General features: G+C 69.5%; 195 protein-coding genes and 11 pseudogenes (1 of these 206 only partly in view). 120 read left to right on the top strand and 86 right to left on the bottom strand.

Annotation, left to right across the window (positions count from 1 at the left end):
• Window positions 1–379, bottom strand: partial view of a diacylglycerol/lipid kinase family protein gene (locus tag ACZ5CR_RS01030; protein WP_468852294.1) — the start only. Its footprint begins 926 nt before the window's first position; only the first 379 of its 1,305 coding nucleotides appear in the window; its start codon is at window positions 377–379; its stop codon lies off the left edge, out of view.
• Between the two features lie 124 nt (window positions 380–503).
• On the opposite strand from ACZ5CR_RS01030, the gene ACZ5CR_RS01025 reads away from it, so the two are divergent.
• Complete coding sequence (locus tag ACZ5CR_RS01025; protein WP_468852292.1) at window positions 504–1,919, top strand: DUF2252 domain-containing protein; 1,416 nt, start codon at window positions 504–506, stop codon at window positions 1,917–1,919.
• Window positions 1,920–1,972: 53 nt separating this feature from the next.
• On the opposite strand, the pseudogene ACZ5CR_RS01020 reads toward ACZ5CR_RS01025, so the two are convergent.
• A pseudogene (locus ACZ5CR_RS01020) lies at window positions 1,973–2,641 on the bottom strand (YhjD/YihY/BrkB family envelope integrity protein); the annotation flags it as partial.
• Between the two features lie 191 nt (window positions 2,642–2,832).
• Window positions 2,833–3,351 carry a hypothetical protein gene (locus ACZ5CR_RS01015; protein ID WP_468852291.1) on the bottom strand — a complete coding sequence of 173 codons (519 nt, stop codon included), beginning with the start codon at window positions 3,349–3,351 and terminating at the stop codon, window positions 2,833–2,835.
• A 433-nt stretch (window positions 3,352–3,784) separates the two neighbouring features.
• Here ACZ5CR_RS01015 and ACZ5CR_RS01010 point away from each other — a divergent pair, with 433 nt between their 5' ends.
• Window positions 3,785–4,162 carry an STAS domain-containing protein gene (locus ACZ5CR_RS01010; protein WP_468852290.1) on the top strand — a complete coding sequence of 126 codons (378 nt, stop codon included), beginning with the start codon at window positions 3,785–3,787 and terminating at the stop codon, window positions 4,160–4,162.
• Between the two features lie 111 nt (window positions 4,163–4,273).
• Window positions 4,274–4,696 (top strand): glutaredoxin domain-containing protein, encoded by a 423-nt coding sequence (locus ACZ5CR_RS01005; protein ID WP_468852288.1) that lies wholly within the window; start codon window positions 4,274–4,276, stop codon window positions 4,694–4,696.
• Window positions 4,697–4,708: 12 nt separating this feature from the next.
• Here the strand turns inward: ACZ5CR_RS01005 and ACZ5CR_RS01000 are convergent, their stop codons facing one another.
• Window positions 4,709–5,617 carry a LysR family transcriptional regulator gene (locus ACZ5CR_RS01000; RefSeq protein WP_468852286.1) on the bottom strand — a complete coding sequence of 303 codons (909 nt, stop codon included), beginning with the start codon at window positions 5,615–5,617 and terminating at the stop codon, window positions 4,709–4,711.
• Window positions 5,618–6,047: 430 nt separating this feature from the next.
• Here ACZ5CR_RS01000 and ssuE point away from each other — a divergent pair, with 430 nt between their 5' ends.
• From ssuE to ACZ5CR_RS00980, 4 genes are all read left to right on the top strand, one after another.
• Window positions 6,048–6,602 (top strand): NADPH-dependent FMN reductase, encoded by a 555-nt coding sequence (ssuE, locus tag ACZ5CR_RS00995; protein WP_468852284.1) that lies wholly within the window; start codon window positions 6,048–6,050, stop codon window positions 6,600–6,602.
• A 102-nt stretch (window positions 6,603–6,704) separates the two neighbouring features.
• Window positions 6,705–7,886, top strand: a complete 1,182-nt coding sequence (locus tag ACZ5CR_RS00990; protein ID WP_468852283.1) for an SfnB family sulfur acquisition oxidoreductase — start codon at window positions 6,705–6,707, stop codon at window positions 7,884–7,886.
• A 47-nt stretch (window positions 7,887–7,933) separates the two neighbouring features.
• Window positions 7,934–9,079 (top strand): LLM class flavin-dependent oxidoreductase, encoded by a 1,146-nt coding sequence (locus ACZ5CR_RS00985; protein ID WP_468852281.1) that lies wholly within the window; start codon window positions 7,934–7,936, stop codon window positions 9,077–9,079.
• A 148-nt stretch (window positions 9,080–9,227) separates the two neighbouring features.
• Window positions 9,228–10,838 carry a protein kinase domain-containing protein gene (locus ACZ5CR_RS00980; protein WP_468852280.1) on the top strand — a complete coding sequence of 537 codons (1,611 nt, stop codon included), beginning with the start codon at window positions 9,228–9,230 and terminating at the stop codon, window positions 10,836–10,838.
• 23 nt (window positions 10,839–10,861) lie between these two features.
• Here the strand turns inward: ACZ5CR_RS00980 and ACZ5CR_RS00975 are convergent, their stop codons facing one another.
• From ACZ5CR_RS00975 to ACZ5CR_RS00965, 3 genes are all read right to left on the bottom strand, one after another.
• The gene (locus ACZ5CR_RS00975; RefSeq protein WP_468852278.1) at window positions 10,862–14,170 is read right to left on the bottom strand and encodes a CHAT domain-containing protein; all 3,309 of its coding nucleotides are present in this window, start codon (window positions 14,168–14,170) and stop codon (window positions 10,862–10,864) included.
• A 28-nt stretch (window positions 14,171–14,198) separates the two neighbouring features.
• Window positions 14,199–14,687: a hypothetical protein gene (locus tag ACZ5CR_RS00970; protein ID WP_468852277.1), complete on the bottom strand. Its 489-nt coding sequence runs from the start codon at window positions 14,685–14,687 to the stop codon at window positions 14,199–14,201.
• 255 nt (window positions 14,688–14,942) lie between these two features.
• Window positions 14,943–15,608, bottom strand: a complete 666-nt coding sequence (locus ACZ5CR_RS00965) for a M15 family metallopeptidase (protein ID WP_468852276.1) — start codon at window positions 15,606–15,608, stop codon at window positions 14,943–14,945.
• Between the two features lie 470 nt (window positions 15,609–16,078).
• Here ACZ5CR_RS00965 and ACZ5CR_RS00960 point away from each other — a divergent pair, with 470 nt between their 5' ends.
• From ACZ5CR_RS00960 to ACZ5CR_RS00950, 3 genes are all read left to right on the top strand, one after another.
• Window positions 16,079–16,627, top strand: coding sequence for an EF-hand domain-containing protein (locus tag ACZ5CR_RS00960; protein ID WP_468852274.1), 549 nt, complete (start codon window positions 16,079–16,081; stop codon window positions 16,625–16,627).
• Window positions 16,628–16,747: 120 nt separating this feature from the next.
• Complete coding sequence (locus tag ACZ5CR_RS00955; RefSeq protein ID WP_468852273.1) at window positions 16,748–22,999, top strand: type I polyketide synthase; 6,252 nt, start codon at window positions 16,748–16,750, stop codon at window positions 22,997–22,999.
• Complete coding sequence (locus ACZ5CR_RS00950; RefSeq protein ID WP_468852271.1) at window positions 22,996–23,781, top strand: thioesterase II family protein; 786 nt, start codon at window positions 22,996–22,998, stop codon at window positions 23,779–23,781. The genes ACZ5CR_RS00955 and ACZ5CR_RS00950 overlap by 4 nt, the downstream gene beginning before the upstream one ends.
• Window positions 23,782–23,822: 41 nt before the next feature.
• Here the strand turns inward: ACZ5CR_RS00950 and ACZ5CR_RS00945 are convergent, their stop codons facing one another.
• The gene (locus ACZ5CR_RS00945; protein ID WP_468852270.1) at window positions 23,823–26,885 is read right to left on the bottom strand and encodes an AfsR/SARP family transcriptional regulator; all 3,063 of its coding nucleotides are present in this window, start codon (window positions 26,883–26,885) and stop codon (window positions 23,823–23,825) included.
• A gap of 266 nt (window positions 26,886–27,151) precedes the next feature.
• Here ACZ5CR_RS00945 and ACZ5CR_RS00940 point away from each other — a divergent pair, with 266 nt between their 5' ends.
• Window positions 27,152–27,364 carry a DUF4287 domain-containing protein gene (locus ACZ5CR_RS00940; protein ID WP_468852269.1) on the top strand — a complete coding sequence of 71 codons (213 nt, stop codon included), beginning with the start codon at window positions 27,152–27,154 and terminating at the stop codon, window positions 27,362–27,364.
• A 7-nt stretch (window positions 27,365–27,371) separates the two neighbouring features.
• Here the strand turns inward: ACZ5CR_RS00940 and ACZ5CR_RS00935 are convergent, their stop codons facing one another.
• Entirely contained in the window at window positions 27,372–28,916 is a 1,545-nt protein-coding gene (locus ACZ5CR_RS00935; protein ID WP_468852267.1) for an FAD-dependent oxidoreductase, read from the bottom strand.
• A 33-nt stretch (window positions 28,917–28,949) separates the two neighbouring features.
• Window positions 28,950–29,876: an AurF N-oxygenase family protein gene (locus ACZ5CR_RS00930; protein WP_468852265.1), complete on the bottom strand. Its 927-nt coding sequence runs from the start codon at window positions 29,874–29,876 to the stop codon at window positions 28,950–28,952.
• 331 nt (window positions 29,877–30,207) lie between these two features.
• Here ACZ5CR_RS00930 and ACZ5CR_RS00925 point away from each other — a divergent pair, with 331 nt between their 5' ends.
• Entirely contained in the window at window positions 30,208–31,587 is a 1,380-nt protein-coding gene (locus ACZ5CR_RS00925) for an alpha-amylase (protein WP_468852263.1), read from the top strand.
• 91 nt (window positions 31,588–31,678) lie between these two features.
• On the opposite strand, the gene ACZ5CR_RS00920 is transcribed toward ACZ5CR_RS00925, so the two are convergent.
• Window positions 31,679–32,245: a TetR/AcrR family transcriptional regulator gene (locus ACZ5CR_RS00920; RefSeq protein WP_468852261.1), complete on the bottom strand. Its 567-nt coding sequence runs from the start codon at window positions 32,243–32,245 to the stop codon at window positions 31,679–31,681.
• A 165-nt stretch (window positions 32,246–32,410) separates the two neighbouring features.
• Between ACZ5CR_RS00920 and ACZ5CR_RS00915 the strand changes: the two genes are divergently transcribed.
• On the top strand, window positions 32,411–32,878 hold the full coding sequence (locus tag ACZ5CR_RS00915) for a nuclear transport factor 2 family protein (RefSeq protein ID WP_468852259.1): 468 nt from the start codon (window positions 32,411–32,413) through the stop codon (window positions 32,876–32,878).
• A gap of 81 nt (window positions 32,879–32,959) precedes the next feature.
• Here ACZ5CR_RS00915 and ACZ5CR_RS00910 read toward each other — a convergent pair whose 3' ends face one another.
• Entirely contained in the window at window positions 32,960–34,324 is a 1,365-nt protein-coding gene (locus tag ACZ5CR_RS00910) for an FAD-dependent oxidoreductase (protein WP_468852256.1), read from the bottom strand.
• A gap of 333 nt (window positions 34,325–34,657) precedes the next feature.
• Here ACZ5CR_RS00910 and ACZ5CR_RS00905 point away from each other — a divergent pair, with 333 nt between their 5' ends.
• Window positions 34,658–35,626, top strand: coding sequence for an SMP-30/gluconolactonase/LRE family protein (locus ACZ5CR_RS00905; protein ID WP_468852254.1), 969 nt, complete (start codon window positions 34,658–34,660; stop codon window positions 35,624–35,626).
• A gap of 93 nt (window positions 35,627–35,719) precedes the next feature.
• On the top strand, window positions 35,720–37,165 hold the full coding sequence (locus tag ACZ5CR_RS00900) for a glyceraldehyde-3-phosphate dehydrogenase (protein WP_389905962.1): 1,446 nt from the start codon (window positions 35,720–35,722) through the stop codon (window positions 37,163–37,165).
• A 119-nt stretch (window positions 37,166–37,284) separates the two neighbouring features.
• Here the strand turns inward: ACZ5CR_RS00900 and ACZ5CR_RS00895 are convergent, their stop codons facing one another.
• From ACZ5CR_RS00895 to ACZ5CR_RS00880, 4 genes are all read right to left on the bottom strand, one after another.
• Window positions 37,285–38,553: a PucR family transcriptional regulator gene (locus tag ACZ5CR_RS00895; RefSeq protein WP_468852251.1), complete on the bottom strand. Its 1,269-nt coding sequence runs from the start codon at window positions 38,551–38,553 to the stop codon at window positions 37,285–37,287.
• A 75-nt stretch (window positions 38,554–38,628) separates the two neighbouring features.
• Window positions 38,629–41,235, bottom strand: a complete 2,607-nt coding sequence (locus tag ACZ5CR_RS00890; RefSeq protein WP_468852249.1) for a helix-turn-helix transcriptional regulator — start codon at window positions 41,233–41,235, stop codon at window positions 38,629–38,631.
• Between the two features lie 182 nt (window positions 41,236–41,417).
• Window positions 41,418–42,314 (bottom strand): bis(hydroxyethyl) terephthalate hydrolase, encoded by an 897-nt coding sequence (bdeA, locus tag ACZ5CR_RS00885; RefSeq protein ID WP_468852248.1) that lies wholly within the window; start codon window positions 42,312–42,314, stop codon window positions 41,418–41,420.
• Between the two features lie 180 nt (window positions 42,315–42,494).
• On the bottom strand, window positions 42,495–44,852 hold the full coding sequence (locus ACZ5CR_RS00880) for a collagenase (protein ID WP_468852246.1): 2,358 nt from the start codon (window positions 44,850–44,852) through the stop codon (window positions 42,495–42,497).
• 334 nt (window positions 44,853–45,186) lie between these two features.
• On the opposite strand from ACZ5CR_RS00880, the gene ACZ5CR_RS00875 reads away from it, so the two are divergent.
• The 3 genes from ACZ5CR_RS00875 to ACZ5CR_RS00865 all read left to right on the top strand — a co-directional run bounded on the left by ACZ5CR_RS00875 (window position 45,187) and on the right by ACZ5CR_RS00865 (window position 49,615).
• Window positions 45,187–45,882, top strand: a complete 696-nt coding sequence (locus ACZ5CR_RS00875; RefSeq protein ID WP_468852244.1) for a GntR family transcriptional regulator — start codon at window positions 45,187–45,189, stop codon at window positions 45,880–45,882.
• Window positions 45,883–46,025: 143 nt separating this feature from the next.
• Window positions 46,026–48,758 carry a discoidin domain-containing protein gene (locus tag ACZ5CR_RS00870; protein WP_468852242.1) on the top strand — a complete coding sequence of 911 codons (2,733 nt, stop codon included), beginning with the start codon at window positions 46,026–46,028 and terminating at the stop codon, window positions 48,756–48,758.
• 74 nt (window positions 48,759–48,832) lie between these two features.
• Entirely contained in the window at window positions 48,833–49,615 is a 783-nt protein-coding gene (locus ACZ5CR_RS00865) for a class I SAM-dependent methyltransferase (protein WP_468852241.1), read from the top strand.
• Here the strand turns inward: ACZ5CR_RS00865 and ACZ5CR_RS00860 are convergent.
• Genes ACZ5CR_RS00860 through ACZ5CR_RS00825 form a run of 8 tightly spaced genes read right to left on the bottom strand, consistent with a single transcriptional unit; the run spans window position 49,572 to window position 57,944 of the window.
• Window positions 49,572–51,395: a hypothetical protein gene (locus ACZ5CR_RS00860; RefSeq protein ID WP_468852239.1), complete on the bottom strand. Its 1,824-nt coding sequence runs from the start codon at window positions 51,393–51,395 to the stop codon at window positions 49,572–49,574. The genes ACZ5CR_RS00865 and ACZ5CR_RS00860 overlap by 44 nt on opposite strands.
• Complete coding sequence (locus tag ACZ5CR_RS00855) at window positions 51,392–51,997, bottom strand: hypothetical protein (protein WP_468852238.1); 606 nt, start codon at window positions 51,995–51,997, stop codon at window positions 51,392–51,394. Before ACZ5CR_RS00855 ends, ACZ5CR_RS00860 begins: the two co-directional genes overlap by 4 nt.
• Entirely contained in the window at window positions 51,994–52,869 is an 876-nt protein-coding gene (locus ACZ5CR_RS00850; RefSeq protein ID WP_468852236.1) for a carbohydrate ABC transporter permease, read from the bottom strand. Before ACZ5CR_RS00850 ends, ACZ5CR_RS00855 begins: the two co-directional genes overlap by 4 nt.
• A complete protein-coding gene (locus tag ACZ5CR_RS00845) occupies window positions 52,866–53,825 on the bottom strand; it encodes a carbohydrate ABC transporter permease (protein ID WP_468852235.1) in 960 nt (319 codons plus the stop codon). The genes ACZ5CR_RS00850 and ACZ5CR_RS00845 overlap by 4 nt, the downstream gene beginning before the upstream one ends.
• Window positions 53,822–55,105, bottom strand: coding sequence for an ABC transporter substrate-binding protein (locus ACZ5CR_RS00840; RefSeq protein WP_468852234.1), 1,284 nt, complete (start codon window positions 55,103–55,105; stop codon window positions 53,822–53,824). The genes ACZ5CR_RS00845 and ACZ5CR_RS00840 overlap by 4 nt, the downstream gene beginning before the upstream one ends.
• 60 nt (window positions 55,106–55,165) lie before the next feature.
• Window positions 55,166–55,912 carry a cupin domain-containing protein gene (locus ACZ5CR_RS00835; protein ID WP_468852232.1) on the bottom strand — a complete coding sequence of 249 codons (747 nt, stop codon included), beginning with the start codon at window positions 55,910–55,912 and terminating at the stop codon, window positions 55,166–55,168.
• On the bottom strand, window positions 55,906–56,829 hold the full coding sequence (locus tag ACZ5CR_RS00830) for a DUF6807 domain-containing protein (RefSeq protein ID WP_468852230.1): 924 nt from the start codon (window positions 56,827–56,829) through the stop codon (window positions 55,906–55,908). The genes ACZ5CR_RS00835 and ACZ5CR_RS00830 overlap by 7 nt, the downstream gene beginning before the upstream one ends.
• Entirely contained in the window at window positions 56,826–57,944 is a 1,119-nt protein-coding gene (locus ACZ5CR_RS00825; RefSeq protein ID WP_468852228.1) for a Gfo/Idh/MocA family protein, read from the bottom strand. Before ACZ5CR_RS00825 ends, ACZ5CR_RS00830 begins: the two co-directional genes overlap by 4 nt.
• Before the next feature lie 339 nt (window positions 57,945–58,283).
• On the opposite strand from ACZ5CR_RS00825, the gene ACZ5CR_RS00820 reads away from it, so the two are divergent.
• Complete coding sequence (locus ACZ5CR_RS00820; protein WP_468852227.1) at window positions 58,284–59,627, top strand: Gfo/Idh/MocA family protein; 1,344 nt, start codon at window positions 58,284–58,286, stop codon at window positions 59,625–59,627.
• A 60-nt stretch (window positions 59,628–59,687) separates the two neighbouring features.
• Here ACZ5CR_RS00820 and katG read toward each other — a convergent pair whose 3' ends face one another.
• Entirely contained in the window at window positions 59,688–61,901 is a 2,214-nt protein-coding gene (gene katG, locus ACZ5CR_RS00815; RefSeq protein ID WP_468852224.1) for a catalase/peroxidase HPI, read from the bottom strand.
• 347 nt (window positions 61,902–62,248) lie between these two features.
• Between katG and ACZ5CR_RS00810 the strand changes: the two genes are divergently transcribed.
• On the top strand, window positions 62,249–62,665 hold the full coding sequence (locus ACZ5CR_RS00810; protein WP_468852221.1) for a Fur family transcriptional regulator: 417 nt from the start codon (window positions 62,249–62,251) through the stop codon (window positions 62,663–62,665).
• Window positions 62,666–62,684: 19 nt separating this feature from the next.
• Window positions 62,685–62,982 (top strand): annotated as a pseudogene (locus tag ACZ5CR_RS00805) (MmyB family transcriptional regulator); the annotation flags it as partial.
• Window positions 62,983–62,999: 17 nt separating this feature from the next.
• Here ACZ5CR_RS00805 and ACZ5CR_RS00800 read toward each other — a convergent pair.
• Window positions 63,000–64,718 carry an acyl-CoA dehydrogenase family protein gene (locus ACZ5CR_RS00800; protein ID WP_468852220.1) on the bottom strand — a complete coding sequence of 573 codons (1,719 nt, stop codon included), beginning with the start codon at window positions 64,716–64,718 and terminating at the stop codon, window positions 63,000–63,002.
• Window positions 64,719–64,798: 80 nt separating this feature from the next.
• Complete coding sequence (locus tag ACZ5CR_RS00795) at window positions 64,799–65,362, bottom strand: PadR family transcriptional regulator (protein WP_468852218.1); 564 nt, start codon at window positions 65,360–65,362, stop codon at window positions 64,799–64,801.
• Between the two features lie 146 nt (window positions 65,363–65,508).
• Here ACZ5CR_RS00795 and ACZ5CR_RS00790 point away from each other — a divergent pair, with 146 nt between their 5' ends.
• The 5 genes from ACZ5CR_RS00790 to ACZ5CR_RS00770 all read left to right on the top strand — a co-directional run bounded on the left by ACZ5CR_RS00790 (window position 65,509) and on the right by ACZ5CR_RS00770 (window position 69,817).
• Window positions 65,509–65,886, top strand: a complete 378-nt coding sequence (locus tag ACZ5CR_RS00790) for an Lrp/AsnC family transcriptional regulator (protein WP_468852216.1) — start codon at window positions 65,509–65,511, stop codon at window positions 65,884–65,886.
• Between the two features lie 206 nt (window positions 65,887–66,092).
• Window positions 66,093–67,718: a PP2C family protein-serine/threonine phosphatase gene (locus ACZ5CR_RS00785; protein WP_468852213.1), complete on the top strand. Its 1,626-nt coding sequence runs from the start codon at window positions 66,093–66,095 to the stop codon at window positions 67,716–67,718.
• Window positions 67,715–68,809 (top strand): cobalamin B12-binding domain-containing protein, encoded by a 1,095-nt coding sequence (locus ACZ5CR_RS00780; RefSeq protein ID WP_468852211.1) that lies wholly within the window; start codon window positions 67,715–67,717, stop codon window positions 68,807–68,809. Before ACZ5CR_RS00785 ends, ACZ5CR_RS00780 begins: the two co-directional genes overlap by 4 nt.
• Complete coding sequence (locus ACZ5CR_RS00775; protein ID WP_468852210.1) at window positions 68,806–69,192, top strand: STAS domain-containing protein; 387 nt, start codon at window positions 68,806–68,808, stop codon at window positions 69,190–69,192. Before ACZ5CR_RS00780 ends, ACZ5CR_RS00775 begins: the two co-directional genes overlap by 4 nt.
• 109 nt (window positions 69,193–69,301) lie before the next feature.
• On the top strand, window positions 69,302–69,817 hold the full coding sequence (locus tag ACZ5CR_RS00770) for a MarR family winged helix-turn-helix transcriptional regulator (RefSeq protein ID WP_468852209.1): 516 nt from the start codon (window positions 69,302–69,304) through the stop codon (window positions 69,815–69,817).
• A gap of 98 nt (window positions 69,818–69,915) precedes the next feature.
• Here ACZ5CR_RS00770 and ACZ5CR_RS00765 read toward each other — a convergent pair whose 3' ends face one another.
• Window positions 69,916–70,866, bottom strand: coding sequence for an SDR family NAD(P)-dependent oxidoreductase (locus ACZ5CR_RS00765; RefSeq protein ID WP_468852207.1), 951 nt, complete (start codon window positions 70,864–70,866; stop codon window positions 69,916–69,918).
• 351 nt (window positions 70,867–71,217) lie between these two features.
• Here ACZ5CR_RS00765 and ACZ5CR_RS00760 point away from each other — a divergent pair, with 351 nt between their 5' ends.
• Complete coding sequence (locus tag ACZ5CR_RS00760; protein ID WP_468852205.1) at window positions 71,218–72,438, top strand: metallophosphoesterase; 1,221 nt, start codon at window positions 71,218–71,220, stop codon at window positions 72,436–72,438.
• A 531-nt stretch (window positions 72,439–72,969) separates the two neighbouring features.
• Window positions 72,970–73,635: a DUF4232 domain-containing protein gene (locus ACZ5CR_RS00755; protein WP_468852203.1), complete on the top strand. Its 666-nt coding sequence runs from the start codon at window positions 72,970–72,972 to the stop codon at window positions 73,633–73,635.
• Between the two features lie 115 nt (window positions 73,636–73,750).
• Here the strand turns inward: ACZ5CR_RS00755 and ACZ5CR_RS00750 are convergent, their stop codons facing one another.
• Window positions 73,751–75,967, bottom strand: coding sequence for an MMPL family transporter (locus ACZ5CR_RS00750; protein ID WP_468852201.1), 2,217 nt, complete (start codon window positions 75,965–75,967; stop codon window positions 73,751–73,753).
• A 332-nt stretch (window positions 75,968–76,299) separates the two neighbouring features.
• On the opposite strand from ACZ5CR_RS00750, the gene ACZ5CR_RS00745 reads away from it, so the two are divergent.
• A complete protein-coding gene (locus tag ACZ5CR_RS00745; RefSeq protein ID WP_468852199.1) occupies window positions 76,300–77,502 on the top strand; it encodes a sensor histidine kinase in 1,203 nt (400 codons plus the stop codon).
• Here ACZ5CR_RS00745 and ACZ5CR_RS00740 read toward each other — a convergent pair.
• Window positions 77,477–78,157 (bottom strand): response regulator, encoded by a 681-nt coding sequence (locus ACZ5CR_RS00740; protein WP_468852197.1) that lies wholly within the window; start codon window positions 78,155–78,157, stop codon window positions 77,477–77,479. The two genes, ACZ5CR_RS00745 and ACZ5CR_RS00740, sit on opposite strands and share 26 nt — an antisense overlap.
• 179 nt (window positions 78,158–78,336) lie before the next feature.
• A complete protein-coding gene (locus ACZ5CR_RS00735; protein WP_389910736.1) occupies window positions 78,337–78,759 on the bottom strand; it encodes a secondary thiamine-phosphate synthase enzyme YjbQ in 423 nt (140 codons plus the stop codon).
• A gap of 101 nt (window positions 78,760–78,860) precedes the next feature.
• Between ACZ5CR_RS00735 and ACZ5CR_RS00730 the strand changes: the two genes are divergently transcribed.
• From ACZ5CR_RS00730 to ACZ5CR_RS00705, 6 genes are all read left to right on the top strand, one after another.
• A complete protein-coding gene (locus ACZ5CR_RS00730; protein ID WP_349817350.1) occupies window positions 78,861–78,944 on the top strand; it encodes a putative leader peptide in 84 nt (27 codons plus the stop codon).
• A gap of 126 nt (window positions 78,945–79,070) precedes the next feature.
• Window positions 79,071–80,003 carry an ABC transporter permease gene (locus ACZ5CR_RS00725; RefSeq protein ID WP_468852196.1) on the top strand — a complete coding sequence of 311 codons (933 nt, stop codon included), beginning with the start codon at window positions 79,071–79,073 and terminating at the stop codon, window positions 80,001–80,003.
• Window positions 79,976–80,773, top strand: coding sequence for an ABC transporter ATP-binding protein (locus tag ACZ5CR_RS00720; RefSeq protein WP_468852195.1), 798 nt, complete (start codon window positions 79,976–79,978; stop codon window positions 80,771–80,773). Before ACZ5CR_RS00725 ends, ACZ5CR_RS00720 begins: the two co-directional genes overlap by 28 nt.
• A 58-nt stretch (window positions 80,774–80,831) precedes the next feature.
• A complete protein-coding gene (locus ACZ5CR_RS00715) occupies window positions 80,832–81,875 on the top strand; it encodes an ABC transporter substrate-binding protein (RefSeq protein ID WP_468852193.1) in 1,044 nt (347 codons plus the stop codon).
• A gap of 2 nt (window positions 81,876–81,877) precedes the next feature.
• The gene (locus tag ACZ5CR_RS00710) at window positions 81,878–83,086 is read left to right on the top strand and encodes an LLM class flavin-dependent oxidoreductase (RefSeq protein WP_468852191.1); all 1,209 of its coding nucleotides are present in this window, start codon (window positions 81,878–81,880) and stop codon (window positions 83,084–83,086) included.
• Between the two features lie 60 nt (window positions 83,087–83,146).
• Window positions 83,147–84,271: an NAD(P)-binding domain-containing protein gene (locus ACZ5CR_RS00705; RefSeq protein ID WP_468852963.1), complete on the top strand. Its 1,125-nt coding sequence runs from the start codon at window positions 83,147–83,149 to the stop codon at window positions 84,269–84,271.
• A gap of 27 nt (window positions 84,272–84,298) precedes the next feature.
• On the opposite strand, the gene ACZ5CR_RS00700 is transcribed toward ACZ5CR_RS00705, so the two are convergent.
• The 3 genes from ACZ5CR_RS00700 to ACZ5CR_RS00690 form a co-directional block, all read right to left on the bottom strand.
• Window positions 84,299–84,997 carry an antibiotic biosynthesis monooxygenase gene (locus tag ACZ5CR_RS00700; protein WP_468852189.1) on the bottom strand — a complete coding sequence of 233 codons (699 nt, stop codon included), beginning with the start codon at window positions 84,995–84,997 and terminating at the stop codon, window positions 84,299–84,301.
• 88 nt (window positions 84,998–85,085) lie between these two features.
• Entirely contained in the window at window positions 85,086–85,931 is an 846-nt protein-coding gene (gene mltG / locus ACZ5CR_RS00695; RefSeq protein WP_468852961.1) for an endolytic transglycosylase MltG, read from the bottom strand.
• A gap of 46 nt (window positions 85,932–85,977) precedes the next feature.
• Window positions 85,978–87,795, bottom strand: a complete 1,818-nt coding sequence (locus tag ACZ5CR_RS00690; RefSeq protein ID WP_468852187.1) for an ABC transporter ATP-binding protein — start codon at window positions 87,793–87,795, stop codon at window positions 85,978–85,980.
• Window positions 87,796–87,985: 190 nt separating this feature from the next.
• On the opposite strand from ACZ5CR_RS00690, the gene ACZ5CR_RS00685 reads away from it, so the two are divergent.
• The 3 genes from ACZ5CR_RS00685 (at window position 87,986) to ACZ5CR_RS00675 (ending at window position 92,989) form a co-directional block, all read left to right on the top strand.
• A complete protein-coding gene (locus ACZ5CR_RS00685) occupies window positions 87,986–88,429 on the top strand; it encodes a MarR family winged helix-turn-helix transcriptional regulator (RefSeq protein WP_468852185.1) in 444 nt (147 codons plus the stop codon).
• 9 nt (window positions 88,430–88,438) lie between these two features.
• The gene (locus ACZ5CR_RS00680; RefSeq protein ID WP_468852183.1) at window positions 88,439–91,357 is read left to right on the top strand and encodes an FAD-binding and (Fe-S)-binding domain-containing protein; all 2,919 of its coding nucleotides are present in this window, start codon (window positions 88,439–88,441) and stop codon (window positions 91,355–91,357) included.
• 144 nt (window positions 91,358–91,501) lie between these two features.
• Entirely contained in the window at window positions 91,502–92,989 is a 1,488-nt protein-coding gene (locus tag ACZ5CR_RS00675) for a Gfo/Idh/MocA family protein (RefSeq protein ID WP_468852181.1), read from the top strand.
• Here ACZ5CR_RS00675 and ACZ5CR_RS00670 read toward each other — a convergent pair.
• The 3 genes from ACZ5CR_RS00670 to ACZ5CR_RS00660 all read right to left on the bottom strand — a co-directional run bounded on the left by ACZ5CR_RS00670 (window position 92,928) and on the right by ACZ5CR_RS00660 (window position 97,239).
• Complete coding sequence (locus ACZ5CR_RS00670; protein ID WP_468852180.1) at window positions 92,928–94,385, bottom strand: cation:dicarboxylate symporter family transporter; 1,458 nt, start codon at window positions 94,383–94,385, stop codon at window positions 92,928–92,930. The two genes, ACZ5CR_RS00675 and ACZ5CR_RS00670, sit on opposite strands and share 62 nt — an antisense overlap.
• A gap of 280 nt (window positions 94,386–94,665) precedes the next feature.
• Window positions 94,666–96,270, bottom strand: coding sequence for a peptide-N4-asparagine amidase (locus tag ACZ5CR_RS00665; RefSeq protein WP_468852177.1), 1,605 nt, complete (start codon window positions 96,268–96,270; stop codon window positions 94,666–94,668).
• Window positions 96,271–96,510: 240 nt separating this feature from the next.
• Window positions 96,511–97,239 (bottom strand): L,D-transpeptidase family protein, encoded by a 729-nt coding sequence (locus tag ACZ5CR_RS00660; RefSeq protein ID WP_468852176.1) that lies wholly within the window; start codon window positions 97,237–97,239, stop codon window positions 96,511–96,513.
• A 364-nt stretch (window positions 97,240–97,603) separates the two neighbouring features.
• On the opposite strand from ACZ5CR_RS00660, the gene ACZ5CR_RS00655 reads away from it, so the two are divergent.
• The 3 genes and pseudogenes from ACZ5CR_RS00655 to ACZ5CR_RS00645 all read left to right on the top strand — a co-directional run.
• On the top strand, window positions 97,604–99,493 hold the full coding sequence (locus ACZ5CR_RS00655) for an ABC transporter transmembrane domain-containing protein (protein ID WP_468852174.1): 1,890 nt from the start codon (window positions 97,604–97,606) through the stop codon (window positions 99,491–99,493).
• On the top strand, window positions 99,490–101,271 hold the full coding sequence (locus tag ACZ5CR_RS00650) for an ABC transporter ATP-binding protein (RefSeq protein ID WP_468852173.1): 1,782 nt from the start codon (window positions 99,490–99,492) through the stop codon (window positions 101,269–101,271). Before ACZ5CR_RS00655 ends, ACZ5CR_RS00650 begins: the two co-directional genes overlap by 4 nt.
• Window positions 101,272–101,493: 222 nt before the next feature.
• Window positions 101,494–101,621, top strand: a pseudogene (locus ACZ5CR_RS00645) (viomycin phosphotransferase); the annotation flags it as partial.
• Window positions 101,622–101,641: 20 nt separating this feature from the next.
• Here the strand turns inward: ACZ5CR_RS00645 and ACZ5CR_RS00640 are convergent.
• The gene (locus ACZ5CR_RS00640) at window positions 101,642–102,436 is read right to left on the bottom strand and encodes a metal-dependent hydrolase (RefSeq protein WP_468852172.1); all 795 of its coding nucleotides are present in this window, start codon (window positions 102,434–102,436) and stop codon (window positions 101,642–101,644) included.
• 31 nt (window positions 102,437–102,467) lie between these two features.
• On the opposite strand from ACZ5CR_RS00640, the gene ACZ5CR_RS00635 reads away from it, so the two are divergent.
• The 4 genes from ACZ5CR_RS00635 (at window position 102,468) to ACZ5CR_RS00620 (ending at window position 107,054) form a co-directional block, all read left to right on the top strand.
• A complete protein-coding gene (locus tag ACZ5CR_RS00635) occupies window positions 102,468–105,071 on the top strand; it encodes a DEAD/DEAH box helicase (RefSeq protein ID WP_468852169.1) in 2,604 nt (867 codons plus the stop codon).
• 41 nt (window positions 105,072–105,112) lie between these two features.
• Window positions 105,113–106,015 (top strand): acyl-CoA thioesterase, encoded by a 903-nt coding sequence (locus ACZ5CR_RS00630; protein WP_468852167.1) that lies wholly within the window; start codon window positions 105,113–105,115, stop codon window positions 106,013–106,015.
• 85 nt (window positions 106,016–106,100) lie between these two features.
• Window positions 106,101–106,337 (top strand): hypothetical protein, encoded by a 237-nt coding sequence (locus tag ACZ5CR_RS00625; RefSeq protein WP_468852165.1) that lies wholly within the window; start codon window positions 106,101–106,103, stop codon window positions 106,335–106,337.
• A gap of 201 nt (window positions 106,338–106,538) precedes the next feature.
• A complete protein-coding gene (locus tag ACZ5CR_RS00620) occupies window positions 106,539–107,054 on the top strand; it encodes a tetratricopeptide repeat protein (RefSeq protein WP_468852163.1) in 516 nt (171 codons plus the stop codon).
• Window positions 107,055–107,115: 61 nt separating this feature from the next.
• Here the strand turns inward: ACZ5CR_RS00620 and ACZ5CR_RS00615 are convergent, their stop codons facing one another.
• A complete protein-coding gene (locus ACZ5CR_RS00615) occupies window positions 107,116–108,138 on the bottom strand; it encodes a DUF6397 family protein (RefSeq protein ID WP_468852160.1) in 1,023 nt (340 codons plus the stop codon).
• A 109-nt stretch (window positions 108,139–108,247) separates the two neighbouring features.
• Window positions 108,248–108,661, bottom strand: coding sequence for a roadblock/LC7 domain-containing protein (locus ACZ5CR_RS00610; protein ID WP_468852158.1), 414 nt, complete (start codon window positions 108,659–108,661; stop codon window positions 108,248–108,250).
• A 94-nt stretch (window positions 108,662–108,755) separates the two neighbouring features.
• On the opposite strand from ACZ5CR_RS00610, the gene ACZ5CR_RS00605 reads away from it, so the two are divergent.
• Window positions 108,756–109,184 carry a PPOX class F420-dependent oxidoreductase gene (locus ACZ5CR_RS00605; RefSeq protein ID WP_468852156.1) on the top strand — a complete coding sequence of 143 codons (429 nt, stop codon included), beginning with the start codon at window positions 108,756–108,758 and terminating at the stop codon, window positions 109,182–109,184.
• 24 nt (window positions 109,185–109,208) lie between these two features.
• Here the strand turns inward: ACZ5CR_RS00605 and ACZ5CR_RS00600 are convergent, their stop codons facing one another.
• The 5 genes from ACZ5CR_RS00600 to ACZ5CR_RS00580 form a co-directional block, all read right to left on the bottom strand.
• Entirely contained in the window at window positions 109,209–109,814 is a 606-nt protein-coding gene (locus ACZ5CR_RS00600) for a GTP-binding protein (RefSeq protein ID WP_468852153.1), read from the bottom strand.
• A complete protein-coding gene (locus ACZ5CR_RS00595) occupies window positions 109,795–110,208 on the bottom strand; it encodes a DUF742 domain-containing protein (protein WP_453524609.1) in 414 nt (137 codons plus the stop codon). Before ACZ5CR_RS00595 ends, ACZ5CR_RS00600 begins: the two co-directional genes overlap by 20 nt.
• 19 nt (window positions 110,209–110,227) lie before the next feature.
• Window positions 110,228–110,662, bottom strand: coding sequence for a roadblock/LC7 domain-containing protein (locus tag ACZ5CR_RS00590; protein WP_468852151.1), 435 nt, complete (start codon window positions 110,660–110,662; stop codon window positions 110,228–110,230).
• Window positions 110,659–113,208 (bottom strand): sensor histidine kinase, encoded by a 2,550-nt coding sequence (locus ACZ5CR_RS00585; protein WP_468852149.1) that lies wholly within the window; start codon window positions 113,206–113,208, stop codon window positions 110,659–110,661. The genes ACZ5CR_RS00590 and ACZ5CR_RS00585 overlap by 4 nt, the downstream gene beginning before the upstream one ends.
• Window positions 113,209–113,272: 64 nt before the next feature.
• The gene (locus tag ACZ5CR_RS00580) at window positions 113,273–114,046 is read right to left on the bottom strand and encodes an MHYT domain-containing protein (RefSeq protein ID WP_468852148.1); all 774 of its coding nucleotides are present in this window, start codon (window positions 114,044–114,046) and stop codon (window positions 113,273–113,275) included.
• Window positions 114,047–114,198: 152 nt separating this feature from the next.
• Between ACZ5CR_RS00580 and ACZ5CR_RS00575 the strand changes: the two genes are divergently transcribed.
• The gene (locus ACZ5CR_RS00575; RefSeq protein WP_468852146.1) at window positions 114,199–114,798 is read left to right on the top strand and encodes a class I SAM-dependent methyltransferase; all 600 of its coding nucleotides are present in this window, start codon (window positions 114,199–114,201) and stop codon (window positions 114,796–114,798) included.
• Between the two features lie 54 nt (window positions 114,799–114,852).
• Window positions 114,853–115,053, top strand: a pseudogene (locus ACZ5CR_RS00570) (PadR family transcriptional regulator); the annotation flags it as partial.
• 9 nt (window positions 115,054–115,062) lie between these two features.
• Here the strand turns inward: ACZ5CR_RS00570 and ACZ5CR_RS00565 are convergent.
• Complete coding sequence (locus ACZ5CR_RS00565) at window positions 115,063–115,947, bottom strand: oxygenase MpaB family protein (protein ID WP_468852959.1); 885 nt, start codon at window positions 115,945–115,947, stop codon at window positions 115,063–115,065.
• 100 nt (window positions 115,948–116,047) lie between these two features.
• Between ACZ5CR_RS00565 and ACZ5CR_RS00560 the strand changes: the two genes are divergently transcribed.
• Together ACZ5CR_RS00560 and ACZ5CR_RS00555 are read left to right on the top strand one after the other, a co-directional pair.
• Entirely contained in the window at window positions 116,048–116,326 is a 279-nt protein-coding gene (locus ACZ5CR_RS00560; RefSeq protein ID WP_468852144.1) for a hypothetical protein, read from the top strand.
• Between the two features lie 116 nt (window positions 116,327–116,442).
• On the top strand, window positions 116,443–117,321 hold the full coding sequence (locus ACZ5CR_RS00555; RefSeq protein ID WP_468852143.1) for a hypothetical protein: 879 nt from the start codon (window positions 116,443–116,445) through the stop codon (window positions 117,319–117,321).
• 22 nt (window positions 117,322–117,343) lie between these two features.
• Here ACZ5CR_RS00555 and ACZ5CR_RS00550 read toward each other — a convergent pair whose 3' ends face one another.
• The 3 genes from ACZ5CR_RS00550 to ACZ5CR_RS00540 form a co-directional block, all read right to left on the bottom strand.
• A complete protein-coding gene (locus tag ACZ5CR_RS00550; protein ID WP_468852141.1) occupies window positions 117,344–120,778 on the bottom strand; it encodes a hypothetical protein in 3,435 nt (1,144 codons plus the stop codon).
• Window positions 120,779–120,970: 192 nt separating this feature from the next.
• Window positions 120,971–121,153, bottom strand: a complete 183-nt coding sequence (locus tag ACZ5CR_RS00545) for a hypothetical protein (RefSeq protein WP_468852140.1) — start codon at window positions 121,151–121,153, stop codon at window positions 120,971–120,973.
• Between the two features lie 142 nt (window positions 121,154–121,295).
• Complete coding sequence (locus tag ACZ5CR_RS00540; protein ID WP_468852138.1) at window positions 121,296–122,351, bottom strand: fatty acid desaturase family protein; 1,056 nt, start codon at window positions 122,349–122,351, stop codon at window positions 121,296–121,298.
• A 248-nt stretch (window positions 122,352–122,599) separates the two neighbouring features.
• Between ACZ5CR_RS00540 and ACZ5CR_RS00535 the strand changes: the two genes are divergently transcribed.
• The 3 genes from ACZ5CR_RS00535 to ACZ5CR_RS00525 all read left to right on the top strand — a co-directional run bounded on the left by ACZ5CR_RS00535 (window position 122,600) and on the right by ACZ5CR_RS00525 (window position 128,653).
• Window positions 122,600–125,467, top strand: a complete 2,868-nt coding sequence (locus ACZ5CR_RS00535) for a DEAD/DEAH box helicase (protein ID WP_468852137.1) — start codon at window positions 122,600–122,602, stop codon at window positions 125,465–125,467.
• Window positions 125,464–126,786: an SWIM zinc finger family protein gene (locus ACZ5CR_RS00530; protein ID WP_468852135.1), complete on the top strand. Its 1,323-nt coding sequence runs from the start codon at window positions 125,464–125,466 to the stop codon at window positions 126,784–126,786. Before ACZ5CR_RS00535 ends, ACZ5CR_RS00530 begins: the two co-directional genes overlap by 4 nt.
• Before the next feature lie 514 nt (window positions 126,787–127,300).
• Window positions 127,301–128,653, top strand: a complete 1,353-nt coding sequence (locus ACZ5CR_RS00525; RefSeq protein WP_468852133.1) for an esterase-like activity of phytase family protein — start codon at window positions 127,301–127,303, stop codon at window positions 128,651–128,653.
• 69 nt (window positions 128,654–128,722) lie between these two features.
• On the opposite strand, the gene ACZ5CR_RS00520 is transcribed toward ACZ5CR_RS00525, so the two are convergent.
• Entirely contained in the window at window positions 128,723–128,968 is a 246-nt protein-coding gene (locus ACZ5CR_RS00520) for a hypothetical protein (RefSeq protein ID WP_468852132.1), read from the bottom strand.
• Between the two features lie 333 nt (window positions 128,969–129,301).
• Complete coding sequence (gene xylA / locus ACZ5CR_RS00515; RefSeq protein WP_468852131.1) at window positions 129,302–130,468, bottom strand: xylose isomerase; 1,167 nt, start codon at window positions 130,466–130,468, stop codon at window positions 129,302–129,304.
• A 193-nt stretch (window positions 130,469–130,661) separates the two neighbouring features.
• On the opposite strand from xylA, the gene xylB reads away from it, so the two are divergent.
• Complete coding sequence (gene xylB, locus ACZ5CR_RS00510; protein ID WP_468852130.1) at window positions 130,662–132,125, top strand: xylulokinase; 1,464 nt, start codon at window positions 130,662–130,664, stop codon at window positions 132,123–132,125.
• A gap of 28 nt (window positions 132,126–132,153) precedes the next feature.
• Window positions 132,154–133,356 (top strand): ROK family protein, encoded by a 1,203-nt coding sequence (locus ACZ5CR_RS00505; protein ID WP_468852129.1) that lies wholly within the window; start codon window positions 132,154–132,156, stop codon window positions 133,354–133,356.
• A gap of 198 nt (window positions 133,357–133,554) precedes the next feature.
• Here ACZ5CR_RS00505 and ACZ5CR_RS00500 read toward each other — a convergent pair whose 3' ends face one another.
• Complete coding sequence (locus tag ACZ5CR_RS00500) at window positions 133,555–133,956, bottom strand: cupin domain-containing protein (protein ID WP_468852128.1); 402 nt, start codon at window positions 133,954–133,956, stop codon at window positions 133,555–133,557.
• A 208-nt stretch (window positions 133,957–134,164) separates the two neighbouring features.
• Between ACZ5CR_RS00500 and ACZ5CR_RS00495 the strand changes: the two genes are divergently transcribed.
• The 7 genes from ACZ5CR_RS00495 to exaC all read left to right on the top strand — a co-directional run bounded on the left by ACZ5CR_RS00495 (window position 134,165) and on the right by exaC (window position 142,907).
• Window positions 134,165–135,103, top strand: a complete 939-nt coding sequence (locus tag ACZ5CR_RS00495) for a MerR family transcriptional regulator (RefSeq protein WP_468852127.1) — start codon at window positions 134,165–134,167, stop codon at window positions 135,101–135,103.
• Window positions 135,103–136,335, top strand: coding sequence for an MFS transporter (locus ACZ5CR_RS00490; RefSeq protein ID WP_468852126.1), 1,233 nt, complete (start codon window positions 135,103–135,105; stop codon window positions 136,333–136,335). The genes ACZ5CR_RS00495 and ACZ5CR_RS00490 overlap by 1 nt, the downstream gene beginning before the upstream one ends.
• Before the next feature lie 131 nt (window positions 136,336–136,466).
• The gene (locus tag ACZ5CR_RS00485) at window positions 136,467–137,882 is read left to right on the top strand and encodes a tetratricopeptide repeat protein (protein ID WP_468852125.1); all 1,416 of its coding nucleotides are present in this window, start codon (window positions 136,467–136,469) and stop codon (window positions 137,880–137,882) included.
• Window positions 137,883–138,261: 379 nt separating this feature from the next.
• Window positions 138,262–139,275 carry an acetamidase/formamidase family protein gene (locus ACZ5CR_RS00480; RefSeq protein ID WP_468852123.1) on the top strand — a complete coding sequence of 338 codons (1,014 nt, stop codon included), beginning with the start codon at window positions 138,262–138,264 and terminating at the stop codon, window positions 139,273–139,275.
• 40 nt (window positions 139,276–139,315) lie between these two features.
• A complete protein-coding gene (locus ACZ5CR_RS00475) occupies window positions 139,316–139,915 on the top strand; it encodes an N-acetylmuramoyl-L-alanine amidase (protein WP_468852121.1) in 600 nt (199 codons plus the stop codon).
• A 100-nt stretch (window positions 139,916–140,015) separates the two neighbouring features.
• Window positions 140,016–141,281 carry a GAF domain-containing protein gene (locus tag ACZ5CR_RS00470; protein WP_468852119.1) on the top strand — a complete coding sequence of 422 codons (1,266 nt, stop codon included), beginning with the start codon at window positions 140,016–140,018 and terminating at the stop codon, window positions 141,279–141,281.
• Between the two features lie 102 nt (window positions 141,282–141,383).
• A complete protein-coding gene (gene exaC, locus ACZ5CR_RS00465; RefSeq protein ID WP_468852116.1) occupies window positions 141,384–142,907 on the top strand; it encodes an acetaldehyde dehydrogenase ExaC in 1,524 nt (507 codons plus the stop codon).
• 160 nt (window positions 142,908–143,067) lie between these two features.
• On the opposite strand, the gene ACZ5CR_RS00460 is transcribed toward exaC, so the two are convergent.
• Both ACZ5CR_RS00460 and ACZ5CR_RS00455 read right to left on the bottom strand, forming a co-directional pair.
• Window positions 143,068–144,459, bottom strand: coding sequence for a tyrosine-type recombinase/integrase (locus ACZ5CR_RS00460; RefSeq protein WP_468852114.1), 1,392 nt, complete (start codon window positions 144,457–144,459; stop codon window positions 143,068–143,070).
• Entirely contained in the window at window positions 144,450–144,647 is a 198-nt protein-coding gene (locus tag ACZ5CR_RS00455; protein WP_468852112.1) for a helix-turn-helix transcriptional regulator, read from the bottom strand. Before ACZ5CR_RS00455 ends, ACZ5CR_RS00460 begins: the two co-directional genes overlap by 10 nt.
• Window positions 144,648–145,631: 984 nt before the next feature.
• Between ACZ5CR_RS00455 and cutA the strand changes: the two genes are divergently transcribed.
• A complete protein-coding gene (cutA, locus tag ACZ5CR_RS00450; protein WP_468852110.1) occupies window positions 145,632–145,958 on the top strand; it encodes a divalent-cation tolerance protein CutA in 327 nt (108 codons plus the stop codon).
• 336 nt (window positions 145,959–146,294) lie between these two features.
• Here the strand turns inward: cutA and ACZ5CR_RS00445 are convergent, their stop codons facing one another.
• The 4 genes and pseudogenes from ACZ5CR_RS00445 to ACZ5CR_RS00430 all read right to left on the bottom strand — a co-directional run.
• Window positions 146,295–146,957: an HAD-IA family hydrolase gene (locus tag ACZ5CR_RS00445; RefSeq protein ID WP_468852108.1), complete on the bottom strand. Its 663-nt coding sequence runs from the start codon at window positions 146,955–146,957 to the stop codon at window positions 146,295–146,297.
• Window positions 146,958–146,995: 38 nt separating this feature from the next.
• Window positions 146,996–147,877: an aminoglycoside phosphotransferase family protein gene (locus ACZ5CR_RS00440; protein WP_468852107.1), complete on the bottom strand. Its 882-nt coding sequence runs from the start codon at window positions 147,875–147,877 to the stop codon at window positions 146,996–146,998.
• Complete coding sequence (locus ACZ5CR_RS00435) at window positions 147,874–148,893, bottom strand: hypothetical protein (protein WP_468852956.1); 1,020 nt, start codon at window positions 148,891–148,893, stop codon at window positions 147,874–147,876. Before ACZ5CR_RS00435 ends, ACZ5CR_RS00440 begins: the two co-directional genes overlap by 4 nt.
• 159 nt (window positions 148,894–149,052) lie before the next feature.
• Window positions 149,053–149,277: pseudogene (locus ACZ5CR_RS00430) on the bottom strand (helix-turn-helix domain-containing protein); the annotation flags it as partial.
• Window positions 149,278–149,435: 158 nt separating this feature from the next.
• Here ACZ5CR_RS00430 and ACZ5CR_RS00425 point away from each other — a divergent pair.
• Both ACZ5CR_RS00425 and ACZ5CR_RS00420 read left to right on the top strand, forming a co-directional pair.
• On the top strand, window positions 149,436–149,897 hold the full coding sequence (locus ACZ5CR_RS00425; RefSeq protein ID WP_468852105.1) for an ATP-binding protein: 462 nt from the start codon (window positions 149,436–149,438) through the stop codon (window positions 149,895–149,897).
• A gap of 42 nt (window positions 149,898–149,939) precedes the next feature.
• Window positions 149,940–150,137 (top strand): DUF5999 family protein, encoded by a 198-nt coding sequence (locus ACZ5CR_RS00420; RefSeq protein WP_468852103.1) that lies wholly within the window; start codon window positions 149,940–149,942, stop codon window positions 150,135–150,137.
• Window positions 150,138–150,262: 125 nt separating this feature from the next.
• On the opposite strand, the pseudogene ACZ5CR_RS00415 reads toward ACZ5CR_RS00420, so the two are convergent.
• A pseudogene (locus tag ACZ5CR_RS00415) lies at window positions 150,263–150,607 on the bottom strand (TrmO family methyltransferase domain-containing protein); the annotation flags it as partial.
• 65 nt (window positions 150,608–150,672) lie between these two features.
• Between ACZ5CR_RS00415 and ACZ5CR_RS00410 the strand changes: the two are divergent.
• The 16 genes from ACZ5CR_RS00410 to ACZ5CR_RS00335 all read left to right on the top strand — a co-directional run bounded on the left by ACZ5CR_RS00410 (window position 150,673) and on the right by ACZ5CR_RS00335 (window position 165,819).
• Window positions 150,673–152,205 (top strand): sensor histidine kinase, encoded by a 1,533-nt coding sequence (locus ACZ5CR_RS00410; protein ID WP_468852102.1) that lies wholly within the window; start codon window positions 150,673–150,675, stop codon window positions 152,203–152,205.
• A 75-nt stretch (window positions 152,206–152,280) separates the two neighbouring features.
• The gene (locus tag ACZ5CR_RS00405) at window positions 152,281–152,799 is read left to right on the top strand and encodes a roadblock/LC7 domain-containing protein (protein WP_468852100.1); all 519 of its coding nucleotides are present in this window, start codon (window positions 152,281–152,283) and stop codon (window positions 152,797–152,799) included.
• Entirely contained in the window at window positions 152,796–153,209 is a 414-nt protein-coding gene (locus tag ACZ5CR_RS00400; RefSeq protein WP_468852099.1) for a DUF742 domain-containing protein, read from the top strand. The genes ACZ5CR_RS00405 and ACZ5CR_RS00400 overlap by 4 nt, the downstream gene beginning before the upstream one ends.
• A 52-nt stretch (window positions 153,210–153,261) precedes the next feature.
• Window positions 153,262–153,891 (top strand): GTP-binding protein, encoded by a 630-nt coding sequence (locus ACZ5CR_RS00395; protein ID WP_468852097.1) that lies wholly within the window; start codon window positions 153,262–153,264, stop codon window positions 153,889–153,891.
• Window positions 153,891–154,532, top strand: coding sequence for a GAF domain-containing protein (locus ACZ5CR_RS00390; RefSeq protein WP_468852096.1), 642 nt, complete (start codon window positions 153,891–153,893; stop codon window positions 154,530–154,532). The genes ACZ5CR_RS00395 and ACZ5CR_RS00390 overlap by 1 nt, the downstream gene beginning before the upstream one ends.
• A gap of 77 nt (window positions 154,533–154,609) precedes the next feature.
• On the top strand, window positions 154,610–155,854 hold the full coding sequence (locus ACZ5CR_RS00385; protein WP_468852094.1) for an acyl-CoA dehydrogenase family protein: 1,245 nt from the start codon (window positions 154,610–154,612) through the stop codon (window positions 155,852–155,854).
• A gap of 114 nt (window positions 155,855–155,968) precedes the next feature.
• A complete protein-coding gene (locus tag ACZ5CR_RS00380) occupies window positions 155,969–156,460 on the top strand; it encodes a helix-turn-helix transcriptional regulator (protein ID WP_468852092.1) in 492 nt (163 codons plus the stop codon).
• Window positions 156,461–156,528: 68 nt separating this feature from the next.
• Complete coding sequence (locus ACZ5CR_RS00375) at window positions 156,529–157,101, top strand: hypothetical protein (RefSeq protein WP_468852954.1); 573 nt, start codon at window positions 156,529–156,531, stop codon at window positions 157,099–157,101.
• Window positions 157,098–157,289 carry a hypothetical protein gene (locus ACZ5CR_RS00370; protein ID WP_468852090.1) on the top strand — a complete coding sequence of 64 codons (192 nt, stop codon included), beginning with the start codon at window positions 157,098–157,100 and terminating at the stop codon, window positions 157,287–157,289. The genes ACZ5CR_RS00375 and ACZ5CR_RS00370 overlap by 4 nt, the downstream gene beginning before the upstream one ends.
• A gap of 209 nt (window positions 157,290–157,498) precedes the next feature.
• Window positions 157,499–157,678: an FxLD family lanthipeptide gene (gene fxlA / locus ACZ5CR_RS00365; protein ID WP_468852089.1), complete on the top strand. Its 180-nt coding sequence runs from the start codon at window positions 157,499–157,501 to the stop codon at window positions 157,676–157,678.
• Between the two features lie 106 nt (window positions 157,679–157,784).
• Window positions 157,785–157,916 (top strand): FxLD family lanthipeptide, encoded by a 132-nt coding sequence (locus ACZ5CR_RS00360; RefSeq protein WP_468852088.1) that lies wholly within the window; start codon window positions 157,785–157,787, stop codon window positions 157,914–157,916.
• A gap of 36 nt (window positions 157,917–157,952) precedes the next feature.
• Window positions 157,953–158,132 carry an FxLD family lanthipeptide gene (locus ACZ5CR_RS00355; RefSeq protein WP_468852087.1) on the top strand — a complete coding sequence of 60 codons (180 nt, stop codon included), beginning with the start codon at window positions 157,953–157,955 and terminating at the stop codon, window positions 158,130–158,132.
• 83 nt (window positions 158,133–158,215) lie between these two features.
• Window positions 158,216–161,317: a lantibiotic dehydratase gene (locus ACZ5CR_RS00350; protein ID WP_468852085.1), complete on the top strand. Its 3,102-nt coding sequence runs from the start codon at window positions 158,216–158,218 to the stop codon at window positions 161,315–161,317.
• Window positions 161,304–162,563 carry a lanthionine synthetase C family protein gene (locus ACZ5CR_RS00345; RefSeq protein ID WP_468852082.1) on the top strand — a complete coding sequence of 420 codons (1,260 nt, stop codon included), beginning with the start codon at window positions 161,304–161,306 and terminating at the stop codon, window positions 162,561–162,563. Before ACZ5CR_RS00350 ends, ACZ5CR_RS00345 begins: the two co-directional genes overlap by 14 nt.
• A gap of 18 nt (window positions 162,564–162,581) precedes the next feature.
• Window positions 162,582–164,672 carry a methyltransferase, FxLD system gene (gene fxlM, locus ACZ5CR_RS00340; RefSeq protein WP_468852081.1) on the top strand — a complete coding sequence of 697 codons (2,091 nt, stop codon included), beginning with the start codon at window positions 162,582–162,584 and terminating at the stop codon, window positions 164,670–164,672.
• 1 nt (window position 164,673) lies between these two features.
• A complete protein-coding gene (locus ACZ5CR_RS00335) occupies window positions 164,674–165,819 on the top strand; it encodes a hypothetical protein (RefSeq protein WP_468852080.1) in 1,146 nt (381 codons plus the stop codon).
• Between the two features lie 520 nt (window positions 165,820–166,339).
• Here ACZ5CR_RS00335 and ACZ5CR_RS00330 read toward each other — a convergent pair.
• Window positions 166,340–166,744: an acyl-CoA thioesterase gene (locus ACZ5CR_RS00330; RefSeq protein ID WP_468852079.1), complete on the bottom strand. Its 405-nt coding sequence runs from the start codon at window positions 166,742–166,744 to the stop codon at window positions 166,340–166,342.
• Window positions 166,745–166,862: 118 nt separating this feature from the next.
• A complete protein-coding gene (locus ACZ5CR_RS00325; RefSeq protein ID WP_468852078.1) occupies window positions 166,863–168,230 on the bottom strand; it encodes a helix-turn-helix transcriptional regulator in 1,368 nt (455 codons plus the stop codon).
• 806 nt (window positions 168,231–169,036) lie between these two features.
• Here ACZ5CR_RS00325 and ACZ5CR_RS00320 point away from each other — a divergent pair.
• From ACZ5CR_RS00320 to ACZ5CR_RS00310, 3 genes are read left to right on the top strand one after another with little or no spacing between them, the layout of a single operon-like run.
• Window positions 169,037–169,642: a hypothetical protein gene (locus tag ACZ5CR_RS00320; RefSeq protein WP_468852076.1), complete on the top strand. Its 606-nt coding sequence runs from the start codon at window positions 169,037–169,039 to the stop codon at window positions 169,640–169,642.
• Window positions 169,642–170,823: an MAB_1171c family putative transporter gene (locus ACZ5CR_RS00315; RefSeq protein ID WP_468852073.1), complete on the top strand. Its 1,182-nt coding sequence runs from the start codon at window positions 169,642–169,644 to the stop codon at window positions 170,821–170,823. The genes ACZ5CR_RS00320 and ACZ5CR_RS00315 overlap by 1 nt, the downstream gene beginning before the upstream one ends.
• Window positions 170,824–170,840: 17 nt before the next feature.
• Window positions 170,841–172,031 (top strand): amidohydrolase family protein, encoded by a 1,191-nt coding sequence (locus tag ACZ5CR_RS00310; RefSeq protein ID WP_468852072.1) that lies wholly within the window; start codon window positions 170,841–170,843, stop codon window positions 172,029–172,031.
• Window positions 172,032–172,066: 35 nt separating this feature from the next.
• On the opposite strand, the gene ACZ5CR_RS00305 is transcribed toward ACZ5CR_RS00310, so the two are convergent.
• Window positions 172,067–172,930, bottom strand: coding sequence for a helix-turn-helix transcriptional regulator (locus tag ACZ5CR_RS00305; RefSeq protein ID WP_468852071.1), 864 nt, complete (start codon window positions 172,928–172,930; stop codon window positions 172,067–172,069).
• Between the two features lie 696 nt (window positions 172,931–173,626).
• Between ACZ5CR_RS00305 and ACZ5CR_RS00300 the strand changes: the two genes are divergently transcribed.
• From ACZ5CR_RS00300 to ACZ5CR_RS00280, 5 genes are all read left to right on the top strand, one after another.
• Window positions 173,627–174,523 carry a helix-turn-helix domain-containing protein gene (locus ACZ5CR_RS00300; protein WP_468852070.1) on the top strand — a complete coding sequence of 299 codons (897 nt, stop codon included), beginning with the start codon at window positions 173,627–173,629 and terminating at the stop codon, window positions 174,521–174,523.
• A gap of 2 nt (window positions 174,524–174,525) precedes the next feature.
• Entirely contained in the window at window positions 174,526–175,233 is a 708-nt protein-coding gene (locus tag ACZ5CR_RS00295) for a zinc finger domain-containing protein (RefSeq protein ID WP_468852069.1), read from the top strand.
• Between the two features lie 164 nt (window positions 175,234–175,397).
• The gene (locus ACZ5CR_RS00290) at window positions 175,398–176,039 is read left to right on the top strand and encodes a WhiB family transcriptional regulator (protein WP_468852068.1); all 642 of its coding nucleotides are present in this window, start codon (window positions 175,398–175,400) and stop codon (window positions 176,037–176,039) included.
• Entirely contained in the window at window positions 176,036–177,610 is a 1,575-nt protein-coding gene (locus ACZ5CR_RS00285) for a hypothetical protein (protein WP_468852066.1), read from the top strand. The genes ACZ5CR_RS00290 and ACZ5CR_RS00285 overlap by 4 nt, the downstream gene beginning before the upstream one ends.
• A complete protein-coding gene (locus ACZ5CR_RS00280) occupies window positions 177,607–177,798 on the top strand; it encodes a hypothetical protein (RefSeq protein WP_468852065.1) in 192 nt (63 codons plus the stop codon). Before ACZ5CR_RS00285 ends, ACZ5CR_RS00280 begins: the two co-directional genes overlap by 4 nt.
• 109 nt (window positions 177,799–177,907) lie before the next feature.
• Here the strand turns inward: ACZ5CR_RS00280 and ACZ5CR_RS00275 are convergent, their stop codons facing one another.
• On the bottom strand, window positions 177,908–178,090 hold the full coding sequence (locus ACZ5CR_RS00275; RefSeq protein ID WP_468852063.1) for a hypothetical protein: 183 nt from the start codon (window positions 178,088–178,090) through the stop codon (window positions 177,908–177,910).
• A gap of 278 nt (window positions 178,091–178,368) precedes the next feature.
• On the opposite strand from ACZ5CR_RS00275, the gene ACZ5CR_RS00270 reads away from it, so the two are divergent.
• A complete protein-coding gene (locus ACZ5CR_RS00270; protein WP_468852061.1) occupies window positions 178,369–178,782 on the top strand; it encodes a plasmid mobilization protein in 414 nt (137 codons plus the stop codon).
• Window positions 178,779–180,521: a relaxase/mobilization nuclease domain-containing protein gene (locus ACZ5CR_RS00265; protein ID WP_468852059.1), complete on the top strand. Its 1,743-nt coding sequence runs from the start codon at window positions 178,779–178,781 to the stop codon at window positions 180,519–180,521. The genes ACZ5CR_RS00270 and ACZ5CR_RS00265 overlap by 4 nt, the downstream gene beginning before the upstream one ends.
• A gap of 33 nt (window positions 180,522–180,554) precedes the next feature.
• Here the strand turns inward: ACZ5CR_RS00265 and ACZ5CR_RS00260 are convergent, their stop codons facing one another.
• Window positions 180,555–181,370, bottom strand: coding sequence for an SDR family oxidoreductase (locus ACZ5CR_RS00260; protein WP_468852058.1), 816 nt, complete (start codon window positions 181,368–181,370; stop codon window positions 180,555–180,557).
• A gap of 185 nt (window positions 181,371–181,555) precedes the next feature.
• On the opposite strand from ACZ5CR_RS00260, the gene ACZ5CR_RS00255 reads away from it, so the two are divergent.
• Complete coding sequence (locus tag ACZ5CR_RS00255) at window positions 181,556–181,999, top strand: hypothetical protein (RefSeq protein ID WP_468852057.1); 444 nt, start codon at window positions 181,556–181,558, stop codon at window positions 181,997–181,999.
• A 78-nt stretch (window positions 182,000–182,077) separates the two neighbouring features.
• Entirely contained in the window at window positions 182,078–182,773 is a 696-nt protein-coding gene (locus ACZ5CR_RS00250) for a hypothetical protein (RefSeq protein ID WP_468852056.1), read from the top strand.
• 181 nt (window positions 182,774–182,954) lie between these two features.
• Here the strand turns inward: ACZ5CR_RS00250 and ACZ5CR_RS00245 are convergent, their stop codons facing one another.
• The 3 genes from ACZ5CR_RS00245 to ACZ5CR_RS00235 all read right to left on the bottom strand — a co-directional run bounded on the left by ACZ5CR_RS00245 (window position 182,955) and on the right by ACZ5CR_RS00235 (window position 184,537).
• Window positions 182,955–183,776 carry an SPDY domain-containing protein gene (locus tag ACZ5CR_RS00245; protein WP_468852053.1) on the bottom strand — a complete coding sequence of 274 codons (822 nt, stop codon included), beginning with the start codon at window positions 183,774–183,776 and terminating at the stop codon, window positions 182,955–182,957.
• 14 nt (window positions 183,777–183,790) lie between these two features.
• The gene (locus ACZ5CR_RS00240; RefSeq protein WP_468852051.1) at window positions 183,791–184,081 is read right to left on the bottom strand and encodes a hypothetical protein; all 291 of its coding nucleotides are present in this window, start codon (window positions 184,079–184,081) and stop codon (window positions 183,791–183,793) included.
• Between the two features lie 102 nt (window positions 184,082–184,183).
• Complete coding sequence (locus ACZ5CR_RS00235) at window positions 184,184–184,537, bottom strand: SPDY domain-containing protein (RefSeq protein ID WP_468852050.1); 354 nt, start codon at window positions 184,535–184,537, stop codon at window positions 184,184–184,186.
• A gap of 351 nt (window positions 184,538–184,888) precedes the next feature.
• Here ACZ5CR_RS00235 and ACZ5CR_RS00230 point away from each other — a divergent pair.
• The 6 genes and pseudogenes from ACZ5CR_RS00230 to ACZ5CR_RS00205 form a co-directional block, all read left to right on the top strand.
• Window positions 184,889–185,138 (top strand): annotated as a pseudogene (locus ACZ5CR_RS00230) (XdhC family protein); the annotation flags it as partial.
• A 153-nt stretch (window positions 185,139–185,291) separates the two neighbouring features.
• Window positions 185,292–186,215: a serine/threonine protein kinase gene (locus ACZ5CR_RS00225; protein WP_468852048.1), complete on the top strand. Its 924-nt coding sequence runs from the start codon at window positions 185,292–185,294 to the stop codon at window positions 186,213–186,215.
• Between the two features lie 47 nt (window positions 186,216–186,262).
• Window positions 186,263–186,838, top strand: a complete 576-nt coding sequence (locus tag ACZ5CR_RS00220; protein WP_468852047.1) for an ABC-three component system middle component 2 — start codon at window positions 186,263–186,265, stop codon at window positions 186,836–186,838.
• Between the two features lie 5 nt (window positions 186,839–186,843).
• On the top strand, window positions 186,844–188,859 hold the full coding sequence (locus ACZ5CR_RS00215) for a DNA recombination protein RecN (RefSeq protein WP_468852045.1): 2,016 nt from the start codon (window positions 186,844–186,846) through the stop codon (window positions 188,857–188,859).
• A 486-nt stretch (window positions 188,860–189,345) separates the two neighbouring features.
• Window positions 189,346–190,659 (top strand): hypothetical protein, encoded by a 1,314-nt coding sequence (locus ACZ5CR_RS00210; RefSeq protein ID WP_468852043.1) that lies wholly within the window; start codon window positions 189,346–189,348, stop codon window positions 190,657–190,659.
• A gap of 179 nt (window positions 190,660–190,838) precedes the next feature.
• Window positions 190,839–192,362, top strand: coding sequence for a gamma-glutamyltransferase (locus tag ACZ5CR_RS00205; RefSeq protein WP_468852042.1), 1,524 nt, complete (start codon window positions 190,839–190,841; stop codon window positions 192,360–192,362).
• 167 nt (window positions 192,363–192,529) lie between these two features.
• On the opposite strand, the gene ACZ5CR_RS00200 is transcribed toward ACZ5CR_RS00205, so the two are convergent.
• From ACZ5CR_RS00200 to ACZ5CR_RS00110, 19 genes and pseudogenes are all read right to left on the bottom strand, one after another.
• Window positions 192,530–192,760 carry a hypothetical protein gene (locus ACZ5CR_RS00200; RefSeq protein WP_468852041.1) on the bottom strand — a complete coding sequence of 77 codons (231 nt, stop codon included), beginning with the start codon at window positions 192,758–192,760 and terminating at the stop codon, window positions 192,530–192,532.
• 518 nt (window positions 192,761–193,278) lie between these two features.
• Window positions 193,279–194,031, bottom strand: coding sequence for a hypothetical protein (locus ACZ5CR_RS00195; protein ID WP_468852039.1), 753 nt, complete (start codon window positions 194,029–194,031; stop codon window positions 193,279–193,281).
• A 334-nt stretch (window positions 194,032–194,365) separates the two neighbouring features.
• On the bottom strand, window positions 194,366–195,382 hold the full coding sequence (locus ACZ5CR_RS00190) for an MSCRAMM family protein (RefSeq protein ID WP_468852037.1): 1,017 nt from the start codon (window positions 195,380–195,382) through the stop codon (window positions 194,366–194,368).
• Window positions 195,383–195,524: 142 nt separating this feature from the next.
• On the bottom strand, window positions 195,525–196,013 hold the full coding sequence (locus tag ACZ5CR_RS00185; protein ID WP_468852034.1) for a hypothetical protein: 489 nt from the start codon (window positions 196,011–196,013) through the stop codon (window positions 195,525–195,527).
• A 35-nt stretch (window positions 196,014–196,048) separates the two neighbouring features.
• Window positions 196,049–196,922 (bottom strand): annotated as a pseudogene (locus ACZ5CR_RS00180) (SPDY domain-containing protein).
• Window positions 196,919–198,148 (bottom strand): ATP-grasp domain-containing protein, encoded by a 1,230-nt coding sequence (locus ACZ5CR_RS00175; RefSeq protein WP_468852032.1) that lies wholly within the window; start codon window positions 198,146–198,148, stop codon window positions 196,919–196,921. Before ACZ5CR_RS00175 ends, ACZ5CR_RS00180 begins: the two are co-directional and overlap by 4 nt.
• Before the next feature lie 53 nt (window positions 198,149–198,201).
• A pseudogene (locus tag ACZ5CR_RS00170) lies at window positions 198,202–198,500 on the bottom strand (hypothetical protein); the annotation flags it as partial.
• 32 nt (window positions 198,501–198,532) lie between these two features.
• Complete coding sequence (locus tag ACZ5CR_RS00165; RefSeq protein WP_468852030.1) at window positions 198,533–199,768, bottom strand: MFS transporter; 1,236 nt, start codon at window positions 199,766–199,768, stop codon at window positions 198,533–198,535.
• Entirely contained in the window at window positions 199,765–200,283 is a 519-nt protein-coding gene (locus tag ACZ5CR_RS00160) for a regulator (RefSeq protein ID WP_468852029.1), read from the bottom strand. Before ACZ5CR_RS00160 ends, ACZ5CR_RS00165 begins: the two co-directional genes overlap by 4 nt.
• Window positions 200,280–201,110: a winged helix-turn-helix transcriptional regulator gene (locus ACZ5CR_RS00155; protein WP_468852027.1), complete on the bottom strand. Its 831-nt coding sequence runs from the start codon at window positions 201,108–201,110 to the stop codon at window positions 200,280–200,282. The genes ACZ5CR_RS00160 and ACZ5CR_RS00155 overlap by 4 nt, the downstream gene beginning before the upstream one ends.
• 40 nt (window positions 201,111–201,150) lie before the next feature.
• On the bottom strand, window positions 201,151–201,564 hold the full coding sequence (locus tag ACZ5CR_RS00150) for a hypothetical protein (RefSeq protein WP_468852026.1): 414 nt from the start codon (window positions 201,562–201,564) through the stop codon (window positions 201,151–201,153).
• 16 nt (window positions 201,565–201,580) lie between these two features.
• Window positions 201,581–202,019 (bottom strand): annotated as a pseudogene (locus ACZ5CR_RS00145) (hypothetical protein).
• A complete protein-coding gene (locus ACZ5CR_RS00140; protein WP_468852024.1) occupies window positions 202,016–202,498 on the bottom strand; it encodes a hypothetical protein in 483 nt (160 codons plus the stop codon). The pseudogene ACZ5CR_RS00145 and the gene ACZ5CR_RS00140 overlap by 4 nt, the downstream one beginning before the upstream one ends.
• An 83-nt stretch (window positions 202,499–202,581) precedes the next feature.
• On the bottom strand, window positions 202,582–202,896 hold the full coding sequence (locus tag ACZ5CR_RS00135) for an SH3 domain-containing protein (protein ID WP_468852952.1): 315 nt from the start codon (window positions 202,894–202,896) through the stop codon (window positions 202,582–202,584).
• 180 nt (window positions 202,897–203,076) lie between these two features.
• Window positions 203,077–203,820 (bottom strand): hypothetical protein, encoded by a 744-nt coding sequence (locus ACZ5CR_RS00130; protein WP_468852022.1) that lies wholly within the window; start codon window positions 203,818–203,820, stop codon window positions 203,077–203,079.
• A gap of 16 nt (window positions 203,821–203,836) precedes the next feature.
• Window positions 203,837–204,535, bottom strand: a complete 699-nt coding sequence (locus tag ACZ5CR_RS00125; protein ID WP_468852021.1) for a hypothetical protein — start codon at window positions 204,533–204,535, stop codon at window positions 203,837–203,839.
• 18 nt (window positions 204,536–204,553) lie between these two features.
• A complete protein-coding gene (locus tag ACZ5CR_RS00120; protein ID WP_468852019.1) occupies window positions 204,554–205,039 on the bottom strand; it encodes a hypothetical protein in 486 nt (161 codons plus the stop codon).
• A complete protein-coding gene (locus tag ACZ5CR_RS00115; protein WP_468852950.1) occupies window positions 205,036–205,578 on the bottom strand; it encodes a DUF4913 domain-containing protein in 543 nt (180 codons plus the stop codon). Before ACZ5CR_RS00115 ends, ACZ5CR_RS00120 begins: the two co-directional genes overlap by 4 nt.
• Before the next feature lie 241 nt (window positions 205,579–205,819).
• Window positions 205,820–206,575: a DNA-methyltransferase gene (locus ACZ5CR_RS00110; RefSeq protein ID WP_468852017.1), complete on the bottom strand. Its 756-nt coding sequence runs from the start codon at window positions 206,573–206,575 to the stop codon at window positions 205,820–205,822.
• Window positions 206,576–207,087: 512 nt separating this feature from the next.
• On the opposite strand from ACZ5CR_RS00110, the pseudogene ACZ5CR_RS00105 reads away from it, so the two are divergent.
• From ACZ5CR_RS00105 to ACZ5CR_RS00005, 21 genes and pseudogenes are all read left to right on the top strand, one after another.
• Window positions 207,088–208,214: pseudogene (locus tag ACZ5CR_RS00105) on the top strand (C40 family peptidase).
• A 121-nt stretch (window positions 208,215–208,335) separates the two neighbouring features.
• On the top strand, window positions 208,336–208,701 hold the full coding sequence (locus ACZ5CR_RS00100; protein WP_468852015.1) for a hypothetical protein: 366 nt from the start codon (window positions 208,336–208,338) through the stop codon (window positions 208,699–208,701).
• A 213-nt stretch (window positions 208,702–208,914) separates the two neighbouring features.
• Window positions 208,915–209,229 (top strand): DUF6112 family protein, encoded by a 315-nt coding sequence (locus ACZ5CR_RS00095; RefSeq protein ID WP_468852014.1) that lies wholly within the window; start codon window positions 208,915–208,917, stop codon window positions 209,227–209,229.
• Window positions 209,229–209,921 carry a hypothetical protein gene (locus ACZ5CR_RS00090; protein WP_468852013.1) on the top strand — a complete coding sequence of 231 codons (693 nt, stop codon included), beginning with the start codon at window positions 209,229–209,231 and terminating at the stop codon, window positions 209,919–209,921. The genes ACZ5CR_RS00095 and ACZ5CR_RS00090 overlap by 1 nt, the downstream gene beginning before the upstream one ends.
• 33 nt (window positions 209,922–209,954) lie before the next feature.
• On the top strand, window positions 209,955–211,334 hold the full coding sequence (locus ACZ5CR_RS00085) for an SCO6881 family protein (protein ID WP_468852011.1): 1,380 nt from the start codon (window positions 209,955–209,957) through the stop codon (window positions 211,332–211,334).
• 81 nt (window positions 211,335–211,415) lie between these two features.
• Window positions 211,416–212,888 (top strand): SCO6880 family protein, encoded by a 1,473-nt coding sequence (locus ACZ5CR_RS00080; protein ID WP_468852010.1) that lies wholly within the window; start codon window positions 211,416–211,418, stop codon window positions 212,886–212,888.
• 106 nt (window positions 212,889–212,994) lie between these two features.
• On the top strand, window positions 212,995–213,456 hold the full coding sequence (locus ACZ5CR_RS00075; RefSeq protein WP_468852008.1) for a DUF6238 family protein: 462 nt from the start codon (window positions 212,995–212,997) through the stop codon (window positions 213,454–213,456).
• 28 nt (window positions 213,457–213,484) lie between these two features.
• Window positions 213,485–214,999 carry a VirB4 family type IV secretion system protein gene (locus tag ACZ5CR_RS00070; protein WP_468852007.1) on the top strand — a complete coding sequence of 505 codons (1,515 nt, stop codon included), beginning with the start codon at window positions 213,485–213,487 and terminating at the stop codon, window positions 214,997–214,999.
• A 14-nt stretch (window positions 215,000–215,013) separates the two neighbouring features.
• Window positions 215,014–215,583: a hypothetical protein gene (locus tag ACZ5CR_RS00065; RefSeq protein WP_468852005.1), complete on the top strand. Its 570-nt coding sequence runs from the start codon at window positions 215,014–215,016 to the stop codon at window positions 215,581–215,583.
• Window positions 215,584–215,852: 269 nt separating this feature from the next.
• A complete protein-coding gene (locus ACZ5CR_RS00060) occupies window positions 215,853–216,728 on the top strand; it encodes a hypothetical protein (protein ID WP_468852002.1) in 876 nt (291 codons plus the stop codon).
• 248 nt (window positions 216,729–216,976) lie between these two features.
• Window positions 216,977–217,531: a hypothetical protein gene (locus ACZ5CR_RS00055; protein ID WP_468852000.1), complete on the top strand. Its 555-nt coding sequence runs from the start codon at window positions 216,977–216,979 to the stop codon at window positions 217,529–217,531.
• Between the two features lie 15 nt (window positions 217,532–217,546).
• The gene (locus ACZ5CR_RS00050) at window positions 217,547–218,620 is read left to right on the top strand and encodes a DUF8094 domain-containing protein (protein ID WP_468851999.1); all 1,074 of its coding nucleotides are present in this window, start codon (window positions 217,547–217,549) and stop codon (window positions 218,618–218,620) included.
• 144 nt (window positions 218,621–218,764) lie between these two features.
• Window positions 218,765–219,277, top strand: a complete 513-nt coding sequence (locus ACZ5CR_RS00045) for a hypothetical protein (protein ID WP_468851998.1) — start codon at window positions 218,765–218,767, stop codon at window positions 219,275–219,277.
• Window positions 219,278–220,252: 975 nt separating this feature from the next.
• Window positions 220,253–223,024, top strand: a complete 2,772-nt coding sequence (locus ACZ5CR_RS00040; RefSeq protein ID WP_468851996.1) for a hypothetical protein — start codon at window positions 220,253–220,255, stop codon at window positions 223,022–223,024.
• A 219-nt stretch (window positions 223,025–223,243) separates the two neighbouring features.
• Window positions 223,244–223,897 (top strand): transposase family protein, encoded by a 654-nt coding sequence (locus ACZ5CR_RS00035; protein ID WP_468851994.1) that lies wholly within the window; start codon window positions 223,244–223,246, stop codon window positions 223,895–223,897.
• A gap of 342 nt (window positions 223,898–224,239) precedes the next feature.
• Window positions 224,240–224,737: a hypothetical protein gene (locus tag ACZ5CR_RS00030; protein WP_468851992.1), complete on the top strand. Its 498-nt coding sequence runs from the start codon at window positions 224,240–224,242 to the stop codon at window positions 224,735–224,737.
• Between the two features lie 99 nt (window positions 224,738–224,836).
• The gene (locus ACZ5CR_RS00025; protein WP_468851990.1) at window positions 224,837–225,262 is read left to right on the top strand and encodes a hypothetical protein; all 426 of its coding nucleotides are present in this window, start codon (window positions 224,837–224,839) and stop codon (window positions 225,260–225,262) included.
• A complete protein-coding gene (locus ACZ5CR_RS00020; protein ID WP_468851989.1) occupies window positions 225,259–226,104 on the top strand; it encodes a relaxase/mobilization nuclease in 846 nt (281 codons plus the stop codon). The genes ACZ5CR_RS00025 and ACZ5CR_RS00020 overlap by 4 nt, the downstream gene beginning before the upstream one ends.
• A gap of 13 nt (window positions 226,105–226,117) precedes the next feature.
• Entirely contained in the window at window positions 226,118–226,813 is a 696-nt protein-coding gene (locus tag ACZ5CR_RS00015) for a hypothetical protein (RefSeq protein ID WP_468851987.1), read from the top strand.
• Between the two features lie 21 nt (window positions 226,814–226,834).
• Window positions 226,835–227,593, top strand: coding sequence for a hypothetical protein (locus tag ACZ5CR_RS00010; RefSeq protein WP_468851985.1), 759 nt, complete (start codon window positions 226,835–226,837; stop codon window positions 227,591–227,593).
• Window positions 227,594–227,677: 84 nt separating this feature from the next.
• Window positions 227,678–228,097 carry a hypothetical protein gene (locus ACZ5CR_RS00005; RefSeq protein WP_468851983.1) on the top strand — a complete coding sequence of 140 codons (420 nt, stop codon included), beginning with the start codon at window positions 227,678–227,680 and terminating at the stop codon, window positions 228,095–228,097.
• The last annotated feature ends 125 nt before the right edge of the window (window positions 228,098–228,222 follow it).

Below are 228,222 nucleotides of genomic sequence, written 5' to 3'. Positions count from 1 at the left end.
GGCGGAAGGTCGCCGCCGGCCTCTCCGGCATCGGGTCCGAGGCCGCGTGCCGGGCGAGGGCCGCTCGGCCCGTGGCCGCCGCGAGGAGCCACAGCGCTCCGGACGCCACGACCACCCAGGTGAGCCGGGCCCGGGTGAACTCCACAAGCACCCAGATCGGAGCGGTGAGCGCGAGCAGCACCGCCAGGATCCTCAGCAGGCCCCGCCTGCTGAGGATCCACCAGACCGCGGCGGCCGTGATCGCCAGGCCCCCGAGCCCCACACCGAGCAGCGCGAAGGTTTTGAACCCCGCGAACACTCCGAGCACGAGCACCGCCGCGGCGGCGGATGCCAGGGACGCACGGGCCAGCCATCGCTGTCCTCGCATCGTCGGTTCCATGTCTCTCAGTCTCCGGCCCCGGAGCGGGCCGGGCCTCACCCCTGAGAGGCGACCTCACACCGACGGGGTGACGCCGGGCGGCCCGTTCGCGCCCAGAGTCCTAGGCGCCTGGAGGGAGCACACCATGACCAAGACCACGCACCGTCACCTCGCCCCGCAGGAGCGGGCGGACCTGGGAAGGGCCGGCCGGACCCGTGCCCGGCGGTCCGACCATGCCGAGTTCACGCCCGTACCGGACCGGCCCGACCCGATCGACGTGATCGAGCGGCAGTCGTCGAACAGGATCCCGGAGCTGGTGCCGATCCGCTACGGCCGCATGCTCGAGTCGCCGTTCCGGTTCTTCCGCGGAGCGGCGGCCATCATGGCCACCGACCTGGCCGCCACCCCGGCCAGCGGCCTGCGGGCCCAACTCTGCGGAGACGCGCACATGTTGAACTTCCGGCTGCTCGCCTCGCCTGAGCGGCACCTGATGTTCGACGTCAACGACTTCGACGAGACGCTGCCCGGCCCCTGGGAGTGGGACGTCAAACGCCTCGTGGTCAGCCTCGTCATCGCCGGGCGCGACAACGGCTTCAGCGCGGCGGAACGGGCCCGTGTGGTGCGTACGACAGTGCGTTCGTACCGGGAGTCGATGGGTGAGTTCGCCCGGATGCGGACGATCGACGTGTGGTACTCACGGATCGACGCGGAGGATCTGTACGCCGCGATGTCCGCCAAGCTGGACACGCGAGCGCGGCGGAGGGTGTCCCGCACACTCAGCAAGGCCCGCACCCGTGACCACCTTCAGGCGCTGGAGAAACTGGCCGGGGTGGTCGACGGCCAGCTGCGGATCACGTCCGACCCACCCCTGATCACGCCCCTCGACGACCTCATGCCCGGAGTCGAGCGCAAGCAGCTGGAACAGCAACTGCGGGAACTGGTCGACCGTTACGCGCTGACGCTTCCCGCCGACCGCCAGGCGCTGCTTGCCCAGTACCGAGTGGTCGACATGGCCCGCAAGGTGGTCGGGGTGGGCAGCGTGGGGACCCGCTGCTGGATCATCCTGCTGCTCGGCCGCGACGACAGCGATCCGCTCCTGCTGCAGGCGAAGGAGGCGCCGGCCTCGGTGCTCGCGGAGTTCGCCGGCGCGAGCAGCCACGTCAACCAGGGGGAACGGGTCGTGGCAGGCCAGCGTCTGATGCAGGCGACCAGCGACATGTTCCTGGGCTGGGAGCGGATCGAAGAGGGACTCGACGGCCGTCAACGCGACTTCTACATACGGCAGTTGCGGGACTGGAAAGCCATCCCCCAGGCCGAGTTGATGACCCCGGACGTCATGCGCCTTTTCGGCCGGATGTGCGGAGCGACCCTCGCCCGCGCGCACGCGCGCTCCGGCGACCGGATCGCCATCGCCGCCTATCTGGGCGGCTCCGATTCCTTCGACCGGGCCTTGGCGCGATTCGCGGAGTCGTACGCCGACCAGAACGAGCGCGACCACCGGGCGTTGGCCGACGCGGTGCGGGACGGCCGGGTGACCGCCGTGTCGGAGGAATCGGCTTGAGCGGCTGTCGGCCCGCCGAGCCAGTGGCGCAGGAACTCCTCCTGGGCCAGTATCCGGCCGACGGCGATGCCGAACACGATGGTGGTGAAGTAGAGGATCAGCCAGGACAGCACGGTGAACACCGAACCGAGTGCCGCGTAGCGCTGCTCGCTCATCCGTAGCGCGCGCGGCAGCCACAGCCCCGAGGCAGCGCTGAAAGCGGCCCCTCCTGTGCCCGCGAGGAGGGCCCCCGGCAGCAGGGGCAGCCAGGGCACCCGGCCCGCGAGCAGCAGGTACTGGGTCCACCACCACATCAGGACCCCGGCCAGCGACTGCAGGAGGACGCCCAGGACGGGTCCCGCGCCGAACGCCCGGTGCAGTGCGCCCTGCACGATGAGCATCGTGATCCACACGAGAAGCCACACGGCCCAGCGCCAGGCCACGAGCCGCACAGCGGAACGGGGCAGGTCCCAGGAGCGTTCGCACATCCGCTGCAGGGCGCGGGTGAAGGCCGTCGCGGACAGCAGCGCGACCAGCACGCTCATCGTTCCCCAGTTGTGCAAAGCGGTGTCCCCGCCCGTGGACACCACTTCGGCCCGTGCCACCACGGGCCCGCCCGAACCGAGCATGGTGCGCAGCGAGCGCAGCATTTCCTGCCTGACGGCGTGTGGGCTGAACGAGGCCACTGCGATGAGCATCGGCAGCGCCGCAAGAAACGCCTGCGCCGCGAGACGAGTCGACATGTCGAGAATGGTGACGCGCACAAGCTGCTGCACGACGCGCCCCGCCAGCGGCAGGGCCGCGAGGATCGGCATGACGGTGTCCTCTCATAGCGGGAGCCCGCTCCTGTCGGACACCCTCGGGGCCGCCGCCGCGCGGCACGTCGCCCGCTCCGGGTGACGTACGCCGGTGACCGCGTGAGGCCCTCCCACGATCACGGGGGTGCGGGAACCGCCTGCCAGGTCGAACAGATGGCCAGGCGCATATGCCCGTCCGGGGTGCGGTGCAGTTGCAGGCCGTCCGCGTTCGAGGTGGTCAGCGAGGGGTCGATGCCGGGGCGCGGTTCCGCGAGTTCGAGGGTGTCGTGGCGTGACACCGGCAGCCAGGCCGGTGGTCCTGGACTCTTCCCGTCATAGTCGGTCACCGCCAGCGTGATCCGGTCCTCGTGCAGGCTGATCAGCAGACGGATGCGCGCCGCCCTGCTGTGACCGATCACGTGGTGCGCCGCGACGCGTGCCGCGTCACTCATCCGGTGGGCCAGTGGCCTCGATGCCCCGGATGCCGTGAGCACCGTAGCGACCACTTCGGCCAGCACGTCCACGGAGTCCCCCACACGCGCGACTTCCAGCGCCAGGGCCGTCATGTGCCCGCTTCTCTGCGCGGGGCCGCCTGCCGCGTCCGAGGCCTGTGTGGCGATGCGGGGCAGCCTCGTCATACGTACGGTCCGTCCCATCGACGCCTCCCCACGCCGTGGAAACAGAGGGAACAACATGCGTACCGCACAGGGCGGTTCACACCCGGTGCGGGTGCGCGTACACCATGGGCGCCGAGGTCCGGGGCGCGGCTTCGACGCTACGGCGCCTCAACCGCACGGTCCAGGCCGCTTAGCGCCAATGCCCACGTTTCGCCAATCCCACGGCAATAAAACCGAGATGCCCCGGACAAGTGCCAACACGGCCCGATGGGTCCATTATGGAACCCCCTCGCTTCCCTGCCCCACCAGGGCGGATGCGGGGTGCACGGACCGCTGACGCAGGCCAGGCACGCAAGTGTGCCGCGGCCTGACCTCCGGTTCGTCGCGCACGATCACCCTGGACCCCGGTGAGTGAGCCCGATCCTTCTCCTCTCAGCACACGTCAGGCCTCGTCCACACCGGGGATGCCATCATGATCGACGGCGCCTTGCCCGCCACCGGGCATCTGCACACCTACAGCACTCAGGGCTATCTGGTCCTGGAGTTTCACGGCGAGATCGATATCAGCGCCGCCCTCGACATGGCTCCGGCGCTGGACGCCCACACGGCGCAGCCCGCCCTCGCGGTGATCATCGACCTCAGCCATGTCGAGTTCCTCGACTGTTCGGGCCTACGCCTCATGTGCCGGGCCCGACGACGCGTCCTGGAACACAGCGGAGAGCTGCAACTGGTCTGTGACCACCCGCTGATCCTGCGCATCCTGCGGGTGAGCGGCCTGTTTCCGGCCTTCGCCCCCGTGCCGAGCCTCAAGGAAGCGCTGAGCAGACCCGACATCGAAGAGGCCGGTTGACCACTCCGGTCGGAGCCGCCGTCCACGATCGGCCGGCTCCTGGCCTCGTACCGCACCTTCTGCCGGGCCTGACACGGCGGGCGTGGCCCTCGATCGATAGCCTGCGTCCTCATGACGCGCGCTTGGATTCTGCCGATACTGCTGCTGCTCTGCGGCTCGGTCGTTGCCGCTGGGCCGATCTCCAAGGGCAACCTCGGCGCGGCCGCAGCGCTGCTGCTGGTGTTCGTCCTGCTCGCAGGCGTGAACTCGCCTCTGATCTACCCGCGTTCGATCAGCGCCCTGGAGGCGCAGCGCCGCAGCGCGGTCGACGGAAGGCCGGTCGTCTTCTGGCGGCCGGGCTGCACGTACTGTCTGCGGCTGCGCGTCCGGCTGGGCCGCAGCGCCCGCCGTGTGCACTGGGTGAACATCTGGCGTGACCCGGCAGGCGCGGCGGCGGTCAGGGCGGCCAACGACGGCAACGAGACGGTTCCGACTGTCGTCGTGGCGGGCCGACCGCACGTGAACCCCGATCCTGGATGGGTACGGGAGCAGTAGGGGCATCTCGGCTCACGGACGTTCTCTGAGTCCCGCCGCCCTGGCCACGAAAGCCGCGTGCAGCTCCCGTACGGCCCTCGGGAAGGACTCGCTGCGGCGACGCTGGAGGACCACCAGAACGCGGGTGGTCTCGTCGGTGAGCGGTCGGTGCGTGATCATTCCGGCCCGCTCCAGAGGGTCACCCGCGACGCTGAAGTCGGGCAGGAGCGCGGCTCCGAGGCCTTCGGCCACCATGAACTTGCCCAGTTCCGCGCCGTCCGTCGAGTACGCGAAGGACGGCGGGGAGCCGCCGAGGAGGCGATGGGCGTAGCGGTGCATCACATAGCCGGCACGCATCGCGATGAACGGCTCCGTCTCCAGGTCGGCGGGTGAGACGACGTCCAGCCGGGCCAACGGGCTGTCCGGGTGCAGGCAGACGACGGGCCTGCCGCGCAGCAGCTCGGTGGTGTCGAAGTCGGGCGGGGTGTCGTCGCCGTCCAGGTAGTTGACCAGGCCCAGGTCGAAGCGGCCCTCGCGCAGTCCCCGGTGGATGTCGTCCTGCTGCGAGCCGACCATCTCCACCTGCGTCGCCGGGTGGGTCTCCCGGAAGGCGCGCACGGCGGGGACCAGGAGCGGGGCCGTGGCCGCGTTCACCGTGCCGACACGAACGACGCGGCTGGACTGGTGCTGGTCGTGCGCGGCCCTGCGCAGCCGGTCCACCGACTCCAGTACGCCGATGATGTGCGGCAGGAGCTCACGGCCCTCGTCGCTGACCTTCGCTCCGGAGCGGTGGCGGTCCAGGAGCGAGACGCCGAGCTCCCGCTCCAGGTTCCGCACGGTCTCGCTCAACGCGGGCTGAGAGAGGTGGAGTTCGCCCGCGGCCCGGCGCAGAGAGCCGAGCCGGGTGACAGCCTCGATGTACTCCAGCTGTTCTGTCCGCATCCCGCGCACCCCTCACCGAACACCTACCGTGGGAGGGAAACCCTATCAGGGCTTAGTGATTACCGACTCGACGCCTGCGGGGGCAGCTGCTTGAATCGAGGACATGAATGCAGTGCGACCCCACCTGACGCGGCGACGGTACGTCGACCTCGCGCTGGTGTGCAGCGCCTGCTGTCGCCACGGCCGCTGAGCATCCGCCGGGCACTGAACCCCATCTCGTGCGCGTGAACCCGCGAACTCTCCGTACCGCCGGGCCCTTTGACGGCCCACGCGATGCGCTGACGGGCCATACCGCACATATCGAGCCACGCCGCGCCCTTCGCGATCGTGCGCATCCACAGGCCCCGCGGACAGCCCCTCCCCGTCCCCGCGCCTCTCCCTCGCCTCTCTCCACCGGCCCCCGTGGCCGCGTACCCGAAGGACTTCCGCCATGGCCACCGTTCTCCTGCTCACCGGCAGCGCCTCCGCCCCCGGCTCATCCCGCACCGCCCGTCTCGTCCAGCACCTGGGCCGCGACCTTGCCGCACAAGGCCACCGGGTGCAGACGCTGGACGTCCGCACGCTGCCCGCCGACGCGCTCCTGTCCGCCGACACCTCGCATCCCGCCGTCGCCGACGCCGTCGCCCTCGTCGAGAGCGCCGACGCGCTCGTGGTCGGCACCCCCGTCTACAAGGCGGCGTACTCGGGCGTCCTCAAGACCTTCCTCGACCTGCTCCCGCAGTACGCGCTGCGCGGCAAGCCCGTCCTGCCGCTGGCCACCGGCGGCTCCCCCGCCCATGTCCTCGCCGTCGACTACGCGCTGCGGCCCGTCCTCACCTCGCTCGGTGCCGAGGTCGCCCAGGGCTGGTTCGTCCTCGACCGCCACATCACGGCCGCCGACGACGGGACGGTCAGCCTCACGCCCGACGCGAATGCCGGGCTCACCCCCGTCGTCGAGCGCTTCCACGAGGTGCTCGCGGAGCCGACGCGGCTCGCGGCGGCGTGAAGGGGTAATCGGCTTTCCCTTCCGCACCGAGCCGACCCACGGGCCCTCCCTCGCACCCGCTGTCACCCGCTCGCACCCGACCTCACCCGAAAGGCCCGCCCCATGCCCCGCATCCCCGCCTCCGACAAGGAGGCGATCGCGATCGCCCGCCGGGTGGCCGAGCGCCTGGCCGCCGACGACGCACGCCGCGACGCCGAGCGCGATCTGCCGTACGAGGAGGTGCGCGAACTCACCGAAGCCGGTCTCTTCACGCTCTCGATCCCCCGCTCGCACGGCGGGCCCGAGCTCGGTGCCCGCAGTCTCGGCGAGGTGTTCACCGAGCTGACGGCCGGGGACGCGAGCATCGGCCAGATCCCGCAGAACCACTACTTCTTCGTCAATGTGCTGGCCCACGCGGGCACCGAGGAGCAGCGCGCCTTCTTCTACCGCGAGGTGCTCGCGGGGCGGCACTTCGGCAACGCGCTCTCCGAACGGGGCACCCGCACGGCCCGTGAGTTCGCCATCGGCTTCGAGCCGCACCCGGACGGCGGCCGGGTGCTGAACGGCACCAAGTTCTACGCGACCGGTTCGCTGTTCGCGCACTGGATCCCGGTGTACGCCAACGACGAGGAGGGCCGTACGCACGCGGCCTGGGTCCCCGCCGACCACCCCGGCGTACAGGTCGAGGACGACTGGAACGGCATGGGCCAGCGCACCACAGGGAGCGGCACCGTCCGCTTCGACCAGGTGCGGGTGCCCGCCGAGCACATCGTGCCCGTGTACACGATCTTCGAGAAGGACGAGGTGTTCGGCGCCTTCGGCCAGTATCTGCACGCGGCTCTCGACACCGGCATCGCCGTGGGCGCCCTGCGCGAGGGCAAGCGGCTCATCCACACGCTGGCCCGCCCCCGCCTGGAGGCGGGCGTGGAGCGTGCCGCCGACGAGGGTGCCGTCATCGACGGCTTCGGCGAGCTCGCCTTGAAGGTGCGCTCCGCGCGCGCTCTGCTGCGCGATGCCGGTGACGCCCTGGACGCCGCCCGCGCCGACCTGACCGAGCAGAGAGCCGCCGAGGCGTCGGCCGCGGTGGCCGCCGCCCGCGCGCAGTCCGACGCGGTGGCCCTGGCCGTGTCCAGCGGCATCTTCGAACTCATCGGCACCCGCGCCGCCGACCGCGACCTCAATCTGCACCGGCACTGGCGCAACGCCCGCACCCACACCCTCCACGACCCACGCCGTCTCAAGCTCCGCTACCTGGGCGGCTGGGAACTCAACGACACCCCGCCGCCCCGCAACGGCCTGGTCTGAGACCGGTACCGCGTCCGCGTTCACCACCGCAGAGGACACCTCCACCCATGACCCTGACCTTCCACTGGTTTCTGCCCACCAACGGCGACAGTCGCCACATCGTCGGTGGCGGCCATGGCGTACCCACCGGCGCCGCCGGGGGCGACCGCCCCGCCACGCTCGCCTACCTCACTCAAGTGGCGCGCACAGCAGAGCAGTTGGGCTTCGAGGGAGCACTCACCCCCACCGGCGCCTGGTGCGAGGACGCCTGGCTGACCACCGCGATGCTGGTCGAGTCGACCGAGCGTCTGAAGTTCCTGGTGGCCTTCCGCCCCGGCCTCGTCACTCCGACCCTCGCCGCGCAGATGGCGGCGACCTACCAGCGGCACTCGGCCGGGCGCCTGCTCCTCAACATCGTCACGGGCGGCGAGGACCACGAGCAGCGCGCCTACGGAGACTTCCTCGGCAAGGACGACCGCTACGCACGCTGCGACGAGTTCCTGCACATCATCCGCTCCCTGTGGCGCGGCGAGACCGTCGACTTCCACGGAGCACACGAACGCGTCGAACAAGCCCGCCTCGCCCGCCTGCCCGACCCGGTGCCGCCCGTCTACTTCGGCGGCTCCTCGAAGGCGGCGGGCCCGGTGGCTGCCCGGCACAGCGACGTCTACCTCACCTGGGGCGAACCGCCCGCCCAGGTCGCCGAGAAGATCGGCTGGATCCGCGCACTGGCGAAGGCCGAAGGCCGCGAGGTCCGCTTCGGCATCCGGCTGCACGTCATCGCCCGCGACACCGCCGACGAGGCCTGGGCGCAGGCGAACCGACTGCTTTCCGGCACCGACCCGGCCGTGATCAGCGAGGTACAGCAGGGCCTGGCCCGCTCGGGCTCCGAGGGCCAGAAGCGCATGCTGGCCCTGCACGGCGGCTCCACCGAGCGCCTGGAGATCTACCCGAACCTCTGGGCCGGCATCGGCCTGCTGCGCGGCGGCGCGGGCACGGCTCTGGTCGGCTCGCACACCGAGATAGCCGACCGCATCGCGGAGTACCACGCCCTGGGCATCGACGAGTTCGTGCTCTCGGGATACCCGCACGTGGAGGAGGCGTACTGGTTCGGCGAGGGCGTCCTTCCGCAGCTCGCCGCGCGGGGTCTGTGGCGCCACCCTGCCGCCGCGTCACTCGACGCGACACCGGCGGCGGTGCCGTTCGCCTCATAGCCACGTGGCGTGTCCGAGACCGAACGCTTCCGGAGCCTTCAACCAGGCGACGTCTTGTCCAAGGTTCCCAAGACACTCAAACTCTGTTGTTGATGGTTCGTCGAGTTCATTGAGTGGCTTGTCTGATTCGGGGGACACAGTGGAACGGTTGACGGCTGCTGATCCAGAAGAAGTCGGGCGATACCGGACGATCGCCGAGCTCGGCCGGGGCGGGATGGGCCGGGTTCTCCTGAGCAGCGCCCCGGACGGACGGCTCGTCGCCCTGAAGCAGGTGCGGACGCAGTTCGTCGAGGACGACGGTTTCCGGGCCCGGTTCCGCCGCGAGGTCGAAGCCTCCCGCAAGGTGTCCGGTGCCTACACCTCAGCAGTGGTCGACGCCGATGCGGACGCGCCCGAACCATGGCTGACGTCGGAGTTCGTACCAGGCCCTTCGCTGCAGGAGGCGGTGGAAACCATCGGCGCGCTGCCGGAGGAAGCGGTACTGCGCATGGCCACTGGGCTGGCCTCTGCCTTGATCGACATCCACCGGGCCGGACTGGTGCACAGAGACCTGAAACCCTCCAATGTGCTGCTCGCCGACAACGGACCCATAGTCATCGACTTCGGCATCGCCCGGGCGACCGACACAGGAGGCGGCACCGAGCTGACCCACTCGGGCTGGCTGGTCGGCTCTCCCGGCTTCATGTCCCCCGAGCAGGCCGAGGGGCGGCCGTTGGGCCCCGCCAGCGATGTGTTCTCCCTGGGCACCGTACTGGTGATGGCATGCACGGGCAGGTGTCCGTTCGTCGGGCCCTCCATGCCACAGACCTTGTACAACATCGTGCACACCGACCCCGACCTCAGCATGATCCCGGCGAAGATACGCCCCATCGTCGCCCGGTGCCTGGCCAAGGACCCGAGCGAGCGACCGAGCCCCGGCCAACTCCTTCAAGACATCGGCCGCCTCACACCGTCGGTACGGCCCTGGCCGACCGAGGTGCACGAGTTGATCGCGGAGCAACAGGCCGAAATCGCCCGACTGCGCGAGGAGTTGGAGAGGCGCACGAACGCCCCGGAGGCCGAGCCGTCGATCGCCATCGACGTCCCGCCCGATCCCGTTCACCCCGTCGGCCGGGCGTCTCCACCCGCCCCGGTCCGGCGCCGGTTCGCCCTCGCTGCGGGTGCGGTCATCGCGGCCGGTCTGGGCGTCGCCACGGCTGTCGTCCTCCTGGATCCCGGGCGCGAGGGCGACGATCCTGGCACTGCCGCACCCCCGCGGGCCCCCAGGACGATAGAAAAGACGGTCACGGAGCCGAATACGGAACCAGACACCGAGGCCGAGGCGGAGAGGCAGCCGACCAAAGAGCCGACCACGCCTGCCGCCAAGCCCTCAGTCGCCACCGAGCCCTCCCGGCAGGCTCCGACGACGGCCGATACCCGGCCGAGCACGCGGCCTGCGGCGATTGCCGACTGCGGAGGTCAGCCGCTGAACAGACCGGCCGAAATGCTGCTCGCCTGTGGCGACGGAAAAGTCGGGCTCAAGGGTCTGGTGTGGTCGGACTGGGGCACGCCCGCTGCCCGTGCCACCGGGCAAGGGTGGGAGGTGGTCTGCGAACCCAGCTGCGCGAACGGCAGGGAAGTCCAGTACCCGGCGACAGTGACCGTTTCCGGCCTGGCAGCGGGGCGTTACACGATCATGCAGCTCAGATCCCCGAAAGCACCCGGTGACTCCATCGTGAACTACTCGCTCGACTCGTACGGGCCGACGCGGAGAAACTGACGGTTCCCCTCCTCGACGGGTGCTCATACCCCCCACGCCGTGAACGCCCCCCAGTAGACGGGAGAGGCGAAGGGGCGCTCCTTCACGGACCTCGCATGAGCAGCGTACTGGCGGCTCAGGGCTGACAGATGGCGATGCGAGTCCGAGTACTGCGCGAACTCGTCCCATGTGAGACTGCGCATCCACCTGCGTGAGCGGCGCAGCGCCGGTACCGGATCGTGGGTGAGGGAGAGGATCTCGTAGAAGCGTGTCATCAGGAAGGCGGTCGCCATGTCGTCCACCTGCCACAGACTGGTGACCGCGCAGGCCGCCCCCGCCTGGAGGAAAGCCGCCGGGAGCCCGAGGAACTCGTCGGGGGCCTCGATGATCGCGTAGTGCCCCGACTGGCAGGCGCTGGCCACCGCCATTCTGCAGACGGGGAGTTGCTGCCGCACGAGGGAGTCCATGTCCAGGCGGCCGTCGGCGAGAGCCAGTGAACCTCCCTGACTGTCGAATCCGGCGTTGCCGTGGCAGCCCAGGTGCAGATACGACGCCTCGGCGAGATGATCGAGCACCCAGCCAACGGTGGCCTCGGCCCCGACCGCATGGCCCACCTCGCTCGCCGGCTCGAACAGAGCGCGGATTTCCGCGAGTTCACCGCGCGTACCGGGCAGCGAGCCGTCGGGGTCGGCGACGGCCACCAGCCGCGGTGCCGCTTCCCGCGGCCGTGCGGCGCGGACGCGGCACGCCGCGTAGACCGCCGCAGACGGGGAGACGATCAAGTTGCCGACGTCGTCCAGCACGTCCTCGGTCCCTCGTCCCAGGGGCACGGCGTGCAGGGGAACGAGACCCAGGAGGCCAGTCGGCACGACGATCGCCTCGTGCCGCGCATCGTCCGCGAGCAGCTCGGCGATCGGGCGCATCAGTGGTTCGAGGGCCTTGAGGCGGTCCAGAGCCACCGGGAGCTCGCGCCGCAGCGTCAGCCTTGAGGCCTGCTGCACGAGCCACAGCCCCGTGGTGCCGTTGTCCGGATCCATGACCAGGAGATGCAGGAGGCTGATGCTGCTCACCTCAGGGACAAGAACGGCCCGCACGGTGGACTGCGCGTCCGGGATCGCGAGGACGTAGCTGCCCCACGGCGCGTTCACCAGGTAGGCGAGCGGCAGCCCGTCGGCGGCCCGGACGATGTCCCGCAGTTCGGTGGTACGCAGGAAGTCCTCGAAGCCCGGGATCGCCTGGATGTCTTCGACCACTGCGCGCAGAGCGCGTTCGGCCTCGGCCTGCTCGCGCGCCGCGGTGAACCCGCCGGACACCGTCTCGGACGGTTCCGCCAGCGCGGATCGGTACCGGGCCTGCGTCTTTCGGTAGCGGTCGGCCATGACGGGGTCGACGCGTTCGAGTTCCGCAAGTTCTGCCGCTCCCCGACCGGTCACCACCGAGAGCTCACAGGCAAGGCCCCGTTCGACCGCTTCCACCGCTCGCTCCGGACGCCCCGCCCGCGCCAACAGGAAGGAGGTCCAGCGTGCGAGCCGGTCCACCTGTACGAGCACGCCCCGGCGGCTGGCGACAGTGACTTGGGCGTCATAGAGCGCCGTCACGGCGGTGAGCATGTCCGATGCGACGTCGGCCGCCTCGGTCCAGCGTTCCTCCGAGGCGTAGGCGTTCACCAGCTCCCGGGCGATGTTGAGGTGCAGGGAAGGCTGGATCGCGGGCGGCGCGGCAGCCAGGGCCTCGCGGCGCAGCCGGATGCTCTCGGCGCTGTCCGGCCCTTCCAGGTGGTCACTGGCCTGGGCAAGGAGCCACGTGATGCGGCCGATGTTGAGGAGGCCGGGGATCTCGGCGGCCATATCGAGCGCCGCGCTCGCCGCGACCTTGGCGCCAGGGGCGTCCGCGGGGTCGTGGGTCAGCAGCAGGTGGGCGAGATTGCACTGCGCCTGCGACCACAGTGGAGGGTCGTCACCCGCACTCAGGCGGTGCAGAACGTCCCGGTAGCACTGCTCTGCCTCTCGCAGGTCCCCGGGCTCGGCACGGCGGTACAGCAGCAGACCGAGGTTGACCATGGAGTAGGCCCAATTGACCGCGGAACGCTCCGGAGACCTCTCTTCGAGGCCCGCCCTGACCCGGTCGATGCCAAGGCTGAGATCCGCGGGTCCGCCTCCCGGCCGCTCCCCGAGCAGCAGCCCGTAGTTGGTCTGGATGCGTGCCCAGAACTCGGGGTGCTCGCGGCGGTCAAGGGCGCTCGCGCGCGCCAGCAGATCGCGGGCGGTCTCCCAGACCTCAAGGCGGTCGCCGTCATCCCGCGCATAGTGTGCGGTGGCGAGGTTGTTCGCCACCTGCACCCACTCCAGACTGCCCTCGGGCAGTCGGCTCAGCGCGAGTTCGAGAAGCCGGTACGCCTCGGACAGGTCGGCGCCGAGCCCGGCATGGGCGACGCGCACCAGGCGTTCGCCGAGCACCGCGGCGAGCTCGGTCTCCAGCTCCTCCTCCCCGATGTCGGCGGCGAGCACCATCGCCTCTCGGGCCAGCGAAAGCCCCTCGGGGCCTTCGGTTTCGCAGGCCCTCACATACATCTCATGCAGCCGTGCGCGCAGATCGCCGCCGAACCGGCTGTGGACCTCGTAGTAGCGGCGCACCGCCACGTCCTGAGGTGTGCGGCTGTCGCACAGGTCTTCCAGCAGCCGTTGACGACCCTGCAACACCGCTTCGAGCGGAGTGCCGACGGCCGCGCGCAGCTCCTCACGACCGGCGTCGCGCACCCTCGTTCCGCCGGACAGCTCCGGGTGCGCGCGGAGGAGCTCGGCGAGTTCGTCCGGCCGACTTGTCAGCACGGCGTACAGCAGCTCGTTCACCCGGGCCTCGTCACGCTCCTGCGCGAGGTACCCGAGGAAGAACCTGTAGTTGTCGACCGTCGGCGGCCCTTCCGGCTCCAGCTCTCGGCATGCCGTCTCGGGGTCCGCCAGGTCTCGGTCGAGGTCGCGGGTCAGGACAACCGGAAGCAGCCTGCGCGGCAAGGGGATCCCCTGCCCGAAAGAGGCGTCACCGCTGAATGCGCCGGCCCGCTCGGCATCCTCCAGAAGGGAAACCACGGTCTGCGACGGATCCCCCCGAAGCTCGGCGAGGGAGAGCCCGATCAACAGCGGCGCCCCTGTTCCGGGACGAAGGACCAGCAACGGCGCATCGACATACGCCTTCGCTCCGCATCCAGTGCAGTTCATCCACGACACGCCGGGGCCGGGGACCTCCAGGACGTCGGCGCGCTCACGGGCGTCGACGATGCGCCACACCGGAGCCCCGCACTCCCGGTCGCATTCCTCACAGCGCCACGTGTAGGGCACCCTCGCCGAGATCGCCATTCCGCCCCGCCCCGTCCTCGCCCGCCTGCTACTTGCCGCTGGTGATCCGCGAGAGCAGGGCCGTGAAGACCCGGCCTAGGGCGGCGTCCCGCATGGCCCGCTTATGGATGGTCAGGCTCCATCTGCCGCGCGTGTCGCGCTTCACGACGACCTCGGTCTGCAGGAGCACCACCACGAGCACGGTGACCGAGAGGGAGACGGGGTCAAGGCGTTGCATCGGAGCCCGCACGTACTCGACGGCCTCGGCGACCGTCTGCGCCAAGTCGTCGCTCAGGGCCGCCGCGTACTCCAGTGCGGCGCGCGCCAGCTCCCCCTCACTCACCTCGGGTTGCCCTGGCCGCAGATATTCCTCCACATCCACGGGGTCCAGTGCGTCCCCCAACTGGGCATCTCTCCAGGGGCTTTGCGAGGCGACGGGGAGCAGCCCACGCTCCTCCACCACTGCGACGAGCGCCTGGACGGCAGCTTCGTCGGAGAGACCTCGGACACCCTGCTCCAACTGACCCTGACTCGACATGCCCCGATTCTGGCTCCCCCGCCGACGCTGCGGGTGTGATTTCGTCAGATGGCCCCCTCTCGCCACACTTCGAGCTCGTCGGCGATCCGTTCCGGGACGCCGGCCACCGGGCGCGTCCAGGCCCGTGCCCCGTTCGGAGAGGCGAGCGGCGCGGAAGCTACCGAGTGCGAACGCGGTGCGAAGTGCGCTCAGGCCCGAGAGGTCATTGACGAAGCGGCTATAGGGTTTTGCCTGCATACCTTCCCGGGGCGGGCCTCAGGTCGACGAGGCACCCAGCGTCACCGGTCCGTACCGCGCGGCAGGAGCCTCGGTCGTGAGGGCCCAGTAGCGGTCGCCGTAGGACCAGTGCCACCACTCCGTGGGGTAGTTGACCAGGCCGGCCGTGGCGAGGGCCGCGGTGAGGGTGCGGCGGTTGCGGCGGGCGGTCGGGGAGATGCGGTCGCAGTCCATGTAGCAGGCGCCGTCGCTCTCCTCCGGGCTCGCGTTCACCGGGGTGCCGAGGTCGAGTTCGGTGCCGGAGGCCGTACACAGGGTGAGGTCGATCGCGGCGCCCGCGACGTGCGGGCCCACCTCGGGCGGCGAGAGGGAGCGGCTCGTCTGTCGGCGCAGATACTCGTCCGACCAGTCGGGGTTGGCCTTCCTCAGCTCGGCGGCGTACTCCTCGAAGTACTGGATCTGGAGGGCAAGCGGGCGGTATCCCTCGGTCGCCAGGAGGCGCAGGCCCTCGGGCAGCAGCCGGGCCGCGCGGGCAAGGCGCCACGCGACGCCCTCCCTGAGCCGGGCGTAGGCCCCTGCCGGGTCCGCGAGGCGGTCGTCGACTTCCACGAAGGGAAGCTGGCGCAGGTCGACGAGGGCCTCGCCGCACTCCTGGACCGGTATGCCGACGACTCTGGGATCGTTCATGAGGATGATCGACGACATGCTTGCCCCTTCGTGGCGACGGTGGCGGGCACAGCTCCGGGGACGGGCTGCCGCCCGCCCCCGGAGTCCCCTCCGTGCCCTGGCAGGGGCGCTACGCGACGAGCGGCCCACACGACCGACGGTGTCGGTGGTGTGGGCCGTACGAGGCATCAGTGGCCTTCCCCCGTGCTTCCCCCGATGAATTCCGCTGAGTCCCCCGTTGTTTCCTGCGATCCCCCGTTGCCGTCGGCGTGTTCACCCGCCGACACACAGAGCATGGCGCACTCCGCTGCAAATTCTCTGCAAGTCGGCATCAAGCGGAGTGCGGCCCCGGCTCCACCGTCGGTGCTCGCACGCAGTCGCGAGCGCCGGGCGTAGACATCAACCCCGTAACCGGTAATTAGATCCTTCAGGTGACAACCCGACCGTGTCCAAGCCTCGGCCTCCCTGTTATCTCCCATGGCAACTTCGTGGTCAACGAGGAGGACTTGATGGAGAACATCCGGGAGCGGAAGCTCAAGCGCTATTTCACCGCGATCGACGCGGACGGCAACGGTACGCTCACGCGTGGCGACTTCGAACTCGTCGCGCGCCGGTACGTCGACGCGCTCAACCTGGCGCCCGACTCACATCAGGCCGAGAAGACCAGGACAGCGACTCTCAAGATCTGGGACGACTTGATCTCCCCGATGGATGCGAACGGCGACGGCAAAGTCTCCCCGGAAGAGTTCATCGCCGCTCTGCAGCAGTCGCTCGCGACGGACCGTGCGGCCTACGCCGAATCGATCCGGCCGTCCGCCAACGCCTACTTCGAACTCTGCGACGCCGACGACAACGGCGAGGTGGACGAACAGGAGTACATCCGTCTCATGGGCGCCGCGTGCGGCATCCCCGCGGATGAGGCCGCCGCCACCTACCGCACGCTCGTGCCCCCGGCGCACGACGGGATGACACGCGACAGCTGGCACCAGATGCTCCTGTCCTTCTTCTACGACGAAGAACCCGACTCACCGGCGAACCACATCTTCGGCCGCATCTGAGTCTCCCGTCTGAATCTCCCGCCGCACGTCCCCGCGCCGCGGTCGGTACGGGGACATGCTGACCGTCCGCCGGTCCCCTGACGGACAGCTTCCCAGAACCCTCCTCATCGACCTTCGGCGGTGATCAGTTTGTCCGGTGTCCGGTTGCAGAGCGAGTACGGACCCGAGTGCGCCGCGATCATCGGTGTCGCGTGCCGCCTGCCCGGGGGAACCGACAGCCCGGCGGCGCTGTCCGATGCGCTGTTCGCAGGCCGTGACCTGGTCACCCGGGTGCCCGGAGACAGGTTCGACCCGGCACTGTGGGCAGGCACCGACCCGTCCCGGCCCGGGCTGAGTCATACGGCGGCCGGCGGGTTCCTGGACGACATCGGTGGTTTCGACGCCGCGTTCTTCGGCATCTCGCCACGCGAGGCAGCTCAGTTGGACCCGCAACAGCGGCTGCTCCTGGAGCTGACGGTGGAGGCGTTCGACCATGCCGCTGTCGACCCGGCGCAGCTGGCCGGTGCCGCCGGCGCCGTATACGCCGGGGTGTCGACCCGCGGCTACTGGGAGTTGCTGTCAGCACGCCCCGAAGTCGTGGACGCACACTCGATGCTGGGAACCATCAGCGCGCACACCGCGAACAGGATCTCCTTCCTCCTTGACTGGCGCGGCCCGTCGCAGGCGATCGACACGGCCTGCTCCTCCTCCCTGGTCGCGGTGCACGAAGCGGCCGGCGCGATCTCTCGTGGCGAGGTGCCGATCGCGTTGGCGGCAGGCGTGGGGATGCTGCTGAATCCGGCCGACTACCTCGGGTTCTCCAAGGCCGGTCTGCTGTCCCCGACTGGCCGGTGCCGGACATTCTCCGATCGGGCGGACGGATTCGTACGGGCCGAGGGCGGCGGGGTGGTCCTGCTCAAACGCCTTGGCGACGCGCTGGCCGACGGCGACCGGGTTCTCGCGGTGATCGCCGGGTCGGGGGTCAACACCGACGGCAGGTCCTCGCCCGGCGGACTCACCCAGCCGTCCGTCACCGCCCAGCGCGAACTGCTGCGACGGGTCTACGCCCGCGCCGGTATCGGCCCCGACGAGCTGGTCTACCTGGAGTGCCACGGCACCGGCACACCGGTCGGGGACCCGGTCGAGTGCCGGGCGATCGGGGAGGCCCTCGGGACCCGCCGCCGGGAGGGCCGCAAGCTGCCGATCGGGTCGGTGAAGACCAACGTGGGCCATCTGGAGTGCGCCTCGGGCATGGCAGGCCTGCTCAAGGCTCTGCTCGTGCTCCAGGAGCAGCGGATTCCACCGTCGCTGCACACCCGGCCGCTCAATCCGGCCATCGACTTCGACGGCCTTGGCCTTTCGCCGGTCGACACCACCACACCGATCGAGCACGACAGTCCGCTCGTCGCGGCGGGGGTCAACTCCTTCGGGATCGGCGGAGCGAACGCGCACGTGGTCCTGGCCCGGCGGCTCGACGGGCAGTGGGGCCAGGAACGGTCCCGGCAGAGCCTGGTGCCCGAGGACGGCGAGAAGCAGCTCGTCCTGGTGTCCGGCCGAACGCCGGAAGCACTGGCCGAGGCGTGCTGGGCGATGGCCGATCGGCTGCTGTCGGAGGACGGCCACGGCGCCTCGCACGACTTTTACGACGTGGCCTACTCCTCGGTGAGGCGCAGGCGCCACGAGCATCGCTGTGCGGTGGTGGCGCGCAGCGCGGACGAAGCGGCGGACAAGCTCTACCGGATCGCCTCCGGGTACGCGGTTCCGGGGGCGGCGGCCGGTCGTGCCCGCACGCCCGGTCCTGACGTCGCCTTCGTGTTCTCCGGCAACGGTTCGCAGTGGCAGGGCATGGCCCGCGAGCTGATGGGGCCCGGCGGTGACGACGCCTTCGCGGCGAAGGTACGCGAGGTGTGCCGGGCGCTGTCGCCCATGCTGGGCTGGGAGGTGTCCGGTGCGCTGGCCTCCGGGGAGTACGACCTGGCCCGTACCGAGGTGGCGCAGCCGCTGCTGTTCGCCGTCCAGTTGGGGATCTGCGCCGCGCTGGCCGCGCGCGGGATCCGGCCCGGCATGGTCGTGGGGCACAGTGTCGGGGAGATCGCGGCCTCGTGTGTCGCCGGAAGGCTCGATCTCGAAACGGCCTGTCGGGTCGTGGCGGTCCGCAGCGCAGCACAGGGGCGGACCGCGGGTGCCGGTGCGATGGCCGCCGCCGCGGTGGACGAGAGCACCGCGCGTCGCCTGCTCGCCGAGGCCGACGGGAGGGTGGAGCTGGCCGGGGTGAACTCCGGCACCGATGTCACGTTCGCGGGGGACACCGAGGCCCTGCGGCGGATCGGCGAGAAGCTGACCGCCGAGAAGGTGTTCTTCCGCACCCTGCCGCTCGACTACGCCTTCCACAGCGCGGCGATGGACTCCGTACAGGACGAGATCATGACCGGTCTCGCCAAAGTCGAGGACCGTGAGGGTGGGATCCCGTTCTGGTCCACCGTGACCGGCGACCGGTTCGACGCCCCGATGGACGCCGGGTATTGGTGGCAAAACATTCGTCACCCCGTCCTGTTCGCCCCTGCTGTCGAGTCGATGTGTGAGGCGGGTGCCGGGATCCTGGTGGAGATCGGGCCGCACCCCGTCCTCAAGGGGTACCTCCAGAAGAGCTCCGGCGTAGCGCCACTGACCACACTCGCCCGTGAGAGAGGCGCGGACCTCGACGGGGTGGCCGCGGCTGTCATCGCCGACGGGGGCCCGGTGGCGGACTCCTGGTTCCCCGTACCCGGACAGATCGTCGACCTGCCGGCGTATCCCTGGCAGCGGGAGCGGCACTGGACCGGGGAGGCATCGTGGTGGAGCCGGGGGCCGGGCGACGGTGTGCTCTCCCACCCGCTCCTCGGCGAGCGGATCCCGGGGCCCGCGCCCCAGTGGTCCGGGGTGGTCGAACCCGCCCGGGTGCCGTGGCTGCTCGATCACCGGGTCGGCGGCGCGGTGACGATGCCGGGTGCGGCCTATCTGGAACTCGCGCTGGCCGCCCTGGCCAGGACAGGGCAGGACGGCCCTCTGCGAGTCGACGGGATGGCCGTCACCGCGGCGCTCACCTTCGACGCGACGGAACAGAGGCTGACCGCTCTGGTCACGGAGTTGCGGGACGGCCTGGTCACGATCTCCTCCCGGCCGCGGACCGATGAGGCGCGGGCCGATGAGCGCAGGCCCTGGCAAGAACATGCCCGGGCGAGAGTCCGCGCCCTGTCAGGAGACCGCGCTCGGCCGCTGGATCTTCCGGAGATCTCAGCGCGGCTCGCGCCCGGCGAGGAGCTGACCGGGGCTCAGTTCTACGCGATGACCACCCGGGCCGGCACCGACTACGGACCGGCCTTCCGGTCCCTGACCACGGCGCGGCTGCACGGGGGCGAACTGCTCGGCCGCTACGAGCTGCCCGCGACGGTGGCGGCCGAGGCCGGCCGCAGGTCCTGCGGGTACGTGGGGCATCCCGCTCTGCTCGATGCGATGGTGCACGCGGGCTCCCCCTTGCTGGCGCGAGTCCGCAGCGGCGACACGCTGTTCGTACCGGTCGGATTCGGCTCGGTCACCGTGTGGGCGCCGCCGCCGAACACCGGGGTGATCCATGTGCGCACCCGCTCGGCAGGACGGCGGGAGGCGGTGTGGGACGTCACCCTGGCCTCCCCCGGCGGAGAGGTCTTCTGCACGATGGACGGCCTGCGGGTCCAGCTCATCGAGGGGACCCCGCGGCCCCGGACCGGACTCTGGCGGATCTCGGAGCAGCCGCTCACCGCGGCCCCGGTGCCGGCCGAACGGCGCTGGGCCGTCGCCTCCGACACCGCGGGCGCCGTGCTGGCCGCCCCGATCGCCGACGCGCTGCACGCCGGGCCGCCCGTTCCCGCGCGATCGGGCTGGCATCTCACGGACCCCTACGCCACGGCCGTGGCCCTCGTCCTGGGCGACGACCCGGCGGGCGCCCCGCTTGAGGAGGCGACCCGGGCCGGACAGCTCGTCCGCGACCTGGTGCTCTCGGTGCGGGGGCGCACTCTCGACATCTGGCTGATCACCACCGGCCCCACCGTCGGCGCGGCGGCCTGGGGTACCGCACGGACCGTGGCCAACGAGGAACCGCACACCGTACGCCGGATCTCGGCCACGGACGGCCCGGAGACCGCAGGCCTCCTCGTCCGCCTGCTCACCGCACCGCCCGCCGGGGAGGACGAGTTTCTGGTGGCGAACGGGCAGGTCACCGTGGCACGGCTCACCGCTGTGCCGGCACCGGCCCTGCGGAACAGACCGATCCCCCGCCCCCGCGCGGCCGAGCAGGCGACGGTTCTGCGGGTGGCCGAGATCGCCATGACGCCCACACTGGCCTGGGAGCCGATCACCCGGCCCGTGCCCGGCCCGGGTCACGTACTCATCGAAGTACGGGCCGCCGGTCTGAACTACAAGGACGTCATGCTCGCCACCGGCCTGATGCGTGCGGAGCACGGCCAGCTCGACCGGCGTGGCGGAGACACGGACGGTGCGCCGCTGTTCGGCCAGGAGTGTGCCGGTGTCGTCACCGCCGTCGGCGCCGGGGTGCGGGAGTTCGCCCCCGGTGTGCGGGTGATGGCCATCGCACCGGGCTCGATGGCCACCCACACCGTGGCACAGGCATCGGCCACGGTCCCGATCCCTGATGGCATGACGTTCACGGAGGCGGCTGCCCTGCCTCTGGCGTACGCGACCGCGCATTACGGTCTCGACGTGCTGGCAGGGCTGGCCCCGGGCGAGACGCTGCTGCTCCCCGCCGCGGCCGGTGGCGTCGGACAGGCCGCCATGGCTCTGGCCCGGCGCGCCGGGGCGCGGGTGATCGCCCTCGCCGGAACCGAGGAGAAGCGGGATCTCGTACGGTCCCTCGGCGCGTGGCACGCCTTCGACTCCCGTTCAGCGGCCTTCGCCGACCAGGTCCGGGATGTCACCGGTGGCCGCGGTGTGGACGTGGTCCTCAACTCGCTCACCGGTGAGGCCGCCGCCACCGCCCTGGAACTCCTGGCCCCCGACGGGAGGTTCGTCGAACTGGGCAAGCGGGATCTGTACGCGGACGGGCACTTGCGGCTGGGCCCTTTCCTGAACACCCTGTCGTACTTCTCCGTCGACCTCGCCCAGCTCGTCGAACGTCGCCCCGCCACGGCCCGGGACGTGCTCGCGCGGGTCGCCGCGCTGGCAGCCGACGGTTCTGTCCCTCCCCTCCCCCACCAGGTGTTTCCGCCTGGTGAGCTGGACGCCGCGTTCACCCTCCTGAAGCGGTCCGCCCACACCGGCAAACTCGTCGTCGAGCTCACGGCGACACCTCGGCCCGCGCCGGCCCAGCCGGGCTTCGACCCCGAGGGCGGCTACCTCGTCACCGGCGGCAGCGCCGGGTTCGGAGCCGCGACCGCGCGCTGGCTCCACGAACTGGGAGCGGGGCACATCGTGGTCACCGGCCGCACCGGAACCGCCAAGGACCCGCTGCCCACCGGCGCCACGGTCCTCGCCGCGGACGCCACGGACGAGGCCGCGACGGCAGCCGCCGTACATCGCGCTTCGCAGGCACCCCACGGGCTCAAGGGCGTCTTCCACTGCGCCGCGCACTACGACGACGCGCCGTTGAGGGACCTCACCCCTGAACGGTTCGCCGCCGTGCTCGCCCCCAAGGTCCAGGGCGCGGCGCTGCTCGACCGTCTCACCCGGCACCTGGACCTCGACCACTTCGTCCTCTACTCGTCCATAGCCGCGCTGATCGGCAACCGGCTCCAGAGCGCCTACGGTGCCGCCAACCTCTGCCTCGAAGCGGTGGCCGCCCGCCGACGGCGCCTCGGGCTGCCCGCACTGGCCGTCGGCTGGGGACCCGTCGCCGACGTCGGCGTCGTCGCCCGCGAGGGCCTCACCGAGCCCCTGACCGGGCTCGGACTCGAACCGATCGCCCCTCAGGAGGCGTTGCACGCCCTCGGCCACGCCTTGGCCGTCGGCCACGACACCGCGCACCTCGTCATCGCCCGCGCGGACTGGGCCCGCTTGGCCGCGATGTTCCCCGGCTGCGCGTCCGCCCGATTCGCGCAGCCCGGCGCGGAGCCCGGCCCGGCCCGAGACGCGCCGCTGGCGCAGAAGATCGCCGCGGCCACCCCCGAGCAGGCACATACGCTCGCCGCCGGGACCATCACATCGATGATCACCACCATCACGAAGACTCCACTCGACCGGCTCGACCCCGGCGTCCCTCTCGACCGGCTCGGCATCGACTCCCTGCTGGCAACGGAGTTGTCGGTCCGGCTCCACCAGGCGTTGAACGTCCACCTCCCGGTGCTGGAGATCATCTCGAGCCGGGGCATCACCGAGCTGTCGAACCGGCTGCTGGCCGCATTGCCCAAGGAGCACGCCCGATGACCGACTGGCTGGTGAACATCGCACCCGCCCCGCAGGCGCCGTTCCGCGTGGTCGTCTTCCCGCACGCGGGCGGTCAGGCGAGCTTCTACGCCCGTGCGCTCGGCGCTCCGGACCGGTCCACGGCAGACGTCTGGGTGGTTCAACCGCCGGGCCGCGGCTCCCGTGCGCACGAGCAGCCCGTCAGCGACCTCATCCGGCTCACCAGGATGACGGCCCGCGAACTCGCCGCCACCCGTGACGACCGGCCGACCGCCTTCCTCGGCCATTCCAGCGGCGGCGTCTACGCCTTCGAGGTCGCCCGGGCCCTCGCCCGGGCGGGCCGGCCACCCCGCCGCCTCGGAGTCTCCGCCATCCCCGCGCCCGACCACGCCTACTGGCAGGACACGCTCCCCGCTCTGCTCGCCGACCCCGACGAGGCGTACCGCCGACTCGGCGCCGGAGCCATTCCCGGGGAACTCGACCACGACCAGGAGGCCATGGCGGCCTTCACCCGCCTCATCCGCGCCGATGCCCGGCTCTACCGAGGACTCGGCCGACGTCAGCCCGCGGAACTGGCCCAGCCTGTCTCCGCCTTCGCCGCCACGGCCGACCTCATCGCCCCGCCGGAGGAAATGCGAGGGTGGCGGAACTGGACAGCGGCCACCTGCACCGCGCACCGCTACGACGGCGATCACTTCTACATCAGCGAACGGCTCCCCACCGTTGTCGACGACCTCGTCGGCGACCTCCGCGACGACCTGGAACACGCCTGCTCGTCGCGGACCGCGCGGACCATGCCGTAGGGCTCGTCCATGCGGTCGCGTCCGCCGAAGGCCGAGTGGGCTCAGAGCCCCGGCTCGTTCCGTTCGCGCGCCTCGTACGCCGTGAAGACCTCCCGCGCCTCGGCGCGCAGCGCGCCTGCCCCCGCCCGGTCCCCGGCGGCCTCCCGCGCCGCGGCGAGATCGCGCAGGGTGCGGGCTCGGGGCAGGGGGAGCTCCAGGTCGTTCCAGAGGGCGGCGGCCGTGGTCAGGTGCTGCTCGGCGGTGTCGAGGCGGCCCGCGGCGAGCTCGCACTCTCCGAGGGTGCGCAGGCCGAGTGCCTCGCCGAAGCGGTCGCGCTGGCCGCGGCAGACGTCCAGGACGCTGCGGATCTCGATCGCCGCCTCGGCCGAACGGCCCAGTCTGATACGGGACTTGGCGCGGGCCTGCATCGCGTAGGCGAGCATGAGCGGGTCCCCCAGGGTGCTCAGGAGGTCCACCGCACGACCGGAGAATTCCTCCGCCGCCTCGTACTCGCCGAGCGCGCGGTGCACCAGGCCGATCGAGCGCAGCGTGAGGGACTCGCCGCGGCGGCTGCCGAGCCTGCGGTAGGCCCTCAGTGATTCGTCGAGGAAGGCGCGCGAGGCCTCGAAGTCGCCGAGTTCGAGCTGGACGGATCCGGCGTACCGGCAGGAGAGACCGACGCCCGGGTCGTCGCCCAGTTCACGGAAGCCTTCGACGGCGCGGACGAGCGTCTCCTGCGCGTCGCGCAGCCGCCCCGCTTCCCGCCGGGCGCTGCCGAGCCCGGCGAAGGCGGCGGCCCGGCCGCGTACGTCGCCGAGTTCGGCGCAGAGTTCGGCCGCCTGCGTGAAGTAGCGCTGCGAGTCGGCGAACCGGTCCTGTTCGTAGCGGAGTTGACCAAGGCCGATGAGCAGCAGGGCCTCTCCCGCTCTGTCCTCGGCGCGGCGGGCGGCCGCCAGGGCCGCGTCGTGGGTACGCCACCAGGCTTCGAAGCGGTTGCCGACGGTGTAGGCGGAGGAGCACAGGGCTGCCGCCGCCTCGCAGGAGAGGGTGTGCAGGTCGAGGGATGCCGCGCGTTCGACAGCGGCGGCGATCGCGTCGGCTTCGGCCTCGAACCAGGCGGCCGGGTCGGCGAGGGCCCGCTGGGTGGCCTCAGGGCCGACGGGCCTGACGAGGCGCCGCAGGGCGATCGCGGCGGGTCCGCCCGAGCCGCTGGAGTCCAGGAGCCCGCGGTGCAGTTCGACGGCGCCGGACGGCGTCGCGGAGGCGGCGCGGCCGGTCAGCCAGAGCCAGGCGCCCAGGGCGCGGCCGACGGCGGCCGCCCGTTCGGCGGGCGGGTCCTCCGCGTCGGCGCGTTCGGCGGCGTACACCCGCACCAGGTCGTGGGGCCGGTAGCGGGGCTGCCCCGCGCGGTCGACGCCGGTGCAGTGCAGGAGCTGGGCGTCGATGAGCTGTTCCACGACGCGGTCCGCCTCGGACTCGGGCACGTCGAGCAGCGCGGTCACCACCCACGCCGCCACATCGGGCGCGGCGAGCAGACCCAGGCGGCGCAGGGCGGTGCGGGCGGGGGCGTCGAGGGACCGGTAGCTCATGCCGAGTCCTGCCCGCACCTCGAGGTCGCCCACGGCGAGTTCGTCCAGGCGGTGACGTTCGTCGGCGAGCCGGTCCGCGAGCATGCGGGCCGTCCAGTGTCGGCGGGTGGCGAGGCGGGCGCCGGCGATCCGGATGGCGAGCGGGAGACCGCCGCACAGCTCGACGATGCGCCGGGAGGCGTCCGGCTCCTCCCTGACGCGCCGCTCCCCCGCGACGCGCCCGAGGAGCTCGGCGCCCGGCTCCGTGTCGAGTACGTCGAGATCGGCGCGGTGTGTGCAGGGCAGGGCACCGAGGCGCGCCCGCCCGGTGATGAGTACGCCGCAGGTGGCACTCCCCGGAAGCAGCGGGCGCACCTGGGACTCGCTGCCCGCGTCGTCGAGTACGAGCAGGATGCGCCGCCCCGCGACCAGACTGCGGAAGAGATCGCGCCGCTCGGCGTCACCGTCGGGCGGAACGGCTCCCAGGGCGTAGAGCAGGCGCCCGAGGACTTCCCCGGGCGCCACGGGGGCGGTGGCGCCCCGCAACTCGGCGTACAGCTGCCCGTCCGGGTACTCCTCGGCGACCTGGTGAGCCACCCGGACGCCCAGGGTGGACTTACCGACGCCACCGGGCCCGGAAAGGACGACGACCGGCATGGCATCGCGGGGACCCGACAGCGCGGCCCGTACGTCGGCGAGCTGGGTTTCACGGCCGGTGAAGTCGCCGATGCTGGGCGGCAGCAGGGCCGCCACCGGGACGACGGAGACATCTTGGGAGGCGGCAGCGTCGGGGGTTTGCCTCGCGGCGGGCAGCAGCGCTTCGTCCGCCCTGAGGATCGCCTCCTGCATCCGCCTGAGGTCGGGTCCGGGATCGATGCCGAGCTCATCGGCGAGTACGTCGCGGCCTTCCGCGTACACCGCGAGTGCGTCGGCCTGGCGCCCCAACCGGTAGAGGGAGAGCATCAGTTGGCTGCGCAGGCGCTCCCGGGTGGGATGCGTGGCGACCAGCGCGGTGAGTTCGGCGACCAGTTCTCGCTCGCGGCCCGTCTGTGTCAGCTCCGCGGCGATCCGTTCCTCCAGGGCCGCTTGCCGCGCCTCGTCCAGCTGGTCGGCCATGGCCCGCAGCGTTTCGCCGATCCCGCCGAGCGCGGGTCCGCGCCACAGAGCGAGGGCATCTCCCAGCAGGCATGCGGCCATGGGGTGGTCGCCGGCGGCCGCAGCCTGTCTGCCCTGGGCGGCGAGGCGGTCGAACTCGGCGCGGTCGACGAGGGTGGCGTCCGCGTGGACCAGATAGCCCGGCGGCCGGGTCTCGATGACATCGGCGGACAGCGCACGGCGCAGCGCGGAGACGTACGACTGGATCAGGGAACGTGCCGTGTCCGGCGGCCGTTCGCCCCAGATGGCGTCGATCAGCGCGTCGACGGACACCACACGCCCCGGCTCCAGGAGGAGCGCCGCGAGCAGCGCCCGGGGCTTGGGACCGCCGAGCATGAGCCGACGGCCAGCGCGCCACGCTTCGACCGGGCCCAGCAAACGGTAGTCGGTGTCCGTGTTCACGCCCGTCTCCATGGGTCTTGCCCCGCGCAGCCCTCACCGCCCCGGCCCCCCGAACGGCTGGTCATACTACGTCTGCCCACTGTCAACTCATGGGTACACCAGGGGAATCAGGCCATCCGCCGTCCGGGCACCGAGCGGATCCAGCTGCGGCCACCCACACTCCGGCCAGGAGTGTGTGACCCAGGACACTCCGACCGGCCGATGACTTGGCCGGGCCCCACCCGTCCTACTGGCAACAACACTCCGCGAGACGGGACGGCGTCACCATGACCGAAGCCACCAAGGGCCCTGCCAGCTACTTCCCTTCGATCGAGAAGAAGTACGGGCGCCCGATCGCGGAGTGGAAGGACCTCATCCTTTCCTCGCCGCTGACCCAGCACATGGAGCTCGTCGGCTGGCTCAAGACCGAGCACGGCCTGGGGCACGGACACGCCAACGCTCTGGTCGCGCACACCCTGGCCGAAACTCGCGCCACGTGAGCCACCGCTACCGGATCGCCGCGGCGCTCCCCGTGCGGTTGCGGCGCCGGACGAGCCGGTGGAAGGCCTTCGGCGCACGGGGCGGCGCGGGCAGGGTGCCTGCGACCGCGTCGGCAAGGAGCGTGGTGACCGTCTCCGCCGCGCAGGTGCGGTTGGCGCCGATGCCGCCGCTCGGCCCTCGCTTGATCCAGCCCACGACGTAGGCCCCCGGCTGTCCGGTCACCCTGCCGCCCTCGTGCGGCACGGTGCCGGTGGCCTCGTCGAACGGGAGCCCCGCGACCGGCACTCCGCGGTAGCCGATGGCGCGCAGCACCATGCCCGTCCGTATCGTCCGCTCGCCCGACGCCTCCACGACGCGCACGCCCTGGACGGCTTCCTCGCCGAGCATCTCCACCGGAGCGGAGTGGAATCGGAGCACGATGCGACGGCCCGGAGCCGGTGCCTCCGCCCAGTCGACACGGGCGCGCGTGACGCCTCGCAGGAGGGCCGCCTTGCCCTTCGGGTCGGCATCCGGACCGGACTCGTCGATGGCCGGGGCGGTCCGCGGGTCGTGGTCGTCGACGACCAGGTCCAGGCCCGGAACGTGCTGGAGGGCGAGCAGTTCGGACCTGGTGTACGCGGCGTCCTCGGGACCCCGCCGTCCGAGCAGGACCACTTCGCGCACCTCGCATGACCGCAGCGCCGCCAGCGCGTGGTCGGCGATGTCGGTGCGGGCGAGGCTGTCCGGGTCGGCGAGCAGGATCCGGGCGACGTCCAGGGCGACGTTGCCGTTGCCGACGACGACCACGCGCTCGGAGGAGAGGTCGATCGCGCCCGGCTCCGCGTCCGGGTGGCCGTTGTACCAGGCGACGAAGGCCCGCGCGGAGATGCTGCCGGGCAGTTCCTCGCCCGGGACGGCCAGCGTGCGGTCGGCCGACGCGCCCACGGCGTAGATGACCGCGTCATGATGCGCGGCAAGCTCCTGCGCGGTGACGTCGGCGCCCACATCGAGCCCGAGGTGCATCCGCACCCTCGGATGCGTGTGGAACCGCGTGAAGGTGTCGCCGACCTTCCGGGTGGCGGGATGGTCCGGCGCCACACCGAAGCGTACGAGTCCGCCGGTCACCGGGAGCCGGTCGATCAGCGTCACTTCGGCGCTGGTGTGCAGGAGCAGGTCCTGGACCGCGTACATCCCGGCGGGGCCCGTGCCGACGACGGCGACCTTCAGCGGCGCGAAGTCCGAGGGCAGGACGCGCGGGAAGGTCGGCTCGTCCCAGGCGTGGAAGTTCGGTCCCTCCGGGGCCGGTTCTGGCTCCTGGTCCGCGAAGTACGCCGCGTTGATCGTCGCGTACTCCCGCTGCGCGACGGGCAGGCTGTCCACCGGGAAGATCGCCTCGACCGGGCAGGCGTCGGCGCAGGCGCCGCAGCCTATGCAGGTCTTCGGATCGATGTGCAGCATCTCGGTGCTGCCGAACGCCCGCTCCTGCGGCGTCGGGTGGATGCAGTTGACCGGGCACACGGCGACGCACGTGGCGTCGTTGCAGCAGGTCTGGGTGATGGCGTAGGAGGTCATGTCGTCGGCTCGACTCGCTCGGCTCGGAACGGCTCAGATGAGGTTGGCGCGCTTGTAGAAGGCCAGGGCCGGCTTGGTGAGCAGGCGGGAGGAGGCCAGGAACTCCATGAGGCCCGAACAGCTGGAGCGCATCATGGACTTGTGGTGCTCGTTGTCCTTCGCCTCGGCGAGGGCACGCTTCTCGTCGAGCCCGGCGTTCGCGTACACCTTGGGGTTCACCATGCTGGTGACGATGTAGTACGAGGCGATGGCGACGACGAAGGCGTTGATCTGGCGGCGCAGCGGGCCCGCCCCGGAGAGGCGCTTGGTCGTCTGGTCGCGGGCGAACTTCATGTGCCGTGATTCCTCGACGACATGGATGTTGTTGATCGTGCGGACGAACGGCACGACGCGCTCGTCGCGCATCCAGTCGCGCTGCATGACGTCGAGCACCTCTTCGGCCACCAGGATCGCGGCGTACGCCGCCTCGCCGAAGGCCACCGTCTTGAACGCCCGGCCGAGTTCCATCGCGAACCGCTTGGGCCGGTAGGCGGGCGCGCCCAGCTTCTGGGCGCCGCGGGCGAACATGATCGAGTGCCGGCACTCCTCGGCGATCTCGGTGAGCGCCCACTGCACTTCGTCGCTGGCCGGGTTCTTCATGTACACATCGCGCAGCACCATTTGCTGGAGGATCATCTCGAACCAGATGCCCGTGCTGGCCACCGAGGCGGCTTCCTGCCGCGTCAGCTCCTTGCGCTGCGCTTCGGTGAGCTCCTGCCAGTACGCCGTGCCGTACAGGGAGCACCATTCCGGGCTCGCGCCGTGGAAGTCCCGGTCGAGAGGGGTGTCCCAGTCCACCTCGGTGGCCGGATCGTAGGCCAGCTCAGCGGCCGAATCGAGCAACCGCCGGGCCACGTCGTCCTCTTCGGGATGATCCGCGGGGTGATCCTGCGATGTCGGCCGAACAGTGCTGCTTGCCATGCTGCGGCTCCTTGACTCTGATGCGTACGTTCTCGTGTTCGCTCAGGCAACGGACCGGGGCGCCGTCCCACAACGCGCCGCGGCCCGCTTGTTAGACAGACCGTATAACAAGGAGAGCGGCGAGCCTACCCCCGAGTAAGAACTGAATCCGGGCACCCATCTGCAAGTTCTTGCACACGTAACCGCTTAGTTGAAAAGTCTTGCAGAAAGCATTGACGCGTACATGCATGGACGGCAGGCTCCGACTCGGAATCCCCCCACGGCAGCCTCTCCCCACGAGCAACTGCCCTTCTCAGGGCACATCTGTGCCCGGTCCCGAAGGAGCCGCACGATGCAGCACCGTTCCCGCCTCCTCGGCGCGACGACGGCCGGGGTCCTGGCCGCGGCCGGCCTCGCGACGTTCGCACCCACGCAGTCACAGGCGACACCGCCCGGCGGCAAGACCGTCACCGCCACCATGTTCGAGCGGCAGTTCGCGGATGTGGGCAAGGCCTGCACCGACCAGCTCGGCCCGGCGGGCTACGGCTATGTCCAGGTCTCGCCCGCCTCCGAGCACATCCAGGGCGGCCAGTGGTGGACCTCGTACCAGCCCGTCAGTTACAAGATCGCGGGCCGCCTCGGCGACCGCGCCTCCTTCAAGGGCATGGTCGACGCCTGCCACCAGGCGGGCGTCAAGGTCATCGCGGACGCCGTCGTCAATCACATGGCGGCCGGAGCGGGAACGGGCACCGGCGGCACGAAGTACGGCAAGTACGACTACCCCGGCTACTTCCAGGACGCGGACTTCCACACCTGCCGCACGAGCATCAACGACTACACCGACCGCGACAACGTCCAGAACTGCGAACTGGTGGGCCTAGCGGACCTCGACACCGGCAGTGACGCCGTGCGCGGCACCATCGCCGCCTACCTCGACGACCTGCGCTCCCTCGGCGTGGACGGCTTCCGCATCGATGCCGCCAAGCACATGGCGGCCGACGACGTCGCCGCCATCAAGGGCAAGATGAGCGACCCCGGATTCTGGGTCTCGGAAGTCATTCACGGAGGCGGAGAGGCCGTACAGCCCGACGAGTACACCGGCGTCGGGGACGTCGACGAGTTCCGCTACGGCGGGCACCTCAAGAGCGCCTTCCAGGGCGGCGACATCGCCCAGTTGAAGTCGGTCGCGGACGGCAAGCTGAGCAGCGGCTCGGCCCGTACGTTCGTCGACAACTGGGACACCGAGCGGGGCGGCTCGACGCTCACCTACAAGGACGGCGCGGCCTACACGCTGGCCAACGTCTTCATGCTGGCGTCCCCCTACGGCTCACCGAACGTGTACTCCGGCTACGAGTGGTCCGACAAGGACGCGGGCCCACCGAGCGGCGCGGACGGCTGGACGAACACGCACGCCCAACAGGCGGTCACCGGCCTAGTCGGGTTCCGCAACGAGGTGGGCGCCGCCGAGCTGACCGACTGGTGGGACAACGGTGGCAGCGCGCTCGCCTTCGGCCGCGGCGACAAGGGGTTCGTCGCCCTCAACAACGGCGACGGCGAGCTGACCCAGACATTCACGACGTCCCTGCCCGGCGGTACGTACTGCAATGTCGCCAAGGCATCACCGGACGACTGCGACGGCAACACGGTCACTGTCGGCGACGACGGGAAGATCGAGACGACCCTTCCCGCGCGTAGCGCTCTGGCACTGCACACCGGAGCACAGGCGGGCTGACTCTGCCCTGCCTCTGCCTCTGCTTACGCCAGCCGGAACACCGGATGACGTGGCGACTCGGCGGCGAACTCCTCGTCCGTCGAGTCGCCCGTCACGTCGAAGCGGGTTGCCGCGCGGCCAGCAACTGAGCGGCGCCCAGACGGGCTTGGCGCGCCGGTTCGGGCGAGCCTGATATCGCGGCCGTGACCATGGCCCCCTCCGCGAGCAGGACCAACGGGCCGACAGTCGGCCCCGATCCACCCGCGGCGGCCACGAGTCCGGCCATGTAGTCATGGAAGGCCCTCTTGTGCGCCCGGACACTGTCGGCCACCGCCAGATCGACGGCCCCCAGTTCACCGAACGAGTTGATGAAGGCGCAGCCCCGGAAGTCCGGCTCGGAGAACCACTCGTACAGCCAGTCGTAGACGGCGAGGACACGCTCCACCCCACCCGCCCGGCTCTCCGCGTACTCGGCGAGCCGGGTCCGCCAGCGGAGGTCGCGGCGCTCGAGCCAGGCGACGACAAGGTCCGATTTCGATGGGTAGACCTGGTACAGGCGCCTGAGCGAGACGCCCGAAGCCGCACGCACCTGGTCCATGCCCACGGCCTGGATACCGCGCGTGTAGAAGAGCTCCTCGGCGGCGTCAAGGAGTCTGCCCTCGGCTTCAGCGCGATCCATGCGAGCTCCCGGGGATGGGGACGAGACAGCGAGAACGGTCGTTCTCCGACACTACTACGCCACTGCGCACGCGCACACCGTTGCGCGAGAACGAGCGTTCTCCTACCGTGAGCACCCTCGCCGGAGAACGCACGTTCTCTCGGTCGCGACGTTCAGGAGAGAGCCATGTCCACACGGCCCCCCGTTCCGCCCTTCACCCGCGCCACCGCGGCCGAGAAGGTCCGCCTGGCCGAGGACGGCTGGAACAGCCGCGATCCCGAGAAGGTGGCCCTCGCCTACAGCAAGGACTCCCGCTGGCGAAACCGCGCGGAGTTCGTGACGGGGCGCGACGCCATCGTCGCCTTCCTCTCCCGCAAGTGGGACCGCGAGCTCGACTACCGCCTCATCAAGGAACTGTGGGCGCACGACGGCAACCGCATCGCGGTGCGCTTCGCCTACGAATGGCACGACGACTCCGGCCACTGGTACCGCTCGTACGGCAACGAGAACTGGGAGTTCGACGACGACGGCCTGATGCGCGTCCGGCACGCCTGCATCAACGACCTCCCCATCCAGGAGTCCGACCGCACGTACCACTGGCCACTCGGCCGCCGCCCCGACGACCACCCCGGCCTCGGCGACCTCGGCCTGTGACAGCGCAGCACGCAGGAGCGGCCCCTCCTGTGCGCTGTTCAGCCAGCTCCGTTCAGGTGGGTACCGCTCCCGACGAAGGTCTCAGGCGCCGCTCGCGTTGAGCATGTCCTCGCGCTCGACGATCTTCACGCGCTCGCGCTCCTCCGTCTTGCCGAGCGCCTTCTCGGCGGCGTCGAGGCGGTACCAGCCCTCCCACGTGGTGAAGCGGACGTTCTGCTCGCCGAGGAAAGCGTTCACGGCCTCCGGCTCGGGGGCGGTGGGCGTGTGCAGACGAGCGTTCGCGTGGTCGTCGAGGAGGCTGGCGACCGTCTCGTTGGCGTCGCCCTTGGTGTGCCCGATCAGACCGACGGGTCCGCGGCGGATCCAGCCGGTGACGTACGTCGACTGGAGGTGCTCGCCGGTCTCCTCGATGACCCGGCCGCCCTTGTCCGGCACCGTGCCCGAAGCGACGTCCCAGGGGAGCTTGGGCAGCTCGTCCGAGAGGTAGCCGACGGCGCGGTAGACGGCGCCGAGGTCCCAGTCCTTGAACTCGCCGGTGCCCTTCACGTTGCCGGTGCCGTCGAGAGCGGTGCGCTCGGTGCGCAGGCCGACGACCCGGCCGTCCTCGCCGAGGATCTCGGTCGGCGACTCGAAGAAGTGCAGGAACAGCTTGTGCTGCCGCTCACCGACGTCGCGGATGGCCCAGTTCTCAAGGGTCTTGGCGACCATGTCGGCCTGCTTGTTGCCGCGCCGGGTCGCGATCGAGCCGTCGTCGTAGTCGATGTCCTCGGGGTCGACGATGACCTCGATGTTCGGGGAGTGGTCGAGCTCGCGCAGCTCCATCGGGCTGAACTTGGCCTGCGCGGGGCCGCGGCGCCCGAAGACGTGGACCTCGAGCGCCTTGTTGGTCTTGAGCCCCTCGTGGACGTTGGCCGGGATCTCCGTGGGCAGGAGCTCTTCCGCCGTCTTGGCCAGGATGCGCGCGACGTCGAGCGCCACGTTGCCGACGCCGAGGACGGCGACCTTCTCCGCGTCGAGCGGCCAGGTGCGCGGCACGTCCGGGTGCCCGTCGTACCAGGAGACGAAGTCCGCCGCGCCGTACGAGCCGTCGAGGTCGATGCCAGGGATGTCGAGGGCGCGGTCGGCCGTCGCGCCGGTGGAGAAGATCACCGCGTCGTAGAAGCTGCGCAGGTCGTCGAGGTCGATGTCCCGCGGGTAGTCGACGTTGCCGAAGAAGCGGATCTGCGGCTTGTCCAGGACCTGGTGCAGGGCCGTGACGATGCCCTTGATCCGGGGGTGGTCGGGGGCGACGCCGTACCGGATGAGGCCGAACGGCGCGGGCATCCGCTCGAAGAGGTCGATCGACACACCGGGCTCGACCGCCACTGCGGATTTCAGCAGCGCGTCGGCGGCGTAGATGCCGGCCGGACCGGCTCCGACAACAGCTACCCGCAGAGGGCGAGACATGATCAGGTTTCCCTTCGAGCGAAGACATGGGGCTCGCCGGGAAGCCTAAACTAAGGCAATCCTAAGTTAGTACTCGGGCTGGACCTATGACCCCATAAGGCCAACTTATGGGATCGCGTAGGCAGGGTTTGAGTCGCGTCGGGCGTCTCCGCGGTTCCCTGCGCGTGGAGATGCGGGCGAGGCGTGAGGGAACTCGAGCAGGCGCCATCGCGTTGTCAACTCACCGAGCTCGCAAGCGAGTTGATGTCGAGATCACCCAGCACCGCCTAGTCCCTCGGCTCCCCTTCCACTCGCATTTCGCTCACATTCCGCTCTTCACGGAGGTCCGGAACCATGACCCGTAATTACTTAAATCACTCCCAGCCGTCCCGGCGCACCCTCCTCGGCGGCGCCACCGTCGCGGCCCTCGCGCTGGCGACCGGCAACAGCACGGCCCACGCCGCCACGGCCCCACCGGGCGCCACGTGGCCGACCGAGTTCCCGCTCCCCGACGGTTTCCTCCCCGAGGGAATCGCCATCGGCCGGAAGCCTTACGCCTATATGGGCTCGCGCGCCGACGGCGCCATCTACCGCACCGACCTGCGCACCGGCCGGGGCGAGCTCTTCCACGAGGGCGCCACCGGATGGGTGACGGTCGGCCTGAAGGTCGACGACGACGGCCTGCTCCACGTCGCCGGGAGCACCGGAGTCGCGCGGGTCCTCGACACCCGCAGCGGCAAGCTGGTGGCCACGTACCGACTGACGGAAGCCACCGGCCACTTCATCAACGACGTCTTCCTGCTCGGCGACCGCGCCTGGTTCACCGACTCGCGCGACAGCGCGTTGTACGGCGTGCCGCGCGGCAGGGACGGCCGCAGAGGCGAGGTGCGCGCGCTGCCGCTCGGCGGGGACTGGGTGCAGACGCCGGACGTGAACAACGCCAACGGAATCGTCGACACCCCCGACGGCCGGGGGCTCATCGTCGTGAGCAGCACACCGGGCAGGCTCTACCGCGTGCATCGCGGGACCGGACACGCCACCGAGATCACGCTGATCGGCGCGGACGACGTGGCCAACGGCGACGGCCTCTTCCGTATCGGCCGCACGCTGTACGTCGTACAGAACCGGTTGAACCGCATCAGCGTGTTCCACCTCGACGCCGGGGCGGGCGCCGCCACCCTGCGCCGCACGATCACCGACCCCCGCTTCGACATCCCCACCACCGCTGCCCGCTGGGGCGATCGCCTCTACCTCGTCAATGCCCGCTTCAGCAGCCCGCAGGAGCCCACGACGACGTTCAACGCCGTCGCCGTTCCCCTTTGATCCGAGGCCGGACGGCGCTCGGCGGGACCGATTGAAAGATCAAAGTGGCACCGGGTTAGCATATGAGCGCCGCCTAGCTCGAAAGATAAACCTGTGACTGTCAATGACGACTCGTTCACCAACTGGAAGAACCGCGAGGAGATCGCGGAGTCGATGATCCCCATCATCGGGAAGCTGCACCGGGAGCGGGACGTCACCGTCCTGCTCCACAGCCGCTCCTTGGTGAACAAGTCGGTGGTCAGCCTCCTCAAGACCCACCGGTTCGCCCGGCAGATAGCCGGCGCGGAGCTCTCCGTCACCGAGACGCTGCCGTTCCTGCAGGCCCTCACCACGCTCGATCTCGGCCCGTCCCAGATCGACATCGGCATGCTCGCCGCGACGCACAAGGCCGACGACCGCGGTCTGTCGGTGGCGGAGTTCACCGCCGAGGCCGTGTCCGGGGCCACGGGCGAGAACAAGATCGAGTGCCGCGAAGGACGCGATGTCGTTCTCTACGGCTTCGGCCGCATCGGCCGTCTCGTCGCCCGCCTGCTCATCGAGAAGGCGGGCTCCGGCAACGGCCTTCGCCTGCGCGCCGTCGTCGTCCGTCAGGGCGGTGAGCAGGACATCGTCAAGCGCGCCTCGCTGCTGCGCCGTGACTCCATCCACGGCCAGTTCCAGGGCACGATCACCGTCGACGAGGCGAACAGCACGATCATCGCCAACGGCAACGTGATCAAGGTGATCTACGCCAACGACCCCTCCGAGGTCGACTACACGGCGTACGGCATCAAGGACGCGATCCTCATCGACAACACGGGCAAGTGGCGTGACCGCGAGGGTCTCTCCAAGCACCTGCGCCCCGGTGTCGACAAGGTCGTCCTGACCGCGCCGGGCAAGGGCGACGTCCCGAACATCGTGCACGGCGTCAACCACGACATGATCAAGCCGGACGAGCAGATCCTGTCCTGCGCCTCCTGCACCACCAACGCGATCGTCCCGCCGCTCAAGGCGATGGCGGACGAGTACGGCGTGGTGCGCGGCCATGTGGAGACCGTCCACTCGTTCACCAACGACCAGAACCTCCTGGACAACTTCCACAAGGCCGACCGTCGCGGCCGCTCGGCCCCGCTGAACATGGTCATCACCGAGACCGGCGCCGCGTCGGCCGTCGCCAAGGCGCTGCCCGACCTCAAGGCGCCCATCACCGGCAGCTCGATCCGCGTCCCGGTGCCGGACGTCTCGATCGCGATCCTCAGCCTGCGGCTCGGCCGCGAGACCAACCGCGAGGAAGTCCTCGACTACCTCCGCAACGTCTCCCTCACGTCGCCGCTCAAGCGCCAGATCGACTTCACCAGCGCGCCCGACGCGGTCTCGAACGACTTCATCGGCTCGCGCCACGCCTCGATCGTCGACGCGGGCGCCACCAAGGTCGACGGCGACAACGCGATTCTCTACCTCTGGTACGACAACGAGTTCGGCTACTCGTGCCAGGTCATCCGCGTCGTCCAGCACGTCTCCGGCGTGGAGTACCCGACGTACCCGGTGCCGGTGGTCTGACCCCGGCAGGTCTGATCCCGGCAAGGAGGCGGGGGGGGGGGGGGGGGGGGGGGGGCGCCCCCCCCCCCCCCCCCCGCCTCCGTCGTACGTCCGCCCCCGCCTCCGTCGTACGTCACCGATCACCCTCCGAGCAGCCTGCGGGCGCCGAGAGCCAGCGAGATCTCCACGACGTCGCCGACGCGGGTGAGGCTGCGGCCGGTCAACTGCTCCACGCGCCGCAGCCGGTTGAGGACGGTGTTGCGGTGGCAGTAGAGGCGGGCGCCCGCGCGCTGCGCGGAGCCGTCGGTCTCCAGCCAGACGGCGAGCGTGTCCAGGAGAAGGTCGCGGTCGGCGGGGTCGAGGGAGCGCAGCGGACCGAGAACGCGCTCGGCGAGCGCCTCCGCGAGTTCGGGCGACGAGACGACGAGGGCGTCGGGCAGACGTTCGTCCAGAAGGACGGTGCCGCCGCTGCGGGGGCAGGCGCGCAGCGCCGTGTCGGCGAGCCGGCGGGCGTGCGGGACGGCGGCAAGGCCCTCCACGGGTGAGCCGATGCCGGCGCGGGCCCCGGCGGGCAGGGCGAGGGCGGCGCCGAGCGCGGACAGTTCGGCCGCCGGGTCGCCATCGGCGTCGCCGAGCAGCACCAGGGCGTACTGGACCCCGGGAGCGGAGTGGCGCAGCATCCGCGTTCCCGTCGGCAGAGTGAGGTCGCAGTGGCTGTCCTCCCCCGCCAGGGCGATCACCGCGTACCACCCGTCATCGGGCAGAGCGAGGACGTCGGCGGCGGTGGGCAGGTCGGTGAGGCGCGCGCTTCCGTCGAGGAGACTCGCGGTCAGCAGCCGCAGCCGGTTCTCGTGCTGCCAGGCCATGCGGCGCTCGGTGCGGCGGTAGGCGTCGGCGACCACGCCGCAGTGCTCGTCGACGAAGTTCCATACGTCCGTGGCCACATGGATGAGCAGCCCCATGTCGTCGGGATTGCCGCGCGAGACCTCCTCCACCAGGCCCTGCCACACCATCGCCCCGCCGAGCCGGAAGGCGTGCAGCAACGCGTCGAGGGGCAGGCCCCGTTCGGCGCGCGCCCCGGCGATCTGGATGGACGTGCGGTGGGCGTCCTCCCTGGTCTCCCCCGGCTGGAGGAGCGAGGTGACGCTGCACCGCAGCGAGCGGTGCACCTCCTGCCACACCTCGGTGGGGCGGGCGTCGATGTCCGGCCGGTAGGCGGGCTCCTGCTCGCGCAGTGTCGCGACGAGCCGGTCGGTCATCGAGGCCAGGTCTCTGAGCAGAGCGCGGGTCGCCCGGTGCAGCACGGCGACGGCATCGGCGTCGAGGAGGGAGCGCGAGCCGGGTGCGATCGGGGCGATGGCGGGCACTTCGTGCAGGGGCCCGACCCGTGACCGCAGAACGTGTGGCATGGGGCCTCCCCGGGGAATGTGCGCACAGCAGGATCTTCCTGACGCCCGAAGAATGGCATACCGCCCAGTCGGTACCTAGAGGTGTGCGGCAATCTCCACATCACGGTCCGGCAACCCGCCGTCACCGGCGAGCAGTCGCGACAGCTCGACGCGGGAGCGTATGCCCAGCGCGGCGAACACATTGCGCAGGTGGTGGTCGACAGTGCGGTGGCTCACCGAAAGGCGCACCGCCACTTCGCGGTTGGTGGCTCCCTCCGCCACATGACGGGCGATACGTTGCTGTTGCGGGGTCAGTGCAGCCAGCGGCCCGGGCCCCGGCTCCCCCGCCACCGCTTCACCGGCGGCGCGGAGTTCACCGCGGCTGCGGTCCGCCCAGGCGCGCGCCCCGCACCACTCGAAGCCCACCAAAGCGTCCCGCAGCGGACCGCGCGCCTCGCGGGTGCGGCGCCTGCGGCGCAGCCACTGGCCGTACAGCAGCTGCGTACGGGCGCGTTCGAACTCGCCGGGCGAGCGGTCGTGGTGCGCGAGTGCGTTCTCGTACGCGGCGGCCGTCTGCTGCGGCGGGGCGAGGAGGGCACGGCAGCGGGCCAGCTGGGCCGGGGCGAGCCGGTCCACGGTGGATCCGGCCCAGCGGGTGAACTCCGCTGTGGCGCTCTGGGCTTCCGCCGTGCGCCCGGCCTTGACGGCCGCTTCCACGAAGCAGGGCACGGCCAGCATCCGGACGGCGAAGTGCCCGCGCCGTGGGCCCGGGGCGACCAGTGGAGCGAGCCGGGCGGCCGCGTCCGCCGGACGTCCTGCGGCGAGATCCGCGCGGGCGACGGCCCAGACGGCGAGCGTGGCGGCCTGGGTGAGCCCGTGCGGCCCCGCGCCCGCCGCCACGGCCGCAGCGTGCGCCGAGCAAGCCTCCGCGTCGCCCTCGACGGACGCGGCGAGGGCGAGTACGGCGTGCAGGGAGACCGCGACATTGGGCTGCCCGATGCGGTGCGCGGCCCTGAGTCCTTCCAGGGCGTGCGCCCTTGCTCTGGTGTGGCGGCCCGCGCGCAGTTCCCCGTAGGCCAGATGTTCAAGGGCGCGTGGCAGCAGGACCTCGGGGCCATAGGCGCGTACGGCCGCGAGTGCTCGGGCGCCCGCCCGGCAGGCGCTCTCCACCTCGCCGACCACCAGAGCCGCGGATCCGGCCCGCAGCAGCCCGGCCGGTTCCGCCGTCGTGGGTACGTCGTCCACGCAGCGGCGCAACAGGGCGTGCCCCTCGGCGGTGCGGCCCGCGAGGACGGCGCACATCCCGGCGCGGTAGGCCTCGAGGGACGGGTCGTCGGCGCATACGGGTAATCGCGCCATCGCCTCTTGGTAGGCCGCGACGTCGCCCATCGCCCAAGCCGCCTCCGCGGCGCCGATCAGCGCGTGGCGTGCCGGTTCCGGCGGGAGCAGCACGGCGGCGGTGAGCAGGGCCTCCCTGGCATCGGCGGCCGGGCCGTCGGCGAGCGCGAGCAGTCCGCGCACCCGGTGGACGCCGCCGTGGGCGGGGGCGGCGGCGGTGCGAGCCAGGAGGGCGCGGGCCCGTACGGGGTCCCCGGCGAGGCGGGATGCTTCGGCCGCGTCGGCAAGGCGGTCGGTGCGCAGCGTCGGGTCGGCGGTGAGCTCCGCGGCACGGGCCAGGGCGGTGGAACGCTCGGCGTGCGGGCGGGGTGCCCTCGCCGCGTCGGCGAGGGCTCCGGCGAGCATCGCGTCGTGGTCCCCTGCCGCGCAGGCGAGTTGGATCAGTCGGGAGAGGTGGTCCCGACAGACCGCGGCGAGGCGGGCGTGGGTGGCTCTGCGGCGGGCGATCGGGGTGCGGCGCAGTACCGCGCGGCGCAGGAGCGGGTGAGTGAAGTGGATGCGACCGCCCGCTCCGACGACCGCACCGGCCGCTTCGGCGGGCGCGAGTCCCGAGGGGGCGGCGCCGGCCCGCAGCAGCAGGGCGAGGTCCGCACCCGCGCCGTCGGGCTCGTGCTCCCCGGCCGCCGCCGCGAGCAACAGCAAGGAGCGGGCGTCGCCGGGCAGCTCGTCGATGTGGGTGGCGTAGTCGTCGAGGAGGTCTTCTCCGCCGGGCAGGGGGTCGGGCAGCGGGGTGCGTCCGGCCAGCTGGTCAGGGGTCAGGGCCTCGACGAGCGCGGTGAGCAGGCGCGGATTCCCCGCGGCCTCGCGTATCAGCCAGGCGCCGACGACGGGGTCGGCGGAGTGCTGGGTGAGACCGTCGAGCAGGGCGACGGCCGCGTCGTCGCCGAGCGGACTCAGACGCAGGGCGGTCAGACCGCTCAACTCGCCCGCTCCTGAGCGGTGTTCGGCGAGGGTGAGCAGGACGGCAACGGGTCTCTCGGCGGGCAGCCGGCGGAGCTCCGCCAGGAGCGCGGCCCGGGCCGTGGGGTGCCAGGTGTGTACGTCGTCGATGCGGACCAGTAGCGGACCCTCCTGCGGCAGCGCTGCCGGGACGACTGACTGTACCGACGGGACCGGGTCACAGATCGCCCGCGCGTAGTCCACGAGTGCGGTGCGGCCCAGGCCGGGCTGCCCGGTGAGGACGAGCACACCGCCGCGACCGGCGCGCAAGCTTCCCACCAGGGATTCCACGGCGGCGATCGCCTCGCTGCGGCCGTGGAGCTCGGGGGGCCTCAGCGCGCGGGGTACGGTCGTCGAAAGGGTCACGCCCGCACGTTACTTCCGCGTAACACGGTCCGGAAGTCCCGCGTCCGCAGGGCTGGGCACGCCACCAACGGCCGCCGTCTCCCGGTGTGCGCGGGCACAGTCGGGGAGGGGCGCGGGACGCGCGTCGTCCGCCGCCGATGGCCCGGCAGCGGACGAGGGCCCCCAGTGACGGAGCATCAGGATCAGGAAGTGTGCGGGCAGTTGCCGCGGTACTCCTCGATCGTGAGGCTCGGCTTCGGCAGCGGGCAGAGGAACTGCTCGTAGCGGGTGTCGTTGTCGATGAACCGCTTCAGCCAGGAAATGCTGTACTTCGCGATCGTCGTGTTGGAGGAGTTCGGGGTGAAGTGGGTGGCGCCGTTGAGCTCCAGGTACGCCTTGTCCAGGGAGCTCGGCAACGACTGGTAGAACGGCTCGGAGTGGGTGGCGACGGGGGCGACGGTGTCACCGTCCGCGCCGACGACGAGCGTCGGCGTCTTCAGCTCGGGCCAGGTCGTGTCGAGGTTCCAGCCGGTCAGCGGGATCGCCGCCTTCAGGGACGTACGGCTCTTGGCGGCCTCCAGGGTGCCTCCGCCGCCCATCGAGTGCCCCATCACACCGAGTCTGGAAACGTCGACGCGGCTCCGTACGGAGCTCGTCTTCGTCAGGTAGTCGAGCGCGGAAAGGAGTTGACGTCCCCGGCTGTCGGGCTGGTCGAGCGTCGTGAGGGTGTCGATGGTGAAGACCACGAAGCCCTGGGACGCGAGCCGCGGACCGAGCCAGGCGATGCTCGACTGGTACGCGGTGAAACCCGGGGAGATGACGACCGCGCCGAAGGTGCCGTCGGCGGTGGATGTGGGGTAGTAGACGGTGCCGCCGCCGAAGCCGGACACGCTCAGCGAGGAGACGCTGGTCTGCGAGACGGCGTAGGAGCCGCGCGTGGCCTCGATGCTGGAGACGGTCGGCGCGGGGCCACGCTCGTACGGGTTGTCGGCGGCGGCCTGGGCGCCCGGTGCGAGACCGGTGCCCAGGAGGCCGGCGGTGGCGACCGCGGCGGCCAGAGCTGCCCGCACCACAGGGCGGGAGAAGACGTGCAGGCGCACGGAGGGGTCCTCTCTGTCGTGGCGGGGCCACACAGGAGGAAGGAGATACGCCCCGGTGGAGACCGCCGTGTTCGTTGGCGGTCCCCACCGTGGCGGTGTTGACGGCGTGTCGACATCGGCGAAATCACCGGTGTCGTGCGGACGTCGTCCCCCTCATCCCCGTCATCCCCGTCATCCCCGTCATCCGCGCAGCGGGCCCTCGCATGTGTAGTCCGAGGTTCCGGCGCGTCCGCCGGTCCAGATGTCCACCTCGCCGAAGGCGCAGTTCATGTCGGTGAGGTTGTTGTCGCCGCCCGACGCGCGGTCGAGGATGTAGGCATCGACGGTCTCGGACATGTCCTTGAAGACCAGATCGGGGTCTGCCGCGTCGCCGAGGTTCGCGGTGATCCGGCCGGTGCACACGAACCGTGGGCGTGCGGGGGCGCTGGTGGCGCGGCAGTCGGGCGCGATGCCGGTCGTCGCGGTGAACGAGGAGCGGACCTGGGCGGCGGTGCTGTCGCGCAGCCGGTCGACAGGGACGTACTCGGTGTCGGGGACGAACAGGTCGTCGACGTGGGCGATCTGCTGGTCGAGGAAGGCGTCGTAGGCGCTCTGCAGCCCGGCGTCCCTGCCGAGGCGGTCGCGCCACGCGTCGAACGCGCCCGGGTCGTCGGAACGCAGATGGCGGTACATCTCCTTGACCAGCGCGGGGCGTTCGCTCCACAGGAACTCGAAGAACGTGCCCGCGTAGTCGTAGAAGCGGAAGCCGTCACCGTCGTAGGTGGCGTGCAGCAGCTGGTTCACGCTCATGCGCGGCCCGCCGCCCGCGGTGTCGTCGATGATGCCCTGGATCAGGGACTTGCGGACCTTGATGCCGTCGTCGCGCGTGGCACCGTCGAAGAACTCCGCCGTGCCCTCGTCCATCGCGGTCGTCCGGTCGCCCTCGTACCAGCGTCCTTCGCCGAAGAAGCCGGGTACCGCCCAGCGGCCGTTGAGGTAGTGCGTGTACTCGTGACGGAACAGCTCCTCCAGCGTCAGCGTGGAGTCCTGGGGAACGCGCCGCTGGTAGGTGTAGAAGGTCGCGCCCTGCTCGATGTAGACGCCGCCGTTGTCGGTGCCCATGCCGGTGAGCAGCGGATGGAAGTTCTCGTAGTCGGCGCGCGAGGCGTACAGGACGGTGTTCAGGGTGGTGTTGGGGTCGCCGCCGAGCGGCTCCTGGGTGCCGACGACGCGGTGGAACTGCGCCTTGACCTGCTTGCTCGCGTAGTAGAGCTGGTCGACGGCGTCCCGGTCGAGGGCGGTGCGGACCTTCATGCCGCCCTCGTCGTAGGTGTACGTCTGTGGGAAGAGGCGGCGCTCGATGTCGTCCCTGCACACCTTGTACGGCTTGCAGGCGTCGAACTCGATCAGCCAGGTGACGACCTTCGCCCACGGAGCGCTGCCGTCGCCGAAGGTGCGGGCGGTGATGTCCAGGAGCGGGCCGAGCCCGGTGACGATCTCGGTGCGCAGCGCGTCGATCTGGCCCATCCGGCCGTACTCGCTCACCGCGTCGCGCACCACCCAGGCATTGGGCCTGCCCTTGAGGTGGGTGTATCCGCCGAACGTCTTGAACGCGGCGCGGTAGGAGGCGTCGGCGGCCACGGCGGCGCGGAAGGCGGTGTCCTGGTTGCCGGGGTAGACCCCGAGGTAGTTCAGGGAGAGCGCGGCGAGGGCGGCACCGGCCCAGCCGGTGTCCTGGGCGGTGTCGGGGTGGGCGGCGTCCATGGTCGCCAGGACCCGTTTGACGAGCGGGAGTTGGTGCTGACGCAGCCCCGCCGCGCTGGCCGCGGTCAGCGCCTCGCGGAGCGTCTCGGCGTTGGAGCGGGTGGCGTCGAAGGCGTGGGCAGTCCTGCCGAAGGCATCTACGGCCTGCCGCATGGCGGCCAGGGTCGCCGGGTCGGTGATGTCGACCTCGTCGTGCGAGAAGCCCTGGTAGGAGACGGCATGCAGGTACGTGAACATCTCAAGGAGGTGGCTGTCGTCGGTGCCGTCGTGGGATGCGGCGAGCTGGGTGATGCGCTGGGAGACGGCCTGGATGTGCGCCCGCGACATCACCGGGGCCAGGCGCTGGTCCCAGCTCCAGAGGAGACCGCGCAGACAGCCGTCGGCGGTGACGGCCGGATCGGCGAGGAACGCGGTGAACTCCGCGGGCGACAGGCCCTTGACGCCATCGAGGGTGCACGGCACCGACTCCTTGCCGACGGTCGCGCGGGGCACGTCAGCAGCCGTGGCCCTCGCCTTCCCCTTCGGCTTGTTCGTACGGGGGCCGGGGACGCGGCCATCTGTCAGGCCGCCGGGGGCGGGGAGCTTCAGGGCTGCGGACTTCGGGGCTTTGGCGCGGCGGTCGACCCGGTCGAACGGGCTCGGCGCCTCAGGCCCCGGCGCGGCGGGTGAGGCGGTGGCCGGGCGCTGGGCCGGAGCGGTGCCGTCCGCGCGAGCGGCCGGTGCGGCTGTGGCGCACAGGGTCACGGATATCGCCGCGGCGAGCACGGATCTGCGCAGGGTACGGGGCTGGTGCACGACAGGCTCCTGATGTGTGGGAGGTGGGCCGAGCAGTGCGTACGCAAGGCGCGAAGGAACTCTCCCGGACCCCAACTTGCCTATGTACAGCGGTGTTTGAGGAGTAGGAGTCGCGCCATGTGATGCGTAACGTAGTAATGTGAAATGGTACTGACAACCCCTCAGGCGCCGAAGCTGCCCACAACTCCCCTACCTCACAGACGCGTTGGCCCTGGCCACGCACACTGACGGCACATCAGACCCTGAGCGAAAACAACGTGACATTGTACGCTGGTGAACCACTCGGGCACGGGCTCGCGGGCCACGGCGCGCGGGCCACGAAGGGATCACCGCCATGGGCCACCTCACGCAGCGCACCCTCGTCACTCCCCGCGAGCGGCTGCGTGATCAGGTCGCCCACCATCTGCGGGCCGCGCTGATATCCGGCGAACTCAGGCCCGGCGAGGTCTACTCGGCGCCCGTGCTCGCGGAGGACTTCGGGATCTCCGCGACGCCGGTGCGCGAGGCGATGCTCGATCTGGCCCGCGAAGGCCTGGTGGAGCCGGTCCGCAACAAGGGCTTCCGTGTCACCGAGGTCAACGAACGCGATCTCGACCAGTACTCCGAGATCCGCACCCTCATCGAAGTCCCCATGATCGGCCGCATCACCCGGTCCGCATCGCGCGCGGATCTTGAGAAGCTGCGCCCCGTGGCCGAGGAGATCGTGCGCGCGGCCCGCGACCACGACCTCATCGGCTACCTCGAGGCCGACCGGCGGTTCCACCTCTCCCTGCTCGCGCTCGGCGGCAACGACCGTCTCGTCGAAACCGTCGGCGACCTGCGCAAGCGCTCCCGCCTGTACGGGCTGACGGCACTCGACGAGCGCGGGCGGCTGATCCCGTCCGCGCAGGAGCACATCGAGCTCCTCGACCTGATGGTGGCGGGCGACGCCGAAGGCGCGGAGCAGTGCATGGCACGCCATCTCGGGCATGTGCGCTCACTGTGGGCCCAGGGCGCCAAGGAGCAGGACAAGGTGGAGGACACCGTGTAGGGCAAGGAGTAGGGCTCAGCAGGACCTACAGGATCTACTCGCGGGTTCGTTTGATTCTTCAACGCACCGCGCGACTCATTGACGCGGACCGTTCACCTCTTTATGGTCGCCTGACCTTCCCGGCGACCCCGCAACGGAGCACAATGAGGTCCCTCCCCCGCACGGTCCGGTTCATCGCACCCCTCCTCGTGGGTGTGCTTGCGGCGGCCGTTCCCCCCACCGCGGCGGCCGACAACGCGACCCCGAGCACCGAAGAGCCGACGACGCCCGCGCCCTCCCCCGGTGACGGCTGGACGATGACGTCGACCCGCATCGACGCGAAGGACACGTACCACGCCTTCGTCGGCAACGGCTATCTCGGCCAGCGCGTCGCCCCCAACGGAGCCGGATACGCGGCCTCCGACGGCGCCAAGACCGGCTGGCCGCTGTTCACGCCCCGCTACGACGGTTCCTTCGTCTCCGGGCTCTACGCGCACAACAAGGGCACCACCGAGAACCGCCAGGTCGCCGCCGCCCTGCCCACCTGGACTCCGCTCACGGTGTCCACCGGCGGGCCCGGATCCGAGACGTTCACCTCCAGAACGCCGACCGCCCGGATCTCGCACTACCGGCAGAGCCTGGATCTGCGCCGCGGTCTGGTGCGGACCAGACTCACCTGGACGGCCGCCGACGGCCGGGCCACCGATCTCGTCTACGACGTCCTCGCGGACCGCGCCGACCCCCACGTCGGCGCCGTACGTCTGCGCATGACCCCGCACTGGAACGGCGACGCGAAGGTCACCGACCGTATCGACGGACGCGGCGCGCGGCGCATGACGCCCACCGGTGGCGGCGCCCGCTCCGGAGGGCGGACCATGGCCGTGGGGTTCCGCACGGACGGCACGAAGGCCGAAGGGGCGGTCGCGTCGACACTCCGTGCCGGGCACGGCGTACGTACAGGAAATGAACAAACCTCAGCTGGCGCACGTAAGTTGAGCGCCCATCAGTCCGTCGGTCTCCCCGTCCGGTCCGGCCGGACCTACGAACTCACCAAGTACATCGGCGTCGACACCGCACTGACCTCGCGCTCCCCCGAGCGCGATGCCGTAGCGGCCTCGCAGCGGGCGGCCGGGCACGGCTGGGACGCGCTGTTCGCCCGGCACACCGCCGCCTGGCGCAAGCTGTGGCGCAGCGACATCGAGGTGCCCCGACAGGGCGACCAGGGTGACCGGGGCAGGCAGGGCGATCTCCAGTCGTGGGTGCGGTCCGCGCAGTACGGGCTCCTCTCCAGCACCCGCACCGGCTCGGCCGACAGCATCTCCCCCACCGGTCTGAGCAGCGACAACTACGCCGGGCTCGTCTTCTGGGACGCGGAGACCTGGATGTACCCGGCACTGCTCGCCGCCCACCCGAACCTCGCCAAGTCCGTGGTGGAGTACCGCTACCGCACCCGGGACGCCGCCCGCGCCAACGCGAAGAAGCTCGGCCACCGCGGCCTCTTCTACCCCTGGACCAGCGCGAGCAAGGGCGACCTCACGTCCGAGTGCCACAGCGTCGACCCGCCGCACTGCCGCACCCAGAACCACCTTCAGAGCGACGTGGCCCTGGCCGCCTGGCAGTACTACCTCGCGACCAAGGACACCCACTGGCTGCGCACCCGCGGCTGGCCGGTGATCCAGGGGATCGCCGAGTTCTGGGCCGACCGAGCCACGCGCAACGCCGACGGCAGCTACTCCATCAAGGACGTCGCAGGACCCGACGAGTACAGCAACGGCGTCGACGACGGCGTCTTCACCAACGCGGGCGCCGCCACCACGCTGCGCACCGCCGCCCGGGCCGCGAAGATCCTCGGCAAGGACACCCCGGCGAGCTGGGGCACCGTCGCCGACAAGCTGCGCATCCCCTACGACAAGAAGAAGCAGGTCTTCCAGCAGTACGACGGCTACAAGGGCTCGGTCATCAAACAGGCGGACACCGTGCTCCTGATGTACCCGCTGGAGTGGCCGATGTCGAAGCGGGCCGCCACCAACACCCTCGACTACTACGCGGCCCGCACCGACCCCGACGGCCCTGCCATGACCGACTCGGTGCACGCCATCGACGCCGCCTCCATCGGTGAGCCCGGCTGCTCCGCGTACACCTACCTGGAGCGTTCCATCCGGCCCTTCGTACGCGGCCCGTTCAACCTCTTCTCCGAGGCGCGCGGCGACAAGGCGGGGGCCACCGACCCGCTCTCGGGCTCCCCGGCGCAGAACTTCACGACCGGCCAGGGCGGCTTCCTCCAGGTGTTCACCAACGGCCTGACCGGGCAGCGGCTGCGCGAGAACAGCGTGCACCTCGACCCGATGCTGCCGCCGCAACTGTCCCAGGGCGTCAAGCTGAACGGGCAGCACTGGCAGGGCCGTACGTACGACATCGCCATCGGAGCGCACGGGACCACCGTGCGTCTCACCCACGGCGAGCCCTTCGAGATCGAGACCCCGCAGGGCAAGCAGGTCGTCAGCCAGGGCGCGCCCGCCCACATCAAGACCCGCCGCCCGGACCTCGAACCGACCGACAACCTCGCCAGGTGCCGTACGGCGAAGGCGACTTCGGAGCAGCCCGGCCAGTACGCGGGCGCCGCGTTCGACGGCAGCACCGCCACCGCCTGGGTCTCCGACGCCGCCCGCGCGACCCTCACCACGGACCTCGGCAAGGTCTCCCGTATCTCCAGGATCACCCCGCACTGGACGGGCGTGAAGCCGACCAAGCACACCGTGCAGACGTCACTCGACGGGCGGCACTGGAGCAATGCCTCACCGGACGGAGACACGGCAGCCCGCTATGTCCGGGTGAAGATCACCTCCAAGAGCGCGAAGAAGCCCGCGGGCATCCAGGAGTTGACCGTCAACCGATAGATCGCGGCGGGGGCGACGGTAAGGGCGTGAAAAGGAGTGCCTCCACCGTCGCTCCCGTTGTTAACCTGCCGGTCGTGGCAGACGAGGCGTACGAGAATCCGAGACTGGCGGCGCTCTACGATCCGCTCGACGCGGACCGCGGCGATTTGGACGTGTACGCCGATGTGACAACGGAACTGAGAGCACGTCAGGTGCTCGACGTCGGCTGCGGCACGGGTACGTTCGCCCTGCTCCTGGCCGGGCGCGGGCTGCGGGTGACGGGCGTCGAACCGGCTGCGGCCTCCCTCGACGTGGCGCGGTCCAAGCCCGGCAGCGAGCAGGTGCGGTGGATCCACGGCGACGTGACGGCGCTCCCGGAGCTGTACGTCGACCTGGCCACCATGACCGCCAACGTGGCCCAGGCCATCGTGGACCCCAAGGTGTGGGACGACACCCTGCGCGGCATCCGTGCCGCGCTGCGGCCGGGCGGCCGTCTCGTCTTCGAGACCCGCGACCCGGCCCGGCGGGCATGGGAGCGGTGGAACCGTGCCGCGACCCGCCGCACGGTCGCCGTAGAGGGCGTCGGTGACATCGAGACCTGGGTGGACGTCACCGATGTCAGCCTGCCGCTGGTGTCCTTCCGCCACACCATGATCTTCACCGCGACGGGCGAGACCCTCACCTCCGACTCGACCCTGCGCTTCCGCGAGCGCGAGGAAGTGACCGCCTCGCTCACCGCGCACGGTTACGTCGTGGACGAGATCCGCGACGCCCCGGACCGCCCCGGCATGGAGTTCGTCTTCTTTGCCCGCCGCCCGGAGCCCGGCGAGGCCATCAGTGCAGCTTCATCCGGTACGTCAGCGGCGAACGACCGGTGACCAGTACCCGTATCCCGTCCGGCGTGAGGGACCCGTTCATCCAGGTGTAGCGCTCCCCCGGTTCGACCACAGGAGGCTGTTTGCCGCCCTTGCCGTTCCCGGGGCCGAAGGTGATCCGGTCGTCGCCGACCGTGTAACTCGCCTCGCCGCTGACCAGCTGATAGGTGTCCTTGGCCCCGGCGACCGCCTCCAGGCCATCGCCCGACAGTTCCCCGCCCCGCCGGAAGCACAGCTCAAGGGCAAGGGGCACCGCGGACTGCGACACCTCGAAGGAGAGCTCCCAGCCGCCGCCGTCCGTCTCGCGCACCAGGATCTCGGTACGCAGTGCCCGGTGCTCCTTGGGCCGGTGCGGGAAGTCCATCGCCGACCAGAAGCGCCCGTCGTCGGTGAGGGGGTACAGCCCGTCCTTGCGCCTATGGCGGCGCGGCAGCGGTTGGTGGAACGCGGCGCGGACCTCCGCGTGCAGCCGCCACGCGTCGCCCCACCGGTCGAGGCCTTCGGACCGGAAGGGGCCGAGCGAGAAGAACTGCGGGGCGAGCCGCAGCGAGTCGAGGATCGCGGCGCCCTTGCGCATCTTGAAGAACGTGGGGTTGGTGGAGAGCCCCGACGAGATGGCGTGCGTCCGCGGCAGGTCCGTGCCGCCGAAGATGCTCGCCGTTCGCTCGCCACGGCGCACACGCACCAGGCGGCAGCTGTCGTCGTGGTGCTCGAAGTCGGTCGGCGGTGCTTTCACCGCCGGCAGCTCGCGGGCGAGCTCGGGACGGTCGAGGACCTCGGCGAGCCGGTCGCCCAGCGGGGTCTCTCCGAAGGTCTGACCGGCTCCGCGCTCCCGCAGCAGCGCGGCGACCGCCGCGAACGTGCCGTTGCCGTCGCGGATCGCCAGCTCCCGGTACTGGAGCCAGAACTCCGGCAGATAGCGCAGTGTCGCCTGGTCCTGGCGCCGCGAGTGGACGGACTCCACCTCGCCGTTGGGCTCGGTCACGTACAGCGAGGCCGTGAGGTTGTCCCGTACGTGTGCGTACAGGTCGCGCCGGTCGTGGAAGCGGGCGATGGTCAGCAGGGCGGGGTTGGTCACCACCGCCGAGTAGGTGGGACTGCGCTCGCTGTACTCGCCGCCGGAGAGCTGGTCGATGCCCTCCGCGAGCCAGGCGTCGATGCGCCGGGGGTACGAGTGGTCGGGCCAGCGCCGGTGGATGCGGGAGAGCGCGGAGCACACCAGCCAGCGGTGGTTGGCGGTGTGCACACCGCCGTTCGCGAGGCCCGGACCGGCCTTGCGCAGGATCCGCTCGACCGTGGACCGCAGCTTCGCGGTGGCCCGTTCGCCGTCCTTGTCGAGCAGGGCGTGGGCGATGTTGAGATCGACGACGGAGAAGGCGGTGTCGGGCGGTGAGTGGACGGCGCCCTGGTCCCACAACCCGTCGTCGAACTGTTCGTCGGCGAGCGCGTCCGCGAGTTCTTCCAGCGGGCCCAGGAGCGCGCCGTCGTGGTGATGCCCCGACGTGGCGTGCACGTAGACGGAGGTGAGGGTGCGCAGGCTGCGGGCGGCGGCGCGGGCCTTGCCCTGGTCGCGCAGCTCGGTGATGTTGCCGTCGTACCCGTCGAGGACGGCGGTGGCACGCGCGTCGGCGGCCGTGGTGAGGAAGTCGACGAAGTCCTCGTCCCGCCGGGGTCGGGCGGATCCGACGCCCTCCGCCGCTGCCGCCGTCTGCCCCGAGATGCCCCCGAACCCGGCCGCGGTGGCCGTGGCGGAGGTGGCGATGAAGGTTCTGCGGGCTATCACGCGGTCTCCCCATGAGGCATGCGTACGTGGCGTACGTCGATGGCGGTGAGTGCCATGGCCAGCGGCCCGGGCACGAGGAACGCGAGCGGCAGCATCATCCAGGCGCACAGCACGGCCGCCGCGAGGGCGAGCAGGACCAGGGCGCTGCCGCCCACGTCCCGCGCCGAGTCACCGGCGGCGGCGCGCACCGCGGCCCGCCAGTCGCCGGTCGATTCGGGGCGGGCGCAGGCGCGCAGGCCCACGATCACTGCGCAGGCTCCGATCGCCGCGGCCGTCACGGCGAAGACGCGGGCACCCGGCAGCCCCGCCCCGGCAAGTGCCAGATCCGCCGAGAACAGCAGCGCCCCGGCGAGGGCGACCGCTCCCGCGACGAGGTCACCGGGACGGAATCGTGCACGGAGAAGCGCCACGTACCGCCCCGCCGTGACGGGCTTGTCGTCCCTGGTGCCGCGCACGAGGGCGCAGGCGGTGGAGAGCGCCGCCGGAGCGGTGATCAGCGGCAGACAGGCGAGCGCCGTGACCACGCCCAGAGCAAGGACATCGGCGAACAGAGTCATCCGCGGCCCGAATATCTCGCCCGTCTCGCGGGTCCGGGCGCTCATCCCTTGACCCCGGAGTTGGCCATGCCCTCGACCAGGAAGCGCTGGAAGGCGAGGAAGAACAGCACGATCGGCAGGAGCGCGATCACCGACATGGCGAACATCGGACCGAACGCCGACTGGCTCGACGCGTCCACGAACGACCGCAGCGCAAGCGTCAGCGTGAATTTCTCCGGCGAGAAGAGATAGATCAGCTGGGTGAAGAAGTCGTTCCAGGTCCAGATGAAGGTGAAGATCGCGGTGGTGATCAGCGCGGGCCTGGTGAGCGGCAGGACGACAAGGAAGAAGCTCCGGAACGGACCGCAGCCGTCGATCCTCGCCGCCTCCTCCAGCTCACGCGGAAGCCCGCGCATGAACTGCACGATGAGGAAGACGAAGAAGGCCTCGGTGGCGAGGAACTTCGGCAGGATCAGCGGCCAGTAGGTGTTCACCATGCCGAGCTGGTTGAAGATGATGTACTGCGGGATCAGGACGGCGTGGTGCGGCAGCATGATCGTCGCGATCATGAAGGCGAAGAGCGGTCCGCGGAAGCGGAAGCGCAGCCGGGCGAACGCGTACGCCGCGAGGGAGCAGCTCAGTACGTTGCCGATGACCGCGCCGCCCGCGATCAGCAGGGAGTTGGAGAGCAGCCGTCCTACGGACACGTCGTCCACGCCGTCGAGGGCGGTCGTGTAGTTCGACCACTCCAGCTTGCTCGGCAGCAGGTTCAGGCTCGCGATCACCTCGTCGGCGGGCTTGAGCGACGTGGCGACGAGCCAGGCCAGCGGATACAGCATCACCAGGAGCGCGGCCAGGCATCCGACGTGCAGGGCCACCCGGCGCCAGGGAAAGGCCCGACGGCCCACGGTGCCCCCGGTCTCGGCGGTGGTGGTCATCGCTCCCCCTCGTTCGCGTAGAAGACCCAGGAGCGCGAGGTGCGGAAGAGCACCGCGGTCACGGCTCCGATGGCGATCAGCAGGACCCAGGCCATGGCGGACGCGTAGCCCATGTGGGAGGCGACGAAGCCGCGGTCGTAGAGGTAGAGCGTGTAGAAGAGGGTGGAGTCCGCAGGCCCGCCCTTGCCGCCGCTGACCGCGAAGGCGGGGGTGAACACCTGGAAGGCCTGGATGGTCTGGAGCACCAGGTTGAAGAAGAGCACCGGTGACAGCAGCGGCAGCGTGATGGAGATGAACTGCCGCTTGCGGCTCGCGCCGTCCACCGCCGCTGCTTCGTAGAGCTCGGTGGGGATCTGCTGGAGTCCCGCCAGGAAAATCACCATGGGGGCGCCGAACTGCCAGACCGTCAGGAGCGCCACGGCGAACAGTGCCCAGCCGGGCTTGTTGACCCAGCCGCCGGTATGGATGCCGATGTCCGAGAGGAGGTTGTCGACGGTGCCGCCGTCATTGAACACCGCCCGCCACACCAGCGCGATCGACATGGAGGCGCCGAGCAGCGAAGGGGCATAGAAGGCGGACCGGTAGAACCCCTTGCCGCGCTTCATGGACTTCAGGGCGAGGGCGACGGCGAGCGCGAGCGCCAGTTGCAGCGGCACGGCGATGACGACGTACATCAAGGTCGCGCCGACCGAACGCCAGTAGCGCGGGTCCTCGGTGAACATCTGCACGTAGTTGCGGAAGCCCACCCAGCGTGGGGCGTTGAACAGGTCGTAGTCGGTGAACGACAGGTACAGCGAGACGGCCATCGGCAGGAGCGTCAGGACGACGGCGCCGAGCACCCAGGGCGAGAGGAACACCCAGGCGGCGCCCTCGCGCCGGAGCCTGCCGCGCTGCCGCGGGGGTGGCTCGGGACTCTTCGCGCGCGCGGCCTTCGCGGGTATGTCGGTGGTGGTCATGACCTCAGCTCCGCCTTCGCCTCGGTGATGAAGTCCTCCGCGGCCTCGCGGGGTGTCATCTGCTCGAACGACACCTGGTCGTAGTCACGCCCGAAGGTGGTCTGCAGGGCGTTGTCGCCGGAGGGCGGGGCCTGCGGGGGCGCTTCGAGCTTCCCGTCGACGGAGTCCTGGTAGTCGGCGACGGTCTTGTCGAAGTCCTTGAGGTCGGGGCCGATGTCGTCGCGGATCGGCTCGTTGACGGGGATGCCCCGGGAGGCGCCGAGGATCTTCGCCGCCTTCTCGTCATTGATCATGAAGTCGATGAACTCGGCGGATTCCCGGGGGTGTTCGCTGGTGGCCGCCGCGCCCATGAACATCGAGGGCTTGAAGTACTGACCGGGCGCGCCGTCCGCGCCCGACGGCATCGGGGCGAGCGTGAGGCCTTCGCCCACGATCGCCGTGAACCCGCTTGAGGGCGCGTCCCAGTTGAAGTCGGAGACGGCCTTCCCGCGGGCCAGCGGCTGGTTCTCCACCGATCCGTCGAGCTGTGTGGTCTGTTCGGCGGCCGACACCGCGCCCTCCCGCCGCAGCTTGTCGGCGAAGGTCCACCAGCGGGTCAGGTCGTCGGCCGTGAAGCCGAGTTCACGGTCCTTGGTGTAGAGGGCCTTGCCCTGGCCGCGCAGCCACACCTCGAAGCAGTCCTCGCTCTGTCCGGGGTCGACGGAGCCCGGCTTCCCGGTCTTCTCCGCCAACTCCCGCATGGCGTCGGCCCAGTCGTCCCAGGTCCAGCCGTTGCGCGGGAGTCTCACCCCGGCCTCCTTCCACTGCTTGGCGTCGTACACGACACTCTCGGTGCCGCGGCCCTGCGGGATCGCGTACTGGGTGCCGTCCACGACGCCGGTGGCGAGGAGACCGGGGTCGATCTCGTCGGTGCCCAGGGCCTTCTTCTGCCTTCCGAGGTCGAGGAGGATGCCGCCGGACGCGTACTGGTCGATCTGCCGGTAGTCGAGCTGCATCACGTCGGGTGCGTCACCGCCCGCCGCCTGGGTGGCGAGCTTCTGCTTGTACGCCTCGTAGCCGGCGAACGAGGTCTGCACCGTGATCCCCGGGTGCTCCTTCTCGAACAGCGCGACAGCTTCCTGGGTACGGGCCGCCCGGTCGGGGTTGCCCCACCAGGTGTAGCGCAGAACGGTCTTGCCGCCGCCGCTCGCTTCGTCCGAGCCGCCGCAGCCGGTGAGCAGCACGCTGAGCGTGAGCACCGCGGCCGTTGCGCAGGACCACTTTGTCCTGTTTCCGGGCATGCCGATGACACCTCTCCTCTCTGGTTTCTTGACGGGCGTTCTCTGTGGCGAAGGGAGTGGTTACTCGCCTTGGTACGGGAGCGTGGTGCCCGGCAGTTCGTACTCGTCGCGGCGCCCGCACATGCCGTAGCCGCCCCGGCGCGAGGGCCGACTGTCGTGCGAGCCCGATCCCGCGAGGTAGTCGGGGGTGCCGGATTCAAGGGCGTCGAGTTGCGCGCCGGTGCGCTCGGCGGTGGCGAGCGCACCGGCCCGCCACAGCTCGCGCCAGGTGGGGACCTTGTCCTTCACGAGCCGGGCCGCGGCCTGCTGGAATTCGAGGTAGGGGCCGTTGTCCCCGGCCCGCAGCGCCTCGCGCAACGGCAGGTATCCCTCGACGGCCAGGTCACGTCGCTTGCGGGCGGCGGCTTCCGCCTCCGGTCCTTCCTTCGCGGGGAGCTTCGCCGCGGCGGCGTACCGCTCGGGGTCGGCGAGCACGTCGGGCGGGAAGGTGAAGACGGCGTCCCCGGCCTCGGGCAGGCCGCTGTTCTGCATCAGGACCGTGATCCGCAGGTCGCCGCCCTGCACCATCCGGTGCACGGTGCCGGGCGTGAACCACGCGACGGAGCCCGCCTCCAGGGGGACCTCGCGGTAGCCGTCGGGGCTGAGCGTCTGGACGGCGCCGATGCCACCGGTGACGACGTAGGCCTCCGTGCACACCAGGTGCAGATGAGGGCTGCCGCCGCACACGCCGTCGGCGGCCTCCCAGTCGTACGCGCTCAGGTGCGAGAGGCCGACGGCTCCCGGCAGCGGGTGCGGAAGGCTCACCATGTCAGCCCCTTCAGGTGGGTGGCGACGCGGTCGCGGTCCCAGGCGCCGTCGGCGACCACGACGCGGTAGCGGTAGGTGAAGGACGCGCCGGGCGGCAGCGCGAACTCATCGAAGAACGCCCAGGAGAAGGCGACGGTGGGGATGGGTTCGGAGCGTACGAACCAGTGCGATGCGTGGATCGCGCTCGCCTCGTCGAGGTTCTCGGGGGCGTGCGCGAAGACGAGCGTGGAGTGCGCGTCGACGTCGTCGTGCTCGGCGGTGAAGGCGAGCCAGGGGCCCTGGGTGCCCATGAGACCGGCCGCGTCCTTCTCGGCGTCGGGCCCGAAGGCGTCACCGCCGGTGAAGTCACGCGGTCCGCGCCACTGCAAGCCCGTGTATCCGGCCATGTCGCGGCCCGCGGTGGTCGGCGACCCGAAGCGCAGCGGCTCGTCGCGGATGTTGGTCAGGCGGATCGACCAGTCGAGGGCCCAGGACCCGGCCTCCTCGTCGACCGAGTGGACGGTGATGCCGCGCTCTTCCCTGGCCCACTCCTGGCCGCCGTTCTCGATCCAGGTGAGCTCTTCGGTGAGGTGGAGGCGGTCGTCCTCGACGTCGAGGGCGGGGAAGCCGTCGTGGCGCATGGATCCGACCCGCTCCGGCAGGCGCAGATACCCCTCGCCGTGGACATAGCAGTTGCCGCCCCAGAAGTTCTGCCCCGACAGATGGCTCGCGGTCATCTGGAGGCCCTTGTGCCAGCGGTGGTCGTTCGGGCGGTACCCCGAGACCTGGTGTCCGGCCAGGGTGCGCAGGGGGTGGATGTAGGGCTTGCGGGCCTCGAAGGCGTCCGGGTCCGGCGCGTAGACGTAGCTGAGCAGCTCGACGTCGCCGGAGCTGACCGTGATCCGCTCGCCGTGGGTGTGGGTGACCTGAATCGTCATCGCTGGGGGCTCCAGTGGGGGTGGTTGCCGTGCATGGCCGGGTAGTAGGGGTCACCGGCGGTGATCTCGCCCGCGAGCACCGGCTGTCCGGTGAACGCCGACTTGTAGAGCGCCGCGGCGAATTCGAGGGTGCGCCGGGCATCGGCGCCGCTGCCCGGCGGCCGTACACCTTGCTCGTAGGCGTCCAGGAGGGTGCCGAGCTGGGCGGCGTGCGAGCTGGGCACATCGGTCGCCGGGGTGCGCCAGGCCTCGGCGCGGGCGGCATCCACGTGCGGGGCCGGGGTGTAGGTCCAGTCGTCGTTGGTGTGCCGGTAGAGGTGGGTGAGTTCGACCGTCGCGTCGGCGCAGTCCACGCGGATGCGGCTGACCTCGTCCGGGGACAGGACGCTGTTGACGACGGTGGCCAGCGCGCCGTTCTCGAAGCGCACCAGGGCGGTCGAGACGTCCTCGCTCTCGGTGTCGTGGACGAGGCGGGCCGCCATGGCGCGTACCTCGGTCCAGTCGCCCAGCAGATGCAGGAGCAGGTCGAACTGGTGGATGCCGTGCCCCATGGTGGGACCACCGCCCTCGCTCTCCCAGCGGCCGCGCCAGGGCACCGCGTAGTAGTCGCTGTCGCGGTGCCAGGTGGTCTGGCAGTGCGCGACCCGGGGCGCCCCGAGCTCGCCGCCCGCGATCAGCTCGCGGGCATGGACGGCGCCCGAGCCGTAGCGGTGCTGGAAGACCACCGAGGCGTACGCTCCCGAGGCCTCCTCGGCGGCGGCGATCTCGTCGTACTCGGCGAGCGAGAGGCACAGCGGCTTCTCGCACAGCACCCACGCGCCCGCCTTCAGCGCGGCCACGGTCTGTGCCCGGTGCAGCGACGGCGGCGTACCGATCAGCACCACATCGGGGCGGACCGCCTCCAGCATGGCGTCGAAGTCGGCGTAGCCCTCGACGTCCATGCCCACTGCCCCGGCCTCCTTGCGGAAGGCGTCGAGCCGGGCCGGGTCGACATCGACGGCGGCTCTCAGCTCGATCCGGTCGAAGTGGGCCCGCAGAGCGGGCAGATGGCTGCCGGTCACGATGCCGCCCGTGCCGACGACCGCGGCACGCAGACGGGCGGGGGTGGAGGACATACGGTCTCCTCGAACGAGCTTAGAAAGCGCTTGCACTGGGGCAGACCCTAGGCACCCCGGGAATGTCAGGACAAGACCTCGGAGCCGAAAACTGAATCGACTCAATATGTGGGCGGTGAGGTTTGCCCACCCGCCGCCCACCACGCCCGCGCCGACCTGGGTTTTCGCCGATGCCGGTGGAGATCCTCCAAGTCATCGACGCGGCCGACGCGTTCGCCTCCCCCTTGCTCGACACGGTCGCACCTGCAACCGTTGCGGCGCGATCACCGCCTTCCCTGCCCCGCCGTGACGCCCGCTTCCGGACCTCCCGCACACCCCCTCTCCCCGAACGGAATCCGCATGCCTCTCGACGCCGCGCGCCGTCGCCGCTGTGCCGTGGTGGGACTCGGCGCCCGCGCCCAGCTCTTCACCGAGGCGCTCGCCGGTCCCTACGCGGACCGGATCGAGCTGGCCGGCTTCTGCGATGTCAACGCGCACCGCATGGCCGTCCACAACGACTGGATCGCGACCGCCCACCCCGGCCGCCCGCCCATACCCACGTACTCCGCGGACGACTTCGAGGAAATGCTGCGCCGTGAGCGCGTCGACCTCGTCGTGGTCTGCACCGTCGACCACCTGCACGACCACTACATCGTGCGGGCGCTCGAAGCGGGCTGCGACGTGGTCACCGAGAAGCCCATGACCACCAGCGCCGAACGCGCCCGCCGCATCCTCGACGCCCGGCGCCGCACGGGCCGTGAGGTGCGGGTCGCCTTCAACTACCGCTACAACCCCGTGCACTCGGCGGTGCGTGAGCTCCTCGCGGACGGCGAGATCGGCGAAGTCGGCTCGGTGCACTTCGAGTGGCTGCTCGACCTGCGGCACGGCGCGGACTACTTCCGCCGCTGGCACCGCGACAAGGCCAACTCGGGCGGACTGATGGTGCACAAGGCCACCCACCACTTCGACCTGGTCAACTGGTGGCTGGGCGCGCGGCCCGAGACCGTCTACGCGCAGGGCGGGCTCTTCTTCTACGGCGACGACGCGGGCGACCGGCGCGGCCTGGCCCGTGACTACACCCGCGCCCATGGCTCCGCCGCCGCCGAAAGCGACCCCTTCGCCATCCGCCTGGCCGACTCCTCCGTGCTCAGCGCCCTCTACTTGGACGCGGAGGCGGAGGACGGCTACCACCGCGACCAGAACGTGTTCGGGCCCGGGGTGAGCATCGAGGACGACATGGCGGTCCTCGTGCGGTACTCCTCCGGCGCGACCCTCACCTACCACCTCACCGCGTACGCGCCCTGGGAGGGCTATCGGATCGCCTTCAACGGCAGCGAGGGACGCGTCGAGCTCCTCGTGGAGGAATCCACCTGGACGCGCCCCGACGTACGGAACGACGGCGCGAGCGCCGTCCTGCACGGTGCGGCGGTCGGCGACGAGGCGGGCCGCACCCAACTGCTGCTTCGCCGCTTCTGGGAGGAACCCCGGGAGGTGAAGGTGCCCACGGGCGAGGGCGGGCACGGCGGCGGGGACGTGCGCATGCTGGCCGATCTCTTCGGCGAGCGGGCCCCCGGCGACGCCGACTCCCTGGGCCGCGCGGCGGACGCGGGCGACGGAGCCCGTTCGCTGGTCACGGGCCTTGCCGCGAACCACTCCTTCGCCACGGGGCTTCCGGTCGACGCACGCGGCCTCCTGGACATCTGAAACGACGTCCGGGCCGGCCCGCGTGGGCCGGCCCGGACGTCCTGCTCAAAGCTGTCGGACTCAGACGAGGTCGAACCGGTCGAGGTTCATGACCTTGTCCCAGGCCGCGACGAAGTCCTTCACGAACTTCTCCTTGGCGTCGTCGCTCGCGTAGACCTCGGCGAGCGCGCGCAGCTCGGAGTTCGAGCCGAAGACGAGGTCTGCGCGGGTGCCGGTCCACTTGACCGCGCCGCTCGCGTCACGGCCCTCGAACTCGTCCTGCGCCGCGGACGTCGACTTCCAGGTCGTCCCCATGTCGAGCAGGTTGACGAAGAAGTCGTTCGACAGGGTGCCCGGCTTGTCGGTGAGCACGCCGTGCTTCGACCCGGCGTGGTTGGCGCCCAGGACGCGCAGACCGCCGACGAGGACCGTCAGCTCGGGCGCGCTCAGGGTCAGCAGGTTCGCCTTGTCGATCAGCAGGAACTCGGCCGGCAGGCGGTTGCCCTTGCCGACGAAGTTGCGGAAGCCGTCGTTGGTCGGCTCGAGCGCGGCGAACGACTCGACGTCCGTCTGCTCCTGCGCGGCGTCGACACGGCCCGGCGTGAACGGCACCTCGACCTGGACGCCACCGTCCTTGGCCGCCTTCTCGACCGCCGCGGAGCCGCCCAGGACGACCAGGTCGGCCAGCGAGACCTTCTTGGCACCCGAGTTGAAGGAGGACTGGATGCCTTCGAGGGTGCGCAGCACCTGCGCGAGGTCGTCCGGGTTGTTGACCTCCCAGCTGCGCTGCGGCTCCAGGCGGATACGGCCGCCGTTGGCGCCACCGCGCTTGTCGCTGCCGCGGAAGGAGGACGCCGCGGCCCAGGCCGCGGAGACCAGCTGCGAGGTGGTGAGGTCCGAGCCGAGGATCTGCTCCTTGAGGGAGGCGATGTCCGCGGCGTCGATCTGCTGGCCCTCGGCCGCCGGCAGCGGGTCCTGCCACAGCAGCACCTCGGAGGGCACCTCCGGGCCGAGGTAGCGCACGACCGGGCCCATGTCACGGTGCGTCAGCTTGTACCAGGCACGGGCGAACGCGTCCGCGAACTGGTCCGGGTTCTCGTAGAAGCGCCGCGAGATCTGCTCGTAGACCGGGTCGAAGCGCAGCGACAGGTCGGTGGTGAGCATCATCGGGAGGCGCTTCTTCGACGCGTCGAAGGCGTCGGGGATGATCGCCTCGGCGTTCGTCGCCACCCACTGGTGGGCACCCGCCGGGCTCTGGGTGAGCTCGTAGTCGTACTCGAAGAGGTGCTTGAAGAAGTCGTGGCCCCACTTGGCGGGGGTGGTGGTCCAGATGACCTCGAGACCACTGGTGGTGGCGTCGGGGCCCACGCCGGTGCCGTGGGAGTTCTTCCAGCCGAAGCCCTGCTGCTCCATGGGCGCGGCCTCGGGGTCGTCGCCGACGCTCTCGCTCGGTCCTGCGCCGTGGGTCTTGCCGAAGGTGTGGCCACCGGCGATGAGCGCGACGGTCTCCTCGTCGTTCATCGCCATGCGGCGGAACGTCTCACGGATGTCGCGGGCCGCGGCGACCGGGTCCGGGTTGCCGTTGGGGCCCTCGGGGTTGACGTAGATGAGACCCATCTGGACCGCGCCGAGCGGCTTCTCCAGCTCGCGGTCGCCGGTGTAGCGCTCGTCGTCGAGCCAGGTGGTCTCGGGGCCCCAGTACACGTCCTCGTCGGGCTCCCACACGTCGGCACGGCCGCCGGCGAAGCCGAAGGTCTTGAAGCCCATCGTCTCCAGGGCGACGTTTCCGGTGAGGACCAGGAGGTCGGCCCAGGAAAGGCTCTGGCCGTACTTCTGCTTCACCGGCCAAAGGAGCCGGCGGGCCTTGTCGAGGCTGACGTTGTCCGGCCAGCTGTTGAGCGGCGCGAAGCGCTGCTGGCCGGCACCGGCTCCGCCGCGGCCGTCGCTGATCCGGTAGGTGCCCGCGCTGTGCCAGGCCATGCGGATCATCAACGGGCCGTAGTTGCCGAAGTCGGCGGGCCACCAGTCCTGCGAGGTGGTGAGGACCTCCGCGATGTCCCGTTTCACGGCCGGCAGGTCGAGGGTGCTGAACGCCTCGGCGTAGTCGAATTCCTCGCCCAGGGGGTTGGCCACGGCGGGGTTCTTGGCGAGGATCTTCAGGTTGAGCCGCTCCGGCCACCACTGGCGGTTTCCACCGCCCTGGGTCGGGTGCGGCGCGCGACCGTGTACGACCGGGCAGCCGCCAGTCTCTTCCGGCTTCGGGTCGGTGACGATCGCGTCATGGTTCTCAGTCATGGGAATCCTTCCGGACGGGGCGGATCACGGTGCTCAGGAACTGCGAACGGCAGAGCAGTCGGGGGCGACGGGGGTGCGGCAGGCAGGATGGTCCAACGGGGCGGGTTCCTGTATCAGTCGCAGGCCGAGGACGCCCACCTGCTGGGCGGAGTGCTTCTCCGCGAGCGGGGTATCGGATGCCGGGGCGTACGGACACGCCTCCTGAAGTCACGCGCTGTTCCCTGCTGTTGCCCTGTCCCTTGGCCGTCGGCCGGAACTGATCCTACGATGGACTAAGTCCAAGTCAATACGACAGACGGGTCCGTACGAATTCATTCGTCAGACAATGCACAGTTAGGCTGGTAGGCATGAGCGATCTTCTGGAACGGCTCCGCGGACGTGGCTGGAGGATGACCGCGCAGCGCCGGGTGGTCGCCGAGGTGTTCGACGGTGAACACGTCCACCTGACCGCTGACGAGGTGCTCGCGCGTGCCACGGCCCGGCTGCCGGAGATATCTCGCGCCACGGTCTACAACACCCTCGGTGAGCTGGTCTCCCTCGGCGAGGTGACAGAGGTGTCCACCGGCCGCGCGAAGCGGTACGACCCCAACGCCCATCACCCCCACCACCATTTGGTCTGCTCGAGCTGCGGCGCCATCAAGGACGTACACCCCGGCGGCGACCCGCTGTCGGCGCTGCCCGCCTCGGAGCGGTTCGGCTTCACCGTCTCCGCGGCCGAGGTGACGTACCGGGGAGTGTGCCCGGACTGCACCGCATCCGGCTGAGCGGCGTGGCGCGGTCCGGGCACCGGTCCGCTGTCCCGATGCCCCCGAGATGACGGATCTTGTGGCTGAACTCCTCGCCCGGAGCAAGGAATTCGTCCGGCTGTGGGACTCCCGCGACGTGAGCGCCGATCCCACGCCGCGCAAGACCTTCCAGCACCCGCTGGTGGGTCTCGGTCACCGTCGATTGCGACGTCCTCGACATCACCGACCGGGACCAGCAGGTCGTGATCCGCACCGCCGCCCCCGGCTCACGCTCGGAGGAGGCGCTGCGGCTCCCCTCGGTCATCGGAACCCAGCGCATGGACGTGCCCCGCTGAGCCACATATGGCGAGTGTTACGGCGCCATCTCGTACTCCCCGGCCAGCGCCTCGACGCGCTCCCACACCCGCGCCGAGCGTGCGTCGTCGACGACCGGGCGCCGCACCGCGCCGAGCGCCCAGCTCTGCTGCTGAGCGGTGGCGGAGTCCTTGCCGTGCAGTTCGACGGCGTGCGCGGAGAAGTCGCGTACGAGAACGGCGAACAGTTCGTCGAGCACGTCCCCGTCGAGGCCGGTCAGGCGCGCCTGCTCCAGGATCAGCTGGCCGTGCACGACAAGGGCGAACAGTTGACCGACGGAGAGGAGAAGGTCGAGGTCGCGGCTCTGCTCCTCGCCGGGGGCGGCCGTCTTGACGAACTCGCAGAGGGCGTCGGCCTGTTCGCGGAAGCGGGCGACGTTGGGCACATCGGCGTACGCGTCGTAGGCGGTGCGCCAGTCGTGGAAGCGTACGGAGCCCAGGCCTCGGGCCGGTCCCTGCCGGAAGAGGAACGCGTCGTCGGCCGCGTCGAGCCGCGTCGGCACGGGCTCGTACTCGGCGGGGTTCAGCAGGTGGTTGCCCATGAACTTGAGGATGAGCGCGAGGTTGACGTGGACGGTGCCCTCCAGCTTCGGCAGGCCGCGGATCTCGACGGCGGCCTGGGCGAAGTAGGTGTCCTTCTCGAAGCCCTTGGCGGCGATCACGTCCCACATCAGATCGATGACCTTCTCGCCCTCCGTGGTCACCTTCATCTTCGTCATGGGGTTGAAGAGCAGGTAGCGGCGATCGTCGGGGCCCGCTGAGCGGAAGTAGTCGACGGCACGGTCACTGAACAGCTTCATCCCGACGAGGCGGACATACGCGTCGGTCAGCTCGCGGCGCACGTGTGGGAAGGCGGTGACGGGGCGGCCGTAGAGGATGCGCCCGGTGGCGTGGGTGACGGCCTCGTACATCGCGTGCTCGCAGATGCCGATGGAGGCGGTGCAGAGGTTGAACTTGCCGACGTTGACGGTGTTGAGGGCGGCGTCGAAGGCGGCGCGGCCGGTGTGCAGCACGTCGTCGGGGCCGACCGGATAGTTCTCCAGACGGAACTCGCTGACGTACTTCGACGAATCGACGACGTTCTTGACCAGGTGGTACGACGAGTGGCGGCTGTCGGCGGCGAAGAAGACGTAGCCGTCGGGGCCCTCGACGTCGGTGCGGCGGCCGAAGACGGAGACGAGTCCTGCCGCGTTGCCGTTACCGATGTAGTACTTGGAGCCGCTGGCCCGGAAGCCGCCATCGCCGTCGGGCTCAAGGAGCATGTCCGTGGAGTAGATGTCGGCGCCGTGGGTCTTCTCGGACAGGCCGAAGGCGAACACCTCACCCTGGGAGAGGAGTTCCGCCGCGCGGGTGCGGGCAGCCTCGTTCTCGCTCTGCCAGACCGGGCCGAGGCCGAGGATGGTGACCTGCCACGCGTACCAGTAGTCGAGCCCGTAGAAGCCGAAGATTTCGTTGAGGGCGGCGATCCGCGCGGTGTCCCAGCGCGCGTCCGGCTTCCCCCCGGCGGCGGCCGGGGTGAGGAAGGTCGCGAAGAGCCCCTCCTTGGCGGAGAAGTCGAGGAAGTCCGCCAGCCAGGCGCGGGTGCGGTAGTCCTCGATCAACTGACGCTTGCCACGGGCCTCGAACCAGTCGACGGTGGCGCGCAGCAGCCTGCGGGTCTCGGGGTCGAACTGCTTCGGGTCGTAGGTGCGCGGGTTGAACAGCAGCGGGTCGGCCATGGGTGTTCGCCTTTCCGGCTCGGGAGGTTGGGGATGTTCGGCGGGTGAGGGGTGGCGGAGTGGAGGAGCGATGGGCCGGGTCAGTCCGCGGGGCCGAGCCGGTGGAGGGTGTCGAGCACGTCGTCGAGCCAGGCGAGCGTCATCCGTTCGTACGCGATGCCGCCGCGCAGCACGACATGCTGGAGCTCCCGTCCGGCATCGGGCGTGGTGGGCGCACAGGCATCGGGCCAGGTGAAGTCACGCCGCTCCCCCGCCAGATAGCGCGCGAGGCGGTCGGCGTGCGCCTGGCGATGCCGCTCGACCTCGCGGATCAGCGCGCCCGGGTCGTCGAAGGCGGCACCGCGGATCTTCACGGCGAGCTCGTGCCGCACGCTCTCGGGTTCGATCGGCTCGTGCAGCCACCGCGAGAGCACGGACCGCCCGAGGGCGGCGACGGAGTACTCCTTCTTGTCCGGCCGTGCCTGCTGCGGCACCTCGCGGACGTCGATCCACCCGTCGCTCTCCATGCGTTTGAGCACCCGGTAGATCTGCTGATGGGTGGCGGTCCAGAAGTAGCCGATGGACCGCTCGAACCGCCGGGCCAGCTCATATCCGGAGCCCGGCTGTTCCAGCAGCGAGACGAGGATCGCGTGCTCTAGCGCCATGCCCCGATCCTGCTATGCAACTCGTTGCATAAACAAGTGGGGCCGTCCTGGTGAGACACGGCTCACCCGACGATCGGGGACCGCTCTTCGCGCCGGTGCGGCGCACGTCCTCGGTGGAACGGCGCACGGCGAGAGTGTGACGAGCCATGAGCGGGCCGACGAAGACCAGTAGCGCGGTGAGTTTGGCCAGACCCGGCGCCATCCGCGGCCATCGGGCCGTCGTCGACACCGCCAAGCACGGCTTCTCTTTCGAGGTACTGCTCGATCTCACTCTCGAATCCCAGGACTCCGAAGCCGTCGAGCGGTTCGAACGGACCTTCGCCGAAGCCGATGAGGTCGTCGAGCTGCGCCGCTCGTTCGGCAGCCCCGACTGTTTCGTGCGCATCGCCGTCGCCGTCGCCGAAATGGCCGCGTACGAGACGTTTCCCAGCGGGCGGATCATGACCATCCCGCGCACCAAGAACGCCCCTTCACACTTCGCCATGGAGAACGTCGAGCCGGTGCCGTGGACCGGTGGCACATAGGGCGGGGCGCCCTGACGGGTGTCCCGATCCGTCCCCTCCAAACCCCTTTACGGCGAGACACTTTCGCGGGCGCACGTGCTGGTTGCCAGGCGCGTGTGGCTTGAGGGATGGTTGCTCAAAGGCAACGTTCCTTCTACTCGATGAGGTGAGGGATTCGCGTAGCGAGTCCTCAATTTTTGGTCTCTCCCCCAGCGCACATCGGCGCCGTGTCAGAGCACGACTCACCGTTGAGCCGTGCTCCCTATCCCGTCCTCGTCGCTGACGTCGAAGGCACCATCGTGCTGCGCAGTGACGCGGCAGGTGCGCTCCTGCCCGGGGCCCTCCCCGGAACGGTCCTCACTGATGTGGTCCCCACCTGGCTCTCCGCCGCGCATGACGCGCTGAGGGCGCCTGGGCGGCGCGGCGGGCAAGCAGCGGACACACCGGTCTCAGGGACCGTCAGCGAGCGCAGCTTCGAGGCACACTCCAGCTTGCAGGACGATGGCACCGTGGTGTGGTGGCTGGTCGACGACACCGATCACCAAGCGGTCCGTGAGGCCCTGCGAATGGAGCGTGAGCGGACCGAGTTCCTGGCCAAGGCCTCCAACCTGCTGCTCTCCTCCCTGAATCTGGAGCGCTGCATGGATGTGACCGCGCAGCTGGCCGCGGAGCACCTCGCCGATGCCGCGCTGGTCATCGCGCCCTCGCGCGGGCAGCGGCTGCCCGTGGTGACGTGCCTGTACGGCGCCGCACCCGTCCGGTCCCAGGAGTCGGTCGATCCGGACGACGTGCCCGGTCTCAGCGAGGCGCTGCGCGGATTCCCACCGGTGCCTTCACGATGGATCGACCCCTCCGTCGCACCGGACTGGATGGTGCCCGAGGACTTCGGTCCTGTCGGCTCGATAGTGATCACCCCGCTGCCCGGTCACGGTGTCGCAGCCGGTGCGCTCGTCCTGCTGCGCCGCTCCGGCACGGAGGCGTTCACGGGCGGTGAGGAGGTCTTCGCCCGGCTGTTCGCCACGCGCGCCGGAGCCGCCATGTCGGCCGCACGTCTGTACGCGGAGCAGATCTCCATCACCGAGGTCCTGATGCGGGAGCTGCTTCCCCCCTCGCTGCACCAGATCTCCGGAGTGGACTTCGCCGGTGGCTACCGCCCCTCGGAGGACCATGAGCGGATCGGAGGGGACTTCTACGACGTGCACCCCGCCACCGTCGAGGGCGCAGAGTCGTTCGTGGCGCTCGGGGATGTCTGCGGCAAGGGTCTGGAAGCCGCCGTACTGACCGGCAAGATCCGCAACACCCTGCACGCTCTGCTTCCCCTGGCGGACGACCACCAGCAGATGATCAGCCTGCTGAACACCGCTCTGGTCAATTCCCATCACACCCGGTTCGCCACGCTGGTGCTGGCTTCCGCCGTGCGGGAGGGCAGCGAGGTGAGCCTGCGGCTGACCAGTGCCGGTCATCCGGCTCCGCTGATCGTCCGTGCGGATGGCGTGGTGGAGGAGGCCGAGACACGCGGCACGCTGGTGGGGGCGATCCCCGAAGCCCGTTCCCACACCGCTGCTGTCACACTCGCGCCCGGGGAGTCCTGCGTCCTCTACACCGACGGGATCACCGAGGCCAAGGGCGGGCCGTTGGGCGGGGCCGAGTTCGGCGAGAAGCGGCTCCAGCGTGTCCTCACGGAGTGCGCGGGCATGCCGTCCGCGGGCATCGTGGAGCGTGTCCAGATGCTCGCGTCCCAGTGGGTCGGAAAGGGGCGGCACGACGACATGGCCGTCGTGGTGATCTCCGCGCCACGCACCCACTATCTCAGTGCGGTGAACGGCCACACTCGGGGCAGGTACACGGCATGAAGACCCGTACGCCACACCGGCCGGCAGCCGGCGAAACGGTCCGGCAACTGGCCGACGAGCTCTGGGAAGCCGTGTCGACGGCCGACGAGTACGCGGCCACCGACGTGGTGCTGCACGCCCTGGACGACGGCGTCGCACCAGAGAGCGTGCTGCTCGATGTGATCGCGACGGTGCAGGGCAAGGTCGGTGAGGAATGGGCCGCCAACCGCCTCACCGTGACCCAGGAGCACGCGGCGACCGCCATCAACGAGCGGGCGGTGGCCGCGCTCTCCGTGCACCCGGCCGCACGCACCACCCCGGACCGGGGCAGGATCACGGTGGCCTGTGTGGACGGCGAATGGCACGCGCTGCCCGCGCGCCTGCTGGCCGAGGTCCTCAAGCTCCGCGGCTGGCACGTCGACTACCTCGGCGCGCAGGTCCCCGCACCCCACCTCATAGCCCACCTGCACCGCACCGACACCGACGTGGTCGCACTCTCCAGCTCGATCGCGGCCCGGCTGCCCACCGCGCACGCCGCGATCACCGCCTGCCAGGCCGTCGGCGTACCCGTGCTCGCCGGTGGAGCCGCGTTCGGACCCGACGGCAGGTACGCCCGCCTGCTCGGTGCCGACGCCTGGGCTCCTGACGCCCGAGCCGCGGCCGACCGGCTCGCCCGGGCACCGCTGCCGCGCCCGCTCCCCGATCACCAGCCCATCGACGACCTGCCCCACCTGGAAGACCAGGAATACACCATGGTCTCCCACAGCAGGACCACCCTCGTGCGCTCCGTCTTCACCGCCCTGCAAGACGCGTTCCCCGCCATGCGCACGTACAGCGAAGCGCAGCGTGAACGCACCGCGGAAGACCTCGCGCACATCGTGGAGTTCCTCGCCACCGCCCTCTACGTCGGCGACGAGGACCTCTTCACCAGGTTCATCACCTGGACCGCCCAGATCCTCACCGCTCGCGGCGTACCCGCGCACAGTCTGCCGCCGGCCCTGAGCATCCTGGCGCGCGAGCTCAAGGACTTCCCCAGAGCCACCCGAACCCTCGAACACGGCATCGACGCACTCACGCCGGATCACCCTCTCACCGCCAGAAAGCCCGCATGACCTCCACGCCACCCTCCCCTCTGCGCCTGACCACGGTCGGCACCGAGGACACCGTCCGTATAGAGCTCGACGGCGATCTCGACCACGACAACGCCGACCATCTCCTGCGGGCCGTCACCGACAAGCTCGCCGAACACCCGCTCCTCGGCGACCTGCACCTGCACTGTGCGGGGCTCGACGTCATCGACTCCATGGGGCTCTCGATCCTGCTGATGATCCACCGCAGGACCAGCGCGGCGGGCGTCCGGCTCCATCTGGACGACCGCACCGCGAAACTGGATCGGCTCCTGACCCTCACCGGTACCCTGGACCATCTGACGGCGCCCCTCACCGGGCACCGTGAACTCCCCCCTCGGCAGCACGGCATGACCCCCGATGACTAGCGGGGAAGCGAGACCGGCCCGCCCCACCGGACCGCACCGCACCACCTGACGCCGCTCCACTCCCCGATCAGGAACGGGGGCCGGAGCCAGACACACTGACGGGGCGCACATGCCAGTACCAGAATCCACCTCACGCAGCTACTCCCACGAGGCCACCAGGTCCGCCGGTGAGATCGTCGAACTCCTCGACGTGATGTGGGAACACGCCCGAGGATCCACCACCATCGCCCCCGCCTCCACGTCGCAACTACGCCTGATGTACGTCGTCGACCGCGATGAGGGGATCCGCATGCGGTCCCTGTGCAAGCGGCTCGCCACGTCCCCTCCCTCCGTCACCCGCCTGTGCGACCGCCTGCAGGCCATCGGCTTCCTGGAACGGCGACCGTGCCCCGGCAACGGACGGGAAGTCACTCTGCGGCTGACCCTCGAGGGCAGGACTCATCTGCAACGCGTCCGCGGGCAGCGCGAGAACACGCTGCACCACGCGATCAATGCCCTGCCCACCGCCGATCGGCGCGCGCTGGCCAGAGGACTCGCGGGACTCCACACCCAGCTCACCACCGACGCCGACTCCCACGTCGACGCCGACGAGGACAGCAGACCCGGCCTCATCCCAGCGGCCTGACTCACGGCTGGACGTTCTCGATCAGCCCTCGGAGCCACCGCCCCCGGGGCCACCGAAAAGCTCACCGCACGCTTGTCCACCAGCGCGCGTGCCTGGGGCTATCCGAGGATGGCACCGGGGTCGACGCCGGTCAGATCGCAGCTCGCGTCCCACAGCCGTGCCGCGACAGAAGCGTCGGCGAGGTGGTTCCACACCGGCTCATTTCGGGGCTCGCCGCGCAGGCCGAAGACGCGCGGTCCCCACAACTGGCCGCCACGCACGGCCGGGTCGAGCACCGCCCGGACCGCGGGCCATGCCCCTGCGTGCTTGCCCTGGACGAGCAGGGCCGCAGGTGCCGCACTCAGCCGTGCGCCGGTGGTTCGCACGTGGATCGGTGGCCGTGCCGGAGTGAGGGAGTCCAGCGCGCCGCCGGGATGGACCACCACGCTCGTCACCGTGCTGTCGGCAGCGCGCAGGCGGCGGTCGAGTTCGACGCCGAAGTACATCTGGGCCAACTTGGAGCGTCCGTAGGTGCGCTTGGGCTGGTACTCCTTCCGCGACTGCAGGTCGTCCAGGTCGAGCCGCTCGGACTTCGCCGCGAAGCTGCCCATGGTCACGACGCGGGCCGCCGGCGCGGCCGACAGCAGCGGCACAAGGTACTGGGTCAAGGCGAAGTGCCCGAGGTGGTTCGTGCCGAACATGAGCTCGTGACCGTCGCCGGTCTCCTGGCGCGGCGGGTCGTCAAGCGCGACGCCGGCGTTGTGGACCACCGCGTCGAGGCGCTCCACCTCCAGTGATTCCACCACTGTTCCAAGCGACGAGAGGTCGGCGAGGTCCAGCCGTACGGCCCGCACCCGCGCGCCGGGGACACGCTCATGGATCGAGGCCATGGCGGCTTCGGCCTTGGCGGGATTCCGACTGCCGAGTACGACGGTGGCTCCGGTTGCCGACAACTGCTCCGCGACGAAGTACCCGATACCGGCGTTGCCGCCGGTGACCAGGAAGACGCGGCCATCGGCACCGGGCAGCCGTTGGACATTCCAGGGCGGGGCGGAGGATATGGACGACATGGCGACGGGGGTTCCTTGCTGTCGAAGGCGGCTGAGGCTGCGGCTGCTCCCATGGGCAACTCGGCACCCACGGTTCCAGCGGCCACCGACACATCGCCTATGGATCACCGACAGTCTCGCCGAACGGCCGACATCCCGCCGAGGCGGTACTGGCCCGAACACCGTGGGCTGAGGGCTGAGGACTGAGGGCGCAGGATCGATGTACAGCGGCTCGTGCCCTTGTCAGGTGCAACCATCGAGGTGGCGCCTCGCCAGGACGCTCATATGGTTCGATCAATGATCGACAGGACGGCCCCCGGGACAACCGGATACATTGCGCGTCGACTGACTGGCTACTTGAGGAGGGGAAGCGTGGCCGATACCAGCGAAGCCCGATCCGCGGACGTTTCAACGCATGCGACCCAGCAGAGCCGACTGCGCCGGCTGATGCGCTACCTCCCTTTGATCGCCCCCGTCCTGCTGTGGACCGTGCCCTGCTGGGTTCTGCTGTACACCGGCCAGCACTGGCCACTCCCCGTCACGCTCGTCGGCACCGCCCTGTTCGCCCTCGGCCTGATCGGTATGCCGCTCGCGATGGGGCGCGGCCACGGTCGGCGCCAGCAGGACTGGGCGGCGATCGTCGGTGACACCCTCCTCGGGGCCAGCTGGGTGCTGTTCACCTGGTCCGTCCTGCTCGGTGCCCTGCTGCGCCTCGCCCTGACCGTGGCCGACGTCAGTGACGGGCAGAACCGGGCCCGGATCGTCACCTGGGCCGTCCTCGGCACAGCCGCCGCACTGCTCGCCTGGGGGTACGTCGAGGCCCGCCGGGTGCCACGGGTGCGCCAGCTCGACGTACAACTCCCGCGCCTGGGAGCCGGACTGGACGGCACCCGCGTCGTCCTCATCACCGACACCCACTACGGCCCGCTCGACCGCGCCCGCTGGTCGGCGCGGGTCTGCGAGACGGTCAACACCCTGGAGGCGGATCTGGTCTGCCACACCGGCGACATCGCGGACGGCACGGCCGAACGCCGTCGCGCCCAGGCCGCTCCGCTCGGCACCGTGCGCGCCACCCGGGCCCGGGTCTACGTCACCGGAAACCACGAGTACTACAGCGAGGCGCAGGGCTGGGTCGACCTGATGGGCGAGCTGGGCTGGGAGCCGCTGCGCAACCGTCATCTGCTGCTCGAACGCGACGGCGACACCCTCGTGGTCGCCGGTGTGGATGACGTCACCGCCGAGTCCTCCGGCCTGCCCGGCCATGGCGCCCACCTCGCCGGAGCCCTGAACGGCGCCGACCCCGACCTGCCGGTCCTGCTCCTGGCCCACCAGCCCAAGTTCGTCGACCGCGCCGCAGCAGGCGGCATCGACCTGCAACTCTCCGGCCACACCCACGGCGGCCAGATCTGGCCCTTCCACCACCTCGTCCGCATCGACCAGCCCGCCCTCGCGGGCCTCAGCCGCCACGGCACCCGCACCCTCCTCTACACCAGCCGCGGCACCGGTTTCTGGGGCCCGCCGTTCCGCGTCTTCGCCCCCAGCGAGATCACCCTGCTCGTACTCCGCTCCCCGCAGCGGCCCTCCACTCCCTGACACGGAGCGGGTCGACCATCCCGCATGGACCGGCTCACCGAGTGTTCCTTTTACCCCGCGCCTCGGAGCTGGGGAGAGCGGGCCTACGGCAATCTCATCTACTGGAACGAGGTCGGCAAGGGAGGCCACTTCGCCGCATGGGAGCAGCCGCGTCAGTTCTCTCAGGAGATTCCCGCGGCCTTCAGGCCGCCGCCCTGAAGAACGTACGCTCCCTGACCGCCCGAGTCGGGGCTGGTGCGGCCGGTGTCGGTGGGTGGTGTAGTGCTGGATGTACTCCGCGAGGACTGCCTGGGCGTGGTCTCGTTGTCGATCAGCATGCGGCCGCGGACTTCACGACGGAGAGCGCCAACGGCTCGTTCGCAGATCGCGTTCACTCTCGGCGCCCGGAGCGGGCTGAGCCGGTGCGGGCCAGGTGGGAGTCAGGGAAAACGTCTGTGACAGAACGAAGACGTCGCTGAGGACTGCCTGTAACTCGGTGCGCGATACAAATACTTCAGACCGCACGCACCGCGTTACCCCTGGGGAGTCACCATGAAGCACACCCGCATCGCCGCTCTCGCCGCTCTCGGCGTCGCTGCCTCCCTCTCGCTCACCGCCTGTGGCGGCGACGACTCCGGCAAGGACTCGTCCTCCAAGGGCTCCTCGTCTTCCTCGTCCTCGAACGGTGGCTCGAAGTCACAGGGCGGCTCGGACACCGGCGGCTCGAAGGCCGACAACGCCAAGTCAGGCTCCGGTGAGGACACCACGACCAACGCCGGCGCCGCGAACGGCGCGACGCAGACCAGCGGCAAGGTCAAGTTCTGCAAGACGGAGGACCTGGCCATCGACGCCACGGACGCCGCGCCCGACGAGGCCTCCGGCAGGGTCGACATCACCATGATCAACCGGGGCTCGACCACCTGCTCGGCGACCGGCTTCGCGGGCGTCGACATCAAGGACGCCGACAACACCTCGAACCCCATCGAGCGCGGCCAAGCCCAGCCGCGTATCACCACCCTGAAGCCCGGCGACGCCGCCGTCTTCAACCTCGCCTACGACATCGACAGCAGCGGCGAGAGCCTCGCGCACCCGACCAACATCCTGGTGACGCCCCCGAACGAGACCCACTCCGTGACCCTGGACTGGCCCGCGGCCGCAGGAGACATCAAGGGCGCCTACACCGACGTTCAGGTCTACCCCACCCACACGACCAAGTAGGCGTTGCGCCCGGGGCAGGGCTGCCAGTGCGACAGTGAGGCCTGCGGTGCCTCTGCGCACGGATCACATCTTCGGCGATGCGCCCGCACACCCCGTGTGCGGGCGCATCGGGGGTTCAAGGGGTCGGAGCGACGTCGGCTTCCTTGTGGGCGGGTTCGCGGACCTCGGGGACCGTGCTGTTGAGGTTCTCGCCTTCGACATCGACGTGCGGCAGACGTCGATCGAGCCAGCCGGGCAGCGACCAGGCCCGCCCGCCGAGCAGGGCCAGGACGGCGGGCACGATGGTCATGCGGACCACGAAGGCGTCGAAGACGACCCCGATGGCCAGACCGAAGCCAAGGGACTTGATCATGGCGTCGTCGCCGCCGATGAACCCGGCGAAGACACCCGTCATGATCAGCGCGGCCGCGATGACGACCTTGCCGCTGTGTCGGAAGCCCTCGGTGATCGCCTGACGCGGATCGGCGCCGTGGACGTACGCCTCCCGGATCCGGGTGACCAGAAAGACCTGATAGTCCATGGCGAGGCCGAAGACGATACCGACCAGGAGGATCGGCATGAGGCTCATGATCGGACCGCTGGTCTCCAGGCCGAACAGGTCCTTGAACCAGCCCCACTGGAAGATCGCGACCACCGCGCCGAGAGAGGCAAGGACGGACAGCAGGAAGCCGAGCGCCGCCTTGAGCGGCACCAGGATCGAGCGGAAGACAAGGATCAGGACCAGGAAGGCCAGGCCGACGACGAGCGCCAGATAGGGGACGATCGCGTCGGCGAACTTCGAGGCGACGTCGATGTTCATCGCGGTGGTGCCGGTGACCATGGCCTGTGCGCCGGTGGCGGTCTGGACACTCTTGGCCTGATCGCGGATGGTGTGGACGAGGTCTTTGGTCTCCTCGCTCGCGGGCGAGCTCTTGGGGACGAGGGTGACCATCGCGGTGTCACGGACCGGGTTGTACGTGGCCGGGGCGACGGTGGCCACATCCTTCAAGTCCTTCACACTGCCGTCGAGTTGACCGACTGCGGTCTTCGTGGCAGCCGGATCGCTGCCGCTGACGACGAGCGTCAGCGGGCCGTTGAAGCCGGGGCCGAACGACTCGGCGAGCATGTCGTAGGCCTTGCGCTCGGTGGTGGAGGTGGGCTTGCTGCTGTCGTCGGGCAGACTCAGTTCGAGCCGGGTCGCGGGCAGCGCGATCACACCGAGCCCGAGTACCGAGAAGAGCAGGACCTTCCACGGGCGGTGCAGTACGAAGGCCGCCCAGCGCTCCGCCAGGGGCGGCTTCGTGCCGGCGGCCTTCGAACCGGCGGACTTCTTGCGGGAGGGGCGGCCGAGAACGCGCTCGGGGGCGAAGGCGAGCAGGGCCGGGACCAGGGTGACGGCCACCAGGACGGCAACGACGACGGCACCAGCGGCGGCCATGCCCATGGCCGTGAGGATGGGCAGGTTCACCACAGCCAGGCCGACCAGGGCGATGACGACGGTCAGACCGGCGAAGACCACGGCGGAACCCGCGGTGCCGTTCGCCCGGGCGGCCGCCTCGCGGGCGTCGTGGCCCACGGCCCGCTCGGATCGGTAGCGGGAGACGATGAACAGGGAGTAGTCGATGCCCACCGCGATGCCCAGCATGGTCGCGAGCGACGAGGTGCTGCTGTTCAGATCAAGGGCCGTGGTGAGCGCGGTGATGGCGCTCGTGGTGATGCCGACACCCAGCAGGGCGGTCAGCAGCGGCATGCCGGCCGCGATAAACGAGCCGAAGGTGACGATCAGGATCAACGCGCCGAGCACGAAACCGATCGCCTCGGAGGAGCTGCTCTCCTCGGCGGGTGCCAGCGCGCTGCCGGACGCCTCCACGGTCAGGCCCTGGCCGCGTGCCGCGTCAAGCGCGTCGTCGAGGTGGCTGTGGTCCGCGTCCGTCAGTTCGGCGGGCTTGGTCTTGTACGTGACCTGGGCGTAACCGGTGGTGCCGTCGGCGCTGATGGTCTTGCCCTTGAACGGGTCGGCGACCGAGGCGACGCGCGGCGAGGAGTTCTGCAGATCCTTGAGCAGTGAGGAGACTTCGGCCCGCGGCTCGTCGGCGGCCAGCTTCTCCCCGTCGGGTGCCCGGACGACGACGCGGACGCTCGCCCCGTCGGCGTTGGCCGCGGGGTACTTCTCACCTAGCACGTCGTACGCCTTCTGCGCCTCGATGCCGGGCAGGGTGATGTTCGAGTCGCCGCTGCCGCTGCTGCCCGCCGCCGCGGCGCCCGCGACACCGAGTACGACCGCCCAGAGCAACAGGGTCAGCCAGCGACGCTTGAACGCGCCGCGCCCGAGCCGGTGCAGAAAAGTAGCCATGAGAACAACAGACTCCGTACGTCAGGAACGAGACGAGGATGGGAAGCGGTCGGGGCCCCGGGCTGCTCACCCGGAGGGTGTGCCGGGCGCTGTCCCCACAGGCCGCGGCACACCCTCCGGGCCCTGCACGCCTGGAGCACCCAAGAGGTCCGGACGCGGACCGTCGTTGACGGGCCGGGCGGGGCACAGGCGCCGGGGGAACGCCCATGCCCTCGAACCATGTTGCGGCGGCACGCTGCGGTGCGGCGTCAGCCCTGGGTACGGAGTGCGGCGTTCCGTGTCGGTCATCCGGCCGACACCACAGGAGCCATCCGGCTCCCTAGGCTGGTGGCGTGGACTGGAAGCTTCCGTTCTTACCCGGCATCCGCCGCGTCATCTCCACCGCCGCGGTGGTGTCCCTGGCTCTGCTGTGGGCGGCCGACATCTTGGTGCTGCTGTTCGTGACCGAGCCGCCGATCGCGCCCACCAGTTGGCTGCCGGTGTTCGTCACCGGCCCCTTGGCCGCGCTCGCGCTGCCCGGCGCCCGCCACCCGCTGCCTTTCCCGGCGCGGGCGGTGGCTGCGGCCGCCATCTCCCTCACGCTCAGCTGCGTGTGCCTGTTCTCGCCGGTGAGCGGGACGGACTTCGGGTATCTGGAGATGTTCGCGCTGCTGTTCCTGATCATCCGGACACTCGCCCAGGTCCCCAGCACCCGCGCCATGGCGTGGACAGTCGCCGCCCTGGCCGTCAGCATGCTGATGCAGACGCTGCGCACCCGGACGCTGGACGGCTTCGTCGGGGGCAGCTACATGGTGACGATCCTGCTCTCGCTCGGTATCGCCATGGGGTGCGTCGTCCGTGCGTCCGAGGCCCGTCGGCAGCGTGCCGTACGGGATGTGCGGCACGCCGAGCGGCTGGCTCTGGCCCGTGATCTGCACGACCTGATCGCCCACCACATGACGGGCATCATCGTGCAGGCCAACGCGGCAAAGACCGTTCACGCGATCGCGCCCGAGAAGGTCGAACCGGCCCTGGAGGCGATCGCCCGGTCCGGTACGGAGACGTTGGAGTCGATGCGGCGGCTGGTGCGGGTACTTCGCGAGGACGACCATCAGGCGCTGCGGCCGGGCGATCTCCTCGCCGAACTCGGGGATTTCGTCGGCGAGTTCTCCCGGCGACGGCCCGACGCTCCGGCGGCCCGGCTCGAGGCGAGCGCCGCGGTCCGCACGAGCCGGTTGAGCCCGGAGGTCGAGGCGACTGTGCTGCGGGTGGTCCGGGAGTCCCTCACCAACGTGCTGCGGCATGCCCCGGGCGAGCGGGTGACCGTACGTCTCGACGCCGACCCGGGGTGGGTACGGGTGACGGTGATCAACAGCGCGGGGCAGCGCCAGGCGGACCATCCGGCGGGCGGGCGCAGCGGCTTCGGCCTGATCGGTCTTCGCGAGCGCGTCGAGGCCCTCGACGGCACGTTCCGGGCCGGTGTCACGGGCTCAGGTCAGTGGGAGGTGGCGGCCGGACTGCCGCGCCCCCTCACGGACGCTGGTCCCGCGAGGTGACCACGCCGTTCTCCCACGCCCAGGCCGCGATCTCCACACGGTTGCGGGCCTCGACCTTGGCCTGGATCCGGGCCAGGTACGTCTTCACCGACGACAGCGACAGGAACAGCTCCTCGGCGATCTCCTGGTTGGTGCGTCCCACGGCCACGAGGCTGGCGATCTCCGTCTCCCGGCTGCTCAGCCCGGCGGCCTCCTGCTGCTCCTCACCGCCGGCCCTGTGCCGCAGCCCGCGCAGCAGCCGCACGGTGACCGCGGGCGAGACCAGCGCGTCGCCGCGAGAGGCCGCCCGCACCGCCTCCACGAGCAGCGCGGGCGGAGCGTCCTTGAGCAGGAAGCCGCAGGCGCCGTAGCGCAGCGCGTCGCGTACGTAGTCGTCCTGGTCGAAGGTGGTGATCACGACGACGTTCATCGCGGATTCGCCGGGCGGCTCGCCCGCCAGGGTGCGAGTGACCTCCAGGCCGTCCATCCGCGGCATGCGGATGTCGGCCAACACCACCGCTGGGCGCAGCTGTCGGGCCAGCTCGACGCACTCGACACCGTCTCGGGCGACACCCACGACCCGGATGCCCGGCTGGGCATCGAGGATCATCTCGAAGCCGGCCCGGACCAACTCCTGATCGTCGGCGATCACCACATCGATCAGCTCATCGGCCACAGCCCGTTCCTTCCGTCCCTGACAGGATTCGCCCGCACAGACGCCGCACCCTAGTAGGCACATTCCGCACCGTCATAGGGACGTTCGACCATCTCCAGGTTCGTACCGTTCAAGGTCTCTCCGTATCAGGCACGCACGGTACGGAGAAATGGCGGCCACGCCCTGGGAGGCGATCTCGGTCAGCCCAGGAAACTCAACCGCACCTGACGGTCGGGGTTGTCCTGGTTCGTGTCCACCAGACACACCGACTGCCAAGTCCCCAGCTCCAGACGCCCCCCGAGCACCGGCAACGTCGCATGCGGCGGTACGAGTGCCGGTAGGACGTGGTCGCGGCCATGGCCGGGGCTGCCGTGGCGGTGCTGCCAGCGGTCGTCGGCCGGGAGCAGGGTGTGCAGCGCGGCCAGCAGGTCGTTGTCGCTGCCCGCGCCCGTCTCCAGGATCGCGATGCCGGCGGTCGCGTGGGGGACGAAGACGTTGAGCAGGCCGTCGCGGCCGGATGCCGCCTCGCTCAGGAAACTCTGGACGGCATCGGTGAGGTCGAAGACCTTCTCGGCCGAGCCGGTGGTGACGTTCAGGACACGGGTGGTGAAAGCGTCGGACATGGGTCCATCCTCCCTCACGTCTCTCCCATTCGCTGATACGCGGCGTCCGCCTTTCGAGACGGCATTGACCGTACGCTGACGACCTGGCTACGTTCAGCGGCATGTTGCGTTCAGCTCTGCTCACCACGCGCGGTCACATCGACCTGCTGCGGGTGGCTTCTGCTGCGTGTCGTCGCGGCTGCTGACGCCCTCTCAGCCTCAGCCCGCTTTTCACCCTTTGCGTTTCTCTGCCCTCATGCCTTCGCGCGGTTGATTTCGCCGTCCCTCGCGTAGGCCTTTCGGGCATCCCTCCCTCCTGCCGTGGAGCACCCATGAGCATCAGCCATGCCCCGCCGGACTCCGAGTCCGACATTTCGGGTATATCCAAGTCCGACCATCCCTCCGAGGACGCCCGGGACGTAAGAGACGGCGGTGGCGCCGAAGACGCCCGGTCGGCCGAGCCCGATCTCGTTCCCATCGTCCCCGCCTCCACCCGCCGCGCCCGCGTCCCCCGCTGGCTGCGCCGTACCTCCGGACCCGTCGCGCTCCTCGCCCTATGGCAACTCCTGAGCTCCACGGGGGCGTTGAGCCAGGACATCCTCGCTTCGCCGGGGACCATCGCCGGCGTCGGCCGTGACCTCCTCGGCGACGGTTCGCTGACCTCCGCCATGGGGGTCTCCCTGCAGCGGGTAGCGGTGGGGATGCTGCTCGGCACCGCCGTCGGGATCTCGCTCGCGCTCATCTCGGGGCTCTTCCGCGTCGGCGAGGATCTCGTCGACGCCAGCGTGCAGATGCTGCGCACGGTGCCCTTCGTCGGGCTCATCCCGCTCTTCATCATCTGGTTCGGCATCGGTGAGGCGCCCAAGGTCGCCATCATCACGCTTGGTGTCACGTTCCCGCTCTATCTGAACGTGTACGCGGGAATCCGCGGGGTCGACTCGCAGCTCATCGAGGCCGGGGAATCCCTCGGACTCTCGCGGTGGGGTCTCGTGCGCCACGTCATCCTGCCCGGAGCGCTGCCGGGTGCGATGACCGGCCTGCGGTACTCCCTCGGCATCGCCTGGCTCGCCCTCGTCTTCGCCGAGCAGATCAACGCGGACTCCGGGATCGGCTTCCTGATGGTCCAGGCGCGTGACTTCCTGCGGACCGATGTGATCGTCGTCTGCTTGATCGTGTACGCCTTCCTCGGCCTCATCGCCGACTTCATCGTCCGCACCCTCGAAAGGCTGCTGCTGCAATGGCGACCGACGTTCACCGGCCGGTGACCCCCACCGCTCCCACGACCGCCGCGGCCACCGCCCCCACGACCCGGGCCGCTTCGGCCGTACGGGTCGAAGGTCTCACCCGCTCCTTCGACGGGCGTGCCGTCATCGATCAGCTCGACCTGGACGTGCGCCCCGGCGAGTTCGTGGCCCTTCTCGGGCGCAGCGGCTGCGGCAAGTCGACCCTGCTGCGCATCCTTGCCGGGCTCGACCGGGACATCGAGGGGACGGTCCTCGTGCCGCGCCGCAAGGCCGTCGCGTTCCAGGCCCCCCGGCTCATGCCCTGGAAGCGCGTGTGGCGCAACGTGCTGCTCGGGCTCAAGGGAAAACCCGAACGCGCCGTCGCGGAGCGCGCGTTGGAGGAGGTCGGCCTCAAGCACCGTACGAACGCGTGGCCCAAGACGCTCTCCGGCGGAGAGGCCCAGCGCGCCTCGCTGGCCCGCGCCCTGGTGCGTGAGCCCGATCTGCTGCTGCTCGACGAGCCGTTCGGCGCGCTCGACGCGCTCACCCGCATCAAGGCCCAGCGCCTCGTCGACGAGCTGTGGCAGCGGCGCGGCTGCGCCGTCCTGCTCGTCACGCACGACGTCGAGGAAGCCGTGCTCCTCGCCGACCGGGTGCTCGTCATGGACGACGGCGTCATCGCGTACGAGACGGAGATCGACATCGAGCGGCCGCGCGGCATCTCCGATCCGCGCTTCGCCGAGCTGCGTGCCGAGCTTCTGCAGCGCCTGGGCGTCGACGCGGACGTCTCCCCCGAAACCGCCGCGGCCTGAACCAGCGCCCGAATCCCCCTCCCCCGTGAACAGTACGAACAGACCGAACGGACTCACCATGCGACGACACCTCGCCGCCCCCGCCCTGCTCCTCCCCCCGGCCCTGCTGCTCGCCGCGTGCTCCGGCTCCCCCTCCGCCAGCACCTCGTCCGCGGGCGCGGGCGGCAGGACCGACGGCAAGGGGTCGCTCACCCTCGACGTCGGTGACCAGAAGGGCGGTTCGGAGGCCGTGCTGCGCGCGGCCGGGGAGCTCGACGACCTCAAGTACAAGATCCACTGGTCCACCTTCACCTCCGGGCCGCCCCTCCTTGAGGCCATCAACGCCAAGGCCGTCGACATCGGAGCCGTCGGCAACACGCCGCCCGTCTTCGCCGCCGGGGCGAACTCGAAGATCTCCGTCGTGGCCGCGAGCCACGGCACCGCGTCGGGCGAGGCGATCCTCGTCCCGAACGGGTCGTCCCTGAAGAAGGCCGAGGACCTGAAGGGCAAGTCCATCGCCGTGACCCAGGGTTCGTCGGCGAACTATCAGCTGATCGCGTCCCTCAAGAAGGTGGGGCTCGGCCTCAAGGACGTCAAGGTCAAATATCTGCAGCCCGCCGACGCGCTGGCCGCGTTCACCAGCGGCAAGGTGGACGCCTGGGCCGTATGGGACCCGTACACCTCGCAGGTGCTCGAGAGCAAGAAGGGCCGCGTCCTGACCGACGGCGACGGCGTGGTGAACGGCCTCAACTTCCAGGTGGCGGCGCCGGACGCGCTCAAGGACAAGAAGAAGTCCGCGGCGATCGACGACTACCTCAAGCGGCTGCGGAAGGCCCAGGCATGGGTCTACAAGCACCCGGAGGCGTGGGCGAAGGTCTGGGCGAAGGACACCGGCCTGCCCTACGAGGCGGCGCTCGCCGCCGTCAAGCGCAGCAACGGCACGCGGGTCCCGGTGGCCGTGGACAAGAACGTGATCACCTCCGAGCAGGAGATCGCGGACACCTTCACCGACCAGAAGCTCATCCCGCGGCGCATCGACTTCGGCGACTTCGTCGACACCCGCTTCAACGGCGACCTGCCGCCCTCGACCAGCGAGCCGCGCACGTACGACAAGGAGTCCTGACGATGACCGTCCACCTCAACTGGTTCCTGCCGACCGGCGGCGACGGTCGCACTCTCGTCGACCGGCACGCCTACACCGACGGCGGCGTCAAGCGCTCCCGTGTCACCCCGGTCAGCGGGGTTCGGGCCCCCGACATCGACTATCTGATCCAGATCGCCAAAGCGGCCGAGCAGTTGGGTTTCGAGGCGGTGCTGACCCCTACCGGCACCTGGTGCGAGGACGCCTGGCTGACGACGGTCGCACTGGCGCAGCACACGGAGCGGCTCAAATTCCTGGTGGCGTTCCGGCCCGGCGTCATCTCCCCCGTGCTGGCGGCGCAGATGGCGTCCACGTATCAGCGCATCACGCGCGGTCGCCTGCTCCTGAACGTCGTCACGGGCGGCGACTCGACCGAGCAGCGGCGCTTCGGCGACCACCTCGACCACGATCACCGTTATGCCCGTACCGACGAGTTCCTGTCCGTCGTACGGGGCGTGTGGGGCGGTAAGCCCTTCGACTTCCACGGCGAGCACTACGACGTGGAGGGCGGCCTCACCGCGCTGCCGCCGGACCCGCTGCCGGAGGTGTTCTTCGGTGGTTCGTCCGCGGCGGCCGGGCCGGTCGCCGCGCGGCACGCGGATGTCTATCTGACGTGGGGTGAACCGCCGGAGCAGGTCAAGCAGAAGATCGACTGGATTCGCGGGCTCGCCGAGGAGCAGGGCCGCACGGTCCGGTTCGGGATCAGGCTGCACACCATCTCGCGCGACTCCGCCGCCGATGCGTGGGCCACCGCGAACCGGCTGCTCGACGACCTCGACCCGGACACCGTCGCCGCCGCCCAGCAGGCGCTCGGCCGCAGCGAGTCCGTCGGCCAGCAGCGGATGCTGGCGCTGCACGGCGGCTCCCGGGACAAGCTGGAGATCTCGCCGAACCTGTGGGCGGGCGTAGGTCTCGTACGGGGTGGCGCGGGCACCGCGCTCGTCGGCAGCCACGCGGATGTCGCCGACCGGATCGAGGAGTATCACGCGCTCGGCGTCGAGCACTTCGTCTTTTCGGGCTATCCGCATCTGGAGGAGGCGTACTGGTTCGGCGAGGGCGTGATCCCGGATCTGGCGGCGCGTGGGCTGCTGCCCCGGATCCCGGCCTCGCAGCTGACCGGGGCACCTGCGGCGAACGGGCGTCCGGCGTCGGCTCCGGGCGGCGCGCCGCTCCTGGTGGCGGGCGGGCGCTGACCCGCGCACCGGTGAGGGAAGATCCCTGGCCCCGATGGAGTTAGTAGAAGCGTGAACGACATCGGGGCACGGGACGCGGCCGCCATCGAAACGGCACAAGAGGCGGCGCAAGAAGCGGCACAAGAGACGGACGCGGTCGTCATCGGCGCCGGGCAGGCTGGCCTGTCCAGCGCCTTCCACCTGCGCAGGGTCGGCTTCGAGCCGGACCGGGACTTCGTCGTCCTCGACCACTCGCCCCGGCCCGGCGGCGCCTGGCAGTTCCGCTGGCCCTCGCTCACGTACGGGAAAGTGCACGGCATGCACCAGCTTCCCGGCATGGAACTGACCGGGGCCGATCCCGCGCGGCCCTCGTCGGAGGTCATCCGGGAGTACTTCGAGGAGTACGAGCGGCGCTTCGATCTGCGGGTGCGCCGGCCCGTCGACGTCCACCAGGTACGCGAGGGCGACGGCGGGCGGCTCCTTGTCGAGACGTCGGCCGGAACCTGGGCGACCCGCACCCTGATCAATGCCACGGGTACGTGGGACCGGCCTTTCTGGCCGCGCTATCCGGGGCAGGACACCTTCCGTGGACGGCAGTTGCACACGGCCGTCTATCCCGGACCCGAGGCATTCAAGGGGCAGCGGGTGATCGTCGTGGGCGGTGGAGCTTCGGGCACCCAGCATCTGATGGAGATCGCTCCGTACGCTGCCGAGACCACCTGGGTCACCCGTCGGCCGCCCGTCTTCCGCGAGGGACCGTTCGACGAGAACTGGGGGCGCGAGGCCGTCGCCATGGTCGAGGAGCGGGTGCGCCAGGGGCTCGCGCCGCGCAGTGTGGTGTCCGTGACCGGGCTGCCCGTCAATCACGCCATCCGGCGGGCGCGGGCCGACGGGGTGCTCGAACGGCTCCCTGTGTTCGACCGCATCACGCCGACCGGCGTTGAGTGGGACGACGGGCGGCGCGTCGATGCCGACGTCATTCTCTGGGCCACCGGATTCCGGGCGGCGATCGAGCACTTGGCACCGCTGCGGCTGCGCGAGCCGGGCGGCGGCATACGGATCGAGGGCACCCGGGCCGCCGCCGACCCCCGCGTCCACCTGGTGGGCTACGGGCCGTCGGCCAGCACGATCGGCGCGAACCGTGCGGGGCGGGCCGCGGTGCGGGACATCCAGCGGCTCCTTGCGGGCGCGCCGGTCACGGTGTGACGCGAGGGTGCGTCCCTGACGGTCGGCTCAGGGCGCCGGGACGTTCTCCAGGCTCCTGTACGGGCGGTAGCGCGGCACGTCCAGCCGGGAGTATGCCGGAGTGACGCCTTCAAGGGTGCCGATCACCGTGCGCAGCTCGTTCGTGCCGCCGTCATCGGCGAATCGACGCCAGGCCTCCATGTCCTGCCACTCCACGTAATTGAGGACGCGTCGACCGTCCTTGCTCGCATGGAAGTGCGCCCCCAGCAGCCCGGCCGGACGGATCCGCTCCAGAATGCCGATGACCGCGTCGCTCAGGGCGCGCTGGCCGTCCGGCCCCTGCGTATCGAAGGTGGGCGTGACGAGCACCCCCGGACGCCGGGACGCGCTCTCCCGCGGGGCGTAGCTGCGGTACAGCGCGTAGCGCACGAGGCCGGGGCGCTCGATGCCCGGGAGTGTCTCATCGATCTTGCCGATGGCAGCGGGCCGCCGGTCTCGTACCCATTCCCGGTGGGCGTCGTCATCCGTCCACTGGGCGTAGTTGAGAACGTGCGAGCCGTCCTCGCTCAGGAACGTGGTGAGCGAGAGCATCGCGTCCGGGCGTTCCTGGCGTTCCCACTCCTCGATCACGAGGTCGGCGGCGCGGCGCTGGACGTCCGGGGCCGGCACGATCCAGGAGCTGACGAGGATCGTGCCGGCGTCCGTGCGCCGGACGTCGGGGAACGGTGCGGATATCGGTGCGAGCATGGTCGGTCCTCCCAGAGTCCACGATGGGGTCAAGGCAGACACTGGCACCTCAAGTGCGCTCGAGGTCAAGGGAAGAACTTCCGGGCCGCTAGCTGTCCCGCTGCTGTTCGTCCCCGCCCTTGCTCTTGTTCTTGTTGAACTCCGCCACGTTCCTCTGCTGCTCCTCGAAGCTCGAAGTGAAGCGGGTGTCCCCCGGCTTCACCGTGACGAAGTACAGCCAGTCGCCCTGCGCCGGGCTGGTCGCCGCGCGCATCGCCTCCTCGCCGGGGTTGCCGATCGGGGTGGGGGGCAGGCCCATGCGCGTATAGGTGTTGTAGGGGTTGTTGATCTTTGTGTCGCGGTCGCGGGTGTTGAGCGTCGAGCGGTTCAGGGCGTAGTTGATCGTCGAGTCCATCTGCAGGGGCATGCCCTGGTCGAGTCTGTTGTAGATGACACGGGCCACCTTGCCCATGTCCGCCTTGGAGCCCGCCTCGGCCTCGATCATGCTGGCGATGGTGACGGTCTGGTAGACGTTCACGGCGTTGCGGTCGGCGCCCGCGGTGACCTGGTTGCCGCCGAACTTCTTGGTGGACGTGTTCACCATGTACGACAGCACGGACGCGGGAGTCGCCTTGTCACCGATGGGATACGTGGCCGGGTAGAGATAGCCCTCGGGGTTCCCGCCCGCGTCACTGGGGAGTTTGAGATCGGCCTTGGGAACGGCCTTCTTCGTGGTGCCGGTCGGCACGCCGAGGGCCTTGTCGACAGCCTCGTACACCTGGCCCGAACGCCAGCCCTCCGGGATGGTCAGCGACTCGGGGCGTCCGCTGTCGTCCGGGAGCAGCAGCGGTACCGCCACGGCGGTGACCGCCGTGACGGCTCCGGTCGCGATCAGGGCGATCCGGCCCCGACGCGTCAGTCGAATCGTGCCCCGGCGCGGAGTCTTGGTCTGCAGCATGCAGGCACATTATCCTGCAAATCCTGACATTCGGTGCATATCGTCATGTCGCGGGCTCCAGCTGGGCGTCTCTCCGCACCAGGGCGGCGTACCGTCCGTCCCTCTCCAGGAGCTCCTCGTGGGTGCCGCGCTCGACGCTCCGGCCCGCGTCGAGGACCACGATCTGGTCGGCGCCGCGGACCGTGGAGAGCCGGTGGGCGATGGTGAGCGTCGTCCGGTCTGCGGACAGGGCGTCGATGGCTTCCTGCACGGCGTGCTCGGTGTGCGTGTCCAGGGCGCTGGTCGCCTCGTCCAGGATGAGCACGGGCGGATCGCGCAGGATCGTACGGGCGATGGCCAGGCGCTGCTTCTCGCCTCCGGAGAAGCGGTGGCCGCGCTCGCCGACCACCGTGTCGTACCCGTCGGGCAGGGACGCGATGTGGTCGTGGATCTGGGCCGCTCCGGCGGCGGCGATCAGCTCCTCGTCCGTGGCGTCGGGCTTGGCGAAGCGCAGATTCTCGGCGACCGACGCGTGGAAGAGATACGTCTCCTGGGAGACGACGCCGACCGCCCGGGCCAGCGTGTCGAAGTCCAGGTCGCGCACGTCGACGCCGTCGATCGTGACGCGGCCGCCCGTGACGTCGTAGAGGCGCGGCACGAGATAGCTGAGGGTCGACTTTCCGGAGCCGGTGGGGCCGACGACGGCCAGGCTGCCTCCGGCGGGGACGGTGATGTCGATGCCGTCGAGGATCGGGCGGCTGAGGCCGTCGCCGCCGTCGTAGCGGAACTCGACGCCCTCGAAGCGGACTTCGCCCTTGACCTTGTCCAGGCGCACCGGGCGCTCCGGCTCGGTGATGTCGATGGGCAGGTCCAGATACTCGAAGATGCGCTGGAAGAGCGCGAGCGAGGTCTGGATCTGTACGCCGGTGGAGAGCAGGCTCACGGTGGGCCTGAACAGGCCCTGCTGGAGCGAGACGAAGGCGACGAGCGTGCCGATCGAGACCGTCGGGCCGCCCAGCTGGAAGGCGAGGCCCGCGGTCCAGTAGATGACGGCGGGCATGGCGGCCATGACGATCGAGATGACGGCCATGCGCCAGCGCCCCGCCATGTTCGAGCGGACCTCCAGGTCGACCAGTTGCTCGGACTCCTCGGCGAAGGACTTGGTGAGCGAGTCCGAGCGGCCCATCGTGCGGCCGAGCAGGATGCCGCTCACGGAGAGCGACTCGGTGACCGTGGCGGCCATCGCGGCCATCTGCTTCTGCCGCTGCGTGGCTATCTTCTTGCGCTCGCGGCCGACCCGGCGGCTGATCCACACGAAGACGGGCAGCAGGAGCAGCGAGACGACCGTCAGGCGCCAGTCGAGGGCGAGCATCGCGACGATCGTCGCGATCACGCTGGTGAGGTTCGAGACCAGGGAGGTGGCGGTGGAGGTGACCGTCGCCTGCATGCCGCCGATGTCGCTGGCGATGCGGGACTGGACCTCACCGGTGCGGGTCCTGGTGAAGAAGGCGAGCGACATGCTCTGCAGGCGGCCGTAGACGGCGGTGCGCAGGTCGTGCATGACGCGCTGCCCGACCGTCGTGCTGATCAGGGTCTGCAGGACGCCGAAGACGCTGGTGACGACAGCACTGAGGATCATGCCGAGGGCGAGCAGGCTCAGCAGGCCCGTCCGTCCCTGCGGGATCGCGGTGTCGAGGATCTCCTTCAGCAGGAAGGGGGTGGCGACCGAGACCAGGGATGCGGCGCCGACGAGCAGGCCGACGATCGCGAGGCGGGCGCGGTAGGGACGGAAGAGGCGCAGGATGCGGCGGATCTGCCGCGGCTGCTCCTCCTGGCCGGGGGCCGGGGGCTGCGGTGTCCACTTGGGTTCGTCGTGACGCATGGGCTCCTACGGGAGGTGAGACGGCAGCCGGCGCGCACGCGGGCCGGCGGGGGCAACCGGCACACGGGCCGGCGAGGACGGTCGGCGGCCGGGTCGACGACGAGCGTCGGGACAGGCCGATGACGATTGAGGGAGCATAGCTCACTGTTACCTATACTCACAATGCACAAGGTCCTGATAATGTTCCCGCATGAACACCCCGGATGCCGACGGACTGCTCGCCGAACAGCTGCTGCGACTGACCCGCAGGCTGCACCGCATCCAGAAGCGCCATCTGGTGCCGACCGGCATCACCCCGGCCCAGTCCCGCCTCCTTCGCACCCTCGTGCACTACGAGGCGCCGCCGCGCATGGCCGACCTCGCCCAGCGCCTCGAAGTGGTCCCGCGCGCCGTGACGAGCCTGGTGGACGGCCTGGAGGCCAGTGATCTCGTGCGCCGCGTCCCCGATCCCACCAACCGCCGGGTGATCCGCATCGAGCTCACGGACGCGGGACGGAAGGCTCTCGGGGAGCTGCGCGGCGCGCGCCTGGCCGCCGCGGAGGACATCCTGGCTCCACTGGACACCGAGCAGCGCGAGCAGCTCGGCGGCCTGCTGAACGCGCTGTTCGATGTGCCGGACGTCCATCGCTGCTGAGGAGAGTTCATGCCGTTGCTGGAGCCCACGCCAGAAGCCCTGCGCCCCGCGTCGCGACCGGAGGGTCCGGCCCACGACCGGGTGCCGGACCGGCAGGCCAAGGGCACGCCCGAGCCGCTGCGCTCGGAGCTGACCGCACTCCTCGGCGCGGACAAGATCCTGACGAAGATCTCGGATCTCGTGCGGTACGCCTCCGACGCGAGCCCCTACCGTTTCGTGCCGCAGGTCGTGGTCGTCGCCCAGGACATCGACGACGTCTCCGCCGTCCTGTCGTACGCGCACGGCAGGAGCCGCGAGGTCGTCTTCCGCGCGGCGGGCACCTCGCTCAACGGCCAGGCCCAGGGCGAGGACATCCTGGTCGACGTGCGCAAGCACTGGGCGGGCGTCGAGGTCATCGGCGACGGCGAGCAGGCGCGCATCGCTCCCGGTACGACGGTTCTGCGGGCCAACGCCACGCTCTCCCGGCACGGGCGCGTCCTCGGCCCCGACCCGGCGAGCGCCATCGCCTGCACGATCGGCGGGGTCGTCGCGAACAACGCCTCCGGGATGACGGCGGGCACCACGCGCAACTCGTACCGCACGGTGGCTTCGCTGACCTTCGTCCTGCCGACGGGCACGGTCGTCGACACGGCCGAGCCGGACGCCGACGAGCAGCTCGCGCATGCCGAGCCCGCCCTGTGCGAGGGACTGTTGGCGATCAAACGGGAGATCGAGGCGGACCCGGAGCTGACGGCCCGCATCCGCGCCAAGTACGAGATCAAGAACACGAACGGCTACCGCCTGGACGCGTTCCTGGACGGTGCGACACCGGTCGAGATCCTGCGCGGCCTGATGGTCGGCTCCGAGGGCACCTTCGGGTTCATCTCGGAGGTCGTCTTCGACACGCTTCCGCTGGACCGGCAGGTCACCACGGCCCTGCTCTTCTTCCCGTCACTTCCCGCGGCGGCCGCGGCCGTCCCACTGTTCAACGAGGCGGGCGCGCTGGCCGTCGAGCTGATGGACGGCAACACCCTGCGCGCGTCGACCAGCGTCGCGGGAGTGCCCGCCGACTGGGGGCGGCTCCCGAAGTCGACGGCCGCGCTCCTGGTGGAGTTCCGCGCACCGGACGAGGCGCGCCAGGAGGCGTACGAAGCGGCGGCGGCCAAGGTCGTCGACGGACTCGAACTCGTCGCTCCGGTCGACTCGGTGACCAACGCCTTCACACGCGACCCGAAGACGATCGGGAGTTACTGGAAGGCCCGTAAGGCGTTCGTGACGGCGGTCGGCGGCTCTCGCCCCTCCGGGACCACACTGATCACGGAGGACTTCGCGGTGCCGCCGTCCCGGCTCGCCGACGCCTGCGAGGCCCTCCTGGAGCTGCAGACGCGGCACGGCTTCGACGCGGCCGTCGCGGGGCATGCGGCGCACGGCAATCTGCACTTCCTGCTCGCTTTCGACGCGGGCCTACCGGCGGACGTGGAGCGCTATGCCGCGTTCATGGACGACTTCTGCCGACTGACCGTCGAGCGCTTCGACGGCTCGCTCAAGGCCGAGCACGCGACGGGACGCAACATCGCCCCGTTCCTGGAGCTCGAATGGGGTCCGAAGGCCACGGAGTTGATGTGGCGCACCAAGCAGGTCATCGACCCGGACGGGGTGCTCGCCCCGCGCATCGTCCTCGACCGCGACCCGAAGGCCCACCTCCGCGGCCTGAAGACGATCCCCAAGGTGGAGCTGATCGCGGACCCCTGCATCGAGTGCGGGTTCTGCGAACCGACCTGTCCCAGCGAGGACTTGACGACGACTCCACGCCAGCGGATCGTGCTGCGCCGCGAGATGATGCGCCAGACGCCCGGCTCCCCGGTCGAGGACGAACTCGTCGAGGCATACGGATACGACGCCGTGGACACCTGCGCCGGCGACTCGACCTGCAAACTGGCCTGCCCGGTGGGCATCGACACGGGCGCCCTGATGAAGGATTTCCGCCGCGCACGGCACTCGCCGCGCGAGGAGAAGGTGGCCGCCTTCACCGCCAAGAACTTCAAGGCGGTCGAGGCCGCCGCAAGGCTCGCGGTAGGCGCCGCCGACCGGATCAACGACCGGCTCCTGACCACGGTGACGCGTACCGCGCGCAAGGCCGTCCGCCCCGATCTGGTCCCCGAGTGGTTGCCGGACATCCCGGGAGCCGCCGCCCGCAAGCTGCCGCGCACCACGCGCGTGGGCGCGAGCGCCGTCTACTACCCGGCGTGCGTCAACCGCATCTTCGAAAGCCCCGGTGACCGCTCGCTGCCGGAGGCCGTGGTCGCCGTCTCCACGCGCGCGGGGCGGCCCGTCTGGATTCCGGACGATGTCTCGGGGACGTGCTGCGCCACGATCTGGCACTCCAAGGGGTACGACGAGGGCAACACGGTGATGGCCAACCGCATCGTCGAAGCGGCCTGGGGCTGGACGGCGGGCGGCAGGCTGCCCCTGGTGGTGGACGCCTCGTCCTGCACGCTCGGCATCGCGCACGAGGTCGTGCCCTATCTCACCGCCGACAACCGGCAGTTGCACCGGGAGCTGACCGTCGTCGACTCCCTCGTCTGGGCCGCGGACGAGTTGCTCCCCCACCTGACCGTGCACCGCACGGTCGGCTCCGCGGTCCTGCACCCCACCTGCTCCATGAGCCACCTCGGCGACGAGGCCCAGTTGCGCGCCGTCGCCGAGGCCTGCGCGGACGAAGTGGTGGTCCCGGACGACGCGGGCTGCTGCGCCTTCGCCGGTGACCGCGGCATGCTGCACAAGGAGCTGACCGAGTCGGCCACCCGTAAGGAGGCGGCGGAGGTCACCGCCCGCGCCTTCGACGCGCACCTCTCGGCGAACCGCATGTGCGAGGTGGGCATGGACCACGCCACAGGCCGCGCCTACTACTCCGCACTCCTGGAGCTGGAGCGCGCGACGCGTCCGTGAGCGACGGCGGCCCAGAAACGAGGTCCCCAAGACCGGACGCGAAATAAATCCAACTCCCTGGCCACTTCGGTCCCTTGCGCCACGCCTCTCCCCCTATCAGGGTTGCATCCGTTCCAGCGCAGGCATCCAAGCCACGGAGGTCCGATGCACGACGAGCACGCGATACCGAACTTTGACGAGTCCGACCAGCCCGCGACCCCTGACGACCTTGCCAACCTTGCCGACCTTCCCGACGGAGCATCCCGCCGCGCCGTACTCCGCACCGCGGGCCTCGCCGGTGCCGGGCTCGGCCTAGGCGCCCTCACCGGCGGCACGGCCCACGCCGAAGCCCCGCAGGGTGCGCCCGCCGCTGCCGCCTCGGCCGCCGAGGCGCCGCCGCGCAAGGGCAAGACCATGGTCGGCGTACCGTTCGAGCGGCGCTCCACGGTGCGTGTCGGCATCGTCGGCCTCGGCAATCGCGGCGGCAGCATGATCGATCTTTTCCTGGCGATCCCGGGGGTGAAGGTCGTCGCGCTCTGCGACCCGGTCAAGGACAAGACCGCGGCCGCCGCGAGGAAGGTCACCGCCGCGGGCCAGCCCGCCCCGGCGACGTACACCAAGGGCGATCACGACTTCGAGAACCTGTGCAAGCGCGGGGACATCGACTTCGTGTACGTGGCGACGCCCTGGGACTGGCACTTCGACATGGCCAAGACGGCGATGCTCAACGGCAAGCACGTCGGCGTGGAGTGTCCCATCTCGCTCCGGCTCGACCAGCTGTGGGAACTGGTCGACCTCTCCGAGCGGACCCGCAGACACTGCATGCAGTTGGAGAACTGCTGTTACGGCAAGAACGAGATGCGTGTCCTGCGCATGGCCCACGCGGGCAAGTTCGGCGATCTGCTGCACGGCGCCGGCGCGTACAACCACGACCTGCGCGGCCTGATGTTCGACCCGGACTACTACGAGGGTCCGTGGCGGCGCCTGTGGCACACGCGGCTGCGCGGCGACCTCTACCCCAACCACGGCTTCGGCCCGGTCTCCAATTACATGGACATCAACCGCGGCGACCGCGTCACGCACATCTCCAGCTTCGGTACGCCCGCCCTCGGCCTGGCCGAGTACCGCAAGGCGCACATGCCCGCGGGCGACCCGAGCTGGAAGGAGACGTACATCGAGAGCGACCGCACGATCAGCCTCGTCCAGACGGCGAAGGGGCGGGTGATCCGCCTCGAACATGACGTTTCCACGCCCCATCCTTACAGCCGCATCAACAGCCTCGGCGGCACCAAGGGCGTCTTCGAGGACTACCCCGAGCGCATCTACATCGAGCCGGACCACACGAACGACGAGTGGGGCGACTTCGGCAAGTACGCCGCGGAGTTCGACCACTGGCTGTGGAAGGAGCACTCCAATCCGCCGGGCGGGCACGGCGGCATGGACTACATCATGATCTTCCGTCTGATGCAGACCATGCAGCTCGGCCTCGTGCCCGACTTCGACGTCTACGACGCCGCGACCTGGACGTCGCCCGTCCCCCTGAGCCATCTGTCGATCAAGGCGAAGGGCGCGCCGCAGGCGATCCCGGACTTCACTCGCGGTCTGTGGAAGAAGGCTCGGCCGGGAGTGGACTCGGAGAAGCCGCAGGCGTGAGGGTCTTGGGCCCGGCGGTGCCTCCTCCAGTGGCGCTGCCGGGCTCCTCGGCGGGGGCAGCCGATTCCGCCGCCTCGGCAGGCTCCGCCTGTTCCGGTACGAAGGTGATCTCTCCGGAGAGGACCTTCTTGGCCCGCGCCGTGTCCAACGCGCCCTCCCAGCGCGAGACCACGAAGACGGCGACACAGTTGCCGAGCAGGTTCGTGGCCACGCGCATGGCGTCCATGATGCGGTCCACGCCGAGCAGCAGGGCGACCGCGCCCGCGGGGATGACCCCGAGCGCGGAGGCGGTCGCGGACAGCGCGAGGAACGCCGAACCGGGCACGCCCGCCATGCCCTTGCTGGTCAGCATCAGGACGAGGACGACCGTGATCTGCTGGCCCAGACTCAGGTCCACTCCCACGGCCTGCGCGATGAACAACGTACCGATGGAGAGGTAGATCGAGGCGCCGTCGAGGTTGAAGGAGTATCCCGTCGGCAGGACGAGGCCCACGGCGTCGTCGCGGCAGCCCGCCTGGCGCAGCTTCTGCATCATCCGCGGCATGACGGCCTCGCTGGAGGCCGTGCCGAGCGCGAGCAGCATCTCCTCGCGCGTGTAACGGACGAACTTCCACAGACTCAGGCCGGTCAGCACCTTCAGGGCGACGCCGAGCAGGACGAGGAAGATCAGGGCCACCGCGTAACAGACACCGATGAGCTTGCCGTACGTCGACAGGGCACCGATGCCGTACTCCCCCACCAGATGCGCGGTCGCACCGAAGACGGCGAGCGGCGCCAGCTTCATGATGAAGCCGACGATCGCGAAGACGATCTCCTGACCCTGCTCGATGGCGGGCAGGATCGCGGGGACCTTCGTGTTGCCGAGATGCAGCAGGGCCGCGCCCACCAGGCAGGACAGGACGAGGACTTGGAGCAGCGAGTTCTCGGCGAAGGCGCCGATGGCGCTGTCGGGGAGCGAGTGCAGGAGGAACTCGCTGGTCGAGGGCAGCTCACCGCCGCCGGTCTTCGCGTCGACGGCGGACGCGTCGAGTTTGGAGGGATCTACGTTCATTCCGGCGCCGGGGCTGACGAGGTTTCCGGCGAGCAGGCCCACGACGAGGGCGACCGTGGTCGCGACCTCGAACCAGATGAGGGCCTTGATCCCGATGCGGCCGAAGGCCTTGAGGTCTCCGGCCTTGGTGATTCCGGCGACGACCACGCAGAAGACGAGCGGGGCGATCATCGCTTTGATGAGACGTACGAAGCCGTCGCCGAGCGGTTGGACGGCGGTGCCCGCATGGGGCCACAGCCGTCCGACGAGGACTCCGATCACCAACGCGCAGGCGACCTGCGCGAACAGTGAGGTTCGCCATGTGCGTGCTACGCGTCGCGGTAGGGACGGTACGGACTGCGGCACGGGCACTCCTGTAGTGAGGCGTCAGTTGACTTCTGCCATGCGGAACATTCTTTCCGCGAGGCGCCACTATGGCGGAGTGGGTGCTTCCGTAAAAGACCTCTAGATCACATCGACGTAAATCTTGGACCATGCTCCAAACCGCCGAAGCGGAGCAAGGGGCTCCGGGGAGGAAGAGGAGGCTCCGGAACACTTCAAGGGGCGGCCGGGGGCACGGAGGTGGTTCCGAAGAAGCCCCTCCGCGCCCCGACCGCCCCTTGAAGGGCGGGACCGGGCCGGACCGTCAGCAGCGCGGCCTGTTCACCGTCAGAGCTCCCTGCTCGGTGGCCAGCGTGCGGTCGTAGCAGCCGCCGTCGCCGTACACGCGGTAGCGCTCACGGGACGTGCCGACGGCGTGCCGGTCCTCGCGGGGGACGTCGGCGGTGTACGTCGCGTCGCCGTCGTAGCGGTCGTCGGTCACCGAACGAGTGCGGCGGCCGTCGTGCGTGATCACGGTTTCCGCGCGGTCGCCGAGGGAGATCTCGGTGCGCAGCCGGTCACCGGCGCCGAGCGTCGTCGTACCGTCCATCGTGTACGTCCGGTCGGTGCGGGTCGCGCGTCCGTCCGTGGTGACCGTCTCGCGGTCCGTCCAGGTGGACTTGAGCGCGTCGGTGGACTCACCTTCGGTCCAGCGGTGGACGGAGGTGTTGGCGAGCGCGCGGCTGACGGTCGTCTCGACTCGGCCGTGGGAGGTGTCGACGTATCCCGAGACGCTGAGCCGGTGGCTGCCCTTGGTGTCGAGACGGTGATCACGCTCGGGCGAACCGGGCGTATAGGCCGCCTTGTTGGCGAGGTCGCCCGCCGTGTGTCCGGTCAGCTTGCCGGAGACGTGCTCGCGCTTCTCATCCTGCCAGACAAGGATGTTGGTCGGCGTGTGCCAGCCTGCCGTCGCCTCCGGCCTGCCCGCGACGGACACCTCCACCCGGTGCTGACGGCCGTCGTTGAGCAGCCCGGCGAAGGGCGTCAGGTCGTACTCGATGGGCTTGATGTCGAAGGCGCGCGGCCCCGGAATCACGTACCACAGGAAGGGGTTGGACCAGCCGCCCGTCCACACGGTCGGGAACGGCGTGGCGATACCGGCGAGTTGGCCGTCGACCGTGACCTGCACCTCGCGATAGGGCCCGTCCTCGGCCTTGCAGGAGTACGGAGCCGCGTCCGGGACCGTCAGATACCAGTACTCCTCGCAGCCGCCGCCGGAGCCTGTCGCGTAGACCTCGGCGACGATGCGCTCGCTGTTGCGCGGGGTGGTGAGGGTGGTGCCGTCGCCCAGCGGCAGGACGCGGTCGGGTGGTGTCTGCTTGCGCTTCGCGCCGCTGTTCTGCGCCGCGTAGAACGTCAGGGTCGCCTTCACGTCGATGACGCCCGTGTACGTCTCGTTGACGACGTTCCCGATGAGCATCTCGACCCGCTGGTCGCGTCCCAGGGTCTCCCGGTAGCGCGTGACGTCCTTCTCCACGGACCAGGTGATGCCGTCGGCGGACGGCTCCGGAGTGGACGTACGGAAGACCTCGACGCCGCCTATGCGGAGGTAGCCGAGCCGGTCGTACTGCCGCCCCTTGACCTTGCCGTCGAGGCGGAGGACCACCTTGCCCCAGTCGCCCGCACCACACTTGCCGGGCGGGCTGTAGGCGCCTTCATAGGGCGTGAAGTCCTTGAACTGCGCGTCAGCGACGGTCACTTCGCACGACTTGGTGTGCGGCTTCGGGACGGGCGGGGCGGCCGTGATCGGGTCGTGCCAGTCGTTGCCGAACTCCGGTGGTGGCGTGTCGGCCGCTGCCGGACCCGCGCTGAAGAGTGTGCTCGCCGCGAGGGTGACCCCGGCGAGCATGGACATGACGCGTCTTCTCATGGGGGATTTCTACGGCGAGTCGACGATCACCGCAATGCGTTCCGAAGAGTTCCGGGGAGGTCTCGCGGAGCCCGAGGAAGTCTTGCGGAGCCCGAGGGAGTCTTGCGGAGCCCGAGGGAGTCGCGGGAGCCAGCTCGAGAGAGTCGCGGGGCCAGCTCGAGAGAGTCGCGGGGCCAGCCCGAGCGGGTCGCGGGGCCAGCCCGAGCGGGTCGCGGGGCCAGCCCGAGCGGGTCGCGAGGGCTAGGCCTTCAGATTCCCCTTGTCGCCCATCACCACGACCGGATGCTGCTTCGGGTCGAGCTTCTTCAGGAGGTACTCCATGCCCGTCTTCGACAGACTCACGCAGCCCGACGTACCGCTGCCGTGGTCCATGTGCAGCCAGATGCTGCCGCCCTTGGACTGGCCCTGGGGGCGGGTCGGGTCGTTGGGCGGGGTGCCCTTGGCGCGGTTGTAGTCGATGGCGATGACGTAGTCGAAGTCGTGCCAGTGCGACTTGGACCAGTAGTGCGGCGCCTGCATCGAGGCGCTCTCGGTGTACGGGAGTCCGGCGCCGGGATCCGCGAGGACACCGCCCGCGTCGGTGAGCGTGTAGACGCCGACCGGGCTGCGCTTGTCATTCTCCCGGTGGTCGGTGGTCCAGCCCTTCTTGCCGTTGTGCGCGGCCCAGCTACGGGTCTTGTCCCATGTCGAACCGGACTTCGTGTACAGGACGACGGTGGACTTCGCCGAGTCCTCGCCCTCCCCGTAGACCGCGACGACCTGCCGTGAGTTCTTGGGAATCTTGTTCTGGAGACGGTCACCCACGTCGGGAATGCTCTTGAGGTCGGTCGTCGCCGACGGCTCGGCCCTGTTCGCCTGGTCCGTGCCCGCGTCACCCTTCGCCCCGTCGTCCGCGCTTCCGCAGGACGTCAGAAGAACACCGCAGGCCGCGAAGGCAGCCACCGCTCGCACCGCACCAGCTATACGCATCCGTCCATGGTCGCACCCGGATCACGTGAGCCGTCCCGGCGCCCGGCCGCGGGCGGAGAAGGGGCCGAATCTTTACTTCCCGACGGAAAATCGTTTGCTTCGCACCACCGTACGAGGCGAACCTTTCACCGCCTGTTACCGCTGGCTGCTTGTTGCCTGTTGCCGCTGCTCGTCATCTGTTTCGCGGTGCCCGTTTGTTTCGCAGTGCCCGTTCACCACCGTCCGTGCGCCACCGCCCGTTCACCACCGTCCGTTCACCACCGTCCGTTCACCACCGTCCGTTCACCACCGTCCGTTCACGCCGGCACGCTCCGCCGAACCGACGGTCCGCCTCTCCGACCCCGACCCTGGGACGTCACACGTCATGCAGATTCGCGATCTTCCGTTCACCGACCCGGGCATGCCGGATGCCCGTTCGGGACCTCATTTCCTGCGCTGGCTCGGACGCAACCAGCTCGGCGGCCAGCTGAAATCCCTTGCCTGGGGCCTCCTGCACTTCGGCTCCATCGCGGTGCTGCCGTACCTCGTCGGCTTCGCCGTGCAGGCCGTGATCGACCGCTCCGGAGGGCGGCTTGCCCTCGCGGGCGCGGTGATGGCGCTGTTCGGCATGGCCATCGCCCTGGGCGACACCATGCTGCACCGCACGGCGGTCACCAACTGGATCACCGCCGCCGCCCGCGTCCAGCAGCTCCTGGCCCGCAGGACCGCACAGCTCGGCTCGGCGCTCACGCGGCGTGTCGCCGCCGGTGAGGTGGTCGCGGTCTCCACCGGTGACGTCGAGAAGATCGGCTGGTTCGTGGAGGCGGTCTCGCGGTTCGCGGCCGCCGCGCTCACGGTCCTGCTCGTCTGCGTGGGCGTCGTCATCTACCAGCCCGCTCTCGGCATCGTCGTCGCGGTGGGCGTCCCGGTGCTCGCGCTCGCCGTACTGCCCCTGCTGCCGCGCGCCACCCGGCGGGCCGACCACCAGCGGGAGAAGGCAGGGCGCGCGACCGAACTGGCATCGGACACCGTGGCCGGGCTCCGGGTGCTGCGGGGCATCGGCGGCGAGGAACTCTTCCTCGACCGCTACCGCCGCGCCTCGCAGGAGGTGCGTACGGCCGCCGTGCGCAGCGCCAGGATGTGGGCGGTGATCTCGGCGGTCCAGGTGCTGCTGCCTGGGCTGCTCCTCATCGTGGTCGTCTGGCACGGCGTGCACCTGGCCCGCGAGGGCCGGATCACCGTCGGCGAGCTGGTCACCGTCTACAGCACGGTCACGCTGCTGACCTATCCCTTGCGGCACTTCGAGGAGATCGCGATGGCCTACAGCTTCTCGCGTCCCTCGGCCAAGCGCGCCGCCCGCGTGCTCTCGCTCCAGCGCACGACGCATGCGGGAGACGGGCTGCCGGACGGCACGACCCCGGCCGGTGGCAAGCAGCCGGACGACGTGGAAACCCCCTCCGGCGATCTCTACGACCCGGTGAGCGGGCTTCTCGCCCCCTCGGGCCGCCTGACCGCCGTCGTGTGCGGCGACCCGGACGAGGCGGGGCGGCTCGCCGAACGCCTCGGCGGGCACGCGGCGTTCGACGACGCGGAGAAGCTGCCGTCCGTGCTGCTCGGCGGGGTACCCCTCGACGAGGTGCCGCTGGCCACCGCCCGCACCGCCGTCCTCGTACAGGACAAGGACCCGGTCCTGCTCTCCGGCACGCTCCGGGGGCTCCTCGACGTACCGGCGTCGGGAGCGGTGGGCGCCGACGAGGCTCTGGAGGCCGCGCAGTGCGCGGACGTCCTGGAGGCCCTGGCGCAGGCTTCGGTGGACGAGGCCCCGCTGGACGCCCATGTCACGGAACGCGGGCGCTCCCTGTCGGGCGGACAGCGACAACGGCTCGCGCTGGCCCGCTCGTTGGTCACCGACCCGGGCGTCCTCGTCCTCGACGAACCGACTTCCGCCGTCGACTCGCACACCGAGGCACGGGTCGCCGAGGGCATCAAGGGGCTGCGCAAGGGACGTACGACCGTGGTCCTCACGTCGTCGCCGCTGCTCCTCGACCGGGCCGAACGCGTCGTCTTCCTCCATGAGGGCGAGGTCGTGGCGGTGGGCGAACACCGCACGCTCGTACACAGCGAGCCGCGCTACCGGGCAGTCGTGACGCGCGAGACGGACGAGGAACGGACGCCTCAGGCACCCGTCGGCATAGAGAGCGGCACAAGGACCGACACCGACACCGACACCGACACCGAGATCAACATCGACATCGACATCGAGGAGACGGCATGATCGGCCTGGCGCCACCGGAGTACGACCCGGCGGCCCCGACCACCGCGGACACCCTGCCCGTCGGCGCGCCCGCGACGGTCGGAGCCTACGTACGCGAACTGGTCAGGCGGCACCGCCGGGCCTTCGCCCTGCTCATCACGGTCAACACCTGCGCCGTGGTCGCCTCCATGGCCGGTCCCTACCTGCTCGGCGATCTGGTCGAGAACGTCACGGACAGCGCCCGCGACCTGCATCTGGGGCGCACCATCGGCCTCTTCACCGTCGCCCTTCTCGTCCAGGCCGTCTTCGTCCATCAGGTGCGGCTGCGCGGCGCGATGATCGGTGAGCGGATGCTGGCGGATCTGCGGGAGGACTTCCTCGTCCGTTCGGTCGGGCTGCCGCCTGGCGTGCTCGAGCGGGCCGGGACAGGGGATCTGCTGTCGCGGATCACCACGGACGTCGACCGCCTCGCGAACGCCATGCGGGAAGCGGTGCCGCAGCTCGCGATCGGCGTGGTGTGGGCCGCTCTGCTCATCGCCGGCCTCGCCGTGACCGCGCCGCCGCTGGCGCCCGCGATCCTCGTCGCCGTGCCGCTCCTCGTCGTCGGCTGCCGCTGGTACTTCAAGCGGGCGCCCTCCGCCTACCGTTCGGAGGCCGCAGGGTACGCCGCCGTCGCCGCCGCCCTCGCCGAGACCATCGACGCGGGGCGCACGGTGGAGGCGCACCGGCTCGGTGAGCGCCGCGTGGAGCTGTCGGAGCGCCGCATCAAGGAGTGGACGGCGTGGGAACGTCACACCCTCTACTTGCGCTCCGTCCTCTTCCCGGTCATCACCTTCACCCACACCCTCGTGCTCTGCTCCGTCCTGATGATCGGCGGCGTGTTCGTCCTGCAGGGCTGGATCGGCGTCGGCCAGCTGGCCACGGGTGCCCTGATCGCCCAGATGCTCGTCGATCCGCTGGGCATCATCCTGCGCTGGTACGACGAGCTGCAGGTCGCCCAGGTCTCGCTCGCCCGGCTCGTGGGCGTACGGGAGATCGAACCGGACTCGGGAGAGGACTCCGTCACTCCGGACGGACGCGAGGTGCTCGCGGACGACGTGCACTTCGGCTACCGCGCGGGCGTCGATGTCCTTCGGGAGGTGTCGCTCGCGGTCGAGCCGGGTTCGCGGGTCGCCCTGGTCGGCCCGTCCGGCGCGGGCAAGTCCACGCTCGGCAGGCTGCTCGCCGGGATCTACGCGCCGCGGAACGGTCACGTGACGTTGGGCGGCGCGGAGCTTTCGGCCATGCCGGCGGAGGAGGTCCGCTCCCACGTGGCCCTGGTCAACCAGGAGCATCATGTCTTCGTGGGCTCCCTGCGCGACAACCTCCTGCTCGCCAGGACCGGAGCGCGGGACGCCGAACTGTGGGCGGCGCTCGGCGCGGTCGACGCGGACAGCTGGGCTCGGGCTCTGAGTGAGGAGCTGGACACCGAGGTGGGCTCGGGCGGCTTCGCCCTCACCCCGGCGCAGGCCCAGCAGATCGCACTGGCCCGCCTCGTACTCGCCGACCCGCACACACTGGTCCTCGACGAGGCGACCTCGCTCCTCGACCCGCGCGCGGCACGCCACCTGGAACGCTCCCTAGCCCGCGTCCTGGACGGCCGCACCGTCGTGGCCATCGCCCACCGGCTGCACACCGCGCACGACGCGGACGTCATCGCCGTGGTCGAGAACGGCCGGATCAGCGAGCTGGGCAGCCACGACGAGCTGGTGGGGGCCGGGGGTGCGTACGCGGCGCTCTGGCGGTCCTGGCACGGATAGGTCGTCTTGGGCGGCGGGCGAGGGACTGGGGCGGGTCTCGGGCGGTGGGCGAGGGGCTGGGGCGGGTCTCGGGCGGTGGGCGAGGGGCTGGGGCAGGGTCACGGGCGGGTCCAGGGCCGGGACCCAGGTCCGGGTCCATCCAGCTTCGCGCCTGGCGTATCGCATCAAGCGCTCATCAAGCGCTGCTGAGTCGCCTGCTGCCAGACGAAACGGTGGCCGAACTGGGCGGATGGCGGGGTGGCCGCACGTGCCGCCACCATCCTCGGCACGTGCGCCCTGCAGCAGGCACCGTCGCCTATCGCGACGGCGAAGAGGAGGAGCTGGCGGAGGGACTGTCGGGGTCCGCGTAAGGGACCACGCCCCGCCCCTCTCAGATGAAGTTGAGCGCGGCCGCGCCCCCCACTCCCCCGAGCAGCATGAAGACCGGCATCAGCACCTTCAGCTCGATCCAGCTGCCCGCCCGGAACCGCATCAGCTTCGGCGGCCCGACGGGGTACCAGCGCTTGCGGCCGATGGGGATGGGCCACAGGATCGGGCAGCCGGAGACCGTGAGGGCGTCCCCGAGGTCGTGCACCAGGGCGCCGAGCACGATCGGCAGACCCAGCCACAGATATTCCTGGCCCGGCGCGGTGAACAGCCAGTCCGCGCCGTTCCCGGGCTTGTCCAGGACTCCGGCGAGGATCCAGGCGCTCGTCGCGGCGAGCAGCCAGACCAGCACATCGCTGCTCGAACCCCGCGCGGCACGCCACAGCAGGCCCTCGATGGCGAGCACCATGTGGATGAAGAGCAGCGCGAGGACCGCCCAGCGGCCGCCGAAGATGGCGAGGGCCGAGGAGCCCGCGCCGATGAGGACGGCCCACAGCCAGGTGTGCGTGAGGGTGCGGTGCCCCCCGGCCCGGCGCGGGTCGCCCTGCTTGCGCGTCGCCTTGTAGACGGCCGCCGAGAGCTTGTCGACGATCTCGCACAGGCCTCTGGAGACGGGTCCGAAGGCCCGCGAGATGGTCGCCGATTTGTGGTCGAGGTCGGGCGCGAGCGCGGCCCCGGCGCAGATCAAGGCTCCGACCAGGAGGACCGGCCAGGGCATCGTGTGCCCCGCGGCTGTCGCGGCCGCTCCGACGCCCAGCCAGGCCGCCGCTCCCGACAGTGAGTGTGCCGGACCCATCATGGCTTTTCCCCGCCCCATTTCCGTTGTGCTGATGCCCCGTTGGCGACACAGCGTAGCGTTCGTGATCTTCGTACGGACCGCCGGTTCCCTGATCGAGGGTGAAGAAGGGCAAGATGGGGGTGTGACACTTATTGATCAGCTGCCGCCGGATGCCGACCCCGATGCCCTCTTCGAAGCCTTCTCCTCTTGGGCCGAGGAGACGGGGATCACTCTCTATCCGGCTCAGGAGGAGGCGCTGATCGAGGTGGTCTCCGGGGCCAACGTGATCTTGTCCACTCCGACCGGTTCCGGAAAGAGCCTGGTCGCGGCGGGCGCGCACTTCACGGCGCTGGCCCAGGACAAGGTCACCTTCTACACGGCACCGATCAAGGCGCTGGTGTCGGAGAAGTTCTTCGACCTGTGCAAGCTCTTCGGCACCGAGAACGTCGGCATGCTGACCGGTGACGCGTCCGTCAACTCCGACGCGCCCGTCATCTGCTGCACGGCCGAGGTCCTCGCGTCGATCGCGCTGCGCGACGGCAAGAACGCCGACATCGGCCAGGTCGTGATGGACGAGTTCCACTTCTACGCGGAAGGGGACCGCGGCTGGGCCTGGCAGATTCCGATCCTCGAACTGCCGCAGGCGCAGTTCATCCTCATGTCCGCGACGCTCGGCGACGTCTCGATGTTCGAGAAGGACCTGACGCGCCGCACGGGACGCCCCACCTCGGTGGTCCGCTCCGCGACACGCCCGGTGCCCCTCTCGTACGAGTACCGCCTGACGCCCATCACGGAGACCCTCACCGAGCTCCTTGAGACCAAGCAGGCGCCGGTCTACATCGTGCACTTCACGCAGGCGCAGGCTGTCGAGCGCGCGCAGTCGCTGATGAGCATCAACATGTGCACCCGCGAGGAGAAGGACAAGATCGCCGACCTGATCGGCAACTTCCGCTTCACCACCAAGTTCGGCCGCAACCTCTCGCGGTACGTACGTCACGGGATCGGCGTGCACCACGCGGGCATGCTGCCGAAGTACCGGCGACTCGTGGAGAAGCTGGCGCAGGCCGGTCTGCTGAAGGTCATCTGCGGCACGGACACTCTCGGCGTCGGCGTCAACGTCCCCATCCGCACGGTGTTGTTCACTGCCCTCGCCAAGTACGACGGCACGCGGGTGCGGACCCTGCGTGCCCGGGAGTTCCACCAGATCGCGGGCCGCGCAGGACGTGCGGGCTTCGACACCGCGGGCCTCGTCGTGGCGCAGGCGCCCGAACACGTCATCGAGAACGAGAAGGCGCTCAACAAGGCGGGCGACGACCCGAAGAAGCGCCGCAAGGTAGTGCGCAAGAAGGCCCCCGAGGGCTTTGTGGGGTGGACCGAGGCGTCGTTCGAGAAGCTCATCGGATCCGAGCCCGAGCCGCTGACCTCCCGCTTCCGCGTCACGCACACCATGCTCCTCGCGGTGATCGCCCGTCCGGGCAATGCCTTCGAGGCGATGCGTCACCTCCTTGAGGACAACCACGAGCCGCGCAAGCAGCAGCTGCGGCACATCCGGCGCGCCATCGCCATCTACCGTTCGCTGCTCGACGGCGGCGTGGTCGAGAAGCTCGACGAGCCGGATGCCTCGGGGCGCATCGTGCGTCTGACGGTCGACCTGCAGCAGGACTTCGCGCTCAACCAGCCGCTGTCGACCTTCGCGCTCGCCGCCTTCGAGCTGCTCGACCCGGAGTCCCCCTCGTACGCCCTCGACATGGTGTCCGTCCTCGAGTCCACCCTCGACGACCCGCGCCAGATCCTCGCCGCGCAGCAGAACAAGGCGCGCGGCGAGGCCGTGGCCCTGATGAAGGCCGACGGCGTCGAGTACGAGGACCGCATGGAGCGGCTCCAGGACATCACGTACCCCAAGCCCATGGAGGAGCTCCTCTTCCACGCGTACAACACCTACAAGACGAGCCACCCGTGGGTCGGCGACCACCCGCTCTCCCCCAAGTCCGTGATCCGCGACATGTACGAACGGGCGCTTTCCTTCACGGAGTTCACGTCCTTCTACGAACTCGCCCGCACCGAGGGCATCGTGCTTCGCTACCTCGCGAGTGCGTACAAGGCACTTGAGCACACCATCCCCGACGACCTGAAGTCCGAGGACCTCCAGGACCTCATCGCCTGGCTGGGCGAGATGGTCCGACAGGTCGACTCCAGCCTCCTCGACGAGTGGGAGCAGCTCGCCAACCCCGAGGTCATGACCGCCGAGGAGGCCCAGGAACGCGCCGACCAGGTCAAGCCGGTCACCGCCAACTCCCGCGCCTTCCGCGTCCTGGTCCGCAACGCGCTCTTCCGCCGCGTCGAGCTCGCCGCCCTCGACCACGTCGAGGAGCTGGGCGAACTGGACGCCGAGTCCGGCTGGGACGCGGACGCCTGGGGCGCGGCCATGGACAAGTACTGGGACGAGTACGACGACCTCGGCACCGGTCCCGACGCGCGCGGCCCCAAGCTGCTGCTCATCGAGGAGGACCCGGACCACGGTCTGTGGCGCGTCCGGCAGACGTTCGCCGACCCGAACGGCGACCATGACTGGGGTATCGGCGCGGAGGTCGATCTCGCGGCCTCGGACGAGGAAGGCCGCGCCGTCGTCCGGGTCACCGACGTCGGCCAGCTCTGAGCACGCCACGCTTCCCCCCGGACAGAAGTCGAGGAACCCTCATGAACAATCCCGCCGACCGTCTTGTCGGTCTGCTTGACCTGGAGCAGATCGAGCTCAACATCTTCCGTGGCCGCAGCCCGCAGGAGTCCCTGCAGCGGGTGTTCGGAGGACAGGTCGCCGGGCAGGCGCTGGTGGCCGCTGGACGTACCACCGAGGGCGAGCGCCCGGTCCACTCGTTGCACGCGTACTTCCTGCGGCCCGGACGTCCGGGCGTGCCGATCGTGTACCAGGTCGAGCGGGTGCGGGACGGGCGTTCCTTCACCACGCGTCGTGTCACCGCGGTCCAGCAGGGGCGCACCATCTTCAATCTCACCGCTTCCTTCCATCAGCCCGAGGTGGGCCCTTTCGAGCACCAGCTTCCGCCGCGCATCACGGCTCCCGATCCCGAGTCGCTGCCGACGGTCGCCCAGGAGATCACCGAGCATCTGGGCGTGCTGCCCGAGCAGCTGGAGCGCATGGCCAGACGTCAGCCCTTCGACATCCGCTACGTGGACCGGCTGCGCTGGACTCCCGAGGAGATCAAGGACGCCGAGCCGCGCAGTGCGGTCTGGATGCGTGCGGTCGGCCCGCTCGGTGACGATCCGCTCGTCCACACCTGCGCACTGACCTACGCGAGCGACATGACGCTCCTGGACGCCGTCCGCATCCCCGTGGAGCCGCTGTGGGGCCCACGCAGCTTCGACATGGCCTCGCTGGACCACGCCATGTGGTTCCACCGCCCCTTCCGCGCGGATGAGTGGTTCCTTTACGACCAGGAGTCCCCGATCGCGACGGGCGGCCGCGGTCTCGCGCGCGGCCGTATCTACGACATCGAGGGCAGACTGCTGGTCTCGGTCGTACAGGAGGGTCTCTTCCGGGCCTACGGGGAACGGCACATGGACGGCCGCCCGTCGCCAGGATGAGGCTGTGGGCGCATGCATGAGCTACTTCATGTACGACGTCATGGGCTAGACGGTCGACGAACCTGATCCGGAGACGATGAGGCACGTGTTGGACGGCCTCGCGAACGCTGACGACGAGCATCCCGATGTGTCGTTGTCCCATGAGAGCGGGTGGTCTCTCTGCGCGTTCCGGGGCGGGCTGCTGATCTGGGAGAACGCGGAGGACGGCTCGGTGGCTCCCCGCCGGATGCACGAGGTGGCCCGTGCGGAGACCCTCCGGCTCTTCGGGCCTCTGGCAGCCCGTGACGTCGTATCGATCGAGGCGCTTTCGTGGCAGAGATGACAGGCCTCCACCAGCACGGCGCCCGGGCTGCCCGGGCACCGGGGCGCTTTGCCTCGCCACACATGCCATCGGTGGGAATCACCTCCTGAGTTCGATGAGCCCGTGCCCACTCCAGAAGCCGCAGCAGTGATCTTCGGCGAAGGTGGGGGTCACATGGGAGCCGGGGGTGGAGTGAGACAGAGAGAGGGAGAGGAAGAGGGCATGACCAGGGACGAGAACATGACCGGTCACCGCGACCGCCGGCTCGCCGAGGCCGTTCGGCTGCGCGAGGCCGGTCTCCGCGAAGAGGCACGGGAGCAGTTGCTCGCCCTGTGCGAGCAGTTCCCCTTGGACACGGAGGTGGCGTACCAGACCGCGTGGGTGCACGACACACTAGGCTTTGAGGCCGAGGCGGTGCCGCACTACGTGCGCGCGGTCGGGAACCCGGGCCTCACCCCCGATGACCGTCGAGGAGCACTCCTCGGCCTGGGCAGCACCTACCGCGTCCTTGGCCGGTATCCGGAAGCCGTCACGACCTTGCGGGACGCGGTGGCCGAGTTCCCCGACGACGCCGCTCTCAAGACCTTTCTGGCCATGGCCCTCTACAACACCGGCCGGACACACGACGCGATGGAGATCCTGCTGACCCTGCTCGCCACCACGAGCCAGGACCCGGACATCGCCGGCTACCGTCCCGCGATCGAGCACTACGCCAAAGATCTCGACACGACCCTGTAGCGGAGCCAACCACCGGCTTCCCCCCGACTCCGCCTCGGTTCCCGTCTCGGTCGCCGCCTCGCTACGCTCCCCTGCGTCGCATCCACTTGAACAGACCTCGCGGCTCCGGCGCTCTCCCTTTCGTCGCTTCGTCGGGACGTGCGGCCTCAGGCAGCGCCCCAAGGGGTGCCTCGTGAACCGGCGCGGGATGAGGGCTTGGCTGAGCGCCGAGTTGCGCCCGAGTACCGGAACCACCGGGACCAGGGCCAGGGCCGGAATCAACACCAGGGCCAGAACCGGAGTCCGGCGCGGGCCGCGGCGCAGGTCGCTGCCCTCGGGCCTGGGAGAGACTGATGGTCAGGTTCGCCCGCAGCCAGCGGATCTCGTCCGGATCGTCCGCGGTCGTGATCTTCTGAATGATCCGTCCCGCCGGTGAATCGGGGGCGCCCTGGCCGAAGGGCTCGGGCATGAGCCCGCGTACGTAGGCGCGTTCGTACGGGTCCTTGATGATTTCCGCGATCTGGACCGGGTCGAGTAACGAGGCCACAACCGCGGCACGCTCCCAGGGATCTTCGGACTGCCGCAGCAGCGCTCCCGCGTGGCGGCCCCGCCAGTTCCGTGCCCGCAGGTCGGCACCCGCCTCCAGCTGGGCGCGGAGCGCGCCAGGGGCACGGCCGGTGAGCAGACTGGCGTTGGCCTCGGATTCGGCGAACTGCCGTAGCTCCTCTGCCAGATACAGCCAGACGACTGCACGGTACCGGTTGAGGTAGAACTTCACCGGCGTCACGAAACCCGCCCGCGCGAGCCGGGTGAAACGGGCCGTGGAGATACCCATGAGAGTTGCGCCCTCGGTGGTCCCCACGGCTCTGACGCGCTCGACCCATACCTCGGGAAAGCCCTCCCCGGCACGGACGCGCTCGATCTCCTCGCGCGTGACACGGCGGCGTCCACCGACTGCGTCGCTGACGGTGCGGATGCGCCCCAGCATCACGGCGAGTTCGAACTCGCCGCGCTTCAGACCCAGTTCTCGTGCCGCGCGGGTCTGCGTGACCGAGGTCTGCGCTGTCGTGTCCGCGGCTTCCTGCATGATCGTGTGACCTGACATGGTGGTTCTCCCCCGTGAGGCGTCTTTGCTCTCGGGAAAACCGTAGCGCGATCACCGCAATCCGCGCCGAGCCTGTGGATAACTCTCGTCGCGCCGACGTTTCAGCTGGTCAGAGGTCTACCACGGGCGTCCGCCCCAGCTGTCGCGCATCTACACCGAGATGCTCGCCGACACGATTGACGAGCAGCGTCATCTCGTACGCGACCTGGCCGATGTCCGCCTCCGCGGAGCTGAGGACGCACAGGCAACTGCCGTCGCCGGCCGCGGTGACGAAGAGCACCGCGTCGTCGAACTCGATCATCGTCTGGCGCACGTTGCCCGCATGGAAGTGCCGACCTGACCCCTTGGCCAGGCTGTGCAGGCCGGACGAGACCGCGGCCAGATGTTCCGCGTCCTCCCGCCTCAGTTCGGAGCTCGCGCCGGTCACCAAACCGTCATTGGACAGCACCAGCGCGTGGCGCACGGACTCCATGCGCTTGGTCAAGTCGTCGAGCAGCCAACCGAGCCCCGAGTTCTGCACCATGTTCCCGTCTCCCCGCCTCACTGCTCCCCCTGGCTGGAGGAACTGACCTGCCAGCCTTCCCCACCATCGGCGCCCCGGCAAGCATGATGGGGACATGGCACAGAAGATGACCGATGACCAGTGGCGGGCTTTCGTCTCGCAGGGCACCCGCACCGGCAAGCTGTCGACCGTCCGGGCGGACGGAAGCCCACATATCGCTCCGATCTGGTTCCTCTTGGACGGAGACGAGTTGGTGTTCAACACCGGAGCCGAGACCGTCAAGGGGCGGAATCTGGCGCGGGACGGGCGTGTCGCCCTGTGTGTGGACGACGACAACCCTCCGTTCGCGTTCGTGGTACTGCAAGGGCAGGCCCGCCTGAGCGACGATCCCGACGAGGTGCGGCACTGGGCGGCCCGGCTCGGAGCCCGCTACATGGGTGAAGGACGTGCCGAGGAGTTCGGCGAGCGCAACGGCGTGCCGGGTGAACTCCTCGTACGCGTCAAAATCGACAAGGTGGTCGCTCTCGGCGCCGTATCCGACTGACGCCTCAGCCCACCGTGTGACGCCTTAGCCCACCGTGTCGAGCAGCCGGGCGGTATGCATCCGCCCGGCGTACTCGACAAGACGTATCAGCACCTCCTTTCCCGAATCGCGGTCCCTTGCGTCGCAGAGCACCACGGGGGTGCCGCGGTCGAGGTCCAGGGCCCGGGAGACTTCATGCGCACCGAACGTACGCGCGGTCGCGAAGCAGTTCACGGCCACCACGAACGGGATCTGCCGATGCTCGAAGTAGTCGACGGCGGGGAAGCAGTCCTCGAGCCGCCGTGTGTCCGCGAGGACGACGGCACCGAGCGCGCCCTGGGACAGCTCGTCCCACAGGAACCAGAAACGGTCCTGCCCCGGTGTACCGAAGAGGTACAGCGACAGGCCCGACCTGATGGTGATGCGGCCGAAGTCCATGGCGACGGTCGTCGTGGTCTTGCGGTCGACTCCACCGGTGTCGTCGACCAACTGGCCCGCCTGGCTGAGCAGCTCCTCCGTGCGCAGCGGGCGGATCTCGCTGACCGCGCCGACCAGGGTGGTCTTGCCCACCCCGAAGCCGCCCGCGACCAGAATCTTCAACGCCATGGCATTCGTGTCGTCGCCGTCGGCGTCAGAGCGCTCGGAGCCCATCGATCACCTCTCGCAGGATCTTCTCGTCGGGTAGCTGCGCGGGTGGCACGGGTCGGCTCACCTTCACGCAGCCCATTTCCAGCAGGTCGCCGAGCAGCACCCTCACCACTCCCACGGGCAGATCGGCGTCGGCCGCCAGCTCGGCGACCGACTGGGTCTCGGTGCGGCACAGTTCGATGAGCGACCGGTGTTCCGGTCCGAGCGCGGTGTCGTCCCCGGCACCCGGCGCGTTCTCGTCCAGCGTGACGAGTGCGATCAGATCGAAGCGCACTCCGCTGGGTCCCGGTTGGGTCCGCCCGCCAGTCATCGCGTAGGGACGGACCAGCGGTCCGGCCTCGTTGTCGTACCACTGGCTGCCCACGTCGTGCGGGACGCCGCTCCTGTCCTCCGTCATCTGCGTCGACCGCCCTGCGTCATCCGGCGGCCGGTGGCTGGGAACCGAAGCGCGATGGGGTGTATAGATGCTCGCCCACCCGCTTGACCAGCCGTGCCATCTCGTAGGCGACCAGGCCGATGTCGGCCGTGACAGAGCTGAGTACGGCGAGGCACGAGCCGTCGCCCGCCGCCGCCACGAACAGGAAGCCGTCGTCCATCTCGACCATGGTCTGGCGCACTCCCCCGGCCCCGAAGTGCCGGCCCGCGCCCTTGGCGAGGCTGTGGAACCCGGAGGCGACCGCTGCGAGATGTTCGGCGTCCTCACGGGTGAGGGCGGTCGAGGCCCCGACGGCCAGCCCGTCGTTGGACAGCACCACGGCGTGCCGTACCTCGCCGACGCGCAGTACCAAGTCGTCCAGCAGCCAGTCGAGTTCGCCGGACCGGCCGGTGGTGATGCTCTTGTCCTGGATCATGCGGAGTCTCCTTCGGTGCCGTCACTGGCCGGTGCGGGCCCTGGAATGTCGGGGACCGCGCCGACGATGCCCGGCCGGCGACCGCCGCCTCGGACCCATCCGTCGCGGTAGGCGGTCATGCGATCCCGTACCTCGTCGGGGCTGCGTTCGGTCTCTTCGCGAACACTCACCGATCCGGCCGCGTCATCGGGGCGCTTTTCGCGCAGTTGGGGGGCCAGGCTGGCCTGGCGAACGCGGCGCGGGAGGTCTTCCGAAGGTTCCGGGACGCTGTCGGGTTCCGTGTCCGGGGGCTTGCGCAGCCGGAGTGTGGTGACGCCCGGCGGTGTCGTCTGCGGGGTTTTCGCCGACGCTCCCAGTGCGGGGCGGGCGGCCGGGGCGGGAACGGGGGTGCCGTTCATCGATGCGGCATCGGGCACGCGCGCGTGCCCAATCTTTTCGGGGTCACGTTCCATGGTGTGGGCTCCGGGACTCTCCGGTGTGATGCTCTGCAGCAATGCGGTGGGCAGGAGGACGACCGCGGTGGTACCGCCGTAGGGGGACGTACGGAGGTGCACTTTGACCCCGTGTCGCGCGGCGAGCCTGCTGACCACGAAGAGCCCCAGTTGGTCGCTGTCGAACAGGTCGAGCGCTTCGGACTGCTCGATACGGCGGTTGGCCTCGGCCAGGGCCTCTGCGCCCATGCCGAGGCCGCGATCCTCGATCTCCAGGGCATAGCCGTTACCGACCGGCTCGCCGTTGACCCGCACTTTGGTGTGGGGCGGCGAGAACTGGGCGGCGTTCTCGACGAGTTCGGCCAGGAGGTGGATGAGGTCGGCGACGGCCGTGCCGACGACCGCGGCAGCGGGGAGCTGTCGTAGCTCCACGCGCGCGTAGTCCTCGACTTCGGAGACGGCCGCGCGGACGACGTTCGCCAGAGCGACAGGCGTGCGCCAGGCGCGTCCCGGCGCGGCTCCGGAGAGGATGATCAAGCTCTCGGCGTGCCTCCTCATCCGGGTGGTGAGGTGGTCGAGCCGGAAGAGGTCGCTGAGTTCGTTCGGGTCGTCCGACCTGCGCTCCATGCTGTCGAGGAGGTTGAGCTGGCGGTGGACGAGGACCTGGCTCCTGCGGGCGAGGTTGACGAAGACGCCCGAGATGCCGCTGGCGAGTTCGGCGCGCTCGATGGCGGCGTGCAGGGCCGCCCGGTGCACCGTGCCGAGCGCTTCGTAGACCTGCCCCGTCTCGTCCTCCGCGGGCGGGCCGGGCGGCGCTTCGGCGTGAATGTCGATCTCCTCACCGGCGCGCAACCTCCGCATGGCGTGGGGAAGTTTGTGCCGGGCGATCTCCAGCGCGCCGTTGCGCAGGCTCACCAGCTCGACGACCAGTCCTCGCCCGATGCGTACGGAGATGACCAGTGAGGCGACTACCGCGACGAGTCCAAGGAGCACGGCGGCGCCTGCCGGAGTGAGCAACCCGCGGGTGAACGGGTCGGCCCGATCGGCGGCGCTGCGACTCGCGCCCACGTCGATCGCGCGGAGCTCGTCCCGCACCACACCATGGGCGCTGTCCCATGTGGCGGCCGGTGCCGCGGCGGCGGCTCGTCTGCCCGGGGGCGCGACGGTCACCTTGTCCTCGACTGCGCGCACGTCGGCGTACGCGCTCCCCTCCACGAGGTTCTGCCAGGCTGCTCGTTCGGGTCCGTGCAGATCCGCCACCGCCGCCTCGGTCAAGGTCCGCCGGGTGTCGACGGCTCCGGTGAACTGCCGCAGCCGCTCCCGGTCCAGAGACCCGTCGAGCCGGGCGCTGGACAGGACGGCATCCTCGCGCGCCAGCATCTCGGAGGCCCTGGCGAATTCGAGCAGCACGCGCGCGTCGGAGCCGAGTTCGGCCTTCTGGATGCCGGTGAGCGCGCCGCCGACTCCGAAGGCTGCCGAAATGGTCCTCGTGTACTGGCCGTAGGTCGTGTCCCAGGCCGTGCGGTGGTCGAGCACGTCGGTGCGCAACGTGCTGAGGTCCTCGGCCGCGGAGACGAATGTCGCGAGCCTGGACGCCACCCCGGTGGGCAGATCGCCACCATCGGCGATCGTCCGTCCCTCGCCACGACGCAGCTTCGCCACAGCGCGGTCCGTACCTCCCGCCTGCCTCTTGAGTTCGCTGCCACGCTCCCGCGTGGGCTCGGTCGCGTAGCTCACGGCCGCCACTCGCTCGGCCTGCAACGCGGCGATGGCGGTGTCGACCGGGCCGCGCACCTCGGCGTCGACGCGCTGCAGCTGTCGTAGACGCGCCACGTCTTGAGCCGTGGTGACCGTGGCGTATCCCCACAACGCGAGCAGGGAGACGACCGGCACCATGAGCAGGCACAGGATCTTGGCTCGTACGGTACGGGGGCGCGGCCACCACGACCCCCGGGGCGCGGGGGTCGTCAGCGGCCCGGGCTCCAAGGGGGCTGCCGCTTCGGGCCGTTCATCGGCGGGCTCTCCCGCGTGTGCGCGGCGACCACGTGCCGGGTCCCCGGACTGCGGCGGCAATGTGCCGTCGGCCGGGTCGGGGGTCTTACGGGGTGTGCGCATGGCCTCCTCGTTCGGAAGGTTTCGAGGCGTGTGTCCGCCCGGCCGTGAGCGTCCTGGTGCGCCGCTACCGGGCGGCTCCCTCCACCGGTCGCTGGGCAGCCACGGAGGCTTCACGTTCCCCCGAGGTCGGGGACAGGGCGACAAACGCCGAGGTCAAGAAGAGGTACGACCCAAGGCCGACCGCAAGGGGGAAGATGAACTGCATCGTCGTGGCCCCGGGCAGCGCAGCGCTCGACTCCGTGACCCGCACGCTCACGGCCAGCATTCCGGTGTAGTGCATGCTGCTCACCGCCCCGCCCATGACAAGCGACGCGACGGCGACCGAAAGAGGCGACTTGATGTTGAGCGCCGCCCACAGGGCCGCGGTCGCGGCGACAACGGCGATGACTACGGAGAGGCCGACCAGTACAGGGTCGTAGCGCACGTCGCCGTTCAGTCGCAGCGCGGCCATGCCCAGGTAGTGCATGCTCGCCACGCCGAGCCCGGTGGTGAGCCCGCCGACCGTGAGCGCACGCCCGCGGTCACGGCCGTAACCGACGGAGAAGACGCCGACTCCGACGACGGCCATCGCGACGATCAGACTCAAGATCGTCAGGGGCACGTTGTAGTGGATCTCGGTGCCGGTGACGCCGAAGCCGAGCATGGCCACGAAGTGCATCGTCCAGATGCCCGTGCCGATGGCTGAGGCCGCCGTGATGAGCCAGTTGCGGCGCGAGGCGCCCGTGGCACCAAGCGCACGAACGGTACAGCGCAGCCCGAGAGCGGCGCCGATACAGGCCATCGCGTACGACAGCACGGGGGTCAGCCAGCCGAAGGTGGCGTGGTCCAGGTGTCCCATGGCTCCGGGACGCTAGTCCGGGCAGGGGCGCACAACGGGGGCGCAGTTCGAAAGGTGTTGGAATATGACTGAGAGAGGATCCTGAACGATCGCAGCACGCTCGAACGTGTGCCCCCAAACGCGTATGCGCGTCATTGAGCAATCATGACCACATGAGCGACGACCACACGCGTGTCCGTGACTTCTTCACCGCCCGAGCGGCCAACTGGGACACCCGGTTCCCCGACGACGGGCCCGCCTATCGAGCCGCCGCGTCCGAGCTCGGCCTGCGCCCCGGTGGCCGCGTCCTCGATGCCGGGTGCGGCACCGGGCGGGCGCTACCGGCCCTCAGGGAGGCCGTAGGGCCCTCCGGGTCCGTACTCGGAGTTGATCTGACTCCCGCCATGCTGGAGGCCGCCACACGGGCCGGCAGACACCGTGCGGGACAGCTCCTGCTCGCGGACGTGACGCGACTCCCGTTGCGCGACGCGTCACTCGATGCCGTGTTCGGCGCGGGCCTGATCTCCCATCTGGCCGATCCGGCGGAGAACCTGCGGGAGTTGAGGCGCGTGGTGCGGCCCGGAGGAGCCCTCGCCCTCTTCCACCCCATCGGCCGGGCGGCACTCGCGGCGCGGCAGGGCCGTCAGATCAGCACGGACGATCTGCGGGCCGAGGGGAATCTCCGCCCGCTGCTCGCCGGTTCCGGCTGGCGGCTGACCTCGTACGTCGACGAGGACACGCGGTTCCTCGCTCTGGCCGTACGACAGGACTAGGCCGGTTCGGGCCGCAGAGGGGATGACGACGGCTATCGTCGTCCGGCGACAGCCGAGGCGAAGACTCAGGCCGCCGTCCTCGAGCGCCACCTTGCCTTCCTCGAGGAGCCGGCCAGCTTCTTCTGCGACGGCGAGCCCCCTTTGCGCGCCGAGGATCTCGACGATCCGTTCCGACGCGGCACCCTCACCATCGCCCGCGCGACAAGCCTTGCCGAACTCGCCTGCCTGCGGAGGACGTTGAGCTCTCTGCGCTGAAGCGTCCGCCTACTCGTCCGTGTGCGGGGCCGGGCAGCCCCGGACGCCGGGCACCGGGAACGTACCGAGCTCGCCGACCCGATATCCCTTCGGGTAGCCCTTGATCTCCCAGTTCTGCCGGGCGTAGTGCGGTGCGGTACGGGGCGGCATCAAGCGCACGGCTCGGCCGCGCAACCGCACCGCTCGCCTGACCAGCGTGCGGGTGGCGGGGCCCGGCGGTTCGTAGCGGAAGGCGCGCAGAAGGGGCTCGTCGAGCAGGGCGAGGGTCGAGACCCGCAACAAGGGCGCCAGAGGGCGTGGGTACCAGGAGGCCATGAGATCGAGGGTCGCGTCGGAGACCTTGCGCGCACCCTCGTCCCACGCGAAGTGGGCCTCTTCGTAGGCATCGAGACACTTCTCGAAGGCTACGTAGGAGTCCGGGATATCCTGGATCCCCATGCGCTGCCCCAAGGTTCGGTAGTAGACGGCGGCCGCGGTCGTCTCGTGGCGAGACAATCTCCGCCATCCGTAGACGTCGATCCAGCGCTTGGGCACCACCACGAACGTGCACAGCACGTAGCGCATGTCTTCATTACAGATGTCGTAGCTACGGTGCATCTGGTTGATCCGGCGGATCGCCGTGCGGCCTTCGTCCGTGCCGAAACCGTGCTCTACGACGGTGTCGAGGAGCAGGGCCGTGTCGTCGTACCGCTTCTGCGTACGGCCCGTCAGTTCCGCCGTCTCGGCGAGGAGCCGACCGATGCTGGGCACCGCGTATGTGCGGTAGAGCGCCAGCTCAAGAGCTCGGGTGTAGTCCCAAGGGAACTCGTACGTCGCGCTGAGCCGGTAGATCGTCAGGGCGTCCTTCTCCGGGTCGAGACGCCGAATCTCCTTGAGCCGGTCATAGCGCTTCACCACCCGGCCCCCCTTCTGCCGTCGGGACTCAAACTCTACTTTGGAGTAAGGCAGATGAGTGGTCATCAGTGATATCCAGAACCGGGGGAAGGTGGCCCACATGTTCGACAAGCTCCGCAAGTTCTGGCGCTCGGACGACGCTGTTCGCAGCAAGCAGCAGCGCCCGCACAACCTCTTCGAGGCGGCCGCCGTATACGTGGCCGCATGCGCCGAGGACGACCAGGACCGCATAGACGAAGCCAGGGACTGGGTCTCACCGGAGGCCTTGTCCTTCGGCATCAGCGAACTCGCCTGTCGAGCGGTCATCGCCCTCGCCAGGGAGCGCGACGAGTCTCCGACGGACGTGGCGCGTACGCTCCTCGGCCTGCCCGCCGCCTGACGTCCGTGTGCGAGTTCCTGGTGCGTACGGGAGAGTTTCCTGGTCATGCACCCCTCGACGATCAACCGAACCTGTGGTTAGGGTGCGCCGACGGATGAAGCGATGGGGAGGCTGGCATGGCCGGAACGGACGACGCTGTCGCCGCCGAGGACGACGCGCTGTACGTGCTGACCGCGGTGCTGCTGACGCCCGCGAAATTCCCGAGCGTGCTCGGCGACGACTATCCGGAGGCGTGCACGGCTCTGGGGCTCGCGCCGCTCGCCGACGGGTACGGTCTCGTGCTCGGTCAGGACGGTGCGGGCGCCCGGTGGACCGTCGTCGTCGACGACGTGTCACTCGTGGCCGTCGCGATCGCTTCCTGGGACTGCGGCATGGAATACGACCTGTCGCCCGACGAGCGTACGGTCGTCGCCGCACTGCCCGGCTGGCCACTCGCGGTCGCCGTCGCGGCGCCCAATGTGCCCCCGCCTCACGACCCCGACCCCGAGTACCCGGACGAGAAGCCGCTCTCTCCTCCTCAGTCCGACTCGTGGGGACCGGCTCAGCGACGGCTCGGCGCCGACGAGATCGCGCTCCAGTGGGCGGCGTGGCGCGAGCAGCTCGACGACGCGGACTTCTTGAGCGACGGTGCCGAGTCTGGCGCGGCTCAGGAGGAAGGCGTTGCTCAGGAGGGCGAGGACACCCGCCCGGAGAGGAGTGACGCCGACGCCGAGGCCGATCAGGGGCCGCTCACCGGCGTACGCCGTGTCCTGGCGGAAGCACGGGCGTACGTGAGTACGCCGCCGCCCCTGGGCCGCGTACGATCCTCGTTCGCCTCCGGAGAGGCCCGCACCCTGCGTGCCGACGGTCCTGGCTGGTCCATGGTCGCCAGGACCGACGACATCGCGTTCGTGCTCCTCGACGAAGAGCCGGGAGAGGTGCTGCCGGTGGGGCGCGGCCCCGAACTCCCCTGGCTCCTCGACGCGCTCGACAAGATGGCCGTACGCCCCAACTGATCCCTCTGCTCCGGTGACCCCGTCAGTGGTCCTGCTCGGGGTCGAGCAGAAACGCGGCCATCGCCGTGTCATGGTCCGCGTGATCGCGCAGGGCCACCAGTTCGGCCCGCCAGGTCTCGTCCCACGACGCCGCCCGGCCGCCGACGCGCACCAGGGCGAGCGCCATCACCCCGGTCACCGGGGTCCCGCGCTCGCGCAGCAGCCGGGCGGCGGCGAGCAGTGCCGCACGCGCGCGAGGCGTTCGGGCTTCGACATGGACCTGGAAACCGCTTCCCAGAGCCAGCCGTTCGGGGCGTTCCTCGACGAGGTCGAGGAGCCGCTCCCAGCGCGCCGCGTGGTGTTCGCCGTGGCGCACGGCGGCCAACGACGTGTCCCATGTCAGGGCTGCCTCATCGGTGTACAGGCCCACCGCGTGCATCGACAGGGCCAGGGCGTCGGCGATGAGAAGCGTCTGGGCAGAGCCCCGCCGGACACGCAAGGCTTCAACGACGCCCGAGAGACGACGGAGCGCGTCAGCGCGCACCTGCGGGTCCGGCGTGACGGCGAGCTCCTGGAGCCCTCGGATGGCGCCCCTCAGGATCTGCCCTCCGACCGGCCCCAGCGGGAACCAGGCCAACTGCTGTGCGGCCACGTCCCACTCCCTTCGGCATCGCCCCGGGGCCGTGGCGACGTCGGCGACGACGCGCATGGCGTCGGCCGAATCCGGTGTGAGCCAGGCGGACAGGGCGCGGCACGCGGCGACGACGGTTTCCTCGTCGCCTTCCCTCACCAGACGTGCCAGGAAGTCGGCGTAGGCCTCTCCCGTGGATTCGTGCACGGCCCCCACGCGCGCGTGGACCACCGCTTCCCGTACGGCGGGCTCGTCGGCCGCCCGGGCAAGACGATCGGCGATGGCGGGGCGGTCGATCGCGGCAAGGAGGTGGCCCGCCACGACGGCGCGTACGTCGCGATGTTGACGCGGGGTGTCCCAGGCAGCCACCAGGGCGTCGAACGCCACGTCACCGCTGAGTGCGCCAAGGGCTCGCACGGCTTCCTTGCGGGTGCCGACGGGGGCATCCGCCGCACAGGCCACGGGGGCGAGCAGGGCGACTGCCTCCGGGTCCGGCACCTCCCGCAGGAGCCGGCGGACAGATGCCATGGCCGCCCGCCCCCTCACGCCGCCCGTCGCGGCGTGGCGGAGCAGGACACCCAGCAGCGGCTCGTCGCCGGGCGGTGCGCCGTCGTGGGACGCACTGTGATGGGCCACGCCGAGAACGTCACCCAGGGCGCCAAGTGCCGCCGCGGCGACAGGTTGTGGTGCCGACTCCGCGAGCGCCGTGAGCGGCGCAGGTGCGCGCACCTGTGCTGCCGCGTCGGCGCGAGTACGCAGTGGAGCCAGCTCGTCGGCGGCCACGCGCGCGTGGTGTTCGTCCCACGCGTGGCGCTGTTCGGGCAGCCAGCGGCCGATGACGCCAGGGGGCGGCCCCGCGGCCCAGGGAGCGGCTCGGGGGCGTACGCGACCGGTGAGTCCTTCTCGGGCGGCGAGCAGCACGGTGTCCAGCAGGTCGGTACGCCGGGTGACGACGGTGCGCAGGATGACCGGTACGGATGCGAATGAGGCGTCTCGGCTGACCAGTTCGGCGCTGCGTTGTTCCCGCAGCGCCGTCGGCCTTGTCCAGGCGGCCGCCGCGCGCGCTGCGATGTCCGGGTCGTCGGACTCCAAGGCCGTGGCGCGGACCAGAGCGTCGAGTTTCGGCAGCGCGGCGAGGTGCGGGGCGAGGAGTTCCGCGACGGCGGTGAGCAGATCGGGGCGCGCTGATGTGCCCGGCGATGCCGCGGCCCAGACGGCACGCGCCGTTTCCCCGCCGATGCGAAGAGGCACGAAGGGGTGGCGTGTGCGCGGGTCCGACACGCCGTGGCAGAGCAAATCCGTGGCATAGGCCGCCCGGTCGAGTCTGCCCTTCGCCGCAGCGCTCTCCGCGGCGCGGCGGAGCAGCCGCTCCGCCGCGGCCAGGGTATGGGTGGTCGAGTCGCGGGACTGGACGGTGGTCAGCGCCGCGTCACGCAGGACCCGGTCGGGCAGCGCCATGAGCAGATGCGGGGGCGCCCCCGCGAGCTGCTGGAGGGCGGCCCTGCGCACCTCCTCCTGGTCGTGCCAGGCCCGCTCACAGTCCCCGGCGATCCGCGCGAACTCGTCCGGGTCGCCTTCGAGTTCCGCGCAGGCGAGCAGAGCGGGCCAGGCCATCAGGCGCTGGTGGGTTCGATGCTGCCCCGCCATGTCGCGCAGTATCGGTTCTCCCTGGGCGAGCGGGAGCGCGACGGCCAGGCGGCTCGATGTCCACTCCTGACGCGACCAGCGCTCCACCCAGGGCAGGACAAGGGCTGCCCTGTCGGCCGGTGCCAGGGCTGTGAGTGTGGCTACGGGGATGCTGCGCACCGAGCGGCGACGGGCTGTGCGTTCCTCGACCAGGCGGCGGCGTTCCGGTGCGGGCAGCAGGACCAGGAGACTGTCCGGTCCGATGTCGTGACGTCCCGGTCCGCTGTGTCGTGGCTGCGTCACGGGGCAGCGACGGGCGAGTTCCACCAAGTCCGCGGGCGGGAGTTCGAGCAGGGCGCGCCGCGTGGCGGGCGGCAGCACCCCAGCGGAGGGTCGTAGTTCGCGGGGAGAGCCGTCCTGGTTCGGCGGGGCTGCGCTCAGGATCTCGAGGGCCCTGGCCGGATGTCGCAGCAGCGTGCGAGCCGCTCGCGGCGTCAGGAGATCGGGGGCGCGTGCGAGGAGCAGCAGCCCGGCCTCAGGGTCGCGTTCCGCCGCCAGACTCGCGATCGCGCGGTTGCGGGTCGTGAAGCGGTGGTGGTCTCGGTTGGCGCGGCTCTCGCCGCGCGTGACGAGCAGTTGGGCCACGGCGAGCGGTGCGGTGCGGGTCAGCGCGCTCAGTACGCCTGGGGGCGGATCGAGTCGGGGCAGCCACGCGTCGGCCGTCTCGGCGGGGCATGCGGGCAGGAGCAGGGAGGCGTCCCTGGCGCCGAACCGTTCGTAGACCTCTGGCAGGAGGCGTGCGGCGAGGCTGCGACGGCGGCTCAGGCGCAGAACGCGGTACGTCTCGTGCCGCGCCGCCCCGATGTCGCTCAACGCCAGTTGCTCCAGGGCCGCGTCCGGGACGGGAAGCCGGATGGCGGCCGAGAGGGCGCGGCGGCGCAGGAGGGGGTCGGTCAGGGCCTCGGCGACGGTGGTGAGGTCGCGCCGGGTGACGGCGAGGAAGAGGCCGGTGTGGCGTTCGTCGGGGGTGCCTGCGGCGAGGGTGTCACGGAGTGTTCCGTAGGCGTCCGGGGTGAGCGCCCGGGCGTAGCGAGCAAGGGCGCTCATGCGGGCCGGGAAGGGCAGGAGGTCGAAGTGGGCCTTCAGCCAGGCCGATGTCAGGGGCGCGGGAGTGGGCTGAGGCTGGGAGGAGGGCGTCTGCGACGCCTCGTATGCGGCCATCAGCGATCACCGAGGGATCGCTGGGCCTCCTTTCGGGAAGTCATATGCGTCATGGTCACCGCCGAACTGCTGGGGCGCAATGGGTTTTCCGCTCGCGGAGCCGCCCCGGGCAGGACCGCGAGCGGAGCAGCCGTCAGCCCCAGTTCATCGAGCGTCCGCTCACCGGTGCAGAGCGCCGTCCGGGGTGGCGGGTCAGCGGCCGAGCTCCTTGCGGGAGACGCGGCGCAGCTTGCGCCGCTGTCCGGGGTCGAGGGTCAGATAGGCCGCGGCCGGGACCCCGAGCACGATCAGGAGGGCGGCCCACCAGGGCAGCCAGATCAACAGGATGATGCCGGCCGCCACACCTCCTGCGGCGATCTTCGCGTTCTTAGACATGTGTGTCGCCTCCTTCGCGGCTGTTGCCGCTCTCTGTCTTGAGAAACGGCCTCGGGCCGCACACAGTTCCAGTCTGCTCCCCTGATTGATCCCTGAGGAGCGACCCTGACGCAACCCTGAGCCGCACGTCGTACCGGCGCTGTTACTCGACCCGCAGTGGCTCGCCGACCTCGTACATGTGGCGTAGCACCTGTCGGTAGGAGTCGATGAATCCGGCCTCCGTGTACGGCATGCCCAGCTCGGCGCAGTGGGCACGGACCAAGGGCTGGGCGCGCCGCAGGCTGGGGCGGGGCATGCTCGGGAACAGGTGGTGCTCGATCTGGTAGTTGAGTCCGCCCAGGAACCAATCGGTCAGTACGCTGCCGCGGATGTTGCGCGAGGTGAGGACCTGGCGGCTGAGGTGGCCCCAGCGCTCGCCGTCGGGGTCGGGCATCTCCATTCCCTTGTGGTTGGGCGCGAAGGCAAGGCCGAGGTGCAGGCCGAAGAGAGCCTGGTGGATGGCGGCGAAGGCAAGGGCGTGGCCCACCGGCATGGTGGCGAGCAGGAGCGTCACGTATCCGACGAGGTGGGCCACCAGGAGGAGGCCCTCAAGGACGCGTTCGCGCGGGGACTGGCGGCGCAGGTCTTTGAAGCCGTAGATCTTCATGGCGATGCCCTGGAGCAGCGTCAGAGGGAAGAACAGCCAGGCCTGGTTGCGGGTGAGCCAGCGCCGGAAGCCCACGCGGACCTTGGCCTGCTTGCTGGTCCAGACGAGAACGTCCGCGGCGACGTCGGGGTCCTTGTCGATGTGGTTGGGGTTGGCGTGGTGACGGTTGTGCTTGTCGTTCCACCAGGCCGAGCTCATGCCGAGGAGGAGATTGCCGTGGACGAGGCCGATGGCGCGGCTCACGCGGCGGTCGCCGGTGATCTGGGAGTGCCCGGCATCATGGCCTATGAACGCCGTGCGGGCACACAGTGCGGCGAGTACGGGCGCCAGGAGCAGCACCCACCAGGAGCCACCGATGAGGAACATGCCCGTCACCACCGCGGCCAGCGCCAGGGTGTTGACCACGATGGTGCGCGCGTACCAGCCGGTGCGGCGCCGCAGGAGTCCCTGCTCCTTGACAGTGCGCAGGAGAGGCGCGAAATCGCTCCCGGCGGGCCGCCTCGGGGTGGTGCCTGGGGAACGCTCCGCGACTGCTGCGGCGGCCTGGGACATGGTGAGGTCTCCGGTCTCTGACTGGATCGGGCTGACGTGACACAACGTATGAGCCCGTGACCTGGGGCAACCATGGCGCCTTCACCCGTCTTCCGGCGGGGGCCAGCACCGTCGGCATGGGGGGTTAACTACACCCCCGATGCGACGTGACGGGGATCACTGCACCACCACTCACGCCTTAGGCGTGGCGTGCTGTACTCTCGGCCGGTCCAGACCCAGTAGTCAAGTTTGAGGAATGCGCCATCGCCGTGCCCAGGCCCCCTGCCGCGTCACCTTCCGAGATCTCTGAACTGTCCCGCTGTTCTGTGCTGTTCGTATCCGCCGACCCGGCACGCACCGGCCGGGTCGCCTTCTGGCGGCCCGAAGGGGACGCGCCGCCCACCTGCTCCGCGGGCACCCTCGAAGAACTGACCATCGCCGTGCCCGGCGACGACGGAGCACAGCTGAGCGACATCTCCGCGGTGGTGCTCCCGGTACGCGCGGCGCTCCCGGTCCTGACACGCGCGCGTGCCATGACCGGGGCTCATCCGACGGCCGCGTTCTGGGGCACGGCAGGTGTGCTCGCGCTACAACTCGCCGCACGCGGGCTGCTGCTGCCCGGCCTGACGCCGAATGATCACGATGCGTGGCGCTCGGGCCCGCTGAGCGAAGACGACCTGCGGCGTCTGCGCGACCTCGCCGCCGCGATGCCGCCCGCCGCGCACGCCCTCCCGCTGGACGACTCCGAACCACTGCGGCTGCCCGAACCCGAGCGGCTGCTGCGCCAGTTCCTGGACTCGGTGGCCGATACGCTGCCGCGCACCCCCGCCGCGACACTCGCCGCGGGCGCTTCGCCCTTCGCTTCTCCGCAGCCGCAGCGCATCCCCGAGCAGCGCCCCTGGGCCACCGATGTCGCCGCCGGGCACGACGCCGGCGTACGGATCTCGCTGCGCGTCGAAGTGCCCGGCCTGGTGTCGGACACTCCCGACGGGAACCGGCTGCCGTTCCGCGCCGTACTGCAGATGCACAGCGTCAGTGACCCCTCGCTCGTCGCGGACGCGGCCGAGGTCTGGGCGGGCTCCGGCGCCTCGGCGCAGGCCTTCGGGCCGCGGTCACGGATGGATGCCCTGCTCGCGCTGCGTCGAGCCACGCGCGCGTGGCCGCCGCTCGCCCCGCTGCTCTCGGCCGCCGTCCCCGATGCGGTCGAGCTGGCAGACGAAGAAGTCACCTCGCTCCTGGGCGAGGGATCCCGCGTGCTCGCCACCGCGGGAGTCAAGGTGCACTGGCCCAAGGAGCTGGCGCGCAACCTGACCGCCCGTGCGGTCATCGGCCCGCCCGACGACGACACGAAGGACCCCGACAAGCCGTCGTCGGACACGCCGTCGCACCTCTCCGCCGACGCGTTGCTCGCCTTCAACTGGCGGTTCGCGCTGGGCGGTCAGCAATTGTCACGCGAGGAGCTCGATCTCCTCGCCGAAGCCAACCGTCCGGTGGTTCGCCTGCGCGACCAATGGGTGCTCATCGATCCCGAGGAGGCCCGGCGCGCTCGCGCGCACCAGGACCACAAGGTCACGCCGATCGACGCCCTGAGCGCCGTTCTGACGGGTACCACCGAAGTGGCGGGTCGCCGTGTGGACGTTCAGCCCACGGGCTGGCTGGCCACTCTGCGCGAACGTCTCGCTGACCCCGAGGGCATGGAACCCGTCGGGCAGCCCGAAGCACTCGCCGCCGACCTGCGCGACTACCAGCTGCGGGGCCTGAACTGGCTGGCCCGGATGACCTCTCTGGGCCTGGGCGGCTGCCTCGCGGACGACATGGGTCTCGGCAAGACGATCACGCTCATCTCCCTGCATCTGCACCGGCAGCTGGACAGTGAGTCCGCAGGATCCACCCTCGTCGTCTGCCCCACGTCCCTCATGGGCAACTGGCAGCGCGAGATCGAGAAATTCGCCCCCGGCACCCCAGTGCGCCGCTTCCACGGCGCCCAGCGCAGCCTGGAGGACCTCGCCGACGGCGAGTTCGTGCTCACCACGTACGGCACGATGCGACTCGACGCGGGCAGCCTGGCGCACGCCCCGTGGGGCATGGTCGTCGCCGACGAGGCCCAGCACGTCAAGAATCCCTACTCGGCCACCGCCAAACAGCTGCGCACCATCGGCGCACGCGCGCGCGTGGCGCTCACCGGCACCCCGGTGGAGAACAACCTCTCCGAGCTGTGGGCCATCCTCGACTGGACGACTCCTGGCCTCCTCGGCAAGCTCGGCACCTTCCGCACCCGCTACGCACAGGCCGTCGAAGGCGGCAAGGACCCGGCAGCCGCCGAGCGGCTCGGCCAGCTCGTACGCCCCTTCCTGCTGCGCAGGCGCAAGTCCGATCCGGGCATCGCGCCCGAACTGCCGCCCAAGACGGAGACCGACCGGGCGGTGTCCCTCACCGCGGAGCAGACGGGCCTCTACGAAGCAGTGGTGCGCGAGACCCTCGCGGAAATCTCCGGCGCCGACGGCTTCTCCCGCCGCGGCCTGATCGTCAAGCTGCTCACCGGCCTCAAGCAGATCTGCAACCACCCCGCGCAGTACCTCAAGGAGGACAAGCCGCGGATCGAGGGCCGTTCCGGAAAGCTGGAACTCCTCGACGAACTGCTCGACACGATCCTCTCCGAAGACGCGAGCGTGCTCATCTTCACGCAGTACGTCCAGATGGCACGCCTCATCGAGCAGCACCTGGCAGCGCGTGGCACTCCGTCCCAGTTCCTGCACGGCGGTACGCCCATCGCGGCGCGCGAGGCGATGGTGGACCGCTTCCAGGACGGCGAAGTCCCTGTCTTCTTGCTGTCGTTGAAGGCCGCGGGCACCGGGCTGAATCTGACGCGGGCCGAGCACGTCGTGCACTACGACCGCTGGTGGAATCCCGCCGTCGAGGCGCAGGCCACCGACCGGGCGTACCGCATCGGGCAGACGCAGCCGGTGCAGGTGCACCGGCTGATCGCGGAGGGGACGATCGAGGACCGCATCGCCGAGATGCTGGTGCGCAAGCGGGAGTTGGCGGACGCGGTCCTCGGTTCCGGCGAGGCGGCGCTGACGGAACTCACCGACGCCGAACTGTCGGATCTGGTGGAGCTTCGAGGGGGGACGCGATGAGCGACATGTACGACGAGTCGAACGGCGACACACACGCGGACGGCCGCCATGGAGAGGGCGGGCACGAACGCACCTTCGCCGCCCTTCCGGCCACGCACGGGCGTGGGTTCGCGCAGAGCTGGTGGGGCCAGGCCTGGCTGAAGGCGCTCGAGGACACGGCACTGGACCTCGCGCAGTTGAAGTCCGGCCGCAGACTCGCGCGCTCGGGAGCCGTGGGCGCGGTCTCGGTGCGTCCTGGCCGGATCACCGCCGTCGTCCACGACCGTGACGGCACCCCGCGCCGCTCAGACGTACTGCTGCAGCGGCTCAGCGAGGACGAATGGGACCGTTTCCTGGGCATGGCCGTCGAGCGGGCCGGGCACATCGCGGCGCTGCTCGACCGCGAGATGCCGCCGCACCTGGTGGAGGACGCGGCGGCAGCGGGTGTCGAACTGCTGCCTGGCATCGGCGACCTGGAGCCGCAGTGCGACTGCGACGCCTGGGACCACTGTGGGCATACTGCCGCGCTCTGCTACCAGGTGGCCCGCCTGCTCGACCAGGATCCGTTCGTGCTGTTCCTCATGCGTGGCCGTGCCGAGCGCGAGCTCCTTGACGCGCTGCAAGTACGCAGCGTGGCAGAAACTGAGGCCGAGGAGACGTCCGCGGAGGAGCAGGAGGGGGCACAGGAGGGCGTGAACGCCGACGAGGCGTACGCGGAGGGAGCCATCCTGCCCCCGCTGCCCGATCTCCCTCAGCTGCCGCCAGAGCCGGGCCTGCCGCCCGCCCTCGACACGGAGGCGGATCCCGCGCCCGGTCTCGATGTGGCAGCGCTCGAGTTCCTGGCGGCGCGGGCGACCGTGGAGGCGCACCGGATGCTGGCCGAGGCGCTCTCCCCCGGGCACGAACGGCAGCCGGTCGAGCAGGAACTGACACCGGATGAGGATGCTGTACGCCTAGCAGCCGCGGCTCCCGCGACAGCGGTGGCCGCGCGCCTCTCGACCGCCGCCGGCCGCGGCAAGGACGGGCTCGCGATGGCCGTGCGGGCCTGGGGGTACGGGGGCACAGCCGCGCTGTCCGTCCTGGAGGAGGAGTGGACGCCTGAGGCGGACGCACTGGCACGCGCGCGTGCGGCGCTGGAGGCGGCCTGGGACGACGACGAGCGGCCGCGGCTGCGCGCGGCTCGCAATCGCTGGACTGTGGTCGGGAGCGACGCCCAGCTGCGGCACGGGGCCGACGGCCGCTGGTGGCCTTACCGCAAGGAGCGCGGTCGCTGGACCCCGGCGGGCCCCGCGGCCCATGACCCCGCGACGGCACTGGCCTTGGCGACCGGCGGCGAATAGGGCAGGCAGGTCTGGTGCGGGCCTCCCCATACGCCCGCACCAGACCGAAGGCGCGCCCCCCTCACAACGGCGACCGCCCGGAACCGACCACACCCCCGAAGCAGACCCCATCTCCGGAATGCACACGGCTGCCACCGGCGCATCCAAGCCGCTGACACACGCGCCGGGAACACGAGCGCGTGCACTCCCCCTGACCAGCGATTGAGCGCGAGCATGACATCCGGGAGTGTGGATCACACCGGTTCAGGGGGTACCGACCGCGACTGGACTCCCCCGTCCCGCAAGGCCGTCCGGGACTGATTCAGTACGTCAGCGCGATCCAGACGAAGGGGGACGAAGAGGGCCAGGTGCCCAACCACCGCTGACCGACCTGCGGGTGACGGCGGCGCCTCCTGCCCCTCGCGGGAGGCGCCGTCAGCATGCCCCCTCGCGTTCACCTCCCTGCCTCCCTGCGTTCGCGGCGACGGCGAAGTCTGATCCCGGTCACCGAACACTTGCGCCCCAGGAGGCACTCATGTCCCCGCACGCCGCCCGTAAGCGTCGCGTCCGCCGTTCCGTAGCCGCGGGCGTGCCGTTCGCCGTGCTCGCCGCGATCGCGGTGACGGGTACCGCCACGGGCGCCCAGACCGGCGGCGACGAGAAGGCACCGCGGATCACCTCGACGGCGACGCTGGGCGACGTCCCGCTGGGCACGTTCAGCAACTCCCTGCTGCCCGGAACAGTGAGCGACGACCGCGGTGTGGATCTCGGCGGCATCGGTAGTGACATCTACCCGGCGGGCCGCAAGGGCGAATTCTGGACGGTCACGGACCGGGGGCCCAACGGCCAGATCAAGGTGGACGGCAAGAAGCGGCGCACCTTCCCCGTCCCCGGGTTCGATCCGGCGATCGTGAAGGTCCGCGTCTCCGGTGACTCCGTGAAGGTCATCGACGCGCTCCCGCTGACGACCTCGTCCGGGAAGCCCGTCACCGGACTGCCCAACCAGGAGGGGCGCGACGAGGCGCCGTACACGTACGACGCGAAGACGGCCCTGACGTACGACCCGAACGGTCTGGACACCGAGGGCATCGTGCGGGCGCACGACGGCAGCTTCTGGCTGATCGACGAGTACGGGCCCTCGCTCGTCCACGTCTCCGCGCGCGGGAAGGTGCTCAAGCGCTATGTTCCCCAGGGACTGAAGCTGTCGGGCGCCGACTACCCGGTCGTCGAGGCACTGCCGGGTGTGCTGCTGCACCGCAAGGGCAATCGCGGCTTCGAAGGGCTCGCCCAACTCCCGGGCGGAGATCTGGTGATGGCGGTGCAGAGCCCGCTGTCCCTCCCGGACGAGGACGCGGGTGACGCGTCGCGCACGACGCGTCTGCTGCGCTTCTCACCCAAGAAGCAGGCGGTCACCGCCGAGTACGCGTACCGCTTCGACGCGGTGGGGGTCGTCGACCCGGGCGAGGACGACACCTCCGAGCTGAAGATCTCCTCCGTAGTGGCCGTCGGCCGTGACCGCCTTCTCGTAGAAGAGCGCACCGACAAGGCCGCGCGGCTGCAGACGGTGAGGTTGGACCGCAGCGCCGACATCCTCGGCAAGCGGTGGGACGACGCTGCCACGAAGCCCTCCTTGGAGCAGCTCGACGATCCGGCGGCCGCGAGGGTACCCGTCCTGAAGAAGCGTCTCCTGGTCGATCTGGGCAGCATCGACGGCGTGCCAGACAAGATCGAAGGGGTGGCCCGCGTGAACAGTCACACCCTGGCGCTGATCAACGACAACGATTTCGGGATGACGGACGGGGCGGAGGCGTTCGACAAGGACGGACGGCTCGTGGACAGCGACGTGGAGACGACAGTGACGTACGTGAGGCTACCCAAGGGCATCTGACCTCGCGTCCGAGGCGCCCGTCAGCACAGCGGATCGGTGAAATAGCGGGGCACTTCATGTGTCCGGACGTCACGGGATCAGAGAGTCCAGGCCGCTCGGAAGATCGCTGGGGAGGGCCGAGGGCAGGTTGCTGGGCAGATTCGATGGCACCCCCGTCGGCAGCTCCGAGGGGATCTCCGACGGGATGCTCAGCGACGGGGTGGGCTTGCCGCCTGAGCTCTTGCTGGTCCCGGAGGGGCCCTTCTTGCCGTCGGATCCGTCCCCGCTGGTGACCACAAGGAACACCGCGACGACGGCTCCGACCGCGATGATCACGGCAAGCAGGGTGAGCAGCCCGCTCCTTCGTCCGGAGGGCCCTCCGGACGGCGGCTGAGGCGGCCACCCACCTTCACCAGGCGGCACACCGTCGCCTCCCCCGGGAGGCCATCCCCCGGCGCCCGGGGGTGGCCCGTACCCGTCACCTGAAGGCGGTCCATACCCTCCGCCGGGCGGCCCGAAGCCACCGTCGCCCGGAGGCGGCGTGTCACCCGGCGGAGGGGGAGGCTGCGGCGGTACGGGCGGCATGGCCATACCGTCAAGAGTCGCCTCGATAGGGTCAAGATTCGGCCCTTGTGCGGAACTTGCCGCCTCCGGAGTTGGAGCCTCCGATCAGACCCGCGCCCCAAGGAGATGATCCATGGCCAGCTGGTCGAGGTGCTCGAAGGCCATGCCACGGTCCGCGGCGGCCGTCACGTCGAAGTCCTCGAAGGCGCTGCGGTCGGCGAGCAGGCCGGAGAGGCCGTCCTCGGCGGTCGGCAGGGACAGCTCGTCCAGGCGAGATGCCCGCAGGGCCTCCTGGACCTCCGGGTCGGCGCGAAACGCGGCCGAACGCTCCCGGAGGATCAGGTAGTTGCGCATGCAGCCGGACGCCGACGCCCACACTCCGGCGTAGTCCTCCGTACGCGGCGGCTTGAAGTCGAAGTGCCGCGGCCCCTCGTAACCGCCCCTCTCCAGGAGATCGACCAGCCAGAAGGCGCTGCGCAGATCGCCCGCCCCGAAGCGCAGGTCCTGGTCGTACTTGATGCCGGTCTGGCCGTTGAGGTCGATGTGGAAGAGCTTGCCCGCCCACAGCGCCTGGGCGATGGAGTGCGGAAAGTTGAGGCCGGCCATCTGCTCATGGCCCACTTCGGGGTTGACGCCGAACAGCTCGGAACGCTCCAGGCGCTCGATGAAGGCGAGGGCATGCCCGACGGTGGGCAGCAGGATGTCACCGCGTGGCTCATTGGGCTTGGGCTCGATCGCGAAGCGCAGGTCGTACCCCTGCTCCGTGACGTAGTCGCCGAGCAGGTCGAATGCCTCCTTCATGCGGTCGAGAGCCACGCGCACGTCCTTCGCCGCACCGGACTCCGCGCCTTCCCTGCCGCCCCACGCGACATAGGTGCTGGCACCCAGTTCCACCGCGAGGTCGATGTTGCGGATCGTCTTGCGCAGCGCGTAGCGGCGCACGTCCCGGTCGTTGGCGGTGAACCCCCCGTCCTTGAAGACAGGGTGGGTGAACAGATTCGTGGTCGCCATCGGCACGACGAGGCCCGTTGCGTCGAGCGCCTGCCGGAAGCGCTTGATGTGCGACTCGCGCTCGGTGTCCGTGGCGCCGAAGGGGATCAGATCGTCATCGTGGAAGGTCACTCCGTAGGCACCCAGTTCAGCCAGGTGACGCACGGAGTCGGCCGGGTCGATGGCCGCCCTGGTCGCGTCGCCGAACGGGTCCCTTCCCTGCCAGCCGACGGTCCACAGGCCGAAGGTGAACTTGTCCTCAGGCGTGGGCTGGTACGTCATGTGCGGCTCCCTGGATAGCTGGTGCACGTCTGCGCGGCCGACCCGGGCACGACTGCGTGCCCGTTCATGTACGGCTGCCGCGACTATTTCGTCATGGCACTTAACAAATTAGTATCCGGAGGCATCCCTGGGAAGGTCGGACGGAAAGAAGTCCGGGCGTGCCCGGAAAGAGCCGCAGGAACGGAGACCCCCGATGTCATCAGCGCCAGCAGCCGACGGACCCCTCGTCGTCGGCGTGGACAGCTCCACGCAGTCCACCAAGGTCCTGGTCGTCGACGCCGCCACGGGCAGGGTGGTGGCAAGCGGTCAGGCGCCGCACAGCGTCAGCTCGGGCACCGCCCGCGAGAGCGATCCCGAGGAGTGGTGGAACGCCCTGCGCTCGGCGCTCGACCAGTGCGGCGACGCGGCGCGCGAGGCCGCAGCGGTATCGGTCGGCGGTCAGCAGCACGGGCTCGTCACGCTGGATGCGCGGTCCAGGCCGGTGCGGCCCGCGCTGCTGTGGAACGACGTGCGCTCGGCCGAGCAGGCGCGCTCGTTGGTGGACCGCCTGGGGGGCCCGAAGGCGTGGTCGGAGCGCGTCGGCAGCGTGCCGGGGCCCTCCTTCACGGTGACCAAGTGGGCCTGGCTCAGCGAGCACGAGCCCGCGGCGGCCCGTGCCACCGCGGCCGTGCGACTCCCCCACGACTACCTCACGGAACGCCTCACGGGATGCGGCACGACCGACCGGAGCGATGCCTCCGGCACGGGATGGTGGGCGTCAGGGACAGAGGCGTACGACGAAGAGATCCTGGGATTGGTGGGCCTGGACCCCGAACTGCTGCCGCGCGTGGTCCGCCCCGGCGAGGTCGCCGGCACCGTGCGTGGAAGCGGCGAGCTGCCCTTCTCCAAGGGCACGCTGGTCGCACCCGGCACCGGCGACAACGCGGCGGCGGCACTCGGGCTCGGCCTGCTCCCCGGCACCCCGGTGCTGAGCCTGGGAACGTCGGGCACCGTCTACGCGGTCTCCGGCAGGCGCCCCGCGGACCCGACGGGGACGGTGGCCGGGTTCGCCGATGCGCGCGGCGACTGGCTGCCGCTGGCCTGCACGCTCAACTGCACCCAGGCCGTGGACCGGGTTGCCGCGCTCCTCAGCCTCGATCGTGAGGCGGTGGAGGCGGGAGGCACCGTCACCCTGCTGCCCTATCTGGACGGCGAGCGCACCCCTGACCTTCCGCACGCCTCGGGGCTGCTGCACGGGCTGCAGCACGACACGACTCCGGGGCAGGTGCTGCAGGCGGCCTATGACGGGGCCGTGCACTCGCTGCTCGGCGCACTCGATCTGGTCCTGGACGCGGACGCGGACCGTTCGGCTCCGCTCCTGCTCATCGGCGGCGGGGCACGGGGCACGGCCTGGCAGGACACCGTGCGGCGTCTGTCCGGACGGGCCGTTCAGGTGCCCGAGGCAAAGGAACTGGTCGCGCTCGGCGCCGCCGCGCAAGCCGCGGGCCTCCTCACAGGCGAGGATCCGGCGGCTGTCGCGCGGCGCTGGGGTACGGCCGAGGGGCCTGTACTGCCCCCTGTGAAGCGCGACGAGTCGGCGCTCGCCCGGATCGCCGGGGTAGTCTCCGACGCGGCGCCGCTGCTCGGTGCCACGGGCCGCGAGGAAACACGGCCATGAGGACGGAAGAACAGGGACTGACGGGGGCATGACCGCACCACCGCACGACGCGCGCCGGGGCACGTCCGGAACCCCGCTGCCCGATACCCAGCAGGGGATGCGCCGTCGCAACCTCTCGCGCGTCATGCACGCCGTCGCCGCGCACGGGCCGTTGTCCCGTGCCGCCGTGGCCACCCGGATCGGTCTCACGCGGGCCGCCGTCTCCACCCTGGTGGACGAGTTGATCCGCTCCGGGCTCCTGGACGAGCTGGGCCCCGAGCGCCCCGGCAAGGTGGGGCGTCCCGGCTCCGCACTCGCGGTCAGCAAAAGCGGACCGGCCGGGATCGGTGCCGAGGTGGGCGTCGACCACCTCTCGGTGTGCGCCGTCGACCTGCGCGGAGCGGTACGCGCGCGTGCCGTGCGGCAGGGCGACAACCGGGGGCGCGACCCCGAACCCGTCCTGGCCGAACTCATCGCCCTGGTGCGGCAGGTGAGCAGTGAGGCCCAGCTGGCAGGGCTGCGTCCGGCGGGACTGGCTGTCGCCGTCCCGGGCCTCGTCGCCCGTGGCACAGGGCTGATCGTCCGCGCCCCCAACCTCGACTGGCACGACGTCGACCTCGGCGCACTGCTGCCGGGCAGACTGCCTCTGACGGTGGACAACGAGGCCAACTTCGGCGCACTGGCCGAGTTGTGGCTCGGCGACGGGGTGCCGCAGGACTTCCTCCACGTATCGGCGGAGATCGGCATCGGTGCCGCCCTGGTCGTCGACGGGCGGCTGCTGCGCGGGACGCGTGGCTTCGCGGGCGAGCTGGGGCATGTGCCGGTGTGGCCGGACGGCCCGGCGTGTCCGTGCGGCGGACGTGGCTGCCTGGAGCAGTACGCGGGCGAGGAGGCGGTGTTGCGCGCGGCCGGCCTTGATCCGGACGCGGATCGCGTCGGGCTGCTTGCGGAGCGCGCCGCGCAGGGCGACGAGGACGTACGAAGGGCGCTGCACGGTGCCGGTACCGCACTGGGCATCGCGCTCACCGGTGCCGTGAATCTGCTGGATCCGCGCTCGGTGGTGCTCGGCGGCGCACTGTCGCGGCTCGCGCCGTGGCTGCTGTCCTCACTGGAAGCCGAGTTGGGGCACCGCACGGCGGGCACGACGTGCGACGTCGCTGTCTCCGGACTGGGTTCCGATGGCCCCCTGCTGGGGGCCGCACACTCGGTCGTGCGGGCGGTGCTGGATGATCCGGCGGGTGCGGTGGCATAGCGTCGATCGGTCCGCCAGGGCACTACGCAGCTGTTCGGCTGTCTCCTTGTGGCCCGCTTCCTCGCGGCCCTACTCCTTGTGACCCGCTCCTTGTGGCCCGCTCCTTGTGACCCGCTTCCTCGTCAGCGCCATTGCGGTCCCCCGATGAAGTGCACGTCGTACCTGTCGTGCAGATCCGCCATGCTGTCCCACCCTGCCTCACCTAGCGCGATGCGCCCCAGTTGCCGGAAGTACCCGGACTGTTCGCCCCCCCCCCGGCGTGAGCACGGCGAAGAAGTCCGCAGGGCCATCGGCCGACGCCCCGAAAGCGTGCACTGAGCCGGGCGGCACCACGATCAGGCCGCCTTTGCCCACTGCCGTCAGGGCGCCGTCGAGCAGGAACTCCACGGTGCCGTCGAGCACATAGAAGAGCCCCGAGGACAGCTGGTGGTGGTGCTGGGGCGTGCCGTCGGCTCCGGCGGGCAGGGCGAGCCGGTTGGCCCCCAGGAGTCCGCCGGTCGCTCGGCTGTCCTCCAGCAAACGGAACTGGCCGCCTCCGGGCAGAGGCACTTCCTCCGCGTCTCGTGCGTGGACGATCAGGGCTTGCGCGTCGTGCGGCATGTCCTACTCCTCCGATGCCGTGGGGTCGTGAGGACCAGTCCATCGCGGGAACACAGCACGTCCAAGAAGCTGTTCATGAAGGAAGTGACCACTCGCGCTGATGAATGAGCGAAGTGTGCACCGGTTCACGGGAGCAGCAGATGCCGCACTCCGTCCCGTAGGTGACGGGGCTTGCGTCTCCAGTAGGGGGAGACATGAGGGTGGGGACATGAACGGCGACATGCTCTATTCGATCGGTGATCTGGCGCGGCGGACCGGGCTGACGGTCAAAACCGTCCGGTTCTACTCCGATGCGGGGATCGTGCCGCCCGCCGACCGCAGCCCGGCCGGCTACCGCCTGTACGGCACCGATGCCGTCGCCCGCCTCGATCTCGTACGCACCCTGCGCGACCTGGGTCTTGACCTTCCCACCATCCGGAAGGTCGTGGACCGGGAGGTCTCACTGCCCGAGGTCGCCGCGGCGCACGCGGATGCGCTGGAGGTGCAGATCCGTGTGCTGCGCCTGCGGCGCGCGGTCCTGACGGCGGTGGCCAAGCGCGGGTCCACCCCTGAGGAATTGGATCTCATGCACAAGCTGGCCAAGCTCTCCGAGGACGAACGCCAACATCTGATCGACGACTTCCTGGACACCGTCTTCGATGGCCTGTACGACCACCCTTCCTTCGCGGCGGTCATCCGCTCCCTCACTCCCGAGCTGCCCGACAGCCCCGAGACTGAGCAGGTCGAGGCGTGGGTGGAGCTGGCCGAGTTGTTCCAGGACCCGGGGTTCCGCTCCACCATGCAGGGCATGGCCAGAGATCTGGCGGCCGATCGCGCCCCGGACGACAGCACCGGCCTGCCGCGCGTCCTCGCCGAGGCGGTCCGGACGCAGGTCACGCCGGCCCTCGCGGCAAGCACCGATCCGGCCTCGCCCGAAGCCGAGCCCGTCGTCACGGCCCTCGCGGGGCACTACGCGCACATTCTCGGCCTCCCCGACGACACCGGCCTCCGCCAACGCCTGATGACCCGCCTGGAGACCATGGACGACCCGCGAAGGGATCGCTACTTGTCGCTGCTCGCGGTGATCAACGGGTGGCCCGCGCCGGAGAGTCTGGCGCCGGTGCTCGACTGGGCTGTCCGGGCTCTGCGTGCCCGAATGCCCCGATAGTGGACCGACAGAGCTCGATCTGCGCGGCCCCCGTCGAACCGACCGATGCCGCGCCACGACGTTTTCTCGCCAGCTACCGGGACCTGATCGACGTACCGGGCTTCTGGCGTCTCGCCGCGATCGGTATCGCCTCGAAGCTGCCGCCCGGCATGGCCGGCCTGAGCCTGCTGCTCCTGGTCGGGCAAGACCACGGGTACGGAACCGCGGGCCTTGCGGTGAGCGCCTTGGCGGTGGGCCAAGGCGCCACCGCTCCCCTGCGCGGACGACTCATCGACCGGCGCCGTCCCCGCCCGGTCCTGCTGAGCTGTCTTACCGCGTTTCTGACAGCCACCCTTGTGCTGGTCCTGGTGGTGCGCGGCGGCGGGTCCGTCCCCGCGATTCTGGCGCTCGCCGCGGCCATGGGTGCGAGCGCTCCGCCGGTCGCCGTCATGATGCGATCGGTGTGGCACAACTCCACGGACACCGGGACGCTGGTCACGGCGATGGCTCTCGACTCGTCGATGATGGGTACCGCGCTGATCACCGGCCCCGTGCTCGCCAGTTGGCTGAGCCTTTCGGTCTCACCGGTCGCGCCGTTCGCAGTCGTCGCGGTGCTGACGGCGGCTGTGGTTGGCCTGCTGATCAACTCTCCGCGCCCCCCGTTGCGTACAGCTCGGTCCGGGCACTGGCTCGGCCCTCTGGCATCCGCTCCCCTGCGTCGCCTGCTGGCCGCAGATGCCCTCTTCGTCATGGCGGTGACCGCGGTGGATGTGGTGTTGCCGATCTACGCACGGGCATATCACGCGGCCGGGTTCACCGGCTTGTACCTGGGAGCCCTGTCCGTCGGCAGTGTCCTGGGGAGCCTCGCCATGGGCGCCTTACCGAATCTGCTGTCGCGCGGCCCGAAGATCTCCGTGCTCCTCTGCGTGTTCGCGACAGGGACCGGTGCGCTGCTCTTGGCCACAGGGATGTCGCCTCTCGCGGTCCTCATGGTCTGTCCGCTGGCCGGCCTTGTGATCGGCTGCACCTTCGCGACGCTGCGCACGACCGGCGGCGACCTCGCCCCTGACGGCCGCGTCACCGAGACGATGTCCTGGCTGAGCAGCGTCGACATGGTCGGCGGTGCGGTGGGTGCGGCGGTGTTCGCCCGCATCGCGGTGGCCGAGGGAAGCAGGACGGCACTGCTGCTGGTACCGGCGGTCACCCTGCTGGCTGCGGTCATCGGCTGCAACACGCGGACGAAGCAGCCGTGACGGGGCCGCTGTCCAAGATCAGCAGCAGCCCGCATCGCGGCATTATGTCGTTCCGGTGAACCGGGCGTCGCCCTCGTATCGCGCGGGCAGAATCGCGAGACTGGAAGGAGCCGACGGGAGAGGGGACAGCGATGGAAACGGACCGGCATGCCCACGTCCTGAGTGGCACCAGCGACGAAGCCGCGTGCCACTACGAGCGGGCGCTCGACGCGCTGTTGTTCTTCCGTGGGGAAGTCGCCGACGAGGCGCAGGCGATGGCGACGGCGTCCCCGGATTCCACCATGGCGCACGTCTTCGGCGCCTACCTCGGGCTTCTCGGCACCGAGGAGAAGGATGCCGCCGAGGCCCGGCGGTCCTTCCGCGCCTTCCGAGGCGCGGTCGGTCTTGCCGGGCTCTCGCCGCGCGAGAGGATGCACACGGCGGCTGCCGAGGCGTGGCTGGGCGGGGACATGCTTCTGGCCGGTGAGATCCTCGGCGAGATCAGCACCGAGTTCCCCCGCGACGCCCTCGCCCTGGCCGTCGGTCACCAGATCGACTTCTTCACCGGTGACGCCCAGCGGCTGCGCGACCGAATCGGTGGCGCGCTCTCCGCGTGGGACAGCGACGACCCGCACTTCGGCCCACTTCTGGGGATGTACGCCTTCGGACTCGAAGAGGCTGGGCACTACGGCCATGCAGAAGAGATCGGGCTCCGGGCGGTCGAACTTCATCCGCGGGACGTGTGGGGGATCCATGCGGTCGTCCACACGTACGAGATGCGGGGGCTGTTCGGCGACGGGATCCGCTACCTGGACGCGCGGACCGAGGACTGGGCCGACGGCAACTACCTCTCCGTGCACAACGCGTGGCACTACGCCTTGTACGCCCTGGAGGCCGGGAGCATCGAACGAGTGCTCGGCGTCTACGACAGCACACTGCACAACGAGGCGTCGCAGGCAGTTGCCATGGAACTCCTGGACGCCTCCGCTCTGCTGTGGCGGCTGCTCCTTGCCGACATCGACGCCGAGCCCCGCTGGGCGGCACTCGCCCAGGCATGGGCCGGGCGCGAGGACGGCGCCTACTACGCCTTCAACGACGTCCATGCGGTGATGGCGTACGCGGGGGCCGGGCGGCTCTCCGATGCCGAACGGCTGGTGAAGGACCGTGAGCAATGGCTCTCCCGGACCGATCCCGCCGTATCGAACCACGCGATGACACTCGAGATCGGGATCCCGGTGGCCCGCGCCCTCATCGCGTACCGGCAGCGGCAGTACGGCCGGGTGGTCGAGTTGCTCGCCCCGATCCGCTACCGCTTCAACTCCTTCGGCGGTAGCCACGCGCAGCGCGACGCCATCCAGCGCACGCTGGTGGAGGCAGCCATCCGCTCCGGCCTGCACGACCTCGCCCGCACCTTGCTCAGCGAACGCATCAATCTGCGTCCCATCTGCCCCTACAACTGGCGGGCCCGTGCCCGGCTGGCCGATCAGCTCGGAGAAACGTCGAGGGCGGCCACTGCCCGCTCCCGTGCGGAGGAACAGGCCGCTGTGGGTGCGGTTGCACTGGGCTGAGTACGGCTCGTTCATCTCGCTCATCTCGCTCGTCTCGCCCGGGACCAGGCCCGAGCCCAGCGCCGGCTCCCTCTCGAGGGTGGTCGAGTTATCCACAATCACGGTGTCGTACACAGATTTTGATCGGGCTCTTCCGCCTCAACCAGCCAGCGCCGTAACGTAATTCACGCGAGACGCTCCCCCGATCCACGTGAACCCGACCTCGTTGGCGTTGTGGCACACACGACGCTCCCTGCGGCGCCATCCCGGGCACATACCAAGGCGGCGTGCGTCCATATCGACGAGTACGTCGATCCCGAAGAGCACGACAACCTCGACCACCACGGCGACCACAGCAACGCGGCCACCCCCGATTCCCACAGAGCGGAGCAGCCCTGCCATGAGCCAGCCTCGGATCCTGACCGTGCGACCCGAACCGGGTGATTTCGCCTGGACGTTCGGCGGTGCGCCACCCGTGGCACGGATCGCTCCGGGTACGGTCCTCGACCTGTTCACCGAGGACTGCTTCGCGGGGAACGTGCGCTCCGAGAAGGATCTGGTGTCCGAGGTCTGCCAGTTCCCGTATCTGAATCCGCAGACCGGTCCCTTCCATGTCGAGGGTGCCGAGCCGGGCGACACCGTCGCCGTGCACTTCGTGTCGATCGAACCGGCCCGGGACTGGGCGGCGTCCACCACGGTTCCTCTCTTCGGAGCGCTCACCTCCACCCACACCACCGCAACGCTCCAGCCGCCGCTTCCCGAGACCGTCTGGATATGGCAGCTCGACCGAGACCGGCGGACCGCGCACTTCAGCGCACGTGACGGCGACTTCGAGATTGCGCTGCCGATGGACCCGATGCACGGGACGGTCGGCGTCGCGCCGGCCAATCTGGAGGTCCGCTCGGCCCTCGTGCCCGACGCGCACGGCGGCAACATGGACACTCCCGAGATGCGGGCCGGGGTCACCTGCTATCTCGGGGTGAATGTGGAGGGCGCACTTCTCAGCCTCGGCGACGGACACGCGCGGCAGGGCGAGGGAGAAACCTGTGGAGTGGCCGTCGAGTGCGCCATGAACACAGTCGTGATCGTCGAACTCCTGAAAGAAATCGCCACCCCCTGGCCGCGCCTGGAGTCCGACACCCACATCATCTCCACCGGCTCGGCACGACCTCTTGAGGACGCCTTCCGAATATCCCAACTCGACCTCGTGCAATGGCTGGTACGCGACTACGGCTTCAGCGAGCTCGACGCCTACCAGTTCGCGACGCAGACCGTCGAGTCGCCGCTCGCCAATGTCTGCGACACCAACTACACATGCGTGGCCAAGCTCCGCAAGGAGTGGCTGCCCGCGCGCGAAACTCACCGGGGACTGCACGCGCGACTACGAGAGACGGCCACGCTGCTGCCCCATTGAGAATTCCAGCTGTTTCCCCCCACCGAGAGGTAGACCAGCCATGGATCGAGCGAGACGTTTCCCCAGCAGGCGCAGGCTGCTGCAAGGAGCGGCCTTGGCCGCCATCCCTGCCGCGCTCCTCCCCACCACCCGTGCCACGGCCCGAGCTCAGGCGGTCGACTACCCGCTCGCCCAGTGGGTTCCGGCGAGCACCTCGAACTACACGGTCGCCAGCCGCCCCAGTACCTACCCCGTCGACTACGTGATCGTCCACGTCACCCAGGAGACCTACGCCGACACTCTCGCCATCTTCCAGAACTCGGCGAAGAAGGTGTCGTCCCACTACGTGGTGCGCTCCAAGGACGGTCACATCGCCCAGTGCGTCCGCGAACGCAACGTCGGATGGCACGCGGGCAACTGGGACTACAACACCCGCAGCATCGGCATCGAGCACGAAGGATGGGTGGATAAGCCCGAGTACTTCACCGACGCGATGTACGAGCAGTCGGCGCTGCTGACCTCGGCCATCTGCGATACGTACGACATCCCCAAGGACCGCAAGCACATCATCGGGCACGTCGAAGTGCCCGGAAGCGACCACACCGATCCGGGACCGCACTGGGACTGGACGCGCTACATCCGACTGGTCAACTCCGCCTGACACACCCCGGGTGATGCTGGGGAGCCTGTCGGGGCGCTTGTCGGGGCACGCTCACGGGGGCGACGATGGCAGCACCGCATCGCCGTCCCGGGAGGCCGAATTGACCGAACCATGGGTGGCCCTGGAGGCGGGTGCCGATCCTGCCGAGCGGATGCGGATACTGCAACGCGCGCACGAGAGGTTCACCGAGGCTGGGACGGTCGCGCGGCCGGTGCGTTCCGTAGTGGCCGACTCGTGGCGGCGTTCGGCCAGGGCCAGAGTCAGCCCGGAGGACACCGGCGCGGCGGTGGAGCTCACCGACGGGGACCTCGGTTCGTATCGGGCCGAGCATCCTCTGGCCGGGGTGATGCCGCTGTTCCGGGAGCTGATGGGCACGTTCGCGATGGACGGTGAGCATCTTCTCGCGGTGTGCGACGCGCACGGCAGGCTGCTCTGGGTCGAGGGTCACTCCGCGACCCGCCAGAAGGCGGGGCGGATGAACTTCGTGCCGGGCGCACGGTGGGCGGAGTCCGCGATGGGGACGAACGCTCCGGGTACGGCGGTGGCGGTGGATCGGCCTGTGCAGGTGTTCGCCGCCGAGCACTTCATCCGGCGCGTCCAGCCATGGACGTGCGCGGCGGCTCCGGTGCACGATCCGCGGACCGGGCGGCTGCTCGGAGCGGTGGACATCACCGGAGGTGACCGTCTCGCGCATCCGCACAGCCTCGCCTTCGTGCAGGCGGTCGCTCGGGCGGCGGAGTCCCACCTGGCTCTGCTGGCGCCGTCGGTGACGACCAGGGACATCGTGGGGCTCACCGCGCTCGGCCGTGATGAGGCGCTGTTGCTGACAGATGGCCGCAAGATTCGGCTGAGCCGTAGGCACAGCGAGATCATCCTCCTGCTGGCTCGGCACCCGGAGGGGCTGACCGGCGACGAACTGCTGTGCGCGCTGTACGAGGACGAGTCGGTGACACCCGTGACCCTGCGGGCCGAACTGGCCCGGCTTCGGCGGCTGCTTGGGCCGGAGCTGCTGAGTTCGCGCCCGTACCGGCTCGCGGTGCCCGTCGATTCGGATGTCGACGCCGTCGAGCGACGGCTCGGTTCAGGGGCGGTCACCGCGGCCGCCGCCGCGTACGCGGGTCCGCTCCTGCCCGCTTCGCAGGCGCCTGCCGTGGCGCGGCTGCGGCGCAGGCTCGCCGATCAGCTGCGGGCGGCACTCATCGCACGCCGCGACCCCGACCTCCTGACCGACTGGGTGCACACCCCGTGGGGCGAGGATGACCTGGCGGTGTGGCGTGCCCTTGCGCAGGTACGGGCGACTCCACCGGTGCTGGCCCGCCTCCGCGCATTGAACGCGGAGTTGACAGACGCGAGACAGGGGGACTGATCCCGCCGGTCGACTTCCGCAACGTACCTGCAACGTCCGCGCTCCTACGCTCCGGGCGAGAGCTGCCCAACGGCGGGCAGCCTTCCCCGGGAGGCCAACAAGATGACCCGTTACGCAGCGCCCGGCACCGACGGTGCAGTTGTCTCCTACCAGGCCCGCTACGACCACTTCATCGGCGGCGAGTACGTCCCGCCCGCCCGCGGCCAGTACTTCGAGAACCCGAGCCCGGTCAACGGGCAGCCCTTCACCGAGATCGCCCGCGGTACAGCCGAGGACGTGGAGCGCGCCTTGGACGCGGCGCACGCCGCCGCGCCCGCCTGGGGCCGCACCTCCCCGACCGAGCGCGCGGACGTCCTGCGGAAGATCGCCGACCGCATGGAGGCGAATCTCGAGCAGCTCGCGGTGGCCGAGAGCTGGGAGAACGGCAAGCCGGTCCGCGAGACACTGGCCGCCGACATCCCGCTCGCCATCGACCACTTCCGCTACTTCGCGGGTGTTCTTCGCGCGCAGGAGGGGTCGCTGAGCGAAGTGGACGAGGACACCATCGCGTACCACTTCCACGAGCCGCTCGGCGTCGTCGCGCAGATCATCCCGTGGAACTTCCCCATTCTGATGGCTACGTGGAAGCTCGCGCCGGCTCTGGCGGCGGGCAACGCGGTCGTCCTCAAGCCCGCCGAGCAGACCCCGGCCTCCATCCACTACTGGATGAGCCTGGTGGCCGACCTGCTGCCGCCGGGTGTCGTCAACATCCTCAACGGCTTCGGCGTCGAAGCCGGCAAGCCCCTGGCCTCCAGTCCGCGTGTCGCAAAAGTCGCCTTCACCGGTGAGACCACGACGGGGCGGCTGATCATGCAGTACGCCTCGGAGAACATCAAGCCGGTGACGCTGGAGCTGGGCGGGAAGTCGCCGAACATCTTCTTCGACGACGTGTGGGCCGCCGACGACGACTTCCGTGACAAGGCGCTCGAGGGCTTCACCATGTTCGCCCTCAACAACGGCGAGGTCTGTACCTGCCCGTCGCGTGCCCTCGTCCAGCGAGGTCACTACGGCGAGTTCATGGAGGCCGCGGTCGCCCGCACGGAGCAGATCGTGCCGGGCCACCCGCTGGACACCGACACGATGATCGGCGCCCAAGCCTCCAACGACCAGCTGGAGAAGATCCTCTCCTACCTGGACATCGGCCAGCAGGAGGGCGCCAAGGTCCTGACGGGCGGCCAGCGCATCACGTACGACGGAGAGTTGGCCGGTGGCTACTACGTCCAGCCGACGATCTTCGAGGGCGACAACCGCATGCGGATCTTCCAGGAGGAGATCTTCGGCCCGGTCGTCTCGGTCGCGTCGTTCAGCGACTTCGACGACGCCATCAAGACGGCCAACGACACGCTGTACGGCCTGGGCGCCGGAGTGTGGACACGAGACATGAACACCGCATACCGAGCGGGCCGGGCGATCCAGGCGGGCCGAGTCTGGACGAACTGCTACCACGCGTATCCCGCACACGCGGCCTTCGGCGGCTACAAGCAGTCCGGGATCGGACGCGAGACGCACAAGATGATGCTGGAGCACTACCAGCAGACGAAGAACCTTCTGGTGTCGTACTCGCCGAAGAAGCTGGGGTTCTTCTAGGCATTAGAAAAGGGCGCCTGAACAGGTGTTTCACCTGTCAGGCGCCCTCCCTGAGCGCACCTTACGCCGTTGGGTGGATCGCGAGGTAACTCCCGATATCTCCCACTGCTATCCCACCTCTGACCAGCTGTTCCGGGGCATTTCCGGGCCAAGGCCCGGCTCATGTGTCCTCTGCACTGCGGTCCTGCCCCTCCCACCTTCGCATCGACTCCTCGATCAGGCTGTTGGCGTGGTTCCGCGCCTCGGCCAGAAACTTGGCGTAGTAGCGAAAGAGGACCTGGATGCTCTGCCCGGCGCGGCGCGCACACTCCGCTGGGTCGACACCGGAGGCAAGCCAGAATGAGATCCCTGCGTGGCGTAGATCGTAGGGGCGTTTCGCCAGCTCAAGGGCGAGTTCATCGAGAGTCAATGTCGCCTCGCGCGCTCGCCCCCATGTGATGTTGTACGCAGAGGTATCAATGTAGTTTCCCGCGCCATTGCGGAACAGACGCCCATCGGGTGCGACACCGAAACTCTTTATGTGCTCGCGCAGCATGCGGACCAGCACAGGCGGGATAGGCACGGGCCTCGTCGCCTTCGCCGCCCGTCGCTTCAGTGAGTGAACCTCGTGAACGGCACCGTTGTTCGTCCACTCCTTCCCCGCCGTTACGACCCCGCCCTTCAGGTTGAGGAGCCCCCACCCAGTCGCCGGCAGTCGGCACTGGGACTTCTGCAAGTGAATAGCCTCAGCAGGGCGCATCGCGGCGTAGTACATGCAACCGAAAAAGGCGTACAGGTGTGGGCCTCGACCGGGCAGCGCCCTGACGCCTGCAAGCAGGCGACCCACCTGCACCGGATTGGGCACGCAGTCCGGATCAACTTCGTCGGCAACTTCGGGTGCGGACCAGCGAAGGCCGCTCATCGGATTCTGGGTGAAGTACCCTCTTTCCACTGCGACCCCGAACACCTCATTGACGGCAGCTTTCTTTCGCTTCGCGGTCGTCGCTGCGGCGGTTGCCCCATCGACCTTGCGGCACAGAGCGTCGAGTCCCCGGCGCAGCACATCGGGCTCCGTCAATTCGCTCACAGACAGCGAATGGCGCTGCAGCCAATCCAGGGCCGCCTGCCACTCATCAGGCGGATCCTCCCTCCAGGCTTTTTTGTTGAAAGCCCATGAATACAGTGCCCTTCGCAGTTCACGAGGCGCCCGGGATATGTGCTCTGGCTCGACGAAGGCTGGAGTGATGGTCGCGAGAGCATCGGCAAGCGTTCGACGTGTGTTCCCCGGCGTACGGTCCCAACGCTGCTCGATGTACTCGCGCGCCAGGTCGTACCAGGTGGTGCGTTGTTTCAGGGCCCGAAGCTCGGAGGCCGGCAGGCCCGTCCTTGTGTCGAACGGCTCGCCGTTACGCGCGGCAGTCACGAGTTGGGAACGGCGGCTCTCCGCAAGCCCCTTCGTGAGAAAGGACTCGGATTTCTCCCGCCCATCGACCGTCCATCGAACCTCGAACCCCTTCCGACGATCGGGTCGCTCGCGCGTGTCCCAAAATCGAACTCTGTAACTCATCGCCATTCGGGCGTATCCCTCTCACACGCTTCCCACCACGCGTCTAGATCGACGCGGCGGCAGCGGAGTTCACCATTCGGAAGTTTGATCATTCGGGGCGCTTGACCGCGAGCGCGCAGGCGGTAGAACGCTGAGGGGCTCATTCGGATTTCCGTCAGGACCTCGGCGAGTTTGAGAGCAGGAGGGCGAGCCATTTTTCCCCTGGAGATTTGAACGAGTCGCCAGACGCTGGGCGGCACAACAGAGCTGACTCAGTTGAGCGTCGGCATGGAAGTTCACCGCATCCGCACGTCTCCACCGCCAAGTGCAGCCGCTGCGAACTCCTCAATGGTCGCGACGATCGCCGGTTTGGCTAACCGGCGATCCTGGTCTATGTTGCGAGCCGCATCGCCCAGAGCCCGGCTGCTCTCGCGTTGCCTTCCGTTAGGAAGCCAACCGGTATGAGCGCAGGGCGGGGATCGCGCCGTCCGTGACGACTACTAGCAGACCCTCGTCGGCGAGTCGGTCAGGAGCTCGCGCTACGACACACCCAAGAGCCCTAACGGCATGGGCACTTGCAGAGTCCCAGACCCGCAACGCGATGCCCGGTCGCGGTGATGGCTGCATTGAATTTGCACCTCGCCGAACAGCCCGGCCGCGACCACGCAAACACCCATCCCAGTGGACACAGCACCGTAGCCACCGGCCGCGACCGGACCAGGCGCTCAGAATGCCCTGCGCGAAAGGGGTTGGGGGGAAGGGAAGCAGGCGGAACGAATAGCGGAACCCGACAGACAAACCTCCTCGATAGGGACCAAGCCATCAGGCAGCCGACGTGAGCCGCGCTTCTGACCTGGTGTTTCCCGGTCGTTGTACGTTGACATGCTCCCGGCGGAGGTTTCCAGTCCTTTGAGGTTCTTCCTTGTCTGCCGTCGGCGAATGCATGCCGACAACTGCGTGGAACCCTTTGTCACGGAGCCGCTGGGATACAAGACATGCCGACACATTCCTCATGAGTCGCTGCCCGTGTCCCGTCGTCCAGAGGACCGTCCGGAACTGCCGAAAGCGACGCGTCAACCTGGAAGGTGAGCACTGGCTGACTGATACAGACCGGTCCATCTTGACGGGTGGCGACCGGCTGTCGGCAAGCGCTGGACGTCTGGATAGGGTCGCGGTACCCGAGCTGGAGAGGCAATTACATGGCCCACGAGATTGTGATCGCCCAGACGACCAGCGACGACGAGGACCAGGCGAAGGCGCTGGCCCGGGGAGCGGTCGAGAGCAAACTGGCAGCGGGCGTTCACATCGATGCGCCGATCACCGCCTTCTACTGGTGGAAGGGGGAGGTCGAGACGGCGCAAGAGTGGCGGATCTCTTACATGACTACGACGGACCGTCTCCCGGCACTTGAGGCATGGCTGCACGAAAGGCATCCGTATGACGTCCCCCAGTGGATCACGCTGCCCGTGACCGGAGGGTCGGAGGCGTACCTGTCCTGGGTGGTCGAGGAGACTCACCCGCAGTAGGGCCCCACTACCCGGCGTCTCACCGCCACCGAGCTTGCATGCCGCGATGGCTCACGACGCGAACGTCAGCAAACGGCCAGCGAGGTCGCGGTCCGCGTCGGGGAGACGGGTAGCGATACTGTGCGCCCGCCCACGCCCCAGTGTGTTGGGCTTTGACTCCGCCGCGGCGGCGAACTGGCGCGCGACGTAGACCCCACGATCTACGCCGCCGCCGCGCAGAAGGGCCGAGGCTAGGCCCCCGAGGACCACCACTCCAGAGGCGGGCAATTCTCTACCGAGGCGCTCGCCCGCAGATCCGGCCGGCCTGGACCCCCGGGCCGTGAAGTCTCCGTTGGATCAGGCTGGTGTCGTGTCGAGCAGGAGCGACTCCAACAGGGCAGCAGTGATGGTCGGATCCGTGGTGTGGTGCACGGTCCGAATACCCAGGGCGTCGGCCGGCAGCAAGTTGTCCTTGTGGTCGTCCACGAACACGCACTCTGGGCCGGTCAGTTTCAAGGCGTCAAGAGCTCGCTCATAGATGACTGGGGACGGCTTCCGCACGCCTTCGAGCTCCGAGAGGATCACCGCGTCGAAGAAGTCGGTCCACATGCCCTTGTCTGCGTATGGGTTGTACGGCTCGATTCCGAAGCTGTTGCTCAACATCGCGACTTTGACCCCGGCCTCGCGGGCTCTCCTCGCCGCGGCGACGATCTCCGGCTCAGGGTGAAGGTTGGCGAGTGCGCGCTGCATCAAGTTGCTGGGGTCGATTCCGAGGATGCCGCCAATGACACCGTTCCAGTCCTCCTGCGTGGCCTCCCCCACCTCCAGTGCTGCGTAGACGGCTATGCCTTCAGGATTTGTGTTGAGGGCCGCAAAGTACTCGCCAGGCTTCAGGCCCTCTGATCTCTCGAACGCCTGCCCATTCAGCCTCATACGGGTGGTGAGCACACCGCCGAAGTCGAGAATCAGGCCACGGAACGGGGTTGGCAACGCATCCTCCTCGCCAATCTGGTCGTGCATCTATAACGTCAGCAGCCGCTATTGGCCTTGCCCGCGGGCTACATGATTCCCTTCCAACGCCATGGCGGTGCCCCGAACCGGCCCCGCAGGCAGTCGATGCGATGCTGCGCCTCGCGCCGCCACTCCGGGTGGTTGGCGGCATGCTGTGCGGCGTACGTCGCCATACGCAACTGACGTGTAGCCGAGAGGAGTTCGTATCCCCCCCACTCTGTGACGTCGACTCCGTAGGTATCGCAGAACGCGGCGTACTCCTCGGCCGACACTGCCCCTGTCGTGGTGAGTTTTACCGCGGTCGATACGAGATCCCATTCCGGTGGACCGAACGAAGCGCGCTCGAAGTCCAGCAATAGCGGGCCAGCCTCCGTGCGTGCCACGTTGCCGACCCAGGCATCCCCGTGGACCACACACTCGGGCAAGCCATTCGGCTTCGAATTCCACTGGCCCTTGAGCTCTTCGAGCCGACCTTGCATCCACTCCCGGTCGTCGTCGGAAATCGTGCTCGCTGCGTCGATGCGCTCGACCAGGCGGACAAACGGGTCCAGCTCACCGAGCGGCAGGTCAGGCTTGGGCAGAGCGTGCAGTTGTTTGATGAGCGCGACGACGTCGGCGACGGTCCCGTTCTCGTGTGGGGGCAGCTCCTGCCAGAACGTCACCGGATGGCCGTGAGCAGCTACCGGCTGGTGCAGTTCAAGTACACGTACGGCAGGCACGTATTGTTCTGCCAGCCAGCGGGCGACCTGGACCTCGCGCTCTGCGGCGGCGTACTGGCCAGGCTTAGCGATTCGCACCACCACTCCCCCGGGCAGCCGCCAAAGGGCGTTCTCGGCGATTCTTATCGGCTCAGCACCGGTCGAGTCGAGGCCGACGGCCAGGCAGGCCACCTGAAGTATGGCGTGGGTAGCCGTGGTTGATGGGATCACGTCTGAACCGTAGCCGCGATGCGCTCGCGTAGGTCGTTAGCCTCGGAGAGCTTCCGGTGTCGCCCCGCGAACCGGGCGAGCTCCCGCAGATCGTCGGCGGCCCGGCACGAGGTCAGCTTGCCCGCGTCGTCCAACGCTCGATGGCCCAGCACGACCGCGTGCCGCGGGTCATCGCCCTTAACCATGACTAGTGAAGCGAGCTTCGTCTCGGAAATGGCGCGCGAGCGGGCGAAGGTGCTGCCGTGGCCCTTCACTGCGATCTCAAAGCGGCGAGCCGCTTGCCCGGGGTCCTGGTCCGCGTGGACAGCGAGATCGAAGAGGGCGTGCGCGGTATCGCCGTGGTGCTGGGCATGGTCGTAGTACGCCATCCACGTCGGATCCTTCGCTGGGTCAGACTGTTCGAAGGCGGCGTCTGCTTCTCCGACCGCACGCAGGGTGCTGGCCACGTCGCGCATCTTGCCGAAGGCCCGAGCCCGGGCCGTATGGAGCATGGCGCGCTCGGTGGCGGTCAGCCGGTCCGAGCGCACCAGGCCCTTCTCAGCATGGGTGAGGCCAGTGTCTGGGTCGCCGACCCAGATTTCGTGCCGGGCCATGAATGAGTATGTCTTGGCGCGTAGGTGCCACTCCCCGGCTTCTTCCGCGCACTCGGCGGCGAGCCGGAAGCTGACTCGGGCATCGTCGTGAGCGTACGCATCGAATTGCGAGGCGCCGACAACAATCCCCAACCGAGCAATGGACGCGAGGAGTTCGGGGCGCAAGGGCTCGGGGCAGGGAACATGCAGCAGGGAGGCGCCCCACATGATGGCGCCGCGGGCCAGTTCTCGTACCGCGCCACCGCCTCCGTATTCGTTGTCCTGACGGTGGATGACGTCGGCCAGCGACTTCAACTGCCCAATTTCGCGTGGGCGGATCTGAGTCGGAATCTCCGGCAGAGCCCTTGGAGTCACGAGGTGGACGAGATCTATGGGGGTGATGGCGGCAAGGCCGCTCGTGGCGAGGAAGGCACGACGGTCCACAGAGGCAGGGCTCCCACTTGGAGGTCTTGTACTACCTCTTCCCAGGATGGGGCCTCCGCGGACCTGAACCGACGCCTCCGCCCTGCCATGGGGTGCACTTTCCGTTTCGGGACGAGGTTTTTCCGTTTGCCGGAACACCATGCCCCACGCCCTCGAAAGGACTCCGCCGGTATCCAAGACCTCGTCCAAGCGCTCGGCTAAGTCTCTAGAGCAGGCGGCAGTCCCCTTCTCGATCTTCTCGATCAGAGAGCCGCTGACCTGCACCTGGAAGGCTAACTCAGCGTGTGTGAGCGGGCCGCGCTTCTTACGCCCGGTACGCACTTCATGGCCGAACCAGTCGCGCGGAGACGCATCCGGCGTCAACTGCTTCTCGGGTCTTGGCATGGGCTTTTCCTCGCTCGCGAAACGGAAGATCGAGGCTTCCGAATCAGGATCTGCACGGGTTCCTGTCGGCCTGGCTCAATGGTCGCTGACGGCCGCCACCTCAGTACACACCGCACCCGGCGCCCGTTGGAGGGATTTCGTCGAATGAGGGACTCCGCGTGAAGGCAGACCCGATGGAGACTCAACAGGCCGCCGAGGAAGGCACCACTGCAACCATCCGAACACGCACCGGAACATGCGAGATCGACCTCACCCTGACTCCTGCTGTCGTGTCGGGCGTGCGTGACCTCGTCAGTGCGAGCTTGAGCTTGTGGGGTCTGGCCGAACTCCAGTGGGAGGTCGCGCTCACCACCTCCGAGCTGTTGACGAACGCCTTCCAGCACGCCCGCAACGAGGGTGAGCCCTCAGTCCCTGTGAGAGTCGTCCTCACCCGAACCCCTGACGGCGTATTCCTCTGCGTCAGCGACCCTCACCCCCGGCATCCAGCCGTCATTTGCGCGGGCGACAGTGACGAGGGCGGTCGCGGCCTGGCGCTGATCAAGCGGATCACCGCCGGATACGGCTGCTCATCGACAGCGCACGGCAAGGACGTGTGGGTCAACATCCTTCGCCGCACCTAGCCCCGACTTCCCGCGCCCCTCTCAGATTCGAAAGGACCAAACATGTGCCGGCACTTCCCGCCGTGTCCCACGGCCTACGCGGCCGACCAGGAGGCCGCGCGGACAATCGCGCACCACCCGGAGCAGGGCTGGAGCTTGCTGTGCAACGGAGTGCTGCTCTTCGAGGACACCGGTGAGTTGCTGCCCAACGGCACGCTCATTCCGCCCTCTCGTCCTCTCCTGGCACAGGGGGCACTCTGATGGTCGGAGCCGCGCCTCAACATCTCTGGTCCTGGAAATGCCGCCCCGTCACGCATTTCGGAGCATCCATCGGGCAGGCCCTCAGGCACGCGCCTGCGACCGTTGAAGCACTACGAGATGCCGAGCTAGGGATGCTGCGAAGCATTCAGCCAGTACGTGCCAAGCATCGCACCCGGCCAAGCTGGCTGACGGATGTCGCCTTGAGGTCCCATCTCTTCGAAGTACGGCGCCAAGTCGATGACGGGCGTCCCGTCGACGGCGTCAAGATCCGTTACCAAAAGATCCCGGCTCTCCACTTTCAGCAACCGCGGGTAACTGGTCGCCAGTTGATTGGGCCGCCGGTGGTTCCGGTGGCCGAACGTCCCGATCGCTGGCCACCTCTGGTCGCCGCGAGGGCTACGCGCGTGCAGCTGGACGTCCTCCGGCCGCGCCAGGTGGAAGCGCCACGTGACTGTCACAGAACCGACCTCCACCGCCCAGGTGACGACCGAGCCGCAGTATGCCCAGCCGCTCTTCCCCACTGCCGAGGATTCCCATGTCTGACAGCGCGTTCCCGACACGGCCGACGGCGACCGACCACCGCCGACGGCAGCCCCCGCGGACCGATGCCTTCACGGTGGACTGCGCCCGTCGTGCCGTAGTGCTGCCTCTGCTGCTCCTTGCGGCCCTGCTGGGTGCCGCCTTCGCCGTCTGGTCGATGGCTGCGGTGGCTCTCGTCTGGCTCTTGGTCGGACTGGTCTGCGGGCTGGCCGGCGTAGCGCTGGTAGCAGCCCGTGGAGCGCGCACGGCCGCTAGTGCCGGGCAGGCGGTGCGGGCGGCTGTAGAGGAACGACGGGCAGCGGAGCTGACAGCGGTCGCGGCGGTTGTGGCGGCAGTCGAGAAGTCCGTGCAGTGGTCGGCAGACGAATTGTCCCGAGGGGCAAGGCCTACGTTGCCGGACAGGCAGATGCCGCAGCCGTCCAGCGCGACCGCAGAGATCGAGAAGGCGTTGAGCGCGCTCCAGGTGCAGGCCGTCGCGTCGCTGATACGCGTGCACGACGAGTCCCAGTCCGTCGTCCTTCTGGAAGTGCTGCGCCGCTTGGCCATGCGGGAGCATGCCCTGGTCGGGAAAGCGCTGGACGCATTGAGCCGGCTGGAGATGCTGACCGACGACCCGGAGCTGTTGGCGACCATCTTCGAGATCGACCACCTCGTGACACGGATGCGTCGTCAGGTGGAGAGCACGGCGGTGCTGGGCGGGCAGTCCCTGCGCAGCGCGCGTCGGCCGGTTCCCGTCACGACCACGCTGCGCGGTGCGATTTCCGAGGTGGTGCAGTACCCACGCGTGGTGGTCGCTGCTGGTTCCGTGGGTGCTGAGCTGGGCCTTCCAGGACATGTGGGTCCGGACCTGACGCACCTGTTGGCCGAGCTGATCGAGAACGCCTGCGAGTGCTCCGATCCGGCGACGAGGGTGACCGTGCGAGCCCAGCAGGTACCGAACGGCCTGGCGATCGAGGTCGAGGACCGAGCCATCCCCATGGACCCGCAAACGCGCGGACAGATGAACCGTCTACTCAAGGCGCCCGACGAGGTCGACGTCAGCGGTCAGGTGCGAGCGGGACAGCTCGGCTTGCTGGTTGCTGCGAAGATTGCCCAGTCGCACGGGCTGTCCGTTCTCCTGCAGGAGAATGTGACGGGAGGCACCACGGCTCTGGTTGTCATTCCGGCACGGCTCCTCGTAGCGATTCCTCCCGTCGGTGGCGCGGGAGCTGGTTGCCGGGAGGTACGCCTCTCCACGTCCCCGCCACGGCAGGCTGCTGCAGCAGCAATGGCCGGCCCCTCGCCAGGGCAAGTCCAGCCCCCGATCACCATGGACGCGCCGAGGACTGACGAGGCGGGGCACGCAGGGCCCGCGCCCGACCTTCCCCGGCGTACGCGGCAGGCCAGTGCGTTCCCTCCACCACGTGAAAGGGAGCAATCCCCTGCGACCGCGCCGACGCCAGGGCTCGCAGCCGCCTTCCGCACGGGCATCGCGACCGGCGGGGCCGCCGGTCCTCCTCCCACTTCGGCAGAGCAGCCCAGGACCTGACCACCACCCGCTTCCTCCGCGTTCCCGGTGGCCCGGACACGTCCGCCGGCCCTTCCCCCTTCTGGAGCGAACCTCATGAACACCCACCCTGAGATGAACCACGTGACGACCGGCGTCGCACCCGCATCCGAGGCGACGGCGAGGCATCAGCGGGAGGGCATGGCCTGGCTCCTGCGCCACTTCGCCGCCGACGTTCCGGGCGTCACGCACGCCGTCCTGCTGTCGCGGGACGGACTGCGGCTGCTGGACAGCGAAGTCGACAAGGACTGGGCGGACGAACTCTCGGCATCCCTCAGCGGAGTGGCCTCCCTCGCGTCGAACACGACCGGCCCCAGCCACCAGAAGCGGCCGGCCAGGCAAGTCATCATCGAGCGCGACGACTGCCTGTTCTTCGTCCAGAGCTCCGGTCGCAGCGCGGCCTTCGAAGACCACCCCGGCAACGAACGCAGTGAAGTGGACACCGTCCTCGCCGTTATCACTGTGCCGGACGCCGACGCAGGCCCCGTCGGCTTCGAGATGGGGCGCTTGGTGCAGAAGTTCGCCCCCTACATGCAGATCCCCGTCCGCGTCGGCACAGGCGATGAGATCCGGTGAGCACCAACTGCGGTGCAGCCGAGGACTCGACGTTCGTGCGGACCTACACGCTGACGCGCGGGCGCACCAGACCGCGGCACCTGCTGGGCCTGGACACCGTGCTGGACGTCGGCCCCGGACGGCCCGGCCCGGCACAGGCCGAGGAATGCGAAGAGATCCTCGCCCTGTGCCGGGAGCACCGGCGGTCGGTGACCGAACTGGCTGGACGGCTGGGCCGCCCCGTCACCGCCGTCAAGATCCTCGTCTCGGACCTCCTGGACGCCCAGGCCCTGGTCATCTCTCTCGCCACTACCTACGCAGCCTCCGACGCAGACGCGGAGGAATATCCCACCACCGACCTACTGACGGCCCTCTCGGTCGGCCTGAAAAGGAAGTTCCCCGATGCCATCCCCTACCGCCAGGCCGGATGACCCGCTTGCGGGCCAGCAGACTTCGTCGCACTCACACGCTGGTGCACCGGCCGTGCTGAAGATCGTGATCGCCGGGGGCTTCGGCGCCGGCAAGACCACCGCCGTGGGCGCCGTCAGCGAGATCACGCCGCTGAGCACCGAGGAGTACCTGACCGAGGCGAGCACGGACGTGGACAGCCTGGAGGGCATCGAGGCGAAGCAGACCACCACGGTCGCCTTCGACTTCGGCCGCCTCAGCCTGCCCGACGCGCCCGTACCTCTGGAGCTGTTCCTGTTCGGCACGCCCGGCCAGGAACGGTTCGTCGACCTCTGGTACGACCTCTCCCGCGGAGCCGTCGGCGCCATCGTCTTGGTCGACACCCGACGCCTGGAAAGCAGTTTCACCCCCGTCAGCTTCTTCGAACACATCGGCCTGCCCTTCGTCGTCGCCGTGAACCACTTCGACGGAGCCCACCGCTACCAGCCCGAACAGGTCCGCGCCGCCCTCGACCTGCCCACCTCAGTACCGGTGGTCACCGACGTTTCGCCCCAGTGGGCGGTGGGAGCGAGGGCGACTTCGTGGGACGCCCGCAATCCGAGCCACGTCGCCGGCGTCCTGCTGACCCTCGTCGGCCACGCCGTGCAGAACGCACCGGCAAATCCCGTTCACCCCGCATCCACCACCACCCTCCAGGACGCCTGATGTCATTTCAGTCCAACGACCCCCACCTCATGGCGCAGGCCACCCCGCCCCCGCTGTCCTTGCCGCAGCGCGGCATGCGTAACGGCGCCCAAGGGCGGTCCATCCCGGCCGGTGCCGCCGTCACCGCCACGCAGGTCCAAGAGGCGAGCGAACTGGCGCAGCGCTACGAGCTGCTGAAGCGCCTGGGGGTGTCCACCGCTGCCAGCCAAGACTTCGACGAACTGGCCCGTGGCATGGCCGACAAGGCCGGATTCCTGTACGGGTTCGTCAATCTGTTCCTGGAGAAACAGACCTTCGTCGGACTGCACCAGCCGCCGACGGACAGCGGGTACGTCGTCGTCGGCCGCACCATGAACCACGACCACGGCTGGTGCCCGGACGTCGTGGCCCGCAAGAAGGCTCTTCCGCTGCACGACGTGCACGCCAGCCCGCGCTTCAGCGGCAACCACGTGGTCGACGCGGTCGGGATCCGCTCCTACTTCGGCGCACCACTCATCCACGACAGCGGCACCGTGCTGGGCACGGTGTGCGTCATCGACCCCGAGAAGCGGCCCCTGGGCGAGGCCCGACGGTTGAGGGACATCGTCATCAGCACCGGCGCCCAGGTGATGGACCACATCGCCCACGTGCCCGTCCGCTAGGCCCGTTGCCCCCCATCCGGGAGCCGATCCCCGGCCGCTCCACCGCGCGAATTTCACCCAGCGAGAGGGAGACGACCATGCCCGCCACACCACCTCCGGCGCTGCGCCCCTACCTCACTGCCCGCCACGATCTGCTGTGGGACGAAGCGGACGCCTTCGCGGCCCAGCACATCGCACGGCGCGCCGTACGGATGGAAGCCACTCCGGGCAAGGTGGAGCGCAAGGTCGCCGATCTGATGGCCGCCCGGGGCTGGTTCGCCGCCACCGTCCCGGCCGCCTTCGGCGGACTGGGCGCTGGCCATGTGGCCAAGACGGTCCTGATCCACCGCATCAGCTGCGTCTCGGCGGCTGCCGCGGCCATCTTGCAGGCCACCCTGATCCCCGTCGGCGCACTCTTGCACTTCGCCAACCACGAGCAGAAACGCCGATGGCTGCCGAGGGTGGCGGACGGCTCGCAGCTCTTGTCGATCGCGGTGACCGAACCGACGGCCGGCGGGCACATCGGCGGCATCGAGACCACCGCCGAGCGCACCGGCAACCACTGGGTGATCACCGGCAGCAAGGCCCACATCGGCAACAGTCACCTCGCGGGAGCCCACCTCGTACTCGCCCGGACCGCCGAGGCGGGCGTGCGCACCTCCCAGGCGCTGACCGCGTTCATGATCGAATCCGACCGCCACGGGCTCTCCATCGCCGACCACCACCCCGGCCTGGGCCTGCACGGATTCTCCGCCGGCCGCCTCGACCTCGACCACGTCCGCATCCCCGTCGAGAACGTGGTCGGAAAGATCGGTGAGGGGCTGAGCGTGGCCCAGAGCAGCAGCATCCTGTACGGCCGACCCAACATGGCCGCCGTCAGCCTCGGCATCCACGAGGCAGTCGTCGCCACCACGACCGCTCGCCTCCAGGCACGTCCCCGCTACCAGAGCACCCTGTCCGATCTGCCGGTCCTGCGAGACCGCATCGGAGACATGGAGGCCCGCCTGCGCGCCGGACGCATCCTCGCCTACCAGTCCGTGCACCTCCTCGACCAGGGCCTGTCCTGCGACGCCGACCTGATCAACGCGAAGTACCTGGGCCATCAATGGGCCATGCAGTCCACACAAGACGCCATGGAGCTGCACGGCGCCCAGGGACTCGACCGCGAATACGTCCTGCAGCGCCTGTGGCGCGACATCCAGCACACCTATCCACCGGCCGGGACCGGCGAAGTCCAGCGAATACGACTCGCCGACGCCGCCTTCGACGAAGACCAGATTCAGTGGTCCGAACGCCTCGCCGCCGAAGCCACCTGGGCACAACCCGATCCCACCGCCGCATGAACCCCGTGAACCACGGCCGCCGCACACGGGTCCGCGTGTCGCCGGCCCCGTCCCCCGCGCAGATCAGCGGCACCCCTCCCCACGACCGTCAACCCAGCCGAGAAAGAGACAGCCGTGACCCCGTCCATGACGACCAGCGCACCGATCACACCGCTGAAGCCAACCCACCAGCGCGTCGCCCAGCTTCTCGTGAACGGTCTCGCCACCCAAGAAATAGCCCCGAGGACAGGACTGTCGCCCCACACGGTCCGTCAGTACATCCGCGACATCCGAGTGAGCGTCCATTGCCCGCCCCGCTGTAAGCCCCAGGTGTTCATGCACTTCCTGTTGGCGGCTGGGCAGGTCAACCCGCCCACGGCATCACGGTCAACGCCGGAGCTCAACGTGGACAAGCAACTGCTGCTGAAGGCAGTCGCTGAGCACAGCACCCCCCGCGACATCGCCCTCGCCGCCAAAATCGCCCCCGCCGATCTCCAGTCCTCGCTCAACAAACTGCTCGACGCGACGGGCGCCGCAGACGTCACCCAGCTCGTCGTCCTGGCCCACGCGTGGGGCCTGCTGGGCGCCAATCCGACCAGCACGGTGGAGAGCGGAGCGGTGCAGTGAACACGTCTCCCGACGCGCCGGTCACCGAACCTTCCCCCGCGCCCCTGCACGAGCGCGTGACAGCAACCGTGTACGAGATGCGGACTCTGGGCACGGACGCCGAGCGAGACGAGGCCGTCGCACTCGTCCAGGACCGTCAGCACTGGCTCACCATGTGCAGGCTGCCGGTACCCGCCCGAACCGATGTCCCGGCCCTGTTCCGCGACCCGAAGGCGGAGCCGGCCGGACTCTTCGAGGACGGGGTGCTGCTGGCCTGCATGATCCCGCAGCGCGCACCCGACCTCGGATGGGGGCAGGGACTGTGCCTCTTCCTGAGCTGCCTCCACACCCTGCCCGGCCGCTCCGACGACACTGTCCAGCTGATCACACTGTGGGCCTCCGACTTCGCCGCCCGGCTCGGCCTGCCGCTCGTACGCGCCGAGGCCCTGGCCGGTCCTAATCACGGCGTTGATGCGATCGCCCCCTTCCTCCGACGGCTCACCAACATGGGCTGGGACGTACGGGGATCGGGCACCGGACAGCACGAGGAACACGTCGCTCACCTCGAACTCATCGCCGAGCAGCGCTCTGGACTGGGCGCGCTCATCGGCTGTCGGGTCCACGAGCCACAGCCCGCCGCAGACAGCCGGAGCCTCGCATGACTGCCGCCGAACCGCAGCAGCCGGACCTCGCCCGCGAACTCATCGCCCGAGCCGCGCAGTCGGCAACACGCCGGACCGCGGTCGATCTGCCGCCGCTCGCCGTCGCTCTGACGTACGTGCGCGACCGGTACACGCCCGATAGTTCTGCCGATCAGGCCCAGACCGTCGTACTCGCGGGGGCAGCGTGAACAAGCGGCCCCCGCAGTCATCCACCAGCTGGCCTTTCGGACTCCGTGTCCGTCCCCAACTCCTCTGCCGGACAGCAGCTTCAACGTCTGGAGAGGTGGCCGAGGAGGTCTCGACCGGCGCAGCCGCACAGCTGCCGCTGGCGGGCAGAACCGATCGCATCACAACACCCCGAATCGAACAACTCCACATACCGATCAGGAGGATTCCCATGACTCCCAGGGGGAGCGACCAGCGCGCGAGGACCGCATCGGCCTCTGCCGCGCCGGACCCATTCGACCTCGACATCAGCGTCATCGAGTCGGGTGGCACCGTCCGGGCGAGTACCGCCTCCGACGGTGGCTGCGGTTCGACGTGCGGCGGCAGCGCCTGCATCTCCAGCAGCTCTTGACCGCACCAGACCACCGGCACGGCGCCCATGTCATGTCGGCGCCGCCTACGCGGCACGTCCCCCGCGGCTCGATCGGAGTCGCGCACGACTACGGAGGAAACAGCACATGGAGAACGACGAGTTCGACCTCGACATCAGCGTCCTGGAGTCGGGCGACGGTTCCGCCACGGTGATCAACCTCACCGACGACGGCTGCGGTAGTACCTGCTCCAGCCCGTGCGCCACCAACGTGGCCTGAGCACCGTCCATCGCACGACGAGTAGGAGAGACCCGCATGAACGCGAACACGATCAAGGACCAGGTGCAGCCCCCAGCCGCAACGGCGGACGGTGACGCATTCGAGCTGGACATCAGCGTCCTGGAGTCCGGCGACGGTTCCGCCACGGTGATCAACCTGACGGACGACGGCTGCAAGCCGAGCTGCAACGGGTCCTGCGCCACAAACGTGGCCTGACCGCGAGCACGCCGATGTGCCAGCTCGCGCGGCATCCCGCCGTGCGGGCTGGCGCCCCGACACGCCACCACGAGGGAGAGCGCATGGATTCCAGGAAGGACGGATCGCTGTACCGGTGTGTGGACACGGCGCTGGTGCGCGCTGCCCGTTACTCAAGGCTGGCGCTGTCCGCGTGGCCTGACCTCACTGACGACACCCCGGCCCAAGGAAAGCGGTGGGAGGCGTGGCTGCGCAACGTCTGGTCGCAGCCCGAGATCTCCGACACCATCGAGCAGGCCAGCCCCCTGTTCGCGCAGCAGATCGAGGCCCTGTGCTCCGGGGGCCGCTCCGATACCCGCCAGCTGCGACGCGCAGTAGTGTCAGTCATGCGGTACGTGCTGCGGATGACCGGCCGAGCCACCCCCCACGGCCTCTTCGCCGGCATCGCACCCGCCTCGTTCGGGGCACGGCCGGGATGGACCTGGGGCGAGTGGCACCGCGCCGTCATACGCGCCGACGGCGACTGGATCGCGGACCTGACCGCCCGCCTGGAATCAAGCCCCGAACTCCTGCGGCACCTGAGCGTGATGGCCAACAACACCGCCTTCGTACGCGGCGACCGGCTGATCGTTCCCTTCCCGCCCCGCTCACGACGCTCCGAGGGCAGCCCTGCAGCAGCCGAAGTGTCCCTCCGCTACACCGCCGCCGTACGGATCGTCCTGGAAGCCGCCGCCGCACCCATCCCCGTCCACACCGCCGTGGAAATGGTGAAGGCCGAGTTCCCCGACGTTCCCCCTGACCGGGTAGAAGGAATCGTCAGCAGCCTGGTCGAGCGCGGCGCGCTTGTCAGCAGCCTGCACGCGCCCTCCGCCACCCTCGACGCCCTCGACCACCTGGTCGAGCAGGCCGAGGCCGCCGACGCACCGTCGATCGCGGACCTCGTGGCCGATCTGCGCGCGGTCCGCGACGCCATCACCCAGCACAACCAGGTCCTCGCCCCGGCGGACGGTCGGCGCCTGCGCACCGCGGTGCGCCAGAAGATGATGACCTTGAGCACTGTCAAGGCCCAGCCTCTGACGTTGGACCTGCGGATGGACTGCTCTCTCACTCTGCCCCCGCAGGTTGCCCGCGAGGCGGAGGAGGCCGCCACCGTGCTGGCCCGGCTCACCGCGTACCCCTTCGGCACTCCGGCGTGGAAGGACTTCCACAACCGGTTCTTCGAGCGGTACGGCATCAACTCGCTCGTCCCTGTCCGGGACGTCGTGGACCCGGACGTCGGCCTCGGGTATCCAGCCGGATACCGCGACGCGGAACCTGAACAGCGTGAGGTCCTCACCTCCCGTGAACAGCGGCTGCTCGCCCTCGCTCAGGCGGCTGTGCTCGACGGCCGCGACGAGATCTGCCTGGACGAGGGGCTGATCCGCTCGCTGACGGTCGGAGACCCGGACACACCGCAGGTTCCGGCCCACACCGAACTGCGCTTTCAGATCCACGCCATGTCGCAAGTTGCTCTGGAAGAGGGTGACTTCACCCTTCATGGCGTCGCGCCCTCGCGCGGGATCGGCACCACGATCGGCCGAAGCCTGGGGCTGCTCACGCCAGAGGATCAGGCCCGCGCGGCGACCGTGCTGGCGGACTTGCCGGTCAACGCGCCCGGCTCAGTGCCCACCCAGGTCTCCTTCGCTCCGCTTGACCGTGGCGACACCAACGTCACTCGCGTTGCCGAACTCCTGCCGGCCGTGGTCAGTCTGGCGGAGCACCGTCCGGTGGACGCGCGCACCATCACGCTCGATGACCTCGCTGTGGGATGTGACCGCCGCAGGCTCTACCTCGTCTCCCTCTCCCGCGCGTGCCTGCTGGATCCTATGACTCTGCACGCCCTCGACCTGCGTGGCCACACGCCGCCGCTCGCACGCTTCCTCACCGAGATCAGCCGCTCCCAGACCGCGGTCCTGACCGTTTTCCCGTGGGCGTACGCCGCCGCCCTGCCCTATCTGCCGCGCGTGCGCCACGGACGCACGATCCTCTCTCCGGCCAGGTGGTGGCTGGACCGCTCAGAGCTGCCGGACCGCCGCGCCTCTTGGGAGGAATGGCACAGGGCGGCCGACGAGTGGCGCACGCGCCGCCGAGTTCCGGACGAAGTCGCGCTGGCAGAAGGGGACCAGCTCTTGCCCCTGGACCTCTCCGAACGCCCGCACCTCGCGCTGCTGCGCGCCCACCTGGACAACAACGAGTCGGCCGCGCTGACGGAAGCGGAGTCCGGCGGGGGCTGGTTCGACGGACGGGCCCACGAGATCATCGCCCCCATGACGGCCATGCGCCCGCCGCAGTGGCCGACCGTCCCGCCCGTGACCATCGACCAGCTCGTCACCCGCGATCACGGGCACCTTCCGGGCACCGCCCCCTGGCTGCTGGTCAAGCTGTACGGGCACGTCGAACGACACCCCGAGATCCTTGCCGACCGCCTTCCCGCACTTCTCGGTCAGTGGGACCAGCATCCGACCTGGTGGTACTTGCGCTACCGCGACCCTCGATGGCACCTGCGCCTGCGCATCGCGATCCCCAGCGAGCAGGACTTCACGGTCACGGCGCAACGCGTGAGTTCCTGGGCGGCCGGGCTGCGCCGTGCCGGTCTCCTCACCGACATGCAGTTCGCGACCTCCTATCCGGAGACTGGCCGGTGGGGCGCCGGAGCGCTGATGAGCCTGGCCGAGGACGTCTTCGCCGCCGACTCCCGAGCCCTGGCTGTCCAGTTCGCCCAGCGCGCACACCCCCATCCTCAGACTCTCGTCGCAGCGAACTTCGTCGCTCTCGCCACCGCCTTCACCGGCAGCACCGCGGCCGGCATGGAATGGCTGATCGCTCATGGCCGGATCACCGACCCGCGTCCCCTGGACCGGACCGTGCGCGGTCAGGCGGTACGTCTGGCCGATCCGACCGACGACTGGGCGGCCCTGCGCACCGTTCCCGGCGGCGCGACCATCGCTGCCGCCTGGAGCGAGCGCGACGCGAGCCTGGCCCGCTACAGGAAGAAGCTGGACGCGTCCGGGGGCATCAACCCGAACCTCGTTCTCGATTCGCTGCTGCACGCCCACCACATCCGGGCCGTCGGCATCGACAAGGACGACGAGCGGATGTGCGTACGGCTGGCCCACGCCGCCGCGATGGCCTGGACTCACCGAGGAGATCACCATGAATCTGCGTGAAAGCGCACGGGCCGCCGCCGATACGATCGCCGAGCGACTTGCCGCGCCGCAGGACGTACGGGGGCTGCATCACCGCCAAGGCTGGTGGCCGCAGTCGCTCGCGCACGGCGCGGTCGGTGTCGCGTTACTGCACATCGAGCGGGCCCGCACCGACCAGGGGCCGTGGCAGCGCGCCCACGACTGGCTCGCCTGCGCCACAGCCGAACCCGCCGTCGGCAGCCCGGACAGCCACCTCTACTACGGGGCGCCAGCACTCGCCTTCGCCCTGCACGCCGCCGCCGACCGCCCTGGACGCTACGCCCGCGCCCTGGACACCCTCGACCGGTACGTCACGACGGCGATCCGAGGACGGCTCGCTGACGCCCACGCGCGCATAGACCGCTGCGAGATGCCTGCCCTGGCCGAGTTCGACGCGATCCGGGGCCTGAGCGGGATGGGCGGGCTCTTGCTGCACCGCGACGTCCACACCGACCTCCTCCGGGAGATCCTGGCGTACCTGGTCCGGCTGACCGAGCCGGTCAAGCACGACGGAGAACTCCTGCCCGGTTGGTGGAGCCACCTCGCCCCCTCCGGCACGACCTCTCCGGAGTATCCGCAAGGGCACGCCAACAACGGCGTCGCCCACGGCATCAGCGGCCCCCTCGCTGTGCTCTCCCTCGCAGCGCGCCGCGGCGTCACTGTCGACGGCCACCTCGACGCGATCACCCGCATCCTGGCCTGGCTCGACCACTGGCAGCAGGACAGCCCCATCGGCCCGTGGTGGCCGTACTGGATCACCCGCGAGCAGCTACGCTCCGGCACGACCGGCCCCGGACCCTCCCGGCCGTCCTGGTGCTACGGCACCGCAGGGTTCGCCCGCGCTCAGCAGCTAGCCGCCCTGGCCCTCAAGGATCCGACGCGCCAACAAGCCGCCGAGTTCGCCCTTCTGCGCGCCATGACCGACCCCGGCCAACTCGGCGCGACCGTGGACGTCTCCCTGTGTCACGGCTTCGCGGGTCTGGCGCACATCACACAACTCGCATCCGCGAACGCCCTCGCTCCCGGCCTCACTGAGTGCCTGCCTCGCCTGTTGGAGCCGATCGCCGACACCGCGCCCGGCACCCTGGCGGATTCGCTGATCGCCCCTCCTGGTGGTGGCGACATCGGACTCCTCGAAGGTGCCGCAGGCACCGCACTCGCCCTGCACTCCTTCCACACCGGGACGCCGTCCGCGTCCGGGTGGGACACCTGCTTCCTTACCAACTAGCCTGTGAAAAGAGGGAACATGGCAGCGGACGAATGGCCGCAACGCCTCATCCGGTTCACCGACTGGAGCCACGCGGAGGCCACCGCCGTCGAGCATCTGCTCCCGGTGCTGATCGCCCAGGAGCCGGAACTGGCTCAGTGGTCCTTCCTGCGGAAGCACCCCTGCTGGCGGCTGCGATACCGTCCCGCGGGCCCGGACTCAGCGAGGGGCCTGGACGCCGCCCTGGACGAGCTGGTCGACGCCGGCGTCCTCGCCTCCTGGACGCCGGGCATCTACGAACCGGAAGAGACGGCCTTCGGCGGACCGGCCGCCATGAAGATCGCGCACACCCTGTTCCACTACGACAGCCGTCACCTGATGGACGAGGTGGCCCGCCAACGGGCGGCAAGCGGCCCCCAGCTCGGCCGCCGCGAACTGGGGGTCCTCCTACTCAGCGTGGCGATGCGTTCGGCGGGTCTCGACTGGTACGAGCAGGGCGATGTGTGGGCGAGGATCGCGGCCGAGCGCCCCGGCGACGAGGTCCGGAGTCCGCAACGGCACCGGGCGGCTGTCCACCGGTTGATGACGTTCGACGTCAGTACCACCAGCCGCAGTGTCACGGAGGGCCGAATCGCACCGCTGGCCAAGTGGATAGCCACGTTCGAGTGGTTCGGCCAGCAGCTCGAAGACCTCAACCGCCAGGGCCGCCTGGAACGAGGGCTGCGGGCTGTGATCGCCCACCACGGCATCTTCCACTTCAACCGTCTGGGCCTCTCCGCGGAGGACCAGCACACCTTGTCAACACTCGCGAAAGAGGTAGTCATGGGTACGAGCGACAACGCCGCGTCCGCCCGAGCTGAGGGGGCGTCGAACACTACGGTCGACAGCGTGAACAGTGACACCATCGAAGCCAGTTCCGCTGACCGCCTGCGCTCCCGGTTGATCGACCATCTAGTCGAGCAGGGGTGTGTGCGCACGCCCCGTGTGGAGGAAGCCATGCGGACCGTGGCCCGCCACCTTTTCGTCCCGAACGCCCCGCTGGAGAAGGCGTACGGGAACGCCCCCGTGGACACGAAGTTTGACGAGTCCGGCGCTTCCATCAGCTGTGCCTCCCAGCCCGACATCGTCGGCATGATGTTGGAACAACTCGGCGTCGAGCCCGGCCAGAAGGTCCTGGAGCTGGGGGCTGGCACCGGCTTCAACGCCGGGCTCCTCGGCTACCTCGTCGGTGAGACGGGGCACGTCACCACGATCGATGTGGATCAGGACATCGTGGACGGAGCACGCGGCGGCCTGGCTGCCGCCGGCATCCACAACGTGGAAGTGGTCCTCGGAGACGGAGCCGTGGGCCACGCCCCCAACGCGCCGTACGACCGCATCGAGGCCACCGTCGGTGCCCACGGCGTGCCGCACGGCTGGCTCGACCAGCTCGCCCCTGGCGGACGGCTCCTCAGCCCGCTGCGCCTGCGCGGCAGCGTCTCCCGCTCGATCGCGTTCGAGAACCAGGGCGGAGCCTGGCGCAGCGTCGGCAGCCAGATGAACACCTTCATGCCGTTGCGCCGGGGCATCGCCGACGACCCTCGCGTCTTCGTTCCCCTGGACCCCGACAACACCGTCACCCTCGTCACCAACGGGGATCAGAAGGTCGACGCAGACGCCCTGAGCGACATCTTCCGCCAGCCGCGCGCCGAGGTGTGGACGGGCGTCACCTTCCGGGGCCCAGAGTCGGCGGAGTACCTGGAGCTGTGGCTCACCTGCGCCATGCCGAACGGCCTCAGCCGTATGCCCGCCAGGGCCGAGGCTGCCAAGCAGGGTCTGGTCACCGCTCCCTACCCGTCCTCGACCGCGGTCTTCGAGGGCGGAACCCTCACCTACCTCACCCGGCGCCCGTACGAGAAGAAGGCCCCCGACGGCGCCACCCTGTACGAGTTCGGCGTCATCGGCCACGGCCCCGACGCCGAACCCCTCGCCGGAGACGTAGCGGACCAGATCCGCTTCTGGGACCAAGACTTCCGGGCCCTCGACGTCGGGTTCGAAATCCAGTCGCTCGACACAGCCCCGCTCGCACCGAAGCCTGGCCGCTTCGCCTTCGACAACCCGCTGAACCGCATCGTCATCGAGTGGCAGTGACGTGGACGTCAGCCAGATAGCGAAGCGGTTCCCGCTCGTTGCCCGTCCACGTCCTGCGTGCCCGCCCCTCGCTGAACGGGTCCGCGAGATCACCGATCTCGCAGCCGCCGCCGAGCGCGACAGCCAGGTGACCTCAGCGACCGTCGCCCAGAACAAGGCGGCGCTGATCGCCAGCGACTGCGGTATGCCGGACCTGGCGCGCGCTCTGTGCTGGCGTCACGCCGAGGTCTTCCTGCGCGCCCAACCGTTGGGCGCGCAGGAGGCCCGGTACGCCCTGGAACCCCTGGTCAACCTGGCCCGTCTACGCATGCGCGACGGCGACGGGACCGGCGCGTACCAGCTGCTCGACTCCCTGAACAGAGCAGTCAGATCGCAGACGGAAGCGGTCATCGACGGTCACACCACGTCCTTCCGGCATCTCACGACGTCGGCAGCCGACCATCAACAGGTGTGCCAATGGCTGTGGGCTGTCCTCCTCGGCGACGGAACCCGTGCCCTCGTCGCAGCAGGTGAATGGGAGCGTGCACGGTCACACAGCAAGCAGCACCGTGGTGTAGGCCAGCGCCTCTTTGACGGGCGACAAGTGGAAGTGCTCGGCCGCTGCCTCGGCGAACAGCCGAGCGATGCGCTGAAGTTCCTGCACAAGAGCACCCTCGTGGAGCCATGGGAACACTCCGTCGCAGCGACCCTTGCCGTGCTCTGCCACAGGGCAGCCGACGAGCACCCGGGCAAGCCGATCGAGAAGATGGTGCAGCACTTTTTGGCCCTGGACCCGGTCCCCGAGCTTGCCGTCTTCCGCTCCCGCGTGGGACTGGTCTTGCTAGACCTTTCCCCAGCGGCTCGACACGCTGAAGCATTGCGCCGCCTCATATGCGAAGCGACGACGCAGGCAGACGGGTACGTCGCACGTGACGTCCTGGCGCACCCTGTGTGCCGCGAAGGGCTGAGTCATGACGAGCGCAGAACACTCTTCGCCGCCGTCGCCTCTGCCGGCCTCGCGCAGGGCGACATCCCCGGACCCCTGTCGCAGGCCCTGCAGGACGCTGCAGCAATTGCAGCGGATGTCTGGGAACGCTACGCGAGCCGCCGAGCACACGCCAACTCGTCGTCATCGCCGAGAAACGAAGCATCGAATCCGCGGGAGTAGCGTGAACCGGCCGCCCCCAGGGCCCCTTTCGCGAACCGGGGGCTCGCGCGGCTGCTGCGTCGGCTCTTGCCACAGCTGGCCGCTCCGCAGGATTGCTTCGGGTGCCAGCGCTCCTCGCGCAACCGCGAGGCGAACCACAACTCGATCGTGACGTCACCGAGCAGACATCTGCCCTCGCGTCGGTGATCGGGGCCGCAGGTCTCGGTTCCAGCACCCTGCCCGCGGTCACCAGCGGTCTCGGACCGAACCCTCCGTCCTCGGCCAGGCCAGCTGAGGCGACTTCTGATGGACAGCCAGGTGGCACCAGGCAACCGCACGGTCGCGTATCCGCAGGCGGAAGGGGTGAGCGCGGCAGGTCAACCGAGGCTATATCGAGCACCGCAATTGGAACCCTGATGCAGCGTGCCCTGGGCATCGACGTGGTAGATGTGTCGGGATGCCGCCCTGCCGAGGGGCTGGACGGGGCTGCCCTCGAACCGAGCTATCCCGGATCCCGGACGTCGGCGGTAACGCTCCCTGTTCAGGATTCGGTGTAGCGCGCGACGAACGCCCTCTCGGCTTCGGTGAGGCGTCGAGGTCGGCCGGAGCCGAGGTCGTACGCGGCGATCATGGTCGTGCCCTCGGCGTACAACAGGTTGGCATCTCGGATCTCATAGGCCAGTTCGAAGGAAACCGCCCGGCTCTGCGTCACCCGGACGTCCACGTCGACCGGCACTTCGCGGTAGTGCAATGGGGCGCGGAAGTCGATGGCGGCACGGCTCACGACGAACGCGTTCTGAAGGCCAGCCTCGCCAGCCGCCAGAACCTCCCGGAACATGCGTGTGCGTGCCTCCTCCATGTATCGGAGATACATGGAGTTGTTGATGTGCCCGTAAGCGTCCGCGTCTGCCCAGCGCAACGGGCAAGGGTAGGTGTACGTGTGCACGAGAGGGTTCCTTCTGCTGGTGAGAGGCTGCGGCGGCGTGGTGGTGGCCAGGCCAGCCGCATCGAATCCGGCGCATCGCCCTTGCGGAGTCTGGCGGGGGTTCCGTGGCGGTCTTGCCCTACGGGTTCGACCGATCACCATCGGCCGACGGCAGCTCCGTACGGATCTCGTGGAGAAGGCTCAACCATGCATCCGCCTCTGTGAAGTAGCGGGCAATCGTCGTGGCAGCACCTTCTGGATCGGTCGGCAATGAAGCCCGGACCACGTCCCTCACCTCGGCTCGGATCTGGCCTTCAAGATCGTCCCAGGAAAGTCGCGCGAGCACCGTGAGAGGGGCGACCTCGGTCACTCCCCAGCGTTCGGGGGCCTCCTCGACTGCCCAGGTGACGCTGCGCTTTGAGGGCGAGAGAGCCAGTTGCGCGTCGGGGCCCATCCGGGAGCTGATCGCGGGCAGGGGGATGCCGTCCTCGCCCGCCCGAGCTGCGGCCTCCTCCGGACTGCTGACCTGGATGCGAGCCCGACGGAGGTCTTCGTCACGCAGGCGGTCGGCTTGGGCCATCCGCCCCTGCGCCCGGTCTATCTCCTGCGCAGAGTTGTGCGTTTCGTCGGCCCAGGCATCGCGGACGCCGCCGAGTGCGTCGTGCATGGCGTCCGGTTCCACTTCGATGCCTGCCTCGACCCACGTCATGACTACGAAACGGCAGTCGGGCATGATCGCCGGGTAGGCGACGTGGCTGACGATCTCGATCGTCCGGTAGTCGAGCGTCGGCACGGAGGCGAGGAAGACGTGTCCGTCGCGGTGCTCGACCAGGTCGGCATCGGACTCCCAGATACGCCGGATATCGAGGTTCTTCTTGACGTCCTCGATCAGCTTCAGGAGGTCGGCGTCGTCGCCGTGGGTGGTCAGGGCGAAGCGCAGCATCCTGATGAAGACCATGGCGTGCTTGTGCCAGTCGTGGTAAGTGGCACGGCCCTCGGCGGTGGTGAGAGCCCAGCGGATCAGGTTGGCCCCCGGCTCCATCACCCATGGCCATAGCTCCGCCATGGCTTGGTTGTAGGCCAGGATGTTCCAGTTTCTGTCGCTCAGGTACGTGGGGCTGGGCATCTGTTTATCGATGAGGAGCCGCAGTGCGGCGGCGACCTCGGGTTGCCCTTCCGCCGGCGCAGCCCGGAGGTAGGTGCCCACGTTGGAGAGCAAGAGTGCGTGGCGCTCGCCGGAGTCGAGGTTCAGCAGCTCGGCCAGCGCGTCACACTGCTTCTGAGAGAACCGTGGTGTCGCACCGTTTTCGATGTCGCGGTAGGTGCGCACACTGATGCCCAGCGCACGGGCTGCCTTGGCCTGGATGACGCGAGCATCCTTCCGCCAGCGCTTGAGCATCGCGCCAAACCCCATGAAGTGGCCGGCGAGCTGACCTACAACTTCCTCGGAGGGAATCTCCGCTTCCGCATCACTGGTGCGGTCGGGATCCGGTTCCTTCGCGGCCATGAGATTCTCCCTCTTTGCTCGAACGGGGAGATGCCCGTTTCCGGGCATGAAAGAGGAGGTCAGCATGATCGCTGACCCCCGCCTTGCCGTTTCCCCACTAAAGACGATACGCAACGTTTAGGCGCTCTTGACCAGTTGTGGTGTGGACCACAAACCGCCCAGGCGATCTTGCTCCGTCCAGAATCTGCGCCCCGGATAGACGAAGGGCATTCATCACCGAATGGGGCATCCCCACCTGCGATTCATGATCAATCTGCAAAAGCGGCAAATGTTTGCCGCTTTTCGCTTTGCTTCGAATCGACCACCCCGGGCCGCCCGCGAAGGACCTTCGGGTGGATCAATGGATCACCCCATTCCGCTTACGTGGCAAGCGACTTGAGGATCCGCGACCGAACCGAAGAGCACCTGCCACCCGAGTCACCTACAGGTGCAAATTCGGGCAAATAGTGACCGTTGACTCGCTCTCGGTGGTTTGGCTTGAATCCCTCTGTCAGCAGGTTCAACAAACCGTTGCGGGGCGCGGTGAAGGTCATCGCGTATCCCGTGCAGCGTGGGGACTCGTGTGCCCCGGACTTGGTTCCACCCCGCTGACGGAGATGGTGGCGGAGTCGCGTCCCCGCCATAGCCGCAGGCGAGGGCTTCGTGGCCTACTCCCTGCGCCAGCACGATCCGCTACGCATCACAGCACGACCCGCCTCACCCGCGTCGGCCCCTTCGGGCGCAGCAGTGGGGCACGAGCAAGAGGAAGACTTATGTGGTGGCGAAACAGCGGCCTACTCGCCGAGTCGAGGTCGCCTCTCCTGAAGGTGCCCCGCCAGCGGGTTGCCGCAGCCGTGGATGAACGGGGGCTCCGCCCCCACGGTGCTCCGCGCCTCAGAGCCGGCGATCGCGATCTGGAGCGGCGCCTTCGGCGCCAGCTGCGCGCTCTGGACGTTCAGCCGCCGCTGGATGTGACGGCGCTGTGCTGTGCGCTGTCCGCGAAGCGGGGACGACACATCGAGCTGCGCCCCTATCCGATGCCGATGCCCGGCCCGCTGGGTTTGTGGGTCGACACCCCCGCCGCCGACCTCATCGTCTATCAGCAGCACACCACGCGGCTGCACCAGGACCACATCATCCTGCACGAGGTCGGGCACATCCTGGCCAACGACGACGAAGGCATTACGGAGGACCCCGACGATCCGGCAGAAGGATGGTGGGCCGGAATGCTCCCCGCCCTGAACGCCGCCAGCATCCGCCGGGTACGCAAGCGCTGCACCTACGACTCCGAAGAGGAATGCGAAGTGGAGCTGAGCGCGACAATCATCCTGCAGTGGTCCTCCGTGCTGAACCGCACCACTCCCGCCGTCGCGCAGGACCCTGCGGTACGGCGGGTCAATTCCGCCCTCGGTGACACCCGAGGGTGGTTGTAATGGTGACCATGGCCTTTTTCGCCGCGCTCGCGGCGGCCATCGCCTGGAAGGTCCACCAGGTAGTCCGGGATCCTCACAATGCCCCGCTGCGCTCGGTCACCCTTTGCCTGGTCTGTGCCGCTGCGTCGTACCCCCTGGCCATGCCGGGCGGCGCTTCCGGAGTTGACGCTGTCGCCGGACACGGCGCGGCCAAATTGCTGCAGAACGTGCTGCTGTTGGCGACCCTCTTCTTCCTGATGTGCTTCTACCTGCACTCCGCCGCCGACGAGGAGACCGGCCGAGGCCGCGCTCGCCGGGAGGCAGCCGGTCTGGTGCTGGTAGTCGCGGCGTTGGTGGCCATCGTCGCGAGCGGCCCTCACGAGGTCCTGGTCGGCAGCTTCTCCACGGCAGACATGACCATTCCCCAGGTAGCCGGCTTCTACCTGCTGGCGGGCCTGTACATGATGTATGCGCTCGGAGCCGCCTTCTGGTGGACCTGCCGCTACGCACGGCTCTCCCCCCGGCCGCACTCCACCGGCCTGTGGACAACCGCCGTCGGACTGGCCTCCATGGCATGCGCCTGCGCGATCCGCGCTGTATTCGTGATCCTCCGGAGCATGGGCGGCACGGTTCCCTCGGGCCTGAACGCCGCGGTGGCCGCCCTACTGGTGATGTCGATCATGTTGTTCGTCGTCGGTGTCAGTTACCCGATCGCACGGGCCCGGATAACGGCAGTACGGATCTGGCACCGGCACCGCCGCATCCACCACCGTCTGCAGCCCCTGTGGGAACTGCTGGCCGAGGCGTACCCAGCCAGCGTGCTGCAGCCGACTGCGAAGTCCTGGCGGGAGACCTGGAACGCCCGGAGTGTGCACCGCCGCTACCACCGACGCGTGGTGGAGTGCCGCGACGGCCTGGTGCAGGTCAGCCCGTACCTACCGGCCCTGCCCGACCAGTGCGCCCGTGACGCGGCCCTGGACAGCGCGCCGCCCGAGGCACTGGCTCAGAGCCTGCGCGACGCGCTTGCCGCCGGAGCACCCGGCACATCAGGCACAGTGGAACCAGTGGCTGCGGTTCCTCTGGCCCTGCCCTCGCAGCAGGGTCCGGATGCCGACGTCGAGCAGCTGGTGGCCCTGGCGGATGCCCTGCGTCGCGCCACCCCTCGGAACATGTCGGCCATGACGGCCGCGAACCACGGTTAAGCACAAGGGAGTTACGCATGTTGATCTGCGCCGGACGAGTCCTGACCGGGGACCGTGGCCAGTACGTGACCGACGGAGCAGTCCTGATCAAAGACGGCCTGATCGCAGCCGTCGGCGGCCGGGAAGAGGTCGAGGCCCTCGCGCCGGCGGACGAGCCACGCCTCTACTACCCCGCCAGCACGCTGATGCCCGGACTGATCGACGCGCACGTGCACCTTGCGTTCGACGGGGGCGCCGACCCAGTCGCCACTCTGGAGCAGCAGGAGGACGAGGCCCTGCTGGACGGGATGCGGGCTCGAGCCGAGCAGCTGGTGCGGATCGGTGTGACCACCGCCCGCGACCTGGGTGACCGCGGTCACCTCGCGGTGCGCCTGGGCCAGGAGATCGAGCAGGGCGACGCACCGGGGCCGCGCATCGTCTCTGCGGGCGTACCCCTCACACCTCCCGGCGGGCACTGCTGGTTCCTGGGCGGGGAGGTCTCCGGCGAGCAGGAGATCCGCGAGCTGGTCCAGCGCAATGCCGAAGCCGGCGCTCAGGTCATCAAGGTCATGGAGACCGGCGGGGGCCTGACCAAGGGCGGCGCCAAGAGTCACGAGACCCAGTTCGCACCCGCCGACCTCGCCGCGCTGGTCGATGCGGCCCGCGCCGCCGGACTGCCCGTCGCCGCGCACGCGCACGGTGTCGACGGGATCACGGCGGCCGTCGAGGCCGGGGTCGACACCATCGAGCACTGCACCTGGATGACCGAGGACGGCATCGAGGTTCGCGACGACATCCTGGAAAAGATCGTCGCCAAGGGCATCCACGTGTGCCCGGCCGTAAGCCCGCACTGGAAGATGCTGCCACGCTTCTTCGGTCCGGAGCGGGCCGAGGCCATGTTCGGCGCGGTGCGGCAGATGGCCGAGGCCGGCGTGCGTCTGATCGCGGGCACCGATGCGGGTGTGCAGCGGGCGGGTCACGACGGGCTGATCGCCGCGCTGGAGTTCTACGAGCACCTGGGCGTGTCCAACGACCGAATCCTGGAGATGGCCACCAGCGAGGCGGCGCTGGCACTGGGCTTGGCCGACCAGACGGGACAGATCAAGGTCGGCTATAGCGCCGACATCCTCGTCGTGGACGGAGACCCGCTGACCGACCTCACCGCTCTGGAGGACGTCCGGGCCGTCTTCGCCTGCGGCGTCCGCAGCTCCCGCCCCGGCCAGGCATAGACGGTCACACGCTGCGTTCGCACCTGAAGCGAGGACTACTGCTTGGGGCCGTCGGCCCCAGGCAGATCTCGCTGCTGCAGCTCGGCGGCGGCCTTGTTGATGAAGGCCAGGAGCTCGGCGCTGAGCCCTTCCTCGCCCAGACCGCGCGCCGCCATCTTGCCGACATTTCCCGAGGCCAGGAGCTGTAGCCCTTCGACGACTTGGCGCGCTGTGGCCTCGTGGGGCTGGAAGTACATCGTCGATACACCGAACACGGCCGCCAGCCCATCCCGGAGCGCAAGGGAAGCCTCGGTCTCAGCGCCGGTCCGCAGCGCGCAGATGCTGGCCTCCGTGGCGATGGGGGCCCCTGCATGCCCGTTGACCTGGCGAGCAAGGTCCTCGTCCGAAGGCCGCGCCTCCGGGCCCGCATAAGAGTGCGCAAGTAGATAGCTGATCTTCTCGGCCAACGACTTGGGGACCTCCGTGGCAGGTGGCGGAGCCTCCTGCCCGAATGATCGCTCCTGCGCCGCCAGCAACGCCTCCGCGGTCACCCCGTAGCCCCTGGCGAGCGGCGCGATGTATTGCTCGCTGAGCCGCCGGACGCCCTTCTCGGCGTTCGACACAGGGCCGGCGCTCTTCGTCCCGATCAGCTCCGGCACCTGCTTTAGGTAGATGCCCGCGTCGCAGCGCAGATCGGCAAGGTCCGGGAGCCCCGGACGCGGAAATAGCTCGTCCAGGTCCCGTCCGACCGCAGCAGCGACTGCAGGCAGTTTCTCGGCGTCCGGGGGCCACTGCTCGGTCTCCCAACTGCCGACCGACGATGGCGATACGCCCAGCTCCTGGGCCACGTCGCCCTGCGTGCGATGCGCAGCGCGCCGCACGTCATAGAGGCGGCGACCGTCAAAGAGACGAGGCGGCATTCCACTCCCTGGTTGTTTCTACTGAAGAAATCACAGGCCGTTGACCTGTTTCCCAATTCTGGGATAGTTTCAGCGTAGCGAACGAGGGGTGATCCGTACACCTCGTCGCCGACCTGAGCCCGTCCGGCCCCGGGAGCCCGCTCGTGCCGCCCTGCCCCTTTCGCCAAGCCGATACGCACAGCCAGTGCGAACAGTCGACCGGGGCCCCGCTTGCACATCACATCAGCCGCAGATGAATCCGGCGGAGGATTGCGCGGCGACTCTCTGCAACCAGTACAGGGTTTAAGAACCAACTCTGGATCTTGACACGGGTCCGTGCGTATGTTCGTCGTCCCGGGCAGCCCGCCCGCGACGACGGACGTGAGGAGCCCGCGAGCACGGACCGGACCGAGCAGGTCCCGTAAACAGCGACGGCGCCCGAGAGCTGTAACTCCCAGACGCCGAACGCTAAGTGGCACGACCGCCCCGGCAAGGGCGGAGGTTGCCCACCATCACCACGCTGAGTCCTTCCAGGGGCGCACCAGCGTGGCAACACTGCAAAGGGGAGTATCCCATGCCTCCTGTCCTGCGCAAAAGGCCCTCCCGCGTGGCCTGCGCGGCAGTCAACTCCGCCCCGGCGCCTCAGCGCCCGGAGCCGGACCACCTCATCCTGGGTACGGCAACCGGTTGGTCCCGCCCCGTCGTCGGAGGCGGCCGATGAGCATCGAAGCCAGCGACTGGGTGTGGGAGCACAGCGCCAGTCGAGGGGCTGCGCGCCTGGTCCTGCTGTCCATCGCAGACCGAGTGGCCGACGAGCAGTGCATCTCTTACGCCTCGCTGTCCACCCTGGCCAAGCGCACCCACGCCTCAGTGTCCACGGTGCGCGAAGCCGTCGAGCGCCTGCTCCTGGTCGGCGAGCTAGAGCAGCTCGACGACCTCGTCGGCCCCCAGCGCAGCACGGTCTACCGCATGCCTCTCACCGCGGAAGCAGTGGGCCAGGCCCAGCGCGAGCAGCAGGAGGAAGACGGCGACTCGGCAGCGACAGCTGAGCCCGTCGGCCCTGCGAAGCTCCGGCTCTCGGCTCTGCGGCGGTACGGAATCCGCCCGCGTGAGGTGCCGGAATCCCCTGCGAGGGTCCGGGAACCGGCAGTACCGGAGACCGGCAGGTCGAGGCGGAAACCGGCACAGCGGCGTACCGGCCACCGGCACAGCGATGTACCGGCCACCGGCACACAGAACCGTAGTGAACCTGTATTGAACCGGAGGTACAGCAGTAGTGGTGCTGCCGTCACCCCGGCCGCCGAGTGGCAGATCGACCCAGCCACCAACACCTGGGCCCGCCAACAGGGACACCTGGATCGCCTCGGCGAAGAGGGCCTGCAGGCGGCCGACGCCAAGTGGCGTGCCCACCGCGCCGACTTCAAGCCGCGGCCAGCGGATTCCTGGGCTGCCGACTGGAAGTCCTGGGTCGCCAGGGAGCACGCCCCCAGCCGCCCGAACCTCTACGCCGTGTCCGGCAAGAACACCACCGCACCGGGCGGCATGACCCGGGCCGAGGCCCACACCGCCGCTCTGCTTGCCGCCCTCGACGAGCCGACCGGAACGGAGGGCTGACCGTGGACCGCCGCGAAATCGCCGCCCTGCTGGCCTACATCGGCCGCCTCGACCCCCGCACCATCCGCACCAACCCGGGCGAGGCCCGCGACCAGCTCGCGCAGTGGCATGAACTGCTCGCCGACGTACCGACGGCCACGCCGCACGGCTGGGACGCCAGTTTCGCCGCCCGCCAGCACGTCCGCACCTCGCCGTACCAGATTCTGCCCGCGGACGTGGCCCGTCCCTGGGAGAGCTATCGGCGCGACCGTCTGGCGAGGCACTCCGACCCCACGCCGTCCGTCGACCCGGACGACCAGGCCGCCTGGACCGCCGAGCTGGCCGGCACCCGCCGCGCCGTCGCCGCAGGCACCACCCAGCCCGCACAGGCTCCGGCGATAACCACTGGCCGGGACGGGTTCGACCCGAAGCTGGAGGCGCGGCTGCGGGAGATCGGCTCCTGCATACCGCCCGCCGCCCGCGCCGCCCTAGCGCGCTACCGCCCGGCCCGAGTAGCCCGCGAGGCCGCCGTAGCGCAGGGGATGCCGGACGCCCTGAGCGTTCGGTGCGAGTGGTGCCTGGCCCAGCCCGGCGAGCCGTGCCGCCGTCGAAGGATCAGCCCCGACGGCGGGGCTCGCGGAACCGCGCCGCGTGCCACTCCGCACCCCGGCCGCCTCGACATTGCGGCCAGCCAGCAGATCGAGCAGGCCGAGCAGCCCTCCCTTGCCTGACCGGCGCATCCGGTGCGTGCGTCCCGTCCGCTGCACCGCGCTACCCGACATCACCGCCCCGCACCGGATGCGGCGCACGCCCTCGTGCCGCAGCCGGCATCCCACGCCGCGCCCGCCGAGCACCGCTCCGGCCGGCCGACGCGGCAGCACATCGGAGACTCGCCTTGCGCCACATCACCACCCACGACGCGCCGGCCACCGGCCTGCGCGGCATCGGAGACACCAGCTGGCACACCCGCGGAGCGTGCCACGGCATGGACGTCGAGGATGCCGACGCGGTGTTCTTCCCTGGTCCCCGGGACCACGAAGAGATAGCGGAGGCTAAGGAGCTGTGCGGCTGGTGCCCCGTACGCCGCGACTGCCTCGACTTCGCCCTGGAGAACGTCCTCAAGGAAGGCGTCTGGGGCGGTCTCACCGAAGCCGAGCGTCGTCCCCTGCACGACAACCTGCACCAGCGCCTGGACTACCGGCGTGTGACCGCCTTCTTCCAGGGGCGCGATGTGCACCTGACCGAGGCCGAGCGGCAGGTCGTCATCGACCACGCTTACGTGCGTGGCTGGCGCCCCGACCGGCTCGCCGCCGCCCTGCAGATCAGTCACAAGCACAGCCGGGACCTGCTCCGGCGGGCGGCCAACAAGGTCTTCGACCGCGACCACAAGTACGGTGTGCCCCGCCCCAAGAAGGAGCGGAAGAAGACCTCCAAGGCAGCGGGCACCCCCACGCCCGCAGGACCCGGCACTCAGCAGCCGGCAGCCCGCCCGGCAGCATCAACACCGGCGGACGCCCCTCTCGGAAAGGCCGCATGACCCACCCTGTCCTGGCCCTTGATGCCGCTTCGGACCTCCCCCTCCTCCTCGCCGCAGTCGTGCCCGCCGTCCTCGCTCTCGTGCTGACCGCCTGGACCATCCGGCGCCGGGGCACGCGCCCGCAGAAGCGTCTCGGCGGGCCGGCGGTCAAGGTCGCCGCCGTGGCTGCTCTCGGCTGCACCGCCTACAGCGCCGACACGAGCTGGCGCTTCGCGGCTGACTATCTCGACATGGCCGGCACCGCCGAGCGGACGGGCATGTTCGCCGCCGCCGAACTCGCCCTGTTCGCGACCGCCCTGATGGCACGGCAGAACCTGGCCTCCCAGGGCGCCCCCGGTCTGCCGGGCACGCTGGTCTGGGTGATCACCAGCGTGCAGGTGATCCCCGCCTACGCCGAGAGCGGCCCGGTCGGCGGCACGGTCCGCGCCTTCGTCGGACCTGTCATGGCGGCGATGCTGTGGCACATCGCCATGGGCATCGAACTGCGCCTGCGCACCCCCGGCGCCGCCTCCCATGGGCTGCTCGCCGTCCTGGGCCGGGAGGCGCGCGAGCGCCTGCTATCCCGCCTCGGCATCGCCGCGCGAGACCGCGACGCCGCGCAGATCACCCGGGACCGGGCCACCGCCCGCGCCGTCACCCTCGCCGCCCGCCTCGCCGAGCGCACGCCCGAGCAGCAGCGAAACCGTCAGGGCCAGCGGCTGACCCGACGCCTGTCGAAGGCCGTCGGCAGGGCCTCGGTCGGCACCGACCCCCTCCAGCGCTCACAGCTGCTCGACCAGCTCGCCGCACGCCGGCACGCCCTCGCGCTCGCCACGGTCCCGCTCCCCTCTCCTTGGTCCCCGGCGCACAGCAGCGCATCGGCAGCCACGGTCCCCGCGCAGCCGTCGGCGAATGCGACGGTCCCCGTCCCCAGCCCCCAAGATCGCGACGAGCCGGACACAGCCTGGGGACTAGGCACTCCTCGGGGACCGGTCCCCGAAATCGCGGACTTGAAAGCCCGGCCACACGCGGGGACCGAAGACGACGAAGTGGGGACCTCTGCAGGGACCGACGCCACAGAGAACGGCGCAGTCCCGGGGACCGGTCCCGCCAATCTGGAAGCCGCAGAGCAGGACACCGCAGCGACGGGGACCAGCCATAGGGCGCCAGAAGTCGCTGCTCAGGGCCCAGATTCGCCTCGGGGACCGAGCGTCACTGAGGACCGGGGACCGACCGACACCGCGTCCGGGACCGGGACCACCGAGAACCGGGGAAACAGGGTCCCCCTCCCCCGGAAGACGACCACGAAGGCCCGGACGAAGAACAAGGGGAAGCGTGCCCGGTCCCGCTCCCCACAGAAGCAGCGCCCGGTACGCGAGCTCGACGAGTCGGAGCGCCAGCTTGTCCGGGAGGTCCGTCCCCATATCCCTGCCCTGCTCGCACGGGACGGCAACGAAGCGATCACCCGGGTGCAGCTGCGGGAAATCATCCGCCGCGAGGAGCTGATGGGTGTCGGGAACGACCGCATCACCTTCGTCCTCCGAGAACTGCGGAGCGACGGCATCACCACGACAAGGAGCACCGCCCGATGAAGACCTGCCACAAATTCGACACCGTCCGCGGGGAGTACGAGCGGGAGATCGGCTACATGCTCGCCCACTCCCAGCGGCACGAGGGCAGGTCGGCGGCGAAGTCCAGCGCGAAGCAGGCGGCCTCGACGAAGCAGCGGATGGCTCGCGCGCTCAGCAGCCACGTCGGGCGCTGCCCCGAGTGCGGCTGAACCGGCCAAACCACCAGCTCAAAGCCCCAACTCTGGAAGAGGTGGCTCGGCTCATACCGGGCCACCGCCCCGCTCAAGGAGGTACGCCCTGATTCCGCGTCCCCCTCGTTCATCCGAGCCGACCGCCGCTGAGGCCGATGCTTGGGCGGACGTTCTGGTTCGTCGGCGGCTCCTGTACGCCGCTTTCCTCACGCCGACCGGCCAGTGGCTTGTCCAGGAGCACCCCGACGGCCCCGTCCATGTCCTCACGGGACCAGCCGACGTCCTCGCGCTGGCCGCGACCATCCAGCATCACACCCGCTCTACGAGGCCCGAATCCTGATGACGAACGCACCCAAGAACGGCACCGCCCCGGAACCTGATCCCGACTTCAACTCGGTCTCAGGGCGAGCAAGTTATCGCAAGAGCATTGCTCCCGTCGGGAGCAATGCTCTTGCGTCCCCCGCCCCTGGAGTGGCGGGAGCGGATCGGCACCGGGGGGCGCCGATCCGTAAGGATGCGACCGAGGGCGGCTCGCATCCTGAGAGGCAGGACCAGCACACCTGCCACAGTGCGCACTGCACTCACGCCGTGCCTTCGAAGCCCCACGTGCAGCAGCGTGAACGCTTGCGCGACGAGAACAAACGCATACGTCAGCCCAGCTGCCGCATGAACGACGACGAGTACCAACTCCTCTCCCGCGCAGCCGCCGTGTGCCACATGAGCGTCGCCAGTTTCCTCGCCCTCGCCGCTCTTAAAGCAGCCCGCGACCTCGACCGTACGGCGGCGGAAATCGCCGCCCAACGAGAAGTCCACAACGAGCTCTTCGCTGTGCGCCGGCACCTCGGCCAGATCGGCAACAACGTCAACCAGGTAGCCAAGGCCACCAACTCTGGTGCCGACGTTCCGTACGCCAAAGCCGTACTCGGCGCCGTCCAGCGTGCCACTCAGCGCGTGGATACCTTCATCCAGCACTACCTCGACACCGAAACGCGGACCGGATGATTCCGCGCGTCCACAAACGCGGCTCGCGCACATTCGGCCTGCTCAACTACCTCTACGGCAAGGGGACTCATGAGGAACACGTCGACCCGCATCTCGTAGCGGCCTGGGACAGCTTCGCTCCCGATCCCGGTCACGATCCGCGCGGTCCGCAGACCACGAAACGACAGCTGCAGCAGCTCCTGGACCAACCCGTCCAGGCACTCGCGGAGTCGCGCCGCCCTTCGAAGCACGTCTGGCACCTTTCGGTCCGGGCCGCACCCGATGACCCGGTTCTCTCCGACGAGCAATGGGGCGAGATCGTCCGACGCATGGTCTCCGCGACCGGCATCGCGCCGGCCGCCGACGAAGCGGGATGCCGCTGGGCGGCCGTGCGCCATGCCGACGACCACATCCACATCATCGCCACGCTCGTCCGCGAGGACGGCCGGCGCCCCCGGCTCAACAACGACGCCAAGCGGTCCCAGGCCGAAGCCCGCCTGATCGAAGCCGATTACGGGCTCAAGCAGCTCAACACCGGAGATGGGACCGCAGCGCAGCGCCCGACCAGCGCCGAGCGCCACAAGGCCAAGCGCCAAGGCCGCGAGCGCACCGCGCGCGAAGAACTGCGCGAGAGCGTACGCCGGGCGGCGACCGGCGCCAGAAGTGAAGAGGAGTTCTTCGGCCGCCTCGCCGCCGCCGGCCTGCTGATCCGTAAACGCGAGGCGCCATCCGGCGATCTGCTCGGATACAAGGTGGCCCTGCCTGATGACCGCAACAAGGACGGCGAGCCCGTGTTTTACCCCGGCGCGCGCCTCGCCCCGGATCTGTCCCTGCCGCGTATTCGGGAGCGCTGGTCCGCCGATTCCGACCAGGCTCCGTCGACACAAGCTCCCGGCAGCGCATCGCCCAACAGCCCTTCTGCCGCGCGTCGCCGAACGGCTACGGCTGCCTGGATCGCAATCCCGGTCATCGAGCACGGTGACGACGCAGTCGCTGCCGCGTACATCGCCACGACCGGCGAGGTCCTGGACGCCCTCGCGAAAACATCCGCAGCCCACACCCGCAACGAACTACGCAACGCCGCCTTCGCGTTCGAGCGGGCCTCGCGCTCCCACGTGCGCGCCGTACGCGGACACGACCGAGCCTTGCGACAGGCCGCCCGCGACCTCGTCCAGGGAGGCCCGGCCCTCGGCCGAGGCGAGGACGGCGCCAGCACCGCCATGGCGATCGACATGCTGTTCTTCCTGATCACCGCCGCCGTCCACTGGCACGCGAGGAAGGGCCACGCCCAGCAGGCCGAAGCCGCCACCCGTGCCGCCGAGCACCTGCGCAGCGCTTACCAGCTCGCCGCCGCTCAGCCGCTCGGCGTGCTCTACCAACGCGGCCGACGCCTTAGCCGGCCTGTGCTCCAGCGGCAGACGACGCTTCTGTGCGAAACGCTGCCGGAGCTGGCCGAGCAGATCCTCGCCGAGCCCGGCTGGTTCGCCCTGGCCGCGACCATCGCAGAAGCCGAAGCCGCCGGCCACGACTCGGCCGCACTGCTCTCCGACGCCGTAGAGAGCCGGGAACTCGGCACCGCGGACTCCGTCAGTGACGTTCTGGTGTGGCGACTACGGCGGCGGGCAGATCTGCCGGCCGATGCTACTGGGATACCGAAGAACCGCACGGTAAAGAATCCGACGGCCGTACGCCCGGTGGCGTCCCGATCCACAACCTCTGGCCGGAGTTTCGGTGAAGAGGCACCCGGCAACACACGGTGAGCGCCCCGCCGCGGGTGCGACTGCACCCGTGCGTCAGAGGAACTCGTGGACGCCGCGCAATCTCGTACGCAGCTTTGCCTGGGTGGCCCGGCTGTCGAGTCGGACGTCGAGTGCGCCGGGCAGTGCGGTGGTGGCCCGAAGGGCCTCCGGCAGTCGGGAAGCATCGAGCCCGTCCCGCTGAGCGATGAGAACTCCCAGGCGGTGGCGACTCACGGCGTCTGCACCCGCAAGGTGGTGTACGCCGCACGCATCGGTGAAAGCCAGCTCCAGCAGGGCGGCGGCTAGGTCATCGACATGCACAGGGCAGCGGATGTCGTCAGTGAACAGGGCACCGGATCGGGAGCCGGTCGCGAGGTCGTGCACGAGGCGCACATGCTCGGACTGGATGTCTCCGATGATCAGAGAGGTACGGGCGATGACGGCGTCTGGGTCCAGAAGCCGGATGCCGGTCTCCGCTGCGGCCTTCGCTGCGCCGTACGGGGTGACCGGATCGGGGCGACAGGATTCGTCGTAGTGGACTCGGGTGCCGGAGAACACGGCGTCGCTGCTGACGTGCACGAGGCGGCAGTCGTACTTCGCCGCGGTCATCGCCAGGCGGACCGAGCCTTCGGCCGTGACAGCCCAGTTGGCGCTGCCACTGCTCGCGTTGATGACCACGCAGGGGGCGAGCGAGGCGACGATCTCCTCGACATGGTCGCCGTCCCGCAGGTCCGCCCTGTGCCACGTGGCCTCCGGACCAGCGCACGGCCTGGTCGCGAAGGTCGCGGCGACGCTATGCCCAGCGGCAGATGCCTGGTGGACCAACTCGGTGCCCAGGAACCCGCTGCCTCCGACGACAAGGACGGTCATGGCATGCCACGGTAGACGACCCCTACCTCACTCGAAGGGCTTCGCCCAGAACGGCCCCGCCCCGAGGAAGCGAGGAAATGCGTGATGACCTGCCGAAAGTCACTGTGGAATTTGTGAATTGAAACGGCCAGGGGCATGGGGCACGGTCATGAAGCGAGCAGAACGAGGTAAGGGAGGGCGCCAGGGTGTTTCATCGAATACGCCGCAGGGCCAAGGGACCGAGCGAGGCGCAGCGCCAGTTCGCCGAGGTGTACGCGCGGATGCAGAACCAGGTCCCGGCGGGCTTCGGGGTGCCGCCGGCCGAGCCGAAGCACACCGAGCCGACCGTCGTGGTGGACGACTTCCTCCCGCCGGAGCTGCGCGTACCGAGCCACGACCAGCTCGACGGCAGGATGATGCCGTGGAATCAGCCGCTCGTCCTCGACGGTGAGATGGTCGCCTGCGCCGAGTGCGGCGCGTACCGGGACTGGCTCATCCTCTCCACGCGCGACCAGATCTGGGTGCGGTGCCGGGCCGGCCACCAGCAGCAGGAGACCCGCATCGACACCGCCTGGTTCAATCGGCACTTCGGGCCGGCGGACGCGACGCACGCCACGTTCGAGGACTGCCTGCGCCACCTCGGGCGCTGATCCCCACTCCTACGACCCCACCGGGCCTGCGGCCCGTACTGACCACCCGTCGCCTAGCACCAAGGGGTCAGTTCCGTCATGCGCGTTCGCGTCACCACCACCGCCCTCGGTATCACCGCCGCCCTCCTGGCTGTGCCTGCCTGCTCCACCGACACCGTCGGCAACCAGCCCGACACCACGCCCGCCGCCCATAAGGGCAAGCCGGCAAACGCCGCCCAGACAGCCGCTTCGCTCACGTCGGCAGCACTTCAGACACACGTGCTCGACCAGAGCGACCTCGGCAGCGGCTACCTGCGCAAGCAGGAGCGCCCCACTCAGCACGACGACGTCACCGTCATCGGCTGCCCCGCCCTGAGCAAGCCGGGCGGCGACGCAGCGACCGGCGGCACGCTCACCTTCCCGCACAAGGCGAAGGCCGCGTTCACCTACGGCGGCAGCGACTCCGAGGTCGCCGAGGAGCTGTACAGCGCCAGCGCGAACAAGCTGTCCGACGCCATCGGCCGGATCTTCGACGCCATGACGGGATGCCCCACGTATCAGGTCATCGCGGGTGGCACCCCGATCGACATGGCATCGCAGAAGCTGCCCGCGCCCCGCGGCCTCGGCGACGAGCAGTGGAGCCAGCTCTTGACCTTCTCCAGCGCAGGACGGAGCACCGTGGTCAAGCAGACCGCGATCCGCAAGGGCAGTCTGCTAATGATCGTCTCCGGCTCCCCGGCCCTCGTCGACCGCCACCTCGACAAGGCCCTCGCCAAGGCCACGACAACGAGCTAGCCCTTCCACCACCCAGCTGCTGCCCCCGACCACCATGGCCGGGGGCAGCAGTGCGTTACTGGCCGACCCGCGGAGCGGCGCGAGGAGCTTGGCCAGGTATCCAAGCCCGGGAAGCAGGAAACCCGGCGCCCTCCTACGGGGAGGGGCCGGGCTGCGTGCGTTGGGAGTTGAACGCGGGACGTTAGATGGCTGGCGCGCGCAGGAGGCGCTCCCGGGTGGCCTCGGGCAGCACTCGGCGCAGGACTGGTGCTGTCGAGCTGAGGGATGCGGCGAAGGCGGCCACGAGGTCGTGCGGGACGCTCGCCCCGAAGGAGGCTGCCCACAGGCAGGGGGCTGCGAGCGCGGGCTCTGCCCATGCCTGCCATCCGACGGGTCCCGCCTCGTCGGCCTCGGTGGTCAGGGCGCGCGGGTCAGCGTCCTGGATGAGGGGCGGCACCTCGCCAAGGCGCATGTGCGAGGTGAACGTCGGGTCCGTTGCCGCCGCCTGGGGCTGGTCGATGTCGCGGAGCCAGCCGTGTGCGGCGACGGCGTCGACGACCATCTCGGAGCCAACGAGCGGCTCGACGGGTTGGCCGCGGGCGTCGAGCGCGACGAGGAAGTCGTTCACGGCCTCACCGGGGACGTCGGTGGTGAAGTAGGACGACCACGACGCGAGTGGGCTGCTCGTGTCCGCGCGGGCCGAGATCTGCCAGGCGATCGGCAGGTCGCCCAGGTGGAACGGCTCGTCCGCCAGGCTCCACTGCGCCCAGCGCAGGGCGTCGGGGCTGATGTGCAGGACGGTGCTGCGCAGGACCTGGCGGTCTTCCGCTGCTTCGTCCGGCTCGTGCCGTCCGCGGACGATCGTCAGGCTCGTCCAGCCCAGGCCGGAAAGCGTGTCGGCGACGGCGTCGTAGAGGCGCGCATCGTCGCCGGCCAGATGCCGGGGCCCGACCCAGAACGCAGGCTGGCCGCCGCGTGGAGTGGACGAGTCGAGCGGGAAATCGGGGTACAGGGGCGCCTCCAAGGGCTCGATGCGGGTTAATTGCCGCCGGCACGGCGGCGGGGGCGGCGCGGGGGTGCCTGGGCGGGGCCCTGCCACGTCAGGTCGACGGCGACCTCGGGCGGCAGATGGCCAAGCTGCGCGTACTCGTCCCGCCCTTCGGCGAGGTAGACGACGGTCCGGCCGGTCTCGTCCACCGACTGCACGACCTGCGCCAGGCGGTGCGCCATCGGGAAGAAGGGGTTCATGGCCTGGCGGACCGGAGCGCTCCGGTCGCAGCCGGACAGCAGGTCGATGAGATCACCGACGGTCATCTCCGGGGATGTCACGAACAGCCTCCTGGGGCGCGGGGAAATGGTGAGCGATGGCACGGAAAGACGACTGGCAGCAGGCCAGCACTCCGAGCGAGAGCACCGGTGGGCTCTGCACGCTCATACGCGGCGTGAGGTCTCCAGCACGCGCGCAACGGCGGCGGCGACGATGTCGGCCGGCGTCTCAGTGTTGAACGACAGACGGTAGCCGGGCACCTTGGCCGTGCCAGTGACGGCGATCGCCCATCCCTCACCATCCGTACCGGGACGGCCGTTCGGGAACCAGCCAAGGTAGAACCGGCCGTCCTTCGAGCTGATGTGCACGTCCGCGCGGTCGTCCACGATCAGGTGGAAGTCGTCCGCTGCGAACTGGTCCGTCACGAGCGTGGGCCGCCCCGAACCAAGCTGCCATTCGCGCAGCCGCAGAGCTTCGATGGTGGTGGAGAAACCAGGGCCGGCAGGGGCTACGGTCACAGGCAATCACCTCTCTGACCTGGGGTTTCTTGCAAGGTCGTCTACGTTGACATGTCCTCGCCCGCATTGGCCAGTCTTTCCGTGGTCTTTCCTGTCTGCCTGCGGCGAACTGCTATTCCTCGTCATCCAATCGAGTCGGTTGATAGCGAACCCAGCCGTTTCGGCTTCCTTGACAGCGAACCTAGTCGTGCGGGGTGAGCACGCTGGGGTGTTTATGGCCGTAGCGGCTGGGACGGACGAGGCCGCGCCGTACGTCCAGGTGTCGTGCGTGGATGCCGCAGGCAGGCATCGGCGGCGTCCCTGTTGGACAGTGCGACGGCAAGGCTCGAGGGCGTGATTCCGGTACGGCCCCGCCGCACCCATGAGGAGCGCCTGCGCCTCTTACGGGAGACCGATGTCGAGGCTGAGCAACTAGCCGCATTGCGTTCCCCCATCGGTCTCGACCTGGGAGCACGCACACCCGAGGAGACTGCCGTGTCCATCATCGCGGGGTTCATCGGCCACGCCAACGGGGCGAGTGGACTGCCGCTGTCTGTATACCGGCCCCATCCACCGTGCCACTGCCGGGATATTGCCGACTGCAAGCACCTTGATCAAATGATTCCGTAACACGTACGCTGACGGCCGTTACTGTGTGTGGTGCAGGGCGAACAGCCCGCTGAACGCGGTTCGTTCGGCTTGCCTGCGGAATGCGGGGTGCAGGTTGGACAACACCATGCCGGTGGCAGCTGGTGTTCCGCCCATCCATTTTGGAGTGCACGAACTGCGGACCGGAAGTGCGGACGGGGCACGGGCCGACTTCGAGAAAATGCTCGCGCAGCTCGCCAGCGCGACCAATCCGAACGTCCGGATGATCGCCGCGAATCCGGGCGACTGGGGAATCGACGCTTTCGCCGGTGACCTCGGGGGCGCCATCACGGTCTGGCAGTCCAAGTACTTCATGCCGAAGACCACAACCAGCCAATCGCAGCAGATTCGCGAGTCCCTCGCGAACGGGCTGAAAGCCGCGGCGGCCAACGGTCACACCATCACGCTCTGGATCCTGTGCATCCCCTCCAGCATGGACGGGCCGGCGGCCCAATGGTGGGACGGCTGGAAGAAGCGGCAGGAGAAGGCTCATGGCCTCGTCATCGAGCTGTGGGACGAGACGAAACTCGTGAAAAAACTGCTGAGCCCCGAAGGTGACCAGGTACGCCGCGCCTATTACGAGCCCTTCACGGCGCCCGCCGTCCCCTCCCAGGAGCAGATACGCCTCGTGCTGGACGTGGAGGAGGACAAGGCTGCAGCGCTCGACTCGGCTCTGTTCGTGCGCCAGATGACCGAGGCCGGCCACGTCGAACTGGACTCGGCGAAACGGCAGTTCTTCAACGCCGACCTAGTGGCGCGCGAAGTCGCGCACAAGGGCGTGCCGGCTGAGGTTGCCGCACTGAGGTCTGCCGACGCCACCCTTCACGGGGTGTGGGAGATGCAGTTCAACGAGTGCTCGACCGAGGGCACCCTCGCCGCTCTGCACGGCCGGGTATGGCGCGAGGTGCGCAGCGAGCACGACAAACTGCCCAAAGTGCTGCGGCTGGAGGTGACGCACAGCTGGGGTCTGGTCCACCGGCTGGTCGACAATCGTCGGGCAGGGTGGGTCACGCACTGGCGGCAGATCGCGAGCGGTCATGCCGACGACTGAAGGTTCGCATCCGTCCGTACCGCTCGACCATTCATGAGGAGCATGCCGTGCAAGCAGACCGGCCGGTTGTGATGCCCGAGGACGAGGTACCTTTCCGTCTCGCTCAACTGCTGCTGCTCCTTGACGCCGTCGCCGCGCAGGACTCAAACGGGGCGACCCTGGAACGCATCGGGTACTACGACTTCCTGTCCGCGAACCCCTTCCTCGTGATTCCCTCCGAAGGCCGGGACGCGAGCCTCCTCCGGCTGGCTGGATTCGACCCGCAGGTCCTTGCCTACGCGTCCTCTTCACAGCGATTCACGAGCCGGCGAGAACGGATCCAGCACGACTTGGCGCTCCTGATGGCTTATGGGTGCTGCCGGGTCCGAAATCGCAACGGCTCCCTCACCTACTCGATCACAGAGGTCGGTCAGCACCTCGGCGGGCAGTTCACCGCCACCTACGCCACCTCTTTTGCTACCGCCGCCGACATCGTCGTCCGCCAGCTCCGCAAACTCAGCGACAAAAGGCTGCGCGAGCAGACCGCACGGTGGCTCAGGCCGGACGGACCCGGCGGACCCGCGGCTGCCCTCATGAGCGTCCTGGGGCCAGGCCCGTTGCTGGAAACGTCCTGGGAGGGATGATCACCATGGAGCCGCTTCCCGGCATCCGGATCCGCCGTCTGCGCCTGGTCGGCATGGAGCGGTCGTACGATGTCGATTTCACTGCCGAACAGCGGGTACGGAACCTCTCCGTTATCGCCGGGGCGTTCAGCTCCGGCAAAACAGCGGTGCTGGAGTTCATCGCCTATGGGCTCGGCGCAAAACGGCACCCCCGCCACCAGGAGGTGCTGCGACGGGTCCGTTCATGCCTCTTGGAGGTCGAACTCTCCGGCGAGCCGCATGTGATCGAGCGGTCGGTCGGAGAGCCTTCGAAAGTCGCCTTCGTTCGCCGGGGAACGCTCGACAGCAGGCCCGCGTCCAGGGCTGAGAGCAGGCCCATCGACCCGCCCGGGGCACCGGAGAGCCTGTCCTCCCTCCTCCTGAGTCACTGCAAGCTCGAAGGCGTGCAGCTACGCGAAGCGCCCACCAACAGCGAATCCCGCACGGACCCGCTCAGCTTCCGCGACTTGATGTGGCTCGCTTTCCTTCCCAACGAACGCGTCGCGGACAAGAACTTCCTGTTCGAGAACGACTACATGCGCAAGCACAAACTGCGGCAGGTCGTCGACGTCGCCTTCGGTGTCCACGATGACCGCGCCGTCGAACTCGGCCAGCGCATCCAGGAACTCGGCGGCCGACTCAACCGCGCCAAAGCCGAACTCGCAGCAGCCCGTACCTTCGTCGTGGAGCAGGCTCCCACAGCACTGGACGGTGAACCCACACCTGCCTTCCACGAACAGGAGCTAGCTGACATCACGAGCCAGCTCACGGAGTTGGACCGCCGAGCGCAGGCGGGAACGGAATTCGCAGCCCAGCTGCGCCACCAGCACAAAGAGGCGGCCCGGACTTCGCAACGGGCGGCAGCGGTCCTGCGGGACTGCGAAACACAGCTCCAACGCCTGATGCCTCTCCGCGCACAGTACGCCGACGATCTCCTCAAGCTCGGCATGCTCGGCGAGGCACAGCAGATCTTCGACCCCCTGAGCGTCACTACCTGCCCCGCCTGCCTGAACCGGCTGCCGGCTCCCCCCACCGCCGACAACGGACTCTGCAGCCTCTGTCGCCACGAACTGACAGCGGTGGAAGGGATGTTGGTTCTGGGCGCTGCGGATTCCGGCAGCCAGGCCGGGGACAATCGGGTGGACGTCGCGGCCGAGACCCGGTCCACCAAGGCCCGCCTTAAGGAGATCACCACCTACATCGATGAGCTCGGCGCCTCGCTCGCCGCACTCAAACTCCGGGCGGAGGAGGCGGCCGTCCGGGAAGAGGAAGCCGCCGCCGCGCTGGACGCCGCGACGTCGCCCTCCGTCTCACCGTTCCTCACCGCCCGCGACGACCTCCACCGAAGGCGCGAACAGGTCCTGCGCCGACTCGCACAGGCCGAGAGCGCGGTCAAACTCCGTGAAGGACTGGCCAAACGGGCAGACGCCGTGGAACGCCACGAAGCCCAGATCGCCCGTCTCCGCGAGGAACTCGCACGACTCGGAGACGCCTCCCACGATCGCGATCGGGTCATTGCCAAGATCAGCGGCCGATACGGCGAGCTCCTGCGAGCCTGGCGCTACCCGAAGGTCAGTACACCCTTCATCAAGACCGACCTCACCCCCTTCGTACGCGGTGAGCCGTATCAGGAAGCCTCCTCCGGCGCCCGCACCCTGCTCACCCTGGCCTGGCAGTTGGCCGTCTTCGAAATCGCCGTCGAAGAAGGGGCCGCACACCCGGGATTCCTCATGATCGACAGTCCTCAGAAAAACCTCGGCCACGGCGGCACCCTCGATGCCGTGATCGCGGACGCGGTCGCCATCGACGACTTCTACCACCACCTCTCCCTCTGGCTCGCAGAGCGCGGTAGCCAAGCACAGCTCATCGTCGCCGACAACAGCCCGCCACCGCTCGTGGAAAGCAGCGTGGTGGTGCGCTACAGCCGCAACGAGGACCGTCCGCCGTACGGGCTAATCGAGGACGAAACCAGTGCGGATGAAGAGGCAGAAGCCGACGCGTGAAACGCCCTTCCAAACACGGGGGCCGTTCCTCGGTAGCAGACAGACCCCAAAAGGCCCAGCGTCGCGGATCACTCACTCAGCAGTTGAAGCGCGGGCTAGACCCTGACGCCGGTCCGCCAGCCGCGTGTCGGTCAGCATCAGTGGCTGCCGGGGCTCGGACGGGTGGGCGGACCATGGCGCGGTAGAGGGCGGCAGAGGCGAGAAGTGATGTCAGCTCACCACCGCCGCAGCCCGCGCTCCGTTCGCCGGAGCCGCCCTCTACCGCGCCGCTCGGCGGCTATGCGCCCCTCTTCTTCCTCTTGGCCGCCTTCCCCCCCTAGCCGCCGCACTGGCCGCGCCATGGGGCAATCCTGTCGAGCGCTCGGAGCCGCCTGACGAAGGATCCCGCTGTCATAGCGTGCTGTAGACATACAGCCGGTTCGAACGGTTGCCAACCGGGGGCCCGTAGGTGCATGCTGGCCCGTTTCCCATCGCGAGGAGAAGTACATGGAGATCCGGTCCCTTGAGGATTTGCGCGCCGCGGACGATCTGTCACTGGCGTTCAACCCCTATGGGCTCGGCAGCCGCATGAAGCCCGAGGACGCTGCGGAGTTCCAGCAGCAGCAGATCGCCGACTGCGTCTTGGCGAAGAGCGTCGCGGCTGGAACACGCGACTCCTTCGAGCGGCTGCGCACCGTCTTCGCCTACGGCGTGCTCTGCTACGACGTGTACACCATGGTTGGCGACCAGGCACTCCTCATCTACGAGCAGGCGTTGCGCGACCGCTTCATGGAGTGGTGCGCCGGCACGATCACCTTCCGCCTCACCCAGGGCCCGGACGTCTCCTACACCGTCACGTCGTATGACGACGTCAAGAAGCACGCGGGCAAAATGATGCGCGAACGGGCGAAGCTGGTCGTAGCCACCGACGTCATCGTCTTCAACGGAATGTTGCACGGGCTCCGTCTGTGGGCGCGTGCGGCGGGTCTGCTCCACGGGCGGCGCAGCCGCGGGGTCGAGGACGCGCTCGCCAAGCTGCGTAACTACGTTGCCCATCCCTCCGGCCACCATGTCGACACGCCCGTCGGGGCGGCCCGGACCGTGCGGGATCTGGCGGAGCTGATCAATCAGTTGTGGGGGCAGGTCAGCCCAAATGGACGCCTGTACCCGGCCCCTCTACGCCGGGAGATCGCCGTGCTGAGCTGGAACGTTTCCGGGCGGACACGGATGGAACCCGCCGACGCTCTCACCGTCCCCCAACCCGTGGAAGATCAGGAGGGCGACGAGTACCAGCACGTGGTGGTGCGGGCCATCCCCTTCGTACCGGGCAGTCGCTGGGATGACGCTCACTGGGCGGAGTTCGACACTCGTTACGAGACCACACGGTTCCCGACGGATTACCTGTGGGGGCCGGGCACCCGGGAGCAGGCCCGGGCGTGGCTGGAGCAGGAGCGCCCCGAGGGGGACAGCGTCGACTTCACCGACCGGGTGTTCCTCATCCAGGACCACGAACGCCTGCTGCCGCCGATGCGGCCGGAGGTAGCGGCCGGGCTGCCCGACACCGAACGCGTCGGGATCTGGCATGCCGTTCGGGCCGACTTTCCCGACGACGCCTTCATGCACGTCCGAGGCTCCGCGGATCGCAGCGCCGGTCATGCCCGCCGCCCCGGTGACTGTGCTGCCTGTTCCGCTGAGGCCCTCGGTTTCGGCTCCTACGACGAAGCCCTTCACGCTGCAGCAGCCGCTCTCGGACCGGTCCGGGCGGTACAGCTGCCCTCCGTCCGGCTGCCTTCGTCGACCTTTTGGCCCGACCGACCGTGAGCGGCGCATCGCGGTGAGGCAGGTGGCAGGTGGCAGGTGGCAGGTGGCAGGTGGCAGGCCAACAACACCCGTCGCCATCGGACATGGCTGCGACTGTGCCATGACGACGGGAGTCGAGCAGATCGGCGGCCCGCTGCCCGGCATTCGGAAGGGTCCTGTCCCGTGCCAAAGTGATCCTCATGATCCCCGCACACATCGCCGACGAGCTGCCGCTCACCTACGCCGACAGCTTCGACGTACCGGTCCTGTTCCGTAACGGACCCGCGAACAAGCCCAAGAGGCAGTGGCGCACGGCGAAGCATGAGGCGTGGAGCGCCTCGGACGGATTCCCGGCAACCGATGGCTGGTACGCCCCGACCACCACGTGGCGAGAGATCATCAAGGCCGCCACCGAGGTCGGCCGCGACGTCACCCCGCACCTGCAGAACCAGCCCCGGTACGCGCACGGGGAACTCGTCGCCCGGGTCTCCCCGCTGTACGCCTACCTTGGCGCCCACCCAGTCACATCCCGGCACCCCGTACCGGGCGCAAAGGGCCAGCGCCTGACCCTGAACCCGGTGTACGAGCACGGCACCGAGCGCACTGCGAAGAACGCCGCCGCCTACCGGCTGGGCATGACGATGACCGAGTGGGCGTGCCGTTCCCTGCTGGGCCTCGGACAGACTCACCACCTCGAACTGGGCGGCCCCATCCTCGCCCTGAGCGGCACTTTCAAGGACCCGAAGAGGACGCTGCCCGACCTGTGGGGACGGCACGAGGCGGAAGAGATGTACTGGCTGATCGAGGCCAAGGGCGGCAGTGTCGGCGTCGGCGAGCTCCGCAAGGGGTGGGTGCAACTGGAGGCCGGCAGCGAAATTCTCGGCTCCTACAAGCACCGCATCGTCCTGGTCGGGGCGTCCGTGCGGCCCGGAGACGACCTCTTTCTCACGATCGACCATGACCTGCGCTCCGGCGAGCCGCCCCTCCCCCCGGCCGGATCCGGCGCTGACGACGCAGCGGTGGGCCCCGGCAACCTCGAAGACCACCTCGGGGATAGCGACGACGCGCTCATCGGTGCGGCCCGTGCCCAGATGCTCGCATACCTGGCGCTGCGCTCGGCTCCCGCCTCTCAGTTGCGCACGGTGCCGGTACCGGCCGACCGCGCTTCCCGCCACCGGCGTTCCGGGCTGACCACCCCCTTGGAAAACTACGACCTCACCCTCGCCATGCGCGCGGACGCCCGCGGAGCGGCGCTCCACACCGAGTCGCACACCCTGCGCGCCCAGATCCGCTCCTGGGGGCTCGACGACTTCCTCACCTGCCGCATCCCTGGAACCGAGGTCCACCTCGGCATGTCCAGAAAACTGTTCGCCGCCTGCGCACGCCTCCACGAAGAAGATCTGGCCATCACCCAGCGCACTCCAGGACTGCGCGCCGAAGATCAGCCGGCCCTCGACCAAGGGCTCGGCGACGAAGCCCAGGAAGTGCAACGACTCACCCAGCGACGGATCTTCCGCGAGCAGCAGGAGGAAGCCCGCCCGCGGCTGCGCCCCCTGCTCCGCGACGCCTACGAGCGGGGAACGACGAGCGACTGGAGCGACCTGCTGCGCCATCCCCAGGAGCCGAAGCTCGACCTGGAAGGCGACGAGGGTCTCCTCGAAGCGGCCACGCCGGAAACATACCTGGCCGTAAGCCGCTACGACCTGCCCTCCGCACGCGCCTAGTCTGGCCCGGGCGGTGTCTGGGGTGCTGCGTCTGTGGGTGGTCTGCCGTGTGGACGGGCACCGGCCGTGGCGCACCAGCGTGGACGTCCTCGCCATCATCGGTTAGGCGGCCAGCTCGGACGATGGCGACTGCTTGACAGTGCAGCATTACCCGGCTGGCCCATGGCCTAGCAGGCTTCGGCAGTTCCGCCCTCGAGCCCGAAGAAGGCAACAACGGCCCAGCGCAGCTGCGTAGCCAACCTGCGGGCGTCGCGTAGATGACTGCGTGCTGCTTCGGCTTCCTTGTACGTCTTGGTCACCCCACGGAGCGTTCTCGTCACCTTCTCGCTGAACTGGGCGAGACGCTCGAGAAGCTCGATACATGAGGACACGATGGAGGGGCGGGGCTCTGTAGCCATCCGATCAGTATTATCGCCCGTTGGGCGTCTTGTCCCGGCATTGCGTAATGGGACGCTCCAGCCCGAACGGGGTGGGAGCATCACGCTGAATAGGCGTTAGGACGGCAGCAGGTAACGTCGGGAACGGTTCGTCCGAACCGTTCCCGGGCCGTCCGGTCGAGCCACGGTAAGGCGTTCAGGAACTGGTTCGGCCGACGCAGTCAGAGCTCTCAGCCCGCCGAGGCGAAGGTGACCTCGTGTGCTCTGCGAAGGACGCACTGTCCGTCCCAGCAACCTAGCCAGGGTCGAGCCCTGGCGTGAGGCGCATATCCAGAGCGACGTGCCCATCGGTGATCCGAGCACCGTGGACCCAGACCTAGGGCCTATTGACGACCCAGCCACAGACCGCTTCATTGACGCTGTCACTCGTTGGGTTCCCAGGAGACAGCGAAGTTTGGGACGGGGACCACCGAGGGCTCCCGGGTGGCACGACATCAATGAAGGGCAGCCGCTTCCTGGGTCGTCGAGCGCGTTGGCGTCTAAAGCTGGGGAGCATACTTCCAGTTCTCCATGACCATGGTGCCCGCTGGCGTACTTCGAAGCAGCCCCTCCCAGCCTGCGGCTGCCATCCTGGCGGACCATCGGAACTGCCCTGCGAGCGACAGTTGGTTTGCCAGGCCGTGCGTTGTGAGAACAGCGAATTGGAGCAGGACACTGAGGGCGTTCCTGGCGTGGTGTGAATGGATCGAGATCTTGGCAGCCGGAGTCAGTGTCACGATTCCCGCGTGGGCGGGAGGCTTCTGAGCCTTGTCCTGGTGAGCGAAGCCATGACGAACCTTGACCATGGCGTCCAGGAACAACGAGGCATCGGTTCCTTGATAGGTCGTAGCTCCGACGCGCCAGGTGCTGCCCTTTCCCAACTCGGAGGGAGCAACCTCCACGGCCCACTCCCAGTCAGGTGTCGGGTCGTACCGGAAGAAGGTCCAGTAGAGCTTGCGCAGGTTGTATGGGCTGGGGGTCTGCACCATCCCTTGCTTGCCGTCAATCTGGTACCAGGAGGACGGCGGAGTGGCCTGCGGATCAAGTGGCTGCGCGGTCAAAGCGAGATCTTCGTTGAAAGCTTCGAGGGCCCCGACGGCCGCCACCACGACGGCCCGGTTGAGGGAAGAGTGCTGCTTCCCGGGTTGCCCTCCGCCCGGTCTGCCCTGCGCGCGGCGCTCCGCCGTCGTCTGCTGGAGCCGCTCTTGAATCACATCATGCAGACGCTGGGCGTCACTTAGGTAGTCGATCATGCGGTCCAGCGGGCCTTGGAGAGGATGTAACGCCATGTAGTGCCTCCGCGCGGTGCAGGGTCCGCATGTTCGTCGAGCGGGCCAGATGCAGGCTATCGGCGAGCTTGCCGCACCGCCGCACGCTCGCGCTGGCGTTCGGTATTGACCGACACCAAAGAGGCAACGGGCCCACCCTGACGGTGAACGCGCGTACGCATCTTCACGGTTTGGCGATACGCAACGGCCGCGCATGGGCGGCGGGTGAATCGAGGGCATTGCACATCGGGTACGCATCCAAGACAGAGCCCCCGGAACCGAATGATTCTGGGGGCCCTGCGTCATGCCGTTAGTAGGGTCAGCTCTCGCTGGAGCCGTCGTTGGTGGAGTTGTCCGTGCGTCGGCGGCGAGCCGCAATGAGGGCACCTCCGCCAGCAGCGATCAAAACTCCGCCACTACCGATCAGCCACGGGGTGGCGTCGGCGCCTGTGTGCGCAAGCGAGCCTGCAGGGGTGGACGCCGCAGCACTCGCCGCAGCTTCATCTGCGGTCGGTGCACCCGAGACGGACGGCACCGAGACATCCTCGTCCTTGCCGGGCTTGTCCGGGGTCGGTCGGTCGCTCGGCTTGCCGGTGGGCTTGCCGGTCGGCTTTCCCGTCGGCGGCGGGGTCGTGTCGGCCTTGGCGTTGGTGGTGGTCACCGTCACCGGATCGACCGGCTTGGCCTTGAACGTCTTCGAAGGCTTGTAGATCTCGTATCCCTCGGGCGCCTTCACCTGCTTGACCCAGAAGTCGCTGCCGGTACGCGAGTTGACGGGCAGCTTGCCGCTGGCCGTGCCGTCGGAGCCGGTGGTCAGCGTCAGGATTTTCTTGTCGCCAATGCCAATGTTGACCGTCGATCCGGGCAGCAGCTTTCCGCCCTTGCCGTCCTTGGCCTTCAGCAGTACCGAGGCGTCCTTGAACGGATCGACGATCGTGAGTGGTGTGTCAACGCCGGGGGTGACGATCACGTCCTGGTCGTCGACCGTGTTGTGCAGAGGGCTGCCGCTGGTGACCTCCTTGAGACGGTAGACCCCCGGCTCAAGGTCCTTGAAGACGAGCTTTCCCTGGGTGTCGGTCTTGCCATTGGCTGATTCCTTGCCTGCGGAGTCGAACAGGGTGAAGGACGCGCCGGCGAGCACGTCGCCACCGGGATCCTTCTTCAGGAGGGCGACGCCGCCGGCCTCCGCCCCGGCTGCGTTGCGCGGACTCGAGGACGAGGAGGGTGTGGGCTCGGTGTTCTGGGCCGATGCTGTCGGTGCCCAGGACAGGCTGCCGGTCACCGCAGCAGCGACGGCTACAGCGGCAGGAACGGTGCGAGCGGAACGGATGCGCAAGAAGGGACTCTCCAAGGGATACAGACGGAAGCAGGTCTCGGTAGTGGGCTCAACGGGGCGGTTCGGCGTCGGCCCGGGGGGGAGGCGGGCGGCGGGAAGTCCGAGCGATCCGACGGTTAGGCCAGCGGGGCGGGACGGAGATTCAGCGGGTGCGGGCACCGTTGCGTGTGACCGGCGGGACGGCCGCCCTGAGCCCGGTGCGGCCGGCCGCACGACCGGCCGCGGACGCGGTCCAGGCACCGGGGAACCAGACGGCGGTGTACTGCTCGATGGCATCGCGCAGCCCGGTGGCGACGGCCCCGTCCCATGGCGGCCGTCCAGGACGGTGGTATTTGTCGAAGGTGCCGTACTGCTTGGTGTTCGGCCGGGTGTTGGTGGCTTCGTCGCGGCGGTGGAATGTTCCGTGGTCCGCGAAGCTGAGTGCCACCGCGTCAATCTCGCCGTGGTCCGGGTGAACGACCGCCACACGCAGACCGCCGTAGGTGTCCGCGTGGATGGTGCGGCTGAAGTCGATCCGCAGCCGCAACGGGGCGCCGGGGACGGGGACGGCGAAGTAGGTGCTGCCCACGACGGCGTGATCGTGGAAGGGGAGGCACAGCTCGGCGAAGAACTCGGGGGCCTGCAGAGACAAGAAGGGGTCTCCAGTCGGAGGTTGGGCCGCCGCAGTCAGCGACGGGGGCCAGGCAAGGCCGGTCGGCTGGTGGTGCTCCAGCGCGGGACGCTGGCTGCAGGGAGTGCGGCCGGGCCTCGGGACGCGACGGCCCGCTGCACATCCAGCGGTGTGGGAGCCGGCGGCCCGGGCGGGAGGATGGGGGTGAGCTGGGCCATGTCCTTGATGTAGCTGAAGGTCTCCTCCCGCCAGCGCGGCAACGGGGCCGGATCGGCGACGCACTCGGTGACCGCGGTGAGCAGGGCGACGGGGGTGTCGGTGCTGGCCGTGGCGTACCAGACGGCCCGGTCGATGGACTTGCCCGCCCACAGCTGCCAACGGGCGTCCCTAGTCGTCAGCTCTGCTTCCGGATCGAGGTCACCGGTGGTGAACTCCATGCCCGCGAGGCCGTCCGGGGCCTGGACGGCGAAAACGCCCCGGCGCCGGCGCTCGATCTCCCAGCCCCGCTTCAAGAGAGGGACGAGAGCGCGGAAGGGCTCGTGCTCGTCGCTGTTGGGATCCGGCTGGGCGAGGTAGACGTCAGGCCCCTGCGCGTATGCCGTGGCAAGGACCGTGGTCAATGCCTGGACGAACTCGGTGGGAACGCGGTCGTTGAAGCAGACACCCCACGCTGGCGGGCCGAACGAGTCCTTGTAGGCGTTGATGCGCCAGAGCCCGTCGTCCTCACCTTCAGGCAGATAGCCCAGACGGACGCGCCGGTCGGGGGGCGCTGACATAGCAGTTGCCGAGGTCGTCGTGCTGGAGATCCCAGCCGAGGTCGAGCAGCGGGGCGAGGGCGGGGTCACCGGTATAGGTGCTGCCCGCGAGGTGGCGCGGGGAGACGTAGACATCACCGTCGATGTCGAGGCGCGGATCGGGCTGAGAGTTCATCGGTCCGCCCTCGTGGTGACGGTGATCTCGTCGGCAACGGTGTCGAGGCGTTCGGTGACCTCGGCAGTGTTGCGGCCGGTGACGATGTAGAACCCGGCGCGGGCGGTGAACAGGTCGCCGTCGGGCGGCAGGAGGAGCTGCTCGCCGATCTCGCGGATCCACTGCACCTGTCGCAGCCACGAGGTGTGGGCGGCGAATGGGGTGTTGATGTGCCGTGCGGTGAGGGTGCCGGAGGCGGCCGGGTAGATCATGTGGATGCCTGCGGCCCCGCTGCGTGTCGGTGTGAGATCCGGTGCCCGGCCGCAGGCGAGGTCGGCGGCGGCCTTGGGCAGGTCGATGCCGGTGGCGAGGCGGACGAGGTGGCCGATCATGTCGCCGCCGATGCGTGCGTTGACCTCGATCAGCCGGGGCCGGCCGTCCACGAGGCGCAGCTCGACGTGCTGCACGCCGTCGGTGATCCCCAGGGCCTTGACCGCAGCAGCGGCGACCGGTGCGACCTGGGCCAGGAGCGGGTCGATGGCATCGACGGTGTGCCCGGTCTCGTCGAAGTACGGTGCGGGTCCCAGGTGCTTGCGGGTCGCGGCGACCGCGGTGGTCACGCCTCGGTGGGTGACGCATTCGACCGAGACTTCCGGCCCGTCGAGGTACTCCTCGACCAGGACGCCGGTGTCCTCGCGGCTGCGGCTCGCGCCGGCTGCAGCGAACGCGAACGCGGCGGGCAGTTCTTCGGGCCGGTCGACACGGATCACGCCGATGCTGCCAGCGAACGCGACGGGCTTGATGACGGCGGGGTAGCCCAGCGCCATCGTCGCAAGTCCGGCCTCCAGCAGGGTCCGTACCTTCATCGACGCGGCCGAGGGCACCCCGTGGCGGGCGAACAGGGTGCGGGCGGTGGCCTTGTTGCGCCAGGCACGCATCACCTCGACGGACGTCGAGGAAAGAACGACCGCGCGGGCGAGGCGGGCTGTGGGGACGAGGTGCCACTCTTCCCAGGTGACGATCCCGGCGAGGTCATGGCGCTCGGCCAGAGCCCGGCCGCCGGCGAGCAGTTCCGCGGGGTCTCTCAGGTCGACGAGGGCGTGGTCCACGATGAACGGTTTCTCCCACGACGGCTCGGAGCCAGTGAGCAGGACGACGTCGTACGCGGCGGCCACCTGCTCAAGGCAGTAGCCGCGATAGGTCTCATCACCTGGAGAGACAACGAGTACGAGGGGACGAGCGGACAAGAAGGGTTTCTCCGTATCGGTGGACGACGGGACGAGAGAGCGGGAGTGTCTTGGGCTGCACGGCGGCGGCGCAGCTCGAACGCGCCAGCCCAGTGGGGGTGGTCGTCGATCAGTCGGCGGGCGTAGAGAGCGATGTAGTTGTTGTTCGGCCCGACGACGCCGTACGGGAGCTGGCGGCACAGGTCTTCGAAGAGGTCCTTCAAGCCGAGCCGTGTGGCACCGACGGCCAGGCGGCGGCCGCCATGCGCTCCAGAGCGACGTAGACGTGCGGGTTGTTCGCGTCGAAGGCGCGGAACTGCTGGGTGATGCTGCGGCCGGTCGCACGATGCGATCCGAGGACGGCAGTGGGCATGAGGTTCTCCACAGGCTGGGGGCGCGGCAGGGTCAGGTGCGCAGGGCGGGATCGGTGCGCAGGCGGCCGAAGGCGCAGAACAGGCCGAGTGCCTGCAGGGCGGCGCAGGCGGTGATGACGTGGCCCAGCGCGTCGGGCGGGGTGAGCGCGGTGAGCCCGCCGGCGACGGGGAAGGGCAGCAGGAGGATGAGGATGGTCGCCGACAAGGTGCTGCCGAACTTCTCCGGGGGAATCAGGCGGGAGCGCAAGGTGCGCAGGACGACCGTCATGCCGCCTTCGCCCGCCATGAGGACCGCGACCAGGAGCAGGTAGGACAGGTAGTCGGGGGCCTGGGCGGCGGCGAGACAGCCGAGTGAGGCGAGGGCGGCGCACGCGGCTCCAACTGGCCACAGGCCCAGGCGATCCAGCGCGAACCGGCAGACGGTGACGGCCAAGAGGGTGGCCGCCGCGGCGGCGGACCAGACCAGGCCGACGGCCGTGACGGACTGCCCGAAGTGCTGGACGACGATCACGGGGCCGGCCGCTTGGAGGATTCCGATGGCCAGGTTGGACAGGGTCAGCCCGGTCACGAGCCAGCCGAGTGCGGGAAGCGAGCGGATGGTGCGCCACCCGGTGAGGAGACCGGCGCCGGATTGCCCCCTGGGCGCGCGGGCCGGGGCCACGGGCGAGGGGGGCGTGCGCAGGGCGAGAAGCGCGGCGAGCAGCGAGAGCACGGTGATCACCGCGAGCATCGGCGGTGGCCCGGCGAGCAGGAGTACCCCGGCGAGTGCCGGGCCGCTCAGGGTCGCGGTCTGGTCGATCCCCAGCAATACGGCCTGGACCCGGTGGGCACGCGCCCCCGCTCGGCGGCCGGCAGCCGCGCCCGCGGTCTCGGCCGCGATGTAACTGAACTCGGTGAGCACGCCGGTCGTCGCCGCGAGCACCATGACGGTCGCACTCGCGGCGGTACCGGACGGGTGGAAGTGGAGCAGGACGGCGCCGGTGGCGAGGACCAGCGCACGTCCGAGGGAGGCGAGGTGGAAGACGACGGCCGCCCCGCGCCGGTCGACGATCGATCCGGCCCACCCGAAGGCTGCCAGACGCGGGATCCACTCCAGGGCGAACGCCAAGCCCGTCAGTGCGGCGGAGCCCGTGGTGGCCAGGACCAGCAGCGGGATGCCGTAGGTGGACATCGCGAACGCGAGGGTGTCCACCGTGCGCGGCAGGTAGATGCTGCGCAGGAGCCCGGCGGTGTGGCGTGCATGCCGGGGTGTGACCGCTGCGCTCACGCGGCCGGCTCGGGCGCGGACACCTGGGCGACCTGGGGGTTGCCAGCCAACCACTGGATCAGCAGAGTGCGGGGTCGGGCAAGGTCCGCCTTGGCCTCGGCGCTGGGCAGGGGCGCGGCGGACCGCGCTGAGGGGCTGTCGGCGCACTCGGGCGCGAGTGAGGGCGTCAGGAGGTCGAGAACGTGGCGGATGCGGCTGCTGAACTCGCAGACCTGTGCCGGGGAGGCGTGGCGTCGGGACCAGCGCGCCGCCGCGTCGTACAGGTCGGCCAACTCCACTCCGTCGTCCGTGAGTTCTAGGCCGGACCCAGGTGCGGTCTGGACGAGGCCGTAGGCGCGGGCCGCTTCGGAGGCGAGGCGCAGTTGGTGCGAGGAGAGGTCTGGGAGCGTGCCGGCAAGTCGTCGCGGCGGTATCGCGCCGTTGTCGTCGATCTCGGTGATCAGGCGGATCAAGGGGCGCGAGGTCAGCAGGTCGACGGCGTTGCGTACTTCGGCAGGAGTGAAGAGGGTCGTCATCGGCGCGGGCCTCCTGCCGCGATGGCCGTCTGCGGGCGGGCGGACGTGGCGTGGGAGAAGAGGTCGCGGTTGTGCCACATCAGCGAGGACTCGCCCCGCGGGAGGGCTGCGGGGGCGGGCCGGGACTGGCTGCTCACCCACGGCCTGGGCGCGGTGCGTGCCTGCGGGTGCCCCCAGATTGGGTGCTGGGTTGCCTGGTTGAGGGGCTGTCCGGCGGACCATGCGGACAGGGCGCCGAGAACGGAGCCCAGACCGTCGCCCGCCGTAGACAGCCGGTAGGGCTGGCCGGTGCCCTCGGTGTGGACCAGGCCGTCGGCGACGAGCTGCCGCAGCGGCGGGTACACGTTGGTCCAGTCGCCGCTGGGCATCACGATCCGGGCCAGGGCCCTCCCGCTGACCTCGTGGCGGGACTTGAGCACCCACAGGAGGGCGGCGGCATGCCGCCGGGTGAGCAGGGTGAGGCTGTCCTCGATCTGCTCGATCGCGGGCAGCGGGCGGTCCGCCTCCAGATGCTTCTCGGCCCAGGTGACAATCATCGGCAGGACCGGCAGCAGGGCGGCGCCACGCTCGGTGTGGCCGTAGGTGACATGGCGTGCGGTGTGTTCGGTGCGTTCGACGAGTCCGGCGTCGCACAGGGCCTTGAGCTTGGGGTGGAGCTGGCCGTTCTGCAGCCAGGACACCTTGGCCGCCAGCTCGCTGTACCGCAGTGGCGAGCCGGAGAGTGCCAGCAGGATCCTCACGTTCCAGCGCGGGGTGATCATGGCGAGGGCCTCGGTGACCCGGGCGATGTCGGCTTCGGTGTCGGGAGGCAGAGCGGTGGTGGCCAAGGGAGGAACTCCTGGGTGAGTAAAGGAAATCGTCGGCGGATCAGCGGCTGGGCGCCGTGCTCTGGGCCGGAGGGGGCGGAGCCGGAACGGGTGGTGAGGGTGTTGGCGGGGACGGTGCTGGGGCCGGGACGCTGGCCAGGCTCTGCAGCACGGCGGCGACCGACTTGGCCTGGACGTCGCGGACGGCGACTGCCTCAGCGAGACGGCGGGAGCCGTCGAGGAGATGGGAGACCTCGTACCGGCCGATCTGTTGCTCGGGGTGGATGAGCCGGGCGAGGAGGTCGCGGTGGATGTCGATGCTGCGCTCGGCGAGGGCGAGGTCGTCGTGCATGCCGAGCAGGGCGGAGAGCAAGCCGGGCGGCTGGTCTTGGGTGTGGGCTTCGAGGTCGGCGAGCGGCGCGCCGTACAGGACCTCGATCCGTCCGGCTATCTCGGTGGACGTGGCATGGGACAAGCGAGGGCTTTCACGGTCAGCGGCCCCGGGCCGCCCTGGCACGCTGGAGCGCCGGGGCGGCGGACGGGAGCAGGGTTGCGGCGGCCCTGAGTTGTGCCGTGCGGATGGGACGGGCCCGCTGGCCGGGCGCAGGCATGGTGTCCAGAAGCTCCCCGAGGGCAGCGCGGTAGGCGTCACGGGCATCGAGCGCCGCCTCCAGCCACTGCGCGTCGAAGCGGAGCTTGTCCGCCGACACCTCGCCCGTGTCGCGGTCCGGATCCATGTCCGCGTGCACACGGTCGCGGACGCGGGAGACCTGCTCCTCCGTCAGAGCCAGGAAGGAACGCAGTTCCAGGGCACGGACGAGAGCGGGCGAGGCATCAGACCCCAGCAGCCGCCTCGTACAGCTCCGGGACCGGATTCCCGAAGACCTTCTGCAGGGTGCAGTCCAGGGTGCTCGCCTTGATCCGGCTCATCGGACGGGCCTTCCTGCCCGCCACACCGACGCTGGCGCAGGCGTCCCCGGGGTGCGTTGGGGAGCGCTGGTCTGCACCGCCGGACCGTTTCGGGGGCGAAGGCGGGCGAGCCGTTCGGCGGCGAGGCCCTGCTTGCCCGGAGCGTCCGGGTCAAGGAGCCACCGCACGACCATGGCCCGGCCGTCGCGTACGGTGACGGCTGCGTTTACGCGGTCGGCGAGCCCCATGGTCGGGTCGTCGACCTCGCTGGGCTGAGTTTCCAGCGCGGCAAGGAGGACGTCTTCCGCGCCGTCGAGCACGGACTGGGCCTCGACGAGAAGGCCGTGCCACTTGAGGACCTCGGTGGCGTCAAGGTTCGCGGTCGGCGCGGCGCCGACCGCGAACTTCAACTGGCCCATTTCCATGCCGAAGCGCGCTTCAATCCGTTCGGTGAGCACGCCCACGACATCCTCAGCGTCATCGGATATACCGTCGAACAAAGGGGAAGCTCCTGTTCTGGAAAGGCCGGTACCTAGGGGAATGTGAGGCGCGGCCGTGCCCGGCATCCCAGCCGAATCTCCGTTCAGTCCAGACACATACGGACGTCGCGATAGACGTACGTGCCAGACACCCAGCCCTTGACGCCGGTCGTCTTGTCCCTGATGTAGAGCCAGTTGCCGCTCTTCTTGGACACGCTGAACTTGTGGCTCTTGTAGAGCACGCCGACCGCGGTGGACTTCGAGCTGGCCTTGGATCGGATGGTGACGGCCTTGGCGTGCACCGCGTACGGCAGCGGCGGCAGGTCGTAACAGCCACTCGCGGGAGCCGCAGTGGCGGCGGTGGGGGCCGCGCTGGCTGTGGTGGCAGAGAGCACCGGCAGCGCGAGTGCGCCGAGTATTGCCGCGGATATGGAAATTCAGGTGGAGGGCATACGGAAGAAACCTCCTTCAAGTCATAGGGATGGTGGGGAGGGGGCCGCGGGAGTTGTCCCGGCGGCTGTATAAGAGTCCGGAGAATCGCCGGTTTGGCTAACCGGCGATCGTCGGCTATGTTTCGCCGCTCGCACCGGCTTTAGCGCTCAGCACGAACGGCCGGGCGGGCGCGGAGCAGGGGCCTTCGCCACACCGGCCGGGCGGCTGGCTGCGGCTGCCGGGCGGACCGGCGGGAGCGGACCGGCCTCGCCGGTGAGCCGGTCATTGCACCACTGCAGGGCCTCGCCCACCGTGTCGAAGCCGCCCTCGCGCAGAGTGCGCGTCCAGGTGTCGGAGTCGACCTCCTCGACCACGACGCGGAACGGGCTGGGGGCTCGCTCGTCCATGGCGCGCAGGGCCACGACGGTGACCATGTCGTCCGGGTCGTCGGCGGTGTAGGAGTAGCCCATGGCGTAGTGGTCGCCGTCGCCCGCCAGGCGCCGCTCCAGCGCACGCGTCGCATCGTCCGCCGGCAGCGGGCCCAGCTCCGGGTCGAGGCCGATGGCGTCGTGTGGACAGCCACGCTTGATGAGCCAGGACTGCGCCATCGCGGGAAGCGGCAGCGGGGCCTGCTCGAAGGCGAACGTCCGCTGCTCAAAGTCCCGTTGCAGATGCACGACGAGCACCTTCGGCATGCCAGGGTGCCCCCAGGTAGCGGTGCGGTCGAACAGGACGTAGTAGCTGTGCGCACCGTCGTGGTGTTCGGCGAGGGGGACGAGCATGTCGTCGCGGACAGCGACCTTGCGGTAGAAGTCGAGGTACTTGTCCTCGTCGGCGTCGAAGTCGTCGAGATCGAAGTCGACTTGGGGGATGGACCTCCGGACCAGTGCCGGTTCGGTGGGAGACAACAAGGGCCTTTCGGTGGAGTCAGCGCCGCTGCGCCGGGGTGGACGGCGAGGTGCCCGAGCGGGCCGGAACCTTCGATCCTCGGGTCGTGGGCGTGAGCTGGTTGGCGAACAGCGCGGCGCGTCCGGCGTCAGTGAGGGCGACCGGTTGGCCGGCGTGCACGGGGTGGTCGGTATCGCTCACGACCAGGCCGGCGTCCTCCAGCCGTCGCAGCTTGGCGTGAGGGACGCGTGTGCCGGAGGCGGCAATAACAGACATCCGGCCGGTCAGCAGGTTTTCGTAGAGCTTGGCTCCGCCGGCGATGGCGAGCAGCGCCGCCTGATCGGCCGTCGAGAGCGGCTTGGTCTTGGGTGCGCAGGCCGCCGCGGCAACCTCGATGGGCTCCAGGACGCCGAGCACCTTCCGGGCGGCGGCGTCCCGCGCGTTGGTGGCCTCTTCCAGCTGGCCCACGGTGCGGTCGATGCGCGTGAACAGGGCGTCATCGACGTCGAACTCGCCGCTGGACAGACGGTTGAGGAGCTTCAGATAGAAGGTGACACCGGTCTGAGTCTTGGCCAACTCGCGGTGCCGGTCCACCAGGTGGGCATGCGGCTCGTCGAGAACGCCGCGGTCCCGGTAGGCCCACAGGGTGTCGATGTCGTGGCCGGTGACCGCCTCGAGACGGTGATCGAGCGGGGAGACCGCACGCCGGGCTATTGCCGGCGCGGGTTCTTGGGGCATAGGCGACCCTCCGTGTGTTCAGCGGGTGTGATGGTGCGAGGGGTTCTGTGCGGGACGGGGCAGACCCGGCAGTGCGGTGGGCGGTGGACCGGGCCGGGGCACGGGAGCGCGGGTGGCCAGTTGCGGAGAGCGGGAGCGCGCTGCGTGGGTGCGGGCGCTCAGCGGCCGGCGGATCATCCCCAGGCGACGGCCGACCTCGTCGTAGACGTCGTTGCCCGCACGCGGCCGGACCGCGACGACGTGGATCTCCTTGTGGTGCACAGCCTCCGTGGGCGCCGGGCGGACGCCGTAGACAAGGCGCCAGTCCTTGCGCGAGTCCACGAACAGCTTGCGGTATCCCTCCAGGTCACCGTCGAGGCGCAGTCCGAAGCGTTCCGCGTTCACGACGTCCTGCAGGTAGACGAGGGTGAGATCGCGGATGTCGCTGGGGGCCTGGAGGAGATCGGTCAGCGCGCGGGGGTCGAAGCTCAGCCCGAAGGCGGGCTGTCCCTGTCCCGCGGTCATGACGTCGGCTCGTCCCGCTCGGCGGGTTCCTCCGTGGCCGTCGTCTCCGTACGCACGGACGGCGGCGGGCCGGGCAGCAGACGGTGCGCGGGCCGGTCGGGGGAGGTCATGCAGGCCGACAGCGGCCCGCCCGGTGCGCGGATCGACGCGACGGCGTGGGTGAGGAAGTCCCGGTGCCACACGAACAGGCCGCTCAATCCGGCCTCGGGGTCCTTGTGCTGCTGGTAGGCGAGCCAGAGGGCGTGGAGCCAGGCCACGACACCGTCGTGTTCCTGCCACTGCAGGCACCAGGGGGCCGCGGTGGTGACCTCCGACCCGTACACAGGGAGGAAGAAGTCGTTGACCCAGTCGCTGAGCGCGTCGAGTTCGTCCTCCCGTTCCTCGCCGTCGAGTTCCAGGATCGGTCGGGGCTCTGATGGAGCGGCGGCAGGCGGCCCGCCGAGCCCCGGCATGCCGAACGCGGCGAACGGCGATCCGCTCGGCTCGGGGGCGGACGCAAGGTAGTCGAGTTGCTGGGCCTGTTGTGCGGACTGCTCCATGAGCCGTCGGACGCTCGCCTCGATTCCCTCCAGCTGTGGATCGGGAAGGCGGACCGGCTCCAACTCCCCATCGTCGGAGGGCTTTATGGATTCGGGCATGAAAAGGCTGGGCCTCCTACGGGACGCGGAATGAGAGAAGTGCGGGAGCGGCGACGCGCTGAACGGCAGGCGAGATGCACGTACGCATCTCCGGATTGCCGACCAGAGCGCCGACCGCTCAGGCGGTAGGCTCACTCACGGCTCAGACGGTGAGGGTCACGTCGTCTTGCGTGAGGGTCTCGCGGATCGTTTCGGTGAGCCGGTCGGCCGCGATCGCCGCATAGTGCTCGGTCTTCTCCACGCCGATGAAGTCGCGGCCTTCCAGCAGGGCGGCGACGCCTGTGGAACCGGAACCAGCACAGAAGTCGAGCACCGTGCCGCCCTCGGGGCTGATCTTGACCAGCTCTCGCATCACCTCTACCGGCTTCTGCGTGATGTGCTGGCGCTTGGACCCTGAGGGCTGCGACGCCGAGTACATACCCGGCAGGTAGACCGAGTTGCGGGAGCCGTCGATCGGCCCCTTGGACGCCCAGATGATGAACTCGCAGTTCTGGGTGAACCTGCCCTTCTGTGGCCTGGCCTGCGGCTTGTGCCAGGCCAGCACACCGCGCCACAGCCATCCGGCCGCCTGGATCGCATCCGTCGTGGTCGGGAGCTGGCGCCAGTCGGTGAACAGCAGTGCCGTGCCACCGGTCTTCGTCAGGCGGTGGGCCTCGGTCATGATCTGCGTCAACCAGAACCCGTAGCTGCGCTGGTCCATGTTCTCGCCGGTGAAGTCAGCGAGTTCGTGCTTGGCATCGGCTGAGGTGTACTTCTGCTTCGCGGAACGGGTCGTGCGCTCCTTCGCAGTCCGGCCGCCCGAGTTGTACGGCGGATCGGTGATAACGGAGTCGACGCAGGCGTCCGGAAGGCCGGAGAGAACACTGAGGGCGTCGCCCTGGTGCAGGGAAAAAGGCAAAGAGAAACCCCTATTCGGGTGCGGAAACACGGAGGGAACCTCCCGTCTCGCACGGGAGCCCTCGCGGGCCGGAAGTGGGAATGCAGAAGCCCAGGGCCGCAGACCGAGGAAGGCGAGGGGGAGTTCAAAAACTGTAGAGGCGAATCCGCCGACGACCAAGAAATGTGTTGCTGAGGTGCCGGATTCCGATACCTCACGCCGTCTTTTTGGTCAACCGCCGATCCGCGCCTACTGTTTTTGAACCGCCCGGCGCACACCGCCGCTGGCTACTCCCGCCACATCTCACGGAGGTACCCCCTGCCCCGGCACACCTAGCTCACGGCCAGGCCACGCGAAGCGAGCGGCAACTCGCCCGTACCGGCCCGTACCGATTGCCCACCCCGCCCGCCGCGCCCTTCCATCACGCCTCGCGCACGCGGCACGCCGGACACCGCAACACCGAAGGACACGTCCATGACGTCTCGCTACCCGCCCATGCCCGAAATCGCTGACACACGAGCGGTCCGCGCCGGTTGAAGGCGCTCGCCGCCGGTATCGGCGTCGTCGTCCTTTCCCCCCTGCTGCTCGCCGGAACGGCCATGATGATGGCCTCCTCCAGCGAAGCCTCCCAGAGCAACGCCGCATTCACCGGGCGTCTGTGCGCTGTCGACACCGCCGACGTCGCCAAACAGGTGACCAAGATCCTCGACGGAGCGTCCGGCAAGGACGTGACGGTCGAGGGTCTCTCCCTGCCCGACGAGCAGATCCCCAACGCCCAGACCATCGTCGCCACCGGCATCGGCCTGGACGTGCCCAAGCGCGGCCAGATCGTCGCCCTCGCCACCGCGATGCAGGAATCAACGCTGCGCAACCTCGGCTCCGGTGACCGGGATTCGCTGGGCCTGTTCCAGCAACGCCCCAGCCAAGGCTGGGGAACCGCTCAGCAGATCCGCGACCCGGTCTACGCGAGCGAGAAGTTCTACAAGGCGCTGCTGAAGGTCAACGGCTGGCAGCAGATGACCGTCACCCAAGCCGCCCAGGCCGTGCAGGCATCGGGCCACCCCAACGCATACGCGAAGTGGGAGGGCCTGGCCACCGCACTGCAGAAGGCCATCGCCGCCACATTCCCCAACGCCGGTAAGGACGCCCCCTCCAAGACGGAGACGAGGAAGCCGAGACCGCCATGCCGGACTGCGCTCCTTCCAAGGACGGCTCCGGCTTCGGCCGCATCCCCGAGGGGAGCGTCCCGAAGGGATACAAGATCCCCAAGGATGCCGACCCCAAGGCCCGCAAGGCGCTGAACTGGGCGATGCGCCAGCTCGGCACCCAGTACCAGTGGGGTGGCAGCTGCGCCGACTCGCACGGCCCCGACCCGATGGGCCGCTGCGACTGCTCCAGCTTGATGCAGCAGGCATACGCCCACGCCGGCGTCACGCTCACCCGCACCACATACACCCAGGTCAACGAAGGCAAGACCGTCTCACCGAAGAACCTCAGGCCCGGTGACCTGATCTTCAGCCGCGGCAGTGCCACTCGCCCCGAACATGTCGGCATGTACATGGGCGAGGGCCTGGTCATCGAGGCGCCGCGCACCACCAAGCCGGTCCGGATCACCCCGATCAAGGACTGGACGATCCTCGCCGCCCGCCGCGTCATCTGACCCCGGTCAGGCCGCAGCCCCCGCGAGCCGGCAGTCAGCTCCCCATCGCTTCGCCCGGCGGCCGACCACCAGGACGAGCCGACGGCCCACCCTCCATCGCTCAACACCACGGAGTATTCACGTGACGGTCCACCACCGCGTCCGGCGCGCCCTCGCGGCCGGCTCGATCGGCCTTGCAGTTGCGGCCGGCAGCCTCACCAGCGCTTCCACAGCCCAGGCGTACGACACCGGCCACACGACGATCTCGTGCAAGGCGGTCAAGGTACGCAAGGATCCTTCGAAGAAGGCCGCCGTCGTGGGCATCGCCTACCGGCACGACAAGGTCGCCTACAACCAGTTCGCCTACAAGCGCGCAGAGAAGACCTGGTACACCCGCGGCACCGTGGCCCGGAAGTCCGACGGCAAGAAGATCCGCGGCTACATGATCTACGACTGCGCCAACCCGTACGAGTCGAACCCCGCGCCGAAGCCGCCGATCCCGAAGTAGGACGCCCGGCAGCCCTCCCTGGCCGTGATCCGAAACGCGCCTTCGAAGCGGCGCCCCCGGCGCGAGGGGTGGCCTCTTCCCGCCACCGCCTGACGCCGCTGTCCCCTCCCTACCCGGCTGCGCGCCCGCACCCGAAGCCGCGGCCTTCCCCCCTCCTCCTCTCCTCTTTCGGCCCCTGCCCGGCCCGCGTACGCAAGGAGCCCCGCCACACCTATGTCCGTCCCTCTCACAGACCGCGTCATACACCTCGCCTACGACCCAGGCATCTCCCCCAAGGGCGGCGGGTTGCCCGGCCTAGCAGTGCTGAAGAACGTGGTCAACAGCATCAACATGTTCGGGATCATCGCCGTCGTCGGCGCCCTCGCCGTCTCCCTGGGCGTATGGGCCTGGGGTCATCACACCGGTGGCCACCAGGCAGAGGCCAATGGAAAGAAGGGCGCAGTCGTCTCTGCGGGCGCTGCCCTGGGTCTGGGCGCCGCGAACGGCATCGTCGCGTTCTTCTCGGCCCTCGGGTCGCAGGTCCACTGATGCAAAAGCGATTCCCCTCCCTCTCGCCCTCGTCGTACGGCGCGGGCTGGTCTGCCAACCGACGGATCGCGATCCTCGCCTCCGTCGTCGCCGGCCTGCTCGCCCTTGCCGCCATCGTCGCCCTGCTGACCGGCGGCGGCAACGGCCACCACGCTCCGGACCCCGCCGCGCCGGCCCCAGCTGGCAGCCCCTCCCCCTCCGAGGCCGCCCCGAAGCCTTCCTCCGGATCCGGCTCGGTGCCCAAGCCTCCGCAGATCTCCGAGCCGGTGGCGTACGCCAAGGCAGCGGCCCAGATGCTGTGGTCGTACGACACCCGCGACACCAGCCGCGACCAGCAACTCGCGGGCATGCGCGCGTGGATGAGTAAGGAGACCAAGTACGCCGACTGGGCGTCCGTCTCCGGTCAGGTGCCCGACCCGCTGCTGTGGTCGCGCATGGCCGATCAGAACCAGCACGCCACCGCGACGGTCACCGAGGGCCACTACCCCGGCGCGTTCAAGCAGGCCCTGGCTGAGGACCCCTCCGCGATCACCAAGGCGTACATCTACGTCGTCACCGTCAACGGACGGCAGCAGATCGTCTGGAAGAAGGGCGGCGGCGGAGCCGAGGAGCGCGCCGTGACCCTCGCGGTGCAGTGCCGCCCCGGCCACGACTGCCGCCTGGCCGCCATCGCCCCCAGCGTCACGCAGTGACCCACCCCCAATAGATAAGGAGGCCGACTTCCCTTGGGTTTCTGCGACATACCCCTCGCGGACAAGCTCTGCGCCGTCGGTGACGCCGTCAGCTTCGCCTCTGATCCCGGCAAGGCCATCGGTGACTGGATGGCCAAGAGCGCCGGCGAACTCGCCGCCGCCGCGGCCGACCTGGCGGCCAAGGCCGTCAACGCCACCACCAAGGTGGACCTGAACGCGACGTGGTTCCGCGACAACTACGAGATGCTGCTGCCGATCAGCTTGGTCATCCTGGTCGCAACGTTCTGCGCGCAGCTCGTCCGGGCCGCCGTCAAACGCGACGGACAGGCTCTTACCCAGGCCGTCACCGGCACCATGTCGAGCGTCCTGTTCGCCTTCTGCGCCATCTCCCTGACCACGGTCGCCATCGAAGTCGTCGACGCCCTCTCCGACGGGCTGTTCAAAGCCTCACATCTGAACATCGAGTCCGCGGTGCGCCGCATCGTCAAGGTCAACCAGATCCCCGGCCTTGCCGGACTGGGCTGGCTCGTCGCAGTGTTCGCCGGTCTCGGCGCCGCGGTAGGAGCCTTCCTGTACTGGTGCGTGATGATGGTCCGCAAGGTCGGCATCCTCGTCATGGTCACCTTGGCCATCTTCGCCGGAGCAGGCGGCGGCTGGGAGGTCGCACGCCGCTGGCGCAAGGGCTGGATCGAAGCCACTGCCACCCTGGTGGTCTCCAAGCTCCTGATGACCGTGATCTTCGTCCTTGGCATCGCCGCCATGGGCAAGACCGAGGCCAAGGACGGCATCGGCGCCCTCGCCGACGTCATGTCCGGCATCGTGATCATGGTCCTGGTGCTCCTGTGCCCCTACGCCACGTTGAAGTTCGTCCACTGGGCGGCTGAAGGAACCGACGGCGAGTCCATCCACCGTGCCGGCGGCTCCGGAGCCCAGATGGCCAAGCAGCATGCCGAGAAGGCCACTCGCAAGGCCGCTGCCATGGCCGCCACCGCCGGAAGTGGCGGCGCGGCAGCCGGAGCAGACGCCGCACCACAGGGCCCCGACGCCGGTGGCGGGGGCGGATTCCCCGGCGACATCTCCTCCAACCCGACCGGCGGAAGCGGAGAAGACAAGGAAGGTCCGCAGAGCGGCGGAACCGGCGTCTCGCCCGGCGGCGATGCCGTCAAGTCCGGCCTGGAGAAGGCTGTCCAGCCCGCCCCGACGAGCGTGTCCGACGACACCAGCAGTCAGACGGGCGGCAGCCCGGGGCCCGACGGATCCGGCGCGAATGCAGCGTCCGGCCAGGGCGGCGGATGGCAGTCAGCTCCGCCGACCACCACCCCGCCACCGCAGGGCGCACCCCCGTCCTCCGGCTCACAGAACGCCACGACCGGCGGGTCGGCGTCACCGCCGCCGCCACCGACCGGCCTCTGATCCCCTGCCCGACTCCTGGGGGCGGGACGTGCACGCCACTTCCCGCCCCCGGGTTCCACTCGCTTCTCCAGGACCCGCCCCTTGACTGATCTCTCCGTCGCCCCGGTCACGGTGAAGTTCCCGCACCGGTCCCGCCGCGGCATCCTCCTCGGCCTCTCTCTGCCCCAACTCGTCCTCGTCTCCTGCACGCTGGCGCTGTTGCTGATGACGGTGGTCTCCACCGGACTGATCGGCGCCGTCGTCCTGGCCCCGCTGTGGGCCACGTCCGGTGCCCTCGTCGCGATCCGCCGGCACGGCCGCTCCCTGATCGACTGGGCGCCGATCGTCGCCCGCTACGCCCACCGCCGCCGCAGTGGCCAGACCCTCTGGCTCGCCCGGCCCGTCACCCGGCCCCGGCAGGACGGCGTCCTGCACCTGCCGGGCACCGCCGCCTCCCTGAAGGTGGTCACCCCCGGCGACTCCGTCAACGGCGCAGCGGCCGTGCACGACCCGCACCAGCAGACCCTGACCGCCATCGCCCGCGTCAGCTCGCGCGCCTTCGTCCTCCTCGACCCGGCCACCCAGAACCACCACGTGAGCAGCTGGGGACGTGCGCTGGCGGGCATCGCCCGCACCGGACACGTCGCCACCGTCCAGGTGCTGGAGCGCACCGTTCCCGACAGCGGCGACACTCTTAGCCGCCACTGGAACCAGAACGGCCAGCCCCAGGCCCCCGTCGCCGGGCAGATCTACTCCGAGCTGGTCGCCTCGGCCGGCCCCGCCGCCGCCCCGCACGAGACCTACCTCGCCATCTCCCTCGACCTCAAGGCCGCCCGGCGCCTGATCTCGCAGGCCGGCGGAGGGTTGCCCGGGGCGTTCACCGTCATGGAGCAGACCACCGCGTCCATCGCTCAGGCCGCCCGTAACGCCGGTCTCCAGGTAACCGGCTGGCTGAGCGCACGGGAGATCGCCGCCGTCATCCGAACCGCCTACGACCCGGGGACGCTTGGCGCGCTCCAGCAGTGGTCCGAGACCGGCCGTGCCGAGGCCGATCCTGCAGCCGCCGGGCCCGTCGTCCAGTTCGAGGAGTACGACCGCCTCACCACCGACAGTGCACGGCACGCAACGTACTGGGTGGAGAACTGGCCGCGCACCGAGATGGGGGCCGGGTTCCTGCACGGGATCATGTTCACCGCAGGTGTGCGCCGCAGCCTCTCCCTCATCTACGTGCCGCAGGGGCTCGAGTCCGCATTGCGGGACGTCCAGCGGAAAAAGGCGGCGATCATCGCCGACGCCAACGAGCGCGCCCGCCGCGGACAAGTCGACTCCGAAGAGGACTCCGTCGAGTACGCCGACGTCAAAACCCGCGAACGTCAGCTCATCGCCGGGCACGCCGACGTGGCGTTGACCGGCCTGGTCACCGTCACCGCCGAGACCGACGCCCTCCTGGACGCCGCCTGCGCACAGATCGAGACCCACGCCGTCATCTCCGGCGTCGACCTGAGAAGGCTGAACTACCAGCAGCCGGACGCTTTCGCGCTCACCGCGCTCCCGCTCGCCCGCACCGCCCTATGAACCGGGCCCGTCCCCGCCAGTGCTCCCCCTGGCCCGTTGTTCTTCGATCATCCGCGACAGACCACCTGCCGCCACCCCTGCCTGTCGGCAGGAAGGACCACCACCTTTGACCTCTCGCACGCGTCCGGATGACGCGCACCCCTACCTTCGCGCCGCGAGCGCCGGAGTCCGCCATCACACCCGGGCGCTGGCACCGTCGGACGCGAACCCACCCCGGCAGACGGACCGCCAGCACCTCGACGTGCTGCACGCCCACCTCGCCGCCCTGCTCCAACTCCTGGACAGACTCGCCGAAAACGCCCGGCCTCCACATCCCGCCGCCGGCCGCCACCTCGCCACCGCGCACACCCGCCTCTGGCAGGCCACCAGCGAGGTCCACTCCGCCTTCCACCTGCTGCCCAGCACCACCGCAGCAGAAGCCGAACCGAGCGCATGCCATCCAGAGCGGCTGCCCGAGGGGCCGCCCGTGCTGACGATCTGCCAGCGCCACCTCGCCGCCGGACACGTCATCCGCCGCAAGACCACCCCCACCGACCTCCGCCCGCACACAACGGCCTGCGTGCGATGAGCACCACCCGCAGAAACGAGGGCCCCCGATGAGCCACCGGCCCGCCCGCCGCGCCCGCCGCGCGTCCGCCAGCCCGCTCTTCACCCCCCATGGCACCGACCGCGCCAGCCGCAAGGCAGCGCGTCGCCAGCTCGCCGAGGCCACCGCCAAGGTCCGCGCGGAAGCCAGCGCCCACCAGGCCGAGAGCGCATCCACCGAGCACGAGACGCCCGCAGCGCTCTACCCACCCAGCGGACGCCCCGGGCCCGCCTCCGCGCGGAAGAACCGGCTGAAGCTGCCCGCCCACCGTATGACCACAGCCGTCGCGGCGGGGGCGTATCCGTTCCTGGCCGAAGGCGGACTCGGCGCCGAGGGCATGTACATCGGGCGCGATGTCCACGCGGAGGCGTCGTTCGTCTTCGATCCGTTCGCGCTGTACGGCAAGGTCGAGGGCTTCACCAACCCGAACATTCTGCTCGCCGGAGTGATCGGACAGGGCAAGAGCGCGCTGGCCAAGAGCTTCGCGCTGCGTTCGGTGGCCTTTGGCTACCGCGTCTACGTGCCCTGCGACCCCAAGGGCGAGTGGACGCCGGTGGCGGAAGCCCTGGGCGGCCGGTCCGTGGCTCTCGGGCCCGGTCTGCCCGGCCGCCTGAACCCCCTGGACGCGGCCCCGCGCCCGGAGAGCGTGTCCGAGGCCGACTGGGTCGGCGAGATCCGCAAGCGGCGCCTGCTCCTGCTCGGGTCCCTGGCCCGGACAGTCCTGGGCCGCGACCTGATGCCCATGGAACACACCGCCCTGGACGTCGCCCTGGACGCCGTCGTCACCCACGCCGCCGACACACACCGCACCCCGCTCCTGGGCGACGTCGCCGCCACGCTCAACAACCCCAGTGCGCTCGAACAGGCCGCTGGGATGATGTCAGGCCAACTCGGCGACGCCGCCCGCGACCTGGCCCACGCCATGCGCAGATTGGTCCACGGCGACCTGGCCGGCATGTTCGACGCCCCCTCCACCGTCGCCTTCGACCCGAACGCGCCCATGCTCACCATCGACCTGTCCCGGCTCGGCGGATCCGGCGACGACACCGCCCTCGTCCTGGCCATGACCTGCGCCTCCGCCTGGATGGAATCCGCCCTCTCCGATCCGTCCGGAGGACGGCGCTGGATCGTGTACGACGAGGCATGGCGGCTGATGCGGCACGTCGGCCTGCTGCAACGCATGCAGGCCCAGTGGAAGCTCTCCCGCGGCCTCGGCATCGCGAACCTCATGGTGATCCACCGGCTGTCCGACTTGCTCACCGCAGGCGACGCCGGATCACAGGGCCGCGCTCTGGCCGAAGGGCTCCTGGCCGACTGCAGCACCCGAATCGTTTACCGCCAGGAGACCGACCAGCTCCACGCCGCCGCTTCCCTGCTCGGCCTGACCTCCGTCGAGATGGACGCCATCGCCCACCTCAACCGCGGCCGTGGCCTGTGGAAAGTCGCCGGACGATCTTTCATCGTGCAGCACCTCCTGCACAGCTACGAGCTGGCGCTCTTCGACACCGACGCCCGCATGCACTGAAACACAGGAGGCCCGTGAAACCCGATATCCAGCGCGAGTTGATACCGCGCGACGACGCTGTCCAACTTAGCGGCGCGCTCAGCGCGATGAAGGACAAACTGCTCGATGCCGCCCAGCAGTGGGAGCTGCTGGAGGAGAGCGGCCATGTCCCGGCCGCGCCTTCCTACACCGCGCTGCTCCAGCACGCCGCCGATGCACAGGACCTCTCCCGCGACGTCCTGCGGTTGACTGCTGACTTCGCCCAGCGCCCGCACAGTGCAACCCGCGCCGGCCGTGCCGTCCTGGCCCATCTCGCCACGGCGGCCTCCATGTCGAGCCACGCAGCGCCGCACTTCACCGAGGCTGCGGAGAGCGCCCTGTCCCTGCCACGGTGCTCCAATCCGACCGACCGGCGCTACCTCACGAACCGCATGGTCATCGACCATGCCTCGGCGCGAGCGTTCCTGCGGCGCACGTCGGAATCTCTGCGCGGCGCGGCCACGGAACTCGACGAGCACCTCGACTTCCACCGTTTCCTCTCGGCGCTCACTCCCCGGCAGACTCCGGTGCTCCCACCGCCCAGGTCGAGCGGTCGCCACCGCTAGCCCGCCTTGCCGCACTGACCTCACCACCTCAAGGAGTCCCCTGAACCGCCCCGCTCATTTCAGCGACGCCGGCTGGGCCGAGTACCAGCAGTGCCAGGCCGAGCACGACGACCTCATGGCGCAGGCCGCCGACCGCGAAGCCCAAAGGGAACACGACCTGATCGCCACCTGCGACGAGTACGACTTGGACTTCACTCCGGTTGCGGTGCCCAGCCCCGCCCATCGGACACCGTCGCCACGCCGCGCGCCCATATCCCGCAGGAGAAGCCGTGGGCGCTGACGACGAATCTACTCGTGCCGACGGCCACGCGGCGCCGCTCGCGCCGCTTCCCGACCATCGCCATGTGGCCACCGCGTGGTGGCAGGAGCTGTGGCGCCGCCACGCGCACATCACCACGCCACTGCGGCAGCGTGGGCTGGAGTGCGACATCGAGTTCGGCCTCAGCGCGTACATCGTGCGCGTATCGCTCCCCGATGACAGCTACTTGATCATCAGTCCGCCGCAGGAGCCCGCCTCCGACCACCCACCGGGGTCTCCGGAGGGCTGGATCGCGACGCGTGAGCACCCGGACGACCAGGCGCTGTTCGAGGTCATCTATGACTCGGTTCCCTCCGCCGACCCTGGTGCCTCCCAGCGGCCCGAGGCTCACCACGGCGGCAGCGTCCAGCCCCTGGTCGAGGCGATCGACCGGCGCCTCGACCAGCTCGGACTGCTACCAAATGCCGTCCCAGCGACCGGAAGCGCCCCCGCAACGGGCCGGCCTACCGTCTACGTCTACGGCGACGCGATGCTCGCTCTGACCGACAGGCTCAACGGAGCCGAGTTCCATGCGGATGCCGCTGCCCTGCTGCACCAGGTCCTGGATCCGGTCAACGGCCTGCTGGAGCGGCTCGGCGAGTTCTTCGAAGCAGCCGGCGAGAAGGCCAAGGAAGCCGAGGAGGACGACGGCTTCGACCTGTCCTACGACCTCGCCGACGCCGCAGCCGAGATCCGCAACCTCGGAGAGATGCTGCACGTGGCCGAGGACCGGATGCGGGTACTCACTCCCCTTATGCCGGCCCTGCCGCTCGCGTCCGCCCTTGACCGTCCGCCGTCCCTGCCCCCGCGAGCCCTCCCGGCGGCGCAGCCGCGGCACACGCGCTGACGCCGGACCACCGCCTCCCTCCAGGAACACATGACCTCACCCCGCACCGACCTGTCCACCTTCGCCGCTGCCCTTGCCGCCCGCCTGCCCGGTACCTGGACCAGCGAGTACCAGCGCCACGCGCGGTACGCGGACCAGTTCCCCTCACCGATCAGCTCTGGGACAACAGCCACGTCAACTACATCGTCAGCCAGTACGTCCTCACCCACGACGCTGTCCTCCACGGACCGGTCGACCAGCGGCTATATGTGGCCGACCGGCCCCGCTACCCGCACCAGTTCGTCGTCGCCCCGCTCGCCCCCGACGGCACGCACATCAAGCCCCACCACCTCGACGCCGTCGAGGAGCCAAATGGCATCGCCGTTCCCAAAGACCCCGCGCGGGCGGCGGCACACGTCACGCGGCGGGTGCTTCCCCGCTACGAACAGGCCCTGCAAGAAGTACTAGACAAAGCGGCGGCCCAGCCCGACCCTCCGCACCGGCCCGGCCCGCCACAGGTCGACCAGGTCCTCACCCTGACCCTGTACGGCGACGGAGCCCTCGGCGCGCCGTACAAGAGCGTGCCGGTCGGTGCCCGCATGACGCTGTACGCCCACGGATTCCAGTACCTCCCGCACCAAGGCGCTTTCCTCCTGCCCACCGCGTACGGGGACAGCGGTCGCGCCCTTCGCGTCCACGGCGTGGTCCAGCAGCTCACGGCCAAGGGCATCGGTGTGAACCTGCGCCACTCGGCGCCCACCACCAGTGCCGCCCTTCCTCCGGCCTCGCCTCAGGCCAAACCCTCGACCAGCCGCACTCGCTGATCCCCCTTTCCCCTGTTGATCCTTGGAGCCTCTATCCGTATCGCCCGCCCTGTCCTGCCGCTGTTCGTCGGCGCCGCCTGCCTCGCCCTGGCCCTCACCGGCTGCTCTGAAGACAAAAGCCCCACCCAAGCCCGCCAGACGTCCGGCGCCAGCACCGCACCGAACCCCGCACCGGCCCTGAGCGCCACACACGCCCGCGACGTCATCGCCCACTACTCGAAGACCAACAACGAAGCCAACGCCGACCGCAACCGGCGCCTGCTCGACACGGTCGAGAACGGCCCGCTGTACGCGATGTCCGTCTCGGACTACACCGAAACCGAGGGCCTGCCCAAGGCCGACCGCAAGCCGTACAAGCCGTGGTCCTACGACACATCCAGCGCCAAGCTGTACATCCCGCGCCTGGCCGCCGGAGAGAGCCGCTGGTTCGCCGCCGCCCTCTCGGAGCAGAAGGGCAAGGCCCCTTCGCGGCTGGGGGTGTTCGCCGAGCGCCCCCAGGACAAGCGATGGGAGTTGGTGTCCGTCGTCGACCTCGACAGCCCGAAACTGCCCGACATCGCCCTGGACCGCGACGGATACGCGACCGCCGTCGCCGCCGACGGCAACAAGCAGCTCGCGGCCGGCGCCGACCTCCTGCGGGCGGGCGTGCTGGACAACTTCGCCACCGGAGGCGCGAACACCGGGAAGAAGATCTTCACGCCGACCAAGGCGAGCAAGGAGCAGATCGAGGTCCACGCCAAGACCGGCACTCGCTACGGGAAGCAGGGCACCACCGTCTTCGCGGGCGCCAACAACCGCTACAAGGACGCCTACGCCCTCAAGACCACCGACGGCGGCGCGCTGATCCTCTTCTCCCACACGCACACCCAGACCGACGCTGTCGCGTACTCCGGTCTGCAGATCAACCCCGGCAAGGACGACCGCGCCTGGCTGCACGGTGTTCCGCGCACCTCCATCCAGTACACGTTCGTGTGCAACGACGCTGCCACCGTCCCCGCGAAGGCCGAGCCCTCCCGCCTGATCGGCTACACCTGCGCCCGCACCGACGCCTCCGGCCCCCCGGTCGCCTCCTGGTCGCACCGCGCCTAGACACACACGTGCGCGCCACTTGATGGCAACGAATGTCCCTGCCCCGCTTGGTCGGTACTGGAGTTCTCTCTGTCCACACGCTCCTTCATTGCCCGCCCCACCCTCGGCACGGGGTACACAGGCATCCACGTCCAGCTCGACGGCATGCCCAGCCACCACCTGCCCCTGCTTCTGGCCGCCTACCAGCACAAGTTCGGGCGCAACGTCGAGGCCATGTGCCGGCACCTCATCGACGACGTCGCCGTCGGCTGGGACGAACTCGGCACCGATCTCCTCGACGGCGCCCCGTCCGCCCTCGTGAACGCGCTGACGGATGGCGGGCACAGGCCCAGCCGCACCCTCGACCACCTGATCACCCCGGACGGCTCCCCGCCGGTCCGCATGTCGGTCACCGACACGACCGCCGACCAGCAGGACATGCAGTGGGGGTACGTCCTGCACAAGGAGGGCATCGAGGTGATCAGCCTTCTGAACGAGGACCTCGGCCCGGTCGTGGACTGGGCCACCGACCCGCGCACCGCCTTCAACGACCACCCGGCGGCCTGGTCCTGCCTCGACCCCGCGCCCATGATCCGGGCATCGCGCACGCCTCCCCGGAGTGCTCCCGCCACCGCCCCGGCGAAGGCCGGTACCTCGCGTCCCGTCACGCGCCGCTAGTTCCCCTCGTACTCCCGGAGCCTTCCCTGCCCCCGACCACCACGCCCCTGATCACCGTCGTCATCGCCAGCCGCCTGCGCGAAGACCGGCTCGACTACCTGGCCGCCATGCATGCCAGCCTCACCCGGCAGTCCGTGCCGTGGGAGTGTTCTTCGCGCTCTGCATGTCTCATGAGACAGGTGTCGATCAAGGGCCAAGTGCTGGGCCTGGGAAACACTGTCGCTCGCGAAGCCACGAACATCGCCCCTCATCAGCCGCCTTGCGGACCGCGACCGGGGGTGTTCTCGGTTGCTCGCGCGACTTGCTGAGAGTGGTCGCGCAGGTCCGGTTTGCCTCTGAGCGACGACTCAGTACGTACCCCCGGCTTCGACAGCGGACCGGACAACGGAGAGGTTGCCGATAGACCTGCGTGGGGTGCGGTCCGTAGGCGATCGGCGGCGGCGAAGATCGCCAGCCGTTGGCGGTTGGCTTCGCGCGCGAAGCCTGAGGTTCACGGTGCTCGTGTCGGCGCACATATGTCGGGCCCATCAGCGATAGGCGGCAATGGCGGTCAGGTAGATGCCAAGTGCTGTGGCTGTGGCCCCGGCACCGGTGAGAAGAGCCTGAGGGACGGCAGTACCACAGCGGCGAGCCAACAACCCTGCGAGCGTCCCGCAATGGAAGGCAGTGGACGTCGCCAGCAGGAGGGACAGAATCTGCAGTGAACTCATCACGGCTCTCCGGTATGTGAGTGGCGGCCCTGGGGCGGGCGGTGCTGGAGGAGCACGACGTTGGGTGTCAGGGGGGCCGTCCAGGAAGCGTCTGGGTGCCCATTGGACACAACGAGTCGAAATGGGCAGGCAAGAGCCCGGCGCGGGCGGGACGGGGTGGCATGTCAAACCGGCTGTCCAGGAGACAGGCTGGACACCCTTGGGCAATCCGTGAAAGTTGGTGGGGGTGACAAAGTCTTCGGAGCAGACGCGGTATGGCGAGCTGATGTCCGAGTTGGCCTTATTGCTCAGCGGTAGCCTTGGGGAACAGGTGTCCAACCGTGCGCTGGCGAACGCGGTCGGAGTCAGCCGGACCACGGTGGGAGACTGGCTGCGGGCAGAGCGCTTCCCCCAGCAGATGAGCCAGTTGTTGACGTTGGTTCGCACCGTGCGAAAGCACGCTGAGCATGCTGGCTTGATCGCGGATCCGGTCGTAACTCGGATGCTGGAGACGCAGCGTTGGGAACACGCCTACAGAACGGAGGCCACCCGCCGAGCACAAGGCACTCAGGCGGCATCTGCTGCTGGGCAGGGCAGGGCGGCGCTCACGGAACTACGCCCAGGGCATCCGTTGCAGGAGATCATCGATCCTTTTCATCTGGAAGTTCACCACGCGATCGACCACCCGGCCGCTGGGTTGCCGACGTTGCCGGCGTACATTCCGCGGAAGCACGACCGGGCGCTGGCCGAGGTGGTTGAGCAAGCTGCCGCGGGAGCCAGCCGCGTTGCGGTGTTGGTGGGAGGATCCTCGACGGGCAAGACCCGCGCCTGCTGGGAAGCCCTGTCCGTCCTGCGTCAGCGGAGCGAGCCCTGGCGATTGTGGCACCCGATCGCCCCCACCCGGCCCGACGCGGCCCTGACAGACATAGCCCACGTGGCCCCCCACACGGTGATCTGGCTCAATGAGGCCCAGGAATACCTCCTTACACCGGATCAGCGCGGTGAACAGTTCGCTGCGGCATTGCGCAGCCTGCTGCGCGACCGGAAACAGGGCCCGGTACTGGTGTTGGCCACTCTGTGGCCGAAGTACTGGAACACGCTCAGTACTCGTACAGAACCCGACCGGCACGCCCATGCCCGAGCCTTGCTGGACGGGCATAAGATCAAAGTTCCAGACGTGTTCACTGCCGCAGAGCTGAGCGCGCTGGACAAGAGTAGTGATCTCGATCCCCGCCTCCGTAAAGCCGCAGTGCTTGCGCACGATGGGCAGGTCACTCAATATTTGGCTGGAGTGCCGATCCTGATGGATCGCTACGAAGAGGCGATCCCTGCCACCAAAGCCCTGATTCATGCCGCAATGGAGGCCCGCCGCTACAACATGGGGCCTCAACTGCCTCTGGCGTTCCTGGCGGATGCAGTGTTCGGCTACCTCAGTGATCAGCAACTGGAGCAAACCGACAGCGACTGGCTTCAGCAGGCGCTCGACTACGCTGCCACCCCGTGCAAAGGCATCCCCGGTATCTTCACACTCGTCAACCCCCTCGTCTTCGGTCACCAGCGCGTAAGCGGGCGCCAGGGCAGAGTGCCGTCATCTGAATTGACGCTCCAGGTAGGCCAGGGCATTTGGTATCGACTGGCCGACTACTTGGAGCAGCATGCCCGCCACCTCCTCACGGACGAAGTTCCGCCCGTCTCCTTCTGGACCGCAGCCGTTGCCCACGCGGATCCGGCTGACCTTGTCCACCTCGGGAACGCCGCCTGGCAACGCGGTCTCTATCGCGACGCCGCTCAACTCCATAAGCGCGCCGTCTCCCACGCCCAGCCCGGCGCCGTAAGGGCCCTCGTCGAGAATCTGCTGTCCGTGCACCCGACCGACCATCGACCCGTCTACTGGGCTGCAGCCCACGCTGATCTCCGTGACCCGGCCGACATCGTCGTCTTGCTGGAACAGCTGAAGACGATCGGCGCAAGCGAGCAGATCACCGCACTACTTGACAGAGACCCCGCATCTCATGTTGTCCTCGACAACCCCTACACCGTAGTCCGCCTGTTGCGTTGCCTGAGGCGTCTCAATGCTAACGAGCAAAGTGCCGTCCTGGCGCAACGTGCGGCCAGGTGCGTCCCCGTTGAGAGTCAATTCCAGGCAAACGGAGTGATCGAGTTGCTGGACACCCTGCAACGGATCGGTGCCGGTAAAGAACACAGCATCTTGGCTGAACGTGCTGCCGACTACCTCGCCTTTTCGGAGCGGGAGAATGCGACCCAGGTCGTGGAAGAGCGGCCCCCCGCTCCGACGGACCTGGCAGAACAGCACCCCTCACCGGGCGAACCAATCTGCATCGATCTCGACGACGCGCACACCGTGATCAAGCTGCTGGACAGTTTACAAGAATCCGATATGAACGAGCCGGCCGCCTGTACAACAGTCGAAGATCTCTATGTCCTGGTCGTGCGGGCGGAGAGTCTGTGGAAAATTGGGCAACAAGAACGGGCCCGTGCTCTAGCCGATCAAGTTCTTTCCCAAGTCTCGGTTGATGAAGTGCGACTTGTAGGCCATGTCCTGCTGTGCCTATCGGCACTAGGTATGCGCGAACAGGCTCGCCGTCTGGCGCAAGGAGCCGCCGCAACCCTTTCCCTCGAAGATGAATATGCCGTTGGCTGGTTGCTCAGGATCCTGCCGGACCTTGGCATGCATGAAGAGGCTCTCGTTCTGGCTCGCCGGGCTTCCGCTGACTTCTCCGTTTGGTCAGACCACACAGTGTTGATGTTGCTCGACTATCTCCGAGAGATCGGCGCCGACAGGCACCTCGCAATGCTGTTGAGCCGCGATCCTGCCTCTCACGTCTACTTGAAGGGCAAGGATCAAATATCCGCTCTGCTGAGCGCACTGCATAGGGCGGGTGCCACTGATCAGGTACGCACTCTGCTTGAACGGCTGCCGACAGAGGGGCATTTTAGCGAGTTCATGCAATTCAGTGATCATCGTTGGCAATTCAGGTTCGGACGAGAGCCCAACAAGAGTGCTGCTGCTGCCTGGACGTGGGATAGCTTGACGTGAGCCACGAACAGCTTGCGTGACGGGCCCACGTCAGAGAGAACCCATCCGCCATCGCAGCACTCCGGAGCCAGGGACAGTTGCGTGATCACGTTTCGTCCGGAGTGTCGTGCTGGCCAGTCTTTGGAGGGGGCATCCCGGTTCGGGCGGGGGCGGACGCAGTGCAGGCACGGTCTCAGTGATCATGTGAGTGTCGAAGTCCCATGAACACCTGGCGAGTCCGTGCCTGCTCCTGCATCTTCTCCCATACCCACCGCGCTGGCCCAACTGGGCCGGACTGCCGCGCCGGGCCCGCTGGCGGACGCGGTCGCACTGTCTGGCTTCCTGGATCTGGTGCCCGACCCGCGAGGCGTCCGTGGCCGCCGCTACCGGCTGTCCGCCCTGGTCGCCGCGGCCGCGGCGAGCGTCCTGGCCGGTGCCCGCTCGCTCACCGCGATCACGGAATGGATCAGCGACGTCCCCGCGTGGGCCTGCCGGCTTCTCGGCTTCCCCACCGACCCGCTCTCCGGCACCGTGTCCGTCCCGCACCCCCACACCCTGCGCCGTCTGCTCGTCCAGCTCGACGGCGACGCCCTGGACCGGGCGATCGGCGACTTCCTCACCGCCCGCGCCATCCCGGCCGGCCCCGGACTGCGGGCGATCGCTGTTGACGGCAAGGCCCTGCGCGGCTCGCGCACCCACGTCACCGGGCACGTCACCCTGCTCGCCGCGATGGACCACACCGGTCACGTCCTGGCCCAGCGCCAGGTCGCCGACAGGTCAAGGCCAATCATCCCGGTCTATTCCACCGCGTCCGCCGCCTGCCCTGGCGCGAGATCACGCTCGACCACTACGACCGCACCCGGGCCCACCACCGCCTGGAGATCCGGCGGCTGAAGACCGCCGGCTTCGCCCACCTCGACTACCCCGACGCGCGCCAGGCCCTGCAAGTCGTGCGCTGGAGGGCGGACTTCACCACCGGCACGCTCACCATCGAGCGCGTCTACCTGATCACCAGCCTGCCGCCCGGCGCGGCTACCGGGGCCCAGCTCGCCGACTGGATCAGAGGGCATTGGAAGATCGAAAATCTTCTGCACCACGTCCGCGACCGCACGTTCCGGGAGGACGACACCAAGATCCATGCCCGCCATCTCCCGCGCATCATGGCCGGCCTGCGCACACAACGTGCCCTGACCAGGGCGCCCCCCTACTTCCCAACCCTTTTGAGGAGACCAATTTATGGCCGTCCGAACCAAGTGGACCGTGGAGCACGCCTGCTCCCACCGCGTGGATCATGACCTGTCCAATCGTCCCGCCGACAAGCGGGCTGGGTTTGCGCGCTGGCTCGCGGCGAAGGACTGCACCGACTGCTGGAAGGCGGCACGCGACGCCGACAGCGAGTCCAAGGAGGAGTGGCTTGCGGCGAAGCGCGCCGAGGAACAGGAAGCTGCCGTCGCGTGGGCAGAGCAATTCAACATGCCGCAGTTGGAAGGACCGGAGAAGGCTCTGGCCTGGGGTGAGCGATCCCGCCACCAGCTGATGACGGCCGCGCACACCGCGCTGGTCATTGAAGGGTCCTGGGACGAGGCGGACTGGGCGGAGCTGGAAGAGAAGGCCCGCGCCATCACTCGCGCCGGATGGTGGATCGACCAGCGCGAAGCCGAAGGCACCGACGTGCTCGAACTCCTCGACGCTGCCACCGAGTCGGACCGCGGAACGGAGAACCCGTTCCGCTGAGCGCGGGGCAACATAGCCGGGAAACGCCGGTTAGCCAAACCGGCGTTCCTCCGGACCATTGTTCCTCCCACCCCGCCAGCGATTGCGTGGAAGGAACCCATGTCCCATCCCCCGCCCACCTCGGCCTTCGCACCGACACCCGACCCGCTCACGCCCGACCGGGACATCACCCACGCCCACTTCCAGGCCGGTGACACCGTCGTCGTCCTCAAGGGGGTGGCCGGCGGTGAACTGTGGGGCGACGCGATGCGTCTTGTGGCCCCGTCCTGGCACACCCCGACCGACGAGGACGGGTGGCGTCTGCGGGATGCGACCGGCGGCGCCCAGTCCTACGTCACCGCCCATCCCCGCTACCTCGTGCACCTCTCGCGGCGCTGCCCGGATTGCCTGATCTATCTGCGGGCCATGGAGGACGCGCTGCTGCCCCGGTACGCCGACCGCAACGAGCTGATCGACTGCGGCTGGTACACCACCACCGCCCTGGGCCAGCTCGTGCACATCGCCGACATCCGGGGCGGCCGGTGATCCCCCGACTCCACGAGCGCACCCACACACCGCACGGCCCGCTCGCCGAGGCGCTGGGGCGGCCGGTCTCGCCGAACGAGGGCCTGACGGAGTACACGGTCGTCGCCCACTGGCCCGGCCTGGACTACTTCACCCTGGACGACGAGCAGAAGATCTGGACGTCCGCCGAGTGGGCCGAGCACCTCGAAGACCCCTACTTGGAGCGTCCGTTCGCTGTTAGCCCGGACGACGACCGGCGCGCGATCCTCCACCTCTCCGTCCGGCTCCACCCGGACGACCGGCAGCTGACCGGACCAGAGTGGGCCGAAACCGCCCACCGGCTCGCGCGGGCCGCCAGTATCGAGATCCCCGGCAAAGAGCACGGCTGCCGGTGGATCGCCGTACAGGCCCAGCCCCAGCGCCTCGACCTGATCGCCAACCTGATCCACCTCGACGGCGCCTGGCACACCCTGCCCACAGACATCCTGCGGCGCCTCTCCGAGGAGGCCCGCCTCATCGAGCAGGACCTCCACCTGTTCCGTGTTCGCACGGGGCCCACGGCGCGGCCCGCCATCCGTACGGCGCCTACGGCATCAGCGCAGCTTGCGAGCATCCTCACGCAGCTGGCCGACGAACAGGCCGGCCCGCTGGCCGCGGTCCGCGGGCTCGTCGAGCACACCGCGTACCGGATCGCCCGCCAACCCGGCGCCGCCAGCTCCGACACGGCACACCAGCTGGAACTGATCGCCCGCCGCCTCCACGCCATCCAGCAGGACCTGGACACCACCGCAACCCACATGGTCCAACCCCGAGGCGCCCCCGTGCCGCCCGCAGCCCGGCACACCGCCCACCGATCGCCGTAGGAGAAACGTCTCGTTGCCCCGTACCGACCGCTTCCTGGACATACGACGTGACCGGCACTCCGACGAACTCCTCGCCCGCGGCGGCGACTCCGAGGCGCACAGCATCCTGCAGCGCACGGGATTCATCGCCGTTGTCCGAGTCCACGAGAGCTACCACCGAACCCCCACCGGCCTCACCGGGGACGACGAGTCCCGTCTCGCCACCGAAGCCGTAGCTCGCCTCCGGGCCACCGGGTATCACGTTGACTGCGACGAGGACTTCGACACCGAATCCCGTCCAACCAGTTACCTGCCACTGGGCGCCTCTGTCGCTCATGTCGCCGAGCGCATTCGCCAGGCCACCACCACGGACGAGGCAGCCGACGCCCTGATCGAGCTGACCGCCGCCCACGACGGCATCCTCGCCGCGCTGGAGGAAGTCCTCGCCGCCACCGCCGACTTCCACGACGGGCTCGGCCAGGCGGCCGTCCCTCACATCGCCATACGGCTGCGCCATCTTGCCGACGAGCCCCTACGCGTCATCCGCACCGATCTCGGCGACACACGCAACGCGCTCGCCGACCGGCACGCCCCGCACCCCGGTCGCAGCACTTGCACCGAGGAGGTCCCCACCACCGAACGCGAGCGCTCCGCCGTGTGCGCCTGCCCCACATCGCCACGCACACTCCCGGCGCCGCCACCCCCGGTGGCCGCCGGGCCGCGCCGCTGACCCCACTCGCCCAAGGACACCATGCACGACCACGACACCTCCGAACGCCTCGCCTCGTACGCCGACGTCCTCGCCGGCGAACTCCCCGGCAACTGGACCAGCTCCCACCTCCCGCCGGACGCCAAGGACGATCTCGCCGAACTCGCCGACCGCATCTGGGACCTGGACCTGGTCGCCGCCTCCCTCGCCGAGCGCCCTCTCCAGCAGGCCGCCGTCCTGAGCCGCCCGGACGGCGCCCAGTTCGTCCTTCTAGAACGGCATGACGAACGTGACGGCTTCCTCATCGCCGCCATCGCCCCCCAGACCCTGCCCGACGAGGCGTACCGCGCCGTCCCCGAGCCCAACGGCATCGCCCTGGCTGACGACCCGTTCCTGAGCGCCGAACAGGTCGCCCGCGATCTCCTCGACCGCTATGACCGCGCGCTCGCCGAGGTCCGGCACAACGCCCTGGGCGGAATCCAGCCCTCCCAGCCGGACCGGGTCGTGCTGACCTGGCAACCGGACGGCAGCGTCGCCACCGCCCCCGCGGACAACCGCGCCAGCGCCGTCCTCGTGGCCAACGGCTTCGTCCAGGACCCGCAGAGCGGCATCTACCGCCTGGGCGGCGACGACACCCAGGCCCAGGCCCGCGCCCTGCGCGAGATCGGCCCGCAGCTCGGCCAACTCGGCATCAGCACCGCCCTGCAGCATCCCGCAGGCCGGACTGCGCCCACCTCCGCCCTAGCAGCCATGCCGCCGACACCGGCCGGCACGCGCACACCGGCCACCCGATTCCGGTGAAGCAATCGGAGCCCCATTACCGGGTGCCGGAGTACCCCACACCATCACCTAGGTTTCAACGCCGTTGACCCCGAAGAGAGGCACATGGCCAATTTGGCCGACGAGTACGGCACGGACGTCGAGATTTACGTCAAGGCCCTGACGACGACCATTCACGCCGACACCCCTACCGACACCCCTACCGGCGCCCCTGCCCAACTCCACGACCTGCTGGAGCAGCTCGGTCTGGAACGCCACGAACTTCGCACGGGCGGGCCGTTCTACATCTGGCACACCGTGCCCGAACACCTCGGTGCCGACGAGCAGAAGCACTTGGCGACCCGCGCCATCCCCGCCCTTCTCCTGGCCGGTTACGAGGTGAACTTCACGCCCGACGTCTTCGAAGAGGCAGCCTACCGGCAGGCCGTGCACGACATCCGCACCCGAGCAGCCCGTCCTGCTGCGCAGCAACCGGTGTCGGCCAGCTCCCCCTCGCGCCACGCTCCGGCCCGGCGCACCCCGTAAGTCCGCCCCGGCGGGGTACGGAACCCACCGGGGCGGCACCCCCCCACCCCCCCCCCCGACAAAAAAGACCTCACCCCAAAAACGGCCCACACCTGTCCCGAGACCACCCCCCCCCCCCTCCCCGA

The sequence above is a fragment of the Streptomyces sp. NPDC031274 genome, from assembly GCF_055570235.1.
Note: the sequence above shows the minus strand (reverse complement) of the source record. Positions and strands in the feature narration are given on the sequence as shown.

Excerpts from the sequence above, each read along its gene's own strand:
- ACZ5CR_RS01025 (WP_468852292.1), top strand. The coding sequence starts at position 504 with ATGACCAAGACCACGCACCGTCACCTCGCCCCGCAGGAGCGGGCGGAC.
- ACZ5CR_RS01015 (WP_468852291.1), bottom strand. The coding sequence starts at position 3,351 with ATGGGACGGACCGTACGTATGACGAGGCTGCCCCGCATCGCCACACAG.
- ACZ5CR_RS01010 (WP_468852290.1), top strand. The coding sequence starts at position 3,785 with ATGATCGACGGCGCCTTGCCCGCCACCGGGCATCTGCACACCTACAGC.
- ACZ5CR_RS01005 (WP_468852288.1), top strand. The coding sequence starts at position 4,274 with ATGACGCGCGCTTGGATTCTGCCGATACTGCTGCTGCTCTGCGGCTCG.
- ACZ5CR_RS01000 (WP_468852286.1), bottom strand. The coding sequence starts at position 5,617 with ATGCGGACAGAACAGCTGGAGTACATCGAGGCTGTCACCCGGCTCGGC.
- ssuE (WP_468852284.1), top strand. The coding sequence starts at position 6,048 with ATGGCCACCGTTCTCCTGCTCACCGGCAGCGCCTCCGCCCCCGGCTCA.
- ACZ5CR_RS00990 (WP_468852283.1), top strand. The coding sequence starts at position 6,705 with ATGCCCCGCATCCCCGCCTCCGACAAGGAGGCGATCGCGATCGCCCGC.
- ACZ5CR_RS00985 (WP_468852281.1), top strand. The coding sequence starts at position 7,934 with ATGACCCTGACCTTCCACTGGTTTCTGCCCACCAACGGCGACAGTCGC.
- ACZ5CR_RS00975 (WP_468852278.1), bottom strand. The coding sequence starts at position 14,170 with ATGGCGATCTCGGCGAGGGTGCCCTACACGTGGCGCTGTGAGGAATGC.
- ACZ5CR_RS00970 (WP_468852277.1), bottom strand. The coding sequence starts at position 14,687 with ATGTCGAGTCAGGGTCAGTTGGAGCAGGGTGTCCGAGGTCTCTCCGAC.
- ACZ5CR_RS00965 (WP_468852276.1), bottom strand. The coding sequence starts at position 15,608 with ATGTCGTCGATCATCCTCATGAACGATCCCAGAGTCGTCGGCATACCG.
- ACZ5CR_RS00960 (WP_468852274.1), top strand. The coding sequence starts at position 16,079 with ATGGAGAACATCCGGGAGCGGAAGCTCAAGCGCTATTTCACCGCGATC.
- ACZ5CR_RS00950 (WP_468852271.1), top strand. The coding sequence starts at position 22,996 with ATGACCGACTGGCTGGTGAACATCGCACCCGCCCCGCAGGCGCCGTTC.
- ACZ5CR_RS00940 (WP_468852269.1), top strand. The coding sequence starts at position 27,152 with ATGACCGAAGCCACCAAGGGCCCTGCCAGCTACTTCCCTTCGATCGAG.
- ACZ5CR_RS00935 (WP_468852267.1), bottom strand. The coding sequence starts at position 28,916 with ATGACCTCCTACGCCATCACCCAGACCTGCTGCAACGACGCCACGTGC.
- ACZ5CR_RS00930 (WP_468852265.1), bottom strand. The coding sequence starts at position 29,876 with ATGGCAAGCAGCACTGTTCGGCCGACATCGCAGGATCACCCCGCGGAT.
- ACZ5CR_RS00925 (WP_468852263.1), top strand. The coding sequence starts at position 30,208 with ATGCAGCACCGTTCCCGCCTCCTCGGCGCGACGACGGCCGGGGTCCTG.
- ACZ5CR_RS00920 (WP_468852261.1), bottom strand. The coding sequence starts at position 32,245 with ATGGATCGCGCTGAAGCCGAGGGCAGACTCCTTGACGCCGCCGAGGAG.
- ACZ5CR_RS00915 (WP_468852259.1), top strand. The coding sequence starts at position 32,411 with ATGTCCACACGGCCCCCCGTTCCGCCCTTCACCCGCGCCACCGCGGCC.
- ACZ5CR_RS00910 (WP_468852256.1), bottom strand. The coding sequence starts at position 34,324 with ATGTCTCGCCCTCTGCGGGTAGCTGTTGTCGGAGCCGGTCCGGCCGGC.
- ACZ5CR_RS00905 (WP_468852254.1), top strand. The coding sequence starts at position 34,658 with ATGACCCGTAATTACTTAAATCACTCCCAGCCGTCCCGGCGCACCCTC.
- ACZ5CR_RS00895 (WP_468852251.1), bottom strand. The coding sequence starts at position 38,553 with ATGCCACACGTTCTGCGGTCACGGGTCGGGCCCCTGCACGAAGTGCCC.
- ACZ5CR_RS00875 (WP_468852244.1), top strand. The coding sequence starts at position 45,187 with ATGGGCCACCTCACGCAGCGCACCCTCGTCACTCCCCGCGAGCGGCTG.
- ACZ5CR_RS00870 (WP_468852242.1), top strand. The coding sequence starts at position 46,026 with ATGAGGTCCCTCCCCCGCACGGTCCGGTTCATCGCACCCCTCCTCGTG.
- ACZ5CR_RS00855 (WP_468852238.1), bottom strand. The coding sequence starts at position 51,997 with ATGAGCGCCCGGACCCGCGAGACGGGCGAGATATTCGGGCCGCGGATG.
- ACZ5CR_RS00850 (WP_468852236.1), bottom strand. The coding sequence starts at position 52,869 with ATGACCACCACCGCCGAGACCGGGGGCACCGTGGGCCGTCGGGCCTTT.
- ACZ5CR_RS00845 (WP_468852235.1), bottom strand. The coding sequence starts at position 53,825 with ATGACCACCACCGACATACCCGCGAAGGCCGCGCGCGCGAAGAGTCCC.
- ACZ5CR_RS00840 (WP_468852234.1), bottom strand. The coding sequence starts at position 55,105 with ATGCCCGGAAACAGGACAAAGTGGTCCTGCGCAACGGCCGCGGTGCTC.
- ACZ5CR_RS00835 (WP_468852232.1), bottom strand. The coding sequence starts at position 55,912 with ATGGTGAGCCTTCCGCACCCGCTGCCGGGAGCCGTCGGCCTCTCGCAC.
- ACZ5CR_RS00830 (WP_468852230.1), bottom strand. The coding sequence starts at position 56,829 with ATGACGATTCAGGTCACCCACACCCACGGCGAGCGGATCACGGTCAGC.
- ACZ5CR_RS00825 (WP_468852228.1), bottom strand. The coding sequence starts at position 57,944 with ATGTCCTCCACCCCCGCCCGTCTGCGTGCCGCGGTCGTCGGCACGGGC.
- ACZ5CR_RS00820 (WP_468852227.1), top strand. The coding sequence starts at position 58,284 with ATGCCTCTCGACGCCGCGCGCCGTCGCCGCTGTGCCGTGGTGGGACTC.
- katG (WP_468852224.1), bottom strand. The coding sequence starts at position 61,901 with ATGACTGAGAACCATGACGCGATCGTCACCGACCCGAAGCCGGAAGAG.
- ACZ5CR_RS00810 (WP_468852221.1), top strand. The coding sequence starts at position 62,249 with ATGAGCGATCTTCTGGAACGGCTCCGCGGACGTGGCTGGAGGATGACC.
- ACZ5CR_RS00800 (WP_468852220.1), bottom strand. The coding sequence starts at position 64,718 with ATGGCCGACCCGCTGCTGTTCAACCCGCGCACCTACGACCCGAAGCAG.
- ACZ5CR_RS00795 (WP_468852218.1), bottom strand. The coding sequence starts at position 65,362 with ATGGCGCTAGAGCACGCGATCCTCGTCTCGCTGCTGGAACAGCCGGGC.
- ACZ5CR_RS00790 (WP_468852216.1), top strand. The coding sequence starts at position 65,509 with ATGAGCGGGCCGACGAAGACCAGTAGCGCGGTGAGTTTGGCCAGACCC.
- ACZ5CR_RS00780 (WP_468852211.1), top strand. The coding sequence starts at position 67,715 with ATGAAGACCCGTACGCCACACCGGCCGGCAGCCGGCGAAACGGTCCGG.
- ACZ5CR_RS00775 (WP_468852210.1), top strand. The coding sequence starts at position 68,806 with ATGACCTCCACGCCACCCTCCCCTCTGCGCCTGACCACGGTCGGCACC.
- ACZ5CR_RS00770 (WP_468852209.1), top strand. The coding sequence starts at position 69,302 with ATGCCAGTACCAGAATCCACCTCACGCAGCTACTCCCACGAGGCCACC.
- ACZ5CR_RS00765 (WP_468852207.1), bottom strand. The coding sequence starts at position 70,866 with ATGTCGTCCATATCCTCCGCCCCGCCCTGGAATGTCCAACGGCTGCCC.
- ACZ5CR_RS00755 (WP_468852203.1), top strand. The coding sequence starts at position 72,970 with ATGAAGCACACCCGCATCGCCGCTCTCGCCGCTCTCGGCGTCGCTGCC.
- ACZ5CR_RS00750 (WP_468852201.1), bottom strand. The coding sequence starts at position 75,967 with ATGGCTACTTTTCTGCACCGGCTCGGGCGCGGCGCGTTCAAGCGTCGC.
- ACZ5CR_RS00735 (WP_389910736.1), bottom strand. The coding sequence starts at position 78,759 with ATGTCCGACGCTTTCACCACCCGTGTCCTGAACGTCACCACCGGCTCG.
- ACZ5CR_RS00730 (WP_349817350.1), top strand. The coding sequence starts at position 78,861 with ATGTTGCGTTCAGCTCTGCTCACCACGCGCGGTCACATCGACCTGCTG.
- ACZ5CR_RS00725 (WP_468852196.1), top strand. The coding sequence starts at position 79,071 with ATGAGCATCAGCCATGCCCCGCCGGACTCCGAGTCCGACATTTCGGGT.
- ACZ5CR_RS00720 (WP_468852195.1), top strand. The coding sequence starts at position 79,976 with ATGGCGACCGACGTTCACCGGCCGGTGACCCCCACCGCTCCCACGACC.
- ACZ5CR_RS00715 (WP_468852193.1), top strand. The coding sequence starts at position 80,832 with ATGCGACGACACCTCGCCGCCCCCGCCCTGCTCCTCCCCCCGGCCCTG.
- ACZ5CR_RS00710 (WP_468852191.1), top strand. The coding sequence starts at position 81,878 with ATGACCGTCCACCTCAACTGGTTCCTGCCGACCGGCGGCGACGGTCGC.
- ACZ5CR_RS00700 (WP_468852189.1), bottom strand. The coding sequence starts at position 84,997 with ATGCTCGCACCGATATCCGCACCGTTCCCCGACGTCCGGCGCACGGAC.
- ACZ5CR_RS00690 (WP_468852187.1), bottom strand. The coding sequence starts at position 87,795 with ATGCGTCACGACGAACCCAAGTGGACACCGCAGCCCCCGGCCCCCGGC.
- ACZ5CR_RS00685 (WP_468852185.1), top strand. The coding sequence starts at position 87,986 with ATGAACACCCCGGATGCCGACGGACTGCTCGCCGAACAGCTGCTGCGA.
- ACZ5CR_RS00680 (WP_468852183.1), top strand. The coding sequence starts at position 88,439 with ATGCCGTTGCTGGAGCCCACGCCAGAAGCCCTGCGCCCCGCGTCGCGA.
- ACZ5CR_RS00675 (WP_468852181.1), top strand. The coding sequence starts at position 91,502 with ATGCACGACGAGCACGCGATACCGAACTTTGACGAGTCCGACCAGCCC.
- ACZ5CR_RS00665 (WP_468852177.1), bottom strand. The coding sequence starts at position 96,270 with ATGAGAAGACGCGTCATGTCCATGCTCGCCGGGGTCACCCTCGCGGCG.
- ACZ5CR_RS00660 (WP_468852176.1), bottom strand. The coding sequence starts at position 97,239 with ATGCGTATAGCTGGTGCGGTGCGAGCGGTGGCTGCCTTCGCGGCCTGC.
- ACZ5CR_RS00655 (WP_468852174.1), top strand. The coding sequence starts at position 97,604 with ATGCAGATTCGCGATCTTCCGTTCACCGACCCGGGCATGCCGGATGCC.
- ACZ5CR_RS00650 (WP_468852173.1), top strand. The coding sequence starts at position 99,490 with ATGATCGGCCTGGCGCCACCGGAGTACGACCCGGCGGCCCCGACCACC.
- ACZ5CR_RS00640 (WP_468852172.1), bottom strand. The coding sequence starts at position 102,436 with ATGATGGGTCCGGCACACTCACTGTCGGGAGCGGCGGCCTGGCTGGGC.
- ACZ5CR_RS00635 (WP_468852169.1), top strand. The coding sequence starts at position 102,468 with ATGCCCCGTTGGCGACACAGCGTAGCGTTCGTGATCTTCGTACGGACC.
- ACZ5CR_RS00630 (WP_468852167.1), top strand. The coding sequence starts at position 105,113 with ATGAACAATCCCGCCGACCGTCTTGTCGGTCTGCTTGACCTGGAGCAG.
- ACZ5CR_RS00620 (WP_468852163.1), top strand. The coding sequence starts at position 106,539 with ATGACCAGGGACGAGAACATGACCGGTCACCGCGACCGCCGGCTCGCC.
- ACZ5CR_RS00615 (WP_468852160.1), bottom strand. The coding sequence starts at position 108,138 with ATGTCAGGTCACACGATCATGCAGGAAGCCGCGGACACGACAGCGCAG.
- ACZ5CR_RS00610 (WP_468852158.1), bottom strand. The coding sequence starts at position 108,661 with ATGGTGCAGAACTCGGGGCTCGGTTGGCTGCTCGACGACTTGACCAAG.
- ACZ5CR_RS00605 (WP_468852156.1), top strand. The coding sequence starts at position 108,756 with ATGGCACAGAAGATGACCGATGACCAGTGGCGGGCTTTCGTCTCGCAG.
- ACZ5CR_RS00600 (WP_468852153.1), bottom strand. The coding sequence starts at position 109,814 with ATGGGCTCCGAGCGCTCTGACGCCGACGGCGACGACACGAATGCCATG.
- ACZ5CR_RS00595 (WP_453524609.1), bottom strand. The coding sequence starts at position 110,208 with ATGACGGAGGACAGGAGCGGCGTCCCGCACGACGTGGGCAGCCAGTGG.
- ACZ5CR_RS00590 (WP_468852151.1), bottom strand. The coding sequence starts at position 110,662 with ATGATCCAGGACAAGAGCATCACCACCGGCCGGTCCGGCGAACTCGAC.
- ACZ5CR_RS00585 (WP_468852149.1), bottom strand. The coding sequence starts at position 113,208 with ATGCGCACACCCCGTAAGACCCCCGACCCGGCCGACGGCACATTGCCG.
- ACZ5CR_RS00580 (WP_468852148.1), bottom strand. The coding sequence starts at position 114,046 with ATGGGACACCTGGACCACGCCACCTTCGGCTGGCTGACCCCCGTGCTG.
- ACZ5CR_RS00575 (WP_468852146.1), top strand. The coding sequence starts at position 114,199 with ATGAGCGACGACCACACGCGTGTCCGTGACTTCTTCACCGCCCGAGCG.
- ACZ5CR_RS00560 (WP_468852144.1), top strand. The coding sequence starts at position 116,048 with ATGTTCGACAAGCTCCGCAAGTTCTGGCGCTCGGACGACGCTGTTCGC.
- ACZ5CR_RS00555 (WP_468852143.1), top strand. The coding sequence starts at position 116,443 with ATGGCCGGAACGGACGACGCTGTCGCCGCCGAGGACGACGCGCTGTAC.
- ACZ5CR_RS00550 (WP_468852141.1), bottom strand. The coding sequence starts at position 120,778 with ATGGCCGCATACGAGGCGTCGCAGACGCCCTCCTCCCAGCCTCAGCCC.
- ACZ5CR_RS00545 (WP_468852140.1), bottom strand. The coding sequence starts at position 121,153 with ATGTCTAAGAACGCGAAGATCGCCGCAGGAGGTGTGGCGGCCGGCATC.
- ACZ5CR_RS00540 (WP_468852138.1), bottom strand. The coding sequence starts at position 122,351 with ATGTCCCAGGCCGCCGCAGCAGTCGCGGAGCGTTCCCCAGGCACCACC.
- ACZ5CR_RS00530 (WP_468852135.1), top strand. The coding sequence starts at position 125,464 with ATGAGCGACATGTACGACGAGTCGAACGGCGACACACACGCGGACGGC.
- ACZ5CR_RS00525 (WP_468852133.1), top strand. The coding sequence starts at position 127,301 with ATGTCCCCGCACGCCGCCCGTAAGCGTCGCGTCCGCCGTTCCGTAGCC.
- xylA (WP_468852131.1), bottom strand. The coding sequence starts at position 130,468 with ATGACGTACCAGCCCACGCCTGAGGACAAGTTCACCTTCGGCCTGTGG.
- xylB (WP_468852130.1), top strand. The coding sequence starts at position 130,662 with ATGTCATCAGCGCCAGCAGCCGACGGACCCCTCGTCGTCGGCGTGGAC.
- ACZ5CR_RS00505 (WP_468852129.1), top strand. The coding sequence starts at position 132,154 with ATGACCGCACCACCGCACGACGCGCGCCGGGGCACGTCCGGAACCCCG.
- ACZ5CR_RS00500 (WP_468852128.1), bottom strand. The coding sequence starts at position 133,956 with ATGCCGCACGACGCGCAAGCCCTGATCGTCCACGCACGAGACGCGGAG.
- ACZ5CR_RS00495 (WP_468852127.1), top strand. The coding sequence starts at position 134,165 with ATGAACGGCGACATGCTCTATTCGATCGGTGATCTGGCGCGGCGGACC.
- ACZ5CR_RS00485 (WP_468852125.1), top strand. The coding sequence starts at position 136,467 with ATGGAAACGGACCGGCATGCCCACGTCCTGAGTGGCACCAGCGACGAA.
- ACZ5CR_RS00480 (WP_468852123.1), top strand. The coding sequence starts at position 138,262 with ATGAGCCAGCCTCGGATCCTGACCGTGCGACCCGAACCGGGTGATTTC.
- ACZ5CR_RS00475 (WP_468852121.1), top strand. The coding sequence starts at position 139,316 with ATGGATCGAGCGAGACGTTTCCCCAGCAGGCGCAGGCTGCTGCAAGGA.
- exaC (WP_468852116.1), top strand. The coding sequence starts at position 141,384 with ATGACCCGTTACGCAGCGCCCGGCACCGACGGTGCAGTTGTCTCCTAC.
- ACZ5CR_RS00460 (WP_468852114.1), bottom strand. The coding sequence starts at position 144,459 with ATGGCGATGAGTTACAGAGTTCGATTTTGGGACACGCGCGAGCGACCC.
- ACZ5CR_RS00455 (WP_468852112.1), bottom strand. The coding sequence starts at position 144,647 with ATGGCTCGCCCTCCTGCTCTCAAACTCGCCGAGGTCCTGACGGAAATC.
- cutA (WP_468852110.1), top strand. The coding sequence starts at position 145,632 with ATGGCCCACGAGATTGTGATCGCCCAGACGACCAGCGACGACGAGGAC.
- ACZ5CR_RS00445 (WP_468852108.1), bottom strand. The coding sequence starts at position 146,957 with ATGCACGACCAGATTGGCGAGGAGGATGCGTTGCCAACCCCGTTCCGT.
- ACZ5CR_RS00420 (WP_468852103.1), top strand. The coding sequence starts at position 149,940 with ATGTGCCGGCACTTCCCGCCGTGTCCCACGGCCTACGCGGCCGACCAG.
- ACZ5CR_RS00410 (WP_468852102.1), top strand. The coding sequence starts at position 150,673 with ATGTCTGACAGCGCGTTCCCGACACGGCCGACGGCGACCGACCACCGC.
- ACZ5CR_RS00405 (WP_468852100.1), top strand. The coding sequence starts at position 152,281 with ATGAACACCCACCCTGAGATGAACCACGTGACGACCGGCGTCGCACCC.
- ACZ5CR_RS00390 (WP_468852096.1), top strand. The coding sequence starts at position 153,891 with ATGTCATTTCAGTCCAACGACCCCCACCTCATGGCGCAGGCCACCCCG.
- ACZ5CR_RS00385 (WP_468852094.1), top strand. The coding sequence starts at position 154,610 with ATGCCCGCCACACCACCTCCGGCGCTGCGCCCCTACCTCACTGCCCGC.
- ACZ5CR_RS00370 (WP_468852090.1), top strand. The coding sequence starts at position 157,098 with ATGACTGCCGCCGAACCGCAGCAGCCGGACCTCGCCCGCGAACTCATC.
- fxlA (WP_468852089.1), top strand. The coding sequence starts at position 157,499 with ATGACTCCCAGGGGGAGCGACCAGCGCGCGAGGACCGCATCGGCCTCT.
- ACZ5CR_RS00360 (WP_468852088.1), top strand. The coding sequence starts at position 157,785 with ATGGAGAACGACGAGTTCGACCTCGACATCAGCGTCCTGGAGTCGGGC.
- ACZ5CR_RS00355 (WP_468852087.1), top strand. The coding sequence starts at position 157,953 with ATGAACGCGAACACGATCAAGGACCAGGTGCAGCCCCCAGCCGCAACG.
- ACZ5CR_RS00350 (WP_468852085.1), top strand. The coding sequence starts at position 158,216 with ATGGATTCCAGGAAGGACGGATCGCTGTACCGGTGTGTGGACACGGCG.
- ACZ5CR_RS00345 (WP_468852082.1), top strand. The coding sequence starts at position 161,304 with ATGAATCTGCGTGAAAGCGCACGGGCCGCCGCCGATACGATCGCCGAG.
- fxlM (WP_468852081.1), top strand. The coding sequence starts at position 162,582 with ATGGCAGCGGACGAATGGCCGCAACGCCTCATCCGGTTCACCGACTGG.
- ACZ5CR_RS00325 (WP_468852078.1), bottom strand. The coding sequence starts at position 168,230 with ATGGCCGCGAAGGAACCGGATCCCGACCGCACCAGTGATGCGGAAGCG.
- ACZ5CR_RS00315 (WP_468852073.1), top strand. The coding sequence starts at position 169,642 with ATGGTGACCATGGCCTTTTTCGCCGCGCTCGCGGCGGCCATCGCCTGG.
- ACZ5CR_RS00310 (WP_468852072.1), top strand. The coding sequence starts at position 170,841 with ATGTTGATCTGCGCCGGACGAGTCCTGACCGGGGACCGTGGCCAGTAC.
- ACZ5CR_RS00305 (WP_468852071.1), bottom strand. The coding sequence starts at position 172,930 with ATGCCGCCTCGTCTCTTTGACGGTCGCCGCCTCTATGACGTGCGGCGC.
- ACZ5CR_RS00300 (WP_468852070.1), top strand. The coding sequence starts at position 173,627 with ATGAGCATCGAAGCCAGCGACTGGGTGTGGGAGCACAGCGCCAGTCGA.
- ACZ5CR_RS00285 (WP_468852066.1), top strand. The coding sequence starts at position 176,036 with ATGACCCACCCTGTCCTGGCCCTTGATGCCGCTTCGGACCTCCCCCTC.
- ACZ5CR_RS00280 (WP_468852065.1), top strand. The coding sequence starts at position 177,607 with ATGAAGACCTGCCACAAATTCGACACCGTCCGCGGGGAGTACGAGCGG.
- ACZ5CR_RS00275 (WP_468852063.1), bottom strand. The coding sequence starts at position 178,090 with ATGCTGGATGGTCGCGGCCAGCGCGAGGACGTCGGCTGGTCCCGTGAG.
- ACZ5CR_RS00265 (WP_468852059.1), top strand. The coding sequence starts at position 178,779 with ATGATTCCGCGCGTCCACAAACGCGGCTCGCGCACATTCGGCCTGCTC.
- ACZ5CR_RS00260 (WP_468852058.1), bottom strand. The coding sequence starts at position 181,370 with ATGACCGTCCTTGTCGTCGGAGGCAGCGGGTTCCTGGGCACCGAGTTG.
- ACZ5CR_RS00250 (WP_468852056.1), top strand. The coding sequence starts at position 182,078 with ATGCGCGTTCGCGTCACCACCACCGCCCTCGGTATCACCGCCGCCCTC.
- ACZ5CR_RS00215 (WP_468852045.1), top strand. The coding sequence starts at position 186,844 with ATGGAGCCGCTTCCCGGCATCCGGATCCGCCGTCTGCGCCTGGTCGGC.
- ACZ5CR_RS00210 (WP_468852043.1), top strand. The coding sequence starts at position 189,346 with ATGGAGATCCGGTCCCTTGAGGATTTGCGCGCCGCGGACGATCTGTCA.
- ACZ5CR_RS00205 (WP_468852042.1), top strand. The coding sequence starts at position 190,839 with ATGATCCCCGCACACATCGCCGACGAGCTGCCGCTCACCTACGCCGAC.
- ACZ5CR_RS00200 (WP_468852041.1), bottom strand. The coding sequence starts at position 192,760 with ATGGCTACAGAGCCCCGCCCCTCCATCGTGTCCTCATGTATCGAGCTT.
- ACZ5CR_RS00195 (WP_468852039.1), bottom strand. The coding sequence starts at position 194,031 with ATGATCGACTACCTAAGTGACGCCCAGCGTCTGCATGATGTGATTCAA.
- ACZ5CR_RS00160 (WP_468852029.1), bottom strand. The coding sequence starts at position 200,283 with ATGACGACCCTCTTCACTCCTGCCGAAGTACGCAACGCCGTCGACCTG.
- ACZ5CR_RS00125 (WP_468852021.1), bottom strand. The coding sequence starts at position 204,535 with ATGCCCCAAGAACCCGCGCCGGCAATAGCCCGGCGTGCGGTCTCCCCG.
- ACZ5CR_RS00120 (WP_468852019.1), bottom strand. The coding sequence starts at position 205,039 with ATGACCGCGGGACAGGGACAGCCCGCCTTCGGGCTGAGCTTCGACCCC.
- ACZ5CR_RS00115 (WP_468852950.1), bottom strand. The coding sequence starts at position 205,578 with ATGGAGCAGTCCGCACAACAGGCCCAGCAACTCGACTACCTTGCGTCC.
- ACZ5CR_RS00095 (WP_468852014.1), top strand. The coding sequence starts at position 208,915 with ATGTCCGTCCCTCTCACAGACCGCGTCATACACCTCGCCTACGACCCA.
- ACZ5CR_RS00090 (WP_468852013.1), top strand. The coding sequence starts at position 209,229 with ATGCAAAAGCGATTCCCCTCCCTCTCGCCCTCGTCGTACGGCGCGGGC.
- ACZ5CR_RS00070 (WP_468852007.1), top strand. The coding sequence starts at position 213,485 with ATGAGCCACCGGCCCGCCCGCCGCGCCCGCCGCGCGTCCGCCAGCCCG.
- ACZ5CR_RS00045 (WP_468851998.1), top strand. The coding sequence starts at position 218,765 with ATGCCCAGCCACCACCTGCCCCTGCTTCTGGCCGCCTACCAGCACAAG.
- ACZ5CR_RS00040 (WP_468851996.1), top strand. The coding sequence starts at position 220,253 with ATGTCCGAGTTGGCCTTATTGCTCAGCGGTAGCCTTGGGGAACAGGTG.
- ACZ5CR_RS00030 (WP_468851992.1), top strand. The coding sequence starts at position 224,240 with ATGGCCGTCCGAACCAAGTGGACCGTGGAGCACGCCTGCTCCCACCGC.
- ACZ5CR_RS00025 (WP_468851990.1), top strand. The coding sequence starts at position 224,837 with ATGTCCCATCCCCCGCCCACCTCGGCCTTCGCACCGACACCCGACCCG.
- ACZ5CR_RS00010 (WP_468851985.1), top strand. The coding sequence starts at position 226,835 with ATGCACGACCACGACACCTCCGAACGCCTCGCCTCGTACGCCGACGTC.
- ACZ5CR_RS00005 (WP_468851983.1), top strand. The coding sequence starts at position 227,678 with ATGGCCAATTTGGCCGACGAGTACGGCACGGACGTCGAGATTTACGTC.